Raw genomic sequence first — 193,800 nt, forward strand, 5'->3', positions numbered from 1 at the left:
GAGGTTGCCGGTGGGCTCGTCGGCGAAGACGACGTCGGGGCGGGGCAGCAGCGCCCGGGCGATGGCCACCCGCTGCTGCTGGCCGCCGGAGAGCTCGGCGGGACGGTGCCGCAGCCGCTCGCGCAGGCCGAGGCGGGCGATCACGGCGTCGAACCAGGCGGGGTCGGGGCGGCGGCCGGCCAGCTGCATCGGCAGCACCACGTTCTCCCGCGCGTCGAGCACCGGCAGCAGGTTGAACGCCTGGAAGACGAAGCCGATGCGCTCGCGGCGCAGCCGGGTCAGCTCGTCGTCGCGCAGCCGGGTCAGCTCGGTGCCGCCGAGGAACACCTGCCCGTCGGTGGCGGTGTCGAGGCCGGCCAGGCAGTGCATGAGCGTCGACTTGCCCGAGCCGGACGGGCCCATGATCGCGGTGAACCCGCCGCGGGCGAAGTCGACGTCCACGCCGTCGAGGGCGAGGACCCGGGCATCGCCCGAGCCGTACACCTTGGTCAGCCCGGTGGCCCGGACGGCGGCAGACGACACCGGCGCCGGCGGCTCGCCGGGCACGGTCATGACGGGGACGGACACGGGGGACCTCCGCGGATCGGTTCTGGGGACGCAGGGACCCTCGCCGTCCGGCCCGTCCTCCCGCGTCGGACCCGGAGGTGATCCCGCCGTCATCCGCCGGTCGTACGGGCACGTCCGCGGAAGTGCCCGGGACATGCGTGCACTTCCGCGGAAGTGCGCGGGGAAGGGCGGGCACTTCCGCGGAAGTGCCCGGGGGTTCAGGCGTCGCGGAGGAGGTCGGCGGGGGAGACCAGCCCGGTCCGGTAGGCGAGGACGACGGCCTGCACGCGGTCGCGCGAGCCGGTCTTGGCCAGCACCCGGCCGACGTGGGTCTTCACCGTCGCCTCGCTGACGAACAGCCGCCCGGCGATCTCGGTGTTGGTGGCGCCGAGCGCCATCTGCACGAGCACCTCGCGCTCGCGCGGGGTCAGGTCGGCGAGCTCCGCACCGCCGCCGACGGTCGCCGGGGCCGCGCCGCGCAGCAGGGGCGCCACGTGCTGCAGCAGCCGGCGGGTGGAGCTGGCCGCGATCACCGAGTCGCCGGCGTGCACGGTGCGCACCGCGTCGAGCATCTCCTCCGGCGGCGCGTCCTTGAGCAGGAAGCCGCTGGCCCCCGCGCCGATCGCGGCGACGACGTACTCGTCGAGGTCGAAGGTGGTGAGCACGACCACCCGCGGCGGGTCGGGCAGCGCGGTGACCCGGCGGGTGGCCTCGATGCCGTCGGTGCCCGGCATGCGCACGTCCATCAGCACGACGTCGGCCGCCGTGCGCTCCAGCAGCCGCACCGCCGCCTCGCCGTCGCCGGCCTCCCCGACGACGGTGAGGTCGGGCTGGGAGTCGATGACCATGCGGAAGCCCGCGCGCACCATCTGCTGGTCGTCGACCAGGACCACCCGGATCACCGCGCGCCGCCGATCGGCAGGACGGCGTGCACCCGCCAGCCGCCGCCGGCGCGGGGGCCGGCCTCCACCCGACCGCGGTGCAGCTGCGCCCGCTCCTGCATGCCGCGCAGCCCCTGCCCGTCGCCCGCGGCCGCCTCGCCGGCCACCGCGGCCGCCGCGCCGCGACCGTCGTCGAGCACCGACAGCTCGAGGGAGTCCGGCCGCCAGTGCAGCCGCACCCAGGCCCGCACCCCGGGGCCGGCGTGCTTGAGCACGTTGGTCAGCGACTCCTGCACGATCCGGTAGGCGGCCAGTTGCGGACCGGCGGCCATGGGCCGCGGCTCGCCCTCCACCAGCAGGTCGACGTCGAGCCCGCTGGCCCGGACGTCGTCGACGAGCTCGGGGACGGCGGCGACGTCGGGCTGCGGGGCGTACTGCTCGGCGGCGCCGTCGCGGAGCACGCCGAGCAGCGCGCGCATGTCGGTGAGCGCCTGGCGGCCGGTGGCGGCGATCGCCTCGAGGGCGCCGGTGGCGGCCGCGGGGTCGGCCCGCCCGGCGTAGCGCCCGCCGTCGGCCTGCGCGATGACCACCGACAGGGAGTGCGCGACGACGTCGTGCATCTCGCGGGCGATCCGTGCCCGCTCGGCGGTGGCGGCCAGCCGCATCTCCTGGTCGCGCTCGACCTCCAGCAGCCGGGCCCGCTCGGCCAGCCCGGACAGCTCCGCGAGGCGTGCCCGGCGCAGGTCGCCCAGCGCCCAGGCGGCCACCACCGCCACGGCGATGGAGGCGGCGGGCACGAGGAAGGTCTCGCCGAGGTCGGCGGCGTAGTAGCGCGCCGCGGCGAGGACGGCGCCGGCGAGCCCGAGCACCAGTCCGGCGCGGCCGGCCCACCGCGGCGCGTAGGCGGCCAGCGCGTGCACCATCACCAGTGCCGCGACGTTGGCCGGCAGGAACACCTCCACCAGCGCCAGCTCGAGCAGTCCAGCCGCGGTGACCGCGGCCGCCGCGGCGACCGGGGAGCGGCGGCGCCAGGCCAGGGGGGTCACCAGCAGGAGGCTGACGAGGAGGGCCGGACCCTCACCCGACCCGACGCCGCCGCCGCCGCCGAAGGAGACCACGACGAGCAGGGCCAGCGTGGCGGTGATCGCGACGTCGACGGGGAAGGGCCGTGAGCGCAGCGTCGCCGAGAGCCGCTCGAGGGGGAGGCGCTGGTCCATCGGCGCCGACCCTAGGCAGCGCGGGTGCGCCCGTCGTCCACCCGGGGGAGGACCCGCCGCTCGTCCTCCGGGCGGAGTGTCAGGAGGGGTCAGGAGGGGTCGAGGTGGCGCAGCAGGGTCTCGCCGATGTCGCGCATCGCGGCGACCTGCTGGGGGGAGAGCTGGTCGAACAGGTGGGTCCGCACGCCCTCCACGTGCACCGGGGCGGCGGCCTCCAGGGCGGCGAAGCCCTCGTCGGTGAGCACGGCGAGCAGGCCGCGGCCGTCCTCGGGACACTCCTGGCGGCGGACCCAGCCGCGCTCCTCCAGGCGGGAGACGGCGTGCGACAGGCGGCTGCGGGAGGACAGGCAGCGGTCGGCGAGCTCGCTCATCCGCATCTGGCGCCCGGGGGTCTCCGACAGCTGGACGAGGATCTCGTAGTAGGTGTGCGGGATGCCGGTCGCGCGGGTCAGCTCGCGGTCGAGCCGGTCGGCCAGCAGCTGGGTGCTGTAGAGCCAGGCGCGCCAGGCCCGCTGCTCCTCGGCGTCGAGCCAGCGCGTCTCCCCGTGCTCCGGCCGCGGTGTGCGGGAGGACACGTCGGTGGTCATGTCCTCCAGGGTACTGGCGGAATAATCAAGCGCTCAACTATGCTCCAGGCGGCGAACGTCAAGCGTTCAACTACAAGGAGTCCTGAACATGACCAGCACCACCGCCGTCCAGATCCCCGGTTACGTCGCCGGCACCTGGGACATCGACGCCGCGCACTCGACCGTCGGCTTCTCCGTCCGCCACATGATGGTGAGCAAGGTCCGCGGCTACTTCACCGAGTTCTCCGGCGAGCTCGTCACCGCCGAGGACCCGGCCCGGTCGTCGGTCACCGCGACCATCGACATGGACTCGATCGACACCCGCCAGGAGCAGCGCGACGCGCACATCCGCTCCGCGGACTTCTTCGACGTCGGCAACCACACCGTCATGACCTTCCGCTCCACCCGCGTCGTCGCGGACGGGGACGACTGGTCCGTCGAGGGCGACCTGACGATCAAGGGCATCACCAAGCCCGTCACCCTGCGCCTCGAGGTCAACGGCTTCGGCCCCGACGCCTACGGCGGCACCCGCGCCGGCTTCAGCGCCAAGACCTCCATCTCCCGCAAGGCGTTCGGCGTCGACATCGACATGCCGATGGACGGCGGCGGCGTCGTCGTGGGCGACAAGATCGACATCGAGCTCGAGATCGAGGCCGTGCTCCGCACCGCCTAGTCGAGAACTCCGTCCCCTGGGACGGGACCACCGAGGGCCCCGGACGACGCGTTCGTCCGGGGCCCTCGCACGTCCTGGCTCGCGCGCGTCCTGGCTCACCGCAGCGCGTCCTCCCGCACGGCCGGCGGTGAGGCAGGACGCAGCACGATCAGGTCACCTGATCGTCCGGCGGCGGCGCCGGGCCCCCGGGCTGCGCGATGGCGGCCGCCGGTTCGTCCACTTCGGGGGAGGTCGCCGGCCGCGGCCGCGCCGACGATGGGCGGCGCCCGCTCCGCCCGGCCGGAGGACGACGCCCCGCCATGACCGCGACCACGCGCACCGCCGCGACGGCCCGTGCGGCCGTCCTGCCCCTGGCGCTCGCCCAGTTCATCGCCAGCTACGCCGCGTCGAACATGAACGTGGCGATCACCACGATCGCCGACGACCTCGGCACCGACGTCGCCGGGATCCAGACGACCATCACCCTGTTCACGCTGACGATGGCCGCGCTGATGATCCCGGGCAGCAAGCTCACCGACCTCTGGGGCCGCAAGTCCTGCTTCCTCCTGGGTCTGGGGATCTACGGGGCGGGCGCGCTGCTCGCCGCCATGGCGCCGGGACTCGGTCTGCTCACCGTCGGCTACGCCCTGCTCGAGGGCGTGGGCTCGGCGCTGCTCATCCCGCCGATCTACATCCTCGTCACGGTCCTGTTCGACGACGTGAAGACGCGCGCCAAGTGGTTCGGCGTGATCAGCGGCGCGGCGGGGCTGGGTGCGGCCGCCGGGCCGCTGATCGGCGGGCTGGTCACCGCCTACGTCAGCTGGCGGGCGTCGTTCGTGCTCCAGGCGCTCGTCGTGGCCCTGGTCGCGCTCCTCGCCCGGCGGATCGACGACCCGCCGCTGCCCGACCGGCGCCCCCCGTTCGACCTCCTCGGCGCCGTCCTGTCCGCGGCCGGGCTCTTCCTCGTCGTGTTCGGGATCCTGCAGACGAACACCCACGGCTGGACGAACGCCCGGGTCTGGGCGCTCGTCGCCGCCGGTGTGCTGGTGCTGGCCGCGTTCTTCGGCCACGCCCGCGCCCGGGAGCGCGGCGGCCGCGCCCCGCTGGTCTCGGTCCGCCTGTTCCGCAACCGGACGTCGAACCTCGGCCTGGTCACGCAGACCGTCCAGTGGCTGGTCATGCAGGGCTCGTTCTTCGTCATCTCGGTGTTCCTCCAGCAGGAGCGCGGGTACGACGCCATCCAGACCGGGCTGATGCTGGTGCCGGCCACGATCGGCATCCTGATCTCCTCCGCGGCGGCCCAGCGGATGGCCAGCCGGCACCCGCAGCGACTGCTGATCCGCGCCGGCTTCACGTGCACGGTCGTCGGGCTCGTCCTGCTGCTGGCGCTGGCCCGGGTGGACTCCGCCGTGTGGACCTTCTGGCCCGGCCTCTTCCTCATGGGGTTCGGCGTGGGCGCGATGCTCACCGCGTCGGTGAACGTGGTCCAGTCGGCCTGGCCGGAGCAGGAGCAGGGGGACATCTCCGGGGTGTCGCGCAGCGTGTCCAACCTCGGCTCGTCGCTGGGTGTGGCCATCGCCGGCTCGGTGCTGGTCGCCGCGACGGCGGGCGGGCACGCGCCGTTCCTGACCGCCATCGTGGTGGTGGGTGCCTTCGCCCTGGTGGGCTGGGTCGCCGCCCTGCTCCTCCCGAAGACCCCGCAGCCGGCCGGGTGACCGCGGGCCGCGGCGCCGCGGAGCTCCGGCGCTACGGCGCCGCCGGGTCCAGCAGCTGGAAGAGCACGTGGTCCTGCCAGCGGCCGGCGATGCGCAGGTACCGCGGCGCCAGCCCGTAGCGGGTGAACCCGGTGCGCTCCAGCACCCGCTGCGAGGCGACGTTGTGCACCAGGGTGCCGGCCTCCACCCGGTGCAGCCCGAGCTCGCCGAAGGCCACCGCCAGCGCGGCCCGCACCGCGGCCGTGGCGTGTCCCCGGCCGTTGGCCGCCGACCGGATCCAGTAGCCGAGGCTGCACGACTGGAAGGCGCCGCGGACGACGTTGTTGAGGCTGACCCGGCCGACCACCGCCCCGTCGTCGTCGAGGACCACGTGCGGCACCCGCAGACCCAGCCGGTGCTGCTCGAGCACCGACCGGATCTCCTCGCGCTGGCCGGCCTCCGTCGCCCAGCGCTCGTCGCGCAGGGGTTCCCAGGGCGCGAGGAAGTCGCGGTCCTCCCGGGCGATGCGCGCGAGGACCGGGGCGTCGTCGGAGGACAGCATCCGCGTCGTGGTCACCCCCTCACCCTCGCAAGGACCGGCACGGGCCGGGAGCGGGGGAGACTCGGGGCATGACGACGTCGCTGCTGACCCGTGCCCGCACCCGGCTGTCCTCCGCCGTCCCTGTCGCCATCGGGCTGGCGGCGGGCTTCGGCGTCGCCCAGGGCACCGGCATCCGGGCACTCGGTGGCGCGGTGTTCGCCGCGGGCGGGCTGGTCGCGGGGTACCTGTGGGTCCAGCGGCGCGGCTGGGCGGTCGCCCTCGGGCTCGGCGCGCTCTACGTCGGCGCCTTCGTCCTGGCCCACGTGCTCGCCCTCGGCGCCGGCCTGCCGGCCTGGCTCGCGGTCGGCCTCGTGACGGTCGCCGCCGCGGGGGTCGCGTACGCGGTGGCCGACCGCGAGCAGCTCACGCCCTGATCCCGATGGCGCCGCCGCGCGGTGTCCGCCACGCTGACGGCGTGCGGACGCCGGGGGAGCGGGGACTGCTGACGGAGGCCCTCGGGCCGGTCCTGGTCGTCGGGGTCGCCTTCGGCCCGCTGCTCGAGGCGTTCGACGTGCTGGGGTTCGGCGAGACGTGGAGCTGGCGGCAGGTCCTCCTCTCCGGGGTGCTCGTCACGGCGGGAGCGGGGCTGGGCACCGCCGTCCAGCTGCGGCTGTCGGCCGCCGCCCGGCAGCGGGCCGCGGTCGGCCGGGCGGTCGCCGGGGGCGCCCTGCCGGCGGGGGCCGACGGCGAGTGGCTCGAGCGGCTCACGGCCGAGCGGCAGCGGCTCCTGCTGAGCCGGACCGGCGTGCCCAGCGTCCTGGCGCTCGCGGCGCTGCTGGTCGCCGCCACCACGCTCCTCCCGCGGGGGCCGGGCGACGGGGCGTTGCTCCTCGTCGTCGGCCTGGCGCTCGCCGGCGTCCTCGGCGGGGCGCGGGAGCGCAGGCGGCTGCACTCCGCCGACCGGTTGCGGGCCGAGCTGGAGGAGCGCCTGACCCCGTCCGGGCGGTGAGTCTGGTCACGATCACCGCCGCGGGGGTGACGTACGCGGTGGCAGACCGCCCGGAGCGGCCGGTCGTCGTCCGCTGAGCCCCTAAGGTGGGTGGGAAGGTCGCGACCCCGGCGGCCGTTACCAGTGGTACCGCGTGCGCCGCCGCCGCGGGATCCCCCCTGACTCTCCCCGAGGTGCCCTTCCGCATGCCCACCCGCGACGACCTGCGCAACGTGGCGATCATCGCCCACGTCGACCACGGCAAGACCACCCTGGTCGACGCCCTCCTCCGCCAGGCCGGTGCGCTCGGCCGCGCCAAGGGCGAGGGGACGGACAACGACTCCACGCAGGACCGCGTCATGGACTCGATGGACCTCGAGCGCGAGCGCGGCATCACCATCCTCGCCAAGAACACCGCCATCCGGCTGGCCGACGCCGAGGGCAACCCGGTCACGGTCAACATCGTCGACACCCCCGGCCACGCCGACTTCGGCGGTGAGGTCGAGCGCGGCCTGTCCATGGTCGACGGCGTCGTCCTGCTCGTCGACGCCTCCGAGGGCCCGCTGCCGCAGACCCGCTTCGTGCTGCGCAAGGCGCTGGGCAAGGGGATGCCGGTCATCCTCGTGGTCAACAAGACCGACCGCTCCGACGCGCGCATCGCCGAGGTCGTCGACGAGACCTACGAGCTGTTCATGGAGCTGCTCGAGGACAACGGCCTGGGCACCGACGCCCTCGAGTTCCCGATCGTCTACTCCAACGGCAAGACCGGGCAGGCCTCGCTCACCCGGCCCGCCGACGGCGAGAGCCCGGACAGCCCCGACCTCGCCCCGCTGGTGGAGACGCTGCTGGAGACCATCCCGGCGCCGACCTACGACGCCGAGGAGCCGCTGCGCGCGCAGGTCACCAACCTCGACGCCTCGCCCTACCTCGGCCGGCTGGCGCTGCTGCGCATCCACTCCGGCACGATGAAGAACGGCCAGACCGTCGCCTGGTGCCGCACCGACGGCACGGTGAAGAACGTCAAGATCACCGAGCTGCTCATGACCGAGGGCCTCACCCGCACCCCGGCCGAGAGCGCCGGCCCCGGCGACCTCGTCGCCATCGCCGGCATCGAGGACGTCATGATCGGCGACACCCTCGCCGACCCCAACGACCCGCGCCCGCTGCCGCCGCTGACCGTCGACGAGCCGTCGATCTCGATCACCATCGGCATCAACACCTCGCCGATCTCCGGCCGCTCGGGCAAGAAGCTCACCGCCCGGCTCATCAAGAACCGCCTCGACCAGGAGCTGGTCGGCAACGTCTCGGTGCGCATGCTGCCCACCGAGCGCCCGGACACCTGGGAGATGCAGGGCCGCGGCGAGCTGGCGCTGGCCATCCTCGTCGAGCAGCTGCGCCGCGAGGAGTTCGAGCTGACCGTCGGCCGCCCGCAGGTGGTCACCAAGGTCATCGACGGCACGCTGCACGAGCCGGTCGAGCGGGTCACCATCGACACCCCCGGCGAGTACGTCGGCACGCTCACCCAGGCGCTGGCCGCTCGCCGCGGACGCATGGAGAACCTGGTGCACCACGACACCGGCTGGGCGCGGATGGAGTACGTCGTCCCGTCCCGCGGCCTCATCGGGTTCCGCACCGAGTTCCTCACCGAGACCCGCGGCACCGGCGTCCTCAACCACAACCTCGAGGGCTACGAGCCGTGGCTGGGCGACATGCGCGCCCGGCCCACCGGATCGCTGGTGGCCGACCGGCAGGGCGTGGCGACGTCGTACGCGATGTTCTCGCTGCAGGAGCGCGGCTCGATGATGGTCGCGCCCGGCACCGAGGTGTACGAGGGCATGATCGTCGGCGAGAACTCCCGCCCCGACGACATGGACGTCAACATCACCAAGGAGAAGAAGCTCACCAACATGCGGTCCTCGACCGCCGAGGAGCTCGAGCGGCTCATCCCGCCGCGGATCCTCAACCTCGAGCAGGCGCTGGAGTTCTGTGCCGAGGACGAGTGCGTCGAGGTGACGCCGGCCGCCGTCCGCGTGCGCAAGGTGATCCTCGACCAGAACGAGCGCGGCAAGGCGAAGAACCGCAAGCCCAAGCCGTGACCGGCTCCTGACCGAGTCCTGACGACGACGCCCCGGGTGCACCCGCGCCTGGGGCGTCGCGCCGCTTTGACACACCCGCGGGTCCTCCCTAGCGTCGGGCGGTGCCCGCCACCGTCGAGCCCTTCGGGACCACCCCTGACGGCACCCCTGTGGAGCGCTGGACGCTGACCTCCGGCGAGGCGACGCTGCGGGTGCTCGGCTACGGCGGCGTCGTCCAGAGCCTCGAGGTGCCCGACGCCGCCGGTGAGGTCGCGGACGTCGTCCTCGGCTTCCCCGACCTCGCGGGCTACCTCTCCGCCGACGACCCCTACTTCGGCGCGCTCGTCGGCCGCTTCGGCAACCGCATCGCGCAGGGGCGGTTCACCCTCGACGGCGAGACGTACCGGCTGCCGGTCAACCAGGGGTCCAACACGCTGCACGGCGGCCCCGTCGGCTTCTCCGACCGGGTCTGGACGGTCACCGACGTCAGCGACGACGCTGCCGCGGCGCTGCGGCTGGAGCTGGTCAGCGAGGCCGGCGACCAGGGCTTCCCCGGCACGCTGACCACCGCGGTCACCTACCGCCTCGACGGCGCGACGCGGCTGACCGTGCACTACCGCGCGACCACCGACGCCCCGACCGTGGTCAACCTGACGCAGCACACCTACTGGAACCTCGCCGGGGAGGGCTCCGGCGACGTCCACGGCCACGAGCTGCAGGTCGACGCGAGCGGCTACACGCCGGTCGACGCGGCGCTCGTCCCCACCGGCGCCATCGCTCCGGTGGCGGGCACGCCGTTCGACTTCCGCCGTCCCACCCCGATCGGCGCGCGCATCCGCGAGGCCGACGAGCAGCTGCTGCACGGGCACGGCTACGACCACAACTATGTGCTCGACCGCGGGGACGCCGACGGCGGGACGCTGCGGCAGGCGGCGCTGCTGCGCGACCCGGTCGGTGGCCGGACGCTGCGGGTCCTCACCACCGAGCCGGGCCTGCAGGTCTACTCGGGCAACGCCCTCGACGGCACGCTGGTGGGCACCGGCGGCCGCGTCTACCGGCAGGGCGACGGCGTCGCGCTGGAGACCCAGCACTTCCCCGACTCGCCCAACCGGCCGGACTTCCCGTCCACGGTGCTGCGCCCGGGCGAGGTGTACGAGAGCACCACGGTGTTCGAGCTGGGCCGCTGAGCCCGCCGGGTCGTGACCGGGGCGTCGTGACCGGTGCGTGACCGGTCGTGACGACGGGCCGCGCGTGCTCGACAGGCCGGGTGCGGGCTCGCCGGGAGGCGCCGACCCGCCGACCTACGGTCGGTGCTCCGGGCCCGGACGCGGGCCCGGGGCACGCTGAGCGGGAGGCGGGACGGCACATGACCCAGGGGGTGTGGGGACCGGAGGGGTTCCGCGGCGGGATCGACGTCCGCGTGAGCCTGCGGGCGGACGCCGGGTCGGGGGAGAACGCCTTCGACGGCGCCTGGTTCCCGCGCAGCCGCGACCTCGCCGTCGAGGTGCCCGAGCTGGTGGCCGCCCTCGACCGGCGCGGGGTGCGGGTCGAGCGCTTCACCCACGCGCTCGAGCCGTGGCTGCCGGCGCCGCGCAAGATCGTCGTCGACGGCCGGGTCGTGCGCACCGGCGGCTTCCGGAGCATGGACCCGGGCGTGGTGTGCCTGAGCTGGGCCGGCGGGAACCAGGTCGCCGACCTGCTGGTCGTCCCGCCGGAGACCGACGTCATCACCGGCGTGCGGGCGCTGCGACTGTGCACCCGCCGCGGGCTGCCGCGCTCCCCGCAGATGGTGCTCGCCGCCGCCCGGTCCCAGCCCCTGCCGCAGGTGCCCGGCCTGCCCGCCACCCGCGCGGTCTGAGCCCGCTTGCGCCGTCGGTGAACCGGCTGGACGGGGCGGCCGGCCTGCACTGAGCTGGGCCCGTGCGACTCCTGGTCCTCGGCGGCACCGCCTTCCTCGGCCGGCACGTGACGACGGCGGCGCTCGACCGCGGTCACGAGGTGGCCACCTTCACCCGCGGCGTCACCGGCCGGCCCCCGGACGGGGTGCGGGCTCTGCACGGCGACCGGGACGACTCCGGCGCCCTGCCCCGCGCCCTGGACGGCTGGGTCCCGGAGCTGGTGGTCGACACCTCCTGCCAGACCCGCGCCGCCGCCGCGAACGCCGCCGCGGCCCTGGGCGGCGCCGGCGTCCGCGGCTACGCCTTCGTCAGCAGCCTCAACGCCTACTCGACCTGGCCGCCGGGGCCGGTCCCCGACGAGCGGCAGCCGACCTGGGACACCGACGACGACGAGTACGGGCCGGTCAAGGCGCACGCCGAGCGGGTCCTGGCCGCCGCCGTCCCAGGCCGCTTCCTCACCGCGCGGGCGGGGTTGATCGTCGGCCCGCACGACAACGTGCGGCGGCTGCCGTGGTGGCTCGAGCGCATCGCCCGCGGCGGGCGGGTCGTCGTCCCGGACGCGCTCGACCAGCCGATCGCGCTGGTCGACGTCCGCGACCTCGCCGGCTGGCTGGTGGCGATGGCCGAGCAGGGGGTGGACGGCCCGGTCAACGCCACCGGCCCGGCCGGGATGACGACCCTGGGGGAGCTGTTGCGCACCTGCCGCGAGGTCACCGGCAGCGACGCCGACCTCGTGCCGGTGCCGGAGGAGGAGCTGCTGGCCGCCGGCGTCGAGCCGTGGTTGCACCTGCCGCTGTGGCTGCCGCGGGAGATGGCGGGCACGGCGTGGGACGTCGGCACCGCCCGCGCCCGCGAGCTCGGCCTGCCCAGCCGCCCGGTGCGCGAGACGGTCGCCGACACCTGGGCCTGGCTGCAGCGCGACCCGGTTCGGCTGCCCACCCCGCACGGCCTGCCCGAGCCCGGCCTCCCCGCGGACCTGGAGGCCGCCCTGCTGGCCCCGCGATGATCAGGGTCCCTGATCGTGCGGCGTCCTCCCTCACGGTGGGACGTGCGGGAGGACGCCCCACGATCAGGTCACCTGATCGTGGCGGACCGCCTCAGTCGCGGGGGTCGGCCGGGCGGCCGGCGCGCAGGCTGCGCTCCAGGTCGGCGACGTCGGCCGCGTCGGGGGCGTGCAGCCGGTGCCGCTCCTCCTCGGCCAGGCGCGCGGCCTCGGCGGCCAGGGCGTCGGCCGACTCCTGCACCCGGTCCTTGCGGTACTGGCGGTAGGAGTGCACGACCGCGGCGGCCCAGACCGCGTAGAGCAGCGCGTAGACCGCGTAGCGCACCGGGTCGGAGGCGTCGATCCAGTCGCTGCGCAGCAGCGTGCGGGTGTTGGTCAGCACGATGATCCCGCCGACCAGCGAGCCGAGCAGCCGCGGCGGCACGTGCCGCACCAGCCAGGCGGCGATCGGCGCGGCGACCAGGCCGCCGGCCAGCAGCCCCAGCGCCCAGGTCCAGTTGACGCCCTGCGAGCCGAGGGCGAGCAGGAAGCCGAGGCTGGCCGCCAGCGCGACGAGGAACTCGGAGGTGTCGATCGAGCCGATGACCTTGCGCGGCTCCAGCCGGCCGCTGGCCAGCAGCGCCGGCGTGCCGACCGGGCCCCAGCCGCCGCCGCCGGTGGCGTCGACGAAGCCGGCCACCAGGCCCAGCGGCCCGAGGAAGCGCTTGCGGACGGGCTTGCCGAGGTTGCGGCGGTCGATGCCGCGCAGGGTGAACCGGACGAGCAGGTAGACGCCGAGCGTCAGCAGGATCAGCGACATCACCGGGGCGGCGACCTCGGTGGAGAGGTTCGACAGCACGGTGGCGCCGGCGAAGGCGCCGACGGCGCCGGGGATGCCGACCTTCGCGACGACCTTCCAGTCGACGTTGCCGAACCGCCAGTGCGCGGCGCCGGACATGAGGGTCGTGCCGATCTCGGCGAAGTGGACGGTCGCCGAGGCGGCGGCTGGGTTGGTGCCGAAGGCCAGCAGCAGCGTCGTCGAGGTGACGCCGTAGGCCATGCCGAGGCTGCCGTCGACGAGTTGGGCGCCGAGGCCGGCGAGGGCGAGCAGGATCAACGTCTTCACGGGGGCTGACTCCAGGAGGGGACGCCGGGGCGCGCGGCAGCGCGCCCTCGCGGCGGGAGGGGCGGAGGAGGCGCCGGGGGACGGCGCGGGAGGTCAGCGGCCCGGACAGGCGGCGGTGCAGATGCGCAGCAGGTCGACGTGGATGCGCCCCACGAGGAGCACCACGGTCGCCGCCATGGGCGGTATGTCTACCAGATCGGTGGAGATGGGACGAATGCGCCCCGGAGTGGCCTGGTCACGGGGTCGGAGCCCTCGCGTCAGCCCACGACGAGGTCGGTGATCAGGTAGGCCAGCGCCGCCACGGCGCCCGCGGCGGGCAGCGTGACGATCCACGCGACGACGATGTTGCCGGCCACCCCCCAGCGCACGGCCGACAGCCGGCGGGTGGCCCCCACGCCCATGATCGAGGTGGTCGTGATGTGCGTCGTCGACACCGGGACGGCGAAGACCGTGGCCGTGGTGACCATGACGCTGGAGGCCACCGTCTGGGCGGCGAAGCCGCCGGCCGGGGTGAGCTGGATGATCCGCCGGCCCAGCGTCCGCATGATGCGGAAGCCGCCGGCGTAGGTGCCGGCGCTGATCGCGGCGGCCGCGGCGAGCACGACCCACAGCGGCACGTCGAAGCTGTCGATCTCCCCGGCGGTGAACAGCGCCAGCGTGATGATGCCCATCGTCTTCTGCGCGTCCTGCAGGCCGTGGCCGAGCGCCATGGTGGCGGAGCTGGCGATCTGCGCGTAGCGGAACCCGCGGTTGGCGCGGGTGACGTTGGCCCGCCGGAAGGTCCACAGGATGGCGAGCATGAACAGGTAGCCGAGAGCGAAGCCGACCAGCGGCGAGACCACCATCGGGATGACGACCTTGTCGACGACGCCCAGCCACTGGACGTCGTGGGCCGCGGCCAGCGCGGCGCCCACCAGGCCGCCGATGAGGGCGTGCGAGGACGACGAGGGCAGCCCGAAGTACCAGGTGATCAGGTTCCACGCGATCGCCCCGACCAGCGCGGCGAAGACGATCTCCAGCCCACCGGTCCCGCTCGGCGCCTCGATGATGCCCTCGCCGACGGTCTTGGCGACCTCGGTGGACAGCAGCGCCCCGACCAGGTTCATCACCGCCGCCAGCGCCAGCGCCACCCGGGGCGTGAGGGCCTTGGTGGAGACGGCGACGGCGATGGCGTTGGCCGCGTCGTGGAACCCGTTGGTGTAGTCGAAGGCCAGGGCGACGACGACGATGACGACCAGCGCGACGAAGGCCGCGTCCATCAGCGGAGGTCCACGGAGCTCAGGACTCCTTGACCGAGATGGACTCGACGACGTTGGCCACCTTCTCGAACGCGTCGGCGGCCTCCTCGAGCTGGTCGGCCACCTCCTTGAGGCGCAGCACCTCCAGGGCCTCGAACTCCCCGCTGTAGAGCCGCGAGAGCAGCCGCCGGTAGAGCTTGTCGGCCTCGTTCTCGATGCGGTTGACCTCGATCCAGTAGTCGGGGAGGTCCTTGAGCGTCTGCAGCCGCGGCATGGCCTCGGCGGTGATGTGCGCCGCCCGCTGCAGCAGCGCCGTCTGCTGGTTCATCTCGGCCGGGAGGGTGCCCAGCCCGGTGAGGACGACGAGGTCGGCGGCGGCCTCGACGAAGTCCATGACGTCGTCGAGGTGGCTGGCCAGGCTGTAGATGTCCTCGCGGTCGAACGGCGTCACGAAGCTGGAGTTCAGCTGCCGGAAGATCGCGTGGGTCGACTGGTCGCCGGCGTGCTCGAGGTCGCGCAGCCGGTCGGCGAGCTCGGTGCGGCGGGTGTGCTCGCGGAGGAACTCGTCGAGGACGTCGGTGGCCGTCACCAGGTTCTGCGCCGAGGCGCTGAAGAGCCGGTAGAAGCTCTGGTCCTTGGGGGTCAGGCTGAAGGGCACGGGGGACTCCCGGATCGGCGGGGATGGGCTCGCCCGCCTCGGGATCAGCGGTCGTACGGCCGTCGGGCAGCATAGGTACCCGCTCACCTGTGGTTCAGCGCACGGTCACCTGCGGGCCGCGCCGGGCTCCTCCAGGACCGCCCCTCCGAGAGCCTCGACGAGGTCGGCCCGCGCCCGCGCGACGCGGGAGCGGATGGTCCCGACCGGGCAGCCGGCCACCTCGGCGGCCTCGGCGTAGGAGAGCCCGAGCAGCTGGGTGAGCGCGAACGCCTCGCGGCGGTCGGGGTCGAGCCGGCCGAGCAGGTCGGTGACCGCCGCGCCCTCGCCCACCCGGTCGGCGGCGTCGGCGGGGGAGAGGGCCTCGAGGTCGGCGTCGTCGCCCACCAGGGTCAGCCGCCGCCGGCGGCGCGAGCGGACGGCGTCGGCGCAGACCCGCCGGGCGATGGCCAGCAGCCAGGTGCGCAGCGAGGACCGGCCCGCGAAGCGGTGCAGCGCGGCGAAGGCCCGGGCGTAGGTCTCCTGCGTGAGGTCGTCGGCGGTGTCGCGGTCGCCGAGGGCCGCGCACAGCCGCCACACGTCGGACTGGGTGGCCCGGACCAGGGTCGCGGCGGCGAGGGGGTCGCCGTCGACGGCGGCCGCGGCGACCCGCTCCAGCTCGTCCACGTGACTCCTCCGCTGTGATCCCCGTCGTACCGGGAACCGGACGGGCCCTGCGCGACGACTACCTCTCCATGCAGTGTGCACCGTTCCGCGAGGCGGTCTCGGCGCGACTCGACGGCGAACCGCTCGGGATGCCCGCCGCCGACCTCGACCGTCACCTGGCCGGCTGCCCCGACTGCGCCGGCTGGGCCGACGCCGCGGGTGCGGTGACCCGCCGCGCCCGGCTGGTCGCGGCCCCCGACGTGCCCGATCTCACGGCGGCGGTGCTCTCCGCGCTGCCGCGGCAGCTGCCCGGGGCCGCAGCCGCGGCGCGCTCCCGGCTGGTGCAGTCGGCGCTGCGGCTGGCGCTGCTGGCGGTGGCCGTGGCGCAGGCGGGCGTGGCCTGGCCGGCGCTGACCGGCGGCACCGCCGCGATGAGCGCCCCGGTGCACGTGGCGCACGAGACCGGCGCGTGGAACCTCGCCGTCGCCGCGGCCTTCCTCGCCGTCGCCGCCGCGCCGCGGCTGGCCGCCGGGGCGCTGCCGTTCCTGCTCACCTTCGGCGTGCTGCTGACCGTGGTCACCGTCCGCGACCTGCGGGCCGGGCACGTGCACGCCGACCGCGCCGGCGCCCACCTGCTGCTGCTGGCCGGCGTGGTGCTCGTCGCCGTGCTCGCCTGGCGACGGCGCAGCCGGCGGGCGGCCGCGGTCGTCGCCCGGGGGCGGGTGACCGCGTGACCGGCCACACCGCGCGCCCGGCGCGCCCGGTCCTGCTGCTACTCGTCCTGCTGGCCGGCTGGCTGGGGCTGGGCGTGGCCACCGCCGGCCCCGCGGCCGCGCACGCCGAGCTGGTGTCGACCGACCCGGGGGAGGGCGCGCGCCTCGACGAGGTGCCCGCCGAGGTGACGCTGCGCTTCAGCGAGGGCGTGTCCCTCGGGGCCGGCTACGCCCGCGTCATCGGCGAGGGCGGCGAGCGGGCCGACACCGGCGCGGCCACGGTCGACGGCGACACCGTGACCGTGCCGCTGCGCGCGGACCTGCCCGACGCCAGCTACGTCGTCACCTACCGGATCGTCTCGGCCGACTCCCACCCGATCAGCGGGGCCTACGCCTTCGTCGTCGGCGACGGCGAGCTCGCCGACGCCGGCACCGTGGCCGACGGCGCGGGTGTCGACCCGTTCGTGGCCGCCGCGCTGCCCGCCTCCCGGGCCCTGGGGTTCGCCGGCGTGGCCGCGGGCCTCGGCGTCCCCGCCTTCCTCGTGCTGTGCTGGCCCGGCGGCTGGGCGTCGCGGACGATGCGCCGGCTGACCACCGCCGGGTTGCTCACCGTGGCCGGGGCCGCGGTGCTCACCTTCCTGCTGCAGGGCCCCTACGCGGCCGGCGCCGGGCTCGGCTCGCTGCTCGACCCGTCGCTGCTGACCACCACGGGCAGCTCGTCGTTCGGGCTGACCACCCTGGGCCGCGGCGCCCTGGCCCTGCTGCTGGCCGCGCTGCTGGTGCCGCTCTGGCGCCGGGGGGGCGCCCCGACGGCGCAGGAGACGGCCGGGCTCGGCGCCGTCGCCGGCGGCGTCGTCCTGACCACCGCGGCGGTGGGGCACCCGGTCGCCGGGGCCCTGCCGGTGTTCGCCACCGCGGTCGCCGCCGTGCACGTCGCGGCGATGGCGCTGTGGCTGGGCGGGCTCACGGCGCTGCTCACCGGGCTGGTCCGCACCGGCACCGAGGCCGGTGACGTGGCCGCCGCCCTGCCGCGCTGGTCGCGCCTGGCGTCGGCCTCGGTGGCCGCGCTGGTGGTCACCGGCGTCGTCCAGTCGGTGCGGGAGGTCGGGTCGCCGGTCGCGCTGGTGTCCACGACGTACGGCTGGGTGCTGCTGGGCAAGCTCGCGCTGGTGCTGCTGCTCCTCGCCGCCGCGGGGGTCTCCCGCGTGTGGGTGCAGCAGCAGCTGGGCCTGCCGCGGACCCGGCCGGGCCCGCGCCGCCGGGTCCCCGCGCCCGCCCTGGCGGGCGGGGCGGGGGAGGCCGTCGCCGAGGAGGCCGCGGTCGCCGAGGCGTCCCGCACCCGCGCGGCGGCGCAGGCCCGCGGGGCCATCGAGGACGTGGGCCCGCTGCGCCGCTCGGTGCTGGTCGAGGCCGCCGTCGCCGCGGCCGTGCTGGTGCTCTCGGCGGTGCTGGTGGGCATCCCGCCGGCTCGCGCCGCGGTGTCCCAGCCGGTCGACGTCACCTTGCCGCTGCAGGCGGCCGCGGGCGAGGTCGGCAGCGTCCAGCTCTCGGTCGACCCGGCCCGCCCGGGGCCCAACACCGTGCACGTCTACCTCTTCGACGAGGAGGGGCAGCTCACCCAGCCCGCCGACCTGCGGGTGACCCTCACCGAGCCCGCGCAGGAGATCGGCCCGCTCGACGTCGACCTGGAGCCGGCCGGCCCCGGCCACTGGGTGGCCGACGGGGCGAGCATCCCCGGCGCCGGCACCTGGACCCTCGCCGTCAGCGTCCGGCTCGACGAGTTCACCGCCGCCACCGCCAGCACCGACGTCCCGGTCCGCTGACCGCCACCCCGATCAGGCCCCACCCCGAACCCGAGGAGAACCGTGCGTCCCACCGTCCTGCGACCGCTGGCCCGTGCCGGCGTCGTCCTGACCGCCCTCGTCGCTGCCCTGGTCGCGTCCGTCGTGCTCGCCACCGGCGCCTCGGCGCACGTGACGGTCTCCTCCGACGACGCCACCGCCGGCGGCTACGGGAAGCTGACCTTCCGGGTGCCCAACGAGAGCGACACCGCCAGCACGGTGGCGCTGCGCGTGTCCATCCCGGAGGACGAGGCGCTGGCCTCGCTGCGCGTGCAGCCGGTGCCGGGCTGGACGGTCACGCTGACCTCGGCGCAGCTGACCGAACCGGTGGACGTCCACGGCCAGCAGATCAGCGACTACGTGTCGGTCGTGGAGTTCCGCGCCGACCCCGGCGGCGGGATCGCCCCCGGGGAGTTCCAGGAGTTCTCCCTCTCCGGCGGGCCGTTTCCCGACGCCGACACGCTGTCGTTCCCGACCGTGCAGACCTACAGCGACGGCACCGAGTCGGCCTGGATCGAGCCGACCGTCGACGGCCAGGAGCCGGAGTACCCGGCGCCGGTGCTCTCGCTGACGGGCGACACCGCCACCGCCACCGACACCGCGGCCGCCGCCGACGAGCACGCCCACGGCGGCGAGGTGAGCAACGCGCCGGCGGGGCTGGCGCTGTTCCTCGCCATCCTGGCGCTGGCCGTCGGCGTCGCGGGCGTCGTCCTCGGCTACCGCGCAGGTCGACGTACCGTGTCCTCGTGACCGCTCCCGTCCGCGGCCGGGTCGCCGCGCTGCTGCTCGCCGCTGCCCTGGGCCTGACCGCCTGCGGCTCCGACGACGGCGAGCAGGCGGCGGCCGCCGAGGGCCACGACCACGGCAGCGGCTCCTCCGACGGGCCGGCCGCCACGCTGGAGGGGCCCGGCGACGAGTACGCCGGCATCGACCTGCGCGATCCCTACCAACGGCCGTCGTTCACCCTCACCGACAGCACCGGCGCGGAGTACGACTTCGCGGCGGCGACGGCGGGGAAGCCGACGCTGCTGTTCTTCGGCTACACCAACTGCCCCGACGTCTGCCCGACGACGATGGCCGACGTCGCCCTGGCGCTGCGCGACGTCGACCCGGCGCTGGCCGGGCAGGTGCAGGTGGTCTTCGTCACCACCGACCCCGCCGCCGACACCCCGCAGGTGCTCGGCGAGTACCTCGACCGGTTCGACGCCGACCTGCCCACCCAGTTCGTCGGGCTGACCGGCGAGCAGGAGGTCATCGACCAGGCGCAGCTGTCGGCCGGGGTGCCGCTGGCCGAGGACCGGGGCCGGCTGCACAGCTCGCTGCTGCTGCTCTACGGCCCCGACGACGAGGCGCACGTGGCCTTCGACGCCGGCAACACCGCCCGCGACATCGCCGGCGACCTCGAAGCCGTCGCCGCGCGGTGACCGGCGCCCGTCCACGGCGGGCGGCCGGCCGGCTGCTCGTCGTCGTCCTCGGCGTGCTCGCCGCCCTCGCGCTCGCCGGCCCCGCCACCGCGCACGTCGGTGGGGACGCGGCCGGCAGCGACTTCGACGGCCGGGTGACGTCGGTGCGGCCGGGTGTGCCGGGGGTGTCGGTGCGGGTGCTGCAGTTCGGCGACGCCCTCGAGGTGGTCAACACCACCGGCGTCGAGGTGACCGTGCCTGGCTACTCCGACGAGCCCTACCTGCGGATCGGCCCCGACGGCGTCTGGCGCAACGCCGCCAGCCCGGCCACCTACATCAACCTCGACCGCTACGGCCGGGTGACGCTGCCCGCGGCCGCCGACCCGCAGGGCGACCCCGAGTGGGTGCAGGTGTCCACCGAGCCGCAGTACACCTGGCACGACCACCGCACGCACTGGATGAGCGAGGGGCAGCTGCCGCCGGCGGTCGCCGCCGACCCGTCGCACCCGCACACCGTCTTCGACTGGACGGTGCCGATGCGGCACGGGGACACCGCGGTGACCGTCCGCGGCGAGCTCACCTGGGAGCCACCGCCGTCGCCGCTGCTGGTCTGGACGCTGTACGCCGCGCTGCTCGCCGCCGTCGCCGCGGCCGGGCTGGCCGCCCGGACACCCGCGCCGCTGGCCTGGGCCCTGGGCGCCGGCGCCGCCGCGGCGCTGTGGCACGCCGCGGCCACGCCCGAGCCGCCCGTGACGGTGTCCTCGCACGCCGCGGCCGTCGTCTCGGCGCTGCTGCCTGCGGGAACCGCGGCGCTGGTCGCCGCGTTGGGTGCCGTCGCCGCCCGGCGCGGCCGGGGCGTGGTGACCGGCCTGTGCGCGCTGGTGCTCGGCTGGCTGCTGCTGGTGCAGGGCCTGCCCGACGTCGACGTGCTGTGGAGTGCCAACGTCGCCGGCGCCGGACCGGCCGTGCTCGCGCGGGTCGCCGTCGCCGTGCTGGTGGCCGGCGGCGCCGGGCTGGTCGTGGCGGGGCTGGGCGCGGTCCGCCGCTTCCGCGACCCCGCCCGCTCCCAGGCAGTGGAAGCTCTCCCCACGTCCTGACGCCCAGGACGTGGGGAGAGCTTCCACTGCCTCGAGGGGCCGTTACGCGGTGCCGTCGGGGACCGGGTGCAGGTGCGGCCGCGGGCCGGAGAACAGCGCGTTGGCGCGGTCCAGGTCGGCCTCGAAGTCGACCTCGACGGCGGCCCAGCGCGAGATGTCCAGCGGCCGGAACCGCAGGCCCGCCTCGGCGATCGCCGTCTCCATGCCGCGCTCGAAGTAGTCCTGGTCGCCGCAGGCCTCCAGGTGCTCGACCAGCAGGGCCTTGTCGGCCGAGGAGACGTGGTTGATGCCCACGGCCTCGCCGAGGCCGCCCTGCACCGTCTTCGACAGCCCGTCGATCCAGCCCTCGGCGTCGAGGGTGTACTTGACCTCCTCGTCGCCGACCACCGAGGTGTCGACGCACACGAAGCTCTCGTCGGCCTGCAGCGCCGGCACGACCGCCTCGAGGACGGCGGCGTCGAACACGACGTCGCCGTTGAGCCACAGCACCCCGCCGGGGCCGGTGGCGCGCAGCCCGCGCAGCAGGCTCTTGCTGGTGTTGGTCCGCGCGTAGTGCGGGTTGTAGGCGAAGCGCAGGTCGGGGGCGGCCTGCATGACCAGCTCGCACTGGAAGCCGACGACGGCGGTCACGTCGACGGCCGGGCCGAGCACCTGCCCGACGGTGTCGAGCTGGCGCTGCAGGATGCTGCGGCCGTCGTGCAGCGGCGTCAGGGGCTTGGGCAGCGGGCGGCCCAGGCGGGTGCCCATGCCGGCGGCCAGGACGACGACCTGCACGGGGCGGGTCTGCGGCCGGGGAGCCGGGCGGTCGGCGCGCAGCCCGAAGCTGCGTGCCGGAGTGGTCTGCGTGAGGTCAGCGAAGCGCACTGTCGTCCCCTCCTCGGGTCGGAGCAGCCGCGCCGGCGGGACCGCCGGGCGGGAAGAACAGGTCGAGGACGCGCTCGGTGGCGTGCCCGTCCTCGAGGGCGGTGTAGGTCTCGCGGAACCGCCGGTAGCGGTCGGCGGAGGCGGCCGCGACGGCGTCGAGGTCGGCGATCGCGTCGACCAGCTCGCCGCTGGTGGTCACCAGCGGGCCGGGCGCGACCTCCTCGAGGTCGAGGTAGAAGCCGCGCAGCCGGTCGCGGTACTCCGCGAGGTCGTAGGGGAACAGCAGGATCGGCCGGCCGGTGATCGCGAAGTCGAACATCGTCGACGAGTAGTCGGTGACCAGCACGTCGGCGGCCAGGTACAGGTCGCGGATGTCGGGGTGGGACGAGACGTCGCGCACCGGCAGTCCCTCGATGGACTCCAGGCGGCTGGACACCATGTTGTGCAGCCGCAGCAGGAGCACGTGGTCGTCGCCCAGCCGCTTCGCGAAGTCCCCGAGGTCGACGGGGAAGTCGAAGTCGCGCTCGCCGCTGCCCTCGAAGACCAGGTCGTCGCGCCAGGTGGGCGTGTACAGGACGACGCGGGTGTCCTCACCGATGCCGAGGCCGGCCCGCACCGCCGCGCGCACCTCCTCGCGCCGGGGGCTGGAGAGCAGGTCGTTGCGGGGGTAGCCGGTCTCGTGCACCGGCCCGCGGAAGCCGAAGGCCTGCCGGAACCGGCCGGTGCTGTACGGGTTCGGCGAGAGCATCGCGTCCCACCGGGCGATGTCGTGCTCGAGGTAGGCCAGCCGGCCCTCCGGCGCCCAGAGGACGTCGTTGTGGATCCGCTTGAGCGGGGTGCCGTGCCACGTCTGCAGGTAGAACGCGCCGGGCCGCTTCTCCCAGTCCAGCGGCACGTGGTCGTTGGAGACGACGACGTCGGCGGACTCCAGGGCGGCGACGCTCTCCGGGCTGCCGAACGGGACGGTCTCGACGTCGGCCGGGAAGGCGTGCTCGGCGACCGGGGCGGTCAGCCACGTGTGCGTGACGTCGTCGCCGCGGGCGCGCAGCGCCTCGAAGACGGCGCGCGGGCTGTCGGAGAACAGGCCGCGGAAGCTGGTGTAGACGATCCTCATCGGCCACCTCCGGTCAGGACGGGCAGGAGCGTGTCGGCGAGCTCCTGCCAGGACGAGACGACGGCCAGCACCCCGGCCTGGCGGAGCGCTGCCTCGCGCTCGGCGCGCTCGGCGGGCTGGACGAAGAGCAGGTTGCCGACGGTCGGGCAGCCGGCGCGGACCGCCGACAGGGCGCCGGGCACCGAGTCCTCGACCGCCAGACCCTGCGCCGGGGCGATGCCCAGCCGCGCGCAGGCGTGCAGGTAGACGGCCGGGTCGGGCTTGCTGGTCGGCGTCGGCAGGGAGTCCTCGGCGCTGAACCGGGCCGCCGGCGGGATGAGCTCGTCGAGGCCGGTGGCGGTGAAGCAGGCGGCGAGGCGGCCCAGGGCGCTGGAGCTGACCGCGGCCAGCCGCAGGTGCGGCGCGAGGGCGGTGAGCGCGGCCGTGGTGGGTCCGTGCGGGCGCAGGTGCTCACCGAGGTACGCGGTGACCGCGCGCTTCTCCTCGGCCACCCACGGCTCGACGTCGACCTCGGCCCGGCCCGCCTCGGCGGCCAGCCGCCGCGACGTCGTCCGGAAGTTCATGCCGGTGGTCGCCAGCCGCAGCTCGTCGGGGGTGAACCGGCGCGCGTCGCCGAGCTCGGCGAGGAAGCGGTTGGTGACCTCGGCGGAGGCGACGAAGGCCGGCTCCTCGGAGGGGAAGAGGTTGCCGTCGGCGTCGCAGAGGAGGGCGGTCAGGCCGGCCACGGCGTCCCGGGGGAGGACTGCTGCGGCCGCCCCGCCCACGCGGGGCGGGGTCACCGATCGCTCGCGGCGGTCGTGGCGGCGGATCCGGCGGTGGCGGCGGAGGCGGCCGTGGCGGCGGCGACGGTCTCGCGGACGCCGTCGTGTGCCAGCCGGTGCAGGGCCGCGGCGAGCTCCTCGGGGAAGCCGGGGACCGTCCCGAGGTCGCCGAACACCGATCGCTCGGCCAGCAGCGGGCGTGGGTCGGCGCCGCCGGCGCGGGCCAGTGCCTGCAGGTGCTCCCCGCGGTCGTCCTCGACCGGCAGCGGCAGCCCGGCGCCGTCGGTGCGCTGCAGGTAGCGCACCCAGCCGGCCAGCGCGAGGGTCAGCAGGCCGTGCGGGCGGCCCTCGGCCAGCGCCTGGCGCAGCGAGGGCAGCAGGTGCTGGGGCAGCTTGGTGGAGCCGCGGCGGCACAGCCGCGACAGCCGATCGGCGATGGCCGGGTTGGCGAAGCGCTGCCGGAGGGTGGCCTTGTACGCGTCGAGGTCGATGCCCTCGGGGCAGGGGATGAGCGGCGTGACCTCGTCGTCCATGAGGTGCCGGGCGTAGGCGTCGAACACCGGGTCGCCCATGAGGACGTCGATGCGCTCGTGCCCGGCGAGCGTGCCGAGGTAGCCCAGCGCCGAGTGGGTGGCGTTGAGCAGCCGGGTCTTCATCAGCTCGTGGTCGGTGACGTCGCGCACGAACCGCACGCCCACCCGGTCCAGGGGCGGGCGGCCGTTGCAGAAGGTGTCCTCGACGACCCACTGGGAGAAGGGCTCGGTGACGACGGGCCAGCGGTCGTCGACACCGTACCGGCGGGCCAGGTCGGCGCGCTCCTCGGGCGCGGTTTGCGGGGTGATGCGGTCGACCATGCTGCTGGGGAAGGCGACGCGGTCGGTGATCCAGCGCGCGAGCACCTCGTCGCGGAGCGCGGCGAAGCCGACCACCGCGGTGCGGGTGGCGTCGCCGTTGCGGTGCAGGTTGTCGCAGGACAGCACGGTGAACGGCGCGGTGCCGGCCCGGCGGCGGCGGTCGAGGGCCTCGACGAGGAAGCCGAAGACCGTCCGCGGGCGCGCCGGGTGGGCGAGGTCGTGCCGGACGTCGTCGTCGGGGGTGAAGGCGCCGGTGCAGGGGTCGAGCAGGTAGCCGGCGTCGGTGATGGTCATGGTGACCACCCGCGTCCGGGGGTCGGTGAGCCGGTCGAGCACGGCGGCGGGGGCGTCGGGGGCGAACAGGTAGTCGGTGAGGACGCCGACGACCCGGGCCCGCTCCCCGTCGGGGCTGCGCTCGACCACGGTGTAGAGGTTGTCCTGCGGCGCCAGGGCCTCGTGCATGGACCGGTGCCGCAGGCCCACGCCGACGACGCCCCAGCCGCCGGAGATGCGCTGCTCGGCGACCTCGTCGAAGTAGGTGAGCTGGTGGGCGCGCGAGAAGCCGCCGACGCTGAGGTGGACGACGGCGGGGACGAGTGCCGAGCGGTCGTAGGTGGGGACGGTGAGGCGGGCCCCGTGCTGCTCGAGCGTCGCGGCGGTCAGCGGCCGGATGCGGACGACGGGTGCCACCGCCGGCTCCGCGGGGGCCGTCCGGCTCCGCGGGTGCTCCCGCGGAGGACGCTCGGGCTGCGCCATCGAGGCATCGGTCCTTCCTGTCCAGGGTCGGTGCGGGCACGACCGGTCGCACCGCTGCCACGAGACGTCCGAGGACCACGCCGGGGAACGGTCATGGGATCACGCCGACCGGAGCGGCCACACCCCGGGGGGAGGTGGCGGCCGGCGGTGGCGGCGAGTCCTGCGGCGTGTCGCGTCGGGCGTCGGGCGCGGTGCGGTCCGCGGGCATCGGCGGGGGTCGGCCCGGCGGGTGAGCGTCGGACCGGCGCGAGCTTCTCCACGCCGGAGGCAGGATCTGCCCCGGGGCGGGCGCGCCCAAACGCAGGTGCAGGACGTGACTCGGCACACACGGCGCGTCATCCGATGACACGCCGGGCGGAGGGTCACGAGACGGTCACGGTGTGTTTTGATCGCTGAGTCCTGATCGGGCCCACGGGGGCCGCTTCCCACGAGCGGGGTACGAGCGTTGGTCAGTCACCGGAGCGAGGCGGGTCTGCTGCCGCGACCCTCGAGCGACGCCTCCCGCGAGGTGCCCGGCCCCCGGACCGGCGCGCACCGGCGCGGCGCTGCCCGCCCGGTCTCGCCGCTGCGCGGCTTCCCGCCGGTCCGCCCCGCCGACCCGGCGCCCTGGGCCGCGGTCCTGCCCGCGCCGCGGGCGGCCGATCACGACGTCGTCGCCGGCCCGGACCCGACCGTGCTGCCGACCGCGGTGCTGCCGGTGGAGGGCGCTGACGCCCCCGCGACCGCCGCCGTCCCGGCCCCCGTGGCAGCCGACCCCGTGCCGGTCCGCCGGCGTCGCGGCCTGCGCGACCGCCGTCCCTCCCTGCTCGTCGCCGCGCTGGTGGCCGGCGCCGTGGGCGCCGCGGTCGTCGGGGTCCCCGGCTCCCCGGAGGCGGCCGCCGAGCCGACTCCGGTGCTGGGCGCGATGGAGCTGGCCACCGGCGACGAGGCCGTCGAGGTCATGCCGATGGCCTCCATCACCGAGGCGGAGGCGCAGGCCCGGCTGGAGGAGGTGGCCGCCTCCCGCGCGGAGCGCGCCGCCGCCGAGGCCGCCGCCGCGGAGGCCGCCGCGGCCGCCGCCGAGGCGGCCCGGCCCAAGGCCGTGCTGCCGGTGGACGGCGCCCGCTTCACCAGCGGCTTCGGCTCGCGCTGGGGCACCTTCCACTACGGCATCGACCTCGCCGCCCCGATCGGCACGCCGGAGTACGCCGCGGCCGACGGCGTGGTCGTGCGCGCCGGTGCGGCCAGCGGCTTCGGCCTGGCCGTCTACGTCCTCCACGAGAACGGCGACGTCACCGTCTACGGCCACATGGAGGAGATCCTCGTCGAGCCGGGGCAGTACGTGGAGGCCGGCGAGACGATCGCGCTGCTGGGCAACCGCGGCCAGTCGACCGGGCCGCACCTGCACTTCGAGGTGCACGAGGGCGGCATGGACGGGAAGCGGATCGACCCCGTCGGGTGGCTGGCCGAGCGCGGCGTCGAGATCTGACGCGCCGCACCCCCCGCGCGGGCGGCCCGGGGCGGCGATGTACAGTTCTCCTCGGTCCGGACGACACCGGCCGGGCCGGGAACGGGGCTGTGGCGCAGCTGGTAGCGCACCACACTGGCAGTGTGGGGGTCAGGGGTTCGAGTCCCCTCAGCTCCACCCCGACGACCAGGCCGTCCTCCCCCGGGAGGGCGGCCTGAGTCGTCTCTGGCTGCGGTCGACGCCGGCGTCACGAGCAGCACGGCGCCCATGCGGTCGGCCGCCTCGCGGGGCAGGCCACGATGGCGGCTCCCGCTGCTCTCGCGGGTCGACCTGGACAGCACCGCGTCCGAAGCGGAGGTCCGGCTCCTGACCCCGGCGATGGTCGGGCCGGCACCTGGCCGGCTCAGTACGGTGCGCGAGCCGCTCGAGAGCGTGGCGCGGCGGTGACGTCGGCTCCCGACCCGATGCCCTCGGTGTCCGGGGTGAGCGCCGCGACGACGTCCTCCTCGTCCTCGTGGGCGCGCCGGACGGCGGCGTGCAGCAGCCGGAGCTGGCGGTCCAGCGGTTCCTGCCGGTCGGGCGGTGCCACGCTCTTGAGGTCGGCCAGCGCCGCGCACGTCTTCCGGGTCACCTGCGGCTCCGACGCCCCGGCCAGGCGGATCTCGTCGAAGGCCAGCCGGACGTAGCCGTCCCAGCTGACGGTCCGCTCGAGCAGGCGCACCACGCCGTCCTCGTCGCGGTGCTCACCGCAGGGCAGGGGGCGAGCGGCGATCTGGCGCAGCAGGTCGTGCAGCCGGTGCAGCGCCTGGACCGTCGTCGTGGGGTCGTTGAACGGCTGTGCGATCGACCGCACGGCGATGTCGACGAGCTTGCGGAAGCCGTAGGCCAGGTCCTCGGTGTGCACGCGCTCCGGGCCGAGCAGGACGTGGCGGGTGACGTCGGTGGCGCGGAGCCGACCGGCCGGGGGGCCGTCGGCGGCCACCGTCGACCGGGTGCCCGGGTGCACCCGGAACAGGGGCGCGCCGCCGACGACGAAGTCCCCGACGACGGGGACCAGCTCCAGCACGCAGTCCGCCCGCCGGGCCGCGGCGACCAGTGCCGGTCGGTCGACGCGGACCACGTTGCCGGGCTGCGCGGCGACCATCTCGTCCGGGCCGCCGGTGACGACGGGCCCCTCCCCGTGCTGGCGGACGATGAACTCGCGGCTCCGGTCTCCGACGAGGTCGATCAGCCCCGAGACCCGCAGGCCCTGTCCGATGTGGTGCACGAACAGGACGAGCACGACGATGCTGGCGAGCATCAGGACGTAGCACAGCAGCATCGACAGTCCGGGCACCGTGCCGGTGTCGGAGCCGCGGATCTCGCGGAGGGTCAGCACCGCGACCAGGAAGCTCGCGCCGAACAACCCGATCGCCAGCTGGCTCCACCGGTCGGTGAGCAGCGCGCCCACGATGCGGGGCGAGAACTGGCCCATCGCCAGCTGGACCGCGACCAGGGTGACCGTCAGGACGAGGCTGGTCAGCGACACCATGGCGGTGGCGAAGGAGGACAGGATCGTCTGGGCGTCGGACGGCGTCCCGGTCAGGCTCTGCGGGACGAGCCGGTAGCCCGTCGCCCGGTCCACGGCGAGCGTCCCGACGGCGAGGAGGGCGCCCGCGGCCAGGCAACCGATCGGCAGCAGCCACAGGCTGGTGCGGACGAAGCGCTCGATCCGCAGCCGGCTCATGCGCTCGAGGCCTGCGGGTCCGCGGCCTGGACGCACGACTCGGACGCGGTCATGGTCTCCCCCCGGTGGATGGATGCGGACGTGCTCGACCCGGCGACCTCGTGGCACGTCGGGTCCTCCCAGGGAACCGAGGCAGACGGGGGAGCACCATCGGCAGAACGGCCGATTCAGGCCCGGCAGGGCGACGGGACCAGGGGCACGTAGAGGCCTTCGCGCTCGGCCCGCACCGCGGCGAGCGTCCTCGTGGGCGCATCGAGCTTGACGAGGATGTGCTCGAGGTGGGCAGCGACCGTACGCGGGGCCACGACCAGCGCGCGGGCGATCTGCTGGTTGGAACACCCGTCGACCAGCAACCCGAGCACCTCGAGTTCACGCGGCGTCAGCCCCCGCAGGTGGGTCACGGGGGAGAGGACGACCGTTCCGAGCAGGCGTGCCGACGCCTCTCCGGGAGCGGCGAGGACGGTCACGCGGACGTGCCCGTCCGGGGCGTGGCGTCCTCCGCGGGGCCACAGGAAGGACGCGAACACCCGACCCTCGTCGATGCACGAGCGCGCGACGGTGAGGACGGGCGACCCCTCGGCGAGCAGTGCGTCGCCGTCGAGGCCGGGCAGCGGCCGGGTGGCGCCGTCGCGGCACAGCACCGCGCCGGCGGCCGCCCCCCGCACCACCCGCGCCGCCGCGGCCAGCGAGCGCAACGGGTCCGACCCGCGCGCCAGGAGGGGGGTGAGCTGGTGCAGCCGTCGCCGCATGGCCAGGGGCGGCGGCTCCTTGCTGCTGAAGAGCAGCGCCAGGTGCCCGACGTGGCGCCGGCCCCCGTCGAACAGGGCGACGCCCAGGGCCTCGTGGAAGCCGGCGGGGATGAAGCACTCCGCCCATGTCGACAGGTCGGCGGCCGGGTAGGGCAGGTCGGACGGGCTCAGCGGCCGACGCGTGGGGGCGGTGTGTGTCAGCTCGATGTCGCGCGCCACGGTGGGACCGCTCAGGTACTGCAGCGTGCTCGCGTCGAGGTCGGTGCTGGCCACGCACGTGTAGCTGCTGCTCATCGGCTCGGCAGTGGCCAGCCACGCGGCGTCGAAGGGCACGAGAGGTCGCAGCCTCTCCAGCATCTCCTGCGAGCGCTCGGAGGGGGGACTGGTCGAGTAGGCGACCTCGGCCAGTTCGAGGTCCGCAGTCTCGATCATCTGTGCTCCCGGGACCGCGGCCTCGGCAAGGCACGCTGGCTGTTCAACGGTGCCGACGTCTGCCCCGGGTGCCGGTTACCGCGGAGCGGGACCGAGTAGTCCCGTTCACGATGACGAAAGAGCGGCAGTGGTCTGAGGTACCGGCTAACGGGAGCCGGTACGGGTGCACCGCGGAGCACCGGCGTGCGTCGTGGAGTCGCGGCGGCTCAGGGACCTCCGCACCCGCCGCAGGCGCGGACGTCACCCGGCAGGGCCTGCCGCCCGGGTCCTCCAGCTCTGTGCAGCCGGACCGTGCAGGGCGCGCTGGGCGGCGGCAGCCAGGCCGATGCCCGCCACGGCGGCGACCGACGGCTTCGGCGACCACCGCAGCGCGGCGATGGCCCAGCCGACGGGCGCCTCGCGCTGCCGGTCGGACTCGCGACGCGGTGCCGTCGTCGCCGGCTCCGGCGACGTCGTCGCGAAGGCGTCGAGCATCCCGGGGACGAAGGCGGCCATGTCCTGGGGCCCTCTGCTGGTGGTGAGGTTCCCGTCCCGGACGAGCTCCCGGTCGAGCCAGGTGGCACCGGCGTTCACCAGGTCGTCGCGGATCCCGGGCCAGGAGGTGAGGGTCCGACCGTCCACGAGTCCCGCCGACGCGAGCACCCACGGTCCGTGACAGAGGGTGGCGATGGGCTTGTCACTGGCGGCGAACGCGCGGACGAACTCCCGTGCCGGGGCGGACTGCCGGAGGAGGTCGGGGTTGATGAACCCCCCGGGCAGCAGCAGGCCGTCGTAGTCGCCGGGATCGGCTTCCTCGATCGTCCTGTCCACGCGGACCCGGCTGGCCGGCACGTGCAGGTTCACCCCGCGGATGCGTCCGCGCCGCAGGGACACGACGTCCACCTCCGCGCCGGCCGCCTTCAGGGCTCGCAGCGGGACGATCAGCTCCACCTTCTCGAAGCCGTCGGCCGCCAGGGCAGCGAGCCGGCGACCCCTGAGCCTGCGTCGTGTGCGCACGTCGTCCCCCTGGTGCTCGATGGCGCGGAGATGACGGAGATCTCCTTGGTGGCGGAAGCCCCGATCGGGGCGCGCAGGGGTTGCTCCCACCTGGCCGGCTGCTCGGCGGTGAGCGGGGTACCCGCGCCTGACAGCCGGACACGTTCCCGGGCGGACGTCTGCGTCCATCCGAGCGGGACCGGGACGTCGGGCATCGGTAGATCTGCCGATCTTTCGGCGGAGCGGTGCGTGGAGCCCGGGTTGGGGTGGCCCCGGTGGGACGGCCGACGCAGAGTCGGGGGGCCCGGTGAGCAGAGCCGGCCGCTGGGCGCCCCGTGGCGCTCTCCCGAGCCGGGGCCCGCGCCCCAGGAGGGGATCCCATGCGAGCGATGGTCTACCGAGGTCCCTACAAGGTCAGGGCCGAGGAGAAGGAACGGCCTGCGATCGAGCACCCCAACGACGCGATCGTGCGGGTCACCCTGGCCGCCATCTGCGGCTCCGACCTGCACCTCTACCACGGCATGATGCCGGACACCCGGATCGGTCACACGTTCGGCCACGAGTTCATCGGCGTCGTCGACGAGGTGGGCTCCTCCGTGCAGAACCTGCAGGTCGGGGACCGGGTGATGGTGCCGTTCAACGTCTTCTGCGGCACCTGCTGGTACTGCGCCCGAGGCCTGTACTCCAACTGCCACAACGTCAACCCGAACGCCACCGCCGTCGGCGGCATCTACGGCTACTCCCACACGACCGGCGGGTACGACGGCGGCCAGGCCGAGTTCGTCCGGGTGCCCTTCGCAGACGTCGGCCCGTCCAAGATCCCGGACTGGATGGAGGACGAGGACGCGGTCCTGCTCACCGACGCCACGGCGACCGGCTACTTCGGGGCGCAGCTCGGCGACATCGTCGAGGGCGACGTCGTCGTCGTCTTCGGCGCCGGACCGGTCGGACTCGTGGCCGCGAAGTCGGCCTGGCTGATGGGCGCCGGCCGGGTCATCGTCATCGACCACCTGGACCACCGGCTGGAGAGGGCCCGCACCTTCGCCCACGCCGAGACCTACAACTTCACCGAGTACGGCGACATCGTCCTGGAGATGAAGAAGACGACCGACTGGCTCGGGGCCGACGTCGCCATCGACGCCGTGGGTGCGGAGGCCGACGGCAACTTCCTCCAGCACGTCACCTCGTCCAAGCTCAAGCTGCAGGGCGGCTCCCCGGTCGCGCTGAACTGGGCGATCGACTCCGTCCGCAAGGGCGCGACCATCTCGGTGATGGGCGCCTACGGCCCGCTGTTCAGCGCCGTCAAGTTCGGCGACGCGATGAACAAGGGCCTGACGATCCACACCAACCAGGCCCCGGTCAAGCGGCAGTGGCCGCGGCTGTTCGAGCACGTGCGCAACGGCTACCTCAAGCCCAGCGAGCTCGTCACCCACCGGGTGCCCCTCGAGCACATCGCCGAGGGCTACCACATCTTCTCGGCCAAGCTCGACGGGATCATCAAGCCCCTCGTCGTCCCGACCGCGGCGTGAGCGACAGGAGAACCCGATGACGTACACACCGCACAAGCCCCCGCTGGCCGAGTCGCCCGACGAGCTGAGGAAGCGCATCCCCGGCTGGGGCGTCGACCTCGACCCGAAGGACCGGCCGTCGGTGCCGAAGCTGCAGTTCCAGGAGGACTTCACCGGCGCGCACTGGGAGTTCCCGGAGCGGCAGCCCGAGAAGTACCCGCGGGAACGCTCCGTCGAGCACGGCATGCTCACCCCCGTCTTCGGCACCGCCCAGCCGCCGTCGGGCGTCGCCGGTGTCATCCGTCGCTACGCCTACACGTACAGCGAAGGCCGGACGGCGCACTGGCTGCTGCTCATCGCCGCCGACCGCGTGGACGCGTGGGAGCACCACCTGAAGTCGTTCCTCACGCTCCGCCCGGACAACCCGATCACCGAGACCGGGGTGAAGGCCGAGTTCACCCACCACGGCCTGAAGTCGCGGGTCGGGCAGCACCGCACCGACCTCAAGCACCAGGTGCTCGACCCGGTGATCGTCGGTGGCCCGTGGGTCGCCGCGGCGGGGGCGGTCTACGCCGGCGCCCGGAGCGTGTCGAGGTCGCTGGCGCGTGTCGGGTCCGACGGGCAGCGGCCGGTGCACTGAGCGGGTGCCCCACGGGCGGCAGGCCCTGCGGCCCTCGACTCCGCGGCCGCCGGGTCCGCCCCGTGTCACACGGGGCGGACCCGGCGGGGGCCGGGGCGTCCGCGAACTGCTCTGGAGGACCCCGTGACCACGTCCACGATCCGCACCGTGACCCTGCCCGACGGCACCGCCGCCCCGGCCCTCGGCATGGGCACCTGGTACCTCGGTGAGGACCCCGTCAGCACCGACAGCCAGCTGGACGCCCTGCGCGCCGGGATCGACCTCGGGCTGACGCTGGTGGACACCGCCGAGATGTACGGGGACGGCGCCGCCGAGGAACTCGTCGGCCGGGCGATCGTCGGCCGGCGCGACGACGTCTTCCTGGTCAGCAAGGTGCTGCCGCACCACGCCACGCGCCAGGGCACGGTGGACGCCTGCGAGCGGAGCCTGCGCCGACTGGGCACCGACCGCCTGGACCTGTACCTGCTGCACTGGCGCGGCCGGGTCCCGGTCGAGGAGACCGTCGCCGGGTTCGAGTCGCTGGTCTCCCGCGGGCTGATCCGCTCCTGGGGCGTGAGCAACCTCGACGTCCCCGACCTCGACCGGCTGGCGGGGCTCCCCGGCGGCAACCGCGTCCAGACCGACCAGGTGCTGTACAACCTCGCCCGGCGCGGCCCCGAGTACGACCTGATCCCCTGGTGCCGCGGCAGGCGCATGCCCCTGATGGCGTACTCGCCCGTCGACCACGGCAGGCTCCTCGAGCACCGGGCCGTCCGAGACCTGGCCGCGGACAAGGGGGTCACCCCGGCCCAGCTCGCCATCGCGTGGGTGCTGCGGCTGCCCGACGTGTTCGCCGTCGCCAAGGCCTCGACCCGCGCGCACGTCATCGAGAACCGCGCGGCGCTGGAGATCGGCTTCAGCCAGGCGGAGCTGGACCAGCTCGACCGGATCTTCCCGCCGCCGTCCGGCAAGGTGCCGCTCGACGTCCTGTAGGACCGGCCGACGAGCCGATCACGAGGGCCTGCCTCACGAGCCGCGGCCGGCGGGTTCCTCTCGCGAGCGCCCAGGGCCGACGGCCGGAGCCGCGCCACCGAGTTCCTTGCCCACCGTCGGATCAGCGTCGTCGGGCTGGGGCACCCGCGGGTCGTCCGGGAGCCGGGTGTCGACCTCGTCGGCGGCCGCGGCCGCTGGCGTGTCGTCCTGCGGAGGGAGGGTTCCGTCGTCCATGCCGTGGGGGTACCCCGAGCCGCCGTCGGAACCGGGGCCGCCGGCCGAGATCGGCAGCCCTGCCGATGGCCGTCGGTCGCCTGGCCTGGACCGTCCCGTGCTCTGGCCGTGAGTCCTCCGCCGAGGTCCAGCGCCGGCGACCCGCGCCCGTCCCCGTTCACGGCCTGCGGTCGGCACGGGGTCCGCAGTAGCGTGGGTCGTGGAGTTGCGCCAGCTCAGGTACTTCCTGGCGGTGGCCGAGGAGGGGCGCTTCAGCCGTGCGGCCAAGCGGCTGCACATCGCCGCACCCTCCCTCTCCCAGCAGATCCAGGCCCTGGAGCGCGAACTGCGTGCGTCCCTCTTCGAGCGCACGCCGCAGCGCGTCGAGCTCACGATCGCCGGGCAGGCTCTGCTCGAGCGGGCGAGGGTGGTCCTCGCCGAGGTGGAGCGGGCGCGGGCGGACGTGCGCGCCGCCGGAACGGGCCGCCAGCGGCTGACCCTCCGGGTGGCCAACATGGCCGACCTGGTCCTGGACGGTCCGTTGAGGAGCCTGGGCCGGGGCATCGACGGGGTCGAGGTCTCGGTGAGCTCCAGCCGGGGGGACGACGCGCTGGAGGCCGTCCGTCAGGGCCGGGCCGACGCGGCGGTCGTCTGGAGCCGGGCACCGTTCGACCGCGATCTCGACGGCGTCGTCCTCGGCTCGGTGCTGTTCGGCGTGGTCGTCCCGCTCGGGCACCGGACGGCCGACTCCGAGACGGTGTCGGTTGCCTCCCTCGCCGACGAGGTGCTGGTCATGTTCCCGCGGGAACCGTTCGCCGGGATCTGGGACCGCACGGTGGACCACTTCTTCCCGGACGGCGCAGGCTCGCGGCAGGTCGTCGTCGAACCGAACCTGCTCAACAGTCCCGAGGCAGTGCTCCGCGCGGTCGCGGCAGGCGTCGGCATCGCCGCCGGCATCCTGGGCTCCGTCGATCTCTCAGGTGTCGACGGGCTCGCGGTCCGGCGTCTGGACCCCGACCTGCGACTCGACCTGGAGGTCGTGTGGCGTGCGCCCGCCGGGCAGTCCGTCCGCAGCCTCGTCGACTGCCTGCGGCAGTCGGCCCGGGATCCCGGTACCGCCATCGAGGCAGCCGGGCACCTCGGTGGCGGTACCGGGACGTCGCTCACGGTGTGAGGACCACCTTCTCGCAGCGCTCCTGCTCGTGAGCTCGGTCCCGCGGCAGCCGCGCGGGCAGTCGAAGTGGTCAGACGAGCCCCTCGTTGTGGGGCTCGATGCTGGCCGAGGGATCCACCCCCTGGTCTGCGTCCGGCTGAACCGGACCCTCGCCCGGCTCGGAACCGGAGCCGGCGGCGGTGTTCCGGGAGGACCGCTCCGGGTCGGTCACGTCGGTGGTCGTCGGCGCCTGACCGATGCGCTTGGCGGCATCCCCGGTCCCGGTCTCCTCGAGCTCTGACTCGCTCACCACTCCTCCATCCAGGTCGTGCGCTGCGGGCGCTCACGCGGTCGGGCTGCGGGAGGACGCCGGTCGGTGCTCCCACCGTGGGACATGCCGCCGCGGGAGGCCATCGGCAGACCTGCCGATGTGCGTCGTCCGGGTACCGGTGCGCGAGCCGGGGAGGCCTGGCGGTGCGCCCCCAGGGGGACGTCGGCCGGGATCGGCATGTCTGCCGATTCCGGGCGCCCCGCCGCGCCGGGTGCAATCGAGGTCCCGACCCCAGCCGGGACGGGACCACCCCGACGAGGAGGCAGCGTGAAGGCAGTCGTGTACGACGGACCCCGCCAGGTCAGTGTCAAGGACGTACCGGACGCGCGGATCGAGCGGCCGACCGACGTCCTGGTGCGGATCACCTCGGCGAACATCTGCGGCTCGGACCTGCACATGTACGAGGGCCGGACCGACTTCGAGACCGGCCGCTGGTTCGGGCACGAGAACCTGGGCCAGGTGGTCGAGGTCGGCGACGGGGTCGACAAGGTGCGGGTGGGGGACTGGGTCGTCCTGCCGTTCAACATCTCGTGCGGGCACTGCAAGAACTGCGAGCAGCAGCTGACGAACTACTGCCTGACCGCGCAGCCGGAGCCGAAGATGGCCGGCGCGGCCTACGGCTTCGCCGACATGGGCCCCTGGGCCGGTGGGCAGGCGGAGCTGCTGCGCGTGCCCTGGGGTGACTTCAACTGCCTGCGGCTGGGTGAGGACGCCGAGGAGCGTCAGACCGACTACGTGATGCTCGCCGACATCTTCCCGACCGGCTACCACGCCACCGAGCTGGCCGGCGTGAAGCCCGGCGACCAGACGGTCGTCTACGGCGCCGGCCCGGTCGGGCTGATGGCCGCCCTCTCGGCCACCATCCGCGGGGCCGGCAAGGTGATGGTCGTCGACCGGCACCCCGACCGGCTCAAGCTGGCCGAGTCGATCGGCGCGATCGCCATCGACGACTCGAAGGTCGACCCCGTGCAGGCGGTCCTCGACCAGACGATGGGCCTCGGCGCCGACAACGGCTGCGAGTGCGTCGGCTACCAGGCGCACGAGCCCGACGGGCAGGAGCAGGCCAACCTGACGATGAACCGGCTGGTCGCCTCGGTGCGCTTCACCGGGAAGATCGGCAACGTCGGCGTCTTCGTGCCCCAGGACCCCGGCGCCAGCGACGAGCTGGCCAAGCAGGGCAAGCTCGCCTTCGACTACGGCATGTTCTGGTTCAAGGGCCAGCACATCGGCAGCGGCCAGGCGCCGGTCAAGAAGTACAACCGGCAGCTGCGCGACCTCATCGCCGGGGGCAAGGCCGAGCCGTCGTTCATCGTGAGCCACGAGCTGCCCCTCGACCGCGCGCCGGAGGCCTACGAGCACTTCGACGCCCGCGACGAGGGCTGGACCAAGGTCGTCCTGCACCCGGCGATGGCAGGGAGCTGACGTGGCCGCGGAGCTGAACGGACGACGGGTCGCGATCCTCGCGGCCGACGGGGTGGAGCGCGTCGAGCTCGAGCAGCCGCGCCGGGCCCTGGACGACGCGGGCGCGCGGACCGACGTGCTGTCGATCCACGACGGCGAGATCGCGGCACGGAACAACGACCTGGAGGACGCCGGCACCTTCGGCGTCGACCGGCTGGTCGGCGCGGCGTCGGTCGACGAGTACGACGCGCTGCTGCTGCCGGGCGGGACGGTGAACCCGGACCAGCTGCGGATGCAACCCGCCGCGGTGCAGTTCGTCCGCGACTTCGTCCAGTCGGGCAAGCCCGTCGCCTCGATCTGCCACGGCCCGTGGAACTTCGTCGAGGCCGACGTCGCGCGAGGACGGCGGCTGACCTCGTTCCCCAGCATCCGCACCGACCTGCGCAACGCCGGGGCCGAGGTGGTCGACGAGCAGGTCGTCACCGACGGCAACATCACCACGAGCCGGTCGCCGGACGACCTGCCGGCCTTCTGCGAGCGCATCGTGCAGGAGTTCGCGCGGGTCCCCCAGACCGCGTCGGCCGGGGGTGGGGCATGACCTCCGCGATCGGCAACGTCGCGTCGCTGGCCGCCCGGGCGGGCGGCACCGTCGTCCGCCAGGTCCTCTCGGTCTTCGAGCACGGCAGTGGCCCCGGTGCGGCGGGCGCTCCGGCGTCCGGGTGGTTGGCGGTGAGCATCAACCGCGAGCCGGCGGAGATCGACGCCACCTCGCTGCCGGCACCGCTGGCCGCGTACGGCGACCGCGTCGAGACGCGGATCCGCCCCGCGGCGGACGGCAAGGGCACCGAGCTGGCCGTACGGCTGACCCAGCGCTCCTCGGGCAACGCCTCCGGTCCGGCACGGCTCATGGGCAGCGACCCGCAGGGCGACCTGCGGTCCGCGCTGCGCAAGGCCAAGCAACTGATCGAGGTGGGCGAGGTGCTCGTGGTGGATCCCGCCCCACACGGCAGGCGGAGCGCCACGCCCGCCGGCGCGGCGCTGGAGGCGGTCGCGAAGCGATCGCCCAAGGGAGGCGTGCTGTGAAGGCGGTGACCTGGCGGGGCGTCAACGAGATCGGCGTGGAGGATGTCCCGGAGCCGAAGATCCTCAACGACCACGACATCATCCTCGAGGTCGGCCTGTCGGTGACCTGCGGCTCGGACCTGCACCTGCTCGGCGGCTACATCCCCGCGATGCGTGCCGGTGACGTGCTCGGCCACGAGTTCATGGGCACGGTGGCCGAGGTCGGCAAGAGCGTCACCAGACACCGGGTCGGCGACCGGGTGGTGGTGGTCTCGTTCATCGGCTGCGGGCAGTGCTGGTACTGCGAGAACGAGCTGTGGTCGCTGTGCGACAACGGCAACCCCAACCCGGGGATCACCGAGTCGCTCTGGGGCCAGTCCATCGGCGGCTGCTTCGGCTACTCCCACGCGATGGGCGGCTGGGCGGGCAGCCACGCCCGCTACATCCGGGTGCCCTACGCCGACCAGGGCGCCTTCACGATCCCCGACGGCGTCTCCGACGAGCGTGCCCTGTTCGCCTCCGACGCGGCCCCCACCGGCTGGACCGGGGCGCACCAGGCGGAGGTGAAGGCCGGTGACGTCGTCGCGGTGTGGGGCGCCGGCGGCGTGGGGCAGATGGCCGCGCGCAAGGCGGTGCTCATGGGCGCCGAGCGGGTCGTCGTCATCGACCGGTTCGACAACCGGCTGGAGCAGGTCCGCACGCACATCGGGGCGGAGACCCTCGACTACGAGCAGGTCGACGTCCCCGCGGAACTGCGGGAGATGTCCGGCGGGCGCGGTCCGGACGTCTGCATCGAGGCGGTGGGCATGGAGGCGCACAGCCCTGGCCCGCAATACCTCTACGACCAGGTCAAGCAGCAGTTGCGGCTGCAGTCGGACCGGCCGACCGCCCTCCGGGAGGCCATCTACGCCTGCCGCAAGGGCGGGACGGTGTTCGCGCTGGGCGTGTTCGGCGGCGTGGTGGACAAGTTCCCGATGGGGGCGGTGATGAACAAGGCGCTGACCCTCCGCGGCGCCCAGCAGCACGGGCACCGCTACGTCCCGGAGATCCTCGACCTGATGAGCCGGGACGAGGTGAAGACCGAGCACCTGGCGACCCACGTGATGTCCCTGGACCAGGGGCCACGCGGGTACGAGATGTTCAAGAACAAGGAGGACGGGTGCGTCCGTGCCGTCTTCCGTCCGGGTGGCTGAAGCGCCGACGGGCGGCCCACCGCACGGCCCGGGGACGAGCCGTACGGTGGGCCGGCGCCGGGCCCCCACCGGTCCGGTGCGGGGCGGCCCGGTGAGCGCCGCACCCCGCACGACGGCGGTGGAGACGGGCCCACGGGCGACGATCCTGTCGTGGCGGCGCCTGCTGATCTGTCTCGGCGGCGGCCTCGTCGCGGGCGGACTGGCCGTGGTCGCCGGTGTGCCCGAGCTCGCGGTCCTCGTCGGCTGGGCCCTCACCGCCGGCGGCCTGCTGTTCTTGGTGTGGCGGATCAGCTGGCCGCGCGACGCGGAGGGGACCAAACGGCTGGCCGAGGAGGAGGGGCAGACCCGGGTCACGGACGCGGCCGTGCTGGGTGCGGCGGTGGCCAGCCTCGCCGCCGTCGTGGAGGCCCTCGTCCGGTCCGGCTCCGGGGACGCCGTCGGAGTCGCCACCGTGGTGCTCGGCATCCTCGTGGTGATCCTGTCGTGGGCGCTGGTCAACACGGTCTTCGCCCTCAAGTTCGCGCGCCACTACTACTCCGGGGACGACAGCGGCATCGACTTCGGCCAGCGGGAGCTGCCTGCCTACAGCGACTTCGCCTACGTCGCGTTCACCATCGGGATGAGCTTCGCGGTGCCGGACACCCAGGTCGAGGACACGTCGATCCGCAAGGTCGCCCTCGGGCACGCTCTGCTGTCCTACCTGTTCGGCACCGTGGTGATCGCCGTGGCGGTGAACCTGGTGACGAACCTGGGGCAGCAGGGATAGCGCCGGGGTGACGTCCCGGGAGGTCGACACCCTCGGGCGCGTCGACGTCTGCGGCCCGTGACCCGGGGAGGAGGTTCGGCGGACCGGGCCCCGGGCCGGTGCACGCCACCTCGCCCCTCGTGCGCGAGGCGGCCATGGACGGCCGCGTCAGGCGGTCTGCTCCGGGTCCGGCAGCCGCCAGGAGCCGTCGAAGGCGGCCTGACGCGGGCCGTAGAGCCGGACGTAGGAGAACCAGCCGGCACCCGGGACGGTCCTGATCCAGCGGCCGCCCACACCCGGGTCCTCCGGGCCGAACCACAGCTCCACCGGCGCGGCCGGGTCCTCGCCGGCCAGCTCGAACAGCGACCGGATGGCCGCGCGGCCCTGCGGGGTGGTGATCTGGCTGCGCGTGCGGGCGTCGTAGACGGTCAACGACCAGAACAGCTCCGCCGGCACCGGCTGGGGCACCACGAGACGGTAGGTGCGCCTGCCGTCGAGCCAGTTCCCGGCCGCGTCCCGGGTGCCCAGCCAGTAGAGGGAGCCGGCACCGGCCTCCCGCCGCATCATCGCCGGCGAGACGCCGATGGCCTGGAAGAACCACTTCTCGCGGGCGTCGCTGTCCAGCACCCCGTCCCGTCGGAACTCGGGGTCCTGCTCGAGGGTGGCCCACTCCCAGTGCGTGCCGGGCCAGGCGATGCGGTCGGGACGCCGGTCGGCCAGCGACTGCACGCGCAGTTGTCCGCTCGCCGTGCGTGCCGCGAGCTCGAGGATCCTCGTCGTGCGCTCGTCGGGGGCGAAGGGACGGCCCCGGACGATGCCCAGGGCCGCGAGCTCGCCGTACATCGCCTCCCAGCCCGGCGTGGGCGGCTCGGTGTCGAGGACCTCGTGCAGGACGCGCCAGTACTCCAGGCTCTCCTCCCAGCGGAACGGGGTGGTGTCCTGCGGCTTGCTCGAGACGTCGACCCAGGACGCCGGACCTCGACCGTCGGAGACGAGAGGGCGCACCTTCACGCGGGTGAGCAGGTCCATCGCCGCGCCCAGGTCGCCTCCCTGCGGGATGGCCCGCAGCCCGCCGATGACGCGGTGGGTCCCCGAGCGGGCGACGTGGTGGCCGTCCGGGACCGTGCCGTCCCAGTCGGGTGGCAGCAGGAGGTGGGATCCGCCGCGCCCACCGTCCGGGCCGGCCAGGCCCATGTCCGCCAGCCACCGCTGGTTCACGTCGAGCGCCACGCCGACCAGCGGGCCCGGTGGCAGCTCGACCACGACGGGCCCCTCGTGCAGGTCGAGCACGAGCGGTCCGTACGGGGTGTCCGAGTTGAGGGTCAGGCCCACCTGCTCGGGGCGGGTCTCCATGGCGCCGAAGACCTGGTTGGGGACGGCGCCCGCGGCCAGGTTGCCCTGGTAGATCGCCGCTCCGGACACCGTGGGGAAGAAGAACCGGTACGTCGTGACCGCCCGGCCGAGGTCGGCGTCGTCGTAGGCGCGCTGCACCGTCTGCGGGGTGGGGTAGCCGCCCTCGAAGGTGTACGGGGCGGGAGACGTCTCCATCAGGGTCCTCCTCGGGGCCAGGGGGGCGGGTCGCGTCCGGCAGTGCAGGTGGGGGCGGTGCTACGGCGTGACGATGGGGAACGCCTCGTCCGCGGTCTCCAGCAGGCCCATGAGCCGGGTCAGCGCCGTCGGGTCCCCGTCGTGGTCGAGGCCGTCGAGTCCGCGCCCAGCGAGGAGACCCAGGAGGTCCTGCTCGGTCAGGGTGACGGTCAGGTCGGGCGTCGCCGCCCGACGCGGGTTCTCGGTCTGGATCAGCGCACCGTTGGACAGGGCGGTCCGGAGGGTGGTGCCGCTGTCGGTGAAGCGCCAGTCGATGACGAGCGACTCGGCGGCGGCACGCGGGCCGTCGAGCCGGATGGCCAGGGTGTCGAACAGCTGCTCCACGGTGAGGGCCGCGGCCATGCCCCCGGCCATGGTGAGCGGGGGCGGCTTGACCCCGTTGCGCAGCTCGTGGGCGCCGGTCAGGTAGAAGCCGCGCCACGTGGCGTTCTCGCAGCCGTAGCCGAGCCGCTCGTAGACGCCGGCGAGGGCCTCCTTCGCCTCGCCGTCGTCGGGGTCGGCGAAGACGGCGTGCTTCAGGAGCTCGGCGGCGAAGCGCAGGTCGCCGACGCCGGTGTACCGCCGGGCCTTCTCCAGCACGGCGTCCCGGCCGCCGATCACGTCGACGTACCGGGTCGCCGCCGCCTCCGGCGGGTGCGGCCACAGCGAGGACGGGTGGCCGTCGAACCAGCCCAGGTACCGCTGGTAGACGGCCTTCACGTTGTGGCTGACCGACCCGTAGTAGCCGCGGGCGTGCCAGGCGGACTCCAGCCCCGGGGGGAGCTCCATCTGCTCGGCGATCTCGAGGCCGGTGAGGCCGTTGTTCAGCATCCGCAGCGTCTGGTCGTGCAGGTAGGCGTACAGGTCGCGCTGCTCGGTGAGGAAGGCGACGACGTCGTCGGTCCCCCAGGTGGGCCAGTGGTGCGAGGCGAACGCCACGTCGGTGTCGGCGCCGAACAGCTCGATCGCCTCGTCGAGGTGGCGCGACCAGGCGCGCGGGTCCCGGACCAGCGCGCCGCGGAGGGTCAGCAGGTTGTGCAGGTTGTGCGTGGCGTTCTCGGCCATGCACAGCGCCCGGTGGTCCGGGAAGTGGAAGTTCATCTCGGCCGGGGCCTCGGTGCCCGGGGTCAGCTGGAAGACCATCCGCACCCCGTCGACGATCTCCTCCTGCCCGGTGCGGCTGACGTCGACGGTCGGCGCGAGCAGGCCCGCCGAGCCCGTCGAGCCGCCGATGCCGAGGCCCGTGCCCACCTGCCCGGTCGGGCCGGGGCCGAGGAGCATCCCGTACATGTAGGTCCCGCGCCGGATCATCGCGCCGCCGGCGTAGACGTTCTCCGACACCGCGTGCTCCAGGAAGCCGGCGGGAGCGAGGATCGGCACGTCCCCGGCTCCGTCGGGCAGGACGCCCAGCACGCCGCCGAAGTGGTCGCCGTGGGAGTGGGTGTAGACCACCCCGGTGACCGGCCGGTCGCCGCGGTTGCGCCGGTACAGCGCGAGGGCGGCTGCGGCGGTCTCCGCCGAGACGAGCGGGTCGATGACGACCACCCCGGTGTCGCCCTCGACGAGGGTCGTGTTCGAGAGGTCGAGGCCGCGCACCTGGTAGATCCCGTCGGTCACCTCGAACAGGCCGTGGATGCGCAACAGCTGGGCCTGCCGCCAGAGGCTCGGGTGCACCGTGTCCGGGCACTCGCCGTCCAGGAAGGCGTACTGCTCCAGGTCCCAGACCGTGCGGCCGTCGGCGGCCGTGACGCGACAGGGCTCGAGTCGGTCGACCAGGCCGCGTCCGGCGTTCTCGAAGTCGGTCCGGTCGGTGTAGTCGAGCGGCATGGTGATCCCCTTCGGTGGTGGCCGAGCTCGGCGCGACGCCGGTCGCGACGATCCGGGAGCGGCTGCTGCCGACACATCACCTGTCACGGACGAAGTGGACGCCGGGCGCACCCGGACGTGCCGGGGACCCGCACGGTGTCCCTCAGGGGGCGGGGTCGGACCCGGGCGCAGCCGCCGGTGCCGCGCGTGCGTGCCACAGCTCGGCGCTCACCACGGCTGCGCAGACCAGGAGCAGGGCGATCAGGATGAGCCAGCTGATCAGCACCACGACGATCCCGACGAGCCCGTAGGACCCGGCCTGGGAGATGAACGCCCGCGGGAGCCACACCTCGGAGACGACCCACACCGCGGCCGTGCCGGCACCGGCCACGACCGCCCCGGGCAGGAACGGCTGCCAGGGGAGGGACCAGCCCAGCAGCAACCGGATGGCCACGAGCCAGAGGACGCCGGAGAGGAACGCCCGGGCGACGAAGGCCACCGGACCGGCGCCCTGGAAGCCCTCCACCAGGGCGGTCACCCCGAGACCGGCGACGACGACCGCGGCGACCGCCAGGGCGCCGCCGACGCCACCGACCCACCCGCGCCACCCCGGCGACCGCGGCACCCGCCAGGCCGCCCGGAAGGCCCGTTGCAGCGCGCGGGTGAAGCCGACGCCGGACACCACGAGCAGGCAGATCCCCCACGCGGTGACGCCCGTGTCGGCCGGAGGCCGCAGCGCCTCGCGCACGAGGTCCGCGGTGTCGCCCGACAGCCCGAAGCGCGCGACGACCCGGTCGGCGAGGGCGCTCCCGGTCCCGCCGGACAGCGACGACACCACCACCATCGTGGGCACGGTGGCGACGAACGCCTGCGCCGCCAGGCCCAGGGCGCGGTCGTACCCAGTGATGTCGACGAACCGCAGCGCGCACCGCCAGACCAGGGTGGAGGACAGGCGGGCGCGCCAGGCCCCGACCCGGGCAGCGGGGGAGCGGACCGTCACGACGCGCCACGGGGGGCGTCCTCGGCGGCCGGCCGGGCCTGCTCCGCCACGACCGGTGCCCGCTGCGCCGGCGTCGCGACGGCCGCCCCGGGGCGGCGCCGGGCCTGCCGTCCCGGCTTCGGCGGCGGGCTGGACACCAGCGTCCGCGCCCACTCCCGTCCGGGGTCGGCGTCGAGCAGCACCGCCTTCACGAGCAGGCTGAGCGGCAGGGCCAGCAGCGCTCCCAGCGGGCCGAGGATCCAGGTCCAGGCCACCAGGGAGAGGAACGTGACGGTCACCGACAGCCCCACGGCGTCACCCACCACCGCCGGCTGGATGATCGACTGGATCACGACGTTGGCGACGCAGTAGACGGCCACCACGACGATCGCCAGGCCGGGTCCGTCCACCAACAGGGCCAGCAGAGCCGGGGGGGCCAGCCCGATGAGGAACCCGATGTTCGGCACGTAGTTGGTGATCCAGGACAGCAGCCCCCAGAGGATCGGCAGGGGGATGCCCAGGACGAACAGCGCGACGGTGTCGATGACGGCCACGACCAGGCCGAACACGGTCGAGACCACCAGGTAGCTCCGGGTGCGCTCGGCGAAGCCGCCCAGGGCGGCGGTCAGGGCCGGTGAGCTCCCGGGGACCGACCGCAGGCGGTCGGGGAGCCCGCTCGCGTCGACCCCCATGAACAGGACCGTGGCGAGGACGAACAGCAGGTTGCTGATCGCACCGAGGAGTCCCGCCACCAGATCGCCGGCGAAGCCCACGACGGCCCCTGCGTCGATCCCCTCCAGTGCCCGTGCGACCTCGTCCCGGCCGACGCCGACCGACGCCAGCAGGGACCCGACGTCGTCGACCAGGCCGTCGATCTGCTCCTGGTAGCCGGGGAGGAGCGTGGCCAGCCGGGCGACCGACAGCGCCAGGCCCAGGACGAGGCCGAGGACGACGGCGTAGAGCACGAGCAGGGCGAGGCTGAGCGCCAGCCAGTTCGGCGTCCCGTGCCGGCGGGCCCAGGTGAGGACCGGGTGGACGGCGATGACGAGCACCAGGGCGAGGAAGACCGGCGCGATGATGTCGGCCGCGCTGCGCAGCCCGGCCACCGCGATGACCGTGGCGGCCACGCCGAACAGGACGACGAGCCAGCGGGGCAGGGCACGGTCGACACCGGTGTCGGTCACCGGTGCAGCGTGCGGCCGGCACCCGGCCGGCACGTCGCCCCCAGCAGGTGAGCGGTGCGCCGTGGGCGCCGGTCATCCGCACCAGGTGATCCGCGCCCGGCTCGGGGCGGGCCAGCGTGGCCCGGCAGGGTCCACCACACGAGCGGACCCCCGAGCGTGGAGGACTGCCATGGCCGACGGGCCCGCGACCTCGTCCCCGAAGAGCCCGACCCCGGTGTCCGTCCGTCCGGGTCAGGTCGTCGCGCTGGTCCTGGCCGTCGTCGCGGTGGTGTTCATCGCGCAGAACCGGGAGCGGGTGACGATCAACCTGTTCACGGTCGACGTGTCGGCGCCGGTGTGGCTCATCCTGACGATCATGGTCCTGCTCGGGATGGCCGTCGGGGCGCTCCTGCGGTGGCGCCGCTGACCGGAGGCTCACCACGGCGGGATGAGGTCCGCCGGGCCCGGCGCGGCGCAGCATCGGCCTGACCAGGAAGGCAGGTGGTCGAGACCATGCGGTACGAGTTCCTCATCCCCGGCCGGCCCTCGGAGTCCGTCGCCGCAGCCTTCCCCGAGCTGCTGGTGGGCGTGGGTGCGACAGGGGGGACGGTCCTCTTCGGACCGGTCAAGGACGGCGCGCACCTGCACGGCCTGCTCGACCGGTTCCAGCACCTCGGCCTCACCATCGTCGAGCTCCGGCAGCTGCCCGACTGATCCTGGCCTGCCCGCCCGGTTCCTAGAGCAGACCCCGCCGTTGCGCCGTCGCCACGGCACCGCGGCGGCTGGTGGCGCCGAGCTTCTGGTAGATGGAGCGCACGTGGGTCTTCACGGTGTTCACCGAGACCCGGTGGCTCTCGGCGATCTCCTCGAGGGTCAGCTGCGCCGGCAGGTGGCGGAGCACCTCCAGTTCCCGGGGGGTCAACGCCGGCCGGCCGGTGGCTCCACGATCCCGGAGGGCCGCCCGCAGGTCCTCGACGAGCGGGTCGAGCCGGCCGAACCGGCACGCGTGCTGGTCCAGGAGCGGGAGGACACCCGGGAGCTCCAGGAACACGTGCCGGGCCCCGAGGTCCTCGGCCGTGAGCAGGACCTCCCGCAGGGCCTCCCGCGTGCGTGCCGGCTGACCGGCACGCTGGGCGAGCAGGGCCTCGAGCAGCCACGCCAGCTGACGGGTCGTGGGCAGGAGGCAGTCCACGCCGCCCGCGAGCACCGCTGCCAGGCGGCGGCGGGCCGCGTCCCCCCGGCCCCGGGCGAGGTGCTCGCCGGCCGTCAGCACCTCCAGTTCCCCGCCGGCTCCCACCTCGTCCTCGAGGCGGACGAGCGCGTCCCGGGCCCAGTCCGGACGGCTGACGAGCCAGCTGCACCGGTGCTGCAGGAAGGCGACGTGCGCGACCAGCGCGGGCGGGGCGGGCCGGCCGTCGACGACGGTCCAGCAGTCCCGGAGCCGGCGGGCGGCGTCCGGCGGGTCGCTGCCGGTCTCCACGTCCAGGACCGCGTGCAGCGCCGTGGCCGACAGCAGGGCGACGGCGTCCGGGGCGTGGCGCAGCGTCCGGAGCGCCCGCTCGACGAGGTGGCGGGCGCCCAGGAGGTCCAGGCGCTGGTAGGCGCAGTGCGCGGCCTGCTGGAGGGCGAAGCCGACCTCCGGCGTCGCGAGCGATCCGCTGCGCGCGGCGATGCGGACGACCTCCTCGGCCAGCTCCCAGCTGCGTCGGAAGTCGCAGCCGGCGGCGGCCAGGGCGCTCATGGCGGCGGTCGTGCGCAGGAGGGCGTGGGGGTTGTGCCGGGCCGAGGCGATCCGGCCGGCCGTCGTCAGCTCGCGGTCGGCCTCCGCCAGCTTCCCCTCCATGAGGAGGACCGCTCCGCGGCTCTCCCTCAGCAGCAGGGTCACGTCGTCGTCACCGGTGACGCGGTCGCTGGCGTCGAGCGCCGCCGACGACAGCCCTAGGTCCACGTGGCGGGCGCGCTCGAGCGCCTCCAGGGCGCGCAGGCGGCTGCCGGTGGGCTCCTCTCCCTCACCGGTGGGCTCCTCGCGGGCGCCCGGCCGGGGCCCGGGGAGCACAGCAGCGGGGTCCCCCAGGGCCAGGTGCGCGAGGTTCTCCAGCCGGCGGGCACCAGGGGAGCTGCGCACCCCCGGATCCGCGCCGGCGACCAGGCGCTGCAGCGCACGGGCCCGGCCGTCCGCCAGCAGCGTGGGGCCGTGCCGGATGAGCATCCGGACGGCGAGGTCGCCGTCTCCACTGGCGAGCGCGTGGGTGAGCGCCCACTGGACCTGGTCGTGCTCGGCGAACCAGCAGGCGGCACGCGCGTGCGCCTCCGCGAGCCGCCCCGGGTCGGTCCGCTGCATGCCGAGCAGCAGGTGGCTTCGCAGCAGGGCGTGCACGCGGTACCGGCGTCCCGGGCCGGCCAGCCGCACCACGAGGGCGTTGCTGCGGTAGAGGTCCTCCAGCACCTCGGCCGCGGCGGGTTCGCCGCTCAGGGCGACGGCCAGCTCCGGCGTGAGCTGCTCGGGCACCGCGCAGACGCGCAGCACCGCGCGCTCCACCGGGCCGAGCCGGCCCAGGACCTCTGCGGCGAGGTAGTCGGCGACCGCCCGGTCGTCACCGGCGAGGTCCTGGACCACCGCACGGGGATCGGCGGCGCCCGCGAGGGTCAGCGCGGCGAGGCGCACGCCCGCCGCCCAGCCCTCCGTCCGCTCGACGAGCAGGCTGAGCCGGGCCTCGTCGAGGACGACGCCGTGGTGGCCGAGCAGCTCCCGGACCTCGCTCCGCTCGAGCGCGAGGTCCGCCGCCCGGATCTCGCGCAGCTGCCCCGACAGGAGCAGCCGCTGCAGGGCCAACGGAGGGTCGCGGCGCGTGGCCAGGACCAGCCGCAACCCGCTCGGCCTCCCGCGGAGGAGGTCGTCGAGGTCCGCGAGCACGTCCGCGGCGTGGATCTCCTGCACGTCGTCGAGGAAGAGCCACAGCGGTGGCCCCGACGGGTCGAGCAGCTCCTCGAGCCGGACGAGCGGCGGGACCTCGCCGAGGAGGACGGTCGACGCCTCGTACGTGGCCGCGGTCAACTCGTCCGGCGAGTCCCCGACCGCGGTGCGGACGGCGGCCAGGACCCCGGTCCAGAAGACGACCCGGTCGTTGTCGTTGCCGTCCAGGGACAGCCAGGCGACCCGGTGACCGCGCCGGGCACGGTCCTTCGCCCACGTCGACATGAGGGTGGTCTTACCGGCGCCGGCGGGCGCGGCCAGGAGGGTCACCGGGAGCTCGAGCCGCTCCTCGTCCGCGGTCCCGATCGAGGACGGCCGGGCCGGGGCGAGCTGGAGCAGCCACGTGCGGTCGATCACCGAGCGGCCGACGCGCGGCCGACGCAGCTTGCTCGCCGGGATCCGCATCGGCCCGACCTCTCCTCGGTCGTGTCCGGTGGGCGCAGGCGCGGGGCCTCGTCGGCCTGCGCCCGGTCCGCCTCGGCGGATCGTCCCGGGTGTTCCGGGGGCCCACTTCACCCGTCACGGGCGAGTCCGGGCGGGCACGCCGACGGGTGAGCGCCGGGGCACCCCGGGCGGGGTCCCTGACGGCCGCCCACCCCGCGGGTGTGCTCGAGCGGGGAGGAGGACGTCCGCCGGGCCGTGCCGGTGGGGCGGTCCTCATCCGGTGCGGGTGATCCGGTGGCGCGGGCCGACGGCCGAGGCTGCCCGACGTCACGGGGGCCACGGAGCCGACCGGGAGCCGGCCACCGCCCCCGACGGCGCAGCCCGCCGGGCCCGAGTTGCGGAGGGAAGACCGTGACGCGCTACGAGTTCCTGCTTCCCGGCCGGCTGTCGGACGACGTGTGCGCGGCGTTCCCGGAGCTGACCGCGCGGCCGGGGAGCACCGGTGGCACCGTGCTGTTCGGGCCGGTCGGGGACAGCTCCCACCTGCACGGCCTGCTGGCCCGCTTCCAGTCCCTCGGACTGACCCTCGTCGAGCTGCGTCAGCTGCCCGACTAGCCCGGACCGACGCCCGCGAGGGTGCGAGCGGCCTCAGAGCAGGCCGCGGCGCCGGGCGGTGGTGACAGCCTCGCGCCGGCTGGACGCGCCCAGCTTCTGGTAGATCGAGCGGACGTGCGTCTTGACGGTGTTGACCGACACCTGGTGGCGGGCGGCGATCTCCTCCAGGGTCAGCGGCGCCGGCAGGTCGGTCAGGAGCGCCAGCTCCCGCGGCGTCATCGGCACGAAGGGGTGGTCCGGCCGGGTGCGGGCCGCCGTGCGGATCCGCTCCACCACTGGATCGAGCCGGCCGAACCGGCCGGCGTGCTCGTCGAGCAGGGCGGGGATGCCGGGCACGTCGAGGAAGCCGCGGAAGGCGTTCATCTCCACTCCCGTCGTCAGTGCCTCGGTCAGCGCCTCGTGGCTGCGGGCCGACTGGCCGGCGACGGCGGCGAGCTGTGCCTCGAGCAGCCACGCCTGCTGCTGGAAGATCGGCATGAGGCACCGGAGCCTGCCGTCGAGGACCGGCGCCAGCCGGCGACGAGCAGCGTCGTGGCGGCCGCGCACCAGGTGCTCGAGCGCCTGCAGCGTGGCCAGCTCCCCGCCGGGTTCGGCGTGGTGCCCCAGGTGCTCCAGCGCCTCGGCCGCCCACTCGGGACGGCCTGCCAGCCAGGCGCAGCGGTGCTGGTGGAAGGCGAGGTGGATCGCCACCAGCGGTGAGAGCCGCTCACCGCCCGCACGGACCCAGCACGCGCCCAGCCGGCGGGCCGCCTCCAGCGGGTCCCCGCCCGACTCGAGGTCGACCACCGCGCTCAACCAGCGGATGGACAGCTGCATCGTCAGGTTCGGCGAGTCGTGCAGGACGGCCGCCGCCCGGGCCGCGAGGTGCCGGGCGCCCGCGCCGTCGAGGCGCTGCCGGGCGCAGCGCGCGGCCATCACCAGGACCGCCCCGACGTCGGCGCCGCGCAGGCTGCCCAGGCGTGCCGCCACCCGGACGGTCTCCTCGGCGTGCTCCCAGGCGGCCTCGAACCGGCCGCTGGTGGTCTCGAGCGCCGTCAGTCCGGTCAGCGCACGGACCAGGGCGTGTCCGTTGCCGGTGCTGCGGGCCAGGTCGGCCGCCTCCCGCCAGCCGGCTCCGGACTCCTCCACCCGGCCGGCCAGGTACAGCACCCGCGCACGGACGAGCAGCAGGAGCAGCCGCAGGTCGGGGTCGGCGACACCGGTGACCTCGGTCGTGGCATCGAGCGCGGCCGGTGACAACGCGAGGTGGTGGCGGGCCTGCTGCAGGGCGACGAGCGCGTCCAGCGGGTCGGTGTGCGGGCCGGTGGGGGCACCGTCGGCCGGTACCGGTGCGGTCAGCGCGGGCGTGTCCTCGACCTCCAGGGCGGCGAGCACGGCCAGCCGGGCCACGGCCGCGTCGGAGCGCAACGCCTCGGGAGCCGAGCGGATCAGCCGGTGCAGCACGGGCCTCCGACCGTCGGCGAGCAGTGCCGGCCCGTGCACCGTGAGCATCTCCGCGGCCAGGGCGGCGTCGTCGGTCTGCAGGGCGTGGCCGATGGCCCAGACCAGGTGCCCGCGCTCGGCGCACCAGACCGCCGTCCGGCGGTGTGCGACCGCCAGCGCCACCGGGTCGCTGCGCCGCAGCCCGGCCAGCAGGTGACCGCGCAACAGGCCGTGCACCCGGTACCAGTCGCCGTCCTGGGCCAGCCGGACCACCAGCACGTTGTCCCGGTGGAGCCGCTCGAGCACCTCCCCGGCGCTGCTGTCCCCGGTGAGGAGGACCGCCAGCTCGGCGGTCAGCTGCTCGGGCACCGCACACAGCCGCAGGACCCGACGTTCGGCCTCGCCGAGACCGGCGACGACCTCGGCGGCGAGGTAGTCCGCGACCTGGCGCTCGTCGCCGGCGAAGCGCTGCACCGCCACGTGCGGGTCCGGGGCGTCGGCGAGGGCGAGCGCGGCGAGCCGGACTCCTGCCGCCCAGCCCTCGGTGCGCTCCACCAGCAGCCGCAGGTCGTCGTCGGCCACCTCGACACCGTGCTGGCCCAGGACGCGGCGCACCTCGTCGGGGCCCAGCGCGAGGTCGGAGGCGCGGATCTCGCGCAGGCCGCCGGCCAGGCGCCACCGGTGCAGGGACAGGGCCGGGTCGCGCCGCGTGGCCAGGACGAGGTGCAGCCCGTCGGGAGGACGGCGGACGACCGCGTCCAGACCGCCGAGGACCTCCGGGTCGTCGACCTCCTGCAGGTCGTCGAGGAGCAGCCACAGCGGTGCCGGTGCCTGGGCGATCAGGAGCTCGAGGCGGACCGCCGGGGGCGGCCGCCACGTGCCCGCACCGGCAGGCGCGGCGCCCGCCGCGTCCCGGGGCGACGTGGCGGTCGTGCCGCGGACCGCCTCCATCACCGTGGCCCAGAAGACGTCCGGGTCGTTGTCCCCGCGGTCCAGTGACACCCATGCCACGCGTGCGCCGTGGTCGGCGCGGTCGCGCGCCCAGCTCGACATCAGCGTCGTCTTCCCGGCGCCGGCCGGTGCCGAGAGCAGCGTCACGGACGTGTCCGCCGCCCCACCGCCGTCGCCGTCGCCGTCGCCGTCGCCGTCGTCGCCCGGCGCCCGGGGGCGGTGGAACAGCCAGGTCCGGTCCAGGACGGCCTGGCTCAGCCGGGGACGGCGCAGCTTGCTCCTCAGCACCCGCATCCCGTTCGACCTCTTCTCGATCGATCCGGTCCGTGAGGCCGCCCCCAGCCCCTGTCCCACCTTTCGACACGACTTCGTGTCGGGGGAAGACCTCGGATGCACGGTCGGTGAGCACACGCGGCGCCGGGCGGCAGCGCACCACGCAGCGTGAGGGATCGCTGACTCGGGCAGGGCCTGGTCCGGCCCGCGGTGTGGGCGCTGTTCATCCGCCACAGGTGAGGGAGCGGCGGGGGTGTTTTCCCAGGGTGTGGGCACCCGACGTCCCCACCCCGAGGAGAAGGCGACATGGCCACGCTGACCGTCTGGCGGTTCGACTCGCCGCAGGGCGCCGACATGGCGCTCGACACCCTGACCGACCTCCAGAAGCAGGAACTGATCACCGTGCACGACGCGGCGACCGTCTCCTGGTACCCCGACCAGAAGAAGCCCAGGACCCACCAGGCCAACAGTCTCGTGGGCGGCGGCGCCCTCGGCGGTGGTTTCTGGGGACTGCTGCTGGGCCTGATCTTCTTCGTCCCGCTGCTGGGCGCTGCGATGGGTGCCGCCTTCGGGGCGCTCGCGGGGGCGATGGGGGACGTCGGGATCGACGACGACTTCATCCGGGAGGTCCGCGACCAGGTCACCCCGGGCACCTCGGCGCTGTTCGTGATGACCTCGGACGCCGTCCGGGACAAGGCGCGGGCCGCGTTCGAGCCGCACCACCCGCACCTGATCACGACCAACCTCTCCGGCGAGGAGGAGCAGCGGCTGCGCGCCGCCTTCGCCGACTGACCTGCTCCCGCACACCGGTGCCTGGATCCGCCGGGCGCCGGTGTGCCTTCCGCGGTGGAGGAGGTGGACCGTGGGCGAGGAGCTCGGGCAGCTGCTGCCGTACGCGGTGGGTGTGGCCATCAGCCCGGTGCCGGTCATCGCCGTCATCCTGATGCTGCTGGCCCCGCACGCCCGGGGCGCCAGCGCCGGGTTCCTGCTCGGCTGGGTGGCCGGCATCGTCGTGGTCACGACGCTGTTCGTGCTGCTGGCCGGCGTCGTCGAGCCGGCCGACGGTGGACCGTCGCCGCTCGTGTCGTGGGTGAAGGTCGTGCTCGGCGGACTCCTTCTGGCGGCCGGGGTCGCGCAGTTCCGTGCTCGTCCGCACCGCGGTGAGCAACCGGCGCTGCCGAGGTGGATGAGCGCGATCGACGAGGTGACGACGGGCCGTGCCCTCGGTCTGGGCGCCGTGCTGTCCGGGATCAACCCGAAGAACCTGGGGCTGTGCCTCGCCGCCGGGTCCACCGTCGGCTCCGCGGGCCTCGGCGCTGGGGGAGCGGCGGTGGCGGTGGGGGTCTACACCGTCCTCGCCGCCTCGACCGTGGCCGTGCCGGTGCTGGCCTACGCGGTGGCGGCCGAGCGGATGCGCAAGCCGCTCGACGGGCTGCACGGCTGGCTGGTGCAGGAGAACACCGTGATCATGGGCACGCTGCTCACCGTCATGGGCGCCGTGGTGGCCGGGCACGGGATCGCCGGTGTCGCGGCGTGAGCCGGGGTCCCGGCGGCTGGGCGTGCTCGTGCCGGCCTCACTGGCCGGGTACGAGGCGCGGTGGCTGCGCGCCGACGTCACCGCCGGCCTGACCGTGTGGGCGGTGCTGGTCCCGGAGTCCTTCGCCTACGCGACGATCGCCGGCGTCCCTCCGGTGGTCGGCCTCTACGCCGCGGTGCCGGCGCTGCTGCTGTACGCCGTCCTCGGCAGCAGCCGGCACCTCGTCGTCGGCCCGATGTCGGCCACCGCCGCGCTGTCGTTCGGCGTCGTCGCCGCCTTCACCGAGCCGGGCGGGGAGGACTTCGTCGCGTTCACCACGGGGCTCGCCCTCGTCGTGGGGCTGCTCGGTGTGCTCGCCGGCCTGCTGCGCCTGGGGTTCGTGGCCACCCTGATCAGCGAGCCCGTGCTCAAGGGCTTCGTCGTCGGACTGGCCCTGACGATCATCGTCGGCCAGCTGCCGGCGCTGCTGGGCGTCGAGGGCGTCTCGGGGGAGTTCCTCGGCAAGCTCACCGGCGTCCTGGGTGGTCTCGGCGACGTGCACCTGCCGACGCTGCTGGTCGGGGTCGGCAGCCTGGCCGCCGTCCTCGCGCTGCGCCACTGGCTGCCGCGCCTGCCGGGGTCGTTGGTCGTCGTCCTGGCCGGCGTGCTGCTCATGACCGTCTCCGACCTGCCCGACCGCGGGGTGGAGGTGGTCGGCGCGATCACGCCGGGCCTGCCGCAGCTGGGGCTGCCGGCCGGTCTGGACCCGGCCGACTACGCCGACCTCGTCGGGCCCGCGCTCGGCGTCCTCGTGGTCGGGTTCGCCGAGGGGCTGGGCGCGGCCAAGACCTACGCCGCCCGACGGGGCTACGACGTCGACACCGACCGCGAGCTGCTCGGCCTCGGTGCGGCCAACGTGGGCGCCGGCCTCGCCTCGGGGATGGTGGTCAACGGCAGCCTGTCCAAGACCGCGGTCAACGGTGCCGCCGGTGCCCGCTCCCAGCTGTCCGGCATCACCTGCGCGGTGCTGGCCCTGCTCACCCTCCTCTTCCTCACCGGGTTGTTCGAGCAGCTGCCCGAGGCGACCCTGGCCGCCGTCGTGGTGGCCGCGGTCGTCGACCTGGTCGACGTGGCCGCCCTGCGGCGGCTGTACCGGGTGTGGACCGGTCAGCGCGCCGGCCGGCTGCGGTGGCTGACCGCCCGGACCGACTTCGCGGCGGCGGCCACCGCGCTCCTGGGCGTGCTGCTGTTCGGCACGCTGCCGGGCCTGTGCATCGGGGTGGGCGTCTCCCTGCTGCTGGTCCTGGCCCGGTCATCCCGGCCGCAGGTGACCCGTCTGGGCCGGATCGGCGGCGAACGGGGTGGATCGTGGGTGGACCTCGAGCGGCACCCCGGCGCCGAGGAGGCTCCCGGCACGGTCGTGTTCCGCCTGGAGTCCGGCCTGTTCTTCGCCAACGCCGACCACGTGCGCGCCGCCGTGCGGGCGCTGCGGGACCCCGGCGTCGAGCGGGTCGTCTTCGACGGGCAGACGACGCCGTGGATCGACGTGACCGGCGCCGAGACCCTGCAGCTGCTGCGCGGGGACCTCGCGCGCGACGGTGTGCACCTGGTCGTCGTCCACCCGGTGGGACAGGTGCGCGACGTCCTGCACCGCGCCCTGGCGGAGGCGGAGCGTCCCGTGGTGTTCGACAGCGTGGACGGCGCCGTGGCCGACGGGCAGGCCACCGCCTGGCCGCGGACGGGGTCGGCCCCGTGACCGGCCTGCTGGGCGCGCTGGTCGCCCAGGGCATCGGCGTGGCGATGAGCCCGCTGGCCGTCGTGGTGCTCCTGGCGCTGCTGGGCACCCGCAATGCTCGGGTCAACGGGCCGGCCTTCGTCGCCGGCTGGGTCGCCGCCACCGTCGCGGTGCTGCTGGCCGGCGTCGCGATGGTGAGGGCGTTCGGCGGAGGACGACGAGGCGGGCCGCCGGCCTGGCTCGGCCCGCTGCACCTGGTCCTGGCCGCGCTGCTGGTGGCCGGTGCCGTGGTCGTCTGGCGTCGGGGCCGGGCGAAGGTGCTGCAGGCCGCGTTCGCGCCCACCGCGGGTGCCACTCTCGTCGCCGCACCCGCCCTGCCGGCGTGGCTGGCGTCGGTCGAGCGCTTCCGACCGGGCCGCTGCGCCCTCATCGGAGCGGCGGCGTTCCTGCTGAACCCGGTCGACGTCTCCTGCACGGTCGGCGCCGCCGTCGACGTGGCCACCATCGACGTCGGCGCGGTCGGGGCGTGGATCGCCGCGGCCGTGTTCGTGGTCATCGGCAGCGCGGCGGTCGCCGGCCCCGTCGCCTGGTACCTCGCCGTGCCCGACCGCGCCGCGGCGTCACTGCAGCGGTTGCAGGCCTGGATCGCGCGCCGCACGCACGTCGTCAACGCCGTCGTCATCGGTCTCATCGGCGTGATGCAGCTCGGCAAGGGCGTCAACGCACTCTGACGGCCCCTCGCGGCGCCCGTGCACCGCGCTCGCCCGCGATGGGTGAGGCGCCGGCCGCAGGCGTTCCGACGATGGGCGCATGACCACCAGTCAGCACTCCGGTCCGCGCACGGACACCGGCACCTCCGGCACCGCGCGGACCCCGGTCGGTACGCGAGGCACCACGGCCTGGGTCGGCATCGCCTGGTTCGCCGGCGCGATGGCGATGATCAGTGGCCTCGCCAACGTCATCAACGGCCTCATCGCCATCTTCGACGACGAGTACTACACCGTGACGGCCGGCGGCGAACTGCTCGTCTGGGACTTCACCGTCTGGGGCTGGGTGCACCTCCTGCTCGGTGTGGCGCTGTTCGCCCTCGGCGCCCTGCTCGTCGCACGGCCGACACCCGGCGTCCGGGTGACCGCGGCCTCCCTGGCCGGCCTGAACGCCGTCGCCCAGCTGGCCTACCTCGGCGTCTACCCCGTCTACTCGATCGTCGTCCTCGCGCTCGACGTGCTGGTCATCTGGGGACTGCTGGCCCACGGCCGGGACATCGAGGAGTCCCTCGCCTGAGCCGGTGCCGTCGGACGGCAGCCCCTCGGGCTCGGCGCTCAGGCCGCCTGCACGCAGGCCCAGACGTGCTTGCCGTCGTCCTCCACGGTCCAGCCGCGGACCCGGCACAGCCTGGCCACGAGGTGCAGGCCCAGGCCGCCGTCTGCCGGATCGCGGTCGACGGCGGGCACGGGCGGCTGCTCGACCGCGGCGTCGATGACGTCGACGAACCACCCTCGGCCGGTCGCGGTGGTGCGGACGTGCACCGGTGACCGGCCGTGCCGCAGGCCGTTGGAGGTCAGCTCCTCGTAGACCAGGAGCAGTCCGTCGAGGTCCACCGGCGCGCGGCGTCGCAGCCAGTCCGTGCCGACCATCCTCCGCAGACCGTTCCGCCCCAGCGTGAGGTCGATGGGCGTGCGCAGCTCCACGTCCCAGGTCACGGGCGGACACAGGGGGGCCAGGGGGAGCGGCTGTCGCGGCCACCACGTCTGCTCCATGGGTCACCCTCGGCTCGGGTCGTGCGCGGCTCGGGGCGTGAGCGCCCCGGCGCCGGGCGGACGGTCCGGGTGGGGGTCAGGACCGCCCACACAGGCCGTTTCTGTTCCGGATCAGGAGCGTAACCCCCCGTTGCTCGGGGTCACCTCGCGTTCGGTCAGGACACCGAGAGGCGTGACGCCGCGACGACGACCGGTGCCGGACGGTGACCACCGAGCCGACCGGCCCGCCTCGTCAGGACGGCAAGGACGACGGTGAGGAGCCCGGCGGCCACCCGTCGCCGTGCAGGGCGGTGAACACGTCGAGCAACCGCTCCCGGGCGGGCGCGGGGAGGGTGGGGGTGGGCAGCGCCCGCGCCGCGGCCGTGGTCGCGCGGATCTGCTCGAGGTAGACCCGGCAGGCGTCACAGAGCTCGAGGTGTTCGGCGACGGCGCGCTCGACCTCCGGGGGCAGGGCTCCCTCGAGGTGGTCGGTGACGAGCTCCACGAACTCCCTGCAGGCGACCTCCACGACGTCGGGTCCGGCGGCCGGTCGGGGTGCCGGGGGTTCAGCCACGCTGCTCTCCTTCCCCCGCGGCGTCGCGGTACACGGTGCGGGCGGGGGACGTCACCGGGCCTGCTCGGCCTGGTGGATCGCCCACGCCGCGTTCACCAGCCCGATGTGGCTGAAGGCCTGCGGCACGTTGCCGAGCTGCTCGCCGGTGACCGGGTCGACCTCCTCCGACAGCAGGCCGAGGTCGTTGACGAACGCGGCGGCCCGCTCGAACACCTCGCGCGCCCGCTCCACCTGGCCGGACAGCGCCAGCGCCTGGGCCAGCCAGAAGGTGCACAGCAGGAACGTGCCCTCCTCCCCGGCCAGGCCGTCGACGCCCTCCTCGGTGCGGTAGCGGTAGACGAGTCCGCGCTCGTCGGTCAGGCGCTCGGCGACGGCGTCGATGGTGGCCAGCATCCGGGGGTCGTCCGCGGGCAGGAAGCCGACGATCGGCAGCATGAGGTTGGAGGCGTCCAGGGCCGTGCCCCCGAAGTACTGGGTGAAGGCGCCGGCCTCCTCGTTCCAGCCCTGCTGCAGCACGGTGTCGGCGATCTCCTCGCGGACCTTCGCCCACTCGTCGACGCGGTGCTCGCAGCGCAGCTCGGGAGCGAGCGCGATCGCCCGGTCCAGGGCCACCCAGCACATCACCTTGGAGTACAGGAAGTGCTTCGGTTCGCCGCGCACCTCCCAGATGCCCTGGTCGGCGTCCCGCCAGCGGACGGCGGCGGTGTCGGCGCACGCGGCGAGGAACCACCGCGTCTCGTCGTCGAGCGCCGGCAGCTGGTCGGCGAGGCGGGCGGCGGCCCCCAGCAGCTCGCCGTAGACGTCGACCTGGCGCTGGTCCCACGCGCCGTTGCCCACCCGCACCGGGCGGCTGTCGCGCCAGCCGCGCAGGTGCCCCAGGGTCCGCTCGCTGAGGTCGTGCTCGCCGCCCACGCCGAACATGATCTGCAGCGACATGTCCGGGCCGATGCCGCCGGCGCCGGCGGTGGTCATGAACGCGAAGAAGTCCTCGGCCTCGTCGGGGCAGGCGGCGACCCATAGGGCCTCCATGGTGAAGCTGGCGTCGCGCACCCAGGCGTAGCGGTAGTCCCAGTTGCGCTCCCCGCCCACGCCCTCCGGGAGGGACGTCGTCCCGGCGGCGACCACGGCGCCGCTGGGCTGGTAGGACAGCCCCTGCAGCACGCGGCCGCTCAGGTGCACGAGGTCCGCCCACGGGCCGTCGTAGGACTGGTGCAGGTCGCACCAGGACTCCCACGACGTCAGGGTGCGGTCGAGCAGCCCGGCCAGCTCCTCCTGGGACCAGACGTGCGCGGCCACCTGGTCGCCGAGCGTGCTGCGCTGCAGCGCCAGGTGGACGACGTCGCCCTCCCGCAGGTGCAGCCGCGCCCGGGCGCGCCCGTCGGCCAGCGTGGCCTCGGTGGGCACGGTGAGCACCAGCCAGTCCGCCCCGCCCCGCGCCGCCACCCCGCCGTCCACGTGCGACAGCAGCGGTGCGATGAGCCCATACTCCGGCCGCGGCCGGTAGTCGACCAGGACGTCGACCTCGCCGGAGGTGCAGGCCAGCCGGCGGACCAGCACGTGCGGGACGTCGGTGCCCAGCCGGTGCCCGTGGTTGTCCGGGCCGAGGCCGAGGGCGTCGGTGAGCTGCAGCTCGCCGCCGGCCGTCCGGAACGTGGTCTCCAGTGCCAGTGAGCGCCCGGCGTAGCGGCGGGTCGCCGTCCACTCCGCCTCCGGCTGCACCGACCAGTGGCCGGCGTCGTCGTCGAGCAGGGCGGCGAAGACCGCCGGACCGTCGAAGCGCGGGAAGCACAGCCAGACGACGGTGCCCGCCCGGTCGACGAGCGCACAGGAGTGCCGGTCGGACAGGAAGGCGTGGTCGGCGATCGGGGTCGAGCTCATGGGGGTCTCCCGGGGTCGGCGGTCTCACCGGTGCAGTCGTGCCGGACCGGCGGGCCGTTACGCGTAACGCCGGGCGCGGGGTGGCGGACGACGGCAGCGAGTCCGAGGAGGCCCGATGTCCGAGATCCGTCCCGCAGCGCTCGAGGTCGACGTCGTCGTGGTCGGGGGAGGCCCGGCGGGAGAGGTGGCCGCGGGCCGGTGCGCCGACCGCGGCCTCGACACGGTGCTGGTCGAGTCCGAGCTGGTCGGCGGGGAGTGCTCCTACTGGGGGTGCATCCCCAGCAAGACGCTGCTCCGGCCGGGCGAGGTGCTGGCCGCGGCCGGGCGGGTGCCGGGCGCCGCGGCGGCCGTGACCGGACCGGTCGAGGTGGCGGCCGCGCTGGCCCGGCGCGACCTCATGACCTCCGGCTGGATGGACCACGGTCAGGAGCGCTGGCTGGCCGACCACGGGGTCCGGCTGCTGCGGGGCACGGGGCGGCTCACCGGCCCCCGCCGGGTGTCGGTGGAGGGCGGCCCGACGGTGGCGGCCCGGCGCGCGGTCGTCCTCGCCACCGGCAGCGGCGCGGCGGTGCCACCGGTGCCCGGGCTGGCCGAGGTGGGCGCCTGGGACAACCGGGCGGCCACCGCGGCCAAGGCGGTCCCCGAGCGGCTGGTCGTGCTCGGCGGCGGCGCCGTGGGGCTGGAGCTGGCCCAGGCGTTCTCCCGGCTCGGCGCCGCGGAGGTGACCGTGGTCGAGGCCGGCCCGGCGCTGCTGCCCCGCGAGGAGCCCTTCGCCGGCGAGCAGGTCCGGGAGGCCCTCGTGCGGGAGGGCATCGCCGTGCACCTGGACACGCGGCTGACCGGGATCCGGCGCGACGGCGCCGACGGGCCGGTCCGCGCGACGCTGAGCACCGGGCGCGAGGTGACCGCCGACGAGGTGCTGGTGGCCACCGGCCGCCGGCCGCGGACGGCCGACCTCGGGCTGGACAGCGTCGGGCTCGAGCCCGGCCGGCCGGTGGCGGTCGACGACCGGCTGCGCGCCACCGGTGTCCCCGGCGGCTGGCTGTACGCGGTCGGCGACTGCACCGGCCTCGCGCCGCTGACCCACATGGGCAAGTACCAGGCGCGGATCGCCGCCGACGTGATCACCGGCAGGGACGTCCGCGACCGCGCCAGCCGCGACGCCGTGACCCGGGTGACCTTCACCGACCCGCAGGTGTGCGCGGTGGGGCTCACCGCTGCCGAGGCGCGGCAGCGGGGGATCGCCGTGCGGGTCCTCGACGTCGGCACCGGCGACGTGCCCGGCGCCTACGTGCTCGGCGACGGGCTGGGGGGCACGACGCGGCTGGTGGTGGACGAGGCGTCCGGCGTGCTGGTCGGCGCCACGATCACCGGCAGCGGCGTCCAGGAGCTGCTGCACTCGGCCGCGGTGGCGGTCGCCGCGCGCCTCCCGCTGAGCGAGCTGCGGCACGCCGTCCCGGCGTTCCCCACGGTGGCCGAGGTCTGGCTGCACGCCCTCGACGCGGCTGGTGTCTGAAGGGAGACCCCCGGTGCCCGACCTGTCGTTCACCAACCTGCTCGTCGTCGCCGCCGTCGCGGCGGCGGTCCCGCTGGCGCTGGGGTGGGCCCCGCGGCTGCGCATCCCGTCGGTGGTCCTCGAGATCGTCGCCGGGGTGCTGCTCGGCCCGTCGGTCCTCGGCTGGGTCGAGGCCGACGTCCCGGTGCAGGTCCTGGCCCTGTTCGGGCTCGCCTTCCTGCTGATGCTGGCGGGGCTGGAGATCGACCTGCGCGGGCTGCGCGGGCCGCTGCTCGCCCTCACCGGCCTGGGCTACGCGGTCGGTGCGGTGCTCGCCGTGGGGGTGGGGCTGGCGGCGCAGGCCGCGGGCTGGACGACGGCGCCGCTGTTCCTGGCCGTCGCCCTGACCGCGACCTCGCTCGGCCTCGTCGTCCCGGTGCTCAAGGACGCCGGCCGTGCGGGGGACGCCGTCGGGCAGACCGTCATCGCGGCGGCCTCGGTCGCCGACTTCGCCGCGATCGTGCTGCTGTCGCTGCTGTTCTCCACCTCCGGTGGGGGCGCGGGGACGACCGCCGCCGTCCTCGCGGGCTTCGGGCTCCTCGTCGTGGTGCTCGCCGTCGGTGTCGGCCGCGTGCGGATGTCGATGCGGCTCGGCGACGTCCTCGTCCGGCTGCAGGACACCACGGCCGAGATCCGGGTCCGGCTGGTCGTGCTGCTGCTGGTCGCCTTCGCCGCGCTCGCCGAGCGGCTGGGGCTGGAGGTGATCCTGGGCGCCTTCCTCGCCGGCGCGCTGGTGGGGCTGGTCGACCGGGACTCCTCGTCGCACCCGAGGTTCCGCGCCAAGCTCGACGCCATCGGCTACGGGTTCCTCGTCCCGGTGTTCTTCGTCAGCAGCGGCGTGCAGCTGGACCTGCGCGGCCTGGTCGAGGAGCCCGCCGCACTCCTGCGGGTGCCGGCGTTCCTCGTCGCCCTGCTCGTCGTCCGCGGGATCCCCGCGGTCCTGTACCGCCGCACGCTGGGAGGGGCCGGCTCGCTGGCCGCCGGCCTGCTCCAGGCCACCTCGCTGCCGTTCCTGGTCACCGCCGCGCAGATCGGCGCGGAGACCGGCCGGTTGTCGGCGACCACGGCCGCGGCGCTGGTGTTCGCCGGGCTGCTCTCGGTGCTGGTGTTCCCCGCGGCCGCGCTCGGCACACTGGGCCGTCCGTCCACGACCGCGGTCCCCGAGCCGCGTCCGGCCCCGGCCCGCGAGGCCGGCGCCGTGGACGCCGGCCCGGTCCGGGGAGGCCCGGCGCGGCCCTGATCGTCCGGAGGTCCCATGACCCCGTCCGGCCGGCTGGTCGCGGTGTCCGTCGGCCGCCCGCGCACGGTCCCCTGGCGGGGCAGGCAGGTCGAGACCGCGATCTGGAAGACCCCCGTCACCGGCCGCCGGTGGGTGCGCCGGCTCAACGTCGACGGCGACGCACAGGCCGACCTCGTCGGTCACGGCGGCGAGCACCGCGCCGTGTTCGTCTACCAGCGGGAGTCCTACGCCCACTGGGAGCGCCACCTCGGCCGGCGGCTGCCCGACCCCGGCACCTTCGGGGAGAACCTCACCGTCGAGGGGCTGGCCGACGACGAGGTCTGCGTCGGCGACCGGCTGGCGATCGGCGGCGCGGTCCTCGAGGTCACCCAACCCCGGGTCACCTGCCACAAGGTCGGGATCCGCCTGGACGAGCCGCGGATGCCGGCGCTGCTGACCGCGCACGGCCGTCCCGGCTTCTACCTGCGCGTGCTGCAGGAGGGCGAGGTCGGGGCGGGTGACCCGGTCCGCGTCGTGCACCGCGACCCCGCCGGCCTGACGGTGCGCCGCGTCTCGCAGCTGCTGTACACGCCGGCGCGGGACGAGGCCACGCTGCGCGCGGCCCTCGGCGTCGCGGCCCTGTCGGAGGGCTGGCGGGAGTCGTTCCGGCAGCTGCTGGCGGCCGGCGACCGGCCGGGCAACGCGGGGCTGGCGCCGCAGGCCGCGGCCGATCCCGCGTACCCGGGGTTCCGCCCGTTCACCGTGACCCGGGTGGTCCGCGAGTCGGCGCTCGTCGTCTCGGTCCACCTCGTCCCCGGGGACAGCGGCGCGGCGCCCCCCTGGCTGCCCGGCCAGTACGTGTCCGTGCGCCTGACCGACGCCGACGGGCCGGTGGTCCGCAGCTACTCGCTGTCCGTGCCGGCGGGTCCGGAGCTGCGGATCTCGGTGAAGCGCGAGGGCCGGGGGAGCGGCCTGGTGCACGCCCTCGCCGTGGGCGCCCGGGTGGAGGTCGCGGCGCCGCGGGGGAGCTTCGGCTTCGACCCGCACGCCCCGGGTCCGGCCGTGCTCCTCAGCGCCGGCATCGGGGTCACGCCGGTGCTCGGCTGCCTGCTCGCCCAGGCCGCCACCCGGCCCGAGCGGCGGCTGGTCTGGGTGCACGTCGCCCGCTCACCGGCGGAGCACTCCTTCGCCGCGGAGGCCGACGCGGCGCTGGCGCGGATGCCCGCGGCCGTGCGGCACGTGCGGTACACGGCCCCGGGCGCCGCGGCGTCGGCGGACGCGGCCGGCCGGCTCACCCTGGACGCCCTCGGCGAGCTGGGCGTGGACGCCTCCCACGCCGCGTACGTGTGCGGGCCGGACGGGTTCGCCGCGGACGTGCGGCGGATGCTCGACGCCCTGGGGGTGCCGGGCGCCGCCGTCCACGTGGAGTCCTTCGGGACGGCGCCGGCAGCAGGCGGGACGCCGGCCCACCCGCCGGAGCCCCCCGCGCCGGGCGGGGCGGCGGTGACCTTCGCGCGGGCAGGGGTCACCACCGCCTTCGACCCCGCGCGGTGGGCCAGCCTGCTGGAACTGGCCGAGGCCTGCGACGTGCCGGTGCGCTGGTCGTGCCGCACCGGCGTCTGCCACAGCTGCGAGACCGCCCTGGTCGACGGCGCCGTCGCCTACGACCCCGCACCGGTGGAGGCGCCGGGCGGTGAGCTGGTCCTGGTCTGCTGCGCCCGTCCGACCGGCCCGGTGACCCTCGACCTGTGAGGGCGGCGTGCCCGCGGTCAGGCGGCGGCGGGCGGCGGCGGGCCGCGAGATCCGCGGTCTCGTGGCCTTCAGCGGCTGATCACCACGAGACCGCCGATCTCGGGGCTGGAGGAGCGCCCGGGTCAGCGGACCACGCCGACGGCCGGACCGGCCTCCCGCGGTGCCGGCAGGCCCACGGGCGCGGCGGCCTGGACCCCGAGCCGGCCCGCGATCTCGTCGGCCACCCGCAGCGCGTTCGCGATGATCGTCAGCGTCGGGTTCACCGCCGTGCTGGAGACGAAGAAGCTCGAGTCGGCGACGTAGAGGTTGTCGACCTCGTGCATCCGGCAGTCCAGGTCCAGCGGTGCCGTGGCCGGGTCCGGGCCGAAGCGGATGGTGCCGTTCTGGTGGGCCACCCCTCCGATGCCGAGCTGCCCCCCGGCGTACTGCCGGTTCTCGTAGACGTCCGGCTCGCAGTGCAGGGAGTCCAGCAGGCCCATCAGCCGCATCCGCAGCCGCGCCACCTCGGCGGCGTTGGTGCGGGTGTAGCTCAGCCGGATGCCCCCGTCGCGGTCCACGCTCACCCGGTTCTCGTCCAGCGGCAGGTCCTCGGTGGTCAGCCAGAAGTCGATCGAGTGACGGGCCAGGTCGGCCGGATCCCGCGCGTCGGGGACGTCGAAGCCGATGAGGACCGCGTCGCTCTTGCCGTTCATCTGGATCGAGCCGACCGGGTACTCCCAGTCGGGGTCGAACGGGTCGGACCAGTAGAGGTCGTTGACCCCGAGCGTCTTCTGGAAGCGCGTCGGGTTGGGGGTCTTCGAGAACGCGACCAGCCCGGAGTTGTTGTGCAGCATCAGGTGCCGGCCCACGTGCCCGGACCCGTTGCCCAGCCCCGCCGGGTGCCGGTCGCTCGCCGAGGCCAGCAGCAGGGCGGCGGAGTTGATCGCACCGGCGGCCAGCACGACGACGTCGGCGGTGTACTCCTCCCGCTGCCCGTCGCGGTCGACCACCACGCGGCTGACGCTGCGCCCGGAGGGGTCGGTCTCCAGCCGCACGACCCGCGCCCGGGTCCGCAGCGTCACGTTCGGGTGCCGCAGCGCGGGCTCCACGGTCATGACCTGCGCGTCGGCCTTGCCGTTCACCAGGCACGGGAAGCCGTCGCAGGTGGCGCAGCGGATGCACGCCGACAGGTGCGGCGCGGCCTCGTCGAGCAGGATGCCGTTCGGCAGCGAGAACGGGTGCAGCCCGGCGGCGGTCAGGTCCGCGCGCAGCTGGGCGATGCGCGGCTCGTCGCTGATCGCCGGCCAGGGGTAGGGCCCGGCGGCGGGTGGCTCGTCGGGGTCCTCGCCGCGGGTGCCGTGCACCTGGTAGAGCTGCTCGGCCCGGTCGTAGTACGGCGCGAGGTCGGCGTAGGAGATCGGCCACGCCGGTGAGACGCCGTCGACGTGCTGCACCGGGCCGAAGTCCCGCTCGCGGAACCGGTAGAGGATCGCGCCGTAGAACTTGGTGTTGCCCCCGACGTAGTAGTGCTGCTTCGGGGTGAACCGGCGGCCGTCGGCGGCGTCGGTCCACTGGCCGCTGTTGGCGTAGCGCTTGTCGGCCCACAGCGCCTGCGGGTCCCAGTTCTGCGGTTCGCGGTGCAGCCAGTCGCCCCGCTCGAGCACCAGCACCCGCTTCCCGGTGGGGGCCAGCGCCCAGGCGACGGCACCACCGCCGGCACCCGAACCGATGACGACGACGTCGGCGTGCTCGGCCATGGCGTGGCCTCCTCAGGTGATCGCGAGCGGGGTGACCCAGGCGCCGGTGGCGCCGCGCAGCTTGGCGTGGCTGACGACGAGCAGGAACTCGCGCAGCCCGTCGGCGGCGGCCTCGGCGAGCCGCAGGTTCTCCAGCACGACGACGCCGTGCCGGACGTTGAGGGTCTGGGGGACCACGAACGGCTCGTCCGGGTCCTCCGCCGGCACCGGGCCGTAGCTCCAGGTGTCGCAGCCGGTGAGCGCGACGCGGTGCGCGGCCAGCCACCCGGCCAGCTGCGTGCCGGGCCCCGGCTCCCCGGCCGAGTAGCGCTCGCCGTCCTCCCACAGCGAGCCCCAGCCGGTGTGGAACAGCACCCCGTCCCCGGGCCGCAGCTCCCGGCCGCCGAGGGCGGCCTCGGCGTCGGCCACCGTGACGACGTCGCCGGGGCCCAGCCGCTCGACGCCGCGCACCGCGGCGACGTCGAGCAGCAGCCCCCGGGTGAGGACCTGCGGCAGCGTGTCCACCCCGAGCCGGTTGGTGCCGTGCTCCTCGGCGATGTCGGACAGCCGGTGCCCGTTGTAGGTGCGGTCCCCGACCTGCAGGTGGTTGAGGGCGTCGAGATGGGTGCCCATCTGCTGGGTGGCCGTGATCTGCTCGACGACCCAGTTGACCGCGTTGCGGCCCCAGCCCTCCGGGCCGCCGCCGGGACGGCGGCGGTTGACGTGGTGGGCGTTCGTGGTCAGGTAGGAGCGGAAGGTGCGCCCCGGGAACGCCGGGACGTCGGCGTGCAGCACGTGCGCGAGGTCGTGCACCCGCCCCTCGCGCACCAGCCCGACGGCGGCGAGGACCGTCGCCGGGGTGATCTCGTTGAGCGCGCCGGCCTGGTCGAGCGGACCCCACCGGGAGGGGAACCACCCCGCCGTCCGCTCGGCGACCGAGGGGGCCCGCGTCAGCGTCGTCATTCCGAGGACCAGGTGGTCTCGAAGGACGGGTAGAGGGTCAGCCCGCCGTCGACGAACAGCGTCTGGCCGGTGATGTAGGCGGCCTCGTCGGAGCAGAGGAACGCCGTCGCCGCCGCCATCTCCTCGGCGCCACCCGCGCGGCGCATCGGGATGTGGCTCTCCACCATCTGCTTCTTGACCGGGTCGTCGATCCACGAGCGGTTGATCGGCGTGACCGTGGCACCGGGGCCGATGCCGTTGACCCGGATGCCGCGGCCGGCGTACTCCAGCGCGAGCGTGCGGGTGAGGTTCTGCATACCGCCCTTGGAGACGGAGTAGCCGACGAACCGCGGCTTCGGGATGACCTGGTGGACGCTGGAGACGTTGACGATGCTGCCGCCGCCCCCTGACGGCAGCCAGGAGCGGATGGCCTGCTGCGCGCACAGGAACGCGCCGCGCAGGTTGACCGCGAGGACCTTGTCGAACGCCGCCACCGGGAGCTCGTCGGTGTCGCCGGCGATCTGGATCCCGGCGTTGTTGACCAGGATGTCGATGCGCCCGTACTCCGCGTGCACCTGCTCGAACATCGCCGCGACCTCGTCCTCCCGGGAGACGTCCGCGGCGACGAGGACGGGACGGGTACCGGCGGCCGACATCTCCTTCATGCAGATCTCGACGCCGTGCTCGATGGCCTCCCTGGTCTCCTCGGCGCCGTCGGGCGGGCCGACGTAGTTGATGGCGACGTCGACGCCCTCCTCGCCCAGCCGGATGGCGATCGCCTGCCCGATGCCGGAGCTGCCGCCGGTGACCAGTGCCTTCCTGCCCTGCAGACCCTTCACGTCCCGCTCCCTCGGAGAAGTGACCGCCCGTGCTGGAAGAACCGGACGGCGTCGTGCGTGCTGGTGATCCGGTCCGCCGTGACGGCGGCGCCGAACGGTGCGTTCCAGAACCCGTCCCGGGCCGGCGGTCCGCCGTGCGGGCCGACGTAGAGGTAGGGCTCCGGGGAGGCCTCGTCGCCGGGGGAGCAGCCGTAGTTGACCGCGCCGAGCGTGACGCCGAGGTCGAGGTGCTCGGGCCACAGCACCGGCTCCACCGGCTCGCCGGCCGCCGTGGCGAAGCGGCGCAGCGCCGCCTCACCGAGCGCGAGCCAGCCGGCGAGCCGGCGGGCGGCGGCCGGGTCCACCGGCAGCGGCGCGTCCGGGTCGGCCGGTGTGGCCGGTGCGTAGCTGCCGCGCAGCCCGAGCTCGACGCCGGCGACCTGCGCCGCCCGGCCGAGCGTGGTCAGCGGCTCCGAGCGGGTGCCGTCGCGGCCGGTGACCACGAGCCCGCCGCCCACGACGGCGAGCTGCCGGTCCCCGAGACCCACCGTCGTGGCCAGGCCCCCGGGCCACGCCCGCAGCCGGATGGTGCCCGCGGCGGCGAACTGCCCCGCCGCGAGGACGTGCTCGGCCACCCGGTGCCAGCTCTCCCGCGTTGCCGCCAGGACCTGCCGGACCTGCGGTGCCGTCGTCGTCATGCCCCGGAGTCGCACCGGGGGGCCGTGGCGTTACACCGGCCGGCTCCCGGGGTCCCTGGGCAGATGCGGCCGGAGTGCCCTGTCGCGGCCGGTGTCCTCCCTGCCAGGCTGCGCACCACCCGAGGGGTGCGCCTGCGGCGTGCCGGGAGGGAGCGGGCCGGGCCATGAGGCCGTCGTCGGTGCAGCAGGTCCCCGTGGCGCCCGTGCCCCGGGGGCCGGTGCGGCTGCCCGGGCCGCGGACGGGCGGCACCGGACCCGTCCTCACCACCAAGCTGTTCGTCCCGGCGCTGGGCACCCGCCCGGTCGAGCGGCCGCGGCTCTACGACCGGCTCGCCGCAGCGGTGCACGCGAGGCTGACCGTGGTGGTCGCCCCGGCCGGGTGGGGGAAGAGCACCCTCGTCGGCCAGTGGCTGCGCGGGCTCGGGCTGCGCAGTGGCTGGCTGTCACTGGACGCCGCCGACGACGACGTCACCCGCTTCTGGCGGTACCTGCTCCTCGCCGTGCACCAGGCCGATCCGTCCGTCGCCGCCGCCGCGCTGCACCGGCTGGACGCGGCCGGCGCCGACGTCGAGCGCGACGTCCTGCCGGAGCTGGTCAACGAGCTGGCCGACGCCGAGCAGGACCTGGTGCTGGTGCTGGACGACTACCACGTCGTCGAGAGCGCAGCGGTGCACCGGTCGGTCGCCACGCTGCTCGAGCGCGCGCCGGGAGCGCTGCACCTCGTGGTCGTGTCCCGGACCGACCCGCCACTGCCGCTGGGCAGGCTGCGGGTGGCGGGCACCCTGGTGGAGATCCGCGCCGACCAGCTGCGCTTTACTGCCGAGGAGGCGGCGCGCATGCTCCACCGGGCCGCGGTCCCCGACCTGTCCGCCGACGAGGTGCAGCGGCTCGTCGCCCGGACGGAGGGGTGGGCGGCCGGGTTGCAGCTGGCCGGGCTGCGGCTGGCCGACCGGGCCGACCGGCAGGCCCGGCTGGAGTTCGTCGACCGGTTCACCGGCGCCGACCGGCACGTCGTCGAGTACCTAGGCGAGGAGGTCCTGGGGTCCCTGGCACCGGACCTGCGGGACTTCCTGCTGCAGACGTCGGTGCTGCCGCGGCTGTGCGCACCGCTGGCCGATGCCGTCACCGGACGCGACGACGCCGTCCGGCTGCTGGACCGGATCCGGCGGGCCGGCCTGTTCCTCAGCGCGCTCGACGAGGAGGGCCGGTGGTTCCGCTACCACCAGCTGTTCCGCGACCTGCTGCGCTACGAGCTGGAGCTGTCCCGGGTCGCGGACGCGGAGGTGCTGCACCACCGGGCGGCCACCTGGTTCGCCGACCACGGGGAACCCGGGGAGGCGATCGGGCACGCCCTCGCGTCGGGGGACGCCGGTCTCGCCGGCGAGCTGGTCGGCCAGGCGTGGCCGGCGCAGTTCAACCTCGGCCACCTGCAGACCGTGCAGGGCTGGCTGGACGCGCTGCCGCCGGCCCAGGTCGCCGCCGATCCCCGGCTCACGGTGGCCCGGGTGTGGCTGCACCTGGACCGCGGACGGCTCGACGAGGCCGGCGCCGTCCTGGCGGCTGCCGACTCCGTCGCCGCCGACGACCCGCACGTGGGGGTGCTGCGGGCGCTGCACGCGTTCAAGACCGGTGACCTGCCGCGGGCCACGGAGCGGCTCGCGGCACTGGCCGGCCGGCCCGCCGACCCGTTCCTCCTCACCGTGCAGCACCTGGTGAGCGGGTTCTGCGCGCTGTGGCGAGGCGAGCTGGACCGGGCGGCGGAGCGGCTGCGCTCCGCGGCGGCCTCGGCCGAGGACTCCGACAACCGGCTCGCCCAGGTCTACGCCCTCGGTGGGCAGGCGCTGGTCGCGGTGCTCGCCGGGGACCTGCGGGGGGCCGAGGCGGTGCTCGCCCGGTGCTCCGACGTCGTGTCGGGCGCCCACGTCGACGCCCACTTCGTGGCGATGGTCCCCGCCCTGGCCGCGGCGCGGCTCGCCCTGGGCCGCGGACGGTGGCGTGAGGCCACCGTCGCCGCCGAGGCCGCCGTGGAGCTGGCCGGCCGCGGCGCCGGGCGGGTGGAGCTGGCCGCCGCCCTCGTCACCGCCGCGGAGGCGGCCCGACTCGCCGGAGGGGGTGCCGGCGCGGACGCCGGCGAGGCGCCGGACGCCCGGCTCGCCGCCGCCGTCGCGGTGCTCCGCGGCTGCGCCGACCCCGGTCCGACCGTCCGGGACTGGCTCGCCCGCGAGCAGCGGGCCCGCCGCACCCACCCGTCGGCGGCGCTGGCCGAGCCGCTCACCGAGCGCGAGCTCGCCGTCCTCACGCTGCTGCCGACGACGATGTCGCAGCGGGAGATGGCCGGTTCGCTGTTCGTCAGCCCGAACACGGTGAAGACGCACCTGCGGTCGGTGTACCGGAAGCTGGGCGCGGAGTCCCGGGACGACGCGGTGCTGCGCGCCCGGTCGCTGGACCTGCTCTAGGACCCGCGACCGGCTGGTCACCCGGCCAGCCAGCCGCCGTCGGCGACGACGACGGACCCGGTGACGTAGCCGGCCTGCGGCGAGCAGAGCCATACCGCGACCGCCGCGATCTCCTCGGGCTCGGCGATCCGGGACAGCGGGACCCGCTGCAGCAGCTCGGCGCTGACCTCGGACGTCATCGCGGTCCTGGTGACGCCGGGCGCGACGGCGTTCACCCGGATCCCGGCCCCGGCGAGCTCGACCGCGGCCGCCCGCGTCAGCCCGTTCACCCCGTGCTTGGCCGCGATGTAGGCCGCGTTGTCCGGCATGGCGGCGCTGCCGAGCATCGACGAGGTGTTGACGATCGCGCCGCCGCCCTGCCGGCGCATCCGGGCGATCTCGGCGCGCATGCAGTGCCAGACGCCGACGAGGTCCACCTGCAGGACCCGCAGGAACTCCTCGGGCGGGTACTCGTCCAGCGGCAGGAACGGCCCGGCCACGCCCGCGTTGTTCAGCGCGGCGTCCAGCCGGCCGAACCGGTCCACCGTGGCGTCGACCGCGTGCTCCACGGCCGGCAGGTCCCGCACGTCCGCGACGTGGACCTCGGCGGCACCACCCCCGGAGCGGACCAGGTCGGCGGTCACCGCGAGGCCGTCCGCGTCGGTGTCCAGGAGCGCGACCGCGGCGCCGGCACCGGCGAACCGGACCGCGCTGGCCCGGCCGATCCCCGACGCCGCCCCGGTGACCAGGACGGCAGAACCGGTGAGGTCGTCCATGGCCGCTCCCGGGCTCGGCGGTGGGTCCCGGAGCCAGGGTGCACCGGCGGTCAGCCGCGGTGGAGGTCCTCGAGCGCGGCGCGCAGGGCGGCCCGGCCGCGGTGCAGCAGGACGCGCTGGTTGACGGCCGACAGGCCCAGCGCCGCGCAGGTCTCCTCCGCCGACATGTCCTGAACGTCGCGCAGCTGCACCACCAGGCGCTGGCGCTCGGGCAACCCGGCCAGCGCCCGGTCCAGCTGCTGGGCGAGCTCCCGGTTGAGCAGCCCGTCCTCGGGCTGCTCCCAGGGCCGGGGCGCGCCGGTCGACGTCCAGTGCCCGGGGTACGCGCCGTCCGGCCCCTGGAAGCGGGCCGGGTCGACCGTCGGGCCCGCCGGTGGTGCGCCGGTGAGCTCGGCGGAGGACACGACGCGGGAGTCCCGCACCCACCGGCTCCTCGCCCGGTTGACCAGGATGGAGAAGGTCCAGCTCCGCACCGTGGAGCGTCCCTCGAACCGGGCGATCCCGCTGACGACCGCCAGCCACGTCTCCTGGACGACGTCCTCCGCGGCGTGCCGGTCGTGGACGTAGCGCCGGGCGACGGAGAGCATCACGGGCGACCACGCGTCGACGACCTCCGCGAACGCCGCGGCGTCCCCCGCGCGCAGCCGGTCGAGCAGGGCCGCGTCCACGGTGTCCCTGGCGTCGGTGTCCCTGGCGTCGGTGTCCCTGGCGACGGGATCCCTGGAGTCGAGTGCCTGGCGGCTGGGCGACGTCATCGTTCCTCCCCGGGCCGGCTGGGCGTCAGCCTCGCCCCGCCGGGGACCGGTACGCCTCGCCCGGCGGGCGATCTCACCCGGGTGAGATCAGCGCGCGGCGTCCCGTCCGGCCGCGAGCCCGTCCACCGCGCGGTGCAGGGCGTCGAGTCGCCGGTGGAGGGCGTCGACGTCGCCGCGCGTGGCCGACATCCGGGCGGGCTCCAGCCAGACGACGATGCTGCCGCCGGGACTCAGGCCCGCCTCCGCGACGTCGTCGGCGCCGTCGGCGCCCTGCACCCGCAGCGCGGCCTCGACGTCGGCCCGCCGCAGGCCCTCCCGCCGCAGGGCCCGGTCCAGGAACCGGCCGTGCCGGACCAGCGTGACGTCCGACCCCTCGAGCACCCGGACCGCGCGCTCCGAGCGGGCGATCAGCCGCACCACCACCGCGTTGACGGCGACGAGCACGGCGGCGGCCAGCAGACCGCCGGTCAGGCTGTCGTCCGGCCCGATCAGCGCGTCCTGGACGACGTTGGACAGCAGCAGCACGACGACGAGGTCGAAGGAGTTCAGGTGGGCGAGGTTCCGCTTCCCCGCGACCCGCAGCAGCAGCGCGAGCGCCGCGTAGACGGCGAGGGTGCGCAGGACCTTCTCGGCCGCGGGGACGTCGAGGGCCCAGATGTCGGACACGGCGCGGTCCCGGGCGGCACCGGGTCACGCCGAGGCCCGCGCCCGGCTCCAGGCCGCGCGTGCCTCGTCGGTGGTGGGGTCGAAGTCGGCCTTGGTGCGCCGGAACAGGTCCTGCAGGTCCCGCCAGAGCTGGTCGGCCGACGGGCGCCCCCAGAACCAGTAGCCGCAGTACACCCGGTCGATCACCAGGCCCGGGGCGAGCACCAGCGTGTGCGGCACGGTGGCCGCGTGGTGCGGATCGGTGTACTCGTTGATCTCCAGGGCCCGCTGGACCGCCAGGTCGCCGTCGGACAGGAAGGTCCACCACGCACCGGTGGAGCTCTTCAGCTTGTACGTGTCGTGCAGGTCGTTCGGGACCACGGTGACCAGCGTCGTGAAGGCCAGCGGGAGGACCTCCTGCAGCCGCAGCAGCTCCCGGTGGTGGGCCCGCTCGCGGGGGCAGTGCTCACCCCGGCCGAGCTGCAGGACCATGGCGTCGGAGCCCTGCAGCCGCGACAGCCGCCACCGGGTGCCGTTCTCGTCGGGCAGCTCGAAGTCGGGCAGCACGGCTCCCGGTTCCAGTCCGGTGCTCACCGGTCCTCCTCCGCCCGGTCCGCCGTGCCGGGCCGCGCGCCGCCGACCCGGGTCCGGACGCGGTAGACGCTGGTCATCGCCGTCACGTACAGGGTGCGGCGGTCGGCGTCGCCCCAGGTGGCGTTGTGCGGGCTCTCCGGCAGGTGCAGCGTGCCCAGGTGCCGGCCCTCGGGGGTGAGCACCCAGATCCCGGACGGCCCGCAGACGTAGAGGTTGCCGGCCCGGTCCACCTCGAGGCCGTCGACGGCGTCCTCGCCCTCGGCGTCGGTCGTGTCGACCAGGACCCGGCCGCCGGACAGCGACCCGTCGGCCGCCACCTCGTAGCGGACCACCACCTTGGCGGCGGGGTCCCAGTTGCCCACGTAGAGGTACCGCTCGTCGGGGGACAGCGCGATCCCGTTGGGTCCGGCCAGGTCGTCGGCGAGGAGCCGCACGACCCCGTCGCGCACGCAGAACACGCCGCTGAACGGGAGCTCCCGCTCGGCGTCGGCGGCGCCGCCGGGCAGGCCGAACGGGGGATCGGTGAAGAACAGCGTGCCGTCGGAGCGGTACACCAGGTCGTTGGGGCTGTTGAGCCGCCTGCCCTGGTACCGGTCGGCCAGGACGGTGACGTCGCCGTGCGGCTCGACGCGCAGCACCCGCCGGTTGCCGTGCTGGCAGAGGGTCAGGCGTCCCTGCGGGTCGAGGGCCAGCCCGTTGGAGCCGGGCTGGGCGAAGCGGCCGATGTCGGCGCCTGCGTAGCCGCTGTGGGAGCGGAACACCGTCACCGGGCCGCCCGGACGCCAGCGGTAGACGTGGTTGGTGTTCGGGGAGCTGAACAGCAGCGCGCCGTCCGGCGTCCACACCGGGCCCTCGGTGAACTCGAAGCCACCGGCCACCCGCTCGAGCACGGCGCCGGGCTCCAGCACCGCGTCGAGCGCCGGGTCCGCACGCGTCACCCGGAGGTCGGCCCGCTCGGTGCGCCGCGCCTGCTCGGGACGGTAGAGGTCGAGGGTCGCGCCGCGCAGCCAGACGTAGTTCCGCGGAGACGCCGAGATGGGGCCGTTGGCGCCGAAGACGGCGATCCGGAACGTCTGGCCGGGCCGGGCGTCGTCGGTCAGCACCACCCGGTTCGGCGCGTTGAAGCCGGCCACCACCTGACCGCCGGTGTCACCCAGGGCGACGGGGAGCCGGCCGTCGACCCACACCTCGGCGTAGTCGTCGACCACGACCTCGAAGACGACGGTGCACCCGGTGGGGTCGAGGTCCCCGACCCGCTCGGGGACGGTCACGCCGAGCCGGTACCAGCCGAAGCAGACCCGGCCCCCGGCCAGGCGCAGCTGCGTCTCGGCGGGCGAGAGCACCCGCCAGCCGGAGTCGTCGAAGTCGGCGGCCCCGGCGTGCGGCAGCACGTCGAACGTCCGGTTGGGGACGTCGCCCGGGCCGAGCGGGTCGTCCGGCGACCCGACCTCGACGAAGTCGATCTCCTCGACCCGGGCATCGGCGTACCGCCAGGTGGCCCCGACCAGCGCGGCGCCCTGGTCGGTCTGCAGGTCGACCACGGCGGCCGCGGGGCCGGGGAGGAGCTGCGTCGGCCGGGGCAGGTCGGCCGTGGTGCTGAGCACGGTCGGGAGCGGAGGAGCCGCCACGGCTAGGCCACCACCTTCGTCACCAGGTACAGGAACGGGTCGGAGACCTCGACGAACTGGTGCGGCACACCGGCGGGCACCACGAGGACGTCGCCCTCGGCCAGGGCGTGCGAGGTCCCGCCGACGATCGACTCGGCGCGCAGCTCGCCCGGTGCCACCTCCCGGGCCGCGTGCATGGTGCCGCCGGTGACGACCGTGGCCCGGCCGCGGACCACGCGCATGACGTCGACGACGGCGGCGTGGTACTCGACGGCTCCCGGTGCCGTGCGCCGCCCGGCGTCGACCTGGTAGCGGTCGGTGTCGACGAGCAGGCCGCCCTGCCGGAACACCTCCTCGACGTCGCCGCCAGGGACGTGGACGGCGTCCCGGGTGCCCGCGCCGGACGCGGCCCGCTCGCCGGCGTCCCGGCCGAGCTCGGCGAGCTCCTGGTCCTCGTCGGCCGAGGAGGCCCCGCTGACGCCGACCGCGCCGACGACGTGGCCGTCCACCTCGATGGGCATGCCGCCCTGCAGCGGTACCGCGCCGGCCAGGTGCAGGGCCGACGGCCGCCCGCCGGAGGCCTGCCGCTCGAAGTCGCGGCTGGGCCGCCGGTAGAGCGCCGCGGTGCGGGCCTTGTCGGTGGCCACGCCGACGCTGGCCACCTGCGCCGCGTCCGGGCGCCACAGGAACACCAGGTCCCCGCCGGCGTCGACCGCCGCCACCACCGGGGCGACGCCGCGGGCCGTGGCCGCCTCGGCGACGGCCCGGACGGCCACCTGCGCGGCCGTGGCGCCGAGCGCCGGGACCTCCCGCGCACCCGTCACCGCGGACGCCCCGGCCAGGGAGACCGACTCGTCCTCGTCCGGTGTCTCGCCGCTGGTCCCGATCGCCCCGACCACCTCGCCGTCGACGGTGAGCGGCACGCCGCCGGTGAGGGCGCGCGCGCCGTGCAGGGCCAGCGCGCCCAGCCGCCCGTCGGTCACCTGCTGCTCGATCTCCCGGCTGGGGCGGACGAAGACCGCCGCGGTCCGGGCCTTGTCGATGGCCACCTGGTCGCTGGCGGCCTGGCTGCCCTCCGTCCGCCGCAGCGCGAGCAGGCGCCCCGAGGCGTCGACGATCGCGATGACGACCCGGTGGCCGTGCTCGGTCGCGTGCTTCTCCGCGGCGGTGAGCACGGCGTCCACGCCGGCGCCGTCCAGGACCTTGCGCGTGCGGACCGCGGTCATGGCGGTCACGCTCCTCTCGTGTTCAGGACGGCCACCCAGACGGCCGTGTCCGCGGTGATGAACAGCCGGTCGCGGTCGCGACCGCCGAAGGTGAGGTTCACCGCACCGCCGGGGACGGCGATGCGGCCGAGCAGCGTCCCGTCGGGCCGGAGCACGCGGACGCCGTCGCCGCAGCACACGTAGACCCGGCCGGCGGTGTCGACCGCCAGCCCGTCGGGCGTCCCCACGGGGATGACGTCGAGGAGCCGCCGAGCCCCGAGGGCATCCCCGCCGACGACGTCGTAGGCGTGGACGGAGTGCGGCCGGCCGGGATCGACGCTGCCCGGCCCCTGCACCGCGCCGCTGTCGGCGACGTAGAGGACCGACCCGTCGGGGGAGAAGGCCAGCCCGTTGGGCTTGTCGAGGTCGTCGGCGACCACCCGCAGGTCGCCGGTCCCCGGGTCGAACCGGTACACCGCGTCCGGCAGCCGGGGGGCCGGCCGGAAGTGCTGCAGGTGCCCGTAGGAGGGATCGGTGAACCAGACCGTCCCGTCCCGGCGCACCACGACGTCGTTGGGGGAGTTCAGGGGCCGCCCCTCGTGGCGGGCGACGACGGCGGTCGTGGCCCCGGTGCGGGGGTCGAGGGACGACAGCCGCGCCGGGGCGTCGAACCCGCCCTGGTCGCACACGAGCAGGCCGCAGGCCCACGCGGTCATCCCGTTCGGCACGACCGCGGCGGCCGGCACGGTGCTCACCCGTCCGGCGTCCAGGCCGGCCCGGTCACCGTCCAGCGCGATCCGCCGGACCAGTGCCCCGGGCGGCCGGCCCACCGGGGTCGTGGTGACGTAGAGCGCGTCCTCCTCCGGCAGGTACGTCGGGCCCTCGTGCGCGTCGCACCGGACGAGGACCTCCAGCGAGGGACGCCTGCCGGTGACGGCGGCGAAGTCCCGGTCGGCCGCGACGAAGGCGTCCGCCGCCGTGGCGGTCACCACGCACCGGTCCGGGGGTGCGGCCCGTCCGCCCGGCCGGTGTGCGGTCCGGTGTCCCCAGGAGCCATGCCACGCCTCCCGTCTCCGTGCCCGCCGCCGGTCGGCGGCCCGTGCAGGTGCTGTCGCCGGTCGGCCGCCGGCGTTTCACCGGGAGCCCGGCAGCGGGCGGCTGTAACCCCTCGGGGGCCTGCGGTGACGACGGTGGTGGAACGGCGTCCCCTGGAGAGGTCGGGAGTGGTCGGACATGTCGCGCAGCACGACGGACGGTTCCCGGCTCCACGAGCTGGCCCGCCGCCAGCAGGGGCCCGTGGAGGTGGCGCTCCTGTGGGACCGGAGGACCGGCGGGGCGGTGGTCGTCGTCTGGAACTGGAGCACCGGGATCTGCCTGCAGCTGGAGGCGGGCGCCGACCAGGCCGCCCACGCCTACGCACACCCCTGCGCGTACGCCGCCGCACGCGGCGTCCCCGCCGCCGACATCCGCCGGGCCGCCCTGTCATGACGCGGACCGGCGAGGCCACCGGTCCCGCGCACGCAGCGGCGCGGCCCGGGGAGCGGCCGCGGCTCCTGCGCAGGAGGTGGGTCCGGCTGACGGCTGCCGGACCCACCTCCTCGCCGTCGGGGCCGTGTTCTGGTTCCAACCGCAGAAGCTGCTCTACGACCAGCGGGTCGACGAGGCCCTGCCCGCGGCGGTCCCCTCGTCGTCCCTGGCACCCGGATCGGTCGCGCCGCCGGTGACGGAGCCGGTGGAACTGGCCTCCGGCAGCTTCACGTCCCGGGAGCACGAGACCGTCGGCACCGCTCGGCTCCTCCGGCTGCCCGATGGCGGGCTGGTCGTCCGGTTCGAGGGGTTCGCCACGTCCAACGGACCGGTGCTGGTCGTGTGGTTGACGCAGAACCCGGCCGGCGGCCCGGCGGACGGGTTCGACGACGACCACGTCGACCTCGGCCCGCTCAAGGGCAACGTGGGCGACCAGAACTACCCGGTGCCCGCAGGCGTCGACGGCACCGCGTACACCGGTGTCGTCGTCTGGTGCGACCGCTTCGACGTGCCCTTCGGGGCAGCCGACCTCTCCCCGGCCGGCTGACCGTGCGCCCACGAGATGGAGGAGACGTGACCGCTCCGTTCGCCCCGGCGGGCCGGGACCACCCCGTGATGGCGGCCACGGCAGGTCGCGTCGAACCCTCACCGCGGCGGGTCAGCGCCACCCTGGGCGGCCGGACCGTCTTCGACTCCGTCCGTGCGCGCTACGTCTGGGAGAAGTCCGCCTACCCGCAGTACCACGTCCCCGTCGACGACGTCGACGACGCCGTCCTGGTCGACGAGGGCAGGCAGACGCCGTCCCGGTGGGGACCGGCGCGCCGGTACGGCCTGCGGGCGGGAGAGGAGGAGCGGCCCGGCAGCGTGCAGGTCTTCGGCGCCGACGCCGTTCCCGGGGTGGCCGGGACCGCCCGCTTCGAGTGGGCCGCGCTCGACGCCTGGTACGAGGAGGACGAGCAGGTCTTCGTCCACCCCCGCAACCCGTACGTGCGGGTCGACGCGCTGCCCTCGCACCGCCACGTGCGCGTGGCGCTGGACGGCCGGCTGCTCGCCGACACCACGCGCCCGGTGCTCGTCTTCGAGACCGGACTGCCCACCCGCTACTACGTCCACCGCACCGACGTGGCCTTCGAGCACCTCGTCCGGACCGGCACCCGGACGGCGTGCCCGTACAAGGGGGTCACCTCCGACTACTGGTCCCTGCGGGACGGGACGACGCCGGCACCCGAGGACGTCGCCTGGTCCTACACGTTCCCCACCCGGCAGCTCCTGCCGATCGCGGGCCTCGTCGCCTTCTACAGCGAGCGGGTCGACGTCGAGGTCGACGGCGTGCCCGTCCCGCGGGCCTGGTCCGGACCCGTGTGACCGGGAGGTGCGGACGGGCGCCCGGTCAGCCGGCCTGGTCGACGCAGAGGATGTTGCCCTCGCTGTCGGTGAACCAGGCCGCCCTGCCCATCCCCGGGATCGAGGCGATGGCACCGGACCACTCGATGCCGGGCATGTCGTAGTGCTCGAACCGCACGCCCTTCGCCTCGAGGTCGCGGACCTCGGACTCGATGTCGTCGACGTGCACCTGCGCCAGCGTGTGCCCCGCCTGTCCCGCGAAGTCGGTGCGGTAGACGCTGAACGCCGTCCCGCCGGCGGTGCGGTAGGTGAGCTGGACGCCCTCGACCTCCGCGACGGGGGTGAGGCCCAGCTTGTCGGCGTAGAAGTCGCGCGCCCGGTCGAGGTCGCTCGCGGGGATGTTGGCCTCGACTCGGCTGTCGTTCAGCATGGCCGCCTCCGGTCGGCTCGGTGCTGTTCCCCCGTGCGGACGGCAGGACGGTAGACCCGCGGCCGGACCGGAGGAAGGGTCCGTGGTCACTGCGCCGCTGCCCGGGTCAGTGGGCCTGCACGGTGAACGGGACGGTGACCACGGTGCCGTCGGCCAGGCGGAACTGCGCCCACAGCCGGTAGGTCCCGGCGGTCGGGAACTCGGCGTGCACGTCGAGCTCGGGTCCGAAGGTCTGTCCCGGGAGGGCGAACACCGGCCGGCCCGACGCGTCCTCGACCTCGGCGTGCTCGTGGGCGAACGTCGTCGCGCCGGCCCGCATGACCACGACGTGGCCGGCGGCGGCCAGGTAGGGCTGCAGGTCGTCGACCGGGCGGCCGGTCGAGGCGTCGGTGAGCGTGAGGCGCAGGTCGCTGACGCCTCCCGCCTCGGCGTCGCCCGCGAGCTCGACCCGCACGCCGTCGATGACGACGCTGCGCGGCCCGGCGGCCAGGACCACCGGCTCCGGCGCGGGGCCGGCGACGGTGACCACCTGCCGGGCGTGGACGTCGGCCATCTCGCCCTGCCGGCGGAACTCGGTGTTGACGACGTACCGGCCCGCGGTCGGGAAGGTGACGTCGACGGCGAGCTGCCCGGGCTCGCCGGTGGGCCGTGGGTGGACGTGGGCGAACGTGCCGAGGTCCTCCCGGGTGGTGATCAGGTGCATCCACGCCTCGTGGCTGCGGGTCAGGTCCTCGACCGGCTCACCGGTGGCGCCGTCGACGACGGTGGCGACCAGCCGCGCCGGCTCTCCCGGGCGCACGTCGTCGGGCAGGTCGAGGCGGACCTCGAGCCCGGCGTCGGCGGCCTCGGTGGCCGGCACCTCGGCGGTCATCATCACGCTCATCGCCGGCCGCATCGGCATGCCGGTGCCCTGGGTCCAGGCCAGCTGGCCGTTCATGCCGCGCTCGGCGACGTCCATCCGCGACACGGCGGTCAGCCCGGCGCCCAGCGCGAGCGCGACGACGGCGACGGCGGTGAGGTGGGCGTACTGGCCGACCCGCTCGCGCAGCGGCGGGGACAGGATCTCCGCGGCGGTGGCGGGGCGGCGGAAGCGGCGCAGCCGCAGGGCGTTGGTGACCACGCTGACCGAGCTCATCGCCATCGCCGCCGACGCCAGCACCGGGTCCAGCAGCAGCCCGTCCCACCAGTACAGGGCGCCGGCCGCGACCGGGACCAGCAGCAGGTTGTAGCCGAAGGCCCAGCCCAGCCCCTGCTTCATCGTGGTCACCGTGCGCCGGGACAGCGCGATCGCCGACACGATGCCGCGCAGGTCCCCACCGACGAGGGTGACGTCGGAGGCGGCGATGGCGACGTCGGCGCCGGTGCCGATGGCGATGCCGACGTCGGCGGCGCTGAGCGCGGCGGCGTCGTTGACGCCGTCGCCGCAGAAGGCGACGACGTGCCCCTGCTCCTGCAGCCGGCGCACCTGCGCCGCCTTGTCCGCCGGCAGCACCTCGGCCAGCACGTGCTCGATGCCGACCTGCTCGGCGATCGCGGCGGCGGTGGTGGCGTCGTCGCCGGTGAGCATCCACACCGACAGGCCGAGGGCCTCGAGCTGGGCGACCGCCTCGGCCGACCCCGGCTTGACCGTGTCGGCGACCGCGAGCACCGCGGCCGGTCCGCCGTCGACCGCGGCGTACATCGGGGTGCGGCCGGCCGCGGCCTCGGCGGCGGCGGTGGGCTGCAGCGCGGTGACGTCGACGCCGCGGGCGGCCATCAGGGCCCGGTTGCCCACCAGGACGTGCCGGTCGCCCACCACGGCGTCGACGCCGTGGCCGGGGACGGCGTCGAAGGAGCGCAGCGGCGGCAGGACCAGCCCGCGGTCGGTGGCGGCGGCCACGATCGCCTCGCCGACGGGGTGCTCGCTGCCGGTCTCGGCGGCCGCCACCAGCGCCAGGAGGTCGTCCTCGGCCCACCCGCCGGTGGGGGTGACCCCGGTGAGGGCGGGCCGGCCCCGGGTGATGGTGCCGGTCTTGTCCAGGACGACGGCGGTGACTCGGCGCGCGGTCTCCAGGGCGTCGCCGTCGCCGATGAGGACGCCGAGCTCGGCGGCGCGGCCGGTGCCGACCATGACCGCGGTCGGGGTGGCCAGCCCCAGGGCGCACGGACAGGCGATGATCAGCACGGCGATCGTCGTGGTGATCGCCATGGTCATCGAGCCGTCGTCCGGTCCGAACACCGCCCAGGCGACGAAGGTGGCCGCCGCCAGCCCCAGCACGAGCGGCACGAACCAGGCCGAGACCCGGTCGGCGAGGCGCTGCATCGGGACCTTCGCGCCCTGCGCGTCCTCGACCAGGCGCACGATCTGGGCCAGCGCGGTGTCGGCGCCGACGGCGGTGGCCCGCAGCACCACGGTGCCGGTGCGGTTGAGCGTGGCGCCGATGACGGTGTCGCCGGTGGTCTTGTCCACCGGCAGGCTCTCGCCGGTCAGCATGCTCTCGTCGACCGCGGTGGCGCCGTCGGTCACGATGCCGTCGACCGGGACCTGCTCGCCGGGCCGCACCCGGACCAGGTCGCCGACGACGACCTGCTCGACCGGGACGTCGACCTCGGCGCCGTCGCGCAGCACGCGCGCGGTCCTCGGCGCGAGGCCGACCAGGGCGGTGACCGCCGCGGCGGTCTGCCGCCGGGCGCGGGCCTCCATCCACCGGCCCGCGAGGACCAGGGCGAGGACGACCAGCGCGGTCTCGAAGTACACGTGCAGCGGCAGCCCCCACCGCTCGGCGGCCGCGGGCCAGAGGGTGACGAAGGCGCTGTAGCCGTAGGCGACGCCGGTGCCCAGGGCGACCAGGGTGTTCATGGTCGTCGACCGGTGCCTCGCGGCGGTCCAGGCGGCACGGTAGACGTCCCGGCCGGCCCAGAACTGCACGACCGTGGCCACGACGAGGACCGCCGGCATCAGCCAGTCCATGGCGTCGAGGTACAGCGGCACGTACATCAGCACCATCAGGCCGAGGCCGACGGCGAGGGTGACCTGCCACCGGCGCTTGAGCGAGGTCAGGTGCGCGTCGTCACCACCGTCCGGGACCTCGGCCGGGGCGGCCTCGGGCGGGGCCTCGCGGCGCAGGGTCGCCGAGTAGCCGGCGCGGGTGACCGCGGCGGTCAGCTCGGCCAGGCCGACCCGGGCCGGGTCGAAGCGGACGGTGGCGGCCTCGGTCGCCAGGTTCACCTCGGCGCGGGCCACGCCGTCGAGGCGGTTCAGTGCCTTCTCCACCCGGCCGACGCAGGAGGCGCACGTCATGCCGCCGATGTCGAGGGTGCAGCTGGCCGGCTCGGTCGCCGTGGCGGGGGCGGCCGGTGCGGTCGTCATCGCGGTGGTCGTCATCGCGGTGGTCGTCATCGCGGTCTCCTGGGGGCGACGTGATCGGGCTCAGGCGGGATCGTCCGGCGGGGGTCGGCGGCCTCGGACCGGCGGGATCGCCGGGTCCGGCGGGCCGCTCAACCCACGGCGGTGTACGCGGCGGGTGTCCAGGCCGCGACGACCTTGGGCCGCAGGGTGGCGCCGAGGCGGCGGTAGAACCGCTGGGCGTCGACGTTGTCGGCCTCCACGCCCCAGCGGACGAGCAGCTGCTCGGGTGCGGCGAGGGCGGCGAGGGCGGCCATCAACCGCCGGCCGACGCCGCCGTCGCGGCAGCCCGGGCGGACGTAGAGGTCGTCGAGGTCCAGCACGTCGCCGCCGGTCCACAGGTGCAGCCGGCGGACGGCGGAGACGTAGCCGACGGCCGCGCCGTCGCGCTCGGCGAGCAGGACCAGCACGTCCGGACGCCCGAGCAGCTGCTGCCACCGCTCGTCGGTGACGTGGACGTGCTCGGCCTGGTCCTCGTGGGCGGCGATCTCGCGGACCATCGCGGCGACGGTCGCGGCGTCGGCGGGGGTCGCGCGGCGGATGGCGGTGGCGGGAGGGGACACGGCGGGCTCCGGTGTCAGCAGGGGGCGGTGTCAGCAGGGGGCGGTGTCAGGAGGAGTCGGGGTCAGCAGGAGGCGTACTCGGACGGGCGCAGCAGCATGGCCGCGGCCATCGCCGGGAGCATCAGCACGTGGCCCCACAGCAGTAGGGCGCCCTCGCCGATGAGCCCGAGCGCCAGCGGCACGAACAGCACCAGGAACGGCAGGTACATCGCCGCGCCCATCTCGGCGATCGGCCGCCAGCGGTGCCCGCGGACCCTCATCCACGCGGACATGCCGACGGTCATGTTCGTGGCCATGACCAGCGCGCCGGTGTAGGGGTCCGCCATCAGCCAGGAGGCGTCGACGGCGTCGAGGGCGACGGTCCACACCGGGTGCAGGGCCACCATGCCGACGGCCATCGCCACGACCATCTCGAGGAAGTGGAGGGCGAACCTCCGGGCGCTCGGGCGGTGCGCGGGGTGCGCGGCTGCGGCCGGGGTGTCCCGGGTGGGCGTCGGGGTGGTCACGGCCGGCCTCCAGGGGGGTGGGCGGGGGTCACGGGAGGAGGGCGTAGCCGGCCTCGTCGACGGCGGCGGCGATGTCCGCGCGGTCCACGGGGTGCTCGGCGGTGACGGTGACGGTGCCGGTCGCCAGGTCGACGGCGACCGACCCGACGCCGTCGACCGCGGCGATCTCCTCGGTGACGGCGCGGCGGCAGTGGTCGCAGGTCATGCCGGTGACGGTGAAGGTGGTCGAGCCGGTGAACGTGCGGGGCGTGCTGGACAGCATCGGGAGCTCCTCGGGTGTGGGTGGTGGGTCGGGGACGGGTGTCGGTGCGCGGGGAGGGCGGTCAGGGGCAGCACCGGCGGGGACGGCGGCGCCAGGGCCGGGAGGGCCGCAGGCACCGGGTGCGCCGGGCCCGGTCGGCGTCGCCGATCAGCTCCTGGGCGCGGGACCGGGCGAGGTACTCGTGGGCGAAGGACACGTCGGGCTCCTGGGGGGGTGTCGGTGCGGACGGGGACGACCCTGCGGGTGGGGGGAGGTGCTCACACCGGGGGAATCGCCGGGATCGCCGGCCCGGGGAGGACCGGCGATCCCGGCCGCGGCTCAGTGGCCGTGGGGGCCGTGGCCGTGGGGGCCGTGACCGTGGGCGCCGTGGGCCCCCGCTCCGGCTGCCGGCCGGCCGGCGGGCACGGCGAGCAGGGTGAGCAGGAACAGGCCGGCGAGGACGACGGCGGTGGCGACGAAGGCCCGGCCGTAGCCGTCGACGAGCCCGGTGCGGGTGGCGAGGTCGCCGGCGATCGCGGTGAGCCCGGCGACGCCGAGGGCGGCGCCGATCTCGTGGCCGGTCATCATCAGCCCGGACGCCAGCCCGGAGCGCTCGGCGGGGACGTCGCTCATCGCGGCGACGGCGATGGCCACGAACATCGGGCCGACGCCGGCGCCGACGAGCAGGAAGCCGGGGAGGACGTCGGCGGCGTAGGAGGTGCCCCCGGCGCTCGCGGCCAGCAGCAGCACGCCGGCGGCCATGACCACCAGGCCCCCGAGGATCAGCGTGCGGGCCCCGAGGTGGCCGATGGCCTTCGACGCCGCGGCGGCGGCCAGGGTGATCGCGCCGGCCAGCGGCAGGAACTGCAGCCCGGCGACGACCGGCGAGGACCCCACGACGGCCTGCAGGTACAGCGAGCTGAGGAAGATCGCGCCGACCACGGCACCGGTCACGCCGGCCATGACCGCCGACGCCGAGACCAGCGAGCGCATCCGCCAGGTCGCCGGGGGCACCAGCGGGTCGGCGGCGCGGCGCTCGAGCCGGGCGAACGTGGCGAGCAGCACCGCGGCGGCGGCGAGCGCGATCCACGTGCGCGGCGCGGTCGGTCCCGCCGAGCGGATGGCCTCGATGCCGAACACCAGCGCCAGCAGCCCGGTCACCAGGGTCAGCGCGCCGGGCACGTCGAGGCGGCGCAGCGCGCCGGGCTGCGCGCCGCCGCGGGCCACGGACCGCAGGGTGCCGGCGACGACGACGACGCCGATCGGCACGTTGATGAAGAAGACCGCCCGCCAACCCAGGGCGCTGGTCAGCGCGCCGCCGAAGAGCACACCGGCGGCGATGCCCAGGCTGCCGACGGTGCCCCAGACGGCGAGCGCGGTCTGCCGCTGCCGGCCGGCGTAGGCGGTCATGATGATCGACAGCGCGGCCGGGGTCAGCAGCGCGGCGCCGGCGCCCTGCGCCGCCCGCGACAGGATCAGCGTGAGCGGGGTCTGCGCCAGGCCGCTGACCAGCGAGGCGGCGGTGAACAGGCCGACGCCGGCGAGGAACGCCCCCCGCCGGTTCAGCAGGTCGGCGATCCGCCCGCCGAGCAGCAGCAGGCCGCCGGAGAGCAGCACGTAGGCGCTGATCGTCCACTGGTAGTCCGCGGCGGACAGCCGCAGGTCCTCGCTGATCGACGGCAGCGCGACGTTGACCACCGACACGTCCAGGATGACCATGAACTGGGCGGCGATCATGAGCGAGAACACCGCCCACGACCGGCGCGGACCGTCCTCGTCGACGGGCGCCGGGGTGGGTGAGCCCGGCGCGTGGTGGGTCGGGTGCCCGTGGGCGTGCGCCGCCGGCTCGGCAGCGGAGTGGATCGACATGGTCGCCTCCTCGATGGCAGGTCTCGGTGCGCCTGCCACCGTCGCCGCCGGCGGCGCCCGGTCTCGCCGGGAATTTCGCCGGGGTGGGTCCTGCGTCGTGGGTCCCTGCGCCGGGAAACGACTCGATCCCGTCCGGATCGGACTAGGGTCTCGCCGTGTTGTCCGGCCGGGACCGCGAGCGCGCGGCCGTCGCGGCGTTGGTGGACGAGGCGTGGGCCGGGCGGGGCGGGGCCCTGGTGGTCCTCGGGCAGCCGGGCGTGGGCAAGTCGGCGCTGCTGGCCGACGCGGTCGCGCGGGCCGACGGCATGACGGTGCTGCGCACCCAGGGCGTGGAGTCGGAGTCCCCGCTGGCGTTCGCCGCGCTGCAGCGGCTGCTGCGCCCGGTCGTGCGCGACGGCGTGCAGCACCTGCCGCAGCCGCAGGCCCGGGCGCTGCGGGCGGCGTTCGGCGAGGTCGACGACGGCCCCGGCGACCGCTTCCTCGTCTTCCTGGCGGCGTTGAGCGTGCTCGCCGACGCCGGACAGCACCGCCCGGTGCTCGCCGTCGTCGACGACGCCCACTGGCTCGACGACGCCTCCGCCGCGGCGCTGCTGTTCGTGGCCCGCCGCCTGCAGGTCGAGCGGGTCGCCCTCCTGTTCGCCGCCCGGGACGCCGACGTGCGCACCTTCGACAGCGGCGACCTGCCCTCCCTCTCCCTCGGCGGCGTCGACGCCGAGGCGGCCGGTGAGCTGATCGGCACCCGTGCCGGGGTGTCCGTCCCCGCGGACGTGCGCGACGCGCTGCTCGCGAGCACCGGGGGCAACCCGCTGGCGCTCGTGGAGCTCGCGGAGGCCCTGACGTCCGAGCAGCTGTCCGGCCGGGCGCGGTTGCCCGCCCGGCTCCCGCTGACCGGGGGCGTGGAGCGTGCCTTCCTCGACCGGTACCGGCGACTGCCCGAACAGGCCCGGACGGTGCTGCTGGTGGCGGCGGCCGACGACTCCGGCCGGGCGGGGGTCGTGCAGCGGGCGGCCGCCGCCCTGGGAGCGGGGGAGGACGCGCTCGTCGCGGCCGAGAGCTCCGGTCTCCTCCACGTCCGCGACGCCACCGTCGACCTCCGGCACCCGCTGGTGCGCTCGGCGGTCTACGGCGCCGTCACCAGCACCGAGCGCCGCCGGGTCCACCGGGCCCTCGCCGCCGTCCTGACCGGTCCCGAGGAGGCCGACCGGCGTGCCTGGCACCTCGCGGCCTCCACCGAGGAGCCGGACGAGGCCGTCGTGGCCGAGCTCGACGCCGCCGCCGAGCGGGCCCACGCCCGAGGTGGTCTGGAGGCGGCCGCGTCCGCCTGGGAGCGCGCGGCCGAGCTGTCCCCGGCCGGGGACGGCCGGGCCGGGCGGCTCTACGCCGCGGCCCGCGCCGCCTGGCTGGCCGCCCAGCCGGCCCGGGCCCGGGCGCTGGTCGACGCCGCCCGGGCCCAGGCCCGGGACCCGCTGCTGCGCGCCGACGTCCTGCGGCTGCGGGCCCGCATCGAGTGGAACACCGGCTCGCTGCACACCGGGCAGCGCATGGTGCTCGAGGCCGCCGCGGAGGTCGCCGCCGACGACTCCCAGCGGGCCCGCGAGATGGCCATGTTCGCCGTGGCGCTCGCCGCGTTCGGGGCACGTTCGGGCAGCCCCGTCGACCCCACCGCCCTGGTCCCCCCGCCGGTACCCGGAGCGCCGTTGCGCGCCCGCTGCTTCTCCGGTCTGCTGCACGGCCTCGACGCCGCCGTGCGCGGCGACTGGCAGACGGCCACGGGTCCGCTCGACGAGGCCTTCGCCCTCGCCGAGCACCTCGCCGAGGACGACCAGGACCTGCTGCCCAACCTCGGCATCGCCGCGGTGTACCTGGGCGACGACGCGCTGATCCGGCGGTACCACGAGCAGCTGCTGGCCCGGGCCCGGAGCACCGGCGCGGTCCTGATGACCCTCTACTCCCTGGCCCGGCTCGGGTTCGCCGAGCTGACCAGCGGGCGGTGGACCGCTGCCCGCGCCGCGGCCGCCGAGGCGCTGCCGCTGGCCGAGCAGACCGGGCACCGGGGGCTGGCCGCCCTGCCCACGGCCTGGCTGGCGTTGCTGGCCGCGCTCCGCGGCGACGACGCCGTCGACCGGCACCTCGCCGATGCCGAGCAGATCTGCGCCGAACACCCGCTCGGCATCCTCGCCGAGGTGGTGCCCGACGTCCTGCGCTGGGCCCGCGGCGTGCGCGACGCCGACGAGCCCGCCGCCGCGCTGCACCAGCTGGAACGGATCCGCCACCCGATCACCCGCCGGCTGGCCGCCGCCGACCGCATCGAGGCCGCCGTGCGCGCCGGGCAGCCGGACCTGGCCCGCGCCTGGGTGGCGGAGCTGGCCGGCTTCGCTGGGGCGACCGGCTCCGCCTGGGCGCAGGCCGTGGCCGAGCACGGCCTGGCGCTGCTCGGCGACGGCCCGGAGGCCGAGCGCCACTTCGAGCAGGCCCTCCTCGCCCACGCCGAGGCCGAACGCCCGCCCGACCGGGCCCGCACCCAGCTGGCCTACGGCGCCTTCCTGCGCCGCTCCCGTCGCCGGGTCGACGCCCGTCCCCACCTGCGCGCCGCCCTGGAGACGTTCGAGGACCTCGGTGCGCCGCGGTGGGCCGACCGCGCCCGGCAGGAGCTGCGGGCCTCCGGGGAGACGACCCGTCGCCGCGACGTCTCCACCGTGGTGGACCTCACGCCCCAGGAGGTCCAGGTGGCCCGGCTGGTGCGCCAGGGGCTGTCCAACCGGGACGCCGCCGCCCAGCTCTACGTCAGCCCCCGCACCGTCGACTTCCACCTGCGCAACGTCTTCACCAAGCTCGGCGTGAGCAGCCGCACCGAGCTGGCCGCCCACCCGCTCGACTGATCCCCCGGCGCGCGACCGGCCCGGCCGTTCCGCCGGTGCGGCCGCCGGCGGGACGTCCCCAGCATCGAGCGGGTGCGGAGCAGCTCGTGGACGCCGGTCGAGCCGGTGACCGACCCCTCCGCCGTCCTGACGCTGGTCGGGGTGCAGCTGCGGCTGCGCGGCGGTGCCGACGCCGGCGTCGTCGTGGCCTGGGCCGACCGCATCCGTCCGGAGCTCGACCGCACACCCGACCTGGCCGGTTACGTCCTCCGGCTCGCCGCCGGTGAGCTGTGGGTGGTGTCGGCCTGGAGCCGCCGGGCGTCCCTCGCCGCCTTCGCGGGCGGCGCCCTGCACACCGCCGCCCAGCGGGAACTCCGTCCGCTGCTGCACCCCCCGGTCACCGACGTCTGGCGAGCCACGCCCACCGAGCTGCCGCCTCCCTGGGAGGAGGTCCGCCGGCGGCTCTCCGCCGCGGAGGAGCGGACGCGCGCCCGCCTGGGGGACCGGTGACGGGCCCGGCCCGCCCGCACGACGGGTGGGTACCGTCCAGGCCCGTGCTGGCCGGACGGGACCCCGAGCGCGCGGCGATCGCCGCCCTGCTCGACGGTGCGCGCACCGGCACCGGGGGCGCGCTGGTCGTCCGCGGCGTGGCCGGGGCCGGCAAGTCGACGCTGCTGGCCGATGCCGTCTCCTCCGCCTCCGGCATGACGGTGCTGCGCACCTCGGGCGTGGAGTCGGAGTCGCCGCTGGCGTTCGCTGCGCTGCAGCGGCTGCTGTGGCCGCTGCGCTCCTCCCTCGCCGCGCTGCCCGAGCCGCAGCGGACGGCCCTGGGCGCCGCGCTCGGCGAGGCCGCCGGTGAGGGCGACCGCTTCCTGGCCTTCCTGGGCACGCTGAGCCTGCTCGCCGACGCCGCCGAGCGACGTCCCGTGCTTGCCGTCGTCGACGACGCGCACTGGCTCGACGACGCCTCGGCCGCGGCCCTGCTGTTCGTCGCGCGCCGGCTCCAGGTGGAGCGGGTCGCGGTCCTCTTCGCCGCGCGCGACGGCGACACCCGCCGCTTCGACGCACCCGACCTGCCCACGGTCGTCCTCGGCGGGGTGACCGGGGCGGACGCCGACGCGGTGCTGCGCGCGCGGGCCGGTGGTGCGGTCGACCCGGGCGTGCGCGACCGGCTGGTGACCGCCACCGGCGGGAACCCGCTGGCCCTGGTGGAGCTCGCCGCGGTGCTGACCGCCGACCAACTGGCCGCGCGAGCACCGCTGCCGGCGCAGCTGCCGCTGACCGGCGGCGTGGAGCGGGGCTTCCTGGACCGGTACCGGCGCCTCGGCGAGGCGGCGCAGCGGTTCCTGCTGGTGGCCGCGGCCGACGACACCGGCCGGCCGGCCGTGGTGCGCGACGCCGCCGAGCGCCTCGGGGCCGGGGAGGACGCACTGGACGAGGTCGAACGCGCCGGGCTGCTGGGCGTCGACGGGGAGGTGCTCGTCCTCTACCACCCCCTGGTGCGCTCCGCGGTCTACCGGGCCGCCACCAGTGCGCAGCGCCGGGCGGCACACCGCGCGCTCGCCGCGGCGGTCGGCACCGACCCCGATCGACGCGCCTGGCACCTGGCCGCCGCCGCCGACCGGCCCGACGAGGAGGTCGTCGCCGCCCTCGACGGCGTCGCCGAGCGCGCTGCCGCCCGGGGCGGTCACGAGGCCGCGGCCGACGCCTGGGCCCGCGCCGCCGAGCTCACCCCCGGCGGCGAGGCGCGCGGCCGCCGGTCGTACCTGGCCGCGTCCGCGGCCTGGGCGGGTGCTCATCCCTCCCGCGCGACGGCCCTCGCCACCGCGGCCGCGGCCGAGGTGACCGATCCGCTGCTGCGGGCACGGCTGCTCCTGCTGCAGGGGCAGCTCGAGTGGAACACCCGCTCCCTCGACGACGGCTACGACCTCGTCCTGCAGGCCGCGCAGGTCGCCGCCGGTGCGGACCGGGCCCTGGCGCAGCAGTTGGCCATGCTGGCCGCGTCGCTGTCGGCGTGCGGGGCGCGGTCACCGCGCGCCGTCGACCTCACGACGCTCGTGCCCGCGCCGGCGCCGGACGCGCCGCCTCGATCACGGGCCGCACGGGCGCTGATGCACGGCTTCCTCGCCGCCGACCGTCAGGACTGGGCGGCCGCCGCCGAGGCGTTCCGGTGCGCCTTCGCCCTCACCGACGCCGACCCGGTCGACGACCACGTGCTGCAACCCAACCTCGGCGTCGCGGCGTGGCTGGTCGACGACGACGAACGGGACCTGCGGCTGCACGAGCAGCAGCTGACCGCCGCCCGCCGGGCGGGTGCCCTCACCATGGTCGAGCACGCCCTCACCCGCGGCGCCCAGGTCCAGATCGCGACGGGCGCGTGGGGGAGGGCCGCGGCCGCGGCGGCAGAGGCGCTGCCGCTGGCCGCTGCCACCGGCCACGCCGGCCTGACGGCACTGCCGACCGCGGAGCTGGCCGTGGTGGCGGCGCTGCGCGGGGACGACGCCGCGGACCGTCACCTGGCCGAGGTGGTGGCCGTCCGCGAGACGCACCCGGTCGGCATCTCCGACTTCCTCGTCATCGACCTGCTGCACTGGGTGCGCGGCCTGCGCGCCGCCGGCCGACCCGCCACCGCGCTGCACCACCTCGAGCGGATCGCCAGTCCCCGGCTGCGCCGGATGGCGGCGCTCGATCGCCTGGAGGCCGCCGCCCGGGCCGGCCGCGACGACCTCGCCCGCGCGTGGCTGACCGAGCTCGAGGGCTTCGCGGCCGGTACCGGCGCGCCCGCCGCGGTCGCCGTCGTCGAGCACGGGCACGCCCTGCTCGCCGAGGGCGAGGCCGCGGAGGAGCACTTCCGGCGCGCGCTGGCCGCGCACGCCGGCTCGCTGCGGCTGCCCGACCGGGCCCGCACCGAGCTCGCCTACGGCGAGCACCTGCGCCGGGCCCGGCGGCGGGTCGACGCCCGCGGGCACCTGCGCAGCGCGCTGGCCCTCTTCGAGGACCTCGGCGCGGTGACCTGGGCCGAGCGGGCCGCGGCCGAGCTGCGGGCCTCCGGGGAGACCGCCCGCCGCCGCGACGTGTCCACGGCCACCGAGCTCACCGCCCAGGAGCGGCAGGTCGTCGCGCTGGTCCGGCAGGGTCTGTCCAACCGGGACGTCGCCGCCCAGCTGTTCGTGAGCGTCCGGACCGTCGACTTCCACCTGCGCAACGTGTTCAGCAAGCTCGGCGTCACCTCCCGCACCGAGCTCGCCGCGCTCCCCCTGGACCGCTGACCCGGGGAGCCCGGTCGGGGCCAGGCGACCGACCTGGCGGTTCTGCCGGCGTGACGCCGACGGCCGGCTCCTAGCGTCCGAGCCGCACCCAGCCCGGACCGAGGAGACCCCGATGACCCGCGCGACCGCCGCCCCGGACCTCGCGACCCGCCGCGCCGACGGCGTGCGCGGCGTCCTCGTCCGCCGCTGGCCGGCCGCGCTCGGTGCCGTCGCGGCCGCCAACGGCCTCGCGCTCGTCGCCCGGCTACCCGAGCCCGCGCAGGCCTGGACGAGCGCGTGGTGCGTGCTGCTGGCCGCGGTCGTCTACCTGACCTGGGGCACCGCCCGCGGCGACCTGGGTGACCGGCGGCTGCTGACCGCACAGACCGCGGCGGTGCTCGGCTTCGGCGCGGTGGCCCTCGCCGCGGTCGCCGTCGAGCCCGCTGCCGCCCGCTACGTGCTCGCCGCCGGCTGGCTCGCCCACGCCGCCTGGGACGGCGCCCACCACCGCCTGGGCCGGGTCGTGCCGCGCTGGTACGCCGAGACCTGCCTGGTCGCCGACCTCGTCGTCGCCGCCGCCCTGCTCACCGTCGGCCTCGGCTGACCGCACCCGCCCCCTCCCCACCACACGCCGACCAGGAGACGCCATGACCCTCCCCACCCGACCCGCGGACCGGCTCCTCGACGTGCTCGTCGTCGGCGCCGGCCAGGCCGGCCTCGCCCTCGGGCACCACCTCGCCGCCCGCGGCGCGGACCTCCTGCTCGTCGACGCCGGCCCGGAGATCGGCTCCGCGTGGCGGGACCGGTGGGACTCGCTGCGGCTGTTCAGCCCGGCCCGGTACGACTCGCTGCCGGGCCTGCCGTTCCCCGCCCCGGCCGACAGCCACCCGGGCAAGGACGACGTCGCCGACTACCTGGCCGCCTACGCCGCGCACTTCGCCCTGCCGGTCCGGCTGGACACCCCGGTGGTCCGGCTGCACCGCGAGGCCGACGGCACCTTCACCGCCACCACCCCGACCGGGACGCTGCGCGCCCGGCAGGTCGTGGTCGCCACCGGCCCGTTCCAGACCCCGCACGTCCCGGCCCTCGCCGGCCGGCTGGACCCGGACGTGCCGCAGCTGCACAGCTCCGCGTACCGGAACCCGGCCCAGCTGCCCGGCGGCGGCCGCGTGCTGGTCGTCGGCGCGGCCAACTCCGGCCTGCAGATCGCCGCCGAGCTCGCCGCCACCCAGCCGGTCACCGTCGCGGTCGGCACCCGGCCGACCGAGCTGCCCCAGCGCATCGCCGGCCGTGACCTGTTCGACTGGCTGGACGCGGTCGGCTTCTTCACCGTGCCCGCGCGCAGCCGCCTCGGCCGCCGGCTGCGCGCCCGCGGCGACCTGGTCATCGGCACCCGCAGCCGCGCACTGCGCCGGCGGGGCATCGAGTTCCGCCCGCGGCTGACCGACCTGGCGGGCGCCACCGCCGTCTTCGCCGACGGGACCACCGTCGACGTCGACGCCGTCGTGTGGGCGACCGGCTACCGGCCCGACCACTCCTGGCTGCACGTGCCCGGCGCCCTCGACGACGCCGGCGCCGTCCGGCACACCGCCGGGGTCACCGACGTGCCCGGGCTCTACGTCCTGGGCCAGCCCTGGCAGACCTCCCGCGGCTCGGCGCTGCTCGGCTTCGTCGGCGCCGACGCCGCCGCGCTGGCCGACCGGATGGCCGCCGACGCGGAGCAGGCGGGGACCGGCTCCCGTCCGCCGGTGGCGGGGGTGGCCCGGTGAGCGCCGTCCTCCGGGCCGGTCCCGCACCGCCGGCGCCGCGGCGCGCCGCGCTCGCCGGCTGCGTCCGCGCCCTGCTGGTGCCGCTGCCCGGCCTGGCCGCCCTGGTCGTGGGCTGGACGCTCGCCGGCGCGACCGGGTGGGCAGCCGCCGGAGCCGCCGTCGCGGTCTGGGCCGCCGGCAGCGCGCTGTGGCTGCGCCGGCAGGCGTGGCCGCCGGCGCTGGTCTCCCTGGTGACGTGGGCGGTGCCGGCGGCGCTGCTCGCCCCGCTGGCCGTCCTGGGCTGGCTCCCGGCCGACGGGCTGGTCCTGTGGAGCCCGCTGACCACGGTGCTGGTGGTCCTGGCGGTGGCCCCACCGCCGGCCGCTACAGCTCCAGCGGGAGCGCGGTGAGCTCGGCGCGGGAGCTGACGCCGAGCTTGCTGAACACGTTGCGCAGGTGGAAGTCGACGGTCCGGACGCTCACGAACAGCTGGGCGGCGACGTCCCGGTTGGACAGACCCTGCCGGACCAGCGCGACGACCTGCCGCTCCTGGGCGGTGAGGTCGGTGGCCGTGGACACGTCGCGGCGGCGGGCGGTCTCCCCGGAGGCCCGCAGCTCGGCCGCGGCCCGCTCGGCCCAGGTCACCGCGCCGAGGTCCTCGAAGAGGGCCAGCGCGCTGCGCAGGTGCCCGCGGGCGTCGACCCGCCGCCGGGCCCGGCGCAGGTGCTCGCCGTAGGCGAGCTCGGTGCGGGCCCGGTCGGGCAGCCGCGGCGAGCCGGCGTGCGCGGCCAGCGCGCGCCGGAAGTGCTCCTCCGCGGCCTCGCCCTCGGCGAGCAGGGCGTGCCCGTGCTCGACGACGGCGACCGCGGCGGGCGCGCCGGTACCGGCCGCGAAGCCCTCGAGCTCGGTCAGCCACGCGCGGGCGAGGTCGTCGCGGCCGGCCCGGGCGGCGGCCTCCAGGCGATCGAGCGCCGCCATCCGGCTCACGCCGGTCTCGGTGATCTGCTCCAGGTGGTGCAGGGCGGTCGCGGGCTGCCGGGCGGCGCGCAGGCCCCGCGCCCAGTTCAGCAGGTCGACCACGACGACGTCGGTGACCCCGCCGAGGTGCCCGGCCCGGATGCCGGCCGCCTCCTCGACGAGACGCTCGGCGTCGTCGTCGCCGCGGCGGGCCGCCAGCACGGCGAGCTGCGCGGTCGGGAGCGCGACCATCCCGGGGTGGCCGGTGCTGGCCGCCAGCGGCACCGCCTCGGTCGCCGCGCCGGCCGCTCGCGCCCAGGCGCCCACGGCGAGCTGGATCTGCACGCCGCGGGTCAGTGCGTACTCGACGGTGGCGAGCGCTCCGGCGCGGCGGGCGGCGGCCAGCAGCTGCTCGTGCAGGCGCAGCCCGCGCTCGTCGTCGCCGATGACCAGGGCGGCGATGCCGAGGTTGCGCTGCACGTGGTCGTCCCGGACGTCGGCGTCGGTCAGCGCGAATGCGTCACGGAAGGAGCCAGCCGCGGCTGCCCAGTCCCGGCGGGCGGCTGCCGTGAACCCGCGCAGCAGAGCCGCCGCGGCCCGCACCCGCGGTGGGGCGTCCGGTGCGGGGGCGGCCACCAGTCCGGCCGGGTCCGCCGGCTGCGGGGAGCGGGCGCCGTACACGGTCAGGGCCGCGGCGATCACCGCCAGCTGCTGCGCCAGCGCCGGGTCGACGTCGCCGGCGACCCGCGCGGCCTGCGCCACGAGGTCGTAGCCGTCGTCCAACGACCCGGTCGTCCAGGCGATCTGCCCCTGGAGGGCCAGCAGCTGGGCTCGCAGCAACGGCTCGGTCACCTCGGCCGCCGCGGCGGACGCGAGTGCCGTCGCCCGCGACGGGTGCGCACCCAGCCACGCCGCAGCCGCGGCCCGGTACAGCCGGCGGCCACGGGCCGGGCCCGGGGCGGTCAGTTCGGCGGCGCGGGCCCAGGCGGCGTCGGCGGCCTCGTGGCCACCGCGACCGGTGGCACGCTCGGCGACGCCGTCGAGCGCGGCGACGACGGCCTCGTCGGGCCGGTCGGTCGCCGCCGCGAGGTGCCAGGCACGGCGGTCGGGGTCGGCGCCCGACACCTCGGCCAGCACCCGGTGCGCGGCCCGGCGCTGGGCGCTGGGAGCCGCCCGGTAGACCGCCGAGCGCACCAGCGGGTGGTACAGGGACAGCACGCCCCCCTCGACGCGCAGCAGGCCGGCCCGCTCGGCCTCGTCCAGGGCCTCGTCGCCGGCGCCGAGGCGGTCGGCGGCGTCGCGGACGACGGTGAGCCGGCCGGTGTCATCGGCCGCGGCCACCAGCAGCAGCCGCTGCGCCGCCTCGCCGAGCCGCCGGTACCGGTCCAGGAAGCCCCGCTCCACCCCACCGGTCAGCGGCAGCGCCGCCGGCAGCGGCGCCCGCCCGGTGAGCTCGTCGGGGGAGAGGACGCCGGCGAGCTCGCCGAGCGCGAGCGGGTTGCCGCCGGTGGCGGCCACCAGCCGGTCGCGCACCTCCGGGTCGACGTCGGCGCCGGACCGCTCGGCCAGCAGTGTCCCGGCGGCCGCCCCGGTCACCCCGCCGAGGACGAGGGTGGGCAGGTCGGGCGCGTCGAGGGAGTGCGCCTCGCCCTCGCGGGCGGCGAACAGCAGCGCCACCCGCTCGGCCTGCAGCCGGCGTGCGGTGAACAGCAGCGCGGCGGCCGAGGCGTCGTCGAGCCAGTGCGCGTCGTCGACGACGGCCAGCACCGGGCGCTCCTCGGCGGCGTCGGCGAGCAGGCTGAGCGTGCCCAGGAACGCCAGGAACCGGTCGCCCTCGCCCTCGGCCTCGCCCAGCGCCGCGCGCAGCGCCCGCCGCTGCGGCGCCGGCAGCGCGTCGAGGCCGCCGCGCAGCGGCCACAGCAGCCGCTGCAGCGCGGCGAAGGCCAGCGGCGACTCCGACTCCACGCCCTGCGTGCGGAGCACGGTGGCGTCCGACGCGGCGGCGACCGCCTCGGCCAGCAGCGTCGACTTGCCCGACCCGGCGACGCCGCGCACCACCAGCGCTCCGCCCCGCGCGTTCCGCGCGGCGTCGAGCAGGGCGGCCACCGTGCCCCGCTCGGCGTCGCGACCGGCCAGCACGGCGCCGACCGTACCGGCCCGCGGGCGCCGTCCCGGCCTCCCGGACCCGGCGACGTCGCCGGTCCGAACGCCCCCGGTCCCCGGCGATCCTCGGGGTGCACTCCCACTCCACCCCGCACCCGTCGGAGGCTCCCGTGAGCAGCACCGCCGTCCGGACCCACCTCGCGGACCACGGCCTGCGCACCCCGGTGCTGTGGGGCGTCGTCGTCGGCGCCCTGCAGTCCGTCGCTCCGCTGGCCTTCCCCTGGCTGGCGCCGGTGACCGTCCACGCCCTGGGCCTCACCCTGATCGCCGCGGTCTACGTCGGGTTCGCCGTCGCCGACGGGCGCCGGCACGTCCTGGCCGTCGAGGTGGCCGTCGCGTCGGCCTTCGTGGTCCTCGCCGCGGCCGCGGTGCCGGCGTCGGGCTGGCTGGTCGTGGCCGGGCTGCTGGGCCACGGCCTCAAGGACCTGTGGCAGCACCGCACCGGCTTCGTGGCCGGCACCCGCTGGTGGCCGCCGTTCTGCGCCACCGTCGACGTGGTCGCGGCCGCACTCGTCGCCGTCGCGATCCTCACCGGGCTGCCCGTGGCGCCCTGACCCCGGCCGCGGGCCGGCCCCCCGTGGACGACGCCGGTCAGGACCGGGCGGAGTGGCGCCAGCTGCGGCCGTCCCGCGTGATGAGCGCGTCGGCCTCCGGCGGCCCCCAGGTGGCCGCCTGGTAGAGCGGGATGGGCCGCGGGTCGCTCGCCCAGTACCGCATCACCGGGTCGACGATCCGCCAGGACCGCCCGACCTCGTCGGCGCGGATGAACAGCGTGGGGTCGCCGATCAGCGCGTCGAGGATGACCCGCTCGTAGGCGTCGGGGGACTGCTCGTCGAAGCTCTCGTAGGAGAAGTCCATCGAGGCCTTCTGCACCCGGAAGGCGTGGCCGGGCACCTTGGCGCCGAACTTCAGGCTCAGCCCCTCGTCGGGCTGGACGCGCACGACGAGCGCGTCGGGCTCCAGCCCCTCGGCCCGGCCGGGGAACAGCGGCAGCTGCGGCGGACGGCGGAACTCCATGGCCACCTCCGTCAGCCGCGCCGGCAGCCGCTTGCCGGTGCGCACGTAGACCGGGACGCCGGTCCAGCGCCAGTTCTGCACCTCCAGGCGCATCGCCACGAAGGTCTCCGTGGAGCTGAGCGGGTCGACGCCGGGCTCGTCGCGGTAGCCGGCCATGAGGTCCTCGCGGGTGCCGCCGCGGGTGTACTGCCCGCGCACCGCGTTGGCCGCGATCTGCGCCTCGTCCTCCAGCGGCGCGATGGCCCGGAGCAGCTTGACCTTCTCGTCCCGGATCGCCTCCGCGTGGAACGACGTGGGCGGCTCCATGAGGAAGAGGGAGAGGACCTGCAGGACGTGGTTCTGGACGATGTCCCGCATGGCGCCGGTGGTCTCGTAGAACCCGCCGCGGTCCCCGACGCCCAGGGTCTCGGCGACGGTGATCTGCACGTTGTCGACCCACGTGCGGTTCCAGATCGGCTCGAAGATGGAGTTGGCGAAGCGCAGCGCCAGCAGGTTCTGCACCGTCTCCTTGGCCAGGTAGTGGTCGATGCGGAAGATCTGCTCCTCGGTGAACGCCGACGACAGGTCCGCGTAGAGGGCGCGGGCGCTGTCCTCGTCCCACCCGAAGGGCTTCTCGACGACCGCCCGGACGAAGGCGCCGTCGGAGGGCACCGACAGCCCCGCCTTGCCGAGGCTCACCGCGATCGGCCCGAACAGCCGCGGCGGCGTCGCCAGGTAGTACACCCGGTTGCCGGCGGTCCCGTGCCGCTCGTCGCACTCGGCCAGCACCTCGGCCAGTCGCTGGTAGGTGGCCGGGTCGTCGTAGCCGCCGTGCACGTAGCGGGCCGCCGCCGTGAGCTCGCGCCACCGCGGGTCGTCCCCGGACACGCTGCGGCGGCACAGCTCGCCGAAGTCGGCGTCGCTCATCGGGGTGCGGGCGACACCCACCAGCGCCACCTCCGGCGGCAGCGCCCCGTAGCCGGCCAGCCGCTCGAGCGCGGGCAGCAGCTTGCGCGCGGTCAGGTCACCCGAGGCGCCGAAGATGACCAGCACGCACGGCGGGGAGCGGCGGTCCGGATCGAGGTCCACGTGCTGAGCATGCCGGGGCGGGACGGCCACCGACAGACCTCGCCCCGGCTACTCGCGGACGACCCACACCTCGGCCGGCCCCTCGGGGGTGTCGCGCACCTGCACCGGCTCGTACCGCTGGTAGACGCCGAACCACCGGGGCCCGTCGTAGACCAGCACCGAGGACGTCAGCATCTCGGCCCGCAGGTCGTCGACCTCGCCGTGTCGGGGCCCGCCCCAGTGCAGCACCAGCGGCATGCCCGGCAAGGTAGCCGGTCGGGGCCGGTCCCGTCCGCGGGGGCCGGTCCGGGGACGGACACGCCTCGGCGTCGTCACCCTCCGCGAGCACCCCGTTCGGCACCGATCGGATGACGTCGGCGAGGCGGACGCGCACGGTGCTTGCGCAGGTCGGCAGACTGCCGGGGTGACGGAGAGCGCCGACGGCAGCGGGACGACGTCCCCGGCTCCCGTCCCCGCGCCCACCGCCGACACCCTGCTCGTCCCCGGCGAGACGTGCTGGCGCATCGAGCGCGCCGACCGGCACGCCGTCTTCGTCGACGCCGCCGACTACTTCGCCACGCTCAAGCAGGCGGTGCTGCGCGCCGAGCGGCGGGTGCTGTTCATCGGCTGGGACTTCGACCCCCGCATCCGGCTGGACCCCCGCACGCCCGGCCGCGCCCACGACGACCGGCTCGGGCCGGTGCTCGAGCGGGCCGTGCGGGCCAACCCGCGGCTGGAGATCGGCGTCCTGCAGTGGGACCTCGGCATGGTGGTGGCCCTCACCCGGCGGATGGCGCCGATCGTGCTGCTCAACCGCCGCTCGCCCGACCGGCTGCGGTTCAGCGTCGACACGCACCACCCGATCGGCGGCGCGCACCACCAGAAGATCGTCGTCATCGACGACTGCCTCGCCTTCGCCGGCGGCATCGACGTCACCGCCGACCGCTGGGACACCTCCGAGCACCGCGACCGCCACCCGCTGCGCCACCGGCCGCACACGACCCGGCTGAGCGGGCCGTGGCACGACGTCACCAGCCTCGTCTCCGGCCCGGCCGCCCGCGCGCTCGGTGACCTCGCCCGCGAGCGCTGGGAGAGCGGCACCGGCGAGCACCTGGAGCCGGTGGACGACGTCGAGGCGTGCTGGCCCGACGTCGAGACGTTCCTGACCGACGTCGACGTCGCGATCTCCCGCACCCGCCCGGAGCACGGCGGCGCGCAGCTGGTCCACGAGATCGAGCTGCTGTGGCTCGCGGTGATCGCGGCCGCCCGCGAGGCCGTCTACATCGAGACGCAGTACTTCGCCAACCGCCGGATCGCCGAGGCGATCGCCGACCGGCTCGGCGAGCCCGACGGCCCGGAGTTCGTCGTCCTCAACCCGCAGACGGCCGAGAGCTGGCTGGAGACCCGGGCGATGGACACCGCCCGCGTGAAGCTCCTCGACCTGGTCCGCCGCGCCGACCGGTACGACCGGTTCCGGCTCTACGTCCCGGTCGCCGAGGGCCGGCGGCCGGTGTACGTGCACGCCAAGGTGACCGTCCTCGACGACCGGCTGCTGCGCATCGGCTCGTCCAACCTCAACAACCGCTCGATGGGCCTGGACACCGAGTGCGACGTGTCGATCGAGGCGCGCACCGGCGACCCCCGCGAGGCGGAGATCCGTTCGGCGGTGCTCGGGATGCGCCACCGGCTGCTCGGGGAGCACCTCGGCGTGGCGCCCGAGGAGGTGGCCGCCGCCGTCGAGCGCTGCGGGGGCTCGCTGGTGCGGGCCATCGAGTCGCTGCAGCGGCCCACCGGCCGCTCGCTGGTCGCCTTCGAGCCCCCGGAGCTCGCGCCGGTCGAGCGGTTCCTCGCCGAGACCGAGCTGCTCGACGCCGAGCACACCCCCAACCGGTGGCGCCGGGTCAAGCAGGCCTTCGGCGGCCGCCGGCGGCGGCAGCGCGGCTGAGCCCCGCTCGCTGGCCGCACGCCCCGTGGCGGGGTAGGACACCGGGGTGCCCTCCGCGCGCCCCCTCGACCTGCTGGCCGCCCCCTCCAGCGCCGCGGCGCACTGGCCCGGGCAGGAGCGGGCCTGGGCCGCGCTGCAGCAGGCCGGGCTGCCCGGCGCCCTGGCCGCCGGCGGCGAGGTGGCGGTCCGGGAGCTGTTCGCGCCGGTGCGCTGGACGGCGGGCCGGGCGCCCGCGGGCCGGGTGCGCGACGCCGGCCGGGTCGCCGCCGGGCTGGCCGCGGTGCGCGACGCCGTCGCCGGATCGCTGCGCGCCGGGCGGCTGCCGGTGGTCGTCGGCGGGGAGTGCACGACGACGGCCGGGCTGGTCGCCGGTGCCCGCGCGGCCGGCCTGACCCCCGGGCTGGTGTACGTCGACGGCGGCGTCGACCTGCGCACCCCGGCCGACAACCCCACCGGCGTCGCCGACTCCATGGCGCTGGCGCACGTGCTCGCGCTCGACGGGTGCGACCCCGACCTGCTCGCCGTCGGGCCGGTGCCCCTGCTGCCGGTCGAGAGCGTGCGGGCCGTCGGCGTCCGCGACACCGAGCCCGACGCCACCACCGCGGCGCGCACCGGCCTGGCCGTCGTCGGCGCCGCGCAGGTCGCCGCCGACCCGGCGGGGGTCGCGGCGGACGCGGCCGCGGCGGTGGGCGGGCCCGACGGGTTCCTCGTGCACCTCGACGTCGACGTCGTGGAGTTCCTCGACCTGCCGCTGGCCGACGTCCCCGACCACGGCCAGGGCCTCGCCCTCGACGTCGTGGCCGGCCTGCTGGCCCGGCTGTGCGCCGACCCGGGGTTCCGCGGGCTGTGCGTCACCGAGCTCAACCCCGACCACGCCGCCGGCCCCGGCGACGTCCGGCGGCTGGTCGACGTGCTCGCCCGCGCGCTGGCGTGACCCGGCGCCCGCGCCGGGTAGGGCGCCGGGCATGAGCGGCTCAGCGACCTTCGACTTCACCGGCTCCGTCGTCCTCGTCACCGGCGGCGGCACGGGCATCGGCCTGGCCATCACCCGCGCGTTCCTCGACGCCGGCGCCACCGTCGTGGTCACCGGCCGCCGGCGGGAGCGGCTCGAGGCCGCCCTCGACGGCGTCCCCGCCGGGCGCGGGGCGGCACTGCCGGCCGACGTCTCCGACCCCGCGCAGGTGCGGCGGCTGGTCGCCGACGTCGTCGACCGCTTCGGCCGGCTCGACGTCGTGGTGAGCAACGCGGCCGGCTACGAGAGCGGGGAGGTCACCGACCTCGCCGACGACGCCTGGGAGCGGATGCGCGCCACCAACGTCGACGCGTTCTTCCACCTCGCCAAGGCCGCGCTGCCGCGGCTGGCGGAGTCCGGCGGCAACCTCGTCGCCGTCTCCTCGGTGTCCGGGCTGCGCGGCGACTGGGGGCAGGCCGGCTACAACGCCACCAAGGCCGCGGTCACCAACTTCGTGCGGTCCCTGGCGCTGGACTGGGGCCCGCGCGGCGTGCGGCTCAACGCCGTCGCGCCCGCCTTCACCTTCACCGAGCTCAACGCCGACGCTCCCCGCGACGACGCCTCGCTCGCGCCGTTCCGCAACCGCATCGCGCTGGGCCGCCCCGGCGAGCCCGAGGACATCGCGCCGTCGGTGCTGTTCCTCGCCTCCGAGGGCGCCCGGTACGTGACCGGCGCGGTGCTCGCCGTCGACGGCGGGACCAGCGCGTCCACCGGACAGGCGCACGTGTGACCGCACGGGCGGCGTCCGACCGGCTGGCGTTCGTCGCCGGCGTGGTCGCGGCGGCGCCGGGGGAGCGGGTGCTCGAGGTCGGCTGCGGCGCCGGCGTCCTGGTCACGGAGCTGGCTGCCGCGGTCGGCGCGGGCCGCGTGGTCGCCGTCGACCGGTCGGCGCGGATGGCCGCCGCCGCCGCCCGGCGCAACCGCGCGGCCGTCGACGACGGCCGGGTCCGGGTGCTCCCCGCGCCGCTGCTGTCGGCCGACCTCGGCGGCGAGCGCTTCGACGCGGTGGTCGCCGTCGACGTCCGGGCGTTCTGGACCCCGCCGGCCCCCGAGTGGGACGCCGTCGCGGCCCTGCTGGCCCCCGGCGGGCGGGTGGTCGTCGGCTTCTCGGTGATGCGCCCACCCGACCGCGACGCGGTGCCCGCCGCGGTGGCCCTGCTGGCCGGCCGGCGGGGGCTCGCCGTGACGGCGACGAGCGAGGCGGCGACGGCGCCGTACCCGACGGCCGCCGTCGCGTTGCGGGCGGCCGCGGCGGGTAGGTGAGGACGACCCGATCGACGGAGGACCCGCGATGACCGACGAGCTGCCCGGCGACCTCTACGGCTACGAGACGCTGCTGACCGACGACGAGCGCAAGGAGCTGACCGGCATCCGGCGCTTCCTGGACGAGGAGGTCCGCCCGCGGGTCAACGACGCGTGGGCGGCCGCGGAGTTCCCGATGGACCTGGTACCGCGCTTCGCCGAGGAGGGGATGGTCGGGCGCAGCTACGACCTGGAGCACCGGCCGCGCGCCTCCCGGCTGTTCACCGGGTTCATCGCCCTGGAGACCGCGCGCGTCGACCCGTCGATGGCCACCTTCCTCGGGGTGCACAACGGCCTGTCGATGGGCTCGATCGTGCTGTTGGGCTCCGACGAGCAGCGGGCCCGCTGGGTGCCCGGCATGGTGGCGCTGGACCGGATCGGCGCGTTCGCCCTCACCGAGCCGCACGGCGGTTCCGACGTCGCCCGCGGCCTGGAGACCACCGCCCGCCGCGACGGCGACGAGTGGGTCATCGACGGCGCCAAGCGCTGGATCGGCAACGGCACCTTCGCCGACGTCGTCGTCGTGTTCGCCCGCGACGTCGCCGACGACCAGGTGAAGACGTTCGTCGTCGAGAAGGGCACGCCCGGCTTCACGCCGACGAAGATGGAGGGCAAGTACGCGCTGCGCACGGTGCAGAACGCCGACATCGTCTTCGACGGCTGCCGCGTCCCGGCGGAGAACAAGCTCGAGCACGGCAACTCCTTCAAGGACGTCAACCGCGTCCTCAAGCTGACCCGTGGCGGCGTCGCGTGGTCGGCCGTGGGCTGCCAGATGGGCGCCTTCGAGGCGGCGATCGCCTACGCCAAGGATCGGCGGCAGTTCGGCCGGCAGATCGCCGGGTTCCAGCTGGTGCAGGACCTGCTCGCCCGGATGGCCGGCAACGTCACCGCCAGCCTCGGCATGGCGGTGCGGGTGTCGCAGCTGCAGGAGGAGGGGGTCTTCCGCGACGAGCAGGCGGCGCTGGCCAAGTCCTTCGTCACCGCCCGGGCCCGCGAGACCGTGGCGCTGGCCCGCGAGCTGTTCGGCGGCAACGGGATCCTGCTGGAGAACGACGTCGTGCGGTACTTCGCCGACGCCGAGGCGCTCTACTCCTACGAGGGCACCCGCGAGATCAACAGCCTGATCGTCGGCCGCGCGCTGACCGGGGTGAGCGCCTTCGTGTGAGGGCGCGCGGGCCGAGCGGGCAGGTGCGGTCGGCGACCCGCGCCGACCCGCCGCGTCGAGCCGCGGCAACTGCTCACTCGGCCGAGCGAGCCGCCGCTCCCCGGCTGCACCTGTCGCACCGCCGCGCCGAAGCCCTGCGGGAGACGGGCGGGACCGCCGCCCGCGGTGGGGAGGTGCGGTGGCCGCGCAGTCGGTGCTCGTCGTGGAGGACACCGCCGAGATCCGCGAGCTGGTCGTCACGGTGCTCACCCGGGCGGGGCTGGACGTGCGCGCCGTCGGGTCGGCCGCCGGGTGCCTGGCCGAGGTGCGCCGGTCGGCCCCGGACCTGGTCGTGCTCGACCTCGGGCTGCCCGACGGCGACGGCACCGAGGTCTGCCGGCAGCTGCGCGCCGAGAGCGGCTGCTACGTCCTCATGCTCACCGCGCGCGCCGAGGAGGTCGACCTGCTCGTCGGCCTCGCCGTCGGCGCGGACGGGTACATGGCCAAGCCGTTCTCCCCGCGCGAGCTCGTCGCCCGCGTGCAGGCCATGCTGCGCCGTCCGCGCACGGTCACGGACACCACGGCGCCGGGCACGGCCCCCGTCCGGCTGGCCGACCTGGAGATCGACGAGGACAGCCGCGAGGTGCGCGTCGACGGCGCCGTCGTGGACCTGACACGCACCGAGTTCGACCTGCTGGCGGCGCTCGCGTCGCGGCCGGGCCGGGTGCTGCAGCGGGAGACGCTGCTGCGCGAGGTGTGGCGCACCGAGTGGGCCGGCAGCCTGCGCCTGGTGGAGGCGCACATGTCCAACCTGCGCCGCAAGCTGCAGGCCGCGGGCCTGGCCGAGGCCGAGATCCGCACCGTCCGCGGGGTGGGCTACCGGCTGGTGGCCTGACCCCCGCGCGGCGCCGGCACCGCGCCGGCGGCCCCGGTCAGCCCGGTCAGCTCGGTGACCAGCGCGTGCGCGACGACGCCGCGGCGGGCCTGCCGGGCGATCGCCCCGGACAGCCGCGCGACGGCGGGGTCGCCGAGCTGCCCGCTGCTGCCGGCCAGCGCGGTCGCGCCGTCGGCCAGGGCGGCGGTGTCCCCGGCGCGGGCGGCCCGGCCGATGGCGGCCAGCCGCCCCGGCAGGGCGTCGGCGTGCGCGGCGCGCAGCCGCTCGACGACGGCGGGGTCGACCGCGGCAGGGTCGACCGCGGCAGGGTCGGCGGGCGCGGCCGCGGCGCGGTGCTCGAGGAAGGCCAGCAGGCGGGCGGGGAGGTCGCCGTCGGTGACGAGGGTGGTCCGTCGCTGCGGGGTGCGGTCCGCCGTGCTCACGCCGGGGAGCCTGCCAGCGCCCGCGCAGCGCCTCCGCGGGGACCCCGCACGATCGCCGCAAGACGGCTGTGCTCAGCGGGGCAGGACCAGGGTGGCCGTGGTGCCGCGGCCCTCGGTGCTGACCAGCTCCAGCCGGCCGCCGTGCGCGGTGGCGATGGCCCGGGTGATCGCCAGGCCGAGGCCGGCGCCCGGCACCGACCGGCGCACGTTCGACCCGCGGGTGAAGCGGGTGCCCAGCCGCGCCTGCTCGGCGGCCGGGACGCCGACGCCGGTGTCGGCGACCGCCACCCGGACCTCCTCCGCGGTGGGGACGACGGTGAGGTCCACCCGTCCGCCGCGGGGGGTGAACTTGACCGCGTTGGACACCAGGTTGTCCAGCGCCTGGCCCAACCGGACCGCGTCGCCGGGCACCACCGGGCCACCCGCGGGCACCCGGGCGGTGAGGACCACGCCGGCGGCGGCTGCGGTGACCCGCGCCGACTCCTCGGCGGCGCGCGCGAGGGCCCCGAGGTCGGCCTCGCCCGGCACGAGCGGGAACCGGCCGGCCTCTACCTGGGCGGTGAACAGCAGGTCGCCGACCAGCCGCTCGAGCCGGGCGGCGTTGCGGGCGACGACGTCGAGGTACCCGCGGGTCTGCTCGCCCAGCGCCGGGTCGTCGAGGACCAGCTCGAGGTAGCCGAGGACCGACGACAGCGGCGTGCGCAGCTCGTGGCTGACCAGCCCGACGAACTGGTCCTTGAGCCGCTCGGCCTCGCGCACCCCGGTCACGTCGGTGCCGACGAAGGTCCACCCGTCGGGACCGCCGTCGTCGGCCCGTGGGGTGACCGCCACCGACACCGTGCGGCGGGTACCGTCGGCGGCCACGTAGGTCCAGTCGCGGACGTCGCTGCCGCGCTCGGCGGCGGTGCCCACCAGCGCGGACAGGCCGCGGCCGGCGAGCTCGGCGGGGTCGTGGAAGTCGGTGACGCGGCGGCGGCGCACGACCTCGGCGCGGGGGAGGCCCAGCAGCCGCTCGGCGCCGGGGTTCCACACCCGGACGACGCCGTCGGCGTCGGTGCCGACGACCGACTGCTCGGTGATGGCGTCGACGACGCCGGTCATCGTGGCGGCGCGGGCGCGCAGCACGCGGGCGGCGACGGCGAGCTCCTCGCCGCGGTCGTCGACCAGCGCGGCCAGGGCCGAGCGCTCGGCCTCCAGCTCGGCCACCCGCGCGCGCAGCGCGGCGAGCTCGGCCTCGGTCCCGGTCACGGGGGTCAGGTCGGCCCCGCCGGCGCGGCCCTGCAGCCGGCGCGCCGCCGGCTCACCCGGGCAGGGGAGGCCCCGACACGGCAGCGCCCCGCCGGGGAGACCCGGCGGGGCGCTGCGCCGTGCTGGGTGCTGCTACGAGCTGGTGGCCTGGCTCTGCACGGACTCGCGGGACTGCTGGGCCTGGCCCTGCACGTCCTGCGCGGCCGACTGGCCCTCCTGCTTGACCGTCTGGGCGGCGTCCTGGGCGGTGCCCTTGACCTCCTGGACGGCCTGCTGGGCGGCCGGCTTGAGCTGCTCGCCGACCTCCTGGGCGGCCTGCTTGGCCGGGGCCAGCAGCTCGTCCTTGTGCTCGCGGAGGGCGGACTCGGCCTGCTGCGCCAGCTCCTGCTCCTTCTGCGTGGCCGGCAGCAGGCTGCTCACCAGCCAGCCGACGCCGAAGGCGATGAGACCGGCCGCGAGGGGGTTGCCCTGCGTCTGGCGGATCACCGCGTCCGGGGCCTGCTGCACGGCCGAGGCCGCCGACGAGGCGGCGTCCTGCACGGTGCCGGCCGCGTTGGAGGCGGCGCCCTGCACCGAGCCGGCCACGTTGGAGGCCGTGCCCTGCACCGAGCCGGCCACGTTGGAGGCCGTGCCCTGCACCGAGCCGAGCGCGTTCTGAGCGGTGCCGCGCGTCGAGGACCGGGTGTCGTGGGCCGAGCCCATGACCTTGTCCTTGACGTTGGCGAAGCGGCCCTTGGCCGCGCTCATCCGCCGGTCGACGACGCGGGCCGGGTTGACCTTCTCGTTGAGGGCGTCGACGTCGTAGCTGAGCTCGCGCCGCGTCTCCTCGATCTGCCGCCGGATGGCGTCCGGGTCACTGCTGGTCATGTCTGCTCCAGAGAGGTGTGGGGGCCGTGGGCCCGGGGGTCAGTGGGGCTTCAGGGCGCCGGGGACCTGCTGGAGCGTGTCCACGGTCCGTTCGGGCTTGGGGTTGACCTGCCGGAACTTCTTGCGGCCCATCGAGAACGCGACCGCGCCGATGATCGCCCAGAGGACCGCGACGATGAGGGCCGACCAGCTGTGGCCGACCAGGTGGGACAGGGCCCACCACAGCGCGATGCTGAGGAAGATCACGGTCATCAGCCCGGCCAGGCCCGCGGCGCCGAACATGCCCGCGCCCTGCCCGGCCTTCTTGGCCTCGACCTGCAGCTCGGCCTTGGCCAGCGCGAGCTCCTGGCGCATGAGCACCGAGAGGTCCGTGGTGACCTCGCTGATGAGCTGCCCGACCGAGACGCCCTCGACGTCGGGCCGGCCGGCCTCGGTGGTCGGGGTGCCCAGGTTGCCGGCGTGGGCGCCCGTCGAGGCGCCGTAGGACTCGTCGGCGTAGGACTGCTCGCCGTAGGCGCTGCTGCCGGCCTGACCCTGGTCGTACGTGGGCGGGACGGCGTAGTTGGCCGGCGGGGGCTCCGGCGGGTAGCCCGACTGGCCGCCCACCGGCGTGGCGCCGGAGTAGGGAGAGGACATGGCTCAGACCCCCGTGCCCGGGCGGCGGGTGGGGTCGTCCCAGCCCGCGGGAGTGGTCGGCGGGACGACGCCGCCGGCCGGCGGGGTGGTGCCGTACGGCGGGGGCGGCAGCGGCGTGCCGGTGGTCCCGGTCTCGCCGTAGCCACCCGACGTGGTCGTCTCGTAGGTGGTGGTCGTCTCGTAGGACGGCGTCGACTCGTAGCCCGAGGTCGTCTCGTAGCCGGAGTAGGACGGCGTGGTGTCGACGAAGTTGCCGGTGCCCTGGGTCGTCCCCGTGTAGTGCCGGCCCGACGAGGAGCTGGTGTCGGAGTGCGCGGCCTTGACTCCGCTGGTCAGCCGGCCCGCGAGGACGCCGGCGAGCGCGGCGCCGAGCAGGAAGGAGCCGGGGCGGCGACGGGCGAAGCTGCGGACGTCCTCGAGCAGGTCGCCCGGCTCGCGGTTCTGCAGCATGCGGGCGAACTCCTCGACCCGGCCGGCGCCCTGCTGCAGCAGGTCACGGGCGGGGCCGGGGGCCGGGGCGTTGCCCTCGACCATGCCGCGCAGCTGCTCGGCGAGGCTCGCCAGGCTCTGCCCGGCCTTCTGCTGCTGGGAGACGACCTGCTGGCGCACCTGGGTGCGGCCCTGCTGGACGAGGCCCTGGGCCTGCTGCTGTGCCTCGGCGACGACCGTCTTCGCCTGGTCGGCGGCGGTCGAGGCGACCTGGCTGCCGGCCTGCTTGGCCGTCTGCCCGACGTTGCGGGCCTCGTCCTTGGCCACGTCGGTGGTGGACGGCGAGCCGGTGCTGGTCGTGGTCGAGGTCGTACTCGTGTCCCCGTAGCCGGTCGCACCCGAGGAGGGCGGCGGCGGGAGGGGGGCGTCGATGGAGTGGGTCATCGTTCCTCCTGAGTGGATCTCGGTCGGCGTCCTGCTACCCCGGAATGGATCACGCACACATCGCCGGGCGACGGCCGTCGCCGGATCGTGTGCAGGTCGAGCGGGGTCGGCACCGGGGCGGGTGACGGCCCGTGAGTCGTGGGGAGAGCGGTCCGGCGCCGTCCGGGGGAGCGGCGCGCGCCGGATGACGGCGCCGGGGACGGCGTCGTTCCCGCAGGCCAGGGGCTACCCGGACGAGGCGGTCCGGAAACGGGGCCGGCCCGGCGGTACACCGGAGGTAAGGTGAGCCTTCCCTGACCCGAGGAGGGCCCGTGGCCGACCCGACCCCGCGCCGCCGGCGCACGCCGCGCACCGGCACCGTGATGAGCACCACCCGGCCGACGCCGCACCTCGTCCGCGTCGTCCTGGGCGGCGACGGGCTGGCCGGTTTCGCGCCGGAGCACACCGACTCCTACGTCAAGCTGCTGTTCCCGCCGCCGGGGGCGCCCTACGCCGCGCCCTTCGACCTCGACGAGGTGCAGGAGCGGCTGCCCCGCGAGCAGTGGCCCTCGACCCGCACGTACACCGTGCGCTCGTGGAACGCCGCGGCCGGCGAGCTGACCATCGACTTCGTCGTCCACGGCGACGAGGGCGTGGCCGGACCGTGGGCGCTGGCCGCGCGCCCGGGGGACACGCTGCAGCTGTTCGGGCCCGGCGGCGCCTACACGCCCGCGGCCGACGCGGCCTGGCACCTGCTCGCCGGCGACGAGACGGCGCTGCCGGCGATCACCGCCGCGCTCGCGGCGCTGCCCGCCGACGCCCGCGCGGAGGTCTTCGTCGAGGTGGCCGGGCCGGAGGAGCAGCAGCCGCTGCCCGGCGGGCCCCGGGTCCGGGTCACCTGGGTGCCCCGCGGCCGCGCGCCGGGGGTCGCCCTGGTCGCCGCCGTCGTCGGGGCCGACCTCCCCGAGGGCGACGTGCACGTGTTCGTGCACGGGGAGGCCGGCGCCGTGCGCGAGCTGCGCCGGTTCGTGCGCTCCGGGCTCGGCGTCCCGCGGGAGCGGATGTCGGTGTCGGGCTACTGGCGGCTGGGCAGCACCGAGGACCGCTGGCAGTCCGAGAAGCGCGAGTGGAACGCCGCCGTGGAGGCGGAGGAGGCCGGCCTCGGCGTCGCCTGACCCGGGGGTCAGCCGCGCCAGGGGAAGCGGGGTGCGCGGCGCTCGGCGAAGGCGGCGACGCCCTCGGCGAGCTCGCCGGCAGCCGCGGTCTCCCGGTACCAGCGCCGAGCCAGCTCCTCGACCCGCTCGTCGTCGCCGCCGTCGTCGAGCGCGGCGGTGATCTCCTTGGCCGCGCGCTGCGTCAGCGCCGAGCGGCCGGCCAGCACCTCGGCGAACCGCCGCACCTCACCGGCCAGGTCGCCGGCGGGCAGCAACCGGTCGACCAGCCCGGTGCGCAGTGCGGTCTCGGCGTCGACCAGCTCGCCGGAGTACAGCAGGTAGCGCGCCGTCGCCGGCCCGACCAGCCGGACGAGCTGGCGGGTCGACGTCGGGGTGAAGACGATGCCCACCTTCGCGGGGGTGACGCCGAAGACGCCGGTCGGGTCGGTGAAGCGCAGGTCGCAGCAGGTGGCCAGCTCCACGCCGCCGCCGATGCAGTGCCCGCGGACCATCGCGATGGTCGGCTTGGGGAAGTCGCGCAGCGCGGCCTGGGCGGCGAGGTTGGCCTCCCGCACGGCCGCCATCGGGTCGCCCGCGTCGGGACCGCCGAGCAGGTCGGCGATGTCGGCCCCGGCGCAGAAGCTGGGCCCGGCACCGCTGACCACGAGCACGCGCACCGCGGGGTCGTCGGCCAGCTCGGCGAGGACGCCCGGCAGCGCCGCCCACATCTGCGCGGTGAGCGCGTTGCGCTTCTCCGGGCGGTCGATGACCAGCGAGGCGACGGCGCCGTCGCGGCCGGTCCGGAGGTGCCCGGTCACCGGCTCAGCCGAGGTCGTCGGTGGCGAAGGTGTCGCACTGCGCCGGGTCGCCGGTCTCGTAGCCGGTGAGGAGCCACCGCTGCCGCTGCTCGGAGGAGCCGTGGGTGAAGGTGTCCTGGTCCACCGAGCCCCCGCCCAGGTTCTGCTGGATGAAGTCGTCGCCGATGCGGGCGGCGGTGTCCAGCGCCCGCTGGATGTCGTCCTCGGTGATGTCGGCGATCAGCGGGGCGCCGGACTCGTCGGGCACCGTCTCGGCGTGGTTGGCCCACACCCCGGCGTAGCAGTCGGCCTGCAGCTCCAGGCGCACGGTGCCGCTGGTGGGGCCGGTCTCCCCGGGGGTCACCAGCCGGTTGGTGCCGAGCAGGTTCTGCACGTGGTGGCCGTACTCGTGGGCGAGCACGTAGGCGTTGGGGAACGCCCCGCCCTCGGCGCCGAACTGGGTGCGGAGGGTGTCGAAGAAGGTCAGGTCGATGTACACGAGCTGGTCGGCGGGGCAGTAGAACGGGCCCGAGCCGCTGGTGGCCCCGCCGCACTGCGTCTGCACCTGGCCGGAGAAGAACACCGTGTCGGTCGGCACGTACTCCGCGCCCAGCGCCTGCGACCAGTAGTCCTGGATGGAGTCGATGTCGGCGACGACGGCGCACTCGACCGAGTCGTTGGCGTCGCCGCTGTCGTCGCAGGACTGCTCGAGCGCGGCGTTGTCGGCCGTCTCGCCCTCGGCCAGCCCGCCGGAGAGCGCGCCGAGCCCGGCCCCGGCGCCGCTCCCGCCGCCGAGGACCTGGATGAGCACGACGACGAGCAGGCCGACGATCCCGAGCCCGCCGCCGCCGACGGCGAGCCCCCGTCCGCCGCCGAGCCCGCCGCCCCGGCCGCGCCGGTCCTGGACCGACGACGTGTCGAGCCGCCCGCCCTCCCTGTACCGCATCGCCCGCGCCCTCCCGGTCCGTGTGTGCCGCTCGACGGTGCCACCGGCTCCCGGGCCCCGCGACCGGGGAGCGGCTCAGCGGCGCCGGCGGCGGGTGCCGAACAGGCCGCGGGTGAGCTCCCGGCCCAGCGCCGAGGCCGCCGACCGGGCGAAGCTGCGGAACACCGGGGAGGCCATGACGTCGGCCAGCACGCCGCCCTCCTCGGGCTCCTCGTGCCGGCGCGCCGGTTCCTCCCTCGGGGCCTCCCGCGGCGGCGCGGGAGCAGCCGGCGGAGCGGGCGGCGCGAGGCGCGCGGCCAGCAGCTCGCGCGCGGACTCGCGGTCGACGGCGGTGCCGTAGCGGGGCTGCAGCGGCGAGGCGGCCACCGCCGCGGCCATCGCGTCCGGCGCCACGGTGCCCATGGAGGCCCGCGGTGCGCGCAGCACCGTCCAGGCCAGCGGGGTCGGCGCCCCCCGCTCCGAGAGCACGGTGACCGCCGCCTCCCCGGTGCCCAGCGAGGTCAGCAGCGCGGCGACGTCGTCGTAGACGTCGCTCGCCGGGAAGGTCCGCACCGTCTTGCGCAGCGCGTCGGCGTCCTCGGGGGTGAAGGCGCGCAGCGCGTGCTGGACCCGGTTGCCGAGCTGGCCGAGGACGTCGGAGGGCAGGTCGGTGGGCTGCTGGGTGACGAAGAAGACGCCGACGCCCTTGGAGCGGATGAGCCGCACCGTCTGGGTGACCGCGGTCAGGAACGCCTTGCCGGCCCCGGCGAAGAGCAGGTGCGCCTCGTCGAGGAAGAACACCACCTTCGGCTTGTCCAGGTCACCGACCTCGGGCAGCTCCTCGAACAGCTCGGCGAGCAGCCACATGAGGAACGTGGAGAACAGCGCGGGCCGGTCGGCGACGGCGGGCAGCTCGACGGCGCTGATCACGCCGCGGCCGTCGGGGGCGGTGCGGATCAGGTCGGCGGGGTCGAAGGCGGGCTCGCCGAAGAAGACGTCGCCGCCGAGGTCCTCCAGCGCGACCAGCTCGCGCAGCACCACGCCCGCGGTCGCCTTCGACAGCCCGCCCAGGCCCGCGAGCTCGGCCTTCCCCTCGGGCCGGGTCAGCCAGGTCAGCAGCGCGCGCAGGTCGGCCAGGTCGAGCAGCGGCAGGCCCGCCTCGTCGGCGTGGTGGAAGACCAGCCCGAGCGAGCTCTCCTGGGTGGCGTTGAGGCCGAGCACCTTGGCCAGCAGCGTCGGGCCGAAGTCACTGACCGTGGCCCGCACCGGGACGCCGGTGCCGAGCCCGCCGAGGGCCAGGTACTCGACGGGGAAGCCGGTCGGCGTCCACGGGTCCCCGGTCTCGGCGGCCCGGCGGGTGATCCGCTCGCTCGCCTGCCCCGGCTCGGCCAGCCCCGCGAGGTCGCCCTTGAGGTCGGCGAGCACGACCGGGACGCCGGCGGCCGAGAGCTGCTCGGCCAGGAGCTGCAGCGTGCGGGTCTTGCCGGTGCCGGTGGCGCCGGCGATCAGGCCGTGCCGGTTGAGGACCGACAGCGGCAGCCGCACCCGCGCGCCGGGGTGCGGGCGGCCGCCGACGGACACGGCGCCGAGTTCGAGGGCGGGCCCCTCGACCGCGTAGCCGGCCGCGATCCGGACCGCGGCCTCCTCGTCGGGCTCCGGGCTGCGGGGGTCGCTCACGCGGCGACCGTAGCGGCGCCCCGGCTCAGGCGCGCTCGGCCGGCTCGGCGCCCGTGCGCGGGGCGGCGTCGGGTGCGTCGCGCAGGAACAGGTACCAGTAGGAGGTCCCGACGAAGACCACCGCGCCGACGAGGTTGCCCACGCCGGCGAGCAGCCAGTTGGTCAGGGTGTCGCCCCAGTTCGCCCCCTCGACGCCGGCGAACACCGCCGCCGGCAGGAAGAACATGTTGGCCACCACGTGGTCGAAGCCCATCGCGACGAAGGCCATGACCGGGAAGAAGACGGCCAGGATCTTGCCCGCGACGCTGGTGGTGGCCAGCGACATCCACACCGCCAGGCAGACCAGCCAGTTGCATCCGACGCCGCGCAGGAAGGTCTCCCACGCGGTGTGGTGGGTCTTGCCGTCGGCGATCTCGGCCAGCCGCGCGAAGGTGAGCCCGGCGCTGCCGGTGCTGTCCGGGTCGCCGATGACCCCGGTGGAGACGGCGAGGAAGAAGGCGACGAACAGCGCGCCGAGCAGGTTGCCGAGCAGCACCAGCGTCAGGTTCCGGACGACGTCGGCGACGGTGACCTTGCCGTTCATCGCGCCCAGCGGGACCAGCATCATGTTGCCGGTGGCCAGGTCGGACCCGGCGATCAGCACCAGCACCAGCCCGAGGGTGAAGGCCGCGCCCATGAACAGCGTGGGCAGCGTGCCCCAGGTGCCCGGGTCCAGCCCCGAGGAGACGGTGATCGCGACCAGCGCCCCGAAGGAGATGTAGGCGCCGGCGAGGAAGGCGCTCACCAGCACCCGGTCCCAGCTGCGGTGCACCTTCTTCGCCCCGGTCGCCGCGGCGACCCTGGCGACCTCGGCGGGTTCCTTGGCGGTCATCACGCCTCCCCGGGCACGACGGCGTCGGTGCCCGGACCGTAGCGGTACGGGACCGTCCGCGCCGCCCGGCGGCCGTCGGGGGAGCCGGGACGGCCTAGGGTCGGGGCGTCCACCGAGGCGGGAGGGGTCCATGGCGTTCTCGAACCGGGTGCGCAGCGCGTTGACGACGACGGTGCTCGCCACCGCCGCCACCGGGTTCCTCGCCGGCTGCGGCACCGACGACCAGGAGGAGCAGGTCGCGTACTGCACCGACGAGGACGGCGAGATCGTCGACGACGACTACTGCGACGACGGCTACCGCGGCCCCGGGCTGTTCTTCCTCTACCTCGGCGCCTTCCGCCCCGGCCTGCCGGTCGGCACCGTGCTGCCCCGCGGCGGCACCCGGGTCGACCCGCGCGACACCGTCGCCCGCCAGCGCTACGGCCTGCCCGCCGCCGGCGCGGTGGTCGCCGGCACCCGGGTCGCCGGGGGCATCGGCTCGGGCACCGGCGGCACCGGCAGCTCGGGCTCCTGAGGCGTGCGGCGCGTCGAGGGCGGCGTCGTCCGGCCGGGGTGGGAGGCCGAGGTCGAGGCCCAGGGCCTGGTCTACAACCGCACCGCCACCCCCGGCGGTGAGGCGCGCAGCTACTGGCGCGAGGGCCCGTACTACGACTTCACCTCCGAGGAGGTCGCCCGGCTCGAGGGCTGGGTGGCCCAGCTGTTCGAGATGTGCGTCGCCGCCGGCGACCACGTCATCGAGCACGACCTGTTCGACCGGATGGGCATCCCGCTGATCGCCCGCTCCGGCATCCGCAGCACCTGGGAGGCCGAGCCGCCCAGCGTCTACGGCCGCTTCGACCTGCGCTACGACGGCTCGGGCCCGCCCAAGCTGCTGGAGTTCAACGCCGACACCCCGACCGCGCTGGTCGAGGCGGCGGTCACGCAGTGGAACTGGCACCTGTTCACCGGGCAGGGCCGCGACCAGTGGAACGCGCTGCACGAGAAGCTGGTCGCGGCCTGGCAGCGCAACCTGACCCGCTGGGAGCGGCGGACCGGGGTGCGCCCGCGGGTGCACCTGGCGTGGAGCAGCGCCGACACCTCCGGCGAGGACCGGATGACCGTCGCGTACCTCATGGACACCGTCGTGCAGGCGGGCTACGAGGCGGTGGAGGTCGTCGTCGAGGACCTCGCGCTCGACTCCGGCGACGGCCGCTTCTACGACCCGGCCGGGCGCCACGTCGACGTCGTCTTCAAGCTCTACCCCTGGGAGTGGCTGGTCGACGACGAGTTCGGCGCCGCCGTCCTCGCCGACGCGGCCCGGCCCGGCGGCACCACCTGGGTCGAGCCGGTCTACAAGATGCTGTGGAGCACCAAGGCGCTGCTGCCGGTGCTGTGGCGGATCTTCGGCGGCGACCCGGTGCTGTCCGAGCTGCTGCTGCCGGCCTACTTCGCCGACGAGATGCCCTCGAGCTGGCGCGACTACGTGCGCAAGCCGCTGTGGGGCCGCGAGGGCGCCAACGTGCAGATCGTCCGCGACGGGCAGGTGGTGACGGCGATGCCCGGCCGCTACGGCACCGAGGGCTTCGTGGTGCAGGGGTTCGCGCCGCTGCCCGACTTCGCCGGCGTCGACGGCCCGCACCACCCGGTGCTCGGCGCGTGGGTGGTCGACGGCGAGCCGGCGGGCCTGGGCATCCGGGAGAGCGACGGGCTGGTCACCGACGACCTCAGCTTCTTCGTCCCGCACACCGTCGACGCCGGCTGAGCCGCCCTCACGCCCGCCGGTAGGTCAGCAGCGTGACGCCGGAGCGGAAGGTGCGGCCGCTGCCGGTGGCGGTGAGCCGGACGTCGGTGCCCTCGGGGAACAGCCGCCGGCCGCGGCCGAGGACCCGCGGGAAGACGAACAGCCGGTACTCGTCGACCAGGCCCGCGGCGACGAGCGCGTGGCAGAGGGTGATGCTGCCGGTGACGCCCACCTCGCCGTCGCGGCCGGCCACCAGCCGGGCCACCTCCTCGACCGGGTCGCCGGCCAGCACGGTGGTGCCGGCCCAGTCCGGCTCGGTGAGCGTGCGGGAGACGACGGCCTTGTCCACCGCGTCGAGGTGCGCGGAGATGCCGGTGGTGTCGCCGGGCCGCTGCCGCCAGTAGCCGCGCATCTCCTCGAAGGTGCGCCGGCCGACGAGGAAGACCGACTGGCCGGTCATGTGCTCGCGGACGGCGTCGAGCTGGTCGGTGGTGTCGGCGTCGTCGTCCTGCGGGGCGAACCAGCCGCCGGTGGCCTCCACGACGCCGTCGAGGGTGCTGTTCTGGGTGATCACGAGCCGTCCCACGCCGGCCTCCTGTCGCTCGGGGTCTGACCAGGGGTGACCGGCCGGGCGGCGCGGAGTCATCGGTCCTACGGTCGCGACATGCCACTCGAGGGGGAGTACGAGCCGAGCACGCAGGGCTGGGTCCGCGAGCAGGTGGAGCGCTACGAGGCCACCGGGGGCCGGGAGGCCAACACGCTGCGCGACACCGGGCTGCCGGTCGCGATCTTCACGACCCGGGGCGCGCGGACGGGCAAGGTGCGCAAGCAGCCGCTCATGCGCGTGGAGCACGACGGCGTGTACGCGATGGTCGGCTCGCAGGGCGGGGCGCCGCGGGACCCGGCCTGGGTGGCCAACCTGCGCGCCCACCCCGACCAGGTGACCGTGCAGGACGGCCCGGAGCCGTGGGACGGCGTCGCGCGCGAGATCGGCGGCGAGGAGCGGGCCGTCTGGTGGGAGCGCGCGGTCGCCGCGTACCCGTCCTACGCCGAGTACCAGGAGCGGACCGACCGCGTGATCCCCGTCTTCCTGGTCGAGCGGAAGGGGTGACGTCGGCCCCTTTGGTGAGGCTGTCCTAAGTTCTCCGTGGTGCCGGGTGGTCCGGTGCCGGGAGGAGGGCAGTGGTGCTCTGGGGACGGACCGGCCGTGGCCGGGGAGCCGGTGCGGTGCTGGCGCTGGCTCTGCTCAGCGGCTGCGGGTCGACGGAGGCCGAGGCGGAGGCTGGGGCGGCGCCCGCCGAGGAGACGCGCACGGTCGAGCACGCGATGGGGGAGACCGAGATCGCCGGCGAGCCGGAGCGGGTCGTCGTCCTGGACACCGGTGAGCTCGACGCCGCCCTGGCGCTCGGCGTGACGCCGGTCGGGGCGGTCCGCACCGACGTCAGCGACGAGCTGCCCGGGTTCGTGACCGCCGCCGGCGCCGACCCCGCCGACATCGCCGCCGTCGGCACCATCGCCGAGCCGGACCTGGAGGCGATCGCGGCGCTCGAGCCCGACCTGATCCTGTCCAACGCGGTGCGGCACGCCGACGTCTACGAGCAGCTCGCGGGGATCGCGCCCACGGTCTTCGCCGAGGCGATCGGCGAGAGCTGGCAGGAGAACCTGCTGCTGGCCGGGGAGGCGCTGGGCCGCGCCCGGGAGGCCCAGGAGCTGCTGGACGCCTACACCGCCCGGGCCGAGGAGGTCGGCGCGCGCTACGGCGACCCGGCGGCCACCGAGGTCAGCGTCGCCCGCTTCCTCGACGGCACGCTGGTGCGCCTCTACGGCGAGGGGTCCTTCATCGGGTCGGTGCTGGCCGACGTCGGCTTCGCCCGGCCGCCGGTGCAGCGCACCGCCGAGACCTTCGTCGAGGTCTCGCCCGAGCAGGTGACGCAGGCCGACGGCGACCTGCTCTTCTACGGCGCCTACGGGCAGGAGGGCGCGACGGCGGCCGGGCAGGTCACCGGCGGGCCGCTGTGGCAGTCGATCCCCGCGGTGGCGCAGGGGCGCTCGGTCGCCGTCGACGACGACCGCTGGTTCCTCGGCCTCGGCCCGCTCGGCGCCGGCCTGGTGCTCGACGACCTCGAGGAGCTGGCCGACCGGCTCTGACGGCGCTGGACGCGGCCCGCCCGGGACCGGGAGCATGCCCGGCACGACCACCGACCGGCTGCTGCGGGCCGCGCTGTACGTCAAGGGACTCGACGGCGCGGTGGAACTGCTCGCCGGGGTGGCGCTGCTGGCGGTGGGTCCGCGCGGGCTCGGCGAGCTGACCCGCGCGGTCGTCACCCACCACCTCCTCGGCAGCCCGGCCGGCGGCCTGGCCGAGCGCTTCGCCGCCGGGGAGGCCGACCTGGCCGGGCGCGACCGGACCTTCGCCGTCGTGTACCTGACGCTGCACGGCCTGGTGAAGCTCGGCCTCGTCGTCGCCCTGCTGCGGGAGGTGCTGCCCGCGTACCCCGTCGCCGTCGGTGTCCTCGGGGTGTTCTGCGCCTACGAGGCCCACCGCGCGCTGGACCACGGCTCGTGGACGCTGGGGGTCGCGGCCGTGCTCGACCTCGCGATCGTCGTCCTGGTGCTGCGGGAGTACCGGCGGCTCAGAAGCCGGCGACGGCGTGCGGGCGGTAGGGCGCCTCGAGCCGGCTGACCTCGTCGTCGGTGAGGTGCAGGTCGACGGCGGCGACGGCGTCGTCGAGGTGCGCCGCCCTCGTGACGCCGACGATGGGTGCGGTGACCACCGGCTTGGCCAGCAGCCAGGCGAGCGCCACCTGCGCGCGGGGGACGCCGCGTTCGCCGGCCACGTCGGCCACCGCCTCGACGACCGCGCGGTCGCTGCGCTCGTCGTAGAGGCGGCTGCCGAACGCGTCGTTCTCCGAGCGGTGCGTCGTCTCGTCCCAGTCGCGGGTGAGCCGGCCGCGGGCCAGCGGGCTCCACGGCACCACGCCGATGCCCTGGTCGGCGCACAGCGGCAGCATCTCCCGCTCCTCCTCGCGGTTGAGCAGGTTGTAGTGGTCCTGCATCGACACGAAGCGGTGCCAGCCGTGCTCGCCGGCGGTGTACAGCGCCTTGCTGAACTGCCAGGCCCACATGCTGCTCGCGCCCAGGTAGCGCACCTTGCCGGAGCGGACGGCCGAGTCCAGCGCCTCGAGGGTCTCCTCGATCGGCGTGGCCGGGTCCCAGCGGTGGATCTGGTAGAGGTCGACGTGGTCGACCTGCAGCCGCCGCAGGCTCGCCTCGAGCTCCCGCAGGACGGCCACCCGCGACAGCCCGCCGCCGTTGGGGCCCGGGCGCATCCGGCCGTGCACCTTGGTGGCCAGGACGACGTCGTCGCGGGTGGTGAACTCGCGGATCGCCCGCCCGGTGATCTCCTCGCTGGAGCCGGCCGAGTAGACGTTGGCGGTGTCGAGGAAGGTCACGCCGGCCTCGAGCGCCTTCCGGATCAGCGGCATCGCCTCGTCCTCGGGCAGGCTCCACGGCGTCATCCCGCGCCCCGGCTCGCCGAAGCTCATCATCCCCAGGCAGATCCGCGACACCTCGAGCCCGGTGGCGCCCAACCGCGTGTACTCCATGCGCACACCCTGCTGCGGCGGCCGGTCACCCGCGACCGCGCCCGGGTGCGCTGTGCCGGTGTTCCTCGTGCACGGCCGGTCCTGCAGCGCCCGCGGTGCACGAGGAACGCGGGCAGTGCGGGCGCTCAGGGCAGCGCGGCGGCCAGCGCGGGCACCCGCTCGGCGACGCCGTCGGGCAGCGCGGTGAACGGCTCGACGGTCACCGTCCGCCGCGCGCCGGTCCCGGTCCACCGCCACGTGCCCACCGCGCACCCGCCGGTGACGACGGTCGGGCGGAAGACGCCGTTGCCGCCGGGCACGATCCGGTCGGCGTGCTCGGCCGGCACGGTGCAGGTGCGGTCGGCGTAGCCGAGGACGATCTCGTCGAAGCCCGGCAGCAGGTGCAGCCCCGCGGCCTCGGCGCGGCAGCCGGCCAGCCGGTCGGGCGTGTCCGGGTCCATGAGCATCTCGGTGCCGCCGACGTCGACCGCCGCCAGCCGGTCGCGCACCAGGGCGAGCCCGGCCCGGGCGTCGCGCACCGTCGTCCCGGCCCAGCGGACCAGGTCGGCGACGCCGGCCGGCCCGTGCCCGGTGAAGAAGCGCAGCGCCAGCTCGGCCAGCGCCTCCTCGCCGGCGAGTCGCCGGGGCCGGCGGATCCACTCGTCGAGCAGCACGAAGGCCTGGTCGGTGCCCTCGGGCGGGCCGAGGACGAGCGTCCCGGTCTGCGCGAGGTACCAGAGCGTGTGGTAGCCCTTCTGGCCGGCGACGTCGCAGCCGCCGTCGGCCAGCGCGGCCAGCAGGTCCCGGCGGCCCAGCCGCCGGCCGCCGGAGAGCGCGGCCACCGCCGTCTCCCGCGACCGCTCGAGGTCGGCCTCGGTCAGGCCGACGACCGCGCGCCGCTTGGCCGCGCCGGCCAGCGCGCGGGCGCCGAGCAGGTCGAGCATCCAGGGCAGGTCCTCGGCGGGGGTCAGGTGCAGCGTGCCGCGCATCGGCCACGAGCGGACGACGCTCCCGTCGGCCAGCGCCGCCTCGACACCGGCCCGCGACCGGTCGGCGGTGCGCAGCGCCACCGACGTCAGCGCCCCGGGCCAGTCCTGGCCCTGCACGGCCAGCAGTCCCCGGACGGCGGCCGCGGCGTCGGGGAACGGCGGCCCGGCGACCCGCTGGGCCACCAGCCGCAGCAGCGCGACCTCCTGCGGCGGGACCTGCGGCGTCGTCATGGCGCGACCCTGCCACGGCCCGCCGACGGCAGCGGGCCTCAGCGCACCAGGTGCCGGTAGACCACGTCCTCCGCGTCGGGCTCGGTGGTCAGCGCGGTGAACCCCGCGGTGGCCGCCGCGCGCAGGCTCGCGGTGTTGTCCGGCTCGATGCCGAGGACGAACTGCTCGACGTCGGCGGTCTCCGGCGCGGCGACCAGGGCCCGCAGCGTCGCCGCGCCGATCCCGCGGCCGCGGCGGGACGGCGCGACGACGTAGGCCGCGCCCATCGTCCGGCGGGGGTCGGTCGCGAGCACCCGCTCGGTCGCCGGGTCCCACACCGTCCAGCGGTCGTAGACGTCGCCGCCGACCTGGGCGACCACCACGCCGTCGTCGTCGAGGGCGACGAAGGTGCACGAGCGCAGCACCCGCCGGCCGCGGAACTCGTCGGTCCACACCGTGCTGCGCAGCGCGAACTCCCGCGCGGGCCAGTCGCGCCCGCCCAGCCGGCGCTGCGTCTCCGGGTCGTCGAACCACGGCAGCAGCCCGGGGAGGTGCTCCGGCTCGAACGGCGCCAGCCGGACCGTGCTCACCCCGACCAGCGTGGCCCGGCTGCGCACCGCCCGCACGCCGGGCCGGGGCGCTGCCACACTGCCGCCCGTGCAGGCGGAGGACTGGGACGCGCGCTACGCCGAGCGGCAGCAGTGGTCGGGGGAGCCCAACGCCCTGGTGGCCGAGCTGGTGGGCGGCCTGCCGCCGGGTGCGGCGGTCGACCTGGCCGCGGGGGAGGGGCGGCACGCGCTGTGGCTGATGCGGCTCGGCTGGCGGGTGACCGCGGTGGACTTCTCCGCCACCGGCCTGGCCCGGGGGCGGGCGCAGCCGGACGCCGGCCGCGTCACCTGGGTCACCGCCGACGTCACCGGCTGGTCCACCTCCCCGGACTCGCTGGACCTCGTGCTGGTCGCCTACCTGCACCTGCCCGACCCCGCGATGACCGGCCTGCTGCGGCGCGCCGTCGGCTGGCTGCGCCCCGGCGGGCGGTTCCTGCTGCTCGGCCACGACGTGGACAACCTCGCGCACGGGACCGGCGGCCCGCAGGACCCCGCGATCCTGCACAGCGCCGCCCGCCTGGCGCCGGTGGCCGCCCTGCTCGACGTCGACCGGCTCGGGCCGGTGCCCCGCGGGACCCCGGCCGGGACCGCCGTCGACACGCTGCTCTGGGGACGGCGACCCGCCCGTCCCGTCGGTCCCGGCGGCTAGCGTCGCGGGCGTGATGGGCATGGGCGGGGCCGGCGGCCCCGGGGCCGAGCGGCGACGGCGACTCGTGGCCGCGATCGTCGTCCTCGCGCTGGTGCTGGCCGCCGGCGCGACGGTGCTGTCCCTGGTGCTGCAGTGAGGAGGCCGTCGTGACCGACCCGGTGGAGGAGTGGTTCGCCGCCGCCGGCCCGCGCGCCGACGAGCTGCGCCGCGTCGACGCGCTGGTGCGGGAGGCCGCGCCCGGCCTCGACCGGCAGCTCGTCCCCGCCGGCTCCGGGCACGTGCTGGGCTACGGGCTGATGCCCTACCGGCCGCGGTCGGCGAAGGAGACGACGCGGTGGCCGCTGGTCGCCCTCGCCGCGCAGAAGCGGCACCTGTCGCTGTACGTCTGCGCCGTCGTCGACGGGGAGTACCTGCCCGAGGCCCGTGCCGCGCGCCTCGGCACGGTGTCCTGCGGGAAGAGCTGCATCCGCTTCTCCTCCCTCGACCGCGTCGACACCGGTGAGCTCGCCGCACTGCTCCGCGACGCCGCGGCGGTCACCTCCTCCGGCGGCAACGCCTTCTTCGCGACCTGACCGGCCGCCGCCCCCCGTGGGCCCTTGGTCCCTGGTCCGGCGGGCGGTGCCCCGCCACGCTGGACGCCGACCCCGGACCGGCCACACGAGAGGCCCGCCTGCGCATGACCGCGACCTCCGAGTACGTCGCCCCCGTCACCGACACCTCCGTCGACGAGGCGGTGGCCCGTCTCGTGGAGGAGTTCCGGCCGCGGCTGCGGCCCCAGGTGATCGGCACGGTGGTCGCCTCCTGCCGCCGCGACCTCAGCGGCGTCCCGGTCACCGCGCTGCCGGAGATGGTCGAGCGGCTGGCGCGCACCCGCCTGGAGTCGGTCGGCTGAATCCGCTTGCCCCGTCGCCGACGATGAGCCGGTGGGCTACGTCGACGTGAGCGGGGTCCGGCACACGCTGCCGGACGGCCGGGTGCTGCTGGACGACGTCTCCTTCCGCGTCGGCGAGGGCGCCCGCGCGGCGCTGGTCGGGGAGAACGGCGCCGGGAAGACGACGCTGCTGCGGATCATCGCGGGGGACCTCGTCCCCGAGGCGGGCGCCGTCGCCCGCAGCGGCGGTCTCGGCGTCATGCGGCAGTTCGTCGGCTCGGTGCGCGACGACACCACCGTGCAGCGCTTCCTCGTCGGGCTGTCCGCGCCGGCGGTGCGCGCCGCGTGGGACGCCGTCGAGGCCGCCGAGCTCGTCCTCATGGAGACCGACGACGAGCCCGCGCAGCTGGCCTACGCCGACGCGCTCGCGCAGTGGGGCGACGCCGGCGGGTACGACGCCGAGGTCACCTGGGACACCGTGACCGTCGCGGCCCTGGGCGTGCCCTACGACCGGTGCAAGTACCGCGAGCTGTCGACGCTGTCGGGCGGTGAGCAGAAGCGCCTGGCGCTGGAGGCGCTGCTGCGCGGGCCCGAGGAGGTGCTGCTGCTCGACGAGCCGGACAACTACCTCGACGTCCCGGGCAAGCGCTGGCTGGAGGAGCGGCTGCTCGAGACCCGCAAGACGGTGCTGTTCGTCAGCCACGACCGCGAGCTGCTCTCCCGGGTCGCCGACCGGGTGGTCACCGTCGAGGGCGGGACGGCGTGGGTGCACGGCGGCGGGTTCGCGAGCTACCCGGAGGCCCGCGCGGCGCGGCACGAGCGGATGGCGGAGCTGCGGCTGCGGTGGGACGAGGAGCACCAGCGGCTCGTCGACCTGGTGCGCACGCTGCAGCAGCAGGCCGCCAACTCGCCGGACATGGCCTCGCGCTACCGGGCGATGCAGACGCGGCTGGCGAAGTTCGAGGCCGCCGGCCCGCCGCCGGACCGCCCGCCGGAGCAGAAGGTGGCCATGCGGCTGCGCGGCGGCCGTACCGGACAGCGCGCGGTCGTGGCCGAGCAGCTGGAGCTGACCGGGCTGATGCAGCCGTTCGACCTGGAGGTCTGGTACGGCGACCGGGTCGGCGTGCTGGGGGCGAACGGGGCGGGCAAGTCGCACTTCCTGCGGCTGCTGGCCGGGCAGGACGTCGCGCACACCGGGTCCTGGCGGCTCGGCGCCCGCGTCGTCCCCGGGTTCTTCGCCCAGACCCACGCCCACCCCGAGTGGCTCGACCGCACGCCGGTGGACCTGCTCTGGCACGGCGAGCCCGGACGGCCGGGGGTCGACCGCGGCCGGGCGATGGCGGTGCTGCGCCGCTACGGGCTCACCGACTCCGCCGACCAGCCGTTCCGGACGATGTCGGGCGGGCAGCAGGCGCGGTTCCAGATCCTCGTGCTCGAGCTGTCGGGCGCCACGCTGCTGCTGCTCGACGAGCCGACCGACAACCTCGACGTGCTGTCGGCCGAGTCGCTGGAGGAGGCGCTCGCGGCCTTCGACGGCACGGTTCTGGCCGTCACCCACGACCGCTGGTTCGCCCGCTCGTTCGACCGGTTCCTCGTCTTCGGCGCCGACGGGCGGGTGTACGAGTCGGCCGAGCCGGTGTTCGACGAGGCCCGGGTCGCCCGGGCGCGGTGAGGCTCCGTCAGGTCGTCCTGACATACGCTGGGTCATGGACGTCGACGACCTCGAGCGCCGGACCACCCTCGCCGGCGCCGTCCGCCGCTACGACGAGCTGCGCGCCCGCGACTCGCTGGCCGACCCCGACGACCCCACCGGCCCGCGACCGCTGGACCGCGACGAGGCGCTGGAGCTGCTGGCCCTCGGCGAGGTGATCGTCCGCCGCGCCGCACAGGGCCGGCAGCTCACCGTGCGCACGGCGCGCACCACCGGCGCGTCCTGGGCGCAGATCGGCCGCGCGCTCGGCGCCACCCGCCAGTCGGCGTGGGAGGCGCACCGCCGCTGGATCGACGCCCAGGTCGACCACCCGGAGGGCTCGGGCGGGCTCACCCCGGAGGAGGCCGCCGAGGCCCGCGCCTGGCTGGCCAACGACGCGGACTGATGAAGGACCCTCCTGCCCCCCACCGCTCGCTCCGCTCGCGGCGGGCCCCTGCAGGAGGGCCGTTCCAGTACGTCACCCGAACGTGCGGCCCTCGCCGCGGTAGGTCGGGACGGCGCCGGTGAGCCGGTCGCCGGCGAGGGTGTGCAGGACGTCGACGTGTTCGCACACCTCCCCGGCCTTGGCGTGGCGGAACCACACCCGGTCGCCGACCGCCAGCCCCCGGGCCCCGGGACCGCGCAGCGGCGTCTGCACCTCCCCGGCGCCCTCGGTGCCGAGCAGCCGCAGCCCCGCCGGGTGCACCGGGCGCGGGGAGCGGTCGCGGCCGGGCGGGCCGGAGGCGATCCAGCCGCCCCCCGCCACGGTGACGATCCCCGGCGCCGGGCGGCGGGTGACCGCCAGCGCGAACAGCAGCGCCGGCTCCCCGCGGACGGCGCGGTATCCGTCGAACAGCGTCGGCAGGTACAGCCCCGACCCGGCGGCCAGCTCGGTCACCGCGGGGTCGGCCGCGGTGCGCTCGAGGCTGCCGGTGCCGCCGCCGTTCACGAACTCCAGCGGCGCCACCGCGGAGACGGCGGCGACCGCGGCGGCCCGCCGCCCGGCCAGCTCGCGCATCGACAGCGCCTGCACGCCGCGCACCGCCAGGGCCCGCAGCGGCCGGCCGGGCGGCGCGTCGGGCACCCCGGCCACCTGCGCCTCGTAGGCCATGAGCCCGGCCAGGGTGAACCCGGGCCGGTCGTGCACCGTCCGCGCCAGCGCCGCCGCGCCGGCCGGGTCGTGCACCGGCGACCGGCGCACCCCGAGGTGCACCCGCCCGCCCCCGGCGCGCAGCGAGGCGTCGAGGTCGAGGCAGACCCGCACCGGCGGCCGGGTGCCGGGAGCGGCCACCGCGTCGACCAGGTCGAGGTGGTCGGGGGAGTCGACCACCAGCGTCACCCGGGCGGCGAGCACCGGGTCGGCCACCAGCCGGCGCAGCGCCGACCGGTCGGCCGAGGGGTAGCCGACGACGACGTCGTCGCTGACCGGGTCCTCGCCCCCGGCCAGCCACAGCGCCTCGGCCAGGGAGTACGCGAGCACGCCGGCGAAGCCCGGCCGGGCCAGCACCCGCCGCAGCACCGCGCGGCAGCGGACGGACTTGCTCGCCACCCGCACCGGCCGCCCGCCCGCGCGGCGCACCAGGTCGTCGGCGTTGGCGTCGAGCGCGTCGAGGTCGACGACGGCGAGCGGCGGGTCGAGGTCGGCGGTGGCGGCGTCGAGCCGGGCCCGGGCGGTCACGGTCCGGGAGCCTCCCGGGCGGTGGGGGCCGCGGCAAGCAGCGACCCTCGACGGGCGGCGCCGGGCCCGCCAGACTGCCGCGGACACCGGGAGGACGAGTGACGGGCACCGGCACCCCGCGCACGGGCACGTGGCGCAACTGGGCGGGCGACCAGCGGGCGAGCGGGCTGACCATCCTCGCCCCGGCTGGCACGGAGGAGGTCGCCGCGCAGGTGCGGGCGGCGGCCGCCGCGGGCCGCCGGGTGACGGCGCTGGGCAGCGGCCACTCCTTCAGCGGCATCGGCCGGCCGGAGGACGTCGCGCTCACCCTCCACCGGCACGCCGCGCCGCTCGGCGTCGACGACACCGGCCTGGTCACCGTGCAGGCCGGCATGCCGCTGCACCGGCTGAACGCCGAGCTCGCCGCGCGGGGCTGGGCGCTGACCAACCTCGGCGACGTCGACCGGCAGACCGTCGCCGGCGCGGTGTCCACCGGCACGCACGGCACCGGGGCGCGCTTCGGCGGGCTGGCCACCCAGCTGCGGGCGCTGGAGCTGGTCACCGCCGACGGCGGCGTGCTGCGCTGCTCCCCCGACGAGCACCCCGACGTCTTCTCCGCCGCCCGCGTCGGGCTCGGCGCGCTCGGCGTGCTGACCGCCGTGACCGTGCAGGCCGTGCCCGCCTTCGCGCTGCGCGCCGAGGAGGGCCCGGCGCGGCTGCCGGACCTGCTGGCCTCCTTCGACGAGGTCGTCACCTCCACCGACCACGTCGAGTTCTACTGGTTCCCGCACACCGACCGGTGCCTGCTCAAGCGCAACACCCGGGTGCCGCTGGCGGAGGTGGCGCCGCTGTCGCGGGCCCGGGCGCTGTGGGAGGAGGAGGTGCTGGCCAACGCCGGCTTCGCCGCCGTCGTCGCGGCCGGCCGCCGCGTGCCCGCGCTCGTCCCGCCCCTGGCGGAGCTGTCGGCGCGCGCGTGGGGCACGCGGACCCACACCGACCGGAGCCACCGCGTGTTCGTCTCCCGCCGGCGGGTGCGGTTCCGGGAGATGGAGTACGCGGTCCCGCGGGAGGCCGCCCCCGCGGTGCTCGCCGAGCTGCACCGGGCGGTCGACGCCGGACCGTGGCGCGTCCCGTTCCCGGTCGAGGTGCGGGTCGCCGCCGCCGACGACGTCCCGCTGTCGACGGCGTACGGGCGCGACACCGCCTACGTCGCCGTCCACGTCCCCGCGCGCAGCGACCCCGGCGGCTTCTTCGACGCGTTCGAGGCGATCGCCGGCGCCGCCGGTGGCCGGCCGCACTGGGGCAAGCAGCACGGCCTCGACGCCGCCGCGCTGGCCGCCCGCTACCCGCGGTTCGCCGAGTTCACCGCGCTGCGGGCCCGGCTCGACCCCGGCGGCGTCCTCGGCAACGCCCACCTCGACCGGGTGCTCGGCCCGGTCGGGGCGGGCGTCGCCGGGTGAGCGCTCAGAGGTCGACGTCGGGCTCCCCGGTGCCGCCGATCCGGTCGAGCTCCTCGAGCTCGGCGGGCCCGAGCACCCGCATCGCCGCCTGCAGGTTCTCCTCCAGGTGCGCCACCGACGCGGTGCCCGGGATCAGCAGGACGTTGGGCGAGCGGGCGAGCAGCCAGGTCAGCGCCACCTGCATCGGCGTGGTCTCCAGCCGCCGGGCCACGGTCTCCAGCGCCGCCGACTGCAGGGGGGTGAACCCGCCGAGCGGGAAGTAGGGCACGAAGGCGATGCCCTCGTGGGCGAGCGCGTCGACCAGCGGGTCGTCGTCGCGGTGCACGAGGTTGTAGTGGTTCTGCACGCACACCACCGGGGCGATCGCGCGCGCCTCGGCGAACTGCTGCGTCGTCACGTGCGAGACGCCGAGGTGGCGGATCAGGCCCTCCTGCTGCATCTGCGCCAGCGCCCCGAACGGCTCGGCCAGGGACCGCTCGACCGGGGTGGCCTGGCCGGGCATCCGCAGGTTCACCACGTCGAGGACGTCGACGCCGAGGTGCTCGAGGTTGTCGTGCACCGCCGAGCGCAGCTCCTCGGGGGAGAGCGCCTCGGGCCACCCGCCGTCGGGGGTCCGCCGCGCGCCGACCTTGGTGACGATCGTCAGGTTCTCCGGGTAGGGGTGCAGCGCCTCGCGGATGATCTCGTTGGTGACGTGCGGGCCGTAGTAGTCGCTGGTGTCGAGGTGGTCCACGCCGAGCTCCACGGCCCGGCGGAGCACGGCGACGGCGGCGTCACGGTCCGCGGGCGGGCCCATGACGTGCGGCCCGGCCAGCTGCATGGCCCCGTAGCCCAGGCGGTGGACCGTGCGGTCCCCGAGCGCGAACTGTCCTGACCTGTCGGCGGTCGTCATGCCCGCCTCCTACCCGTGCCGGCGGCGGCCGACCGTCGGGTCGGGCCGTCGCTCAGGCCGCCGTGTCGAGCCGGTCGCCCACCGCACGGCGCCACTGCCGGACGTCGGCGTCGACCCGTGCGCGCTCGCGCAGGTCGGCCCGCCGCACGAGCAGCGCCAGGCCGGTGCCGACGACGGCCAGCCCGGCACCCACCCAGATCGGCGCGGTGTAGCCGAGGTCGAGGGAGAGGACCAGCGCGCCGAGGGCGGCACCGATCGCGTTGGCCACGTTGAACGCCGCCTGGTTGGCCGCCGACACCAGCGTCCCGCCGCGCACCCGGGCGGCCTCGATGACCCCGTTCTGCACCACCGGGCCCATCGCGAAGGCGACGGTGCCGAAGAGCACGAGCAGGACGACGGCGGCGGCCGGGGTGCCGGCGAGCAGCGCGAAGGCCACGAGCAGGCCGGCGGTGGTCAGCAGCCCGACGGCGACGAAGGCGAACCCGAAGCGGTCGCCCAGCCGCCCGCCGGCCAGCGTGCCCACGGTGGTGCCCACGCCGAACAGCGCCAGCACCGGCGTCACCCAGCCCGCCGACAGGCCGGCCAGCTCGGTCAGGATCGGCGTGACGTAGCTGTAGACGGCGAACAGCGCGGCGAACCCCAGCATGGTCAGCGCCAGGACCAGCCACACCTGCGCGCGGCGGAACGCGGCCAGCTCCGACCGCAGGTCACCGCGCTCGCCGACACCGGCCGGCAGCCAGGCCAGCAGCCCGGCGATGGTGACCAGCCCGACGACGGCGATGCCGCCGAGGACCAGCCGCCAGCTCAGCTGCTGGGCGACCAGCGTGCCCAGGGGGACGCCGACGACGTTGGCCAGCGTGAGGCCGGTGATCATCAGCGAGATCGCCTGGGTGGCCCGCTCGGGCGCGACCAGCCGGCGCGCGGCCACCGCCCCCACGCCGAAGAAGGAGCCGTGCGCCAGGGCGGTGAGCACCCGCGCGGCGACCAGCGTCTCGTAGGTGGGCGCCAGCGCCGACAGCGCGTTGCCGACGACGAAGACGACCATCAGCGCGACCAGCGTCTGCCGGGGCGGGAAGCGCACCCCGAGTGCGGTCAGCGTCGGGGCGCCGAGCACGACGCCGATCGCGTAGGCGGAGATGAGCAGGCCGACGGCCGACACCGAGACGCCGAGGCCGTCGGCGATCTCAGGCAGCATGCCCATCACCACGAACTCGGTGGTGCCGATGCCGAAGGCGCCGATGGCGAGGGCGAGCAGACCGCGGGGCACGAGGGGGACTCCTGGGGACGACGGCGGACGGGGCGGTGCGGACGTCGTCGTCCGGAGTGGTTGTCCTATCCAACGGCAAGGCGCCGGCCGCGCGGGACATGCCCCGCGCGGCCGGTGGTCCTGCTCACGGTCAGGGCTGCAGCAGCACCTTCACCGCGCCGTCCTTCTTCTCGCGGAAGTCCGCGTAGGCCTGTGGCGCCTGCTCCAGCGGGACGCGGTGCGTGGCGAAGTCGTCGACGCCGAGCGGGTCGCCCTCGAGCAGCAGCGGCAGGATGTCGGGCACCCAGCGCCACACGTTGGCCTGGCCCATGCGCAGCTGGATCTGCTTGTCGAACATCTTCGACAGTGGCATCGGGTCGGTCGCCCCGCCGTAGACCCCGGACAGCGAGATGGTCCCGCCGCGCCGGACGGCCTCGATCGCCGTGTTCAGGGCGGCCAGCCGGTCGATGCCGGCGACCTTCATCACCGGCGCCATGATCGCGTCGGGGACGACGGCGCTCGCCTTCTGGGCGATCTGCGCGAGGGGGGAGCCGTGCGCCTCCATGCCGACGGCGTCGATGACCGCGTCCGGCCCGCGGCCGTCGGTCAGGTCGCGGATCGCGCCGACGACGTCGTCCTGGTCGGTGGAGCGGATCACCTCGGTGCCCCGGGCGGTGGCCCGGGCCAGCCGCTCGGGGACGACGTCGGAGGCGACGACGCGCTGGCCCAGGTGGGCGGCGATGCGGGTGCACATGTCACCGATCGGGCCGAGGCCGAGCACCAGCAGTGTGCCCCCGGGCGGGGTCGCGGCGTACTGCACCGCCTGCCAGGAGGTGGGCAGCACGTCGGAGAGGTAGACGAAGCGGTCGTCGGACGGCCCGTCGGGGACCTTGATCGGCAGCGTGTTGCCGAAGGGCACCCGCAAGTACTCGGCCTGCCCGCCGGGCACCTGCCCGTAGAGCTTCGTGTAGCCGAACAGCGAGGCGCCGAAGCCCTGCTCGCGGTTCTGCGTGGTCTCGCACTGCGACTGCAGGCCCTGCGAGCACATCCAGCAGGTGTTGCACGAGATGTTGAACGGAACGACGACGCGGTCGCCGGGCTTTACCGCGGTCACCGCGGAGCCGACCTCGCGCACGATCCCCATCGGCTCGTGCCCCATGACGTCGCCGGTGGACATGAACGGCGCCATCACCTCGATCAGGTGCAGGTCCGACCCGCAGATGCCGCTGGAGGTGATCTCGACGATGACGTCGGTGTCCTCCTGCAGCGTCGGGTCCGGGACTGTGTCGACCTGGACGTGGGCACGTCCGTGCCAGGTGACTGCGCGCATGAGTGGGCTCCTCGGGTCCTCGTCAAGGGGGTCTGCTTCCGGCTCCTGCCCCACGTGAGCCTCGTCGCGCCTGGTCAGCGCACCCATGCGGCGCGTCGGTCACTCTGAGTCAGAAGAGGTAACCGCTGCGTGGAGAGACGTCCGCGTCGTCCCGTGGCCGACACCACACCAACGGCCTTCTGTACCCCGGTCGTCAGATCACGAAAACATCACGGCGTGTTTACATGGGCCCCGCCCGCTCCCCCGGGCACCGCACGACGTCCCTGTCCCCGACGGAAGTCAGGTGCATGACCGAGCTCCACCACGACCGCCTCCTCGACGGAGGGACGGCCCCGCGACCGACCGCGGCCGGCACCCTCCGCACGGCTCCGGCGGCGTCGCCCTCGCGGCGGCGCTCCCCGAGCGGGACGGCGGCCCAGCGCACGACCCCGCAGGGACGTCCGGGGGAGACGTCCTCGACCGGGGAGTCCACGCCGACCCGCGACGCGGGCGGCCTCGAGGTCCGGACCATCGTCCTCACCGGCAACGTCGTCGTCGACCCCTCCCGGGGCGACGGCGGCGCCGCGCCCGCCGACCTCGTCGAGGAGGTCCTCGCGGCCGAGCCGGTGACCGCCGTGGCCGACACCACCGAGCTCGTCGAGGCCGCCGACGCCCAGGCGCTGGCCGTCGTCGCCGGACCCACCGAGGACACCCCGCCCGCGGAGGTCCGCCCCGCCGACGGGCCCGGCACGACCTCTCCTCGGCGCTCCCGGCTGCGGGTGCCGCGCCGGCGCCCGGCCTTCTACCTCGCCGCCGCGCTCGTCGGCGCCCTGGCCGTGGGCGCCACCTCCGCCGGCGACGGCGTGGCCCGGGCCCACGACCCCGAGCCGGTGAGCCACTCGGTCAGCGTCGCCGAGGAGCTCGGCCTCGACCGCGAGGACCTGTCCGCCGAGGCCGCCGCGCAGGCCGACGCCGCCGCGCTCGGCGAGGTGACCGCCAGCCGCAACGCCCGCGAGGCCGAGGCCGCCGCGGCCGCCCAGGCGCAGGCCGAGGCCGACCGGGTCGCCGCCGAGGCAGCCGCCGCCGCGGCCGCGGAGGCCGCCCGGCCGAAGGCCGTCCTGCCCGTGGCCGGCGGCCGGCTCACCAGCACGTTCGGCGCCCGCTGGGGCACCCTGCACGCCGGCATCGACCTCGCCGCCCCCATGCTCACCCCCGAGTACGCGGCCGCCGACGGCGTCGTCCTCGAGGCGGGCCCGGCCAGCGGGTACGGCAACGCCGTCTACGTCCAGCACGACAACGGCGACGTCACCGTCTACGGGCACATGGAGGAGATCCTCGTGCAGCCCGGCCAGGTGGTCCGCGCCGGCGACACCATCGCCCTGCTGGGCAACCGCGGTCAGTCGACCGGGCCGCACCTGCACTTCGAGGTGCACGTCGGCGGCATCGACGGGCAGAAGATCGACCCGATCCCGTGGCTGCAGGAGCGCGGCGTCACCGTCGCGTAGCCGTCTCGTGGTCGGGACCCCGTCCCGGCGCGCCCCCTCCCGGCAGGTCCGGGCAGGGGGGCGCCGCCGTCCGGGGACACTGCGGGGGGAGACCGAGGGGAGGTGGGGCGGGTGGGAGCCGGGCACCGGCACGACCACGGCACCGCCGCCGGCGCCTCCCGCGGCCGGCTCGCGGCCGTCCTCCTGCTCACCCTCGCGGTGCTCGCGGCCGAGGTCGTCGGCGCCCTGGTGTCCGGGTCGCTGGCGCTGCTGGCCGACGCCGGCCACATGGCCACCGACGCGCTCGGGATCGGCCTGGCCCTCGGTGCGGTGACCCTCGCCCAGCGCCCCGCCCGCGGCCGGCGCACGTTCGGCTGGCAGCGGGTGGAGATCCTGGCCGCCGTCGCCAACGGGCTGCTGCTCGCCGGGGTCGCGGTCGTGGTGGTCGTCGAGGCCGTCCGCCGCATCGGCGACCCGCCGGAGATCGACCCGGCGGTGGTGCTCGTCGTCGCCGCCGCGGGGCTGCTGGCCAACCTCGCCGGGCTGGCCCTGCTGCACCGCCGCCGCGGGTCGCTGGCCGTGCGCGGCGCCCACCTGGAACTGCTCGGCGACGCGCTCGGCTCGGTCGCGGTGCTGCTCGCGGGCGCCGTCGTCGCCCTCACCGGGTGGACGCCGGCCGACACCGTCGCCGCCCTGCTGGTCGCCGCCCTGGTGCTGCCGCGGGCCTGGACGCTGCTGCGGGAGTCCCTCGACGTCCTGCTCGAGGCCGCACCGCGCGACGTCGACCTCGACGCCGTCCGCGCCCACATCCTCCGGGTGGAGGGCGTCGTCGGGGTGCACGACCTGCACGCCTGGACGATCACCTCGGGCCTGCCGGTGCTGTCGGCGCACGTCGTCGTCACCGACGAGGCGCTGGCCGCCGGCCACGGCGGGCGGGTGCTCGACGCGCTGTCGGGCTGCCTGGGCGACCACTTCGACGTCGCCCACTGCACCTTCCAGATCGAGGCCGAGGCGCACGCCGGGCACGAGGCCCCCGTCCACGACTGAGGAAGGACCACCCTTCCCCCACGCCTCGCAGGCTCGGCGCGGGACCCTGAAGGACGGCCGTTCCATCTCCCCACCAGGTGGGACAGTGGAGGGCGACGCGGAGGACCGGAGGTACAGGTGGAGCACGGGCACCACTCGGGCATGTGGGTGCCCGGCGAACCACCCACGTGGGGACGGCTGTTCCTGCCGCACCTGGACGCGTGGTCGGTGCTGCCGGTGCTCGCCCTGCTCGGCCTGCTCGCCTACCTCGTCGGCACGGTGCGGCTGCGCCGCACGGGCGTGGCCTGGCCGTGGTGGCGCACGGTGTCGTGGGGAGCCGGCTGCCTGTCGCTGTTCGCCGTCACCGGGACCTGGCTGAACGGCTACAGCATGGTGCTGTTCAGCGTGCACATGGCCCAGCACATGGTGCTGTCGATGGTGGCACCGCTGCTGCTGCTGCTCGGCCGCCCGGTGACCCTGGCGCTGCGGGCGCTGCCGCGGGGGAGGGGAGTGGCCGGGGTGCCGCGGGCGCTGCTGCTCGACGCCCTGCACAGCCGGGTGGCCCGCTTCCTCTCGCACCCGCTGTTCACGCTGCCGCTGTTCCTGGTGAGCCTCTACGGCGTCTACTTCACGCCCGTCTTCGACGCCCTCATGGGCGACCCGCTCGGGCACCAGTTCATGCTCGCCCACTTCACCGTGACCGGGCTGCTGTTCTTCGGGCCGATCCTGGCGCAGGACCCGTGGCCCCGGCAGGTCGGCCACGCCGGCCGGATGCTCGAGCTGCTCATCCCGATGCCGCTGCACGCCTTCTTCGGTGTCGCGATCATGATGTCGTCGTCGCTGGTGGTCCGGACCTTCGCCGACCCGCCGGCCGGCTGGGGCGTCGACCCGCTCACCGACCAGAACACCGCCGGCAGCATCGCCTGGTCCTTCGGCGAGCTGCCGACGGTGCTCGTCCTGCTCGTCGTCCTGGCGAGCTGGATGCGCTCGGAGGAGCGCCGCGGCCGCCGGATCGACCGGGTGGCCGCCCGCACCGACGACGCCGAGCTCGAGGCCTACAACGCCCGGCTCCGGGCGATGGCAGCCCGCAGGTGACCGGCTGGAACGGCCCCGCTGCAGGGGCCCGCGCCGAGCGGAGCGAGGCGTGGGGGGCAGCGGGGTCCTTCGTCAGCCGACGTGGACGACGCCGTCGCCGGTGGGGACGTCGTCCCTGGTCGCCTTGATCAGCAGGCCGGCCACGATCGAGCCGGCGACCAGCAGGGCCGCCGCCCAGGTGAACGCCGTCGTGTAGCCCTCCACCTGGCCCTGCAGGCCCACGGTCGGGTCCTGCGGGTTCGCCCCCGAGGACAGCGCGTCCGCGGTGTAGGCGCTGATGGCACCGACCGACAGCGAGGCGAGGACGGCGGTGCCGATCGAGGCGCCCACCTGCTGGGTGGCGTTGAGCACCGCGCTGGCGGCGCCGGCGTCCTGCTCCCCGGCGCCCACGAGCGCCAGGTTGGACAGCGGCACGAACGTGAAGCCCAGGCCCAGGCCCAGCAGCAGCTGCCCGGGGAAGGGCAGGGTCCAGAAGCTGGTGTCGAGCCCGACGAACGACAGGGTGAACAGCCCGGCCGCGGCCAGCAGTCCGCCGACCACCATCAGCGGCTTGGGGCCCAGCCGCGGGGTGAGCGCGCTGGCGGCGCCGGCGGAGACGAAGACGCCGAGGGTGGTGGGCAGCGAGGCCAGCCCCGCCCGCACCGGCGTGTAGCCGAGCACCTGCTGGAAGTAGAGGCTGAGGAAGAAGAACGCCCCGATCAGCCCGGCGCCGACCAGCGTGGAGGTCAGGTAGGCGCCGCCGCGGTTGCGGTCGAGGACGATGCGCATCGGCAGCAGCGGGTTGCGGGTGCGCAGCTCCAGCAGCACGAACAGCGCCACCAGCACCAGGCCGGCGACGATGAACACCCACGCCAGGCCGTCGGTCCAGCCGCTCTCGGGCGTCAGCAGGGAGGTACTGCCCTGGGCGGCCGCCTGGGCGTTGGCGGCCGCGGTCTCGGCGGCGTTGGTCTGCGACGCCTCGGCGACCCGGGTGAACCCGTACACGATCGACGCGAGGCCCAGGGTCACCAGCACGGCGCCGGGGATGTCGTACCTCGTGTCCCCGGGTGCCTTGCTCTCCGGGACGATCGGGATGGCCAGCGCGATGGCCAGCAGCGCCACCGGCAGGTTGACCCAGAAGCACCAGCGCCAGTCGGCGTACTCGGTCAGCACCCCGCCGAGCAGCAGCCCGACCGCCGACCCGCCACCGGCGATCGCGCCGTAGACGCCGAAGGCCTTGGCCCGCTCCCTCGGGTCGGTGAACAGCACGGTGAGCAGGGCCAGGGAGGCCGGCGCCAGCAGCGCGCCGAAGACGCCCTGCAGCGCCCGGGCGCCGAAGAGCATGGCCTCGTTCTGCGCGAGGCCGCCCACCGCCGAGGCGACGGCGAAGCCGGCCGCGCCGACGAGGTAGGTGCGCTTGCGGCCCCAGAAGTCGGCGATGCGGCCGCCGAGGAGCAGGAAGCCGCCGAAGGTGAGGGTGTAGGCGGTGACGATCCACTGCTGGGTCGCGGCGCTGATGTCCAGGCCGCCCTCGGACTCGGGCGCGGACACGGCGGGCAGGGCGATGTTGACGATCGTCGCGTCGAGGATGACCAGCAGGACGGTCATCGCGATGACGCCGAGGGCCAACCAGCGCTTCTCGTAGGGCTCCGCGGCCGGGGTGTCCGCGGACGTGGACGACGGGTGGCTCATGTGGGTCCTCGGGACTCGTGCGGGGGTGGACCGGGGCATCGGCCGTACGCAACGTAGTGCCCTGCGACGATGGTCCGGTGCCCCTCTCGCTGGTGGTGACGTCCGACACGCACCTGCCCAGGCGCGCACGTGACCTGCCCCACTCCCTCTGGGACGCCGTCGACGCGGCGGACCTCGTCGTGCACGCCGGCGACTGGGTCGACGTCGCCCTCCTGGACCTGCTGGAGGCCCGCTCGCGCCGGCTGCTCGCCGTCCACGGCAACAACGACCACGGCCCGCTGCGCGAGCGACTGCCGGAGGTCGCCCGCGCCGAGGTGGAGGGGCTGCGGATCGCCGTCGTCCACGAGACCGGCGACGCGAAGGGCCGCGAGCGCCGCTGCGCCGCCCGCTTCCCCGACACCGACGTGCTGTTCTTCGGCCACAGCCACATCCCGTGGGACAGCACCACCGGCACCGGCCTGCGGCTGCTCAACCCCGGGTCGCCCACCGACCGCCGCCGCCAGCCCCACGGCACCTTCCTCACCGCCGTCGCCGACCGCGGCGCGCTCACCGCGGTGACGTTCCACCCCGTCGTCCGGTGAGCCGGCGACCGTGGCCGCCGGGCGCCGTCGCGCTGCTGGCCTGCCCGGTGTGCGGGGCGCCCCTGTCGGCGCTGCCCGGCGACGCCGGCCTGCGCTGCCCGGCCGGGCACTCCTTCGACCGGGCGCGGCAGGGCCACGTCACGCTGCTGCCCCCGGGGCACACCCCGCCCTCGGGCGACAGTGCGGAGATGGTCGCCGACCGGGCCGAGGTGCTGGCGGCCGGCACGTACGCCGGGCTGACCCGCGTGCTGGCCGACGCCGTCGCCGCGGGGGGAGACCCGGTCGGGTCCGTGCTCGACCTCGGCGGCGGCACCGGCCACCACCTCGCCGGGGTGCTCGAGCGGCTGTCCGGGGCCGTGGGCGTGGTGCTCGACTCCTCGCGCTTCGCCGCCCGCCGCGCCGCCGGCGCCTCGCCGCGCGCACTGGCCGTCGTCGCCGACACCTGGGCGCGGCTGCCCGTGCGCGACGGCGTCGTCGACCGGGTGCTGGTGGTCTTCGCCCCGCGCAACGGGGCCGAGACCGCCCGGGTGCTGCGCCCCGGTGGCCGGCTGGTGGTGGCGACGCCGGCCCCGGACCACCTCGCCGAGCTCGTCGGGCCGCTGGGGCTGCTGCGGGTCGACCCGGACAAGGCCGCCCGGCTGGCGGGCTCGCTGGAGCCGCACCTGCGGCCGGCGGGGGCGGTGGCGCACCGGGAGCACCTCGAGCTCGACCACCGCGCCGTCGCCGCGGTGGTGGGGATGGGTCCGCACGCCCGCCACCTGGCGCCCGGCCGGCTGGCCGCGGCGGTGGCCGGTCTGCCGCCGCGGGTGCGGGTCACCCTCGCCGTCGACGTCACCACCTGGACGGGCTGACCCCCGGACGCACGGAGGGGCCCGGCCGATCCGGCCGGGCCCCTCCGGGAGGACTCACCGCGGGGCCGTCAACGGGCCCCGCAGGTCACACGCGCGTGCTGCGGGCGCGTCCCCGCGTGGCGAACACGTAGACCAGCAGCACCACGATGGCGCCGATGATCGAGCCGATGATCCCCGAGGTCCCCAGCTCGAAGCGCCCCTCGAAGATGAGGCTGCCGAGCAGGTTGCCGACGAGCGAGCCGATGATGCCGAGCACGATCGTCATGCCCACGCTCATGGACTGCTTGCCGGGGACGACGGCGCGGGCGATGAAGCCGGCGATGGCGCCGACCACGATCAGGACGATGATGTTCCAGAGGATCTCCACGGTGGACCTCCCGTGAGTGCTGGCCGAGGCGGCCGGCGTCCTGGGATCTCCAGGGCCAGACGCTCCTGTTCCCCTCCTGAGCAGGGCGGAAACCCGGATTGATCATGACGGATCGGTAACGGCCCTCCCCGGGCGCTCGGCGGACCGGCGCGCCCGCCCGGTCGGCCCCGACGGGTCGGCCGCGCACGGTCTAAGCTGCGGCCGTGACGATCGCGCCTGCACCGATCGTGAGCCGGCCGAGCCCGGCTCGCGAGGTCCAGCGGGGTGCGCGGCTCTCGAACCTGCTGCGGACCACGGACCACAAGACCATCGGCCTGATGTACATGGCCACCGCCTTCGCCTGGTTCATCGTGGGTGGCTTCATGGCCATGCTGATCCGCGGTGAGCTGGGGCAGCCCGGCCTGCAGTTCCTCTCGCCGGAGCAGTACAACCAGCTCGTCACGATGCACGGCACGATCATGCTGCTGATGTTCGCGACGCCGTTGTTCTTCGCGTTCTCGAACCTGATCATGCCGCTGCAGATCGGTGCGCCCGACGTCGCGTTCCCGCGGCTGAACGCCTTCTCGTTCTGGCTGTTCTTCTTCGGCAGCATCATCGTCGTCTCGGGCTTCCTGACCCCCGGCGGCGCCGCCGACTTCGGCTGGTACGCCTACGCCCCGCTCTCCGACGTCGTGCACACCCCCGGCGCCGGCGTGAACATGTGGTTCACCGGTCTGGCGGTCAGCGGTCTGGGCACCATCCTCGGCGCGGTCAACTTCACCGCCACGATCGTCTGCCTGCGCGCGCCGGGCATGACCCTGTTCCGGATGCCGATCTTCACCTGGAACACGCTGGTCACCAGCCTGCTGGTGCTGCTGGCCTTCCCGATCCTCACCGCCGCGCTGCTCGGCATGCTGGCCGACCGCAACCTCGGCGCCCTCGTCTTCTCCGACGAGAACGGCGGTCCGATGCTGTGGCAGCACCTCTTCTGGTTCTTCGGCCACCCCGAGGTCTACATCATCGCGCTGCCGTTCTTCGGCATCATCACCGAGATCATCCCGGTGTTCTCGCGCAAGCCGCTGTTCGGCTACAAGGGCATGGTCGGCGCGACGCTGCTCATCGGTGGCCTGTCGCTGACGGTGTGGGCGCACCACATGTACGCCACCGGCGCCGTCCTCCTGCCGTTCTTCGCCTTCCTGACGTACCTGATCGCCGTTCCCACCGGCATCAAGTTCTTCAACTGGATCGGCACCATGTGGCGCGGCCAGCTGACCTTCGAGACGCCGATGCTGTTCTCGATCGGCTTCCTGGTGACCTTCCTCCTCGGCGGCCTCACCGGCGTCCTCCTGGCCAGCCCGCCGCTGGACTGGCACGTCAACGACAGCTACTTCGTCGTCGCCCACTTCCACTACGTCGTCTTCGGCACCGTGGTGTTCGCCGCCTACGCCGGCATCTACTTCTGGTTCCCGAAGATGAGCGGCCGGATGATGGACGAGCGGCTGGGCAAGCTGCACTTCTGGCTGGTCTTCATCGGCTTCCACACGACGTTCCTGGTCCAGCACTGGCTGGGCACCGAGGGCATGCCGCGCCGGTACGTCGACTACCTGCCCACCGACGGCTTCACGACCCTGCACGTGATCTCCACGATCGGGTCGTTCATCCTCGGCGCCTCGACCATCCCGTGGCTCTACAACGTGGTGAAGTCGTGGAAGTACGGGCGGCTCGCGCTGCGCGACGACCCGTGGGGCCACGGCAACTCGCTGGAGTGGGCCACGTCCTCGCCGCCGCCGCGGCACAACTTCACCGAGATCCCGCGGATCCGGTCGGAGCGCCCGGCGTTCGAGGCGCACTACCCGCACCTCATCGAGCGGCTGCACCGCGAGGCGCACGTGGGCAAGCGTCACGAGCCCTACGCCGGTGTCAGCGAGCTGGCCGAGGGCACCGGCCCCCGGCAGGGGCCGAACGACCCCGACCCCTTCTGATCGCTGCGCGATCCCGTCACCTGCGACGCCCCGTCGGCTCCGGCCGGCGGGGCGTCGCCGCGTCCGGGCGGTCCCGTGGCCGGGGCGGTCGCCGTGTGCGCAGCCGGCCCCCACCGGCTGCCGGGACGGGCGCGCCGGTGCGGCACGATGGCCGCCGTGCCGCTCGACCCCGCACCCCGCGTCCGTCCGCAGTCCGCCGAGGCGGGGCCCCGCGCGCTGCTCACGGTCACCGGCGCCGACCGGCCGGGGGTGACCGCACGGCTCTTCGGCGCGCTGGCCGAGGGCGGTGCCGGCGTCGCGCCCGTGGAGGTGGTCGACGTCGAGCAGGTCGTGGTGCACGGGCACCTGGTCCTCGGCGTCGTCGTCGCGGCGCTGCCGGCCGACGGGCCGGCCGACGAGGAGGGGTTCCTCGCCGGGCTGGGACGGCTGGCAGCCGGCGTCGCGGCGGCCACCGGGGTGCAGGTGGCGGTCGAGTCGGCCTCCGACCGGGGTCCCGACGGCGCCCGCCCGGGCCGGCCGCACCACGTCATCCTGCTCGGCCGGCGGGTGCCCCCGGGCGCGGTCGCGGGCGCGGCCACCGCCATCGCCGGCGTCGGGGGCAACATCGACGCGATCCGGCGGCTCTCCGACCACCCGGTCACCGCCCTGGAGCTGACCGTCTCCGGCGCCGAGGCGACCGAGCTGCGCACCGCGCTGGCCGTCGTCGCCAGCACCACGGGCGCCGACATCGCCGTCGAGCAAGTGGGGCTGGCCCGCCGCAGCAAGCGGCTGATCGTCCTCGACGTCGACTCGACCCTGGTGCGCGGCGAGGTCATCGACGAGCTGGCCGCCCGCGCCGGCCGGGCCGCCGAGGTCGCCCGCATCACCGCCGCCGCGATGAACGGCGAGCTGGACTTCGCCGAGTCGCTGCGCGCGCGGGTGGCCACCCTCGCGGGGCTGCCGGTGGAGGTCCTCGACGAGGTGCGCGAGCACCTGGAGCTCACCCCCGGGGCGCGCACGCTGATCCGGACCCTGCAGCGGCTCGGCTTCCGCTGCGGGATCGTCAGCGGCGGCTTCACGCAGATCACCGACCCGCTCGCGCGGTCCCTCGGCCTGGACTTCGCCGCGGCCAACACCCTCGAGGTGGCCGACGGGACGCTGACCGGGGGGCTGGTCGGGGAGATCGTCGACCGCGCCGGCAAGGCCCGCGCGCTGGCGCGCTTCGCCGCCGAGCACGGGATCCCGCTGGACCAGACGGTCGCCGTCGGCGACGGCGCCAACGACCTCGACATGCTCAACGCCGCGGGTCTGGGCATCGCGTTCAACGCCAAGCCGGTCGTGCGCGAGCAGGCCCACGCCGCGCTCAACCAGCCCTACCTCGACGCGGTCCTGCAGGTCCTCGGCTTCACCCGCGACGAGGTCCTCGACGCCCTCTAGTGCCTCCGTCGCGCTGTTGGCTGCGGTGGGCGGCGCGCGGTGGTGCCTCCTGCCCCGCGGTCGGCCCGCCGTCCTGCGCAGGGCGGCTCACCTCGGGGCAGGGCTCACCTCGAGGGGGTGTGGACGGCGCCCGCCAGCTCGACGCCGGCCGTGCGGAGCTGGTCGAGGGCGGCGTCGGTGGAGGCCTGCGCCACCCCGGCGGTCAGGTGCAGCAGCACCCGCGTGGCGAAGCCCTCGGCGACGGCGTCCAGGGCAGTGGCGCGCACGCAGTGGTCGGTGGCGATCCCGGCGACGTCCACGGCCTCCACCCCGCGCTCGCGCAGCCAGTCGGCGAGCGGCACGCCGTCGGCCAGGCCCTCGAAGCCGGAGTAGGCCGCGGCGTACTCGCCCTTGTCGAACACCGCCTCCAGCCGCGACCGGTCCAGCGCCGGGTGCAGCTGGGCTCCCTCGGTGCCGGCCACGCAGTGCGGTGGCCAGGTGTCGAGGAAGTCCGGCTCGTCGGCGAAGTGGCCGCCGGGGTCGACGTGGTGGTCGCGGGTGGCGACGACGTGGGTGTACGTGGCGTCCCGCAGGTGCTCGGTGATCGCCGCGGCCACCGCCGAGCACCCGGAGACGGCCAGGCTGCCGCCCTCGCAGAAGTCGTTCTGCACGTCGACCACCAGCAGCGCGCGCCTCACCGCGGACCCCCGTTCACGAGCTCACCGTCTCCAGCACCGGTTCCCCGCGGGAGAGCGCCCATGCCTCCTGCGGCAGGGCTTCCCGAACCCGCCGGTGGTGCGCGGCGGCCGCCGACAGCGCCTCGGCCGGCGACGACGGCGCCACCGCCTCGCCGCCGCGCACGAGGGGGACGAGCAGCTGCCGGTCGCCGTCGCGCGCCTCGACCGGCCCGCTGCTGACCACCTCGGCGGTCGCCGTGCCGTCGGGGTCGTGCCGGCGGACGGCGGACTTGCGCCCGCCGGTGGAGTTCTTGCCCTCCGAGCGCTTGGCCACCGGCACCCCGTCGCGCTCGACCAGCTTGTAGACCATCCCCGCCGTCGGCGCGCCGGACCCGGTGACCAGCGAGGTGCCGACGCCGTAGCCGTCGACGGGGGCGGCCATCAGGCCGGAGATGGCGAACTCGTCGAGGTCGCTGGTCACGATGATCCGCGTCCCGGTGGCGCCCAGCTCGTCGAGCTGGCGGCGCGCGGCGGTGGCCAGCGTCGGCAGGTCACCGGAGTCCAGCCGGATGGCGCCGAGCCCGGGGCCGGCCACCTCGACGGCGGTGGCGATGCCCTTGGCGACGTCGTAGGTGTCCACCAGCAGCGTGGTGCCCACGCCCAGCGTGTCGACCTGCGCGCGGAAGGCCGCGGCCTCGTCGTCGTGCAGCAGCGTGAAGGCGTGCGCACTGGTGCCCGTCGTCGGCACGCCGTAGCGCCGGCCGGCCTCCAGGTTGGAGGTGGAGACGAAGCCGACCAGGTGGGCGGCGCGCGCCGCGGCGACGGCGGCCTGCTCGTGGGTGCGCCGCGAGCCCATCTCGATGCACGGCCGCTCGCAGGCCGCGGCCACCATGCGCGCCGCCGCCGACGCGATCGCGCTGTCGTGGTTGAGCACGGAGAGCACCAGCGTCTCGAGCAGGACCCCCTCGGCGAACGGCGCGCGCACCGTCAGCACCGGCGAGCCGGGGAAGAACAGCTCGCCCTCCGCGTAGCCGTCGACGTCGCCGGAGAAGCGGAAGTCGGCCAGCCAGTCCAGCAGCCGGGAGTCGGTGAGCCCCTGCTCGCGCAGGGTGGCGAGCTCGTCGTCGCCGAACCGGAAGCGGGGGAGCAGCTCCAGCAGCCGGCCGGTGCCGGCGACGACCCCGTAGCGGCGGCCGTGCGGCAGCCGCCGGGCGAAGACCTCGAACACGCAGTCGCGCGAGGCGGTGCCGTCGGCCAGGGCGGCCGCGACCATGGTCAGCTCGTACCGGTCGGTGAGCAGCGCGGGACCCGTCGGCATGGCACGGGAGCCTAGGTCGGTCGCGGCGACCGCACCGGGGGAGGCGGGACGGGGGCCGTCCTATGGTGGTCCCCGTGGCCGGACCACTCGCCCCGAGCCGGACGACCGACCCCACGGTCGAGGAGGTCGAGGACCTCGACCGCCCGTGGGTGACCATCGTCTGGAACGACCCCGTGAACCTCATGACCTACGTGACCCACGTGCTGCGCGAGCTGTTCGGCTACGACGAGCCCACCGCGACCACCCTCATGCTGCAGGTCCACAACGACGGCCGGGCCGTGGTCAGCTCCGGCCCGCGGGAGCGGATGGAGCACGACACCAGCCGGCTGCACGCCTACGGCCTGTGGGCCACCTACCAGCAGGACGCATGAGGCCGTTCCGCCGGAAGGGCAAGGACGTCGTCGCGCGGCTCGAGCCGGCCGAGTCCGGCGTCCTGGGGCTGCTGCTCGACCAGCTCGAGCAGCTGCTGACCGCCGACCCCGACGACGTCGAGGGCGACCCGGTGATGGCCCGGCTGCTGCCGGCCGGGCACCGCAGCGACCCCGAGCTGGCCGCGGACTACCGCGAGCTGACCGAGACCGCGCTGCGCAGCGGCAAGACCGACGACCTCGCCGCCGTCCGCGCGACCCTGCCCGACGGCGGGGGGGAGGTGCGGCTGGACCGGGAGCAGGCCGGCGCCTGGCTGCGGACCACCAACGACCTGCGGCTGGCGCTGGGGGAGCGGATCGGCGTCACCGAGGAGACCGAGCCGCCGGAGGACCCGGTCGGTGACGAGGGGCAGCAGCTGGCCGTCTACTACTGGCTCACCGCGCTGCAGGGGTCGCTCGTCGACGCGGTCGCCGCCGCGCGCGACGCCCGAAGGTGAGCAGCACCAGCGTCGCCAGCAGCAGGTCGAGCAGGAAGAACACCGGGACCAGCCCCGGCAGCTCGAGGTCGCGGACCACCGCCCCGACCGCGGAGAGGAGCGTGACCGCGGTGAGCGCCAGCACCAGCAGCAGCACCAGCAGGCGGACGGTGACCAGCAGGACCAGCGAGGCGCGGTCGGCGGAGTCGTCGCTGCTGTAGTGGCCGCTGCGCAGGGTCAGCCCCCGGGCACCCAGCCACAGCGCCGGCAGCGCGACGAGCAGCACCCCGGCGACCATGAGCAGCTCGACCACCACGGGTCCGCACGCTAGCGGTCGGCGGCCGGGCGACCGTCGTCCGGGAGCGACGGGGACGCCGCCTAGACTGCAGGGCGTGCTGCGCATCGACCGCGCGACCTACGACGCCATCGTGGCCCACGCCCGGGAGGACCACCCGGACGAGGCCTGTGGCGTCGTCGCCGGACCCGAGGGCAGCGACCGTCCCGAGCGGTTCGTCCCGATGCTCAACGCCGCCCGGTCGCCGACGTTCTACGAGTTCGACTCGGCCGACCTGCTGCGCCTCTACCGGGACATGGACGACCGGGGCGAGGAGCCGGTGGTGATCTACCACTCGCACACCGCCACCGAGGCGTTCCCGTCGCGCACCGACGTCAGCTACGCCTCCGAGCCGAACGCGCACTACGTCCTCGTCTCCACCCGGCACCACGGCCGGGAGACCGGCCTGGCCGGGGACGAGGTCGAGTTCCGCAGCTTCCGCATCGTCGACGGCGAGGTGAGCGAGGAGGACGTCGAGGTCGTCGAGTCCTACCTGTTCGGCCACTCGCCGACCACCGTCGTCTACGACTGAGCACGGACCCCCTCACCACCCACGACGCGCTCCGCACGCCGCGGGGCCCTGTGAGGGGGCCGACCGGACGGAATCACCGCCCGGTCCCCGGCGTTACCTCCACCGACACGCGCCCCGAGGCGCTCCCGCACGTCCCCGTCCCCCCGAGGAGAACCGCACGCCATGGCCATCGAGGTCCGGATCCCGACCATCCTGCGCACCCACACCGGCGGCAACAAGACCGTCGAGGGCAGCGGGGACACCCTGGCCGCGCTCGTCGACGACCTCGACGCCAAGCACCCCGGTCTCAAGGGCCGCCTGGTGACCGAGGAGGGCACGCTGCACCGCTTCGTCAACGTCTACGTCAACGACGAGGACGTGCGCTTCACCGGCGCCCTGGACACGCAGGTCAAGGACGGCGACTCCGTCACCATCCTCCCGGCGGTCGCCGGCGGCTGCTGAGGCAGCGCCGCACCGTCCCTCCCCGTCTCCCGGAAGAGCCCCGCGCATGGCCCGCTTCGCCTCCCTCGTCGACTCCCTCGGCGGCACCCCGCTGGTCGGGCTGCCCTCCCTGTCGCCGACACGGGACGTGCGGCTGTGGGCCAAGCTCGAGGACCACAACCCCACCGGGTCGATCAAGGACCGCGCCGCGATCTCGATGATCGAGGCGGCGGAGAAGGACGGCTCGCTCACCCCCGGCGCGACCATCCTGGAGCCGACCAGCGGCAACACCGGCATCTCGCTGGCGATGGTGGCCCGGCAGCGCGGCTACCGGCTGGTCTGCGTCATGCCGGAGAACACCTCCGTCGAGCGCCGCCAGCTGCTGGAGATGTACGGGGCGCGGATCATCAGCTCACCGGCCGCCGGCGGCTCGAACCAGGCCGTGGCGATGGCCAAGGAGCTGGCCGCCGAGCACGACGACTGGGTGATGCTCTACCAGTACGGCAACCCGGCCAACGCCGAGGCGCACTACACCGGCACCGCCCCGGAGATCCTCGCCGACCTGCCCTCGATCACCCACTTCGTCGCCGGCCTCGGGACCACCGGCACGCTGATGGGCTGCTCGCGCTACTTCCGCGAGCACAAGCCCGGCGTGCAGGTCATCGCCGCCGAGCCGCGCTACGGCGAGCTCGTCTACGGGCTGCGCAACATCGACGAGGGGTTCATCCCGGAGCTCTACGACCCCGAGCTGCTGGACTCGCGGTTCTCCGTGGGCCCCGAGGACGCCCTGCACCGCACCCGCCAGCTCGTCGAGCGCGAGGGCATCTTCGCCGGCATCTCGACCGGCGCCATCCTGCACGCGGCGCTGGGCGTCGCCGACCGCGAGGTCGCCGCCGGGCGCCGGGCCGACATCGTGTTCGTCGTCTGCGACGGCGGGTGGAAGTACCTGTCCACCGGCGCCTACGCCGGCACGCTGGAGGAGGCCACCTCCGCCCTGGAGGGTCAGCTCTGGGCCTGACCCGGCAGATCCCCGCCCGGGGCCTGCTGTTCGACAACGACGGCGTCCTGGTCGACTCCGAAGCCGCGGTCACCGCCTCCTGGTCGCGCTGGGCCGCCGAGCACGACCTCGTGCCGGCCGAGGTGCTGGCCGTCGTCCACGGCCGGCGGTCGGCCGACACCGTCGCCGCGCTGGTCCCGGAGTCCCGGCGGGCCGCCGCGACGGCGCTCATCGACCGCTACGAGCTCGAGGACGCCGGGACGGTGCCCGCCGTCGCGGGCGCGGCCGAGCTGCTGGCGTCCCTGCCCCCGTCGGTGTGGGCGGTCGTCACCTCCGGCACGCCCGCGCTGGCCGCGACCCGGCTGCGCGCCGCCGGGCTGCCGCTGCCCGGTGCGCTGGTCAGCGGCGCCGACGTGCGCACCGGCAAGCCCGACCCCGAGGGCTACCTGCTCGGCGCCCGCCTGCTGGGCGTGCCGCCGGAGGAGACCGTCGTGGTCGAGGACAGCCCGGCCGGCATCGCCGCGGGCAGGGCGGCCGGCGCGCGGGTCCTCGGCGTCGGCGCGCGGGCGCTGGGGGCCGGCGCCGACGTCGTCGTCGCCGACCTCACCGGACTGTCCTGGGCCGACGGCGTGCTGTCGGTGCCCGCGGGCTCCCTCCTGCGGCCCGGCGGCTAGCCTGACGCCCGCCATGGGGAGCGTGCAGGGGACCGTCGGTCAGGGGAGTGCGGCGTGAGGCTGACGGTGGTCGGCTGCTCGGGCAGCGGCCCCGGCCCGACGTCGGCCGCGTCCTGCTACCTGGTCGAGCACGACGGCTTCCGATTGCTGCTCGACCTGGGCAACGGCGCGTTCGGCGCGCTGCAGGCGCTGGCCGACCCCGACACCGTCGACGCGGTCTACCTCTCCCACCTGCACGGCGACCACTGCCTCGACGTCGTCCCGATGGTCGTCTGGCACCGCTACTCCGGTCGCTCCTCGCGCCGCCGCGTGCCGCTGATCGCCCCCGCCGGCGCCCAGGAGCGGCTGCAGCAGGTCTACGACTCCGGCGGTGCCCCGCTGACCGACGTCTTCGACTTCGCCGTCACCCCGGTCTCGGCCGTGCTCGGGCCGTTCACCGTGCAGACCACCCGCACCGCGCACCCGGTCGAGTGCCACGCCGTCCGGCTGACCGCGCACGGCTCCTCGCTCGTCTACACCGGCGACACCGGCCCCAGCCGGGCCGTGGTCGACCTCGCCCGCGGCGCGGACGTGCTGCTGGCCGAGGCCGCCGAGCCCGAGGGCGACGACCAGCCCCGCGACCTGCACCTGACCGGCCGCCAGGCCGGCGAGGCCGCGGCCGCCGCGCAGGTGCGCCGGCTGCTGGTCACCCACGTCCCGGCCTGGGTGGACCCGGCCGCGCAGCTGGCCGCCGCCCGGTCGGTGTTCCCCGCCGCCGAGCTGGTGCGGCCCGGCGCCACGTACGACGTCTGACGGCGGGGGCGCGCGTCGGGGTGCGCCGGGATCAGGTCACCTGATCGTCGGGCGTCCTCCCGCACGGTGGGACGTGCGGGAGGACCCGCTGCGGTGGGGGAGGACGACGCGCCGCGCCCCGGGGACCGGCCCGCCCTTGCCCCGCCCGACGCCGGCGGGCACGGTGGGCCGGTGGTCGACGACGAACGGGACGGCGTCCGGCTGACCAGCCTCGACGCGCCGCTGGGCGACGGGCTCGAGGTCACCAAGGGCGACCTGGTCGACCACCTCGACCGCTTCGCCGACCGCCTGGTGCCCCAGCTGGCCGGCCGACCCCTGACGGTCAAGCGGGTGCGCCCGGGCCAGCAGCCGTTCGTGCAGCGCGACGTCCCCAAGGGCGCCCCCGGCTGGGTGCGCACCGTCGCCGTCTGGTCCTTCGGCGCGCACCGCGAGGTGCACCAGGTGCTCTGCGACGACCGCCGCACGCTGCTGTGGCTGGCCAACCAGCGCGCCGTGGAGTTCCACGTCCCGTTCTTCGTCGCCGGTGCGGAGACCGCGCCGACCGGCATCGTGCTCGATCTCGACCCGCCCGAGGACGCCGGGTTCGACGTCGTGGTGCAGGCGGCGGACCTGGTGCGGCGGGCGCTGGCCGACACCGGGCTCACCGGGGCGGTGAAGACCAGCGGGTCCAAGGGCGTGCACGTCGTCGTCCCGGTGCGCGGCGTCGGGCCGGAGGACGCCGCCGCCGCGACCCGCGCGCTGGCCGCCCGCGCCGCGGCGCTGGACCCGGACCTGGCCACCACCGCCTACATCAAGGAGGACCGGCACGGCCGGGTCTTCCTCGACTCCACCCGCTCGGGCTCCTCGACGATCGTGGCCGCCTACAGCCCGCGGATCCGCCCCGGCCTGCCGGTGTCGGCGCCGGTCGCCTGGGCGGACCTGCCCGCGCTGCGGCCCGGCGACGTCACCGTCCGGACGGCGGTGCAGCGGCTCGGCGACGGCGACCCGTGGACGGCGCTGCTGCCCGGTCCGCAGGAGCTGCCCGCCGACCTGGTGACCGAGGGGCACGCGATCCCGGTCGCCCGGGTGGCCGCGATGCACGAGGGCAAGCGGCGGGCGCGGGCCAGGCGGGCCGCCGAGGACTGACGCAGCGACGATCTAGGCACCGTCGTCCACAGCCGGCCCGCCCGTCCACCGCCGGGCCGGCGCCCCGGCGTCCTGTCGGTGCCCGGTCGCAGGCTCCTGGCATGACCACCGACCCGCAGACCACCGCCTGGCTCGACCAGGAGGACGCCCACCTCGCCGCAGTCATCCGCCGCGCACGCTTCGCCGTGCAGTACGTGGGGCCGGGAGACCTGCCCGAGGAGCCCGCCTTCGGCTACACCATCGGGCTGTTCGGGCTGGGGCACCCGGAGCTGGTGGTCGTCGGGCTGGGCGCCACCGCCACGCACGCCCTGCTCGACGCGGTGGCCGCCGACGTCGTCGGCGGCCGGTCGCTGGTCTCCGGCGAGCTGCTCGAGGGGGTCGGCGGCCGGGCCGACCTGGTGGTGGAGGAGTGCCCCAACCCCGGGGAGGTCCTGCTCGGGGCCAACCGCTGGTACCGGCGGCCGCCGGAGTACTCCGTGCCGGCCCTGCAGCTGACGTGGGCCTCGCCGCCGGGCTGCTTCCCGTGGGACGCGGGCTGGGACGGCGGCCGCCACGGCCAGCCGCGGCCGGGCACCTGGACGGCCTGACGCCGTGGGCGGAGGGTCAGCCCAGCCCGAGGTCCCGGCGCAGCTTGGCCACGTGCCCGGTGGCCTTCACGTTGTAGGCGGCCCGCTCGATCCGGCCCTCGGCGTCGATGACGAACGTCGAGCGGATCACGCCCTGGACCTCCCTGCCGTACATCTTCTTGGTGCCGAACGCGCCGTAGGCGGTGAGCACCCGCTTGTCCGGGTCGGAGACCAGGGTGATGCCCAGACCCTCCTGCTCGCGGAAGCGCTGCAGCTTCTCCGGCGGGTCGGGCGAGATGCCGATGATGTCGAGCCCCGCCTCGGCGAGCTCCCCGGCGGCGGCGGTGAAGTCGACCGCCTGGGTGGTGCAGCCGGGGGTCAGCGCGGCGGGGTAGCAGTAGACGATCACCCGGCGGCCGCGGTGGTCGGCGAGGGAGACCGGCCGGCCGTCGGCGTCGGGCAGCGTGAAGTCCGGCGCCGGGTCGCCGGGCGCGAGGCGGACGGGAGCGGGCGCGGTCTCGGTCATGCCCGGCATCCTGCCGTGCCGGGCGAAGCGGTCACAGCCAGGGGCGCGTCAGCCGCGCAGGAACGACAGCCGCACGTGGCGCTGCGGGTTGTCCCGGTTGGGGTCGACCAGGCAGATGCGCTGCCAGGTGCCCAGCTGCAGGCGGCCCTCGAGCACGGGCACCGTGGCGTGCGGCGGCACGAACGCCGGCAGCACGTGGTCGCGGCCGTGCCCGGGGCTGCCGTGCCGGTGCCGCCAGCGGTCGTCGCGGGGGAGCAGCTCGTCGAGCTGGGTGAGCAGGTCGTCGTCGCTGCCGGAGCCGGTCTCGATGATGGCCAGCCCCGCGGTGGCGTGCGGGACGAACACCTGCAGCAGCCCGTCGCCCTCGCCGCGGACGAACTCCTCGCACTCCCCGGTCAGGTCCACCACCGCTGGCACCCCGCCGGTCCGCACCGTCCGCAGCTCCGATCTCACGCCGTCGATCGTGGCAGCTCGGCCGCGGGACGGCGTGCCGGCGTCGATAGGCTCGGCGTCCGTGACCCGTCCCGACGGCCGCACGGCCGACCGGCTCCGCCCGGTGACCATCACCCGCAACTGGCTCGACCACGCCGAGGGCTCGGTGCTCGTCGAGTTCGGCCGCACCCGCGTGCTGTGCGCCGCCAGCGTCACCGAGGGCGTCCCGCGCTGGCGCCGGGGATCGGGGCTGGGCTGGGTCACCGCCGAGTACGCGATGCTGCCGCGGGCCACCCACACCCGCGGCGACCGCGAGTCGGTCAAGGGCCGCATCGGCGGCCGCACCCACGAGATCAGCCGGCTCGTCGGCCGCTCGCTGCGGGCCGCGGTCGACCTGAGCGCGCTGGGGGAGAACAGCATCGCCATCGACTGCGACGTCCTGCAGGCCGACGGCGGCACCCGGACGGCGGCCATCACCGGCGCCTACGTCGCCCTCGCCGACGCCGTCGGCTGGCTGGCCGACCGGCGGAAGCTGGCGAAGAAGACCGCGATCGTGCAGTCGGTGGCCGCGGTGAGCGTCGGCGTGGTCGACGGCGAGCCGCGGCTGGACCTCGCCTACGAGGAGGACGTGAAGGCGGGCACCGACATGAACGTCGTCTGCACCGGCGAGGGCGGGTTCGTCGAGGTGCAGGGCACCGCCGAGGGCGCCGTCTTCGACCGGGCCACCCTCGACCGGCTGCTCGACCTCGCCGTCGCCGGCTGCGCCGACCTCACCCGCGTCCAGACGGAGGCCCTCGCGCGATGACCCGACTGCTGCTCGCCACCCGCAACGCCGGCAAGCTCGCCGAGCTGCAGCGGCTGCTGGCCGGCGCCGTCCCCGGGGTGCAGGTCGTCGGCCTGCGCGACGTGCCCGAGTACCCCGAGACGCCCGAGACCGGTGCCACCTTCGCCGAGAACGCGCTGCTCAAGGCGCGGGAGGCGGTCCACCACACCGGCCTGCCCGCCGTCGCCGACGACTCCGGCATCGCCGTCGACGCGCTCAACGGCATGCCCGGCGTGCTGTCGGCGCGCTGGTCGGGCCGGCACGGCGACGACGCGGCGAACACCGCGCTGCTGCTGGCCCAGCTCGCCGACGTGCCCGACGAGCGGCGCGGCGCGGCCTTCGTCTGCGCCGCCGCCCTGGTCACTCCCGACGGCGCCGAGTCGGTGCTGGAGCGGCAGTGGCGCGGACGGGTGGTGCGCGAGCCGCGCGGTACCAACGGCTTCGGCTACGACCCGGTCTTCCGGCCCGACGGCCTGGAGGTCACCTCCGCCGAGCTCGAGCCCGCGGAGAAGGACGCCCGCAGCCACCGCGGGCAGGCCTTCGCCGCGCTGGTCCCGGAGGTCGCGCGGGTCCTGCGCGCGGGCTGAGCCCCCGGCGGCCCGTCCCGACGTAGGGTGCCGCCCGCGACGGGCACGGGCGCCCGCGGGAGGAACGGGGGCCGCGTGGACCGGCGGGTGTGGATCGGGGCGCTGCGACCGGGACCGGTCGGCTACCGGCGCACCGAGGTGCTGCGCGGGGGGCTCGGCGCGCTGCTCGGCATCGCGCTGGCCGGGGTCAGCGCGCACGCCGTGCCGGGCGGGCCGGTGGGCCTGCCGTGGATCGTCGCGCCGATGGGCGCCACCGCCGTCCTGCTCTTCGCCGCGCCCGCCAGCCCGCTGGCCCAGCCGTGGCCGGTCCTCGTGGGCAACACGCTGTCCACGCTCGTCGGCGTCGCCGCCGGGAAACTCCTCGACGACGTCACGCTGGCCGCCGCCGTCGCCGTCGGGGTGGCGATCCCGGTGATGATGCTGCTGCGCTGCGTGCACCCGCCGGGCGGGGCGTGCGCGCTGTTCGCCGCCGTCGGCACCGCCGCGGTGGCCGACCACGGCTGGGCGTTCGCGCTGTGGCCGGTCGGGGTCGACACCGTCGTGCTGCTGGCGGTCGCGACGCTGGTCAACAACCTCACCGGCCGGCCCTACCCGCACGTGCCCGACCCCCCGGCGCCGCCGCCGGGCACCGACGCCCCGCCGACCAGCCGGGTCGGGCTGCAGCCCGAGGACGTCCGCGCCGCGATGGAGCGCCTCGACCGCGGCCTCGACGTCATGCCCGGTGACGTGCTGGCGCTGGTCCGCGACGCCGAGGCACACGCGCTCGACCGCCGGCTCGGGCAGCTGCGGGTCGGGGCGCTGATGGCCCGCGACGTCCGCACCGTGCAGCCGCAGGAGACGCTCTACCGCGCGCGGATGCTGATGAACCAGCACGCGGTCAAGGCGCTGCCGGTGGTCACCGGCGACGGGCACGTGGTCGGCATCGTCACCGTCCACGACCTGTTCAACACCGACATCGTGGCCTTCACCGCGGTGGCGGAGGTGATGACCAGCCCGGCGAGCACCGTCGGCGTCGACACGCCCGTCTCCGAGCTGGTCGGCCTCATGGCCGACCGGGGGCTGCGCCACCTGCCGGTGGTCGACGACGACGGCCGGCTGGCCGGGATCGTCACGCGCGCGGAGCTCGTCGCCGTCCTGCACCGGGCCCTCGTCGGCTCCTGACCCCTCCGGGTGAGCCCGGCCGGCCGGGCTCCACCGCCGCCGGCCGGCTGCCGAAGCCCTCCCCGACGACCGACGTCGGAGGGACACGGCATGGCGGAGGACAGCGGGACGGCGCGCGCCCGGCTGGTGGTGCTGATCCCGGCGCACGACGAGGCCGCGAACATCGGGGTCACGCTGACCGCGCTTCAGCAGCAGACCCGGCGCCCGGACCGGGTGGTGGTCATCGCCGACAACTGCACCGACGACACGGTGGAGATCGCGCGGGCGCACGGCGCCGAGGTCTACGAGACGGTAGGCAACACCGACAAGAAGGCCGGCGCGCTCAACCAGGCGATCGTGCAGCGCTTCCGCCGCACCGCCGACAGCGACCGCCGCGGCGCCTCCGAGGACCCCCGGCGCGGCCCCGACCGCCGCCGCCCCCGGGCGGGCTGGACCGACGGGGACGACGACCTCCCGGCCGGCCCCTCACCCGACCTGCGCGACGACGACCACGTCCTGGTGATGGACGCCGACACCGAGCTCGCCCCGCGCTTCCTCGAGGTGGCCGCGGCCAGCCTCGACAGCTCGCCGCGGATCGGGGCGGCCGGCGGGCTGTTCTACGGCCACCCCGGCAGCGGCGTGCTGGGCCAGCTGCAGCGCAACGAGTACCTCCGCTACAGCCGCGACGTCGCCCGCACCGGCCGGGTCATGGTGCTCACCGGCACCGGCACGCTGTTCCGGGTGCGGGCGCTGCGGGAGGTCGCCGCCGCGCGCGGCAGCACGCTGCCGGGCACCCGCGGCCAGGTCTACGACACCCTCGCCCTCACCGAGGACAACGAGCTCACCCTCGCGCTGAAGACCCTCGGCTGGCGGCTGACCAGCCCCTCGGCGTGCGCGGTGGTCACCGAGATCATGCCCACCTGGTCGGACCTGTGGAAGCAGCGGATGCGGTGGCAGCGCGGTGCCCTGGAGAACCTGCGGCACTACGGCCTGTCCCGGGTCACCCTGCGCTACTGGGGACAGCAGGTGGGCATCGGCCTCGGCGTCCTCGCCTTCCAGGCCTACCTGCTGCTGACCGTCCTGGTCCTGTCCCGGGACGGCGGCCTGACCCTCGACCCGTTCTGGGGATCGGTCGGCCTGGTCTTCCTCGCCGAGCGCCTGGTGACCGTCCGCCGCGGCGGGTGGCGCGCCCTGCTCCTGGCCCTGCCGCTGCTGGTGGAGCTGGTCTACGACCTGTTCATCCAGGCGGTGTTCGTGCGCTCGCTGCTCGACGTCGTCCGCCGGCGCGAGGCCACCTGGCACCACGTCGCCGCACCGGCGACTCCCTGATCCCCGCCGCCGGCCCCGGCGGCGACCCGACCCCCCAGGAGGGAGGTGCACGTGTACAGCAAGGCGGGTTACGTGACCGCCAGCGGCGTGGGCGGCTCGACCGCCCTGGCCTACACCGGCTTCAACGCCCTGGCGTGGGTGGTCGCCGGCGTGACGCTGGTCTTCGCCGGGATGGCGCTGCTGAAGCTCGTCCCGCGCCGGTCGCGCGGCTGACGGGTCAGGACGCCGGCCCGGCCCCCGCGCCGCCGTCCGTCCCGGACTGCGAGCCGGTGTCCGAGCCGGTGTCCGAGCCGGATCCCGAGCCGGTCTGCGGTGCCTGCGTCGAGGGCTCGGCGGGAGCGGTCTGACCGCTCCCGCCGCCGTCCTCGGTGGACCCGGTGCCGTCCTCGGCGTCGCTCCCGGTGGCCGGCGCGGACTCCTCGGCCTCCTCCGGGTCCTCGGTGGGGGTCGTCGACTCCCCGGTGTCGTCACCGGGCTGCGGGGTCTGGGTGGCGGGGGCCTCGGTGGGGGTCCCGTCGGCGGGGTCGGTCTCGGCCGGCGTGGTGTCCCGCGACGACGACGCCGTCGACAGCTCACCGATCGTGGTGGACGACGACGACGAGTCCTCGGTGCCGCCGACCAGCGCCGACACCGGCTGCTTGCCCACCAGCTCGACGCCGGTGACGATCGCCATGGCGACCGCGAAGACGGCGACGGCGTACACCGCGACCCGCGACCAGCGGGGCCGCCGGCGCGGAGCCGGGGCGCGACGCGGGTCGAGCGCGGCCGGCAGCACCTTGGTGGCGGCGGCGTCGTCGGGGGCGTCGGCGGCCGGCGCGGGACGGGTGTCCTGCCGCTCCCGGGTCCGCTTCAGCCGCTCGGCGGTGCGGTCGAGGGAGGCGGTGTAGAGAGCCGACCCGACGGTGCTCACCACGCTGACGAGTGCCGCGCCGATGACGGTGCCGGCCACCCCGAAGAAGGAGGCGGCCACCGCGGCGGACACCGCGGCGAGGGCACCGGCGACCACCTGCTTGACGGAGAGGGTGGTGCGCGGGGGCTTCTCGGGGGCCTGGTCGGGACGCGGCTGGATCTCGGTGCGCGAGGACATGGGCTCCGACGGGGTCGAGGACGTGCGGGGAAGACGACCACCCGGCGACCTCGTCGTCACACCGGGCGGTCCGCTCGACACTACGGGGCCGCGGGAGGACCCGCAGTCGCGTTCCCGGGTGCCGCGGCGCCCACCAGCGGGAACGCCGCCGGTGTGATCCTCGTCGCGGTCGGCGGCGTGGACCGGCCCGGCGCTGGGCACCGCTGCGGCGTGCGGGTGGGGATCACGGCGGTGCGGCGGCTCCGGTTCGACGACGGGACGCCGGTGACCGCGGCGTCGGGCATCGCCCCGCTCGGGGACGGCTGGCTCGTCGCCCAGGACGACGCCACGCACGCGGCCTGGCAGCGCCCGGGCGGCGTGGCGCGCCTGCGCCTGCTGCCGCCCGTCGAGGGCCTCGACCGGTTCTCCGAGGCCGCGGGCACCAAGCACCTCAAGCCCGACCTCGAGGTGGCCTGCCCGGTGGAGGCCGACGGCCTCCCAGGCGTGCTGCTGCTGGGCTCCGGGTCGGCGGCGCGCCGCACCCGCGGCGTCCTCGTCACCCTCGACGGCGACCGGCCCGGCGTGCGGGCCGCGGACCTCGCGCCGCTGTACGGCGCCGTCGCCGAGCGCCTCGGCGTGCCGGTCGACCAGTTGAACCTGGAGGGCGCCAGCCGTGCCGGGGACGTGCTGCGCTGGTACCAGCGGGGCAACCTGGCCGCCGGCGTGGCCAACGCCGCGGTCGAGGTGCCGCTGGAGGCCCTGGTCGCCGTGCTGCTCGGCCGGGCAGGCGCCGGCCCGGTGCCCCTGGGTGCCGCGCACGTCCTGGAGCTCGGGGAGGTGGCCGGCGTCGGCCTGGCGGTCACCGACGCGGTCGCGCTGCCCGACGGCCGGGAGCTGCTCGCGGCCGCCGCGGAGGACACCCCGAACCCGGTCGACGACGGCCCGGTGGTGGCCACCGCCCTCGTGCTCGCCGACGGCGGCCGGGTGCTCGACGTGGTGCCGCTGCCGGAGGTGGACGGCCGGGTGGTCAAGGTGGAGGGGCTGGCGCTGCGCGGGACCGACGGCGACGCGGTGCACCTGGTCGCGGTGGGCGACGTCGACGACCCGGAGCTGCCCTCGCCGCAGGTGGACCTCACCGTCACCCTCGGCTGAGCAGCCGGGTCAGGCGGCGGCCCGCCCGCTGGTCATGAACCCGGCGACCCGCGGCACGCCGTCCTGGTACCAGGTCCTCGCCTCGGTGACCGCCAGCGGCGAGGCGGCCAGCAGCCCCGCGACGTCGTTGTCGAGGACGCAGCCGGACACCACGCGGTTGACCGGGGTGCCGCGCCGCTGCCACCGCAGCACCGCGGGGTCCGGGGCCGCGCCGTGCTCGACGAAGTGCAGGACACCGCCGGGCCGGAGCACGCGGGCGACCTCCGCCAGCGCGCGGCCGGCGTCGGGGATGCCGCAGAGGACCCAGGTGCACAGCGCCGAGTCGAAGCGGTCGTCGGGGAAGGGCAGGGCGCGGGCGTCGTCCCCGGCGACGGCGACCGGGACCGGGGAGGCCGCGCGGCGCTCCTGCGACATCCGCAGCGCCGTCCCCGACGGCTCCACCGCCCACACCCCGGTGACCGCCGGCGGCAGGTGCGGCTGGTTGAGCCCCGAGCCGTACCCGATCTCGAGCACGTCCCCGGTCAGCCCGGCGCACACCCGTTCCCGGATCGGCCCGGTCAGCCGCGGCCCCAGGGCCCGGTCGAGCAGCCGGGGGCGGACACACCGGCCGTAGATCCCCACGGGGCCGCAGGCTCCTCCCGGCGACCGCCCGGGGCAAGGGGGCCCGGAGACGTCGCCGCGTGCGGGAGGCGGGAGTCGAACCCGCACGCCCGGAGGCACCAGATCCTAAGTCTGGCGTGGCTGCCGTTACACCACTCCCGCGTGGCCGCAGAGTGTAGGTGTGATCGCCCGGCAGAGTGCCCCGGCTCGGCGGAACGGGCCGGTCGGGGCCGAGTCTGGCAGGCTGTCGGCCGTGCCTCCTCAGCCTCGCGACCCCCGAGAGATCCAGCTGGAGATCGACGCCGCCCGCGAGTCGCTGGCGGCCACCCTGGACCAGCTGGCCTTCAAGGGCAGTCCCGACCGGCTCAAGGCGCAGGGGCAGGCCGCTGTCACCCGGTTCCTGCAGTCGCCCGCCGGCAAGGCCACCATGGGCGGCCTGGGCCTGCTGGTGTCGCTGGTCGTCGTCCAGAAGGTCCGGCACCGCCGGGCCGCGCGGCGGACGGTCCCGCGCCGCACGCGCTGACGTGCGCGCCCCCCGGCGGGACCCGGCCGGTCCCGGTCAGGAGTCGGTGTGGGACTACCCGCGCCCGCCCTCGGCCGAGGTGACCCCGCGGCGCGTCGTCGTGGAGATCGGCGGGCGGGTCGTCGCCGACACCACCCGCGCGGTCCGGGTCTGCGAGACCAGCCACCCGCCGGTGTACTACGTGCCCCGCGAGGACGTCGTCCCCGGGGTGCTCGAGCGGGCGGGCGGCTCGTCGTGGTGCGAGTGGAAGGGCGCGGCCACGTACTGGGACGCCGTCGTCGACGGGGCACGCCGCCCGTCGGTCGCGTGGTCCTACGAGCAGCCCACCGCCGGCTACGAGCACCTGCGCGGGGCGGTGGCGTTCTACCCGAGCCGGGTGGACCGGGCCACCGTCGACGGGGAGCAGGTCCGCGCCCAGGCCGGGGACTTCTACGGCGGCTGGATCACCGACGACGTCGTCGGGCCGTTCAAGGGGGAGCCGGGCACGCTCGGCTGGTGACCGGGCCGGGGGTCAGCCCGCCCGGCTGCCGGTGGACTCCTGGCGGACCAGCGGGAGGACGACCCGCTCGAGCACCGCGTCGGCGTAGGCGGCGTCCACCGGCTCGCGGGTGACCAGCCAGCGCTGCACGAACAGCGCCGTGGCCGCCTCGGCCGGGATCGACTGCGTCATGCCGGGCCCCACCTCGCCGCGCGCCTGGGCGCGGGCCCACATGTCGGCGAAAGCCCGCCGCCAGATCGCCATCGGGCCCTCGCGGAAGGCGTCGATCAGCGCCGGTTCGTGCTGCATGGCCGCCAGCAGCGAGCGGGTGGCCGCGCCGACGGGGCTGGCCATCATCTCGACCATCCGGTGCACGAGCTGGCGCAGGTCGCCCTCGAGGGACCCGGTGTCGGCGTCGAGGATCCAGGCGCGGTTGAGCTCGGAGACGGTGTCGATGACGAGGTCCTGCTTCGTGCGCCAGCGGCGGTAGATGGTGGCCTTGCCGACGCCGGCCTCCGCCGCCACGGCGTCCATGGTGAGCGCGCCGTAGCCGACCTCGCCGAGCAGTCGCAGGATCGCCGCCCGGATGACGTCGTCGCGGCTGGGGTCGCGTGGTCGTCCTCCGCGGCCCGTGCGTGCCGGTGGGTCGGTGACCGGGGCAGCAGCCATGGGGCGACCCTAGGGCCTCCGGGGCCCCGCGACGGTGGTCGGCTGCGCGGTGCACCCGCCTGTTCGCGCGCCCGCGCGCCTGCCCGCCGCGCCCCGGCGCGTCGGTCATCCTGCTGGCCGTGGCGAGCACGATCGGCGCGGCCCGCCGGCGCGAGGAGTGGGACCTGCCGGAGGCGGCGACCCGGGTCCTGCTGGCCAGCGCGGCCGAGCACGTGCTGCCGGCCGTGGCGGCGGTGGCGCGCGCGGTCGGGCTGTCGACCTTCGCCGCCCCGGGACTGCTCGACCTGGCCGACGAGCACGACGGTCTGGCGGTGGAGCTCTTCTTCGACCGCATCTCCCGCGAGCTGACCGGCGCAGAGGCGGAGGCCGTGCGGGTGGCCACCGACCCGGCCAACGAGTACACGGCGCTGGTGCGCGCGCTGCTGACCGCGCCCACCCTCGCCCAGGAGCTGGCCCGGCGCGGCGTCACCGCGGAGGTCGGCGTGCTGGCCGAGGCCGAGCTGTGGTCGGCCTACCAGCCGGTCGTCGCCCTCGCCGACCGCTCGGTGGTGGCCTACGAGGCACTGCTGCGCGGCGACTCCGACGGCCGCGCCGTCGACGGCGGCGACCTGTTCTTCGTCGCCGACTCCGCGGGCTGGCTGCCGCGGCTGGACCGGGTGGGCCGCGAGTGCGCGATCGCCGGCGCGGCGGACTGGCTCGGCGACGCCGACCTGTTCGTCAACACCCACCCGACCTCGGTGCTGCGGCCCGACGCCGACCTGGACAGCACCGCGCAGGCCGTGGCGCTGGCCGGTCTGCGGCCGGGGCAGCTGGTGCTCGAGGTGGGGGAGCGGGCCGCCGTCGCCGACCGCGGGCACCTGCTCGCCGTCCTCGAGTCCTACCGCGCGCACGGCTGGCGGGTGGCCCTGGACGAGGTGGCCGCGGGCTGGTCGAGCGCCTCGCTGCTCGACGTCGTCCGGCCCGACGTGGTCAAGCTCGGCCGCCCGCTGGTCTCGGCCCTGCCCGACGACGGCGCCCGCGCGGTCGTCCGCACCGTCGCCGCGCACGCCCACCGCCTCGGCGCGGTGGTGGTGGCCGAGGGCGTGGAGGACGAGCGGGCCGCCGAGGAGGTCACCGCGCTCGGCGCCGACCTCGCCCAGGGCTGGCTGTTCGGCCGGCCCGAGGCCCCCGCTACCGCCCCGGCCGCGGCGGTCAGTCCAGACCCCACCCCGTGAGCACCGGCCGCGCGTGCTCGTGGCCGAGGACCCCGTAGGCGCCGGCGGGCAGGGCGAACAACTTGCCGTCGGCCGGCTCGAGGTCCAGCCAGCGGGCGGTCAGGACGCGCAGCACGTGCCCGTGCGCGACCAGCGCGACGTCGCCGTCGTCGAGCCGCCGGCGGGCCCGCTCCAGCACCCGGTCGACCCGCTTCCCGACCTGCTCCAGGGTCTCGCCGGGGGTGTCCCCGGGCACGACGGGGTCCCGCCAGACCGACCACTCGCGGCCCAGCTGCTCGCTGATCTCGGCGGTGGTGCGCCCCTCGTAGCCGCCGTAGTCGAGCTCGACGAGGTCCTCGTCGACGGCGGTGGGGGTCAGCCCGGCCAGCTCGGCGGTGCGCCGGGCCCGCTGCCGCGGGCTCACCCAGACCTCGACGAGGTGTCGCCGGGCGAGGCTCGGGGCCAGCGCACGGGCCCGCTGCTCGCCCTCGGGCAGCAGGGGCAGGTCGGTGACGCCGGTGTGCTGGCCACTGCGGCTCCACTCGGTCGCGCCGTGCCGGAGCACCACGATCTCGCCCATGCCGTCTCCTCGTGCCGGTGTCGCCGGTCGGACCTGAGGAGCATCGTCGGGGACGGCGGCGGTTCCCGCTGGGCCTCCGGCGTCAGCGCCAGCGGTCGAGCGCGACCGGGGTGGCCGAGCGCCGCAGGCCCCGGGGGCCGTGCACGGCGTGCGGCTCCGGGCGGGGGCGGCGCGGCTCCTCGTGCAGGGACGGCACCCAGGCGGCGGTGACCGGCGGTTCGCGGTCGGGCCGCGGCGGGCGGGGGCGCACGGGGTCCTGCCCGGTCAACGGGCCGTCGAGCTCCAGCCGGCCGGCCAGGCCGGCCTCCCAGACCTGGCGGCGGACGGCGGCGGGCGCGCCGACCACCCGGCAGCGGCGGCCGGCCGCGGCGAGGGTGTCGCTGAAGCCGGCCAGGGCCTGCAGACCGGTGCCGTCGTCGAAGCGAGCCCCGGCCACGTCGACGACGACGCTGCCGGTGCCGTGGCCGGCAGCCCGGGTCAGTGCCGAGGTGAGGCGGGCGAGGGTCGGGTGCCCGGCGTCGCCGGTGAGGCGGACGACGACCTGGGCGGGCGCGGGGACGACGGCGACGGAGAGGTGCACGGCTACTCCGGGTGGCAGCGGCACCACTGGTTCGGGTGCCGCCCACGACCGTAGTGCCGCCGACCGCTGCTCACAACGGGGAGTGCTCGCCCGGTCGCTCATCGCCACCTGTGCCGCATTGCGAGGCCCGCTCGCCGGGGGTGCCCGCGCACCGGCACCATGGGGCCGTGGACGCCGAGGACTTCACGCAGATCCGGGACGCGGTGCGCCGGCTGGTCCGGGAGGTGGTGGTCCCGCGCGAGGAGGAGATCGACCTCGACGACCGCATCCCCGAGGAGCTGCGCGACGCGGCCGCCGAGATGGGCCTGTTCGGCTACGCGCTGCCCGAGGAGTACGGCGGCCTGGGCGTGGACATGCGGGAGGACGTCGAGCTGGCCTTCGAGTTCGGCTACACGACGCCGGCGTTCCGCTCGCTGTTCGGCACCAACAACGGCATCGCCGGGCAGGTGATCGCGCGCTTCGGCAGCGAGGAGCAGAAGAAGGCGTACCTGCCGCGGATGGCCGCCGGGGAGCTGATCGGGTCCTTCGCGCTCACCGAGGCCGAGGCCGGCTCCGACCCTGCCGGCCTGCGCACCGCCGCCCGCCGCGACGGCGACGGCTGGGTGCTCGACGGCGCCAAGCGCTACATCACCAACGCGCCCCTGGCCGACCTGTTCGTCGTCTTCGCGCGCACCGACCCGGAGGAGAGGGGCGGGCGGGGGATCTCCAGCTTCGTCGTCGACGCCAAGGCGCCCGGGGTCACGCTGGGGCCCCGGGACAAGAAGATGGGTCAGTCCGGAGCGTGGACGTCGGAGGTGTTCTTCGACGGCGTCCGGGTGCCCGCCGACGCGCTGGTCGGGGAGGAGGGGCGCGGGTACGCCAAGGCGCTCACCGTGCTCTCCCGCGGCCGGCTGCACATCGCCGCGCTGTGCGTCGGCATGGCGCAGCGGGTGCTCGACGAGTCGGTGGCCTACGCCGCCACCGCCAAGCAGGGCGGTGCCCCGATCGGCCGGTTCCAGCTGGTGCAGGCGCTCATCGCCGACGTGCACGCCGAGCACCTGGCCGGTCGGGCGATGGTCCGGGAGGTGGCGGCCCGTTACGACAGCGGCGAGGACACCTCGATCGGGCCGTCGTCGGCGAAGCTGTGGTGCAGCGAGATGGTGGGGCGGGCCACCGACCGCGCCGTCCAGGTGCACGGCGGGCTGGGTTACCTGCGCACCACGCCGGTCGAGCGGTTCTACCGCGACGCCCGGCTGTACCGGCTCTACGAGGGCACGAGCGAGGTGCAGCGGGTGATCGTCGGGGGAGGGCTGCTGCGCGCGGCCGGCATGCCGCGTGGGTGAGCCGCTGTCACCGGAGGAGCGGGCCGGGCGCCGGGTCGTCGTCGGGGAGCTGGGCGGCGCGCTGCGCGAGCTGGTCGACGCCGCCGTCCGCACCGAGGTGCCCGAGGCGGAGCTCGAGTCGGTGGCCGCCGCGGTGCGGGACCTGACGGCCCGGCTGCGGACCGCCGGCCGGGGGCTGCACGAGATCGCCCGCGTCGACGACCCCGAGACAGGCGAGCGCTGGTACAGCCCGGTGTACGGCCCGGGCAGCCCCGTGGCGCCGCCGCTGGTCGCGACCGACAGCCCCGACGGGCGGGCGACCGGCCGGGTCACCGTGGGCAAGGCGCACGAGGGGCCACCCGGGCTGGTGCACGGCGGGGTCGTGGCCACGCTGCTCGACCACGTGCTGGCCCGCGCACTGCGCGCCGCCGGGCGGGGTGGGCTGACCGCCGCGCTGACCGTCCGCTACCGCCGGCCGGTGCACCTCGGCGTGCCGCTGCTGCTCACCGCCGAGATGGGCGGCACCGACGGACGGCGGACCACCGCGCACGCCCGGCTGGTCGCCGAGGACACCCCCGAGGTGGTGCTGGCCGAGGCCGAGGGGACGTTCGTCGCGCTGCGCAGCGAGCAGGCCGCCGACGTCTTCGGCGCCACCGGCCGCACGGTCGGCGCCTGGACCAGCCGGAGCTGAGCGTTCCCGCGGCGCCGGACGGGCGATGTCGAGAAGGCCGCACCGGCTCCGTCCCTCGGGTGCAGGACCCACCCAGGGGTCCGATCGGAGGAGGAAGCCGTGCGCACCGTCGTCGTCAGCAACATCGTCTCCATCGACGGGTTCTACGAGGGGCCGGGCGGTGACGTCATGGCGCTGAACATGGACGCCGCCTTCGACGCCTACAACCTCGAACGGATCCGCGCCGCCGGGACCGTGCTCCTCGGCCGCCGCTCGTTCGAGGGCTTCAGCTCCTACTGGCCGACCGTGGCGGCGGCACCGCACGACCCGGCCGACCGCGCGCTCAGCGAGGACAACCGTGAACTGAGCCGGCTCTACGACCCGCTGCCGAAGGTCGTCGTCAGTGACGGGCTCGTCGTGCCGGCCGACAACCCGTGGCACGCGGTGACGTCGGTCGTGCCGCGCGCCGACGCGACGGCCCGGGTCACCGCCGAGAAGGAGCACGGGTCCGGCGACATCCTGGTGTTCGGCAGCCGGACGACCTGGAACGGGCTGCTGGCCCAGGGCCTCGTCGACGAGATCCACCTCGTGGTGGGACCCCGTGCCCTGGGCGGCGGTACCCCGACCTTCGACGCACCTGCGGACCTGTGCCTGCTGGGCGTCCGTCACCCCCAGGGATCCGACAACGTCCTGGTGCGCTACGCCGTCCGCCGGTGAGCGGAGGACCCGGCGGGCCGGCGTGCTGCCACAGTGGCCGAGTGGCCAAGGAGCGGTTCGCCCACGACGCGGTGCTGTCGATGGCGGCCGGCGCCGACCAGCGCGCGCCCGGCGGCGCGATCACCGTCGCGCTGTGCGGCAGCTGGGAGCACGAGCCGCCGTGCCCGCTCGCCCCGCACCACACCCGGGCGCAGCGGACAGGTGACGAGGTGCGACTGCGGGTGCTCTTCGCGGCCGAGCCGGAGGATGAGCAGCAGGTACGGGGGACGATCGACGACGCCCTGGCCGCGGGCACGGGTGCGACTCCATCGGGCGGGACCGTCTCGTGGCGGCTCGTCGGCACGTGGCCGTCGGAGGTCCGACCCGAGGAGCAGGAGCACGCTGCACGCCTGGCGGAGGGCTGAGTCGCACCGACCTGTCGCGCGCGGCTGGCGGCAGGGCCCGCCTCAGTAGGGCGGTGGGGTGGTGGTGGCGGTGAGGCCGGATGGGGTGGTGACGGTGAGGGTGCCGTCGGGGGCCAGGTGGTGCTGCCAGCCGGGTGCCTGGTGCTTGCCGCGGTGGTGGCCGGTGCAGTAGCCGGCCAGGTTGGCGGCGGTGGTGGGGCCGGCGGGCCAGGGGGTGTGGTGGTCGAGTTCGCCGTGGCGGGGGACGGGGCGGCGGCAGCCGGGGAAGCGGCAGCGCCGGTCGCGGGCGCGCACGAACCGGTCCAGGGCCGCGGTGGGTCGGTAGCCGGGGCTCTCGCCCGGGGGGCTCACTCCGGCGCCGGCGCGGGCGGCCTGCTGTAGTCCGGGCAGGTCGGTGAGGGCGAGCAGGGCGCCGGTGACCGCATCGGTGAGGGCGAGGCGGGGCCGGTCGGCCAGCCCGCCGCCGGCGGTGCGGGCGAGCAGGTCGGCCAGGTCGGCGCGGGCCTGATCGGCGGCGGCGAGGGCGGTGAGCGCGTCGGGTGCGGCCGAGACCCGGCCGGCGGCACTCGCCGCCCAGCCGGCCTCGTCGGCGGTGTCGGCGCGTTCGGCGGTGGCCACCGTCCGGCGGGCGTGGCCGAGGGCGCGCTCGAGGGTGAGCAGGGCGGTGCCGGCGTCGTCGACGGCGCGGTCGGCGCGCGCCCACCACCCGTCGGGCACGGCCGGGGCGGGGCGATGCCCTGGGGGTGCCAGTGATGGTGGGCCGTCGGGCCAGCTGTCGGGTGGTGGTCCGTCCTCCTCCAGGTAGCAGGGGGCCGGCTCGGCGTCGAACTCGCCGGCCAGCACCCGCTGCTCCAGCTCCTGCGACCAGCGCGCGAAGTCCTCCGCCTCGGACACCACCGCGGACGTGCCCGCCCTGTCAGGCGGCTCGGGCCCGGCCGGTGCCGTGTCGGCGGGGGTGGTGTCGGCGGGGGCGGTGTCGGCGGACTCGGTGTCGGTGGCGGCCGCGTGACCGGTGAGGGCGGCGAGCAGGGCACGCACCACCTCGGCGGGCACCACCTGGCCGTCGATCTCGCACGGGGCATCCCCGCCCAGCAGCGCCCCGACCGGGGCGACCACGGTGAGGGCGACCTGCACCGGGGGCAGGCCGGTCTCGCCGGGGCGCAGCACCAGGTCCAGCAGGCAGTCGGCCATCTTCTGCTCCCGGGTGCGTCCGTCGGCAGGCAGCGCGTCGGCGTAGGCGCCCAGCGCCGCGAGCAGTGCGGCGGCCTCCGGCGTGGTCAGCAGTGCCGACACCATGCTCATGCCGTCGACCCGGTCGGGCCGGGCGATGACCCCGCGCTCCCGCACCGCCTTCGCCAGGTCGTCCGCGGCCGAGCGGACGTTGCGTCGCAGCACCTCCCGACGCACCTTGTCGCCCAGCTGGGCCGGTGTGCTCAGCCGCCCCGCCGCCCAGGCCAGCAGGTCCCGCTCTATCGCGGCACGCAGCGCGTCGTCAGCGATCGGGGCGACCTTGTCCAGCAGCGGAGCGAGGTGCCCGACGTGCAGCGCCCCGGACTGCAGGGCATCGAGGGTGCCCGGGAGCCGGTGCACCAGTGTCAGCGACCGCTCGAGCAGCACCAGCGCGGACTGGGTCGACAGAGACAGCGCCATCGCCAGCTCCTGGGTGGCCCACTCACTGACCGGCCGCAGCACCTCGGCCCGCGCCGCCCACCGCTCCGCCGCCATCGCCCCCGGCGAGCCCGGCGGCCGGTCGGCCGAGACGGGCCGCGTCTCCGCGAACGCCGCGATCGCCCGCGCCCGCAACGCCGTCTGCCGGGACAGTTCGCGATCGGCGGCCTGCACCGCACCCAGCGGCCCCGACGCCCACCCCACCACGGGCTCGTCGGCCGCCAGCACTTCCGTCACGTGTTCGATCATACGTTCGATCGAATGGATCAGCAAGCCCCGTGGCTCCGAAAGGCCAGGTCACAGGACCGGCCGCCGCGCGGCCGCAGGCCCGACGGTGACCGGCCTCAACCGCTGGAAGGTGACGGAACCGAGGCCGTGGGCCCCGTCAGTGGCGCTCAGTCCGGACGACGGTTCGGTACGTTCGCGGGATCGCCGCCCGGGTCGTGGGAGCGGCCACCGGTGGGGGACAGCAGCGGGCCCGGCGCGCCGTCGCCACGGCCGAGGGCGGCGACGAACTGGCGCAGCACGTCGTCCCCGCGGTGTGCGGGGTGCCAGCCCAGCTGCGTGCGGGCGCGGTTGGTGTCGAGCACCGGCGACTGGATGCCGAGGTCGAGCCAGCCCGGCTCGGTAGGCACCACGTGCGCGCGGAAGGCCGCCGTCAGCCCGGTCCGCACCAGCACGGCCGGGACCGGGATCCGGGTGGTGCCCAGCGCGCGGGCGATGCCGTCGGCGTCGAGGGCGGGGTCGGCGGCGACGTTGAACGGCCCCGGGACGCGCCGGTCGAGCATGCGGACGATGGCGTCGGCGAGGTCGTCGGCGTGCACGAAGCCGACCCGCAGCGACGGCAGCGGCAGGGGCAGCACCGAGGCGAGCTGCCCGGGCACGAGGCGGACGGCGCCGAACACCAGTGGGCCGAGGAAGTAGCGGCCGATCTCGCTGGCCGCCTCGGGCTGCAGCACGAGGGTGGGCCGGACGACGGTCAGCGTGACGTCCTTCTTGCGCCCGACGACCTCGCGCACGACCCGCTCGGCCTCGGACTTCTGCCGGCTGTACTGCGAGCTCGGGATGCCGGTGACCGGCCAGTCCTCGGTCACCGGCCGGTCGCCGCCGCCCGCGGCGTAGGCGCCGAGCGAGGACATGTGCACCACGTGCTGCACCCCGGCGGCGACGGCCGCCCGCATGACGCGCCGGGTGCCGTCGACGTTCGCCCTGTGCAGCTCCTCGGACCGGCGGCCCGGCTGCAGCACCCAGGCCAGGTGCACGACGGCGTCGACGTCCTCGAGCAGGTTGGTCAGCGCCTGCTCGCTGGCGGTCTCGCCGAGGTCGGCGGTGTACCAGGTCACCGACGAGTACGGCTCGGTGTCCGGCGGCTGCCGGCGGGCCAGCCCGCGCACCTCGGCCACGCCGCTGCCCGGCGCGGTCAGCCGCCGCAGCAGCGCGGTGCCGACGTTGCCGCTCGCGCCGGTGACGGCGACCTTGAGGCCTTCGAGGTGTGCCTGGGGGAGCTCAGCCATGACGTGCCGCTACCCGCTGGCCCCCGCTGCGATACGGCGAGCTGTCTCACCCTGCGCCTCCGCGGGCCGCAGCCCGAGGGAGACCACCCCGATGAGCAGGACGGCGACGGCGCCGGCGAGGAAGCCCGCGGGCAGCCCGGCGGCGTCGGCCAGGCGGGGGAGCAGCAGGCTGCCCAGGCCGCCGCCGAGCATCAGCGCGACCGACTTCGCCGAGACCGTCGTCGACCGCTGGGCGGCGCCCACCTGCTCGTGCATGAGCGCCTGCCGCAGCGGCCAGCCGGCGCCGTTGGCCAGGTAGGAGACGACGAAGGCGACGGCGGCCACCGCGACGTGCCCGGCCAGCGCCACACCGACGACGGCGAGGGCCCACACCACCGCGGTGAGGAAGCTCGCCCAGGCCACCGACCCCCGCGCCAGCCGGCGGGCGGCCGGCGCGAGCAGCGCGCCGAGCCCCGCGGCGGCGAACGACACGGCCATGACGACGCCGTACACCACAGCACCCCGGTCCAGGCCGCCGCCGAGCTCGGCGAACCACAGCGGCCCGAGCACCTCCAGCGTGGTCAGCGCGGTGCCGGTGAGGAACGAGATGACCAGCAGCCGCCGCAGGACGCGGTGCCGCGACGCGAGCCGCACGGTGTCGCGCACCACCACCGGCACCTCCCGGACCCCGGCGGCCAGGGCCCGCAGCCCGCCGGTCGGGGCGGTCGGCAGCGGCACGACGAGCACCGCGACGGCGACCACCGAGACCACGACGAGCGCCGCGGCCAGCAGCAGGGGCAGGACCAGCGCCGCGCTGCCCCCGCCCTCGGCGAGCAGCGGCAGTGCCCCGCCGAGCGCCGCTCCCAGGGCCAGCCCCAGGCCGTCGGCGGCACCGGCGCGCGACAGGCCCGTCGCCGGGTCGGCGTCGGGGTCCGCGGCGTGCACGGTGTCGACGTACCAGGCCTCCAGCGGGCCGGAGTCCAGCGCGCGCGACGCGCCCTGCAGCCCCCAGGCGAGGGCGAACAGCGGCACGGAGTCCGCGACGGCCATCGTCAGCAGCGACGCGACGCCCAGCAGGCCGGACAGGACGAGCACCGGCCGGTGCCCAATCGCGTCGGCGAGTCCGCCGGTGGGCAGCTCCAGCAGCAGCGTGACGACGGAGTAGACGGCCAGCACCAACCCGATGTCGGCCGGGGACAGCCCGCGCGAGGAGGCCAGGAGCACCGTGATCGGCGCGGCGATGCCGACCGGCAGCCAGCGCAGCGCGGTGAGCCCGACGAACCGCCGGCCGGCCGACCGCGCCGACAGCGGCGCGCTCACGCCGGGTCCTCGGTCAGCGGGAACAGGTCGACCAGCACGTGCACCAGGGGCGCACCGGGTTCCTCGCGCTCGGCGCGCCAGCGGGCCAGCACGCCGTTGAGCTCCTCGGCCAGCTCGCCGGCGGCCGCCGGGGACAGGTGCAGCGCCCAGTCGTTGAGCGAGACGGTGTCGCGCCAGACGTCGTCGAGGGACTCCCGCTGCTCGGCGTGCGCCGCGAGCATCCGCCGCTGCCGGCCCAGGGACTGGTGGGTGAACTCCTCGACGACCTCGCGGCCGCCGGGCTGGTCGACGAGGTCCTCGGTGCGCCAGCGGGTGCTGCGGTGCCGCGCCCGCCACCAGCGCTCCCGCGCCGTCCCCTCGCCGGGGACCTCCTCGACGAAGCCGAGCGCGGCCAGCTGCCGCAGGTGGTAGCTGGTGGTGCCGCTGCTCTCGCCCAGGCGCTGGCCCAGGCGGGAGGCCGTGGAGGGGCCCTCCGAGCGCAGCAGGCCGAGCAGGCCGGTGCGCAGCGGGTGCGCCAGGGCACGCAGGGTCCGGGGGTCGGTGACGTCGACGACGGGTTCGGGCGGGACCTCGGTCACGCCCCCAGGCTAGAGATGCAGAGAACTCTTTGCAAAGACCTCTCTGCAGAGGGTTCTCTGCACCCTGCCCCGTCAGCCGTCGGAGTCCTCGCCGTCGGTGGCGTCCTCGACCTCCTGCTCGGCGTCGTCGACGCCCTCCTCCACGGTGTCCTGCACGTCGTCGTCGACGACGTCGGAGCCGCAGGCGGCGGTCACCGGGGCCAGGGCCAGGACGAGGCCGACGGCGGCGACGCGCCAGCGGCGGCGGGGGGTGGTGGCGGTGGACACGGCTGCCTCCTCGGTCTCGGAACGGTCCGGGCACCATGCCCGCACGGGCGGTCGGGCATGCCCCGGCGGCGCTACCGTCCCCGCATGAGGGGACAGCTCGCGGTCGTCGAGGCGTGGCTGGCCGCCGTGGACCGCGCCGACGCCGCCGCCGCGACGGCCCTGTCGGCGCCGGACCTGGAGGTCGTCGGACCGCGCGGCACCGTGCGCGGCCGCGAGGTGCTCGGCCCGTGGACGGCGCGGGCGGGCTTCTCCGGCGCGCCGCGGCGCTGGTTCTGCGGCGCCGACGGCGCGGTCGTCGTCGAGCAGGACGCCGTCTGGGCCGACCCGGCCACCGGCGCCGAGCGCGGCCGCGCCGTCGTCGCCTCGCGGTTCACCGTCGCCGGTGGCGTGGTCACCCGGTACCAGCGCCACGACGACGGCCTGCCGCCTGCGCTGGCCGCCGCCGGGCTCGGCCCGGCCGACGAGGTGACCGCCCGCGCCGGCTGATCAGCCGGGCGCGCCGACCGCCGTCCGGACGTGCTCGACCACGAGCGCGGCGGTGCGCTCGGCGGCCAGCTCCGGGATCCAGTGCGGCACGCCGTCGAGGACCTCGAGCCGGTAGGGCCCGGTGACGTGGCGGCGGGTCATGGCGGTGGCCGCCGGGCCGAGGAACGCGTCGCCGGTGCTCCACACGTGCAGGGTGGGCACGGGGACCTCGCCGACGGAGTCGCGGGCGGCCAGCGGGACCGCCCGGTACCAGGCCAGCGCGGCCGACAGCGCCCCCGGCTCGCGCAACCGGTCGACGTAGCGCGCGGCGGTGTCCTCGGGCAGGCCGCCGTTCTGCAGCACCCCGCGCAGCACCGCGCCGTCGCGGGCGAGCATCAGCCGCTCCGGGACGACGGGCACCTGGAAGGCGGCCATGTAGGACGACCGCAGCCCCTGGTCGCTGGTGAGCACCGCCCGCCCGGCCGCGGCCGGGTGCGGGGTGGACAGCGCCGTGAGGGTGCGCACCCGCTCCGGGTGCCAGGCACCCAGCGCCCAGGCGACCGCGCCGCCCCAGTCGTGCCCGACGACGTGCGCGCTCTGCAGCCCCGCGGCGTCCAGCAGCGCCAGGACGTCGCCGGCGACCGCGCGCAGCCGGTACGGCGAGCGGCCGCGCGGGCGGGCGCCGGGGCTGTAGCCGCGCTGGTCGGGGGCGAGGGTGCGCAGGCCGGCGTCGTGCAGCAGCGGGGCCACCCGGTCGAAGGCCGAGCAGTCCTGCGGGAAGCCGTGCAGGAGCACCACGGGCTCGCCGTCGGGCGGGCCGCCGTCGCGGACGTCGAAGGTGAGGCCGTCGTTCTGGAACTGCCGCATCCCCTCCCGGTGCCCGGGCGAGGTGTGCCGGAACCCTGCCGCGGGGGAGGATGGTCCGGTGACGGTGACCGCGGCGGAGCTGATCGTGCTGGTCGACGACGACGGGACGCCCATCGGCACGATGCCCAAGCCGCTGGTGCACCACGGCGACACCCCGCTGCACCGCGCGTTCTCCGCCTACCTGTTCGCCGACGACGGCCGGCTGCTGGTCACCCGCCGCGCGGCGGGCAAGCAGACCTTCCCCGGCATGTGGACCAACACCGTCTGCGGCCACCCGGGCCCCGGGGAGGACGACGGCGCCGCGATCGCCCGGCGGGCCTCCCAGGAGCTCGGGCTGCAGGTGGCCGACCTGCGCCCGGCGCTGCCCGGCTACCGCTACCGCGCGGAGTTCCGCGGTGTGGTGGAGAACGAGGTCTGCCCGGTCTACCTCGGCCGCTTCACCGGCACGCCCGACCCCGACCCGAGCGAGGTGGGGGAGTGGGAGCTGCTCGGGTGGGCGGAGTTCCGCCGTCGCCAGGAGGAGTCCGAGCGCGACGCGTGGTCGCCCTGGTGCCGCGAGCAGGCGCGGCTCATCGAGCAGCAGGGCCTCGTCCCGGCGTCGTAGTCGGCAGGCCACCGAGCGTGTCGGGCGCGCGAGGCGCCTGGTGTCGCTCACCGGGGCGCGCCGGGGGCGCTCCTAGCGTCCGCCGCGTGGACCGCCGGGGCTTCCTGTACCTCCTCGCCGCCGGGCTCACGGGCGCCGCCGTCGGGCGCGGCGCCGCCGCCCTCGACCTCGCCGAGCCGCCCGCCCCCGCGCCGGTGCGCGCGCCGGCCCCGGCGACCCCCACCGGTCCCGGCGGCATCGTCGCCGTCCCCGCCCCGCAGGGGGTGGTCGAGGAGCTGCCCGGCACCGGGCCGCAGATCGCGCTGACCATCGACGACGGCAGCAACGGCGAGGTGGTCGCCGCGCTGGTCGCCCTCTGCCGCGACACCGGCACCCGGCTGACGTTCTTCCCCAACGGCTCCTACCGCACGTGGGGCGACAACGCCCGCGACCTGTGGCCGCTCATCGAGTCCGGCCAGGTCGCCTTCGGCAACCACACCTGGTCGCACCCGGACCTGACCACGGTCCCCGACGCCGAGGTCGCCGAGGAGCTGCGGCGCAACCAGGACTTCATGCGCCGCACGCTCGGTGTCACCGAGACCCCGTTCTGGCGGCCGCCCTTCGGCTCGCACGACGAGCGCGTCGACGCCATCGCCGCCGACCTCGGCCACCCGACGACGGTCATGTGGAACGGCACCTTCGACGACGGCCGGGTGGTCTCGGCCGAGGGCCTGATGGCCGCCGCCGAGCAGTGGTTCGCGGCGCGGGCGATCATCGTCGGCCACGCCAACCAGCCGGCGATCGCCACCGTGCTCGACCAGCTGCTCGCGCTGGTGGAGAGCCGGCAGCTGGTCACCGTCACCCTCGCCGACGCCTGGTCGGCGCCGGCCTGACCCGCTCCGGCCCGCTCGACCTGCGGGCCGGACCGACCTCGGCGAGAGTGGCGGGGACGCTGACGTGATCACGGCCGGCACGGCCGGAGGACGGAGGAACGGGTGGCAGGGGAGCTCAAGGGCCGCGTGGCACTGGTGACCGGCGGGGCGAGCGGGCTGGGCCGGGCGACGTGCGTGTCGCTGGCCGAGGCCGGCGCGCACGTGGTCGTCGCCGACATCGACGCCGACGGCAGCGCGCGCACCCGCGAGCTGGTCGCCGACGCGGGGGGCAGCGCCGACGTCGTCGCGCTGGACGTGACCGACGACGCCAGCCGCCGCGCGGTGGTCGCCCAGCTGTTCGAGCAGCACGGCGACGCCTTCGACGTGCTGGTCAACGTGGCCGGCATCGACCGCCCCGGCTACGCCACCGACATCGACCTCGACGACTACCGCCGCGTCATGGCGGTCAACTGCGAGGGGCCGGTCTTCCTGACCAGCGAGTTCCTGAAGCGGGTGCAGCACCTGCCCGAGGGCCGCACGGCCGACGTCGTGCACATCGTGTCGCTGTCCGCGCTCACCTCCGGCAGCGGCGCCATCGCCTACAACGGCTCCAAGGCCGGCTTCCTCAACGCCACCCGCTGCATCCAGCGCGAGCTGCGGGAGAAGGCGGTCAGGCTCGAGGACGGCAGCGAGCGGCCGTTCCCGTGCCGGGTGCAGAGCGTGATCCCGGCGGCGATGGACACGCCGATGATGGAGCAGTGGGGCATCCCGGGGCACCTGATGATGCCGCCGTCGGCGGTGGCCGACACCGTCCGCACGCTGCTGCTGCTGCACCCGTCGGCGTTCGTGCCGGAGATGCAGATCGTGCCGCGCCTCGAGCCGAACTTCCCGCGGTGAGGGAGGACGCGATGACCGAGCCCGACCTGCCCGACAGCGGCATGGCCTCCGGCACCGACGCAGGCCGGCCCGGCGAGCACCTCGGCGGCGGCGACCTGCGCCCCGACGAGCAGCAGCTGCTCGCCGAGCTCGAGCGCGGCGCCGAGGCGCCCCCCGCCGGCAGCGACGCGGAGCTGCGGGCGGCCGAGGACGACGCGCCGCTGCCCGCCGAGGGCGGTGCCCAGGACGACGGCCTGGAGGCCGACTTCTCCGACCGGCCCTGAGCCGATCCGTGCACTTCCGCGGAAGTGCTCGGTCTCAGGAAAGCAGCAGGCGGACGGCGACGAGCGCGACGTCGTCCTCGGCGCCCCCGGGCACCAGCCGGTCGAGGACGCCGTCGCAGACCTCCTCGACCGGCCGGTCGCACAGGTCGGCCAGCGCCCGCCCGAGCCGGTCGACGCCGTCGTCGAAGCCCCCGTGCCGGCGCTCGACCAGCCCGTCGGTGTAGAGCAGCAGCGTCGACCCGGGCTCGAGCAGCACGTCGGCGTCGGGCCGCACGGCACCCGGGTCCACCCCCAGCAGCAGGCCGGGCCGCTCCGCGGCGAGCACGCGGGCGGCGCCGTCGGGGCCGGTGACCAGTGGCGGCAGGTGACCGGCGCTGGACCAGCGCAGCCGCATGCCGCCGTCGCCGGCGGGGGACAGTCGGGCGACCAGCACGGTCGCGATCGCCCCGAGCTCCAGCCCCTCGATCGCGGCGTCGAGCCGGGACAGCACCCGGGCCGGGCTGTCGCCGTGGTCGAAGGCGATGCCGCGCAGCAGACCGCGCAGCTGCGCCATGCAGGCGGCGGCCTGCACGTCGTGGCCGACGACGTCGCCGATGACGAGCATCGTGGAGCCGTCGGGCTGGCCGAACGCGTCGTACCAGTCGCCGCCGACCTGCGCCTCGCGGGTGGCGGGCACGTAGCGCACGCCCACGGCCAGGCCCGCGGGCGACGGCGGCTCCGACAGCAGGCTGCGCTGCAGGGTCTCGGCGGCCCGCACGATGCTGCGCGAGCGGGCGTAGAGGGCCTCGAGCAGGTGGACCCGCAGGTCGTGCACCTCGGCGCGCTCCTGCGGGGTCCACGGGTACGAGCGCTCCCGCACCGTCTCCCGCCAGCGGTCGAAGCTCTTGCGCGGGCTCAGCCGCACGTCGCCGTCCTCGCGCTCGGCGCGGGCCTTCTCGTGCGGGTCGCCGCCCCAGTCGACGTGCCGCACGGCCTCGCGCCGGTGCCACAGCACGTACTGCCCCTCGGGCAGCGGGACGACGAGCACCCCGCAGGCGACGTCGACCGGGATGCCGAGCTCCGGCGCCTCCCGCTGCAACGAGTCGGTGGCCACGACCTCCTCGCCGTGCGCCGCGGCCCAGGCGACCAGCCGCTCGACGACGTCGGCCGGCAGCTGCTCGCCCCGGCCGCCGGTGACCTCCTGCAGCGAGACGGTGACGCCGTCGGCGGGCAGGACGTCGAGCAGGTTGGTGCCGCCGAGCACGGTGTCGGCCAGCGGGCGGTCCTCGTCGAGCATCGCGGCGGTCAGCCAGGCCAGCGTCGAGCGCACCTGCAGCGCCCGGTGCACCTCGTCCTCGGTGGTGCGGTCGACCAGCCGCAGCGACAGCGTCGAGCCGAGGAACTCCGCCGCGGCGCGGGTGGCGTACGGCGGCTGGTGGGGGCCGGCGTAGTGGTGGCAGGCGATGAGCCCCCACAGCCGGTCGTCGCGCAGCAGCGAGATCGACATCGAGGCCCGCACGCCCATGTTGTGCAGGTACTCGAGGTGGATCGGCGAGACGCTGCGCAGCGTCGAGTAGGTGAGGTCCATCGGCCCGCCGGTGGCGGGGTGGGCGGCCGGCCGGATGGGGCTGGGGACGTAGTCGACGTCGCTGATCAGCCGCAGCCAGTTCTTCTCGTACAGCGCCCGGGCCTGCGCCGGGATGTCGGAGGCGGGGTAGTGCAGGCCGAGGAAGGAGCCGAGGTGCTCGGCCCGGGCCTCGGCGACCACCTCGCCGTGGTAGTCGGCGTCGTAGCGGTAGACCATCACGCGGTCGAAGCCGGTGAGCTCGCGCACCGCCCGGGCCGTGGTGTCGTACAGCTCCTGCAGGGTCACGGCCCGGTTGAGCGCGGCGACCGTGCCGCGCACCGCCTGGTAGGTGTTCGGGAAGGAGAACGGCCGCGGCCCGCGCGCCGGCTCCAGCTCCACGACCAGGTTGGTCACCGGCTCCTCGCCGGAGGAGAGCAGGGCGCGGTGCAGGATCGCGTCCAGCGGCACCGGCTCGCCGTCGACGTCGAGGGTGACCTCCACCGGGTTGCGCTCGCGCAGGTCGCCGAAGGCGCTGGCCGAGCGGACCACCGCCTCCGCCGGGGCGACCCCGAGGACGTCGGCCAGCGGCCGCCCCAGGGCGTCGGCCCACCCCACCCCGGTCAGCTCGGCGAGGTTCTCCGAGGCCTGCACGACGACGAGGTCGGGCTCGGTGACGGCGAGGAACGCGCCGCGCGGCTGGATGCTGCCCGGGACGTGGATCGGCTCGCGCGCGCAGGTGTCGAGGTCGACGGCCTCGCCGGGCTCGAGCCAGGCCACGTCCTGCCCGGCGGTGGCGGCGTCGTCACGGGCGTCGACGTCGGTCACGCGGGGACCTGGGAGCGCGCTGCCGGCGCGCACCAGTCGGCCAGGACGGCGAAGGTCTCGCGGGCCGCGCCGACGACCCGGCCGGCGTCGCCCCCGCCGGTCACGTGCCCGCGGGTGACGCGCCGGAACGCCGCCCACATCGCGCCGGTGTCGCCGCCGTACGGGGTGAAGGAGCGCAGCCGGGGCAGCCCGGGGAGGCCGGCCAGGTGGCGGTCGATGAACGTGCCGCCGAGCGTGGAGCCCTCGAGGACGTAGAGCCGGCCGAGCGCCTCGTCGGTGCCGGCGACGGCGGGCAGGACCGGCCGGCCGGCGTCGACCCGGCCGCCGAGGACGTGCAGGTCGGCGGCGTAGAGCGCGGCCCGCCGCCGGCGGTGCCAGTCCAGCGCGTCGGCGTCGGCGGAGGAGCGGGCGGCCCAGGCGTCGAGGCCGGCCTCGGCGGCCCGCCAGAAGGCGTGCAGCAGCCCCAGGACCTCCACCAGCCGGTCCCGGTCCAGGTCGGTGTCCATCAGCCCGAGCGTCGTCTCGACCCGCTCGTGGTCCACGGCGGTGGCCGTGCGCAGGTCCCGGAGGACGTCGCCGGCACCGCCCGTGTCTCGCGGCAACGCCTCTCCTCCCGCAACGATCGGTTACCCGAGGGTAGGTCAGCGGGGGGACGCCGTCGCGGCGGGACGGCCCGGCTCCTCGGCCACCCGCGTCACGGCAGGCGGGCGCGGCGCAGCGAGGCGTGCACCAGCAGGCGGGTGTCGCCGTCGGCGAGGTCCAGGCCGGTGACGGCGGTGATCCGGTTGAGCCGGGAGTACAGCGTCTGCCGGTGTATGCCCAGCGCGGCCGACGTCCGGGCGACGCTGCCGGCCGCGTCCAGGTAGGCCTCGGCGGTGGCGGCCAGCGCCGGCTCGGCGAGCAGCGGCGCGACGGCCGGGTCGGGCGCCGGCAGCGCCGCGGCGGCGCGCCAGCCGCCGAGCCCGACCCAGGAGGCCACCGGCGCCAGCCGCGGGACGACGGCGGCGACCGCGGCCGCGGTGCGCGCCTGCTCCCAGCAGCGGGGCAGGTCGGCGACCGCCGGCGCCGGGTCGGACACCCCCGCGGTGCTGCCGGCCGGCAGCCGGGCCAGCAGCGGGCCGGCGGCGGCCGACGCTGCCCGCGGGTCGGCCGGCCGGGGCAGCCGCACGGCGACGGCGACCTCGCTGCGCCCGTCGGCGTCCTGCAGCACCGCCGCACCCGGGGGCAGCCGGCGGTCGGACGGCACCGCGCCCCCGGCCGGGCGCAGCGCCACCAGTGCCACCGCGGCGCCGGCGAACCGGTCGGCCAGCACGGCGCCGGCCCGCTCCCGCGCGGCCGCCGGGCCCCCGAGCGTCGCGGCGAGCGCGCCGGCCAGGTCGTCGTCGTCCCGCCGGCGGGCCAGCAGCTCCCCGGCGCGGGCGGCCAGGCCCAGCGCCGCGGCCAGCGCGGGGTCGGCGGGGTCGGCCGGGTCGGTGCGGCCGCCGTCGAGCAGCCACAGGTACCCGAGGGTGCGGCCCTCGTGGCGGACCGGCAGCAGCAGGCGGGTGAGGATGCCGGCGTCGGGGTCGGCGGGGGTGCGCAGCGGCCCCTGCGCGCGGGCGATGCCGAGGTCCTCGAACCAGCGGCGGGTCGCCGGGGTGGAGCCGCGGCCGAGGATCGACCGGGTGCGGACGGCGTCCATGGCACTGCCGTCGTCGAGCGGGTGCGCGGCGAAGGCCAGGAGCGTGAAGTCGGTGTCCTCGAGCGTCGCCGGGGCGCCGAGCAGGCGGGCGACCTCGTCGACGACGTCCTGCAGGTCGTCGCGCACCGTACGAATGTACGAGGGCGCGACGTACGTCTGTCCCTGGCGGGGAGCCCGGGCGCTGCCTAGCGTCGGTGGCGGACGCTGGTGTCCGGGACGAGACGGAGGTCGGGTCGGTGCTCTCCACGAAGACCGTGCTGCTGGGGGCCTCGCGGCGCCCGGGGCTGCGCCGCGCAGTGGTGGGCACGCCGGTGACCCGCCGGGTGGTCGAGCGGTTCGTCGCCGGTGAGACCTTGCCGCAGGCGCTCGACGTCGTCACCCGGCTGACCGGCGAGGGTCTCGCGGTGACGCTGGACCACCTCGGCGAGGACGTCACCGACCCCGAGGAGGCCCGCGGCACCCGCGACGCCTACCTCGCCCTCCTCGACGGCCTCGCGCCGCTCGGGCTCGGCGCCGACGCGGAGGTGTCGGTCAAGCTCTCGGCGTTCGGGCAGGCGCTGCCCGGCGGCCACGACGTCGCCCTGGAGCTGGTCCGGCCGGTGGTCGAGCGGGCCACCGCGATCGGCACCACGGTCACCCTCGACATGGAGGACTCCTCCACCGTCGACTCCACGCTGGCGATCCTGGCCGAGCTGCGCCGCGACCACCCCGGCACCGGTGCCGTGCTGCAGGCCGCGCTGCGGCGCACCGAGGCCGACGCCCAGGCGCTGGCCGTGTCAGGCTCGCGGGTGCGGCTGGTCAAGGGCGCCTACGACGAGCCCGCCTCGGTCGCCTTCCGCGACCGCCGCGACGTCGACGCCGCCTACGCCCGCTGCCTCGGCATCCTCATGCGGGGGCCGGGGTACCCCATGGTCGGCAGCCACGACCCGGCGATGATCGACCTCGCGCAGCGGCTGGCCGCCGAGTACGGCCGGGCCGCCGACTCGTGGGAGGTGCAGATGCTGCACGGCATCCGCGTCGACGAGCAGCACCGGCTGGCCGCGGCCGGCACCACGGTGCGCGCCTACGTCCCCTACGGCGTCGACTGGTACGGCTACTTCGTCCGCCGGCTGGCCGAGCGCCCGGCCAACCTGCGCTTCTTCCTCCGCGCCCTCGTCAGCCACTGACCCCTCACCCCACCCGGAGGCATGCCGTGGACGGCATCACCCGCGTCCCCCCGCCGCACAACGAGCCCGTGCTCAGCTACGCGCCCGGCTCCCCGGAGCGCGCGGCGCTGCAGGCCCGCCTCGCCGAGCTGGCCGCCGAGCCGCTGGAGCTGACGGCCACCATCGGCGACAAGCAGCGCATGGCCGGCGGCGAGCGCTTCGACGTCGTCCAGCCGCACCGGCACGCGGCCGTGCTGGGCACCTCGGCGCACTCGACGCACGCCGACGCCGAGGAGGCCGTGGCCACCGCCAAGGCCGCCGCCCCGGCCTGGCGCGACCTGTCGCTCGACGACCGCGCCGCGGTGTTCCTCAAGGCCGCCGACCTGCTGGCCGGCCCGTGGCGGCAGACGCTCAACGCCGCGACGATGCTCGGGCAGTCCAAGACCGCCTACCAGGCCGAGATCGACAGCGCCTGCGAGCTGGTCGACTTCTGGCGCTGGAACGTGCACTTCGCCCGCGAGGTCGTCTCCGCGCAGCCGGTGTCCTCCCCGGGCGTGTGGAACCGCAGCGACCACCGGCCGCTCGAGGGCTTCGTCTACGCGGTCACCCCGTTCAACTTCACCGCGATCGCCGGCAACCTGCCCACCGCGCCGGCGCTCATGGGCAACACCGTCGTCTGGAAGCCCGCCCCCACCCAGCAGTTCGCCGCGCACTTCCTCATGCGGCTGCTGGAGGAGGCCGGCCTGCCCCCGGGCGTCATCAGCATGCTGCCCGGCGACGGCATCCCGGTCTCGGAGGTCGTGCTGGCCGACCGCGACCTCGCCGGCATCCACTTCACCGGGTCGACGCCGGTGTTCCAGCACCTGTGGCGGACGGTGGGGGAGAACATCGCCTCCTACCGCGGCTACCCGCGGATCGTCGGCGAGACCGGCGGCAAGGACTTCGTCGTCGCCCACCCCTCGGCCGACCTCGACGTGCTGCGCACCGCCCTGGTCCGCGGCGCCTTCGAGTTCCAGGGGCAGAAGTGCTCGGCCGCCTCGCGGGCCTACGTGCCGCGGTCGGTGTGGGCGCGGTTGCGCGACGACCTGGTCGGGGTCACCGAGTCGCTGTCGATGGGCGACGTCACCGACTTCTCCAACTTCATGGGCGCGGTCATCGACCGGAAGTCGTTCTCCAAGCTGTCCGGCGTCATCGACCGCGTCGACGACGACCCCGCGCTGTCGATCGTGGCCGGCGGCCAGAAGGACGACTCCGAGGGCTTCTTCGTGCGGCCCACGGTCATCGAGGGCACCGACCCCGAGCACGAGGTGTTCACCACCGAGTACTTCGGCCCGATCCTCGCCGTGCACGTCTACGACGACGCCGACTACGACACCGTGCTGCGTCAGATGGAGTCGGTGGCGCCGTACGCGCTCACCGGCGCGGTCATCGCCCAGGACCGGGCGGCCATCGCGCACGCCGAGCGGTTCCTGCGCTTCGCGGCCGGCAACTTCTACGTCAACGACAAGCCCACCGGCGCCGTCGTCGGCCAGCAGCCCTTCGGCGGCGGGCGCGCGAGCGGCACCAACGACAAGGCCGGCGCGGCGCAGAACCTGCAGCGCTGGACCTCGACCCGGTCGATCAAGGAGACGTTCGTCCCGCCGACCGACCACCGCTACCCGCACATGGGCTGACCGCGCCCCGCGACGATCAGGTGACCTGATCGTCGGGCGTCCTCCCGCACGTCCCACCGTGGGGGAGGACGCCGCGCGGTGCGGGAGGACGCGCCACGGTGCGGGAGGACGCCGCCCCGCCCGGCCCCGCCGGTCAGCCGGGCCAGTGGACCTGCCCGTCGTCGCCCAGCACCGCGCCGGCCGACGGGGTGTGCGGGGTGAGCCGCCCGTCGGGCATCAGGTGGTGCACCGGCACGCCCCGCGCCAGCACGGCGACGTCGGCGACGATCCGCCGGTGGCAGCGCCACCACACGCTCTCGCTGCACATCACCGCGACCGTGTCCTCCGCCGCCCCGGCCAGCACCGCGTCGAGTGCGGCGGCGAACTCCGCCGTGCGGGTGTGCGCGGCGTAGGCGGCGAACTGCGCCACGGTCCACCAGCCGTCGGCGACCGGCTCACCGGGCGGCAGCCGGCGCCGGCCGCCCAGCCGCGCGTCCCAGCGGTAGCCGATCCCGGCGGTCGGCAGCCACTCCTCCAGCGCCTCCCGCCGGACGTCGGGGTTGCTGCGGCTGCCCGGGAACCGGCGGACGTCGACCACGCACCCGACCCCGGCCCCGGTCAGCCGGGCGCCCAGGGCGGTGCGGTCCTCGGGTCCGTGGCCCACGGTCAGCAGTGGCACGGGGGACCCCTACCCGCGCCGGGACCGCTCGCGCGGTGCGAGCGGTCCCGGGTGCTGTGCGCAGCGGAGTCAGTCCAGGCGGACCTCGACGTCGACGACGTCGGTGCCGGGCCGGAAGGTGCCGACGACCTCGCCACCCGCCCCGGCGTAGCGGCCGGTGCCACCGGTGACGGCCCAGGTGAAGCCGGCGGGTCCGGCCGCCGGGTCCTCGTCGAAGGCGCCCTGGGCGGTGATCTGGCCGCGGGGCAGGATCAGCGTGGCGGTGCAGGCGGCCGCCAGCCGGTCCTCCGAGAGCGCCGTGACGGTGCACGAGCCGCCGCTGGTGCCGATGGTCCGGCCGTCGCGCTGCACGTCGTCGAGGAAGACCTGGGTGTCGCCCGGGCTGGGGCCGGGCGCGCCGAGGTCGAGGTCGGTGTTGCGCTCGGGCACGGCCACGGTGGTCAGCCGCAGCGTGGTGTCGGCGGAGGCGGCCGGGACCACGGCCAGGGCGGCGCCGGTGCCGGCCAGCAGGACGGCGGCGGCGAGGGCGGTGCGGCGGGTGTGGGACACGGAGAGCTCCTCGGGAGGTGGGGGGTCAGCCGGCGAACGCCAGCCAGACGGCGCAGGCGACGGTGAGGACGGCGAGGGTCAGGGCCACGGCAGCCGGGGCGGGCATCCGCCCGAGGCGGCGGCGGGCGTCGACGGCGAGCCCCGTGGCCCCGCCGGCGAGGACGGCCGGCAGACCGGTCCAGAAGACGCCGATCGAGACGGCGCCCAGGACGGCGAGGACCAGCGCCCGCACGGCGGTGCGCGCGGGTGCGACGGTGCGGGCGCGGGCGGCCACGAGCCCCACGACGACGGTCGCCACCCCGGTGCAGGCGACCAGGAACGCGAGAGCACCCCAGCCGCCGTTGCCGGAGAAGGCCACGCTCCACTCGCCGTCGCCGGACCTCTTCCACGGCGTCTCGACGTACTGGCCCACGAGCGTGCAGGCCAGCGCGATGCCGGCCCCGGCGAGGGTCGGGGCGTCCGGCGCCGCGGTCCGGCGTGACGCGGCGGCGGGGGTCGGGGACGTGGTCGTCATGGCGGGTCCTCCTCGGTGGGGGGCCGGCCCTCGTGGCCGGACGGGACGACCGTGGCCGCCCACCGCGACCCGCCGGATGGGCCGCACGACCCGGTCCGACCGGGAGGACCTCCCGGGTCGGCCGGGACGCCGGAGGTCCCACCCGGGACGCGGTCGGCGACACACTGACGCCCGTGACCAGGCGCTCCCTGACGACCGGTGCCGCCCTCCTGGTGACGCTGCTGTGCGCTGCTGCCACCGGTCTGTCGGCGTGGACGACGTCCCGGGTCCCGGAGGCGGGGTTCTCGCCGGCCGCCGGCGCCTACGCCGTGGTGTGCGCGGCCACCGGCACCCTGCTGGTGCACCTCCGGCCGCGCAACGCGATCGGGTGGCTGCTCGTGCTCACCGGTCTGCTCCAGGCGCTGAGCCTCGGGGGCAACGCCTACGGGGCCTACGGTGTGAGTGTCGCGGAGCCCGGCTGGCCCCTGGCCGCCTGGGTCGGCCAGCTGACGTCCATGGTGTGGCTCTCGTCCTTCGTGGTGCCCGCCGTCGTGCTGATCGCGCTCTACCCGACCGGTCGGCTGCCGGCCCGCTGGTGGCGGTGGCCGGTCGCCGCGGTGTCGGTCGGCCTCGCCGTCCTGACCGTCGTCACCGGCCTGACGCAGGGCGCGTACGACGACGTGGCGCCGGGACCGGCACCGGTGGACCTCTCCGGCGCCGGGTGGACGGCCGTCGCGGGGGTCGCCGCCGCCGGGTTGGTGTGCGGTGCCGTCGTCGTGTGGGGGGCCACCGTCGTCCGGCTGCTCCGGGCGCGGTCGCCGGAGCGCCAGCAGTTGGCGTGGCTGGTCTGCGTCGTGCTCCCGCTGTTGGTGGTCATGTTCGCGGCCGGCGACTGGATGCCCGAGTGGCTGGTCGCGCCGCTGGTCCTCATGGTCCCGGGGTCGATCCTGGTCGGCGTCGTGCGCTACCGGCTGCTGGGAATCGTGGTCAGCCGGGCGCTGGTGTACGCGGCGCTCACGGTCGCCGTCCTCGGCGTGTACCTCGCCGTGGCGGCGGTCGCCGCGGCCGGCCTGGGCCGCACGCTGCCGCCGGTGACGGGCGCGGTGCTGGCGGTCCTGCTCGCGCTCGCCCTCGCGCCGGCCCGCTCCCGGCTGCAGGCGGCGGCCGACCGGTTCGTCTACGGGCGGCGCCGCGACCCGGTGACGGCGGTGACCGAGCTCGGTGACCGCGTCGCCTCCGCCGACGAGGCCGACCTGCTGCCCGCCGTCGTCAGCACGGTCGCCGCGGCGCTGCGCGCCCCTGCGGCGCGGGTCGCGCCGCAGGGGCAGCCGGTGCCCGACGAGGGCGTGGTGGCCGTGGCGTTGCGCGTCGGCGGCCGGGACGTGGGCACCCTGTGCGTGGCCGAGCGGTCCCCCGGCGAGCCGTTCACCGCCGGCGACCGGCGGCTGCTCGCCGCCCTGGCGCCACAGGTCGCGGCGGTCGTCCGGGCACTGGAGCTCACCGGGTCGCTGGAGCGCGAGCGCGACCGGGTCCTCACCGCCACCCACGCCGAGCGGGACCGCATCCGCCGCGACCTGCACGACGGGCTCGGGCCCTCGCTGGCCGGCGTCGGGCTCGGCGTGCAGGCGGTGCAGGCCCGGCTGGGGGAGGGTGCCGACCCGTCCACCCGGGCACTGCTGGCGCGGATGCGGGAGGAGGTCGACGGCGCGGTCGGCGAGGTGCGGCGGATCCTCGACGGGCTCCGCCCCGCGCCGCTCGACGACGTCGGCTTCGTGGCCGCGGTCCAGCGCCACGCCGAGGCGCTGGCGCCGTCGGTGCCGGTGCGGGTGACCGCCGGGCCGCTGCCGTCGCTCCCACCCGACGTCGAGACCGCGGCCTACCGGATCGCGCAGGAGGCGCTGACCAACGTGGCCCGGCACTCCGGCGCCCGGTGCGCGGAGGTGGAGCTGTGCGCCCGGGACGGCCGGCTGGAGGTGGCGGTGGCCGACGACGGCGCCGGCTTCCCGGCCGACGGCGACCCGCGTCCCGCCGGGGTCGGGCTGGCCTCGATGCGGACCCGCGCGCGGGCGGTGGGCGGCGAGCTGACCGTGACCACCGGCCCGGGAGGCACGCGTGTGGTCGCGGGCCTGCCCCTGGGGGAGGGCCGGTGACCGTCCGCGTCGTCATCGCCGACGACCACCCGATGTACAGGTACGGCCTGCGGTCGGTGCTCGACGCCTCGCCGGAGGTCGAGGTGGTCGGCGAGGCGGCCGACGGCGTCGAGCTGGTGGGCGTCGTCGACCGGACCGCGCCCGACGTCGTCCTGACCGACCTGTCGATGCCGCGGCTGCCGGGCACCGCGGCCATCGACGAGCTGTGCCGCCGCCGGCCCGGGATCGGGGTCCTCGTGCTGACCATGCACGAGGACGACGCGTCCCTGTTCGGGGCGCTGCGCGCCGGTGCCCGCGGCTACCTGCTCAAGGGCGCCGACCACGAGGAGATCGTCCGGGCCGTGCTCGCCGTCGCCGGCGGTGACGCCGTCTACGGCGGGGCGGTGGCCCGCCGGGTCGTCGACGCCCTCACCGGGACCGCTGCCCGGCCCCCGGCCCTCCCCGAGTTGACGGCCCGGGAGCGCGAGGTGCTCGAGCTGCTCGCCGCCGGGCTGCCCACCGGCCAGGTCGCCCGCCGGCTGGCGCTGTCGGACAAGACGGTGCGCAACCACGTCTCCGCCGTCCTGACCAAGCTGCAGGTGCCCGACCGCGCCGCCGCCGTCGCCCGGGCGCGCGAGTCGGGCCTCGGCGGGGGACCGCCGTCCCCGACCCCCCGCCGCTGACGGAGCCCGGTGCCGGTCATGCTGGGAGGTCGGGCGCCGCGCCCGCGGAGGGAACGGGATGGTGGAGCGCACGACGCGGGACCGGACGTCGCTGTGGCGGCTGCCGGCGATGCGGGCACTGGTCGGCGCGACCGGGCTCGGCTTCGCCGGGTACTGCCTGACGCTGGCCTCCCTCCCTGCCTACGCGGTCGCGGGCGGCGCCTCCGCCGACACCGCGGGCGTGGTCACCGCGGTCTTCCTGCTGGTCACCGTCGCCGGCCAGCCGGTCGTGCCCGCGCTCACCGCCCGCCACGGCCTCGGGCCGGTGCTCGCCGGCGGGCTGGTCCTCCTCGGTGCCCCGAGCCCGCTGTACGTCCTCGACGACGGCGTCCTGTGGCTGTCGGCGGTCTCGGCCGTGCGTGGCGCGGGATTCGCGGTGCTGACCGTCCTCGGCGCGGTGCTCGCCGCGCAGGTCGCCCCGCCCGAGCGCCGCGGCGAGTCGATCGGCCTCTACGGCCTGGCCATCGCCGTCCCCAACCTGCTCGCCGTGCCCGCCGGCGTCGCGCTGGCCCTCGACGGCCACGCCGCCTGGCTGGCCTGGCTGGCCGCCTCCCCGCTGCTGGCGCTGCCGCTGGTGCCCGGCCTGGCCCGCACGGTGCACTGGGAGGGGGCGGCCGGCGGCTCCTCCCGCGCGGCGGTGCGCGCCGCGCTGGCGCCGTCGGTGGTGCTGCTGCTGGTCACCCTCGCCGGCGGCGGCCTCATGACGTTCCTGCCGATCGAGCGGCCCGACGGCTGGGTGGCGACGGCGGCGCTGCTGCTGTTCGGCGTCACCGGCGCGCTCACCCGCTGGCAGGCGGGCCTGCTCGCCGACCGGGTCGGTACCCGCCGGGTGCTGCCCGCGGCGCTGCTCGTGGGCGCGGCGGGGCTGGCCGTGGTCGCGCTCGGCCTGCAGGGGGGCGACGGCGTCGTGCTCGCCGGCGCCGCCGTCTTCGGGGCCGGCTACGGCGCGGTGCAGAACCTGACGCTGGTCACCGCGTTCACCCGCGCCGGGGAGGGCGGCTCGACGGCGGCCAGCGCGCTGTGGAACGCCGCGTTCGACGCCGGCACCGCCGCCGGCGCGCTGGTCCTCGGCCTGGTCGCCGCGGGCGTGGGCCTGCCGTGGACCTACGTGCTGGTGGCCGGGGTGCTGCTCGCCGGGCTGCCCCTGGCCCGGGTGGCGACCCGCCCGGCCTGACCGGCGCGGCGGGACCGCTCAGCGCAGCACGGAGGTCAGCAGCAGGCTGGTCTGGCTGTTGATGATCCCGGGCACCGACCGGATCCGGTTGAGCAGCCGGTCGAAGCCGACGAGGTCGACCGTGCGGTGCTCGGCCACCAGGTCCCACGCGCCGTTGGTCGAGTGCATCGACTCGATCTCGGGGAAGCCGCGCAGCCGCCGGATGACGTCGTCGGTGGAGCGGCCCTCCACCTCGATCAGCGACACCGCCCGCACGCCGCCGGACGCCGACTCGTCGCGCACCCGGACGGTGAAGCCCACGATCACGTCGTCGTCCACCAGCCGGTCGAGGTGGCTGGTCACCGTCGCCCGGGTGACGCCGAGCCGCCGGGCGAGCTCGGCGACCGGGGCCCGGCCGTCCTCGCGCAGGGCCGACAGCAGCCGCCGGTCGAGGTCACTGAGATCGGCCACCGGCAGACCGTACGTCGACAGTGGGCAGACTGCCTACCCCGTGAGCATGACGCGCGCTCCCTGCTCATTGTGTGTGCAGATCGCCAAGTCATACCGTGATCGCATGACCATGTTCGTCGACGTGCGCAACATGATCCGCTGGACCGCCTCGACCGGCCCCCAGCAGATCATCGACGGGATGTCCCGCTACATCGAGGACGACTTCCGCCGCTGGGAGTCCTTCGACAAGATCGCCCGTGTGGGCAGCCACACGCCGTTCGGCGTGATCGAGCTGATGCCCACCAGCGACGGGGAGACCTACGCGTTCAAGTATGTCAACGGGCACCCCAGCAACCCGGCCCGCGGCTTCCAGACCGTCAGCGCCTTCGGCGCGCTGGCCGACGTGTCCAACGGCTACCCGGTGTTCCTCGCGGAGATGACCCTGCTGACGGCGCTGCGCACCGCCGCCATGTCGTCCATGGTCGCCCGCCACCTCGCCCGGCCCGACTCGCGCCGGCTCGCGCTCATCGGCGCCGGCAGCCAGTCGGAGTTCCAGGCGCTGGGCATGCGCGCCGCCCTGGGCATCGAGCAGCTCTCCGTCTGGGACACCGACCCCGCCGCGATGGAGAAGCTGGTCCGCAACCTCGGGCCGCTGGGCTTCGACGTGCACGTGGCGCGGTCCGCCGAGGAGGCGGTCCGCGGCGCCGACGTCGTCACCACCTGCACCGCCGACAAGGCCCGCGCCACCGTGCTGCAGGCGGAGTGGGTGGAGCCGGGCATGCACATCAACGCGATCGGCGGCGACTGCCCCGGCAAGACCGAGCTCGACCCGGCGATCCTGCTGCGCGAGGACACCGACGTCTTCGTCGAGTTCCCCCCGCAGACCTGGATCGAGGGCGAGATCCAGAACATGCCGGAGGACTTCCCGGTCATCGAGCTGTGGGAGGTCGTGACCGGGCGCCGGCCCGGCCGCACCTCCGCGGAGCAGGTCACCCTCTTCGACTCCGTCGGCTTCGCCATCGAGGACCTCTCCGCGCTGCGCTACGTCCGCGACGCGGTGCGCGGCACCGAGTGGGTCGACGACATCGACCTGGTGGCCGAGCCCGAGGACCCGAAGGACCTGTTCGGGATGGTCGCGGCGTTCACGCCGATCCCCTCGTGACGCCGCCGGACCTCTCCGGCCAGGCGCCCGCCGCCGTCGTCCTGGTCCGGCCCCACGCGTTCCAGCCCAACCCGCAGACGATCGCCGACAACGCCTTCCAGGCGGTCGAGGTCGGTGAGGACCCCGCCGTCCTCGCCCGCCGGGCGCACGACGAGGTCACCGCGCTCGCCGACGCCCTCACCGGCGTCGGCGTGCGGGTGCACCTGTTCGACGACCCCGAGCCCGACCGGCCCGACAGCGTCTTCCCGAACAACTGGGTGTCCACCCACGCCGACGGGCGCGTGGCGCTGTTCCCCATGTACGCGGCCAACCGCCGCCGGGAGCGGCGCGGGGACGTCGTGGAGTTCCTCAAGGCCGCCTACCGCGTGCACGAGGTGGTCGACCTGTCGGGCCTCGAGCACGACGGCGTCTTCCTCGAGGGCACCGGCGCCATGGTGCTCGACCACGTGCTGCGGGTGGCCTACGTCGCCCGCTCGCGGCGGGTGGACCCGGTCGCGCTGGAGCGCTTCTGCCGCGTCTTCGGCTACGAGCCGGTGGTGTTCGACGCCCTGGACACCGCCGGGCGCCCGATCTACCACACCAACGTGATGATGAGCGTCGCCGGCGAGTACGCCCTGGTGGCCCTCGAGCTGCTGCCCTCGGCCGCCGAGCGCGAGCAGCTGCGGGCGCGGCTGGAGGCCGGCGGTCGCACCGTCGTGCCGCTGACCGCCGCCCAGATCGGCGAGTTCGCGGGCAACGCCATCGAGGTGCAGGGCAGCGACGGGCCGGTGCTGGCGCTCTCGGCCCGCGCGGCCGCGAGCCTCGACGCCGACCAGCGCCGCCTGATCGAGGCGTCGGCGCGGCTGCTGCCGGTGGCGGTGCCCACGGTCGAGCTGGCCGGCGGGTCGGTGCGCTGCATGATCGCCGGCGTGCACCTGGAGCCGCGGGTGGCTCCCGTGCCGGTCCCGGCGACCTCGGTTGTCGACGGCGCGGAGCCCGTCCCCGCCTGAGCGTCACCGGCTCAGCCGGCGACGCGGTCGGCGGCGGCGCGCAGCGAGCGCAGCAGCAGGATCTCCTCCCCGGAGCGGCGCAGCCACGCCCGCAGCGCGGCGGGGTCGTCGCGGGCGGCGTCGCGGACCGTGCCCAGGTGCAGCTGCCGGGTGTTGGCCTGCGCCCGCTGGGCCGGCGGCAGGGCCCGGGCCTCGCTGCGGGCGACCGCGGTGAGCGCGGCGCCGACGTAGACGAGGGCGCGCACCTCGTCGACGTCGGCGAGGACGGCGTCGGCGCCGGGTCCGTCACCGGCCTCGAGGCGGCTCAGCAGCAGGTCGGCGCGCTCGCGGCCCGGGGCGGCGGGGTCGGGGGAGGTCACCCCTCCACTGTGCCCGCCCCCCGGCCGGAGCCGGTCGGCAGCCCCGGACGAGGCATTGGAAGCTATCCCCACGTCCTGGCGCCCAGGACGTGGGGATAGCTTCCAATGCCGCCTTCGTCAGGCGTCGCGGCGGGTGAAGACGACCGCGGCGACGGCGAGCAGCACGGCGACCTCCGCGGCGAACACGGCGAACCCGGTCCACGGCTCGAGCAGCAGCGGGTTGAACGTCTCCGGCGCGGCGATCCGCGAGCCGGCGTTGCCGGGCATGAGCTTGGTCAGCCACTCGCCGAGCGCGCCCGGCAGCAGCATCACCAGGTTGCCGACGAGGAAGACCAGCGCCAGCACCACCGACACGACGGCGGCGGTCGAGCGCAGCAGCAGCCCGGCGGCCATGGCGAACAGCCCGAGCCCGGCCATGTAGAGGCCGCTGCCCAGCAGCGAGCGCACCATCCCGTCGTCGCCGAGGCCGATGCCGATGCCCTCCGCGGACAGGAACGCGTTGCCGCCGAGCCAGCCGAGGAACGCCGTGACGACGCCGGCGACGAACAGCGTGGCGGTGAGCACGAGTGCCTTGGCCGCCAACACGGTGCCGCGGCGCGGGGTGGCGGCCAGCGTCGCGCGGATCATCCCGGTGCCGTACTCGCTGGTCACCGTGAGCGCGCCGAGGACCACCGCGGTCACCTGCGCGAAGACCAGGCCCCAGGTGATGAAGGCGCCGACCGGCTCGCCGGTCTGCCCGTCGGCGAGGTCGCGGGCGACCAGCGCGCACACCAGCGTGGTGAGCCCGGCGCCTAGCGCCACCATCGCGGCCACCGACCACCCGGTGGAGCGCACCGACCACAGCTTGATCCACTCGGCGCGGACGGCGCGGGGCAGCCCGGCGCCGCCGGGAGGTGCGGTCGCGGGGCGGGGCGGGGTCAGGACGGGAGCGGTCACCGGGTCACCTCGGCGGGGCGGGCGGCGGCGTACTCGACGCTGCCGGCGGTCAGGGTCATGAAGGCCTCCTCCAGCGAGGAGGTGACGAGGCCGAGCTCGTGCAGCACGACGCCGGCGCCCGCGGCGAGCTCGCCGGTGGTGGCGGTGTCGGCGCCCTGCACCCGCAGCTCGTCGCCGTCGCGGGTGACGTCGGCGCCGGACCGGCGCAGCAGCTCGGCGAGCTGCGCCGGCTGCGGGGTGCGGACCCGGACGAAGGAGGCGGCGTGCTCGGCGATGAACTCGGACGTGGAGCAGTCGGCCAGCACCCGGCCGCGGCCGATGACGACGAGGTGGTCGGCGGTCAGCGCCATCTCGGCCATGAGGTGGCTGGAGACGAGCACCGTGCGGCCCTCGGCGGCGAGGTCGCGGGCCAGGGTGCGCACCCAGCGGATGCCCTCGGGGTCCAGGCCGTTGACCGGCTCGTCGAGCACGACCACCGGCGGGTCGCCGAGCAGGGCGGCGGCGATGCCCAGCCGCTGGCCCATGCCGAGGGAGAACCGGCCCACCCGCTGGTCGGCGACCGCCTCCAGCCCCACCAGCCCGAGCACCTCCTCGACCCGGGCGCGGGGGATGGCGTTGCTGGCGGCCATCCAGCGCAGGTGGGCCCGGGCGGTGCGGCCCGGGTGAAGGGCGCGGGCCTCGAGCAGGGCGCCGACGGCGCGCAGCGGGGCGGGGGAGTCGGCGTAGCGGGCGCCGTCGACGGTGACGGTGCCGGAGGTGGGCCGGTCCAGGCCGATGACCATCCGCATCGTCGTGGACTTGCCGGCGCCGTTGGGGCCGAGGAAGCCGGTCACCCGGCCGGGCCGGACGGTGAAGGAGACGGAGTCGACGGCGAGCCGCTCGCCGTAGCGCTTGGTCAGCCGGCTGGCGACGATCACGGGGTCACCGCCGGCGTGGGGGAGGGCGAGGAGGTCATGGACCGGAACGCTCCCGCTCCGGGGCTGCCCGGCACATCCGGGCCTTCCCCCGACCCGACCCTGATCCGCCCCCGACGGCGCGGTGGGGGGCGACCCCGGGACGTCAGGCGGTGCGAGGCAGGTCGTCGGCAGCGTCGCCGGCGGCCAGCAGCCGGCGCAGCGTGACCGCGGCGCTGCGCCCGGCGCGGTTGGCGCCGATCGTGCTGGCGCTCGGGCCGTAGCCGACCAGCTGCAGGCGCGGCTCGGCGACGGCGGAGGTGCCCTCGACCGGGATGACGCCGTCGCGGGTGCGCAGCCGCAGCGGGGCGAGGTGGCCGACCGCGGCGCGGAACCCGGTGGCCCACAGGACCACGTCGGCGTCGACCGAGCGGCCGTCGTCCCAGGCCACGCCGTCGGGGGTCATCCGGTCGAACACCGGCAGCCGGGTGAGGACGCCGTCGTCCAGGGCGCGGCGCACCCAGGGGGTGACCACCAGCCCGGTCACCCCGACGACGCTGCCGGGCATCCGGCCGGCGCGGACGGCCTCGGCCACCCGCGCCACCGCCGCGCGGCCCTGCTCCTCACCGAAGGGACCCTTGCGCCAGACCGGGGGACGGCGGGTCACCCAGGTGGTGCGGGCGACCGGGGCGATCTCCCCGAGCAGCTGCACCGCCGACGCGCCGCCGCCGACGACCACGACCGACAGCCCGGCGAACTCCGCGGCCCCCCGGTAGTCGGCGGTGTGCAGCTGACGGCCGCGGAAGGTCTCCTGGCCGGGGTAGTGGGGCACGAAGGGGCGGGTCCAGGTGCCGGTGGCGTTGACGACGCCGCGGGCCCGCCACACGCCGGCGTCGGACTCGACGAGGAACCGCCCGTCGCCGTCGCGGCGCACCGCGGACACCCGCACCGGCCGCCGCACGGGCAGGGCGAAGCGCCGCTCGTACTCGGCGAAGTAGGCCGGTACCGCCTCGGCGGCGGGCAGGTCGTCGGAGGCCGGCGCGAACGGCAGCCCGGGCAGCTCGTGCACGCGGTGCGTGGTGGCCAGCGTCAGCGACGGCCAGCGGTGCTGCCAGGCCCCGCCCGGCGCGGCGTCGCCGTCGAGGACGACGAAGCCGCTGCCGGGCGCGAACCCCTGGCGGCCCAGGTGGTACGCGGCGGACAGGCCGGCCTGGCCCGCGCCGACCACCACGACGTCGACGTCCCGGGGGGTGCTCACACCCGCGGAACGCCGCCCGGTCGGCCGCTATGCCGGGGTCAGCCGCTCGAGCTCCGCGCCGGTCAGCGTCACCGACGCGGGGTCGTACCCGAACCGGACGACGACGGCGCCCGGGCGGGCCTCCACCAGCCAGGCGGTGCGCGGCTCGCCGCCGTCGGCCGGGCGGTACTCCCAGCGCCCGGCGAGCAGCGCCAGCCCGCGGCCGCGGAGGAAGGACAGCGCCTCCTCGCGGGTGGGGAAGGTCCGCAGCGGCGTGCCGGGGACGGCGTGCGCCAGCCACCCGCCGTCGCACGGCGCGGCGGTCAGGTGGCCGACGAGCTCGCCGTCCTCCGGACGGTGCACCGGCTCGAGCACGGGGGGAGTGGTCACGCCTCCCATGCTGGGGAGGGGCTCAAGCGGTTTCGGGCCGCCAGGCGTCGGCGTGCTCCTCGACGAACCGCCGCAGGGTCGTGGGCTCGCGCCCGAGCAGGCGGGCGAGGTCGTCGGTGGTGCGCGCGGCCAGGCCCAGGCGGGTGGTGGTGAACAGCAGGGTCATGACCAGGATCAGCCCGGGCGGCACGCCCTCGCGCCGCTTGTCGCGGGTGAAGGTGACCACGCCGGGGTGCGGGTAGACCACCGGGCGGCCCAGCACCGCCGACAGGGTGGCTGCGATCTCGGCGAACGTCGGCGCCTCGCGGGCGGTCAGCTCGTAGGCGCGGCCCTCGTGCCCCGGCTGCGTCAGCGCCGTCGCGGCCACCTCGGCGAGGTCGCGGACGTCGACGTGCGCGGTGCGCCCGTTGCCCGCCGGTACCGTGTTGGGGGGGGGGGGGGGGGGGGGGGGGGGGGGGGGGGGGGGGCGGGTGGGGGGGTGGGGGTGGGGGCGCGGGGCCGGGGCGGGGTTGGGGGGGTGGGGGTCGCGGGGGCTCGTTGCCGGGGTGGCCTACGG

The 193,800-nt window shown here is 75.9% G+C and carries 199 protein-coding genes and 2 tRNA genes (1 of these 201 only partly in view); 106 read left to right on the top strand and 95 right to left on the bottom strand.

Annotation, left to right across the window (positions count from 1 at the left end; genetic code table 11):
• From ACI780_RS01845 to ACI780_RS01860, 4 genes are all read right to left on the bottom strand, one after another.
• On the bottom strand, window positions 1-567 hold the 5' portion of the coding sequence (locus tag ACI780_RS01845; RefSeq protein ID WP_456869749.1) for an ABC transporter ATP-binding protein. Its footprint begins 207 nt before the window's first position; only the first 567 of its 774 coding nucleotides appear in the window; it begins with the start codon at window positions 565-567; its stop codon lies off the left edge, out of view.
• A gap of 197 nt (window positions 568-764) precedes the next feature.
• Window positions 765-1,448 (bottom strand): response regulator, encoded by a 684-nt coding sequence (locus tag ACI780_RS01850; RefSeq protein WP_457000549.1) that lies wholly within the window; start codon window positions 1,446-1,448, stop codon window positions 765-767.
• Window positions 1,445-2,644 (bottom strand): sensor histidine kinase, encoded by a 1,200-nt coding sequence (locus tag ACI780_RS01855; RefSeq protein ID WP_457000550.1) that lies wholly within the window; start codon window positions 2,642-2,644, stop codon window positions 1,445-1,447. Before ACI780_RS01855 ends, ACI780_RS01850 begins: the two co-directional genes overlap by 4 nt.
• Before the next feature lie 89 nt (window positions 2,645-2,733).
• Window positions 2,734-3,231, bottom strand: a complete 498-nt coding sequence (locus ACI780_RS01860) for a MarR family winged helix-turn-helix transcriptional regulator (RefSeq protein ID WP_456869752.1) — start codon at window positions 3,229-3,231, stop codon at window positions 2,734-2,736.
• Between the two features lie 88 nt (window positions 3,232-3,319).
• On the opposite strand from ACI780_RS01860, the gene ACI780_RS01865 reads away from it, so the two are divergent.
• Window positions 3,320-3,883 carry a YceI family protein gene (locus tag ACI780_RS01865; RefSeq protein WP_089404709.1) on the top strand — a complete coding sequence of 188 codons (564 nt, stop codon included), beginning with the start codon at window positions 3,320-3,322 and terminating at the stop codon, window positions 3,881-3,883.
• A 299-nt stretch (window positions 3,884-4,182) separates the two neighbouring features.
• The gene (locus ACI780_RS01870; protein ID WP_457000551.1) at window positions 4,183-5,577 is read left to right on the top strand and encodes an MFS transporter; all 1,395 of its coding nucleotides are present in this window, start codon (window positions 4,183-4,185) and stop codon (window positions 5,575-5,577) included.
• A gap of 31 nt (window positions 5,578-5,608) precedes the next feature.
• Here ACI780_RS01870 and ACI780_RS01875 read toward each other — a convergent pair whose 3' ends face one another.
• The gene (locus tag ACI780_RS01875; RefSeq protein ID WP_457000552.1) at window positions 5,609-6,133 is read right to left on the bottom strand and encodes a GNAT family N-acetyltransferase; all 525 of its coding nucleotides are present in this window, start codon (window positions 6,131-6,133) and stop codon (window positions 5,609-5,611) included.
• 53 nt (window positions 6,134-6,186) lie between these two features.
• Between ACI780_RS01875 and ACI780_RS01880 the strand changes: the two genes are divergently transcribed.
• The 6 genes from ACI780_RS01880 to ACI780_RS01905 all read left to right on the top strand — a co-directional run bounded on the left by ACI780_RS01880 (window position 6,187) and on the right by ACI780_RS01905 (window position 12,064).
• Window positions 6,187-6,531: a hypothetical protein gene (locus ACI780_RS01880; RefSeq protein ID WP_456869764.1), complete on the top strand. Its 345-nt coding sequence runs from the start codon at window positions 6,187-6,189 to the stop codon at window positions 6,529-6,531.
• 41 nt (window positions 6,532-6,572) lie between these two features.
• Entirely contained in the window at window positions 6,573-7,106 is a 534-nt protein-coding gene (locus ACI780_RS01885) for a hypothetical protein (RefSeq protein ID WP_457000553.1), read from the top strand.
• 185 nt (window positions 7,107-7,291) lie between these two features.
• Window positions 7,292-9,181, top strand: coding sequence for a translational GTPase TypA (typA, locus tag ACI780_RS01890; RefSeq protein ID WP_457000554.1), 1,890 nt, complete (start codon window positions 7,292-7,294; stop codon window positions 9,179-9,181).
• A gap of 101 nt (window positions 9,182-9,282) precedes the next feature.
• Window positions 9,283-10,347: an aldose epimerase family protein gene (locus ACI780_RS01895; RefSeq protein ID WP_456869767.1), complete on the top strand. Its 1,065-nt coding sequence runs from the start codon at window positions 9,283-9,285 to the stop codon at window positions 10,345-10,347.
• A gap of 179 nt (window positions 10,348-10,526) precedes the next feature.
• On the top strand, window positions 10,527-11,018 hold the full coding sequence (locus tag ACI780_RS01900) for a DUF5994 family protein (RefSeq protein WP_456869768.1): 492 nt from the start codon (window positions 10,527-10,529) through the stop codon (window positions 11,016-11,018).
• Window positions 11,019-11,080: 62 nt separating this feature from the next.
• Window positions 11,081-12,064 carry an NAD-dependent epimerase/dehydratase family protein gene (locus tag ACI780_RS01905; RefSeq protein WP_457000555.1) on the top strand — a complete coding sequence of 328 codons (984 nt, stop codon included), beginning with the start codon at window positions 11,081-11,083 and terminating at the stop codon, window positions 12,062-12,064.
• A 91-nt stretch (window positions 12,065-12,155) separates the two neighbouring features.
• On the opposite strand, the gene ACI780_RS01910 is transcribed toward ACI780_RS01905, so the two are convergent.
• The 4 genes from ACI780_RS01910 to ACI780_RS01925 all read right to left on the bottom strand — a co-directional run bounded on the left by ACI780_RS01910 (window position 12,156) and on the right by ACI780_RS01925 (window position 15,725).
• Complete coding sequence (locus tag ACI780_RS01910; RefSeq protein ID WP_456869770.1) at window positions 12,156-13,166, bottom strand: sulfite exporter TauE/SafE family protein; 1,011 nt, start codon at window positions 13,164-13,166, stop codon at window positions 12,156-12,158.
• A gap of 257 nt (window positions 13,167-13,423) precedes the next feature.
• Window positions 13,424-14,425, bottom strand: a complete 1,002-nt coding sequence (locus tag ACI780_RS01915) for an anion permease (protein ID WP_456869771.1) — start codon at window positions 14,423-14,425, stop codon at window positions 13,424-13,426.
• A 19-nt stretch (window positions 14,426-14,444) separates the two neighbouring features.
• Window positions 14,445-15,062 carry a DUF47 domain-containing protein gene (locus ACI780_RS01920; protein ID WP_456869772.1) on the bottom strand — a complete coding sequence of 206 codons (618 nt, stop codon included), beginning with the start codon at window positions 15,060-15,062 and terminating at the stop codon, window positions 14,445-14,447.
• A gap of 105 nt (window positions 15,063-15,167) precedes the next feature.
• Entirely contained in the window at window positions 15,168-15,725 is a 558-nt protein-coding gene (locus ACI780_RS01925) for a sigma-70 family RNA polymerase sigma factor (RefSeq protein WP_457000556.1), read from the bottom strand.
• Between the two features lie 68 nt (window positions 15,726-15,793).
• Between ACI780_RS01925 and ACI780_RS01930 the strand changes: the two genes are divergently transcribed.
• From ACI780_RS01930 to ACI780_RS01950, 5 genes are read left to right on the top strand one after another with little or no spacing between them, the layout of a single operon-like run.
• The gene (locus ACI780_RS01930; protein WP_456869774.1) at window positions 15,794-16,438 is read left to right on the top strand and encodes a zf-HC2 domain-containing protein; all 645 of its coding nucleotides are present in this window, start codon (window positions 15,794-15,796) and stop codon (window positions 16,436-16,438) included.
• The gene (locus tag ACI780_RS01935) at window positions 16,435-18,240 is read left to right on the top strand and encodes a copper resistance CopC/CopD family protein (RefSeq protein WP_457000557.1); all 1,806 of its coding nucleotides are present in this window, start codon (window positions 16,435-16,437) and stop codon (window positions 18,238-18,240) included. The genes ACI780_RS01930 and ACI780_RS01935 overlap by 4 nt, the downstream gene beginning before the upstream one ends.
• 42 nt (window positions 18,241-18,282) lie before the next feature.
• Window positions 18,283-19,008, top strand: coding sequence for a YcnI family copper-binding membrane protein (locus ACI780_RS01940; protein ID WP_456869776.1), 726 nt, complete (start codon window positions 18,283-18,285; stop codon window positions 19,006-19,008).
• Window positions 19,005-19,682: an SCO family protein gene (locus ACI780_RS01945; RefSeq protein WP_457000558.1), complete on the top strand. Its 678-nt coding sequence runs from the start codon at window positions 19,005-19,007 to the stop codon at window positions 19,680-19,682. Before ACI780_RS01940 ends, ACI780_RS01945 begins: the two co-directional genes overlap by 4 nt.
• Entirely contained in the window at window positions 19,679-20,758 is a 1,080-nt protein-coding gene (locus tag ACI780_RS01950) for a hypothetical protein (RefSeq protein WP_456869778.1), read from the top strand. Before ACI780_RS01945 ends, ACI780_RS01950 begins: the two co-directional genes overlap by 4 nt.
• Window positions 20,759-20,800: 42 nt before the next feature.
• Here ACI780_RS01950 and ACI780_RS01955 read toward each other — a convergent pair whose 3' ends face one another.
• The 4 genes from ACI780_RS01955 to ACI780_RS01970 are packed head-to-tail and all read right to left on the bottom strand — an operon-like array spanning window position 20,801 to window position 25,041.
• Window positions 20,801-21,622 (bottom strand): phosphocholine cytidylyltransferase family protein, encoded by an 822-nt coding sequence (locus tag ACI780_RS01955; RefSeq protein ID WP_456869779.1) that lies wholly within the window; start codon window positions 21,620-21,622, stop codon window positions 20,801-20,803.
• Window positions 21,609-22,736: a CDP-glycerol glycerophosphotransferase family protein gene (locus ACI780_RS01960; RefSeq protein WP_457000559.1), complete on the bottom strand. Its 1,128-nt coding sequence runs from the start codon at window positions 22,734-22,736 to the stop codon at window positions 21,609-21,611. Before ACI780_RS01960 ends, ACI780_RS01955 begins: the two co-directional genes overlap by 14 nt.
• On the bottom strand, window positions 22,733-23,515 hold the full coding sequence (locus ACI780_RS01965) for an HAD family hydrolase (RefSeq protein ID WP_457000560.1): 783 nt from the start codon (window positions 23,513-23,515) through the stop codon (window positions 22,733-22,735). Before ACI780_RS01965 ends, ACI780_RS01960 begins: the two co-directional genes overlap by 4 nt.
• On the bottom strand, window positions 23,512-25,041 hold the full coding sequence (locus ACI780_RS01970) for a mannitol dehydrogenase family protein (protein WP_457000561.1): 1,530 nt from the start codon (window positions 25,039-25,041) through the stop codon (window positions 23,512-23,514). The genes ACI780_RS01965 and ACI780_RS01970 overlap by 4 nt, the downstream gene beginning before the upstream one ends.
• 574 nt (window positions 25,042-25,615) lie before the next feature.
• Between ACI780_RS01970 and ACI780_RS01975 the strand changes: the two genes are divergently transcribed.
• Both ACI780_RS01975 and ACI780_RS01980 read left to right on the top strand, forming a co-directional pair.
• Window positions 25,616-26,575, top strand: a complete 960-nt coding sequence (locus ACI780_RS01975) for a M23 family metallopeptidase (RefSeq protein ID WP_457000562.1) — start codon at window positions 25,616-25,618, stop codon at window positions 26,573-26,575.
• A gap of 83 nt (window positions 26,576-26,658) precedes the next feature.
• Window positions 26,659-26,731: transfer RNA gene (locus ACI780_RS01980), tRNA-Ala, on the top strand.
• A 226-nt stretch (window positions 26,732-26,957) separates the two neighbouring features.
• Here the strand turns inward: ACI780_RS01980 and ACI780_RS01985 are convergent.
• The 3 genes from ACI780_RS01985 to ACI780_RS01995 form a co-directional block, all read right to left on the bottom strand.
• Entirely contained in the window at window positions 26,958-28,280 is a 1,323-nt protein-coding gene (locus tag ACI780_RS01985) for a DUF2254 domain-containing protein (RefSeq protein WP_457000563.1), read from the bottom strand.
• A 167-nt stretch (window positions 28,281-28,447) separates the two neighbouring features.
• Window positions 28,448-29,461 (bottom strand): response regulator transcription factor, encoded by a 1,014-nt coding sequence (locus ACI780_RS01990; RefSeq protein ID WP_457000564.1) that lies wholly within the window; start codon window positions 29,459-29,461, stop codon window positions 28,448-28,450.
• Between the two features lie 240 nt (window positions 29,462-29,701).
• Window positions 29,702-30,457 carry a type 1 glutamine amidotransferase domain-containing protein gene (locus ACI780_RS01995; protein ID WP_457000565.1) on the bottom strand — a complete coding sequence of 252 codons (756 nt, stop codon included), beginning with the start codon at window positions 30,455-30,457 and terminating at the stop codon, window positions 29,702-29,704.
• Between the two features lie 359 nt (window positions 30,458-30,816).
• On the opposite strand from ACI780_RS01995, the gene ACI780_RS02000 reads away from it, so the two are divergent.
• The 9 genes from ACI780_RS02000 (at window position 30,817) to ACI780_RS02040 (ending at window position 39,675) form a co-directional block, all read left to right on the top strand.
• Entirely contained in the window at window positions 30,817-31,965 is a 1,149-nt protein-coding gene (locus tag ACI780_RS02000) for a zinc-dependent alcohol dehydrogenase (protein WP_457000566.1), read from the top strand.
• Window positions 31,966-31,981: 16 nt separating this feature from the next.
• Complete coding sequence (locus tag ACI780_RS02005) at window positions 31,982-32,584, top strand: hypothetical protein (RefSeq protein ID WP_456869787.1); 603 nt, start codon at window positions 31,982-31,984, stop codon at window positions 32,582-32,584.
• Between the two features lie 123 nt (window positions 32,585-32,707).
• A complete protein-coding gene (locus tag ACI780_RS02010; RefSeq protein WP_457000567.1) occupies window positions 32,708-33,556 on the top strand; it encodes an aldo/keto reductase in 849 nt (282 codons plus the stop codon).
• 433 nt (window positions 33,557-33,989) lie between these two features.
• Window positions 33,990-34,943: a LysR family transcriptional regulator gene (locus tag ACI780_RS02015; protein WP_457000568.1), complete on the top strand. Its 954-nt coding sequence runs from the start codon at window positions 33,990-33,992 to the stop codon at window positions 34,941-34,943.
• A gap of 577 nt (window positions 34,944-35,520) precedes the next feature.
• Entirely contained in the window at window positions 35,521-36,675 is a 1,155-nt protein-coding gene (locus ACI780_RS02020) for a glutathione-independent formaldehyde dehydrogenase (protein ID WP_456869791.1), read from the top strand.
• A 1-nt stretch (window position 36,676) separates the two neighbouring features.
• Complete coding sequence (locus ACI780_RS02025; protein ID WP_456869792.1) at window positions 36,677-37,252, top strand: type 1 glutamine amidotransferase domain-containing protein; 576 nt, start codon at window positions 36,677-36,679, stop codon at window positions 37,250-37,252.
• Window positions 37,249-37,737, top strand: coding sequence for a hypothetical protein (locus ACI780_RS02030; RefSeq protein WP_456869793.1), 489 nt, complete (start codon window positions 37,249-37,251; stop codon window positions 37,735-37,737). The genes ACI780_RS02025 and ACI780_RS02030 overlap by 4 nt, the downstream gene beginning before the upstream one ends.
• On the top strand, window positions 37,734-38,909 hold the full coding sequence (locus tag ACI780_RS02035; RefSeq protein WP_456869794.1) for a zinc-dependent alcohol dehydrogenase: 1,176 nt from the start codon (window positions 37,734-37,736) through the stop codon (window positions 38,907-38,909). Before ACI780_RS02030 ends, ACI780_RS02035 begins: the two co-directional genes overlap by 4 nt.
• 91 nt (window positions 38,910-39,000) lie before the next feature.
• Window positions 39,001-39,675, top strand: a complete 675-nt coding sequence (locus ACI780_RS02040) for a DUF1345 domain-containing protein (RefSeq protein WP_457000569.1) — start codon at window positions 39,001-39,003, stop codon at window positions 39,673-39,675.
• 147 nt (window positions 39,676-39,822) lie between these two features.
• Here ACI780_RS02040 and ACI780_RS02045 read toward each other — a convergent pair whose 3' ends face one another.
• The 4 genes from ACI780_RS02045 to ACI780_RS02060 form a co-directional block, all read right to left on the bottom strand.
• Complete coding sequence (locus tag ACI780_RS02045) at window positions 39,823-41,202, bottom strand: DUF1254 domain-containing protein (protein ID WP_457000570.1); 1,380 nt, start codon at window positions 41,200-41,202, stop codon at window positions 39,823-39,825.
• Between the two features lie 60 nt (window positions 41,203-41,262).
• On the bottom strand, window positions 41,263-43,068 hold the full coding sequence (locus ACI780_RS02050) for an alkyl/aryl-sulfatase (protein ID WP_457000571.1): 1,806 nt from the start codon (window positions 43,066-43,068) through the stop codon (window positions 41,263-41,265).
• 142 nt (window positions 43,069-43,210) lie between these two features.
• Window positions 43,211-44,047, bottom strand: a complete 837-nt coding sequence (locus ACI780_RS02055) for a YhjD/YihY/BrkB family envelope integrity protein (RefSeq protein WP_457000572.1) — start codon at window positions 44,045-44,047, stop codon at window positions 43,211-43,213.
• Complete coding sequence (locus ACI780_RS02060) at window positions 44,044-45,210, bottom strand: AI-2E family transporter (protein ID WP_457000573.1); 1,167 nt, start codon at window positions 45,208-45,210, stop codon at window positions 44,044-44,046. The genes ACI780_RS02055 and ACI780_RS02060 overlap by 4 nt, the downstream gene beginning before the upstream one ends.
• A gap of 169 nt (window positions 45,211-45,379) precedes the next feature.
• Between ACI780_RS02060 and ACI780_RS02065 the strand changes: the two genes are divergently transcribed.
• Together ACI780_RS02065 and ACI780_RS02070 are read left to right on the top strand one after the other, a co-directional pair.
• Window positions 45,380-45,616 (top strand): LapA family protein, encoded by a 237-nt coding sequence (locus ACI780_RS02065; protein WP_457000574.1) that lies wholly within the window; start codon window positions 45,380-45,382, stop codon window positions 45,614-45,616.
• Window positions 45,617-45,690: 74 nt separating this feature from the next.
• Complete coding sequence (locus ACI780_RS02070) at window positions 45,691-45,903, top strand: hypothetical protein (RefSeq protein WP_457000575.1); 213 nt, start codon at window positions 45,691-45,693, stop codon at window positions 45,901-45,903.
• Window positions 45,904-45,925: 22 nt separating this feature from the next.
• Here the strand turns inward: ACI780_RS02070 and ACI780_RS02075 are convergent, their stop codons facing one another.
• On the bottom strand, window positions 45,926-48,568 hold the full coding sequence (locus ACI780_RS02075) for a LuxR C-terminal-related transcriptional regulator (RefSeq protein ID WP_457000576.1): 2,643 nt from the start codon (window positions 48,566-48,568) through the stop codon (window positions 45,926-45,928).
• Window positions 48,569-48,958: 390 nt separating this feature from the next.
• On the opposite strand from ACI780_RS02075, the gene ACI780_RS02080 reads away from it, so the two are divergent.
• Window positions 48,959-49,162, top strand: coding sequence for a hypothetical protein (locus ACI780_RS02080; RefSeq protein WP_456869803.1), 204 nt, complete (start codon window positions 48,959-48,961; stop codon window positions 49,160-49,162).
• A gap of 33 nt (window positions 49,163-49,195) precedes the next feature.
• Here the strand turns inward: ACI780_RS02080 and ACI780_RS02085 are convergent, their stop codons facing one another.
• Window positions 49,196-51,829, bottom strand: coding sequence for a LuxR C-terminal-related transcriptional regulator (locus tag ACI780_RS02085; protein WP_457000577.1), 2,634 nt, complete (start codon window positions 51,827-51,829; stop codon window positions 49,196-49,198).
• A 285-nt stretch (window positions 51,830-52,114) separates the two neighbouring features.
• Between ACI780_RS02085 and ACI780_RS02090 the strand changes: the two genes are divergently transcribed.
• From ACI780_RS02090 to ACI780_RS02110, 5 genes are all read left to right on the top strand, one after another.
• Window positions 52,115-52,600 carry a DUF1269 domain-containing protein gene (locus ACI780_RS02090; RefSeq protein WP_457000578.1) on the top strand — a complete coding sequence of 162 codons (486 nt, stop codon included), beginning with the start codon at window positions 52,115-52,117 and terminating at the stop codon, window positions 52,598-52,600.
• Between the two features lie 70 nt (window positions 52,601-52,670).
• The gene (locus ACI780_RS02095; protein WP_457000579.1) at window positions 52,671-53,345 is read left to right on the top strand and encodes a GAP family protein; all 675 of its coding nucleotides are present in this window, start codon (window positions 52,671-52,673) and stop codon (window positions 53,343-53,345) included.
• A complete protein-coding gene (locus ACI780_RS02100) occupies window positions 53,332-55,080 on the top strand; it encodes a SulP family inorganic anion transporter (RefSeq protein WP_457000580.1) in 1,749 nt (582 codons plus the stop codon). Before ACI780_RS02095 ends, ACI780_RS02100 begins: the two co-directional genes overlap by 14 nt.
• A complete protein-coding gene (locus tag ACI780_RS02105) occupies window positions 55,077-55,790 on the top strand; it encodes a GAP family protein (RefSeq protein WP_457000581.1) in 714 nt (237 codons plus the stop codon). The genes ACI780_RS02100 and ACI780_RS02105 overlap by 4 nt, the downstream gene beginning before the upstream one ends.
• A 79-nt stretch (window positions 55,791-55,869) precedes the next feature.
• The gene (locus ACI780_RS02110) at window positions 55,870-56,343 is read left to right on the top strand and encodes a DUF7144 family membrane protein (RefSeq protein ID WP_456869809.1); all 474 of its coding nucleotides are present in this window, start codon (window positions 55,870-55,872) and stop codon (window positions 56,341-56,343) included.
• Between the two features lie 38 nt (window positions 56,344-56,381).
• On the opposite strand, the gene ACI780_RS02115 is transcribed toward ACI780_RS02110, so the two are convergent.
• The 3 genes from ACI780_RS02115 to ACI780_RS02125 all read right to left on the bottom strand — a co-directional run bounded on the left by ACI780_RS02115 (window position 56,382) and on the right by ACI780_RS02125 (window position 59,250).
• Complete coding sequence (locus tag ACI780_RS02115; RefSeq protein ID WP_456869810.1) at window positions 56,382-56,762, bottom strand: ATP-binding protein; 381 nt, start codon at window positions 56,760-56,762, stop codon at window positions 56,382-56,384.
• 289 nt (window positions 56,763-57,051) lie between these two features.
• The gene (locus tag ACI780_RS02120; protein ID WP_457000582.1) at window positions 57,052-57,372 is read right to left on the bottom strand and encodes an anti-sigma factor family protein; all 321 of its coding nucleotides are present in this window, start codon (window positions 57,370-57,372) and stop codon (window positions 57,052-57,054) included.
• A gap of 51 nt (window positions 57,373-57,423) precedes the next feature.
• Window positions 57,424-59,250, bottom strand: a complete 1,827-nt coding sequence (locus ACI780_RS02125; protein WP_456869812.1) for a glycoside hydrolase family 15 protein — start codon at window positions 59,248-59,250, stop codon at window positions 57,424-57,426.
• 115 nt (window positions 59,251-59,365) lie between these two features.
• Here ACI780_RS02125 and ACI780_RS02130 point away from each other — a divergent pair, with 115 nt between their 5' ends.
• Genes ACI780_RS02130 through ACI780_RS02140 form a run of 3 tightly spaced genes read left to right on the top strand, consistent with a single transcriptional unit; the run spans window position 59,366 to window position 63,776 of the window.
• On the top strand, window positions 59,366-60,766 hold the full coding sequence (locus ACI780_RS02130; protein WP_456869813.1) for a dihydrolipoyl dehydrogenase family protein: 1,401 nt from the start codon (window positions 59,366-59,368) through the stop codon (window positions 60,764-60,766).
• A 13-nt stretch (window positions 60,767-60,779) separates the two neighbouring features.
• Window positions 60,780-62,045 (top strand): cation:proton antiporter, encoded by a 1,266-nt coding sequence (locus tag ACI780_RS02135; protein WP_457000583.1) that lies wholly within the window; start codon window positions 60,780-60,782, stop codon window positions 62,043-62,045.
• A gap of 15 nt (window positions 62,046-62,060) precedes the next feature.
• The gene (locus tag ACI780_RS02140; RefSeq protein ID WP_457000584.1) at window positions 62,061-63,776 is read left to right on the top strand and encodes an MOSC domain-containing protein; all 1,716 of its coding nucleotides are present in this window, start codon (window positions 62,061-62,063) and stop codon (window positions 63,774-63,776) included.
• Window positions 63,777-63,898: 122 nt separating this feature from the next.
• Here ACI780_RS02140 and ACI780_RS02145 read toward each other — a convergent pair whose 3' ends face one another.
• The 4 genes from ACI780_RS02145 to ACI780_RS02160 are packed head-to-tail and all read right to left on the bottom strand — an operon-like array spanning window position 63,899 to window position 67,949.
• The gene (locus ACI780_RS02145) at window positions 63,899-65,512 is read right to left on the bottom strand and encodes a GMC oxidoreductase (protein WP_457000585.1); all 1,614 of its coding nucleotides are present in this window, start codon (window positions 65,510-65,512) and stop codon (window positions 63,899-63,901) included.
• A 12-nt stretch (window positions 65,513-65,524) separates the two neighbouring features.
• A complete protein-coding gene (locus ACI780_RS02150) occupies window positions 65,525-66,454 on the bottom strand; it encodes a cyclase family protein (RefSeq protein WP_457000586.1) in 930 nt (309 codons plus the stop codon).
• Window positions 66,451-67,272 carry a glucose 1-dehydrogenase gene (locus ACI780_RS02155; protein WP_457000587.1) on the bottom strand — a complete coding sequence of 274 codons (822 nt, stop codon included), beginning with the start codon at window positions 67,270-67,272 and terminating at the stop codon, window positions 66,451-66,453. The genes ACI780_RS02150 and ACI780_RS02155 overlap by 4 nt, the downstream gene beginning before the upstream one ends.
• Window positions 67,269-67,949, bottom strand: a complete 681-nt coding sequence (locus tag ACI780_RS02160; RefSeq protein ID WP_457000588.1) for a hypothetical protein — start codon at window positions 67,947-67,949, stop codon at window positions 67,269-67,271. The genes ACI780_RS02155 and ACI780_RS02160 overlap by 4 nt, the downstream gene beginning before the upstream one ends.
• A gap of 194 nt (window positions 67,950-68,143) precedes the next feature.
• On the opposite strand from ACI780_RS02160, the gene ACI780_RS02165 reads away from it, so the two are divergent.
• Window positions 68,144-70,405, top strand: coding sequence for a LuxR C-terminal-related transcriptional regulator (locus tag ACI780_RS02165; RefSeq protein ID WP_457000589.1), 2,262 nt, complete (start codon window positions 68,144-68,146; stop codon window positions 70,403-70,405).
• A gap of 17 nt (window positions 70,406-70,422) precedes the next feature.
• Here the strand turns inward: ACI780_RS02165 and ACI780_RS02170 are convergent, their stop codons facing one another.
• The 7 genes from ACI780_RS02170 to ACI780_RS02200 all read right to left on the bottom strand — a co-directional run bounded on the left by ACI780_RS02170 (window position 70,423) and on the right by ACI780_RS02200 (window position 76,958).
• Window positions 70,423-71,160 (bottom strand): SDR family NAD(P)-dependent oxidoreductase, encoded by a 738-nt coding sequence (locus tag ACI780_RS02170; protein WP_456869821.1) that lies wholly within the window; start codon window positions 71,158-71,160, stop codon window positions 70,423-70,425.
• A gap of 50 nt (window positions 71,161-71,210) precedes the next feature.
• Window positions 71,211-71,915, bottom strand: a complete 705-nt coding sequence (locus ACI780_RS02175) for an RNA polymerase sigma factor (RefSeq protein WP_457000590.1) — start codon at window positions 71,913-71,915, stop codon at window positions 71,211-71,213.
• An 87-nt stretch (window positions 71,916-72,002) separates the two neighbouring features.
• A complete protein-coding gene (locus ACI780_RS02180) occupies window positions 72,003-72,581 on the bottom strand; it encodes a YetF domain-containing protein (RefSeq protein WP_456869823.1) in 579 nt (192 codons plus the stop codon).
• A 24-nt stretch (window positions 72,582-72,605) separates the two neighbouring features.
• On the bottom strand, window positions 72,606-73,154 hold the full coding sequence (locus ACI780_RS02185) for a redoxin domain-containing protein (RefSeq protein WP_457000591.1): 549 nt from the start codon (window positions 73,152-73,154) through the stop codon (window positions 72,606-72,608).
• Complete coding sequence (locus ACI780_RS02190) at window positions 73,151-74,758, bottom strand: SMP-30/gluconolactonase/LRE family protein (protein ID WP_457000592.1); 1,608 nt, start codon at window positions 74,756-74,758, stop codon at window positions 73,151-73,153. Before ACI780_RS02190 ends, ACI780_RS02185 begins: the two co-directional genes overlap by 4 nt.
• A gap of 26 nt (window positions 74,759-74,784) precedes the next feature.
• Entirely contained in the window at window positions 74,785-75,987 is a 1,203-nt protein-coding gene (locus tag ACI780_RS02195) for a heme-binding protein (RefSeq protein ID WP_457000665.1), read from the bottom strand.
• 5 nt (window positions 75,988-75,992) lie between these two features.
• Complete coding sequence (locus tag ACI780_RS02200) at window positions 75,993-76,958, bottom strand: SMP-30/gluconolactonase/LRE family protein (RefSeq protein ID WP_457000593.1); 966 nt, start codon at window positions 76,956-76,958, stop codon at window positions 75,993-75,995.
• 241 nt (window positions 76,959-77,199) lie between these two features.
• On the opposite strand from ACI780_RS02200, the gene ACI780_RS02205 reads away from it, so the two are divergent.
• The 3 genes from ACI780_RS02205 to ACI780_RS02215 all read left to right on the top strand — a co-directional run bounded on the left by ACI780_RS02205 (window position 77,200) and on the right by ACI780_RS02215 (window position 78,858).
• The gene (locus ACI780_RS02205) at window positions 77,200-77,454 is read left to right on the top strand and encodes a hypothetical protein (RefSeq protein WP_457000594.1); all 255 of its coding nucleotides are present in this window, start codon (window positions 77,200-77,202) and stop codon (window positions 77,452-77,454) included.
• A gap of 124 nt (window positions 77,455-77,578) precedes the next feature.
• Entirely contained in the window at window positions 77,579-78,040 is a 462-nt protein-coding gene (locus tag ACI780_RS02210; protein ID WP_457000595.1) for a DM13 domain-containing protein, read from the top strand.
• A gap of 26 nt (window positions 78,041-78,066) precedes the next feature.
• Window positions 78,067-78,858, top strand: coding sequence for a DUF427 domain-containing protein (locus ACI780_RS02215; RefSeq protein WP_457000596.1), 792 nt, complete (start codon window positions 78,067-78,069; stop codon window positions 78,856-78,858).
• 25 nt (window positions 78,859-78,883) lie between these two features.
• Here ACI780_RS02215 and ACI780_RS02220 read toward each other — a convergent pair whose 3' ends face one another.
• From ACI780_RS02220 to ACI780_RS02250, 7 genes are all read right to left on the bottom strand, one after another.
• Window positions 78,884-79,267: a VOC family protein gene (locus ACI780_RS02220; protein ID WP_457000597.1), complete on the bottom strand. Its 384-nt coding sequence runs from the start codon at window positions 79,265-79,267 to the stop codon at window positions 78,884-78,886.
• Between the two features lie 106 nt (window positions 79,268-79,373).
• On the bottom strand, window positions 79,374-82,646 hold the full coding sequence (locus ACI780_RS02225) for a heavy metal translocating P-type ATPase (protein WP_457000598.1): 3,273 nt from the start codon (window positions 82,644-82,646) through the stop codon (window positions 79,374-79,376).
• Window positions 82,647-82,744: 98 nt separating this feature from the next.
• Entirely contained in the window at window positions 82,745-83,215 is a 471-nt protein-coding gene (locus tag ACI780_RS02230) for an N-acetyltransferase family protein (RefSeq protein WP_456869832.1), read from the bottom strand.
• A gap of 62 nt (window positions 83,216-83,277) precedes the next feature.
• Window positions 83,278-83,721 carry a hypothetical protein gene (locus tag ACI780_RS02235; RefSeq protein ID WP_456869833.1) on the bottom strand — a complete coding sequence of 148 codons (444 nt, stop codon included), beginning with the start codon at window positions 83,719-83,721 and terminating at the stop codon, window positions 83,278-83,280.
• 28 nt (window positions 83,722-83,749) lie between these two features.
• Entirely contained in the window at window positions 83,750-83,983 is a 234-nt protein-coding gene (locus tag ACI780_RS02240) for a heavy-metal-associated domain-containing protein (protein ID WP_456869834.1), read from the bottom strand.
• 61 nt (window positions 83,984-84,044) lie between these two features.
• The gene (locus ACI780_RS02245) at window positions 84,045-84,179 is read right to left on the bottom strand and encodes a hypothetical protein (RefSeq protein WP_456869835.1); all 135 of its coding nucleotides are present in this window, start codon (window positions 84,177-84,179) and stop codon (window positions 84,045-84,047) included.
• Window positions 84,180-84,301: 122 nt separating this feature from the next.
• Window positions 84,302-85,831: an MFS transporter gene (locus ACI780_RS02250; RefSeq protein WP_457000599.1), complete on the bottom strand. Its 1,530-nt coding sequence runs from the start codon at window positions 85,829-85,831 to the stop codon at window positions 84,302-84,304.
• A 155-nt stretch (window positions 85,832-85,986) separates the two neighbouring features.
• Here ACI780_RS02250 and ACI780_RS02255 point away from each other — a divergent pair, with 155 nt between their 5' ends.
• The 6 genes from ACI780_RS02255 (at window position 85,987) to ACI780_RS02280 (ending at window position 94,095) form a co-directional block, all read left to right on the top strand.
• Window positions 85,987-88,710, top strand: coding sequence for a helix-turn-helix transcriptional regulator (locus ACI780_RS02255; protein WP_457000600.1), 2,724 nt, complete (start codon window positions 85,987-85,989; stop codon window positions 88,708-88,710).
• 72 nt (window positions 88,711-88,782) lie between these two features.
• Window positions 88,783-89,199 (top strand): hypothetical protein, encoded by a 417-nt coding sequence (locus ACI780_RS02260; RefSeq protein ID WP_457000601.1) that lies wholly within the window; start codon window positions 88,783-88,785, stop codon window positions 89,197-89,199.
• 44 nt (window positions 89,200-89,243) lie between these two features.
• Window positions 89,244-91,958: a helix-turn-helix transcriptional regulator gene (locus ACI780_RS02265; RefSeq protein ID WP_457000602.1), complete on the top strand. Its 2,715-nt coding sequence runs from the start codon at window positions 89,244-89,246 to the stop codon at window positions 91,956-91,958.
• 112 nt (window positions 91,959-92,070) lie between these two features.
• The gene (locus ACI780_RS02270; protein WP_457000603.1) at window positions 92,071-92,541 is read left to right on the top strand and encodes a hypothetical protein; all 471 of its coding nucleotides are present in this window, start codon (window positions 92,071-92,073) and stop codon (window positions 92,539-92,541) included.
• Between the two features lie 43 nt (window positions 92,542-92,584).
• Window positions 92,585-93,706 carry a flavin-containing monooxygenase gene (locus tag ACI780_RS02275; protein WP_457000604.1) on the top strand — a complete coding sequence of 374 codons (1,122 nt, stop codon included), beginning with the start codon at window positions 92,585-92,587 and terminating at the stop codon, window positions 93,704-93,706.
• Window positions 93,703-94,095, top strand: a complete 393-nt coding sequence (locus tag ACI780_RS02280; RefSeq protein ID WP_457000605.1) for a hypothetical protein — start codon at window positions 93,703-93,705, stop codon at window positions 94,093-94,095. The genes ACI780_RS02275 and ACI780_RS02280 overlap by 4 nt, the downstream gene beginning before the upstream one ends.
• Here the strand turns inward: ACI780_RS02280 and ACI780_RS02285 are convergent.
• The gene (locus ACI780_RS02285) at window positions 94,070-96,781 is read right to left on the bottom strand and encodes an ATP-binding protein (protein ID WP_457000606.1); all 2,712 of its coding nucleotides are present in this window, start codon (window positions 96,779-96,781) and stop codon (window positions 94,070-94,072) included. The two genes, ACI780_RS02280 and ACI780_RS02285, sit on opposite strands and share 26 nt — an antisense overlap.
• Before the next feature lie 134 nt (window positions 96,782-96,915).
• Between ACI780_RS02285 and ACI780_RS02290 the strand changes: the two genes are divergently transcribed.
• Window positions 96,916-97,359 (top strand): hypothetical protein, encoded by a 444-nt coding sequence (locus tag ACI780_RS02290; RefSeq protein ID WP_457000607.1) that lies wholly within the window; start codon window positions 96,916-96,918, stop codon window positions 97,357-97,359.
• Window positions 97,360-97,396: 37 nt separating this feature from the next.
• On the opposite strand, the gene zwf is transcribed toward ACI780_RS02290, so the two are convergent.
• A complete protein-coding gene (zwf, locus tag ACI780_RS02295; RefSeq protein ID WP_456870278.1) occupies window positions 97,397-98,890 on the bottom strand; it encodes a glucose-6-phosphate dehydrogenase in 1,494 nt (497 codons plus the stop codon).
• A 48-nt stretch (window positions 98,891-98,938) separates the two neighbouring features.
• On the bottom strand, window positions 98,939-99,127 hold the full coding sequence (locus ACI780_RS02300; RefSeq protein WP_141233894.1) for a hypothetical protein: 189 nt from the start codon (window positions 99,125-99,127) through the stop codon (window positions 98,939-98,941).
• A 166-nt stretch (window positions 99,128-99,293) separates the two neighbouring features.
• On the opposite strand from ACI780_RS02300, the gene ACI780_RS02305 reads away from it, so the two are divergent.
• From ACI780_RS02305 to ACI780_RS02330, 6 genes are all read left to right on the top strand, one after another.
• On the top strand, window positions 99,294-100,814 hold the full coding sequence (locus tag ACI780_RS02305) for a phospholipase D-like domain-containing protein (RefSeq protein ID WP_456870279.1): 1,521 nt from the start codon (window positions 99,294-99,296) through the stop codon (window positions 100,812-100,814).
• A gap of 46 nt (window positions 100,815-100,860) precedes the next feature.
• Window positions 100,861-101,748 (top strand): arginase family protein, encoded by an 888-nt coding sequence (locus ACI780_RS02310; protein WP_456870280.1) that lies wholly within the window; start codon window positions 100,861-100,863, stop codon window positions 101,746-101,748.
• A 31-nt stretch (window positions 101,749-101,779) separates the two neighbouring features.
• Window positions 101,780-102,556 (top strand): SDR family NAD(P)-dependent oxidoreductase, encoded by a 777-nt coding sequence (locus ACI780_RS02315; RefSeq protein WP_456870281.1) that lies wholly within the window; start codon window positions 101,780-101,782, stop codon window positions 102,554-102,556.
• Complete coding sequence (locus ACI780_RS02320) at window positions 102,553-103,089, top strand: class I SAM-dependent methyltransferase (protein WP_457000608.1); 537 nt, start codon at window positions 102,553-102,555, stop codon at window positions 103,087-103,089. Before ACI780_RS02315 ends, ACI780_RS02320 begins: the two co-directional genes overlap by 4 nt.
• A 28-nt stretch (window positions 103,090-103,117) precedes the next feature.
• The gene (locus ACI780_RS02325) at window positions 103,118-104,293 is read left to right on the top strand and encodes an acyl-CoA dehydrogenase family protein (RefSeq protein WP_456870283.1); all 1,176 of its coding nucleotides are present in this window, start codon (window positions 103,118-103,120) and stop codon (window positions 104,291-104,293) included.
• Window positions 104,294-104,471: 178 nt separating this feature from the next.
• Entirely contained in the window at window positions 104,472-105,167 is a 696-nt protein-coding gene (locus tag ACI780_RS02330) for a response regulator (protein ID WP_457000609.1), read from the top strand.
• On the opposite strand, the gene ACI780_RS02335 is transcribed toward ACI780_RS02330, so the two are convergent.
• The 5 genes from ACI780_RS02335 to ACI780_RS02355 all read right to left on the bottom strand — a co-directional run bounded on the left by ACI780_RS02335 (window position 105,149) and on the right by ACI780_RS02355 (window position 109,213).
• On the bottom strand, window positions 105,149-105,589 hold the full coding sequence (locus tag ACI780_RS02335; protein WP_457000610.1) for a hypothetical protein: 441 nt from the start codon (window positions 105,587-105,589) through the stop codon (window positions 105,149-105,151). The two genes, ACI780_RS02330 and ACI780_RS02335, sit on opposite strands and share 19 nt — an antisense overlap.
• 72 nt (window positions 105,590-105,661) lie before the next feature.
• Complete coding sequence (locus ACI780_RS02340) at window positions 105,662-106,837, bottom strand: ATP-binding protein (protein WP_457000611.1); 1,176 nt, start codon at window positions 106,835-106,837, stop codon at window positions 105,662-105,664.
• A gap of 132 nt (window positions 106,838-106,969) precedes the next feature.
• Window positions 106,970-107,704 carry a DUF3618 domain-containing protein gene (locus ACI780_RS02345; protein WP_456870287.1) on the bottom strand — a complete coding sequence of 245 codons (735 nt, stop codon included), beginning with the start codon at window positions 107,702-107,704 and terminating at the stop codon, window positions 106,970-106,972.
• A 39-nt stretch (window positions 107,705-107,743) separates the two neighbouring features.
• Window positions 107,744-108,340: a phage holin family protein gene (locus tag ACI780_RS02350; protein WP_089406188.1), complete on the bottom strand. Its 597-nt coding sequence runs from the start codon at window positions 108,338-108,340 to the stop codon at window positions 107,744-107,746.
• 3 nt (window positions 108,341-108,343) lie between these two features.
• On the bottom strand, window positions 108,344-109,213 hold the full coding sequence (locus tag ACI780_RS02355; protein ID WP_456870288.1) for a hypothetical protein: 870 nt from the start codon (window positions 109,211-109,213) through the stop codon (window positions 108,344-108,346).
• Between the two features lie 311 nt (window positions 109,214-109,524).
• Between ACI780_RS02355 and ACI780_RS02360 the strand changes: the two genes are divergently transcribed.
• Window positions 109,525-110,367 carry a siderophore-interacting protein gene (locus ACI780_RS02360; RefSeq protein WP_457000612.1) on the top strand — a complete coding sequence of 281 codons (843 nt, stop codon included), beginning with the start codon at window positions 109,525-109,527 and terminating at the stop codon, window positions 110,365-110,367.
• An 8-nt stretch (window positions 110,368-110,375) separates the two neighbouring features.
• Here ACI780_RS02360 and ACI780_RS02365 read toward each other — a convergent pair whose 3' ends face one another.
• The 4 genes from ACI780_RS02365 to ACI780_RS02380 all read right to left on the bottom strand — a co-directional run bounded on the left by ACI780_RS02365 (window position 110,376) and on the right by ACI780_RS02380 (window position 114,616).
• Window positions 110,376-111,164: an enoyl-CoA hydratase/isomerase family protein gene (locus ACI780_RS02365; RefSeq protein ID WP_456870290.1), complete on the bottom strand. Its 789-nt coding sequence runs from the start codon at window positions 111,162-111,164 to the stop codon at window positions 110,376-110,378.
• Window positions 111,165-111,168: 4 nt separating this feature from the next.
• The gene (ypfJ, locus tag ACI780_RS02370; RefSeq protein WP_457000613.1) at window positions 111,169-112,089 is read right to left on the bottom strand and encodes a KPN_02809 family neutral zinc metallopeptidase; all 921 of its coding nucleotides are present in this window, start codon (window positions 112,087-112,089) and stop codon (window positions 111,169-111,171) included.
• A gap of 75 nt (window positions 112,090-112,164) precedes the next feature.
• On the bottom strand, window positions 112,165-113,745 hold the full coding sequence (locus ACI780_RS02375; RefSeq protein ID WP_457000614.1) for a helicase HerA-like domain-containing protein: 1,581 nt from the start codon (window positions 113,743-113,745) through the stop codon (window positions 112,165-112,167).
• Between the two features lie 25 nt (window positions 113,746-113,770).
• The gene (locus ACI780_RS02380; protein WP_456870293.1) at window positions 113,771-114,616 is read right to left on the bottom strand and encodes a formate/nitrite transporter family protein; all 846 of its coding nucleotides are present in this window, start codon (window positions 114,614-114,616) and stop codon (window positions 113,771-113,773) included.
• A gap of 130 nt (window positions 114,617-114,746) precedes the next feature.
• Between ACI780_RS02380 and ACI780_RS02385 the strand changes: the two genes are divergently transcribed.
• Window positions 114,747-115,130 carry a hypothetical protein gene (locus tag ACI780_RS02385; RefSeq protein ID WP_456870294.1) on the top strand — a complete coding sequence of 128 codons (384 nt, stop codon included), beginning with the start codon at window positions 114,747-114,749 and terminating at the stop codon, window positions 115,128-115,130.
• Window positions 115,131-115,133: 3 nt separating this feature from the next.
• Window positions 115,134-116,357, top strand: coding sequence for a glutathionylspermidine synthase family protein (locus tag ACI780_RS02390; RefSeq protein WP_457000615.1), 1,224 nt, complete (start codon window positions 115,134-115,136; stop codon window positions 116,355-116,357).
• A 7-nt stretch (window positions 116,358-116,364) separates the two neighbouring features.
• Here the strand turns inward: ACI780_RS02390 and ACI780_RS02395 are convergent, their stop codons facing one another.
• On the bottom strand, window positions 116,365-116,922 hold the full coding sequence (locus tag ACI780_RS02395; RefSeq protein WP_456870296.1) for a dihydrofolate reductase family protein: 558 nt from the start codon (window positions 116,920-116,922) through the stop codon (window positions 116,365-116,367).
• A 78-nt stretch (window positions 116,923-117,000) separates the two neighbouring features.
• Here ACI780_RS02395 and ACI780_RS02400 point away from each other — a divergent pair, with 78 nt between their 5' ends.
• From ACI780_RS02400 to ACI780_RS02410, 3 genes are all read left to right on the top strand, one after another.
• Window positions 117,001-117,447 (top strand): nitroreductase family deazaflavin-dependent oxidoreductase, encoded by a 447-nt coding sequence (locus tag ACI780_RS02400; RefSeq protein WP_457000616.1) that lies wholly within the window; start codon window positions 117,001-117,003, stop codon window positions 117,445-117,447.
• A 74-nt stretch (window positions 117,448-117,521) separates the two neighbouring features.
• Window positions 117,522-118,484 (top strand): ABC transporter substrate-binding protein, encoded by a 963-nt coding sequence (locus ACI780_RS02405; RefSeq protein WP_456870298.1) that lies wholly within the window; start codon window positions 117,522-117,524, stop codon window positions 118,482-118,484.
• A gap of 34 nt (window positions 118,485-118,518) precedes the next feature.
• On the top strand, window positions 118,519-119,019 hold the full coding sequence (locus ACI780_RS02410) for a DUF2127 domain-containing protein (protein WP_456870299.1): 501 nt from the start codon (window positions 118,519-118,521) through the stop codon (window positions 119,017-119,019).
• On the opposite strand, the gene ACI780_RS02415 is transcribed toward ACI780_RS02410, so the two are convergent.
• The 3 genes from ACI780_RS02415 to ACI780_RS02425 form a co-directional block, all read right to left on the bottom strand.
• A complete protein-coding gene (locus ACI780_RS02415; protein ID WP_457000617.1) occupies window positions 118,970-119,941 on the bottom strand; it encodes an aldo/keto reductase in 972 nt (323 codons plus the stop codon). The genes ACI780_RS02410 and ACI780_RS02415 overlap by 50 nt on opposite strands.
• 125 nt (window positions 119,942-120,066) lie before the next feature.
• A complete protein-coding gene (locus tag ACI780_RS02420) occupies window positions 120,067-121,140 on the bottom strand; it encodes a winged helix DNA-binding domain-containing protein (RefSeq protein ID WP_457000618.1) in 1,074 nt (357 codons plus the stop codon).
• Between the two features lie 38 nt (window positions 121,141-121,178).
• Window positions 121,179-121,766: a GNAT family N-acetyltransferase gene (locus ACI780_RS02425; RefSeq protein ID WP_457000619.1), complete on the bottom strand. Its 588-nt coding sequence runs from the start codon at window positions 121,764-121,766 to the stop codon at window positions 121,179-121,181.
• A 10-nt stretch (window positions 121,767-121,776) separates the two neighbouring features.
• On the opposite strand from ACI780_RS02425, the gene ACI780_RS02430 reads away from it, so the two are divergent.
• The 6 genes from ACI780_RS02430 (at window position 121,777) to ACI780_RS02455 (ending at window position 125,343) form a co-directional block, all read left to right on the top strand.
• Complete coding sequence (locus ACI780_RS02430; protein WP_457000620.1) at window positions 121,777-122,376, top strand: class I SAM-dependent methyltransferase; 600 nt, start codon at window positions 121,777-121,779, stop codon at window positions 122,374-122,376.
• A gap of 10 nt (window positions 122,377-122,386) precedes the next feature.
• The gene (locus ACI780_RS02435; protein WP_456870304.1) at window positions 122,387-122,512 is read left to right on the top strand and encodes a hypothetical protein; all 126 of its coding nucleotides are present in this window, start codon (window positions 122,387-122,389) and stop codon (window positions 122,510-122,512) included.
• Window positions 122,513-122,522: 10 nt separating this feature from the next.
• Window positions 122,523-122,948, top strand: coding sequence for a DUF1801 domain-containing protein (locus ACI780_RS02440; protein ID WP_456870305.1), 426 nt, complete (start codon window positions 122,523-122,525; stop codon window positions 122,946-122,948).
• A 104-nt stretch (window positions 122,949-123,052) separates the two neighbouring features.
• On the top strand, window positions 123,053-123,268 hold the full coding sequence (locus tag ACI780_RS02445; protein WP_456870306.1) for a three-helix bundle dimerization domain-containing protein: 216 nt from the start codon (window positions 123,053-123,055) through the stop codon (window positions 123,266-123,268).
• 31 nt (window positions 123,269-123,299) lie between these two features.
• Window positions 123,300-124,919: an ABC-F family ATP-binding cassette domain-containing protein gene (locus tag ACI780_RS02450; protein WP_457000621.1), complete on the top strand. Its 1,620-nt coding sequence runs from the start codon at window positions 123,300-123,302 to the stop codon at window positions 124,917-124,919.
• Window positions 124,920-124,953: 34 nt separating this feature from the next.
• Window positions 124,954-125,343, top strand: a complete 390-nt coding sequence (locus tag ACI780_RS02455) for a hypothetical protein (RefSeq protein ID WP_456870308.1) — start codon at window positions 124,954-124,956, stop codon at window positions 125,341-125,343.
• A gap of 72 nt (window positions 125,344-125,415) precedes the next feature.
• Here the strand turns inward: ACI780_RS02455 and ACI780_RS02460 are convergent, their stop codons facing one another.
• Entirely contained in the window at window positions 125,416-126,615 is a 1,200-nt protein-coding gene (locus tag ACI780_RS02460; protein WP_457000622.1) for an amino acid deaminase/aldolase, read from the bottom strand.
• 98 nt (window positions 126,616-126,713) lie between these two features.
• On the opposite strand from ACI780_RS02460, the gene ACI780_RS02465 reads away from it, so the two are divergent.
• Entirely contained in the window at window positions 126,714-128,054 is a 1,341-nt protein-coding gene (locus ACI780_RS02465; RefSeq protein ID WP_457000623.1) for a D-arabinono-1,4-lactone oxidase, read from the top strand.
• A 4-nt stretch (window positions 128,055-128,058) separates the two neighbouring features.
• Here the strand turns inward: ACI780_RS02465 and ACI780_RS02470 are convergent, their stop codons facing one another.
• The 3 genes from ACI780_RS02470 to ACI780_RS02480 form a co-directional block, all read right to left on the bottom strand.
• Window positions 128,059-128,946 (bottom strand): aldo/keto reductase family oxidoreductase, encoded by an 888-nt coding sequence (locus tag ACI780_RS02470; RefSeq protein ID WP_456870311.1) that lies wholly within the window; start codon window positions 128,944-128,946, stop codon window positions 128,059-128,061.
• Window positions 128,947-128,998: 52 nt separating this feature from the next.
• Window positions 128,999-130,213, bottom strand: a complete 1,215-nt coding sequence (locus tag ACI780_RS02475; protein ID WP_456870312.1) for an MFS transporter — start codon at window positions 130,211-130,213, stop codon at window positions 128,999-129,001.
• 130 nt (window positions 130,214-130,343) lie between these two features.
• Window positions 130,344-131,522: an alcohol dehydrogenase catalytic domain-containing protein gene (locus tag ACI780_RS02480; protein WP_456870313.1), complete on the bottom strand. Its 1,179-nt coding sequence runs from the start codon at window positions 131,520-131,522 to the stop codon at window positions 130,344-130,346.
• Between the two features lie 287 nt (window positions 131,523-131,809).
• Between ACI780_RS02480 and ACI780_RS02485 the strand changes: the two genes are divergently transcribed.
• The 3 genes from ACI780_RS02485 to ACI780_RS02495 all read left to right on the top strand — a co-directional run bounded on the left by ACI780_RS02485 (window position 131,810) and on the right by ACI780_RS02495 (window position 135,106).
• A complete protein-coding gene (locus tag ACI780_RS02485; protein ID WP_456870314.1) occupies window positions 131,810-133,006 on the top strand; it encodes a peptidoglycan DD-metalloendopeptidase family protein in 1,197 nt (398 codons plus the stop codon).
• A 111-nt stretch (window positions 133,007-133,117) separates the two neighbouring features.
• Complete coding sequence (locus ACI780_RS02490) at window positions 133,118-134,032, top strand: cation diffusion facilitator family transporter (RefSeq protein WP_456870315.1); 915 nt, start codon at window positions 133,118-133,120, stop codon at window positions 134,030-134,032.
• A 117-nt stretch (window positions 134,033-134,149) separates the two neighbouring features.
• Complete coding sequence (locus ACI780_RS02495; RefSeq protein WP_456870316.1) at window positions 134,150-135,106, top strand: cytochrome c oxidase assembly protein; 957 nt, start codon at window positions 134,150-134,152, stop codon at window positions 135,104-135,106.
• A 72-nt stretch (window positions 135,107-135,178) separates the two neighbouring features.
• Here ACI780_RS02495 and ACI780_RS02500 read toward each other — a convergent pair whose 3' ends face one another.
• Complete coding sequence (locus ACI780_RS02500) at window positions 135,179-136,777, bottom strand: MFS transporter (RefSeq protein WP_456870317.1); 1,599 nt, start codon at window positions 136,775-136,777, stop codon at window positions 135,179-135,181.
• A 77-nt stretch (window positions 136,778-136,854) separates the two neighbouring features.
• Here ACI780_RS02500 and ACI780_RS02505 point away from each other — a divergent pair, with 77 nt between their 5' ends.
• Complete coding sequence (locus tag ACI780_RS02505; RefSeq protein ID WP_457000624.1) at window positions 136,855-137,358, top strand: metallophosphoesterase family protein; 504 nt, start codon at window positions 136,855-136,857, stop codon at window positions 137,356-137,358.
• Complete coding sequence (locus ACI780_RS02510; protein WP_457000625.1) at window positions 137,355-138,209, top strand: putative RNA methyltransferase; 855 nt, start codon at window positions 137,355-137,357, stop codon at window positions 138,207-138,209. Before ACI780_RS02505 ends, ACI780_RS02510 begins: the two co-directional genes overlap by 4 nt.
• A gap of 85 nt (window positions 138,210-138,294) precedes the next feature.
• Here ACI780_RS02510 and ACI780_RS02515 read toward each other — a convergent pair whose 3' ends face one another.
• Entirely contained in the window at window positions 138,295-138,576 is a 282-nt protein-coding gene (locus ACI780_RS02515; protein WP_457000626.1) for a GlsB/YeaQ/YmgE family stress response membrane protein, read from the bottom strand.
• Between the two features lie 203 nt (window positions 138,577-138,779).
• Between ACI780_RS02515 and ctaD the strand changes: the two genes are divergently transcribed.
• The gene (gene ctaD / locus ACI780_RS02520) at window positions 138,780-140,537 is read left to right on the top strand and encodes an aa3-type cytochrome oxidase subunit I (RefSeq protein WP_456870321.1); all 1,758 of its coding nucleotides are present in this window, start codon (window positions 138,780-138,782) and stop codon (window positions 140,535-140,537) included.
• Between the two features lie 147 nt (window positions 140,538-140,684).
• The gene (gene serB / locus ACI780_RS02525; RefSeq protein WP_457000627.1) at window positions 140,685-141,953 is read left to right on the top strand and encodes a phosphoserine phosphatase SerB; all 1,269 of its coding nucleotides are present in this window, start codon (window positions 140,685-140,687) and stop codon (window positions 141,951-141,953) included.
• A 104-nt stretch (window positions 141,954-142,057) separates the two neighbouring features.
• Here serB and ACI780_RS02530 read toward each other — a convergent pair whose 3' ends face one another.
• On the bottom strand, window positions 142,058-142,630 hold the full coding sequence (locus tag ACI780_RS02530) for a nicotinamidase (protein WP_456870323.1): 573 nt from the start codon (window positions 142,628-142,630) through the stop codon (window positions 142,058-142,060).
• 13 nt (window positions 142,631-142,643) lie between these two features.
• The gene (locus ACI780_RS02535; RefSeq protein WP_456870324.1) at window positions 142,644-143,927 is read right to left on the bottom strand and encodes a nicotinate phosphoribosyltransferase; all 1,284 of its coding nucleotides are present in this window, start codon (window positions 143,925-143,927) and stop codon (window positions 142,644-142,646) included.
• 74 nt (window positions 143,928-144,001) lie between these two features.
• Here ACI780_RS02535 and clpS point away from each other — a divergent pair, with 74 nt between their 5' ends.
• Both clpS and ACI780_RS02545 read left to right on the top strand, forming a co-directional pair.
• Entirely contained in the window at window positions 144,002-144,298 is a 297-nt protein-coding gene (gene clpS / locus ACI780_RS02540) for an ATP-dependent Clp protease adapter ClpS (RefSeq protein ID WP_456870325.1), read from the top strand.
• Window positions 144,295-144,792 (top strand): DUF2017 family protein, encoded by a 498-nt coding sequence (locus tag ACI780_RS02545; RefSeq protein WP_456870326.1) that lies wholly within the window; start codon window positions 144,295-144,297, stop codon window positions 144,790-144,792. The genes clpS and ACI780_RS02545 overlap by 4 nt, the downstream gene beginning before the upstream one ends.
• Here the strand turns inward: ACI780_RS02545 and ACI780_RS02550 are convergent.
• On the bottom strand, window positions 144,731-145,087 hold the full coding sequence (locus ACI780_RS02550; RefSeq protein WP_457000628.1) for a hypothetical protein: 357 nt from the start codon (window positions 145,085-145,087) through the stop codon (window positions 144,731-144,733). The genes ACI780_RS02545 and ACI780_RS02550 overlap by 62 nt on opposite strands.
• 76 nt (window positions 145,088-145,163) lie before the next feature.
• Between ACI780_RS02550 and ACI780_RS02555 the strand changes: the two genes are divergently transcribed.
• From ACI780_RS02555 to ACI780_RS02585, 7 genes are all read left to right on the top strand, one after another.
• Window positions 145,164-145,637, top strand: coding sequence for a Mov34/MPN/PAD-1 family protein (locus tag ACI780_RS02555; protein ID WP_089406222.1), 474 nt, complete (start codon window positions 145,164-145,166; stop codon window positions 145,635-145,637).
• Window positions 145,638-145,799: 162 nt separating this feature from the next.
• Window positions 145,800-146,078, top strand: a complete 279-nt coding sequence (locus tag ACI780_RS02560; protein ID WP_456870329.1) for a MoaD/ThiS family protein — start codon at window positions 145,800-145,802, stop codon at window positions 146,076-146,078.
• Window positions 146,079-146,124: 46 nt separating this feature from the next.
• Window positions 146,125-147,075: a PLP-dependent cysteine synthase family protein gene (locus ACI780_RS02565; RefSeq protein ID WP_456870330.1), complete on the top strand. Its 951-nt coding sequence runs from the start codon at window positions 146,125-146,127 to the stop codon at window positions 147,073-147,075.
• Entirely contained in the window at window positions 146,994-147,728 is a 735-nt protein-coding gene (locus ACI780_RS02570) for an HAD-IA family hydrolase (protein ID WP_457000629.1), read from the top strand. Before ACI780_RS02565 ends, ACI780_RS02570 begins: the two co-directional genes overlap by 82 nt.
• 54 nt (window positions 147,729-147,782) lie before the next feature.
• Window positions 147,783-148,520: an MBL fold metallo-hydrolase gene (locus ACI780_RS02575; RefSeq protein ID WP_457000630.1), complete on the top strand. Its 738-nt coding sequence runs from the start codon at window positions 147,783-147,785 to the stop codon at window positions 148,518-148,520.
• 171 nt (window positions 148,521-148,691) lie between these two features.
• A complete protein-coding gene (locus tag ACI780_RS02580; protein WP_457000631.1) occupies window positions 148,692-149,645 on the top strand; it encodes a DNA polymerase domain-containing protein in 954 nt (317 codons plus the stop codon).
• A 101-nt stretch (window positions 149,646-149,746) separates the two neighbouring features.
• On the top strand, window positions 149,747-150,232 hold the full coding sequence (locus ACI780_RS02585; protein ID WP_457000632.1) for a DUF4262 domain-containing protein: 486 nt from the start codon (window positions 149,747-149,749) through the stop codon (window positions 150,230-150,232).
• Window positions 150,233-150,248: 16 nt separating this feature from the next.
• Here ACI780_RS02585 and bcp read toward each other — a convergent pair whose 3' ends face one another.
• Together bcp and ACI780_RS02595 are read right to left on the bottom strand one after the other, a co-directional pair.
• Entirely contained in the window at window positions 150,249-150,737 is a 489-nt protein-coding gene (bcp, locus tag ACI780_RS02590; RefSeq protein WP_457000633.1) for a thioredoxin-dependent thiol peroxidase, read from the bottom strand.
• Window positions 150,738-150,785: 48 nt separating this feature from the next.
• Window positions 150,786-151,190 (bottom strand): YjbQ family protein, encoded by a 405-nt coding sequence (locus tag ACI780_RS02595; RefSeq protein WP_457000634.1) that lies wholly within the window; start codon window positions 151,188-151,190, stop codon window positions 150,786-150,788.
• Window positions 151,191-151,251: 61 nt separating this feature from the next.
• Between ACI780_RS02595 and rph the strand changes: the two genes are divergently transcribed.
• The 5 genes from rph (at window position 151,252) to ACI780_RS02620 (ending at window position 155,261) form a co-directional block, all read left to right on the top strand.
• Window positions 151,252-151,974 (top strand): ribonuclease PH, encoded by a 723-nt coding sequence (rph, locus tag ACI780_RS02600; protein WP_457000635.1) that lies wholly within the window; start codon window positions 151,252-151,254, stop codon window positions 151,972-151,974.
• A complete protein-coding gene (gene rdgB, locus ACI780_RS02605; protein ID WP_456870337.1) occupies window positions 151,971-152,579 on the top strand; it encodes an RdgB/HAM1 family non-canonical purine NTP pyrophosphatase in 609 nt (202 codons plus the stop codon). Before rph ends, rdgB begins: the two co-directional genes overlap by 4 nt.
• 75 nt (window positions 152,580-152,654) lie before the next feature.
• The gene (locus tag ACI780_RS02610; protein ID WP_457000636.1) at window positions 152,655-153,740 is read left to right on the top strand and encodes an HPP family protein; all 1,086 of its coding nucleotides are present in this window, start codon (window positions 152,655-152,657) and stop codon (window positions 153,738-153,740) included.
• A gap of 90 nt (window positions 153,741-153,830) precedes the next feature.
• On the top strand, window positions 153,831-155,048 hold the full coding sequence (locus ACI780_RS02615; protein WP_457000637.1) for a glycosyltransferase: 1,218 nt from the start codon (window positions 153,831-153,833) through the stop codon (window positions 155,046-155,048).
• Between the two features lie 51 nt (window positions 155,049-155,099).
• On the top strand, window positions 155,100-155,261 hold the full coding sequence (locus ACI780_RS02620) for a hypothetical protein (RefSeq protein WP_176450154.1): 162 nt from the start codon (window positions 155,100-155,102) through the stop codon (window positions 155,259-155,261).
• Between the two features lie 4 nt (window positions 155,262-155,265).
• Here the strand turns inward: ACI780_RS02620 and ACI780_RS02625 are convergent, their stop codons facing one another.
• Window positions 155,266-156,135, bottom strand: coding sequence for a hypothetical protein (locus tag ACI780_RS02625; RefSeq protein WP_457000638.1), 870 nt, complete (start codon window positions 156,133-156,135; stop codon window positions 155,266-155,268).
• Between the two features lie 153 nt (window positions 156,136-156,288).
• Here ACI780_RS02625 and ACI780_RS02630 point away from each other — a divergent pair, with 153 nt between their 5' ends.
• Window positions 156,289-157,266, top strand: coding sequence for a DUF6910 family protein (locus ACI780_RS02630; protein ID WP_457000639.1), 978 nt, complete (start codon window positions 156,289-156,291; stop codon window positions 157,264-157,266).
• Window positions 157,267-157,275: 9 nt separating this feature from the next.
• Here ACI780_RS02630 and ACI780_RS02635 read toward each other — a convergent pair whose 3' ends face one another.
• Window positions 157,276-157,887: a class I SAM-dependent methyltransferase gene (locus ACI780_RS02635; RefSeq protein WP_457000640.1), complete on the bottom strand. Its 612-nt coding sequence runs from the start codon at window positions 157,885-157,887 to the stop codon at window positions 157,276-157,278.
• 60 nt (window positions 157,888-157,947) lie between these two features.
• Window positions 157,948-158,028: transfer RNA gene (locus tag ACI780_RS02640), tRNA-Leu, on the bottom strand.
• A 91-nt stretch (window positions 158,029-158,119) separates the two neighbouring features.
• On the opposite strand from ACI780_RS02640, the gene ACI780_RS02645 reads away from it, so the two are divergent.
• Window positions 158,120-158,389, top strand: a complete 270-nt coding sequence (locus ACI780_RS02645) for a DUF3618 domain-containing protein (RefSeq protein WP_456870343.1) — start codon at window positions 158,120-158,122, stop codon at window positions 158,387-158,389.
• Window position 158,390: 1 nt separating this feature from the next.
• Entirely contained in the window at window positions 158,391-158,888 is a 498-nt protein-coding gene (locus ACI780_RS02650) for a DUF427 domain-containing protein (protein ID WP_457000641.1), read from the top strand.
• A 12-nt stretch (window positions 158,889-158,900) separates the two neighbouring features.
• Here ACI780_RS02650 and ACI780_RS02655 read toward each other — a convergent pair whose 3' ends face one another.
• Window positions 158,901-159,536 (bottom strand): TetR/AcrR family transcriptional regulator, encoded by a 636-nt coding sequence (locus ACI780_RS02655; protein WP_456870345.1) that lies wholly within the window; start codon window positions 159,534-159,536, stop codon window positions 158,901-158,903.
• Between the two features lie 119 nt (window positions 159,537-159,655).
• Here ACI780_RS02655 and ACI780_RS02660 point away from each other — a divergent pair, with 119 nt between their 5' ends.
• On the top strand, window positions 159,656-160,750 hold the full coding sequence (locus ACI780_RS02660) for an EAL domain-containing protein (RefSeq protein WP_457000642.1): 1,095 nt from the start codon (window positions 159,656-159,658) through the stop codon (window positions 160,748-160,750).
• Here the strand turns inward: ACI780_RS02660 and ACI780_RS02665 are convergent.
• Both ACI780_RS02665 and ACI780_RS02670 read right to left on the bottom strand, forming a co-directional pair.
• Entirely contained in the window at window positions 160,728-161,309 is a 582-nt protein-coding gene (locus ACI780_RS02665) for a histidine phosphatase family protein (protein ID WP_457000643.1), read from the bottom strand. The genes ACI780_RS02660 and ACI780_RS02665 overlap by 23 nt on opposite strands.
• 82 nt (window positions 161,310-161,391) lie before the next feature.
• On the bottom strand, window positions 161,392-161,889 hold the full coding sequence (locus ACI780_RS02670; protein ID WP_456870348.1) for an STAS domain-containing protein: 498 nt from the start codon (window positions 161,887-161,889) through the stop codon (window positions 161,392-161,394).
• 167 nt (window positions 161,890-162,056) lie between these two features.
• Between ACI780_RS02670 and ACI780_RS02675 the strand changes: the two genes are divergently transcribed.
• The 4 genes from ACI780_RS02675 (at window position 162,057) to ACI780_RS02690 (ending at window position 164,981) form a co-directional block, all read left to right on the top strand.
• Window positions 162,057-163,211, top strand: coding sequence for an acyl-CoA dehydrogenase family protein (locus ACI780_RS02675; RefSeq protein WP_457000644.1), 1,155 nt, complete (start codon window positions 162,057-162,059; stop codon window positions 163,209-163,211).
• Window positions 163,204-163,881 carry a PaaI family thioesterase gene (locus ACI780_RS02680; RefSeq protein ID WP_456870350.1) on the top strand — a complete coding sequence of 226 codons (678 nt, stop codon included), beginning with the start codon at window positions 163,204-163,206 and terminating at the stop codon, window positions 163,879-163,881. Before ACI780_RS02675 ends, ACI780_RS02680 begins: the two co-directional genes overlap by 8 nt.
• Window positions 163,882-163,980: 99 nt before the next feature.
• Window positions 163,981-164,577 (top strand): dihydrofolate reductase family protein, encoded by a 597-nt coding sequence (locus ACI780_RS02685; protein WP_457000645.1) that lies wholly within the window; start codon window positions 163,981-163,983, stop codon window positions 164,575-164,577.
• 41 nt (window positions 164,578-164,618) lie between these two features.
• A complete protein-coding gene (locus ACI780_RS02690; protein WP_457000646.1) occupies window positions 164,619-164,981 on the top strand; it encodes a hypothetical protein in 363 nt (120 codons plus the stop codon).
• Window positions 164,982-165,023: 42 nt separating this feature from the next.
• On the opposite strand, the gene ACI780_RS02695 is transcribed toward ACI780_RS02690, so the two are convergent.
• The 5 genes from ACI780_RS02695 to ACI780_RS02715 all read right to left on the bottom strand — a co-directional run bounded on the left by ACI780_RS02695 (window position 165,024) and on the right by ACI780_RS02715 (window position 170,307).
• Complete coding sequence (locus ACI780_RS02695; RefSeq protein ID WP_457000647.1) at window positions 165,024-166,886, bottom strand: DUF222 domain-containing protein; 1,863 nt, start codon at window positions 166,884-166,886, stop codon at window positions 165,024-165,026.
• Between the two features lie 158 nt (window positions 166,887-167,044).
• Window positions 167,045-168,163, bottom strand: coding sequence for an NAD-dependent epimerase/dehydratase family protein (locus ACI780_RS02700; protein WP_457000648.1), 1,119 nt, complete (start codon window positions 168,161-168,163; stop codon window positions 167,045-167,047).
• 9 nt (window positions 168,164-168,172) lie between these two features.
• Window positions 168,173-169,462 carry an MFS transporter gene (locus ACI780_RS02705; RefSeq protein WP_457000649.1) on the bottom strand — a complete coding sequence of 430 codons (1,290 nt, stop codon included), beginning with the start codon at window positions 169,460-169,462 and terminating at the stop codon, window positions 168,173-168,175.
• Window positions 169,459-170,040 (bottom strand): helix-turn-helix domain-containing protein, encoded by a 582-nt coding sequence (locus ACI780_RS02710; RefSeq protein WP_456870356.1) that lies wholly within the window; start codon window positions 170,038-170,040, stop codon window positions 169,459-169,461. Before ACI780_RS02710 ends, ACI780_RS02705 begins: the two co-directional genes overlap by 4 nt.
• A 72-nt stretch (window positions 170,041-170,112) precedes the next feature.
• Window positions 170,113-170,307 (bottom strand): hypothetical protein, encoded by a 195-nt coding sequence (locus tag ACI780_RS02715; RefSeq protein WP_456870357.1) that lies wholly within the window; start codon window positions 170,305-170,307, stop codon window positions 170,113-170,115.
• A gap of 84 nt (window positions 170,308-170,391) precedes the next feature.
• On the opposite strand from ACI780_RS02715, the gene ACI780_RS02720 reads away from it, so the two are divergent.
• A complete protein-coding gene (locus ACI780_RS02720; RefSeq protein WP_456870358.1) occupies window positions 170,392-170,793 on the top strand; it encodes a DUF4440 domain-containing protein in 402 nt (133 codons plus the stop codon).
• Here the strand turns inward: ACI780_RS02720 and ACI780_RS02725 are convergent, their stop codons facing one another.
• A complete protein-coding gene (locus ACI780_RS02725) occupies window positions 170,794-171,639 on the bottom strand; it encodes an alpha/beta fold hydrolase (protein WP_457000650.1) in 846 nt (281 codons plus the stop codon). It abuts the gene before it with no gap.
• A 58-nt stretch (window positions 171,640-171,697) separates the two neighbouring features.
• On the opposite strand from ACI780_RS02725, the gene idi reads away from it, so the two are divergent.
• The 4 genes from idi to ACI780_RS02745 all read left to right on the top strand — a co-directional run bounded on the left by idi (window position 171,698) and on the right by ACI780_RS02745 (window position 174,254).
• Window positions 171,698-172,243 (top strand): isopentenyl-diphosphate Delta-isomerase, encoded by a 546-nt coding sequence (gene idi, locus ACI780_RS02730; protein WP_456870360.1) that lies wholly within the window; start codon window positions 171,698-171,700, stop codon window positions 172,241-172,243.
• 86 nt (window positions 172,244-172,329) lie between these two features.
• Window positions 172,330-173,115, top strand: a complete 786-nt coding sequence (locus ACI780_RS02735) for a polysaccharide deacetylase family protein (protein ID WP_457000651.1) — start codon at window positions 172,330-172,332, stop codon at window positions 173,113-173,115.
• Window positions 173,116-173,217: 102 nt separating this feature from the next.
• Window positions 173,218-173,991: an SDR family NAD(P)-dependent oxidoreductase gene (locus ACI780_RS02740; RefSeq protein WP_456870362.1), complete on the top strand. Its 774-nt coding sequence runs from the start codon at window positions 173,218-173,220 to the stop codon at window positions 173,989-173,991.
• 11 nt (window positions 173,992-174,002) lie between these two features.
• Window positions 174,003-174,254 (top strand): hypothetical protein, encoded by a 252-nt coding sequence (locus ACI780_RS02745; protein WP_456870363.1) that lies wholly within the window; start codon window positions 174,003-174,005, stop codon window positions 174,252-174,254.
• Window positions 174,255-174,288: 34 nt separating this feature from the next.
• On the opposite strand, the gene ACI780_RS02750 is transcribed toward ACI780_RS02745, so the two are convergent.
• The 3 genes from ACI780_RS02750 to ACI780_RS02760 all read right to left on the bottom strand — a co-directional run bounded on the left by ACI780_RS02750 (window position 174,289) and on the right by ACI780_RS02760 (window position 178,432).
• On the bottom strand, window positions 174,289-176,625 hold the full coding sequence (locus ACI780_RS02750; RefSeq protein WP_457000652.1) for a SpoIIE family protein phosphatase: 2,337 nt from the start codon (window positions 176,623-176,625) through the stop codon (window positions 174,289-174,291).
• Window positions 176,622-177,227 carry a biliverdin-producing heme oxygenase gene (locus ACI780_RS02755; RefSeq protein WP_457000653.1) on the bottom strand — a complete coding sequence of 202 codons (606 nt, stop codon included), beginning with the start codon at window positions 177,225-177,227 and terminating at the stop codon, window positions 176,622-176,624. Before ACI780_RS02755 ends, ACI780_RS02750 begins: the two co-directional genes overlap by 4 nt.
• A 92-nt stretch (window positions 177,228-177,319) precedes the next feature.
• Entirely contained in the window at window positions 177,320-178,432 is a 1,113-nt protein-coding gene (locus ACI780_RS02760; RefSeq protein WP_457000654.1) for a PucR family transcriptional regulator, read from the bottom strand.
• A 110-nt stretch (window positions 178,433-178,542) separates the two neighbouring features.
• Between ACI780_RS02760 and ACI780_RS02765 the strand changes: the two genes are divergently transcribed.
• On the top strand, window positions 178,543-179,472 hold the full coding sequence (locus ACI780_RS02765) for a proline dehydrogenase family protein (RefSeq protein WP_457000655.1): 930 nt from the start codon (window positions 178,543-178,545) through the stop codon (window positions 179,470-179,472).
• 26 nt (window positions 179,473-179,498) lie between these two features.
• Complete coding sequence (gene pruA, locus ACI780_RS02770; protein WP_457000656.1) at window positions 179,499-181,124, top strand: L-glutamate gamma-semialdehyde dehydrogenase; 1,626 nt, start codon at window positions 179,499-179,501, stop codon at window positions 181,122-181,124.
• A 133-nt stretch (window positions 181,125-181,257) separates the two neighbouring features.
• On the opposite strand, the gene ACI780_RS02775 is transcribed toward pruA, so the two are convergent.
• The 3 genes from ACI780_RS02775 to ACI780_RS02785 all read right to left on the bottom strand — a co-directional run bounded on the left by ACI780_RS02775 (window position 181,258) and on the right by ACI780_RS02785 (window position 182,845).
• Window positions 181,258-181,782, bottom strand: a complete 525-nt coding sequence (locus tag ACI780_RS02775) for a DUF488 domain-containing protein (RefSeq protein ID WP_457000657.1) — start codon at window positions 181,780-181,782, stop codon at window positions 181,258-181,260.
• A gap of 69 nt (window positions 181,783-181,851) precedes the next feature.
• Window positions 181,852-182,331 carry an allene oxide cyclase barrel-like domain-containing protein gene (locus tag ACI780_RS02780; protein WP_456870370.1) on the bottom strand — a complete coding sequence of 160 codons (480 nt, stop codon included), beginning with the start codon at window positions 182,329-182,331 and terminating at the stop codon, window positions 181,852-181,854.
• 25 nt (window positions 182,332-182,356) lie between these two features.
• Entirely contained in the window at window positions 182,357-182,845 is a 489-nt protein-coding gene (locus tag ACI780_RS02785) for a hypothetical protein (protein ID WP_456870371.1), read from the bottom strand.
• Between the two features lie 173 nt (window positions 182,846-183,018).
• On the opposite strand from ACI780_RS02785, the gene ACI780_RS02790 reads away from it, so the two are divergent.
• From ACI780_RS02790 to ACI780_RS02800, 3 genes are read left to right on the top strand one after another with little or no spacing between them, the layout of a single operon-like run.
• A complete protein-coding gene (locus ACI780_RS02790) occupies window positions 183,019-184,974 on the top strand; it encodes a histidine kinase (protein ID WP_457000658.1) in 1,956 nt (651 codons plus the stop codon).
• Entirely contained in the window at window positions 184,971-185,636 is a 666-nt protein-coding gene (locus ACI780_RS02795; RefSeq protein ID WP_456870373.1) for a response regulator, read from the top strand. The genes ACI780_RS02790 and ACI780_RS02795 overlap by 4 nt, the downstream gene beginning before the upstream one ends.
• A 58-nt stretch (window positions 185,637-185,694) precedes the next feature.
• Window positions 185,695-186,849, top strand: a complete 1,155-nt coding sequence (locus ACI780_RS02800; protein ID WP_457000659.1) for an MFS transporter — start codon at window positions 185,695-185,697, stop codon at window positions 186,847-186,849.
• An 18-nt stretch (window positions 186,850-186,867) separates the two neighbouring features.
• Here the strand turns inward: ACI780_RS02800 and ACI780_RS02805 are convergent, their stop codons facing one another.
• Window positions 186,868-187,299, bottom strand: coding sequence for an Lrp/AsnC family transcriptional regulator (locus ACI780_RS02805; protein WP_456870375.1), 432 nt, complete (start codon window positions 187,297-187,299; stop codon window positions 186,868-186,870).
• Between the two features lie 103 nt (window positions 187,300-187,402).
• Between ACI780_RS02805 and ACI780_RS02810 the strand changes: the two genes are divergently transcribed.
• Entirely contained in the window at window positions 187,403-188,440 is a 1,038-nt protein-coding gene (locus ACI780_RS02810) for an ornithine cyclodeaminase (RefSeq protein WP_456870376.1), read from the top strand.
• Window positions 188,437-189,429, top strand: a complete 993-nt coding sequence (gene ctlX, locus ACI780_RS02815) for a citrulline utilization hydrolase CtlX (RefSeq protein WP_456870377.1) — start codon at window positions 188,437-188,439, stop codon at window positions 189,427-189,429. The genes ACI780_RS02810 and ctlX overlap by 4 nt, the downstream gene beginning before the upstream one ends.
• 11 nt (window positions 189,430-189,440) lie before the next feature.
• Here the strand turns inward: ctlX and ACI780_RS02820 are convergent, their stop codons facing one another.
• The 6 genes from ACI780_RS02820 to ACI780_RS02845 all read right to left on the bottom strand — a co-directional run bounded on the left by ACI780_RS02820 (window position 189,441) and on the right by ACI780_RS02845 (window position 193,611).
• Window positions 189,441-189,788, bottom strand: a complete 348-nt coding sequence (locus tag ACI780_RS02820; RefSeq protein WP_457000660.1) for a hypothetical protein — start codon at window positions 189,786-189,788, stop codon at window positions 189,441-189,443.
• Between the two features lie 117 nt (window positions 189,789-189,905).
• Complete coding sequence (locus ACI780_RS02825) at window positions 189,906-190,724, bottom strand: ABC transporter permease subunit (protein ID WP_457000661.1); 819 nt, start codon at window positions 190,722-190,724, stop codon at window positions 189,906-189,908.
• The gene (locus tag ACI780_RS02830; protein WP_456870380.1) at window positions 190,721-191,641 is read right to left on the bottom strand and encodes an ABC transporter ATP-binding protein; all 921 of its coding nucleotides are present in this window, start codon (window positions 191,639-191,641) and stop codon (window positions 190,721-190,723) included. Before ACI780_RS02830 ends, ACI780_RS02825 begins: the two co-directional genes overlap by 4 nt.
• A 142-nt stretch (window positions 191,642-191,783) precedes the next feature.
• Window positions 191,784-192,875 (bottom strand): NAD(P)-binding domain-containing protein, encoded by a 1,092-nt coding sequence (locus tag ACI780_RS02835; RefSeq protein WP_457000662.1) that lies wholly within the window; start codon window positions 192,873-192,875, stop codon window positions 191,784-191,786.
• A 27-nt stretch (window positions 192,876-192,902) separates the two neighbouring features.
• On the bottom strand, window positions 192,903-193,244 hold the full coding sequence (locus tag ACI780_RS02840; protein WP_456870382.1) for a hypothetical protein: 342 nt from the start codon (window positions 193,242-193,244) through the stop codon (window positions 192,903-192,905).
• 22 nt (window positions 193,245-193,266) lie between these two features.
• The gene (locus tag ACI780_RS02845) at window positions 193,267-193,611 is read right to left on the bottom strand and encodes a hypothetical protein (RefSeq protein WP_457000663.1); all 345 of its coding nucleotides are present in this window, start codon (window positions 193,609-193,611) and stop codon (window positions 193,267-193,269) included.
• Between the last annotated feature and the right edge of the window lie 189 nt (window positions 193,612-193,800).

The sequence above is a fragment of the Geodermatophilus sp. SYSU D00814 genome (genome assembly GCF_054050055.1).

Bases quoted from the DNA above. Each gene is read 5' to 3' on its own strand.
- ACI780_RS02420 (WP_457000618.1), bottom strand. From the start codon at position 121,140: ATGACGACGCCGCAGGTCCCGCCGCAGGAGGTCGCGCTGCTGCGGCTG.
- ACI780_RS02220 (WP_457000597.1), bottom strand. From the start codon at position 79,267: ATGCTGAACGACAGCCGAGTCGAGGCCAACATCCCCGCGAGCGACCTC.
- ACI780_RS02470 (WP_456870311.1), bottom strand. From the start codon at position 128,946: ATGACGACCGCCGACAGGTCAGGACAGTTCGCGCTCGGGGACCGCACG.
- ACI780_RS02130 (WP_456869813.1), top strand. From the start codon at position 59,366: ATGTCCGAGATCCGTCCCGCAGCGCTCGAGGTCGACGTCGTCGTGGTC.
- ACI780_RS01870 (WP_457000551.1), top strand. From the start codon at position 4,183: ATGACCGCGACCACGCGCACCGCCGCGACGGCCCGTGCGGCCGTCCTG.
- ACI780_RS02565 (WP_456870330.1), top strand. From the start codon at position 146,125: ATGGCCCGCTTCGCCTCCCTCGTCGACTCCCTCGGCGGCACCCCGCTG.
- ACI780_RS02445 (WP_456870306.1), top strand. From the start codon at position 123,053: ATGACCGCGACCTCCGAGTACGTCGCCCCCGTCACCGACACCTCCGTC.
- ypfJ (WP_457000613.1), bottom strand. From the start codon at position 112,089: ATGCGGTACAGGGAGGGCGGGCGGCTCGACACGTCGTCGGTCCAGGAC.
- ACI780_RS02455 (WP_456870308.1), top strand. From the start codon at position 124,954: ATGGACGTCGACGACCTCGAGCGCCGGACCACCCTCGCCGGCGCCGTC.
- ACI780_RS01960 (WP_457000559.1), bottom strand. From the start codon at position 22,736: ATGAGGATCGTCTACACCAGCTTCCGCGGCCTGTTCTCCGACAGCCCG.
- ACI780_RS01900 (WP_456869768.1), top strand. From the start codon at position 10,527: ATGACCCAGGGGGTGTGGGGACCGGAGGGGTTCCGCGGCGGGATCGAC.
- typA (WP_457000554.1), top strand. From the start codon at position 7,292: ATGCCCACCCGCGACGACCTGCGCAACGTGGCGATCATCGCCCACGTC.
- ACI780_RS02355 (WP_456870288.1), bottom strand. From the start codon at position 109,213: ATGACCCACTCCATCGACGCCCCCCTCCCGCCGCCGCCCTCCTCGGGT.
- ACI780_RS02485 (WP_456870314.1), top strand. From the start codon at position 131,810: ATGACCGAGCTCCACCACGACCGCCTCCTCGACGGAGGGACGGCCCCG.
- ACI780_RS02110 (WP_456869809.1), top strand. From the start codon at position 55,870: ATGACCACCAGTCAGCACTCCGGTCCGCGCACGGACACCGGCACCTCC.
- ACI780_RS02345 (WP_456870287.1), bottom strand. From the start codon at position 107,704: ATGACCAGCAGTGACCCGGACGCCATCCGGCGGCAGATCGAGGAGACG.
- ACI780_RS02250 (WP_457000599.1), bottom strand. From the start codon at position 85,831: ATGTCGATCCACTCCGCTGCCGAGCCGGCGGCGCACGCCCACGGGCAC.
- ACI780_RS02625 (WP_457000638.1), bottom strand. From the start codon at position 156,135: ATGTCCTCGCGCACCGAGATCCAGCCGCGTCCCGACCAGGCCCCCGAG.
- ACI780_RS02195 (WP_457000665.1), bottom strand. From the start codon at position 75,987: ATGACCGCGGTCCGCACGCGCAAGGTCCTGGACGGCGCCGGCGTGGAC.
- ACI780_RS02000 (WP_457000566.1), top strand. From the start codon at position 30,817: ATGCGAGCGATGGTCTACCGAGGTCCCTACAAGGTCAGGGCCGAGGAG.
- rdgB (WP_456870337.1), top strand. From the start codon at position 151,971: ATGACCCGACTGCTGCTCGCCACCCGCAACGCCGGCAAGCTCGCCGAG.
- ACI780_RS02125 (WP_456869812.1), bottom strand. From the start codon at position 59,250: ATGAGCTCGACCCCGATCGCCGACCACGCCTTCCTGTCCGACCGGCAC.
- ACI780_RS02065 (WP_457000574.1), top strand. From the start codon at position 45,380: ATGGCCGACGGGCCCGCGACCTCGTCCCCGAAGAGCCCGACCCCGGTG.
- ACI780_RS02545 (WP_456870326.1), top strand. From the start codon at position 144,295: ATGAGGCCGTTCCGCCGGAAGGGCAAGGACGTCGTCGCGCGGCTCGAG.
- ACI780_RS02785 (WP_456870371.1), bottom strand. From the start codon at position 182,845: ATGACGACCACGTCCCCGACCCCCGCCGCCGCGTCACGCCGGACCGCG.
- ACI780_RS01860 (WP_456869752.1), bottom strand. From the start codon at position 3,231: ATGACCACCGACGTGTCCTCCCGCACACCGCGGCCGGAGCACGGGGAG.
- ACI780_RS02665 (WP_457000643.1), bottom strand. From the start codon at position 161,309: ATGGGCGAGATCGTGGTGCTCCGGCACGGCGCGACCGAGTGGAGCCGC.
- ACI780_RS02700 (WP_457000648.1), bottom strand. From the start codon at position 168,163: ATGGCTGAGCTCCCCCAGGCACACCTCGAAGGCCTCAAGGTCGCCGTC.
- bcp (WP_457000633.1), bottom strand. From the start codon at position 150,737: ATGACCGAGACCGCGCCCGCTCCCGTCCGCCTCGCGCCCGGCGACCCG.
- ACI780_RS02400 (WP_457000616.1), top strand. From the start codon at position 117,001: ATGCCACTCGAGGGGGAGTACGAGCCGAGCACGCAGGGCTGGGTCCGC.
- ACI780_RS02225 (WP_457000598.1), bottom strand. From the start codon at position 82,646: ATGACGACCACCGCGATGACGACCACCGCGATGACGACCGCACCGGCC.
- ACI780_RS02560 (WP_456870329.1), top strand. From the start codon at position 145,800: ATGGCCATCGAGGTCCGGATCCCGACCATCCTGCGCACCCACACCGGC.
- ACI780_RS02535 (WP_456870324.1), bottom strand. From the start codon at position 143,927: ATGCCGACGGGTCCCGCGCTGCTCACCGACCGGTACGAGCTGACCATG.
- ACI780_RS02325 (WP_456870283.1), top strand. From the start codon at position 103,118: ATGACCGACGAGCTGCCCGGCGACCTCTACGGCTACGAGACGCTGCTG.
- ACI780_RS02175 (WP_457000590.1), bottom strand. From the start codon at position 71,915: ATGACGTCGCCCAGCCGCCAGGCACTCGACTCCAGGGATCCCGTCGCC.
- ACI780_RS02030 (WP_456869793.1), top strand. From the start codon at position 37,249: ATGACCTCCGCGATCGGCAACGTCGCGTCGCTGGCCGCCCGGGCGGGC.
- ACI780_RS02810 (WP_456870376.1), top strand. From the start codon at position 187,403: ATGACCATGTTCGTCGACGTGCGCAACATGATCCGCTGGACCGCCTCG.
- ACI780_RS02150 (WP_457000586.1), bottom strand. From the start codon at position 66,454: ATGACGACGCTGACGCGGGCCCCCTCGGTCGCCGAGCGGACGGCGGGG.
- ACI780_RS02090 (WP_457000578.1), top strand. From the start codon at position 52,115: ATGGCCACGCTGACCGTCTGGCGGTTCGACTCGCCGCAGGGCGCCGAC.
- ACI780_RS02275 (WP_457000604.1), top strand. From the start codon at position 92,585: ATGACCCTCCCCACCCGACCCGCGGACCGGCTCCTCGACGTGCTCGTC.
- ACI780_RS02500 (WP_456870317.1), bottom strand. From the start codon at position 136,777: ATGAGCCACCCGTCGTCCACGTCCGCGGACACCCCGGCCGCGGAGCCC.
- ACI780_RS02720 (WP_456870358.1), top strand. From the start codon at position 170,392: ATGAGGGGACAGCTCGCGGTCGTCGAGGCGTGGCTGGCCGCCGTGGAC.
- ACI780_RS02005 (WP_456869787.1), top strand. From the start codon at position 31,982: ATGACGTACACACCGCACAAGCCCCCGCTGGCCGAGTCGCCCGACGAG.
- ACI780_RS01865 (WP_089404709.1), top strand. From the start codon at position 3,320: ATGACCAGCACCACCGCCGTCCAGATCCCCGGTTACGTCGCCGGCACC.
- ACI780_RS02170 (WP_456869821.1), bottom strand. From the start codon at position 71,160: ATGGACGACCTCACCGGTTCTGCCGTCCTGGTCACCGGGGCGGCGTCG.
- ACI780_RS02585 (WP_457000632.1), top strand. From the start codon at position 149,747: ATGACCACCGACCCGCAGACCACCGCCTGGCTCGACCAGGAGGACGCC.
- ACI780_RS01915 (WP_456869771.1), bottom strand. From the start codon at position 14,425: ATGGACGCGGCCTTCGTCGCGCTGGTCGTCATCGTCGTCGTCGCCCTG.
- ACI780_RS02075 (WP_457000576.1), bottom strand. From the start codon at position 48,568: ATGCGGATCCCGGCGAGCAAGCTGCGTCGGCCGCGCGTCGGCCGCTCG.
- ACI780_RS02415 (WP_457000617.1), bottom strand. From the start codon at position 119,941: ATGGAGTACACGCGGTTGGGCGCCACCGGGCTCGAGGTGTCGCGGATC.
- ACI780_RS02410 (WP_456870299.1), top strand. From the start codon at position 118,519: ATGCCCGGCACGACCACCGACCGGCTGCTGCGGGCCGCGCTGTACGTC.
- ACI780_RS02045 (WP_457000570.1), bottom strand. From the start codon at position 41,202: ATGGAGACGTCTCCCGCCCCGTACACCTTCGAGGGCGGCTACCCCACC.
- ACI780_RS02615 (WP_457000637.1), top strand. From the start codon at position 153,831: ATGGCGGAGGACAGCGGGACGGCGCGCGCCCGGCTGGTGGTGCTGATC.
- serB (WP_457000627.1), top strand. From the start codon at position 140,685: ATGGCCGCCGTGCCGCTCGACCCCGCACCCCGCGTCCGTCCGCAGTCC.
- ACI780_RS02385 (WP_456870294.1), top strand. From the start codon at position 114,747: ATGGCGTTCTCGAACCGGGTGCGCAGCGCGTTGACGACGACGGTGCTC.
- ACI780_RS02240 (WP_456869834.1), bottom strand. From the start codon at position 83,983: ATGCTGTCCAGCACGCCCCGCACGTTCACCGGCTCGACCACCTTCACC.
- ACI780_RS02655 (WP_456870345.1), bottom strand. From the start codon at position 159,536: ATGGCTGCTGCCCCGGTCACCGACCCACCGGCACGCACGGGCCGCGGA.
- ACI780_RS02140 (WP_457000584.1), top strand. From the start codon at position 62,061: ATGACCCCGTCCGGCCGGCTGGTCGCGGTGTCCGTCGGCCGCCCGCGC.
- ACI780_RS01880 (WP_456869764.1), top strand. From the start codon at position 6,187: ATGACGACGTCGCTGCTGACCCGTGCCCGCACCCGGCTGTCCTCCGCC.
- ACI780_RS02480 (WP_456870313.1), bottom strand. From the start codon at position 131,522: ATGCGCGCAGTCACCTGGCACGGACGTGCCCACGTCCAGGTCGACACA.
- ACI780_RS02800 (WP_457000659.1), top strand. From the start codon at position 185,695: ATGGTGGAGCGCACGACGCGGGACCGGACGTCGCTGTGGCGGCTGCCG.
- ACI780_RS01855 (WP_457000550.1), bottom strand. From the start codon at position 2,644: ATGGACCAGCGCCTCCCCCTCGAGCGGCTCTCGGCGACGCTGCGCTCA.
- ACI780_RS02145 (WP_457000585.1), bottom strand. From the start codon at position 65,512: ATGGCCGAGCACGCCGACGTCGTCGTCATCGGTTCGGGTGCCGGCGGT.
- ACI780_RS02350 (WP_089406188.1), bottom strand. From the start codon at position 108,340: ATGTCCTCTCCCTACTCCGGCGCCACGCCGGTGGGCGGCCAGTCGGGC.
- ACI780_RS01930 (WP_456869774.1), top strand. From the start codon at position 15,794: ATGCAGTGTGCACCGTTCCGCGAGGCGGTCTCGGCGCGACTCGACGGC.
- ACI780_RS02725 (WP_457000650.1), bottom strand. From the start codon at position 171,639: ATGCGGCAGTTCCAGAACGACGGCCTCACCTTCGACGTCCGCGACGGC.
- ACI780_RS02315 (WP_456870281.1), top strand. From the start codon at position 101,780: ATGAGCGGCTCAGCGACCTTCGACTTCACCGGCTCCGTCGTCCTCGTC.
- ACI780_RS01985 (WP_457000563.1), bottom strand. From the start codon at position 28,280: ATGAGCCGGCTGCGGATCGAGCGCTTCGTCCGCACCAGCCTGTGGCTG.
- ACI780_RS02205 (WP_457000594.1), top strand. From the start codon at position 77,200: ATGTCGCGCAGCACGACGGACGGTTCCCGGCTCCACGAGCTGGCCCGC.
- ACI780_RS02085 (WP_457000577.1), bottom strand. From the start codon at position 51,829: ATGCGGGTGCTGAGGAGCAAGCTGCGCCGTCCCCGGCTGAGCCAGGCC.
- ACI780_RS02300 (WP_141233894.1), bottom strand. From the start codon at position 99,127: ATGCCGCTGGTGCTGCACTGGGGCGGGCCCCGACACGGCGAGGTCGAC.
- ACI780_RS01990 (WP_457000564.1), bottom strand. From the start codon at position 29,461: ATGATCGAGACTGCGGACCTCGAACTGGCCGAGGTCGCCTACTCGACC.
- ACI780_RS02050 (WP_457000571.1), bottom strand. From the start codon at position 43,068: ATGCCGCTCGACTACACCGACCGGACCGACTTCGAGAACGCCGGACGC.
- ACI780_RS02745 (WP_456870363.1), top strand. From the start codon at position 174,003: ATGACCGAGCCCGACCTGCCCGACAGCGGCATGGCCTCCGGCACCGAC.
- ACI780_RS02270 (WP_457000603.1), top strand. From the start codon at position 92,071: ATGACCCGCGCGACCGCCGCCCCGGACCTCGCGACCCGCCGCGCCGAC.
- ACI780_RS02380 (WP_456870293.1), bottom strand. From the start codon at position 114,616: ATGACCGCCAAGGAACCCGCCGAGGTCGCCAGGGTCGCCGCGGCGACC.
- ACI780_RS02160 (WP_457000588.1), bottom strand. From the start codon at position 67,949: ATGACGACGACGGCACCGCAGGTCCGGCAGGTCCTGGCGGCAACGCGG.